The organism is Candidatus Methylomirabilota bacterium, assembly GCA_003104975.1.
GTDB lineage: Bacteria > Methylomirabilota > Methylomirabilia > Methylomirabilales > Methylomirabilaceae > Methylomirabilis.
Map to the genome: position 1 here is coordinate 1 of PQAM01000019.1, position 188,888 is coordinate 188,888.

Annotated in this window: 185 protein-coding genes, 1 tRNA gene and 9 pseudogenes; 130 read left to right on the forward strand and 65 right to left on the reverse strand. The window is 60.3% G+C overall.

Translation table 11 applies throughout. The features are described 5' to 3' along the window. The first annotated feature begins 480 nt into the window (after positions 1-480). From C3F12_14095 to C3F12_14110, 4 genes are all read left to right on the forward strand, one after another. Positions 481-1,302 carry a methane monooxygenase/ammonia monooxygenase subunit C gene (locus tag C3F12_14095; GenBank protein ID PWB42336.1) on the forward strand — a complete coding sequence of 274 codons (822 nt, stop codon included), beginning with the start codon at positions 481-483 and terminating at the stop codon, positions 1,300-1,302. A 78-nt stretch (positions 1,303-1,380) separates the two neighbouring features. Continuing rightward, entirely contained in the window at positions 1,381-2,112 is a 732-nt protein-coding gene (locus C3F12_14100) for a methane monooxygenase/ammonia monooxygenase subunit A (protein ID PWB42337.1), read from the forward strand. A 56-nt stretch (positions 2,113-2,168) separates the two neighbouring features. Continuing rightward, on the forward strand, positions 2,169-3,440 hold the full coding sequence (locus tag C3F12_14105; GenBank protein PWB42338.1) for a methane monooxygenase: 1,272 nt from the start codon (positions 2,169-2,171) through the stop codon (positions 3,438-3,440). 255 nt (positions 3,441-3,695) lie between these two features. Then, positions 3,696-4,469: a hypothetical protein gene (locus C3F12_14110; protein PWB42339.1), complete on the forward strand. Its 774-nt coding sequence runs from the start codon at positions 3,696-3,698 to the stop codon at positions 4,467-4,469. 102 nt (positions 4,470-4,571) lie between these two features. On the opposite strand, the gene C3F12_14115 is transcribed toward C3F12_14110, so the two are convergent. From C3F12_14115 to C3F12_14125, 3 genes are all read right to left on the reverse strand, one after another. Then, positions 4,572-6,515, reverse strand: coding sequence for a cell division protein FtsH (locus C3F12_14115; protein PWB42340.1), 1,944 nt, complete (start codon positions 6,513-6,515; stop codon positions 4,572-4,574). 529 nt (positions 6,516-7,044) lie between these two features. Then, on the reverse strand, positions 7,045-7,296 hold the full coding sequence (locus C3F12_14120; GenBank protein ID PWB42341.1) for a hypothetical protein: 252 nt from the start codon (positions 7,294-7,296) through the stop codon (positions 7,045-7,047). An 82-nt stretch (positions 7,297-7,378) separates the two neighbouring features. Next, positions 7,379-8,896 carry a hypothetical protein gene (locus tag C3F12_14125; protein ID PWB42342.1) on the reverse strand — a complete coding sequence of 506 codons (1,518 nt, stop codon included), beginning with the start codon at positions 8,894-8,896 and terminating at the stop codon, positions 7,379-7,381. 594 nt (positions 8,897-9,490) lie between these two features. Here C3F12_14125 and C3F12_14130 point away from each other — a divergent pair. From C3F12_14130 to C3F12_14140, 3 genes are all read left to right on the forward strand, one after another. Then, positions 9,491-10,390 (forward strand): hypothetical protein, encoded by a 900-nt coding sequence (locus C3F12_14130; protein ID PWB42343.1) that lies wholly within the window; start codon positions 9,491-9,493, stop codon positions 10,388-10,390. A 570-nt stretch (positions 10,391-10,960) separates the two neighbouring features. Continuing rightward, on the forward strand, positions 10,961-13,393 hold the full coding sequence (locus tag C3F12_14135) for a nitric-oxide reductase (protein PWB42344.1): 2,433 nt from the start codon (positions 10,961-10,963) through the stop codon (positions 13,391-13,393). 640 nt (positions 13,394-14,033) lie between these two features. Continuing rightward, the gene (locus tag C3F12_14140) at positions 14,034-16,460 is read left to right on the forward strand and encodes a nitric-oxide reductase (GenBank protein ID PWB42345.1); all 2,427 of its coding nucleotides are present in this window, start codon (positions 14,034-14,036) and stop codon (positions 16,458-16,460) included. Between the two features lie 98 nt (positions 16,461-16,558). Here C3F12_14140 and C3F12_14145 read toward each other — a convergent pair whose 3' ends face one another. The 12 genes from C3F12_14145 to mtnA all read right to left on the reverse strand — a co-directional run bounded on the left by C3F12_14145 (position 16,559) and on the right by mtnA (position 29,956). After that, entirely contained in the window at positions 16,559-17,380 is an 822-nt protein-coding gene (locus tag C3F12_14145; protein ID PWB42346.1) for an NAD(+) synthetase, read from the reverse strand. Then, entirely contained in the window at positions 17,377-18,234 is an 858-nt protein-coding gene (locus C3F12_14150) for a carbon-nitrogen hydrolase (protein PWB42347.1), read from the reverse strand. Before C3F12_14150 ends, C3F12_14145 begins: the two co-directional genes overlap by 4 nt. Further along, the gene (locus tag C3F12_14155) at positions 18,231-19,055 is read right to left on the reverse strand and encodes an SAM-dependent methyltransferase (GenBank protein PWB42348.1); all 825 of its coding nucleotides are present in this window, start codon (positions 19,053-19,055) and stop codon (positions 18,231-18,233) included. Before C3F12_14155 ends, C3F12_14150 begins: the two co-directional genes overlap by 4 nt. A 102-nt stretch (positions 19,056-19,157) precedes the next feature. After that, a complete protein-coding gene (priA, locus tag C3F12_14160) occupies positions 19,158-21,638 on the reverse strand; it encodes a primosomal protein N' (GenBank protein PWB42349.1) in 2,481 nt (826 codons plus the stop codon). Then, the gene (locus tag C3F12_14165) at positions 21,635-22,309 is read right to left on the reverse strand and encodes a hypothetical protein (GenBank protein ID PWB42350.1); all 675 of its coding nucleotides are present in this window, start codon (positions 22,307-22,309) and stop codon (positions 21,635-21,637) included. Before C3F12_14165 ends, priA begins: the two co-directional genes overlap by 4 nt. Positions 22,310-22,371: 62 nt before the next feature. Then, complete coding sequence (locus tag C3F12_14170) at positions 22,372-23,106, reverse strand: hypothetical protein (GenBank protein PWB42351.1); 735 nt, start codon at positions 23,104-23,106, stop codon at positions 22,372-22,374. Positions 23,107-23,200: 94 nt separating this feature from the next. Next, positions 23,201-24,187: a hypothetical protein gene (locus C3F12_14175; protein PWB42352.1), complete on the reverse strand. Its 987-nt coding sequence runs from the start codon at positions 24,185-24,187 to the stop codon at positions 23,201-23,203. Between the two features lie 16 nt (positions 24,188-24,203). Then, entirely contained in the window at positions 24,204-24,533 is a 330-nt protein-coding gene (locus C3F12_14180) for a hypothetical protein (GenBank protein ID PWB42353.1), read from the reverse strand. A gap of 53 nt (positions 24,534-24,586) precedes the next feature. Next, positions 24,587-25,318 carry a uracil-DNA glycosylase gene (locus tag C3F12_14185; GenBank protein PWB42354.1) on the reverse strand — a complete coding sequence of 244 codons (732 nt, stop codon included), beginning with the start codon at positions 25,316-25,318 and terminating at the stop codon, positions 24,587-24,589. Further along, positions 25,293-26,552 (reverse strand): bifunctional phosphopantothenoylcysteine decarboxylase/phosphopantothenate--cysteine ligase CoaBC, encoded by a 1,260-nt coding sequence (gene coaBC, locus C3F12_14190; GenBank protein PWB42355.1) that lies wholly within the window; start codon positions 26,550-26,552, stop codon positions 25,293-25,295. Before coaBC ends, C3F12_14185 begins: the two co-directional genes overlap by 26 nt. An 89-nt stretch (positions 26,553-26,641) precedes the next feature. Beyond that, the gene (locus C3F12_14195) at positions 26,642-28,894 is read right to left on the reverse strand and encodes a hypothetical protein (GenBank protein ID PWB42356.1); all 2,253 of its coding nucleotides are present in this window, start codon (positions 28,892-28,894) and stop codon (positions 26,642-26,644) included. 3 nt (positions 28,895-28,897) lie between these two features. Then, complete coding sequence (gene mtnA / locus C3F12_14200) at positions 28,898-29,956, reverse strand: S-methyl-5-thioribose-1-phosphate isomerase (protein PWB42357.1); 1,059 nt, start codon at positions 29,954-29,956, stop codon at positions 28,898-28,900. Positions 29,957-30,299: 343 nt separating this feature from the next. On the opposite strand from mtnA, the gene C3F12_14205 reads away from it, so the two are divergent. From C3F12_14205 to C3F12_14230, 6 genes are all read left to right on the forward strand, one after another. After that, entirely contained in the window at positions 30,300-31,943 is a 1,644-nt protein-coding gene (locus tag C3F12_14205; protein ID PWB42358.1) for a nitrite reductase, read from the forward strand. Between the two features lie 125 nt (positions 31,944-32,068). Then, positions 32,069-33,283, forward strand: coding sequence for a 12,18-didecarboxysiroheme deacetylase (locus C3F12_14210; GenBank protein ID PWB42359.1), 1,215 nt, complete (start codon positions 32,069-32,071; stop codon positions 33,281-33,283). Further along, positions 33,234-34,469, forward strand: a complete 1,236-nt coding sequence (locus C3F12_14215) for a protein nirF (protein ID PWB42360.1) — start codon at positions 33,234-33,236, stop codon at positions 34,467-34,469. The genes C3F12_14210 and C3F12_14215 overlap by 50 nt, the downstream gene beginning before the upstream one ends. 49 nt (positions 34,470-34,518) lie before the next feature. Continuing rightward, entirely contained in the window at positions 34,519-36,885 is a 2,367-nt protein-coding gene (locus tag C3F12_14220) for a periplasmic nitrate reductase subunit alpha (protein PWB42361.1), read from the forward strand. Positions 36,886-36,891: 6 nt separating this feature from the next. Next, positions 36,892-37,227: a hypothetical protein gene (locus C3F12_14225; protein PWB42362.1), complete on the forward strand. Its 336-nt coding sequence runs from the start codon at positions 36,892-36,894 to the stop codon at positions 37,225-37,227. 94 nt (positions 37,228-37,321) lie between these two features. Further along, entirely contained in the window at positions 37,322-38,479 is a 1,158-nt protein-coding gene (locus tag C3F12_14230; GenBank protein ID PWB42503.1) for an Lrp/AsnC family transcriptional regulator, read from the forward strand. A 124-nt stretch (positions 38,480-38,603) separates the two neighbouring features. Here C3F12_14230 and yajC read toward each other — a convergent pair whose 3' ends face one another. The 11 genes from yajC to C3F12_14285 all read right to left on the reverse strand — a co-directional run bounded on the left by yajC (position 38,604) and on the right by C3F12_14285 (position 47,267). Then, positions 38,604-38,945 carry a preprotein translocase subunit YajC gene (gene yajC / locus C3F12_14235; GenBank protein PWB42363.1) on the reverse strand — a complete coding sequence of 114 codons (342 nt, stop codon included), beginning with the start codon at positions 38,943-38,945 and terminating at the stop codon, positions 38,604-38,606. 24 nt (positions 38,946-38,969) lie between these two features. After that, positions 38,970-40,100, reverse strand: coding sequence for a tRNA guanosine(34) transglycosylase Tgt (locus C3F12_14240; protein ID PWB42364.1), 1,131 nt, complete (start codon positions 40,098-40,100; stop codon positions 38,970-38,972). Between the two features lie 218 nt (positions 40,101-40,318). Further along, positions 40,319-41,503 carry a tRNA preQ1(34) S-adenosylmethionine ribosyltransferase-isomerase QueA gene (locus C3F12_14245; GenBank protein ID PWB42365.1) on the reverse strand — a complete coding sequence of 395 codons (1,185 nt, stop codon included), beginning with the start codon at positions 41,501-41,503 and terminating at the stop codon, positions 40,319-40,321. Positions 41,504-41,512: 9 nt separating this feature from the next. Next, on the reverse strand, positions 41,513-41,737 hold the full coding sequence (locus tag C3F12_14250) for a DUF2905 domain-containing protein (protein ID PWB42504.1): 225 nt from the start codon (positions 41,735-41,737) through the stop codon (positions 41,513-41,515). Positions 41,738-41,772: 35 nt separating this feature from the next. Then, complete coding sequence (locus tag C3F12_14255) at positions 41,773-42,828, reverse strand: Holliday junction branch migration DNA helicase RuvB (GenBank protein ID PWB42366.1); 1,056 nt, start codon at positions 42,826-42,828, stop codon at positions 41,773-41,775. Then, positions 42,825-43,451, reverse strand: coding sequence for a Holliday junction branch migration protein RuvA (locus tag C3F12_14260; GenBank protein ID PWB42367.1), 627 nt, complete (start codon positions 43,449-43,451; stop codon positions 42,825-42,827). Before C3F12_14260 ends, C3F12_14255 begins: the two co-directional genes overlap by 4 nt. Further along, entirely contained in the window at positions 43,448-43,948 is a 501-nt protein-coding gene (locus C3F12_14265; protein PWB42368.1) for a crossover junction endodeoxyribonuclease RuvC, read from the reverse strand. Before C3F12_14265 ends, C3F12_14260 begins: the two co-directional genes overlap by 4 nt. A 57-nt stretch (positions 43,949-44,005) precedes the next feature. After that, the gene (locus C3F12_14270) at positions 44,006-44,755 is read right to left on the reverse strand and encodes a YebC/PmpR family DNA-binding transcriptional regulator (GenBank protein ID PWB42369.1); all 750 of its coding nucleotides are present in this window, start codon (positions 44,753-44,755) and stop codon (positions 44,006-44,008) included. Positions 44,756-44,902: 147 nt separating this feature from the next. Continuing rightward, positions 44,903-45,463, reverse strand: coding sequence for a hypothetical protein (locus C3F12_14275; GenBank protein PWB42370.1), 561 nt, complete (start codon positions 45,461-45,463; stop codon positions 44,903-44,905). 378 nt (positions 45,464-45,841) lie between these two features. Further along, on the reverse strand, positions 45,842-46,723 hold the full coding sequence (locus C3F12_14280; GenBank protein ID PWB42371.1) for a hypothetical protein: 882 nt from the start codon (positions 46,721-46,723) through the stop codon (positions 45,842-45,844). Positions 46,724-46,835: 112 nt separating this feature from the next. Next, entirely contained in the window at positions 46,836-47,267 is a 432-nt protein-coding gene (locus C3F12_14285; protein ID PWB42372.1) for a hypothetical protein, read from the reverse strand. 354 nt (positions 47,268-47,621) lie between these two features. On the opposite strand from C3F12_14285, the gene C3F12_14290 reads away from it, so the two are divergent. The 11 genes from C3F12_14290 to moaA all read left to right on the forward strand — a co-directional run bounded on the left by C3F12_14290 (position 47,622) and on the right by moaA (position 57,271). Continuing rightward, the gene (locus C3F12_14290) at positions 47,622-48,011 is read left to right on the forward strand and encodes a hypothetical protein (protein ID PWB42373.1); all 390 of its coding nucleotides are present in this window, start codon (positions 47,622-47,624) and stop codon (positions 48,009-48,011) included. A 67-nt stretch (positions 48,012-48,078) separates the two neighbouring features. Further along, positions 48,079-48,492: a hypothetical protein gene (locus tag C3F12_14295; GenBank protein ID PWB42374.1), complete on the forward strand. Its 414-nt coding sequence runs from the start codon at positions 48,079-48,081 to the stop codon at positions 48,490-48,492. Between the two features lie 58 nt (positions 48,493-48,550). Continuing rightward, entirely contained in the window at positions 48,551-49,633 is a 1,083-nt protein-coding gene (locus C3F12_14300; GenBank protein PWB42375.1) for a chromosome partitioning protein, read from the forward strand. A gap of 150 nt (positions 49,634-49,783) precedes the next feature. Beyond that, positions 49,784-51,244, forward strand: a complete 1,461-nt coding sequence (locus C3F12_14305; GenBank protein PWB42376.1) for a Fe-S cluster assembly protein SufB — start codon at positions 49,784-49,786, stop codon at positions 51,242-51,244. Between the two features lie 134 nt (positions 51,245-51,378). Then, positions 51,379-52,149 (forward strand): Fe-S cluster assembly ATPase SufC, encoded by a 771-nt coding sequence (gene sufC, locus C3F12_14310; GenBank protein ID PWB42377.1) that lies wholly within the window; start codon positions 51,379-51,381, stop codon positions 52,147-52,149. 24 nt (positions 52,150-52,173) lie between these two features. Then, positions 52,174-53,532: a Fe-S cluster assembly protein SufD gene (gene sufD, locus C3F12_14315; protein PWB42378.1), complete on the forward strand. Its 1,359-nt coding sequence runs from the start codon at positions 52,174-52,176 to the stop codon at positions 53,530-53,532. Next, positions 53,529-54,800 carry a cysteine desulfurase CsdA gene (locus C3F12_14320; protein ID PWB42379.1) on the forward strand — a complete coding sequence of 424 codons (1,272 nt, stop codon included), beginning with the start codon at positions 53,529-53,531 and terminating at the stop codon, positions 54,798-54,800. The genes sufD and C3F12_14320 overlap by 4 nt, the downstream gene beginning before the upstream one ends. Next, the gene (locus tag C3F12_14325; GenBank protein ID PWB42380.1) at positions 54,800-55,276 is read left to right on the forward strand and encodes an SUF system NifU family Fe-S cluster assembly protein; all 477 of its coding nucleotides are present in this window, start codon (positions 54,800-54,802) and stop codon (positions 55,274-55,276) included. The genes C3F12_14320 and C3F12_14325 overlap by 1 nt, the downstream gene beginning before the upstream one ends. Positions 55,277-55,379: 103 nt before the next feature. After that, positions 55,380-55,691, forward strand: a complete 312-nt coding sequence (locus tag C3F12_14330; GenBank protein ID PWB42381.1) for a FeS assembly SUF system protein — start codon at positions 55,380-55,382, stop codon at positions 55,689-55,691. A 76-nt stretch (positions 55,692-55,767) separates the two neighbouring features. After that, complete coding sequence (locus C3F12_14335; protein ID PWB42382.1) at positions 55,768-56,109, forward strand: hypothetical protein; 342 nt, start codon at positions 55,768-55,770, stop codon at positions 56,107-56,109. A 142-nt stretch (positions 56,110-56,251) separates the two neighbouring features. Beyond that, the gene (gene moaA / locus C3F12_14340) at positions 56,252-57,271 is read left to right on the forward strand and encodes a GTP 3',8-cyclase MoaA (GenBank protein PWB42383.1); all 1,020 of its coding nucleotides are present in this window, start codon (positions 56,252-56,254) and stop codon (positions 57,269-57,271) included. 82 nt (positions 57,272-57,353) lie between these two features. On the opposite strand, the gene C3F12_14345 is transcribed toward moaA, so the two are convergent. The 8 genes from C3F12_14345 to C3F12_14380 all read right to left on the reverse strand — a co-directional run bounded on the left by C3F12_14345 (position 57,354) and on the right by C3F12_14380 (position 61,572). Further along, complete coding sequence (locus C3F12_14345; protein ID PWB42384.1) at positions 57,354-57,620, reverse strand: prevent-host-death protein; 267 nt, start codon at positions 57,618-57,620, stop codon at positions 57,354-57,356. Next, positions 57,617-57,943, reverse strand: coding sequence for an addiction module toxin RelE (locus C3F12_14350; protein PWB42385.1), 327 nt, complete (start codon positions 57,941-57,943; stop codon positions 57,617-57,619). Before C3F12_14350 ends, C3F12_14345 begins: the two co-directional genes overlap by 4 nt. A 224-nt stretch (positions 57,944-58,167) precedes the next feature. Next, complete coding sequence (locus C3F12_14355) at positions 58,168-58,368, reverse strand: hypothetical protein (protein PWB42505.1); 201 nt, start codon at positions 58,366-58,368, stop codon at positions 58,168-58,170. A gap of 353 nt (positions 58,369-58,721) precedes the next feature. Beyond that, positions 58,722-59,009 (reverse strand): prevent-host-death protein, encoded by a 288-nt coding sequence (locus tag C3F12_14360; GenBank protein PWB42386.1) that lies wholly within the window; start codon positions 59,007-59,009, stop codon positions 58,722-58,724. A gap of 39 nt (positions 59,010-59,048) precedes the next feature. Beyond that, the gene (locus tag C3F12_14365) at positions 59,049-59,333 is read right to left on the reverse strand and encodes a type II toxin-antitoxin system RelE/ParE family toxin (protein PWB42387.1); all 285 of its coding nucleotides are present in this window, start codon (positions 59,331-59,333) and stop codon (positions 59,049-59,051) included. Then, on the reverse strand, positions 59,330-59,512 hold the full coding sequence (locus tag C3F12_14370) for a hypothetical protein (protein PWB42388.1): 183 nt from the start codon (positions 59,510-59,512) through the stop codon (positions 59,330-59,332). The genes C3F12_14365 and C3F12_14370 overlap by 4 nt, the downstream gene beginning before the upstream one ends. Before the next feature lie 300 nt (positions 59,513-59,812). Continuing rightward, entirely contained in the window at positions 59,813-60,733 is a 921-nt protein-coding gene (locus tag C3F12_14375; GenBank protein ID PWB42389.1) for a hypothetical protein, read from the reverse strand. Between the two features lie 599 nt (positions 60,734-61,332). Continuing rightward, positions 61,333-61,572, reverse strand: coding sequence for a hypothetical protein (locus tag C3F12_14380; protein PWB42390.1), 240 nt, complete (start codon positions 61,570-61,572; stop codon positions 61,333-61,335). A gap of 294 nt (positions 61,573-61,866) precedes the next feature. Between C3F12_14380 and C3F12_14385 the strand changes: the two are divergent. Beyond that, positions 61,867-62,040 (forward strand): annotated as a pseudogene (locus C3F12_14385) (cyclic pyranopterin phosphate synthase MoaA). 67 nt (positions 62,041-62,107) lie between these two features. On the opposite strand, the pseudogene C3F12_14390 reads toward C3F12_14385, so the two are convergent. The 6 genes and pseudogenes from C3F12_14390 to C3F12_14415 all read right to left on the reverse strand — a co-directional run bounded on the left by C3F12_14390 (position 62,108) and on the right by C3F12_14415 (position 65,506). Beyond that, positions 62,108-62,438 (reverse strand): annotated as a pseudogene (locus tag C3F12_14390) (plasmid stabilization protein). Then, positions 62,438-62,713 carry an antitoxin, Phd family protein gene (locus C3F12_14395; GenBank protein ID PWB42391.1) on the reverse strand — a complete coding sequence of 92 codons (276 nt, stop codon included), beginning with the start codon at positions 62,711-62,713 and terminating at the stop codon, positions 62,438-62,440. Before C3F12_14395 ends, C3F12_14390 begins: the two are co-directional and overlap by 1 nt. A 290-nt stretch (positions 62,714-63,003) precedes the next feature. Continuing rightward, entirely contained in the window at positions 63,004-63,447 is a 444-nt protein-coding gene (locus C3F12_14400; GenBank protein PWB42392.1) for a putative toxin-antitoxin system toxin component, PIN family, read from the reverse strand. After that, positions 63,402-63,665, reverse strand: a complete 264-nt coding sequence (locus C3F12_14405) for an AbrB family transcriptional regulator (GenBank protein PWB42393.1) — start codon at positions 63,663-63,665, stop codon at positions 63,402-63,404. Before C3F12_14405 ends, C3F12_14400 begins: the two co-directional genes overlap by 46 nt. Positions 63,666-64,385: 720 nt before the next feature. Continuing rightward, a complete protein-coding gene (locus tag C3F12_14410) occupies positions 64,386-64,718 on the reverse strand; it encodes a hypothetical protein (protein PWB42506.1) in 333 nt (110 codons plus the stop codon). 65 nt (positions 64,719-64,783) lie between these two features. After that, on the reverse strand, positions 64,784-65,506 hold the full coding sequence (locus tag C3F12_14415; GenBank protein PWB42394.1) for a hypothetical protein: 723 nt from the start codon (positions 65,504-65,506) through the stop codon (positions 64,784-64,786). A 640-nt stretch (positions 65,507-66,146) separates the two neighbouring features. On the opposite strand from C3F12_14415, the gene C3F12_14420 reads away from it, so the two are divergent. The 4 genes from C3F12_14420 to C3F12_14435 all read left to right on the forward strand — a co-directional run bounded on the left by C3F12_14420 (position 66,147) and on the right by C3F12_14435 (position 71,014). Continuing rightward, entirely contained in the window at positions 66,147-67,565 is a 1,419-nt protein-coding gene (locus tag C3F12_14420; protein ID PWB42395.1) for an aldehyde dehydrogenase, read from the forward strand. Beyond that, positions 67,442-69,241 carry a hypothetical protein gene (locus C3F12_14425; GenBank protein ID PWB42396.1) on the forward strand — a complete coding sequence of 600 codons (1,800 nt, stop codon included), beginning with the start codon at positions 67,442-67,444 and terminating at the stop codon, positions 69,239-69,241. The genes C3F12_14420 and C3F12_14425 overlap by 124 nt, the downstream gene beginning before the upstream one ends. Before the next feature lie 23 nt (positions 69,242-69,264). Continuing rightward, positions 69,265-70,278 (forward strand): ribonuclease Z, encoded by a 1,014-nt coding sequence (locus tag C3F12_14430; GenBank protein PWB42397.1) that lies wholly within the window; start codon positions 69,265-69,267, stop codon positions 70,276-70,278. A gap of 136 nt (positions 70,279-70,414) precedes the next feature. Next, the gene (locus C3F12_14435) at positions 70,415-71,014 is read left to right on the forward strand and encodes a hypothetical protein (protein PWB42398.1); all 600 of its coding nucleotides are present in this window, start codon (positions 70,415-70,417) and stop codon (positions 71,012-71,014) included. Positions 71,015-71,073: 59 nt separating this feature from the next. On the opposite strand, the gene pdxA is transcribed toward C3F12_14435, so the two are convergent. After that, positions 71,074-72,093, reverse strand: a complete 1,020-nt coding sequence (pdxA, locus tag C3F12_14440) for a 4-hydroxythreonine-4-phosphate dehydrogenase PdxA (GenBank protein PWB42399.1) — start codon at positions 72,091-72,093, stop codon at positions 71,074-71,076. A gap of 139 nt (positions 72,094-72,232) precedes the next feature. On the opposite strand from pdxA, the gene C3F12_14445 reads away from it, so the two are divergent. The 18 genes from C3F12_14445 (at position 72,233) to C3F12_14530 (ending at position 89,422) form a co-directional block, all read left to right on the forward strand. Continuing rightward, complete coding sequence (locus C3F12_14445) at positions 72,233-72,559, forward strand: transporter (protein ID PWB42400.1); 327 nt, start codon at positions 72,233-72,235, stop codon at positions 72,557-72,559. Between the two features lie 72 nt (positions 72,560-72,631). Beyond that, positions 72,632-72,997, forward strand: coding sequence for a hypothetical protein (locus C3F12_14450; protein ID PWB42401.1), 366 nt, complete (start codon positions 72,632-72,634; stop codon positions 72,995-72,997). A 64-nt stretch (positions 72,998-73,061) separates the two neighbouring features. After that, entirely contained in the window at positions 73,062-73,787 is a 726-nt protein-coding gene (locus C3F12_14455; GenBank protein PWB42402.1) for a hypothetical protein, read from the forward strand. A 14-nt stretch (positions 73,788-73,801) separates the two neighbouring features. After that, positions 73,802-74,893 carry a histidinol-phosphate transaminase gene (gene hisC, locus C3F12_14460; GenBank protein ID PWB42403.1) on the forward strand — a complete coding sequence of 364 codons (1,092 nt, stop codon included), beginning with the start codon at positions 73,802-73,804 and terminating at the stop codon, positions 74,891-74,893. Positions 74,894-74,942: 49 nt separating this feature from the next. Then, positions 74,943-75,269, forward strand: coding sequence for a hypothetical protein (locus tag C3F12_14465; GenBank protein PWB42404.1), 327 nt, complete (start codon positions 74,943-74,945; stop codon positions 75,267-75,269). Between the two features lie 418 nt (positions 75,270-75,687). After that, complete coding sequence (locus C3F12_14470) at positions 75,688-76,608, forward strand: U32 family peptidase (protein ID PWB42507.1); 921 nt, start codon at positions 75,688-75,690, stop codon at positions 76,606-76,608. 25 nt (positions 76,609-76,633) lie between these two features. Then, positions 76,634-77,590, forward strand: a complete 957-nt coding sequence (locus C3F12_14475; GenBank protein ID PWB42405.1) for a U32 family peptidase — start codon at positions 76,634-76,636, stop codon at positions 77,588-77,590. 5 nt (positions 77,591-77,595) lie between these two features. After that, positions 77,596-78,585: a U32 family peptidase gene (locus C3F12_14480; GenBank protein ID PWB42508.1), complete on the forward strand. Its 990-nt coding sequence runs from the start codon at positions 77,596-77,598 to the stop codon at positions 78,583-78,585. A gap of 25 nt (positions 78,586-78,610) precedes the next feature. After that, entirely contained in the window at positions 78,611-79,570 is a 960-nt protein-coding gene (locus C3F12_14485) for an ABC transporter substrate-binding protein (GenBank protein PWB42406.1), read from the forward strand. 52 nt (positions 79,571-79,622) lie between these two features. Continuing rightward, complete coding sequence (locus tag C3F12_14490) at positions 79,623-80,591, forward strand: U32 family peptidase (GenBank protein PWB42407.1); 969 nt, start codon at positions 79,623-79,625, stop codon at positions 80,589-80,591. Beyond that, entirely contained in the window at positions 80,525-83,167 is a 2,643-nt protein-coding gene (locus tag C3F12_14495) for a hypothetical protein (protein ID PWB42408.1), read from the forward strand. Before C3F12_14490 ends, C3F12_14495 begins: the two co-directional genes overlap by 67 nt. Positions 83,168-83,369: 202 nt before the next feature. After that, positions 83,370-83,912, forward strand: a complete 543-nt coding sequence (locus tag C3F12_14500) for a hypothetical protein (protein PWB42409.1) — start codon at positions 83,370-83,372, stop codon at positions 83,910-83,912. A gap of 88 nt (positions 83,913-84,000) precedes the next feature. Next, positions 84,001-84,909: a TIGR01777 family protein gene (locus C3F12_14505; protein PWB42410.1), complete on the forward strand. Its 909-nt coding sequence runs from the start codon at positions 84,001-84,003 to the stop codon at positions 84,907-84,909. A gap of 71 nt (positions 84,910-84,980) precedes the next feature. Then, positions 84,981-85,847: an NAD(P)-dependent oxidoreductase gene (locus tag C3F12_14510; protein PWB42411.1), complete on the forward strand. Its 867-nt coding sequence runs from the start codon at positions 84,981-84,983 to the stop codon at positions 85,845-85,847. A 137-nt stretch (positions 85,848-85,984) separates the two neighbouring features. Further along, positions 85,985-86,668, forward strand: coding sequence for a cytochrome c oxidase subunit II (gene coxB / locus C3F12_14515; protein PWB42412.1), 684 nt, complete (start codon positions 85,985-85,987; stop codon positions 86,666-86,668). A 31-nt stretch (positions 86,669-86,699) separates the two neighbouring features. Next, positions 86,700-88,430: a cytochrome c oxidase subunit I gene (locus C3F12_14520; protein PWB42413.1), complete on the forward strand. Its 1,731-nt coding sequence runs from the start codon at positions 86,700-86,702 to the stop codon at positions 88,428-88,430. A 118-nt stretch (positions 88,431-88,548) separates the two neighbouring features. Next, positions 88,549-89,085 carry a cytochrome oxidase subunit III gene (locus tag C3F12_14525; GenBank protein PWB42509.1) on the forward strand — a complete coding sequence of 179 codons (537 nt, stop codon included), beginning with the start codon at positions 88,549-88,551 and terminating at the stop codon, positions 89,083-89,085. A gap of 16 nt (positions 89,086-89,101) precedes the next feature. Beyond that, entirely contained in the window at positions 89,102-89,422 is a 321-nt protein-coding gene (locus tag C3F12_14530; protein ID PWB42414.1) for an oxidase, read from the forward strand. A gap of 24 nt (positions 89,423-89,446) precedes the next feature. Here the strand turns inward: C3F12_14530 and C3F12_14535 are convergent, their stop codons facing one another. From C3F12_14535 to C3F12_14620, 18 genes and pseudogenes are all read right to left on the reverse strand, one after another. After that, entirely contained in the window at positions 89,447-90,445 is a 999-nt protein-coding gene (locus C3F12_14535; GenBank protein ID PWB42415.1) for a nucleotide sugar epimerase, read from the reverse strand. Between the two features lie 139 nt (positions 90,446-90,584). Next, a tRNA-Leu gene (locus C3F12_14540) sits at positions 90,585-90,671 on the reverse strand. Positions 90,672-90,739: 68 nt separating this feature from the next. Beyond that, positions 90,740-90,871: pseudogene (locus C3F12_14545) on the reverse strand (plasmid stabilization protein). Positions 90,872-90,978: 107 nt separating this feature from the next. After that, positions 90,979-91,407 (reverse strand): hypothetical protein, encoded by a 429-nt coding sequence (locus tag C3F12_14550; protein PWB42416.1) that lies wholly within the window; start codon positions 91,405-91,407, stop codon positions 90,979-90,981. 290 nt (positions 91,408-91,697) lie between these two features. Further along, positions 91,698-91,772 (reverse strand): annotated as a pseudogene (locus C3F12_14555) (transcriptional regulator). Between the two features lie 668 nt (positions 91,773-92,440). Beyond that, a pseudogene (locus C3F12_14560) lies at positions 92,441-92,524 on the reverse strand (MazF family transcriptional regulator). After that, positions 92,509-92,751: a CopG family transcriptional regulator gene (locus C3F12_14565; protein PWB42417.1), complete on the reverse strand. Its 243-nt coding sequence runs from the start codon at positions 92,749-92,751 to the stop codon at positions 92,509-92,511. The pseudogene C3F12_14560 and the gene C3F12_14565 overlap by 16 nt, the downstream one beginning before the upstream one ends. Before the next feature lie 207 nt (positions 92,752-92,958). Further along, positions 92,959-93,204 carry a DUF2442 domain-containing protein gene (locus C3F12_14570; protein PWB42418.1) on the reverse strand — a complete coding sequence of 82 codons (246 nt, stop codon included), beginning with the start codon at positions 93,202-93,204 and terminating at the stop codon, positions 92,959-92,961. A 4-nt stretch (positions 93,205-93,208) separates the two neighbouring features. Then, positions 93,209-93,466: a transcriptional regulator gene (locus C3F12_14575; GenBank protein PWB42419.1), complete on the reverse strand. Its 258-nt coding sequence runs from the start codon at positions 93,464-93,466 to the stop codon at positions 93,209-93,211. Between the two features lie 442 nt (positions 93,467-93,908). Continuing rightward, positions 93,909-94,232 carry a transcriptional regulator gene (locus C3F12_14580; protein PWB42420.1) on the reverse strand — a complete coding sequence of 108 codons (324 nt, stop codon included), beginning with the start codon at positions 94,230-94,232 and terminating at the stop codon, positions 93,909-93,911. A gap of 193 nt (positions 94,233-94,425) precedes the next feature. After that, positions 94,426-94,722, reverse strand: coding sequence for an addiction module antidote protein, HigA family (gene higA, locus C3F12_14585; GenBank protein PWB42421.1), 297 nt, complete (start codon positions 94,720-94,722; stop codon positions 94,426-94,428). A gap of 160 nt (positions 94,723-94,882) precedes the next feature. Further along, entirely contained in the window at positions 94,883-95,104 is a 222-nt protein-coding gene (locus tag C3F12_14590; protein ID PWB42422.1) for a hypothetical protein, read from the reverse strand. A 306-nt stretch (positions 95,105-95,410) separates the two neighbouring features. Beyond that, positions 95,411-95,698, reverse strand: a complete 288-nt coding sequence (locus C3F12_14595; protein PWB42423.1) for a putative addiction module antidote protein — start codon at positions 95,696-95,698, stop codon at positions 95,411-95,413. Positions 95,699-95,701: 3 nt separating this feature from the next. Then, entirely contained in the window at positions 95,702-96,001 is a 300-nt protein-coding gene (locus C3F12_14600) for an addiction module protein (GenBank protein PWB42424.1), read from the reverse strand. Positions 96,002-96,430: 429 nt separating this feature from the next. Beyond that, the gene (locus C3F12_14605) at positions 96,431-96,889 is read right to left on the reverse strand and encodes a hypothetical protein (GenBank protein PWB42425.1); all 459 of its coding nucleotides are present in this window, start codon (positions 96,887-96,889) and stop codon (positions 96,431-96,433) included. A 65-nt stretch (positions 96,890-96,954) separates the two neighbouring features. Further along, on the reverse strand, positions 96,955-97,200 hold the full coding sequence (locus C3F12_14610; GenBank protein PWB42426.1) for a DUF2442 domain-containing protein: 246 nt from the start codon (positions 97,198-97,200) through the stop codon (positions 96,955-96,957). Between the two features lie 223 nt (positions 97,201-97,423). Further along, positions 97,424-97,714, reverse strand: a pseudogene (locus C3F12_14615) (transcriptional regulator). Between the two features lie 862 nt (positions 97,715-98,576). Further along, positions 98,577-99,410 (reverse strand): restriction endonuclease subunit R, encoded by an 834-nt coding sequence (locus C3F12_14620; GenBank protein ID PWB42427.1) that lies wholly within the window; start codon positions 99,408-99,410, stop codon positions 98,577-98,579. Positions 99,411-99,767: 357 nt separating this feature from the next. On the opposite strand from C3F12_14620, the gene uvrA reads away from it, so the two are divergent. The 6 genes from uvrA (at position 99,768) to C3F12_14650 (ending at position 108,125) form a co-directional block, all read left to right on the forward strand. Continuing rightward, entirely contained in the window at positions 99,768-102,383 is a 2,616-nt protein-coding gene (gene uvrA / locus C3F12_14625; GenBank protein PWB42428.1) for an excinuclease ABC subunit A, read from the forward strand. A 6-nt stretch (positions 102,384-102,389) separates the two neighbouring features. Then, positions 102,390-104,165: a hypothetical protein gene (locus C3F12_14630; GenBank protein PWB42429.1), complete on the forward strand. Its 1,776-nt coding sequence runs from the start codon at positions 102,390-102,392 to the stop codon at positions 104,163-104,165. After that, on the forward strand, positions 104,166-105,089 hold the full coding sequence (locus C3F12_14635; GenBank protein ID PWB42430.1) for a phosphatase: 924 nt from the start codon (positions 104,166-104,168) through the stop codon (positions 105,087-105,089). A 111-nt stretch (positions 105,090-105,200) separates the two neighbouring features. Then, a complete protein-coding gene (locus C3F12_14640; GenBank protein PWB42431.1) occupies positions 105,201-105,746 on the forward strand; it encodes an HNH endonuclease in 546 nt (181 codons plus the stop codon). A 13-nt stretch (positions 105,747-105,759) separates the two neighbouring features. Continuing rightward, positions 105,760-107,772: an excinuclease ABC subunit B gene (locus C3F12_14645; GenBank protein PWB42432.1), complete on the forward strand. Its 2,013-nt coding sequence runs from the start codon at positions 105,760-105,762 to the stop codon at positions 107,770-107,772. A 149-nt stretch (positions 107,773-107,921) separates the two neighbouring features. Further along, positions 107,922-108,125: a cold-shock protein gene (locus tag C3F12_14650; protein ID PWB42433.1), complete on the forward strand. Its 204-nt coding sequence runs from the start codon at positions 107,922-107,924 to the stop codon at positions 108,123-108,125. 44 nt (positions 108,126-108,169) lie between these two features. On the opposite strand, the gene C3F12_14655 is transcribed toward C3F12_14650, so the two are convergent. After that, the gene (locus C3F12_14655; protein ID PWB42434.1) at positions 108,170-109,588 is read right to left on the reverse strand and encodes a hypothetical protein; all 1,419 of its coding nucleotides are present in this window, start codon (positions 109,586-109,588) and stop codon (positions 108,170-108,172) included. A gap of 173 nt (positions 109,589-109,761) precedes the next feature. On the opposite strand from C3F12_14655, the gene lysA reads away from it, so the two are divergent. The 36 genes and pseudogenes from lysA (at position 109,762) to C3F12_14835 (ending at position 147,384) form a co-directional block, all read left to right on the forward strand. Beyond that, the gene (gene lysA / locus C3F12_14660) at positions 109,762-111,018 is read left to right on the forward strand and encodes a diaminopimelate decarboxylase (protein PWB42435.1); all 1,257 of its coding nucleotides are present in this window, start codon (positions 109,762-109,764) and stop codon (positions 111,016-111,018) included. Between the two features lie 65 nt (positions 111,019-111,083). Then, positions 111,084-111,902: a diaminopimelate epimerase gene (locus tag C3F12_14665; GenBank protein ID PWB42436.1), complete on the forward strand. Its 819-nt coding sequence runs from the start codon at positions 111,084-111,086 to the stop codon at positions 111,900-111,902. A gap of 83 nt (positions 111,903-111,985) precedes the next feature. Next, positions 111,986-112,870: a 4-hydroxy-tetrahydrodipicolinate synthase gene (locus tag C3F12_14670; GenBank protein ID PWB42437.1), complete on the forward strand. Its 885-nt coding sequence runs from the start codon at positions 111,986-111,988 to the stop codon at positions 112,868-112,870. A gap of 52 nt (positions 112,871-112,922) precedes the next feature. Next, positions 112,923-113,735 (forward strand): 4-hydroxy-tetrahydrodipicolinate reductase, encoded by an 813-nt coding sequence (locus C3F12_14675; protein PWB42438.1) that lies wholly within the window; start codon positions 112,923-112,925, stop codon positions 113,733-113,735. Between the two features lie 162 nt (positions 113,736-113,897). Then, entirely contained in the window at positions 113,898-114,659 is a 762-nt protein-coding gene (locus C3F12_14680; protein ID PWB42439.1) for a hypothetical protein, read from the forward strand. A gap of 41 nt (positions 114,660-114,700) precedes the next feature. Next, positions 114,701-115,882 carry an LL-diaminopimelate aminotransferase gene (locus C3F12_14685; protein PWB42440.1) on the forward strand — a complete coding sequence of 394 codons (1,182 nt, stop codon included), beginning with the start codon at positions 114,701-114,703 and terminating at the stop codon, positions 115,880-115,882. Positions 115,883-115,944: 62 nt separating this feature from the next. Next, entirely contained in the window at positions 115,945-116,472 is a 528-nt protein-coding gene (gene folK, locus C3F12_14690; protein ID PWB42441.1) for a 2-amino-4-hydroxy-6-hydroxymethyldihydropteridine diphosphokinase, read from the forward strand. A 15-nt stretch (positions 116,473-116,487) separates the two neighbouring features. Beyond that, positions 116,488-117,129 carry a deoxynucleoside kinase gene (locus tag C3F12_14695; protein ID PWB42510.1) on the forward strand — a complete coding sequence of 214 codons (642 nt, stop codon included), beginning with the start codon at positions 116,488-116,490 and terminating at the stop codon, positions 117,127-117,129. 178 nt (positions 117,130-117,307) lie between these two features. Continuing rightward, positions 117,308-118,150, forward strand: coding sequence for a 3-methyl-2-oxobutanoate hydroxymethyltransferase (panB, locus tag C3F12_14700; protein PWB42442.1), 843 nt, complete (start codon positions 117,308-117,310; stop codon positions 118,148-118,150). A gap of 165 nt (positions 118,151-118,315) precedes the next feature. Next, complete coding sequence (locus tag C3F12_14705; GenBank protein PWB42443.1) at positions 118,316-119,164, forward strand: pantoate--beta-alanine ligase; 849 nt, start codon at positions 118,316-118,318, stop codon at positions 119,162-119,164. Between the two features lie 179 nt (positions 119,165-119,343). Further along, on the forward strand, positions 119,344-119,793 hold the full coding sequence (gene mraZ, locus C3F12_14710; GenBank protein PWB42444.1) for a division/cell wall cluster transcriptional repressor MraZ: 450 nt from the start codon (positions 119,344-119,346) through the stop codon (positions 119,791-119,793). Positions 119,794-119,825: 32 nt separating this feature from the next. Beyond that, positions 119,826-120,731, forward strand: a complete 906-nt coding sequence (locus C3F12_14715; protein ID PWB42511.1) for a 16S rRNA (cytosine(1402)-N(4))-methyltransferase — start codon at positions 119,826-119,828, stop codon at positions 120,729-120,731. Positions 120,732-120,747: 16 nt separating this feature from the next. Then, positions 120,748-121,098, forward strand: a complete 351-nt coding sequence (gene ftsL / locus C3F12_14720; protein ID PWB42445.1) for a cell division protein FtsL — start codon at positions 120,748-120,750, stop codon at positions 121,096-121,098. A gap of 18 nt (positions 121,099-121,116) precedes the next feature. Next, positions 121,117-122,904 carry a penicillin-binding protein gene (locus tag C3F12_14725; protein ID PWB42446.1) on the forward strand — a complete coding sequence of 596 codons (1,788 nt, stop codon included), beginning with the start codon at positions 121,117-121,119 and terminating at the stop codon, positions 122,902-122,904. Continuing rightward, positions 122,882-124,387 carry a UDP-N-acetylmuramoyl-L-alanyl-D-glutamate--2,6-diaminopimelate ligase gene (locus tag C3F12_14730; protein ID PWB42447.1) on the forward strand — a complete coding sequence of 502 codons (1,506 nt, stop codon included), beginning with the start codon at positions 122,882-122,884 and terminating at the stop codon, positions 124,385-124,387. The genes C3F12_14725 and C3F12_14730 overlap by 23 nt, the downstream gene beginning before the upstream one ends. Before the next feature lie 101 nt (positions 124,388-124,488). Next, positions 124,489-125,256 (forward strand): alpha/beta hydrolase, encoded by a 768-nt coding sequence (locus C3F12_14735; GenBank protein PWB42448.1) that lies wholly within the window; start codon positions 124,489-124,491, stop codon positions 125,254-125,256. Positions 125,257-125,270: 14 nt separating this feature from the next. Beyond that, entirely contained in the window at positions 125,271-126,935 is a 1,665-nt protein-coding gene (locus C3F12_14740) for a UDP-N-acetylmuramoyl-tripeptide--D-alanyl-D-alanine ligase (GenBank protein ID PWB42449.1), read from the forward strand. 36 nt (positions 126,936-126,971) lie between these two features. After that, positions 126,972-128,288: a hypothetical protein gene (locus C3F12_14745; GenBank protein PWB42450.1), complete on the forward strand. Its 1,317-nt coding sequence runs from the start codon at positions 126,972-126,974 to the stop codon at positions 128,286-128,288. A 79-nt stretch (positions 128,289-128,367) separates the two neighbouring features. After that, entirely contained in the window at positions 128,368-129,450 is a 1,083-nt protein-coding gene (locus C3F12_14750) for a phospho-N-acetylmuramoyl-pentapeptide-transferase (protein PWB42451.1), read from the forward strand. Between the two features lies 1 nt (position 129,451). Then, positions 129,452-130,819, forward strand: a complete 1,368-nt coding sequence (gene murD / locus C3F12_14755; GenBank protein PWB42452.1) for a UDP-N-acetylmuramoyl-L-alanine--D-glutamate ligase — start codon at positions 129,452-129,454, stop codon at positions 130,817-130,819. Continuing rightward, complete coding sequence (gene ftsW / locus C3F12_14760) at positions 130,816-131,931, forward strand: putative lipid II flippase FtsW (protein ID PWB42453.1); 1,116 nt, start codon at positions 130,816-130,818, stop codon at positions 131,929-131,931. Before murD ends, ftsW begins: the two co-directional genes overlap by 4 nt. Then, the gene (gene murG, locus C3F12_14765) at positions 131,928-133,133 is read left to right on the forward strand and encodes an undecaprenyldiphospho-muramoylpentapeptide beta-N-acetylglucosaminyltransferase (protein ID PWB42454.1); all 1,206 of its coding nucleotides are present in this window, start codon (positions 131,928-131,930) and stop codon (positions 133,131-133,133) included. Before ftsW ends, murG begins: the two co-directional genes overlap by 4 nt. Then, positions 133,126-134,523, forward strand: coding sequence for a UDP-N-acetylmuramate--L-alanine ligase (locus tag C3F12_14770; protein ID PWB42455.1), 1,398 nt, complete (start codon positions 133,126-133,128; stop codon positions 134,521-134,523). The genes murG and C3F12_14770 overlap by 8 nt, the downstream gene beginning before the upstream one ends. Positions 134,524-134,537: 14 nt before the next feature. Further along, a complete protein-coding gene (locus C3F12_14775) occupies positions 134,538-135,461 on the forward strand; it encodes a UDP-N-acetylenolpyruvoylglucosamine reductase (protein PWB42512.1) in 924 nt (307 codons plus the stop codon). A 76-nt stretch (positions 135,462-135,537) separates the two neighbouring features. After that, a complete protein-coding gene (locus C3F12_14780; protein ID PWB42513.1) occupies positions 135,538-136,320 on the forward strand; it encodes a hypothetical protein in 783 nt (260 codons plus the stop codon). Next, positions 136,317-137,552: a cell division protein FtsA gene (ftsA, locus tag C3F12_14785; protein PWB42456.1), complete on the forward strand. Its 1,236-nt coding sequence runs from the start codon at positions 136,317-136,319 to the stop codon at positions 137,550-137,552. Before C3F12_14780 ends, ftsA begins: the two co-directional genes overlap by 4 nt. A 39-nt stretch (positions 137,553-137,591) precedes the next feature. Then, positions 137,592-138,767, forward strand: coding sequence for a cell division protein FtsZ (locus tag C3F12_14790; protein ID PWB42457.1), 1,176 nt, complete (start codon positions 137,592-137,594; stop codon positions 138,765-138,767). Positions 138,768-138,820: 53 nt separating this feature from the next. Then, positions 138,821-139,042 carry a hypothetical protein gene (locus tag C3F12_14795; GenBank protein ID PWB42458.1) on the forward strand — a complete coding sequence of 74 codons (222 nt, stop codon included), beginning with the start codon at positions 138,821-138,823 and terminating at the stop codon, positions 139,040-139,042. Between the two features lie 2 nt (positions 139,043-139,044). Beyond that, positions 139,045-139,743: a YggS family pyridoxal phosphate-dependent enzyme gene (locus tag C3F12_14800; GenBank protein ID PWB42459.1), complete on the forward strand. Its 699-nt coding sequence runs from the start codon at positions 139,045-139,047 to the stop codon at positions 139,741-139,743. Between the two features lie 80 nt (positions 139,744-139,823). Further along, the gene (locus C3F12_14805) at positions 139,824-140,120 is read left to right on the forward strand and encodes a nucleotidyltransferase (GenBank protein PWB42514.1); all 297 of its coding nucleotides are present in this window, start codon (positions 139,824-139,826) and stop codon (positions 140,118-140,120) included. Beyond that, positions 140,110-140,463, forward strand: coding sequence for a DUF86 domain-containing protein (locus tag C3F12_14810; GenBank protein ID PWB42460.1), 354 nt, complete (start codon positions 140,110-140,112; stop codon positions 140,461-140,463). The genes C3F12_14805 and C3F12_14810 overlap by 11 nt, the downstream gene beginning before the upstream one ends. 1,021 nt (positions 140,464-141,484) lie before the next feature. Next, positions 141,485-142,741 carry a hypothetical protein gene (locus tag C3F12_14815; GenBank protein ID PWB42461.1) on the forward strand — a complete coding sequence of 419 codons (1,257 nt, stop codon included), beginning with the start codon at positions 141,485-141,487 and terminating at the stop codon, positions 142,739-142,741. A gap of 196 nt (positions 142,742-142,937) precedes the next feature. Continuing rightward, positions 142,938-143,747 (forward strand): IclR family transcriptional regulator, encoded by an 810-nt coding sequence (locus C3F12_14820; GenBank protein ID PWB42462.1) that lies wholly within the window; start codon positions 142,938-142,940, stop codon positions 143,745-143,747. A gap of 269 nt (positions 143,748-144,016) precedes the next feature. After that, positions 144,017-144,262, forward strand: a pseudogene (locus C3F12_14825) (formate transporter FocA). Positions 144,263-144,266: 4 nt separating this feature from the next. Beyond that, positions 144,267-146,969 (forward strand): ATPase, encoded by a 2,703-nt coding sequence (locus tag C3F12_14830; protein PWB42463.1) that lies wholly within the window; start codon positions 144,267-144,269, stop codon positions 146,967-146,969. A 28-nt stretch (positions 146,970-146,997) separates the two neighbouring features. Continuing rightward, complete coding sequence (locus C3F12_14835; GenBank protein PWB42464.1) at positions 146,998-147,384, forward strand: DUF488 domain-containing protein; 387 nt, start codon at positions 146,998-147,000, stop codon at positions 147,382-147,384. A 301-nt stretch (positions 147,385-147,685) separates the two neighbouring features. Here C3F12_14835 and C3F12_14840 read toward each other — a convergent pair. Next, a pseudogene (locus C3F12_14840) lies at positions 147,686-147,988 on the reverse strand (hypothetical protein). A 290-nt stretch (positions 147,989-148,278) separates the two neighbouring features. On the opposite strand from C3F12_14840, the gene C3F12_14845 reads away from it, so the two are divergent. From C3F12_14845 to C3F12_14995, 31 genes are all read left to right on the forward strand, one after another. After that, positions 148,279-148,866, forward strand: a complete 588-nt coding sequence (locus tag C3F12_14845) for a protease (protein PWB42465.1) — start codon at positions 148,279-148,281, stop codon at positions 148,864-148,866. 34 nt (positions 148,867-148,900) lie between these two features. After that, positions 148,901-149,161 (forward strand): hypothetical protein, encoded by a 261-nt coding sequence (locus C3F12_14850; GenBank protein PWB42466.1) that lies wholly within the window; start codon positions 148,901-148,903, stop codon positions 149,159-149,161. Positions 149,162-149,175: 14 nt separating this feature from the next. After that, positions 149,176-149,844, forward strand: a complete 669-nt coding sequence (locus C3F12_14855) for a hypothetical protein (protein ID PWB42515.1) — start codon at positions 149,176-149,178, stop codon at positions 149,842-149,844. Beyond that, the gene (locus C3F12_14860; GenBank protein ID PWB42467.1) at positions 149,756-151,546 is read left to right on the forward strand and encodes a hypothetical protein; all 1,791 of its coding nucleotides are present in this window, start codon (positions 149,756-149,758) and stop codon (positions 151,544-151,546) included. The genes C3F12_14855 and C3F12_14860 overlap by 89 nt, the downstream gene beginning before the upstream one ends. A 12-nt stretch (positions 151,547-151,558) precedes the next feature. After that, positions 151,559-152,536, forward strand: a complete 978-nt coding sequence (locus C3F12_14865; protein PWB42468.1) for a polyprenyl synthetase — start codon at positions 151,559-151,561, stop codon at positions 152,534-152,536. Positions 152,537-152,566: 30 nt separating this feature from the next. Beyond that, positions 152,567-154,375 carry an elongation factor 4 gene (locus tag C3F12_14870; protein ID PWB42469.1) on the forward strand — a complete coding sequence of 603 codons (1,809 nt, stop codon included), beginning with the start codon at positions 152,567-152,569 and terminating at the stop codon, positions 154,373-154,375. Next, the gene (lepB, locus tag C3F12_14875) at positions 154,372-155,010 is read left to right on the forward strand and encodes a signal peptidase I (GenBank protein ID PWB42470.1); all 639 of its coding nucleotides are present in this window, start codon (positions 154,372-154,374) and stop codon (positions 155,008-155,010) included. Before C3F12_14870 ends, lepB begins: the two co-directional genes overlap by 4 nt. Continuing rightward, complete coding sequence (locus C3F12_14880) at positions 155,007-156,221, forward strand: coproporphyrinogen III oxidase (GenBank protein ID PWB42471.1); 1,215 nt, start codon at positions 155,007-155,009, stop codon at positions 156,219-156,221. The genes lepB and C3F12_14880 overlap by 4 nt, the downstream gene beginning before the upstream one ends. Positions 156,222-156,365: 144 nt before the next feature. Beyond that, positions 156,366-157,406, forward strand: coding sequence for a heat-inducible transcription repressor HrcA (hrcA, locus tag C3F12_14885; GenBank protein ID PWB42472.1), 1,041 nt, complete (start codon positions 156,366-156,368; stop codon positions 157,404-157,406). Between the two features lie 55 nt (positions 157,407-157,461). Continuing rightward, positions 157,462-158,103 carry a nucleotide exchange factor GrpE gene (gene grpE, locus C3F12_14890; protein ID PWB42473.1) on the forward strand — a complete coding sequence of 214 codons (642 nt, stop codon included), beginning with the start codon at positions 157,462-157,464 and terminating at the stop codon, positions 158,101-158,103. Next, positions 158,100-159,191, forward strand: a complete 1,092-nt coding sequence (gene dnaJ / locus C3F12_14895; protein ID PWB42474.1) for a molecular chaperone DnaJ — start codon at positions 158,100-158,102, stop codon at positions 159,189-159,191. Before grpE ends, dnaJ begins: the two co-directional genes overlap by 4 nt. A gap of 44 nt (positions 159,192-159,235) precedes the next feature. Further along, positions 159,236-161,854, forward strand: a complete 2,619-nt coding sequence (locus tag C3F12_14900) for a DNA polymerase I (protein ID PWB42475.1) — start codon at positions 159,236-159,238, stop codon at positions 161,852-161,854. After that, positions 161,847-162,479: a dephospho-CoA kinase gene (locus C3F12_14905; GenBank protein ID PWB42476.1), complete on the forward strand. Its 633-nt coding sequence runs from the start codon at positions 161,847-161,849 to the stop codon at positions 162,477-162,479. Before C3F12_14900 ends, C3F12_14905 begins: the two co-directional genes overlap by 8 nt. A 422-nt stretch (positions 162,480-162,901) precedes the next feature. Beyond that, positions 162,902-164,149 carry a transcription termination factor Rho gene (rho, locus tag C3F12_14910; protein PWB42477.1) on the forward strand — a complete coding sequence of 416 codons (1,248 nt, stop codon included), beginning with the start codon at positions 162,902-162,904 and terminating at the stop codon, positions 164,147-164,149. A gap of 363 nt (positions 164,150-164,512) precedes the next feature. After that, on the forward strand, positions 164,513-164,791 hold the full coding sequence (locus C3F12_14915) for a 50S ribosomal protein L31 (protein PWB42478.1): 279 nt from the start codon (positions 164,513-164,515) through the stop codon (positions 164,789-164,791). A gap of 42 nt (positions 164,792-164,833) precedes the next feature. Next, positions 164,834-165,901, forward strand: coding sequence for a peptide chain release factor 1 (locus C3F12_14920; GenBank protein PWB42516.1), 1,068 nt, complete (start codon positions 164,834-164,836; stop codon positions 165,899-165,901). Between the two features lies 1 nt (position 165,902). Next, positions 165,903-166,856, forward strand: a complete 954-nt coding sequence (gene prmC / locus C3F12_14925) for a peptide chain release factor N(5)-glutamine methyltransferase (GenBank protein PWB42479.1) — start codon at positions 165,903-165,905, stop codon at positions 166,854-166,856. Further along, positions 166,849-168,105, forward strand: coding sequence for a UDP-N-acetylglucosamine 1-carboxyvinyltransferase (gene murA, locus C3F12_14930; GenBank protein PWB42480.1), 1,257 nt, complete (start codon positions 166,849-166,851; stop codon positions 168,103-168,105). Before prmC ends, murA begins: the two co-directional genes overlap by 8 nt. Before the next feature lie 63 nt (positions 168,106-168,168). Then, positions 168,169-168,852: an ATP phosphoribosyltransferase gene (locus C3F12_14935; protein PWB42517.1), complete on the forward strand. Its 684-nt coding sequence runs from the start codon at positions 168,169-168,171 to the stop codon at positions 168,850-168,852. Further along, on the forward strand, positions 168,849-170,138 hold the full coding sequence (hisD, locus tag C3F12_14940) for a histidinol dehydrogenase (protein ID PWB42481.1): 1,290 nt from the start codon (positions 168,849-168,851) through the stop codon (positions 170,136-170,138). The genes C3F12_14935 and hisD overlap by 4 nt, the downstream gene beginning before the upstream one ends. After that, positions 170,135-171,241: a histidinol-phosphate transaminase gene (locus C3F12_14945; GenBank protein ID PWB42482.1), complete on the forward strand. Its 1,107-nt coding sequence runs from the start codon at positions 170,135-170,137 to the stop codon at positions 171,239-171,241. Before hisD ends, C3F12_14945 begins: the two co-directional genes overlap by 4 nt. Positions 171,242-171,409: 168 nt before the next feature. Next, positions 171,410-171,997 carry an imidazoleglycerol-phosphate dehydratase HisB gene (locus C3F12_14950; GenBank protein PWB42518.1) on the forward strand — a complete coding sequence of 196 codons (588 nt, stop codon included), beginning with the start codon at positions 171,410-171,412 and terminating at the stop codon, positions 171,995-171,997. Between the two features lie 167 nt (positions 171,998-172,164). After that, positions 172,165-172,797, forward strand: coding sequence for an imidazole glycerol phosphate synthase subunit HisH (locus tag C3F12_14955; GenBank protein ID PWB42483.1), 633 nt, complete (start codon positions 172,165-172,167; stop codon positions 172,795-172,797). Next, positions 172,798-173,520 carry a 1-(5-phosphoribosyl)-5-[(5-phosphoribosylamino)methylideneamino]imidazole-4-carboxamide isomerase gene (gene hisA / locus C3F12_14960; protein ID PWB42484.1) on the forward strand — a complete coding sequence of 241 codons (723 nt, stop codon included), beginning with the start codon at positions 172,798-172,800 and terminating at the stop codon, positions 173,518-173,520. Positions 173,521-173,523: 3 nt separating this feature from the next. Next, entirely contained in the window at positions 173,524-174,351 is an 828-nt protein-coding gene (locus C3F12_14965) for an imidazole glycerol phosphate synthase subunit HisF (GenBank protein PWB42485.1), read from the forward strand. A 6-nt stretch (positions 174,352-174,357) separates the two neighbouring features. Further along, positions 174,358-175,053 carry a bifunctional phosphoribosyl-AMP cyclohydrolase/phosphoribosyl-ATP pyrophosphatase gene (locus tag C3F12_14970; GenBank protein PWB42486.1) on the forward strand — a complete coding sequence of 232 codons (696 nt, stop codon included), beginning with the start codon at positions 174,358-174,360 and terminating at the stop codon, positions 175,051-175,053. Positions 175,054-175,062: 9 nt separating this feature from the next. Continuing rightward, positions 175,063-175,407, forward strand: a complete 345-nt coding sequence (locus C3F12_14975; protein PWB42487.1) for a histidine triad nucleotide-binding protein — start codon at positions 175,063-175,065, stop codon at positions 175,405-175,407. Between the two features lie 205 nt (positions 175,408-175,612). Further along, complete coding sequence (locus C3F12_14980; GenBank protein PWB42488.1) at positions 175,613-176,008, forward strand: hypothetical protein; 396 nt, start codon at positions 175,613-175,615, stop codon at positions 176,006-176,008. Continuing rightward, positions 176,005-176,307: a hypothetical protein gene (locus C3F12_14985; protein PWB42489.1), complete on the forward strand. Its 303-nt coding sequence runs from the start codon at positions 176,005-176,007 to the stop codon at positions 176,305-176,307. The genes C3F12_14980 and C3F12_14985 overlap by 4 nt, the downstream gene beginning before the upstream one ends. Positions 176,308-176,457: 150 nt before the next feature. Then, entirely contained in the window at positions 176,458-176,712 is a 255-nt protein-coding gene (locus tag C3F12_14990) for a plasmid stabilization protein (protein ID PWB42490.1), read from the forward strand. Positions 176,713-176,728: 16 nt separating this feature from the next. After that, positions 176,729-177,001: a hypothetical protein gene (locus tag C3F12_14995; protein ID PWB42491.1), complete on the forward strand. Its 273-nt coding sequence runs from the start codon at positions 176,729-176,731 to the stop codon at positions 176,999-177,001. A gap of 141 nt (positions 177,002-177,142) precedes the next feature. Here the strand turns inward: C3F12_14995 and C3F12_15000 are convergent, their stop codons facing one another. The 3 genes from C3F12_15000 to C3F12_15010 all read right to left on the reverse strand — a co-directional run bounded on the left by C3F12_15000 (position 177,143) and on the right by C3F12_15010 (position 178,841). Next, positions 177,143-177,370, reverse strand: a complete 228-nt coding sequence (locus C3F12_15000) for a hypothetical protein (GenBank protein ID PWB42492.1) — start codon at positions 177,368-177,370, stop codon at positions 177,143-177,145. Further along, entirely contained in the window at positions 177,370-177,579 is a 210-nt protein-coding gene (locus C3F12_15005; protein PWB42493.1) for a type II toxin-antitoxin system HicB family antitoxin, read from the reverse strand. The genes C3F12_15000 and C3F12_15005 overlap by 1 nt, the downstream gene beginning before the upstream one ends. A 179-nt stretch (positions 177,580-177,758) precedes the next feature. After that, positions 177,759-178,841: a hypothetical protein gene (locus C3F12_15010; GenBank protein ID PWB42519.1), complete on the reverse strand. Its 1,083-nt coding sequence runs from the start codon at positions 178,839-178,841 to the stop codon at positions 177,759-177,761. Here C3F12_15010 and C3F12_15015 point away from each other — a divergent pair. From C3F12_15015 to C3F12_15040, 6 genes are all read left to right on the forward strand, one after another. Beyond that, the gene (locus tag C3F12_15015) at positions 178,771-179,541 is read left to right on the forward strand and encodes an ABC transporter permease (GenBank protein PWB42494.1); all 771 of its coding nucleotides are present in this window, start codon (positions 178,771-178,773) and stop codon (positions 179,539-179,541) included. The two genes, C3F12_15010 and C3F12_15015, sit on opposite strands and share 71 nt — an antisense overlap. Positions 179,542-179,546: 5 nt before the next feature. Beyond that, on the forward strand, positions 179,547-180,293 hold the full coding sequence (locus tag C3F12_15020; protein ID PWB42495.1) for an ABC transporter ATP-binding protein: 747 nt from the start codon (positions 179,547-179,549) through the stop codon (positions 180,291-180,293). A gap of 73 nt (positions 180,294-180,366) precedes the next feature. After that, on the forward strand, positions 180,367-180,807 hold the full coding sequence (gene mlaD / locus C3F12_15025; protein PWB42496.1) for an outer membrane lipid asymmetry maintenance protein MlaD: 441 nt from the start codon (positions 180,367-180,369) through the stop codon (positions 180,805-180,807). Between the two features lie 57 nt (positions 180,808-180,864). Further along, on the forward strand, positions 180,865-182,259 hold the full coding sequence (locus C3F12_15030) for a hypothetical protein (protein ID PWB42497.1): 1,395 nt from the start codon (positions 180,865-180,867) through the stop codon (positions 182,257-182,259). 74 nt (positions 182,260-182,333) lie between these two features. Further along, complete coding sequence (locus tag C3F12_15035; protein PWB42520.1) at positions 182,334-182,921, forward strand: organic solvent tolerance ABC transporter substrate-binding protein; 588 nt, start codon at positions 182,334-182,336, stop codon at positions 182,919-182,921. Between the two features lie 13 nt (positions 182,922-182,934). After that, entirely contained in the window at positions 182,935-183,147 is a 213-nt protein-coding gene (locus tag C3F12_15040; GenBank protein PWB42498.1) for a hypothetical protein, read from the forward strand. A gap of 3 nt (positions 183,148-183,150) precedes the next feature. On the opposite strand, the gene C3F12_15045 is transcribed toward C3F12_15040, so the two are convergent. Continuing rightward, positions 183,151-183,381 carry a hypothetical protein gene (locus tag C3F12_15045; protein PWB42499.1) on the reverse strand — a complete coding sequence of 77 codons (231 nt, stop codon included), beginning with the start codon at positions 183,379-183,381 and terminating at the stop codon, positions 183,151-183,153. 186 nt (positions 183,382-183,567) lie between these two features. Between C3F12_15045 and C3F12_15050 the strand changes: the two genes are divergently transcribed. The 4 genes and pseudogenes from C3F12_15050 to C3F12_15065 all read left to right on the forward strand — a co-directional run. Then, positions 183,568-186,048 (forward strand): hypothetical protein, encoded by a 2,481-nt coding sequence (locus tag C3F12_15050; GenBank protein ID PWB42500.1) that lies wholly within the window; start codon positions 183,568-183,570, stop codon positions 186,046-186,048. Between the two features lie 10 nt (positions 186,049-186,058). Continuing rightward, the gene (locus C3F12_15055) at positions 186,059-187,549 is read left to right on the forward strand and encodes a metal-dependent phosphohydrolase (protein ID PWB42501.1); all 1,491 of its coding nucleotides are present in this window, start codon (positions 186,059-186,061) and stop codon (positions 187,547-187,549) included. 88 nt (positions 187,550-187,637) lie between these two features. Further along, a pseudogene (locus tag C3F12_15060) lies at positions 187,638-188,165 on the forward strand (transposase). A 266-nt stretch (positions 188,166-188,431) separates the two neighbouring features. Continuing rightward, a partial coding sequence (locus C3F12_15065; GenBank protein PWB42502.1) for a hypothetical protein occupies positions 188,432-188,888 on the forward strand: 457 nt, incomplete at its 3' end.

Genomic DNA, 188,888 nt, shown 5'->3' on the forward strand with positions numbered 1-188,888 from the left:
AGACAGGTGTCGTGGGACAGATGGTGCATATCCGGTCGTACTAGTTCACATTAATTAAAAATTCATCAGAAATTATTCAACGATTTTCCCATGCCCCTTCTAAGCCGTTGGTCGAACCCCTTGATTTCACGCATTGGAGCAGAATGACGGCAGATTTGAACTTCGTTTGGCATCATCCTTGCCTTTTGCAACCATAGTTAGTTGAGCGATTCAGGGGTGAACAGGTCGAGGATGGAACCGAGTTCGGAAGGTAAAAAGGACTTGACAGGTGTTTCGAACGCGACATATGCTAGTGTCGCTAGAACAGGGTTTCCAAAAAGCGATTTTCCCGGAGCCACAACAACCTTCAACTCAAACCCGTTCCCACAGTGGTGGCAAAGGAGGTGAGAGCCGGCGTCAAAAGAGGGACAGAGGATTTGTCATCCCAGAGTAGTACATCTACGCATTTAAAATGATCAGAGTGTAAGGAGGAAGAATCGAATGGCACAATACAGGACGGAAGCCGTACCAGCTAAGCGTGCTGAGACGGCCGAACAGATGTTTGGCTGGGGCATCTTCTGGAAGTGCATGATCGCGATCAGCCTGTTCTACATCTGCATTCGGATTTACCAGCAGTACTTCTCATGGTCGAAGGGTCTCGACTTCTTCTCTGAAGACTTCCGGATCTACTGGTGGAACATGCTCATCGGTGAGCTGATCATCGAAGGCGCGGTGCTGACCTTCACCTTGGGCTACATCTGGAAGACCCGCGACCGGAACTTGGACAAGATTACACCGGAAGAGGAGTTGAGGCGGTTCTGGGGTCTCGGACAGTGGATTGTCACGTTCGCGTGGGCCGTCTATTGGGGCGCCAGCTTCTTCACCGAGCAGGACGGGACCTGGCACCAGACCGTGATCCGCGATACCGACTTCACGCCGAGTCACATCATCGAGTTCTACCTGAGCTACCCCATTTATATCATCATCGGGATCAATGCGTACATGTGGGCCAGGACCCGAATTCCGCTGTTTGCGGCCGGGCACTCCCTGCCGTTCATGCTGACGGTCGGCGGCCCTGCGATGATCTTCGTCAATGTGGCGTTGAACGAGTGGGGCCACACCTTCTGGATCATGGAGGAGCTGTTTGTGGCGCCGCTGCACTGGGGTTTCGTGACGCTCGGTTGGTGTCTGTTCGGGGTGTATGGAGTCGCAGCGGCCATGTGCCCGCGAATCCATGAGCTGATCAAGATCACCAGCGACGGCAAGGCGGCCCAGTGGGCTCCCAATGTCGGCAAGTTGCCGGTCCAGGTTGATAAGTGGTAAACACACTTGAAATCCTCGTAGCCAAATAGTGGAGGGGGTGGGGATCCGCCCCCCTCCCTTCTCGGAGGGGAAGAGCCTATGGCGCTCTTATCAGTACAGCAAGCTGCAAGCCTGGAGCGAAAGTTTGATATCATCATCCTCGTAGCCGCCTTTACCGGTACGGTGGCCGGCTATCATATTCACCAGATGCTGACCGTCGGCGACTGGGACTTCTGGTTGGACTGGAAGGATCGACGCTGGTGGGTCACGTTGACACCGATCCTGTTGATCACCTTCCCCGCGGCGTCGCAATATTTCATGTGGGAGAAGATGCGTCTGCCGATCGGTGCGACCTTCTGCATTATGACGCTTCACTTCGGTCAATGGATGAATCGGGTCTTCAACTTCTACTACTGGGCCTGGTTCCCGGTCAACTTCACCACCCCGGGCCTGATGATCCCCAGCGCGATCTTCCTGGACGTCATGCTGATGATGACCGGGAGCTACATGTTTACCGCGCTGTTCGGCGGGATGGGGTGGTCGCTGCTGTTCTACCCTGCGAACTGGACCTGGCTGGCGCCGTTCCACCTGGCGGTGAAGCATCCCAGCGGGCCGCTTATGTCGATCGCCGATCTGATGGGGATGGAGTATGTGCGCTCCGCGACGCCTGAGTACATTCGGATCGTCGAGCGCGGGACGCTGCGCACCTTCGGACGTGACGTCACACCGGTCTCGTCGTTCTTTGCCGGGTTCATCAGCGGGTTAGTTTACGTCTGGTGGATGTTTATGGGGAAGTGGATAAGCAAGCCGACATGGCTCGCGCGGACCTAGCTGTTTGCGGATCAGTTGACCCTGACCCTTACCCTGAGTGAGGTAGGAGGATAACAATGAGGATAGGACGAGCGGCGTTGTCGGCGATCTTACTTGGAGTGATCGCTGTGTCCGCGGGGGGGACGGCGTGGGCCCATGGCGAACGATCACAGGAGCCCTTCCTCCGGATGCGTACGATAACGTTTTATGACACCAAGTGGTCGAAGGCCCGGGTACAGCCGGGCGAGACGATGGACCTCACGGGCAAGTTCCATACCTTCAGTGAATGGCCGCGGGCGGTCTATCTCCCCGAGTCGATCTTTTTGCACTACTCTGTGCCGGGGCCCTCAATGCTGAAGAAAGAGGCATGGATGAACGGCATGCCTGTCATCAACTCCACCAGCACGAAGCTTGGCGGTGACTACGATTATAAGCTAGCAATTATGGGGCGGGTCACCGGCACCTATCACGTTCACCCGATGGTGAATATCGAGGGTGGCGGCCCCTTGGTCGGTGGCGGCGAATTTGTCACCGTTGACGGCGACTGGAGTAATTTTACCAACAACGTGACCACCATCGATGGCCAGACGATCGATATGGAAACCCATGGCCAGGGCCGGATCATCGGCTGGTGGGTGTTGTGGACCATCATCGGGGTCTTCTGGCTGGGTTATTGGGTGGTACGGCCGTTTACGCGGCGCATCTTTATGGTTGGGACTGTGCCTGAGGAGGAACTGGTCAGCCCCGGCGACCGCACGGTTGGACTTGTGCTGATGATTGCCACCGTCCTGATCGTGGCCATCGGCTATGTGACCACTAACGGCGCCTACCCGATTACGATTCCGTTGCAGACCGGTCGGATGGATGCGCCTGAACTGAGGCCTACGACCGAGTTTACGCCGTATGCCCATGCCACTGTGAGGGTCCGACCTGTCACTGCGGTTTATACGGTGCCCGGGCGCTCTCTTGGCATGGTCCTGGAGGTCACGAACGGTTCGAATAGGGCCCAGCAGTTAGGCGGGTTCATTACGGCTAATCTGCAGTTCCGCGAGCCGGCCCAGTTCCCCGACACGCGGCTCAAGATCAAGGTGGAGCCGGCAGGGCCCATCGCCCCTGGCCAGACCGCGACGGTTTCGGTTGATGCCACCGATGCGGAGTGGGAATACCAGCGGTTGGCCGAGTTGATCTATGACTCAGACAGCCGGTATGGTGGACTGCTGGAGTTCTTCGACGCCGACAAGAACCGGCAAATTGTCGAGGTTGGTGGCCCTGTGATCCCGTCCTTTGAGGGTGGCGCCACCGCGCTGACTGGCGGTGGTCAGTGGCGACCCACGACCCAGTACAAATAGGAAGGAGAGATGCGATTATGGAATTTGCCGCTCAAGGGATGAATATCGCGCTGTTGCTTATGTTGTTGTTTGTCGTTCTTACGTTGGTGAATCAGGCGTAACTGAGGTTATTGGCTGTGAGGGCCTCGCCCCGGGAGATTCGAATACGAGATTTCCGGGGCGAGGCCCTCAGGCCCGCGTTGATCCTCCATACCAGATGCCGAGAGATCGAGTGGTTCGACCCGTAGAGGATCCCAGAAGTAGGCAGGTAGAATGATGAAGTATGTGGTTGCGATTGCGTCAGTCGTTCTGTTGGCGGCGTCCGGGACGTCGCAGGTGTGGGCCCATGGTGGGGGCGGCATGGGTGGCATTACCGAGAATGATATCTGCTCCATGGAGCGGGGACAGTATTTCATCCACTTCAGCGCCTATCAACATGCCGCTGCCGGAAATGTTGCCCAGCTTGCGGTCCTCAAAGATCTCAAGGAGGCAGATCTCAGGCGATACGTGGATGCGATGAAGGAGGAGTTTCGATCCTATTGCCGGGACATACCAAAAACCGGCAAGGCGACGCTGACCTTTGATCTGATCAGCGATGCGCTTCGCAAGATTCCCGTAGCTGTCCGCGTCGTTGAGGCCTCGGAGCGTGGCAATGCGGAAACTGTCCTCTATATCCCCCAACAGGTGTATCCGTCCGGGGTCGTCAAGGCCGAAACCGACTTTACGCATGCAGGCAAATATAAGGCGGTCGTCGAGGTTGAGGAGCAGCATCCGGGGCAATCGCCAATCGGCCATGGCGCCGACGCCGCTGACCATCAGCACGACAGTACAGTCATGGTCGGTGTCAAGCATGCCAGTTCAGCCGAGGAGGAGGTGTACCACGCCCACGATTCGACCTTCAGTTTCCCCTTTACGGTCGGGTTGAAGACGCCGCGGTCCGGCGGTCGCGGTTCCTCGATGTTCAGCAATCCAAGCATTCTGGTTACGGCCATTGCCGGCGTGGCGATCGGGGCCGTGCTGTACGTCAGGCAGAAGAAGAAGGCGGCCTGAAGCCCGCCAACAAACTGCCGAAAAAAGTAACCCTCTCACGACTATTGGCGCGAGAGGGTTTTTTTATTCGTTCGACGACAGGGTGTCAGGATTCGCGTTAGGCTAAGCCGAAGGTGGCGGCGCCGGCGTCGACGACGCGCTGGGTGCGACGGCCGCTTCGGTGGCGCTGACCTTGGCGGCTGTTCCAGCGGTGGCCGCCTCTGCAGCGGCTGCTCGTGACGGATCCAATGCTACCACCTTGCCCTCCATGACGTCGTCCAACTCCTCTGCGAAGAGGGTCTCGCGTTCGATCAGGGCCTTCGCCAGCCGCTGCAATTTCTCCCGATTGGTTTCGATCGTCTGGCGGGCGACCTGGTAGCACTCATCGATGATACGGCGTACCTCCTGGTCGATCTGGTACGCGATTTCTTCGCTGTAGTTCCGACTGTCGATCATATCCCGTCCCAGAAACACCGGACCTCCCTGCCGCCCGAGCGTGACGGGGCCGAGCTTGTCGGACATGCCAAAATTGGTGACCATCCGTCGGACCATATTGGTGGCCTGTTCAAAGTCATTCGATGCGCCGGTGGTGACCTCCGCGAAGACGACGTCCTCAGCGACCCGCCCACCCATCGCCACACTCACCTCTGCCAACAGCTCTCCGCGAGTGCGGGTGTAGCGATCCTCCGGCGGCGCGCCCATGACATAGCCGAGCGCCATCCCGCGCGATACGATGGTGACCTTATGGGGCGGATCGGCCTTCGGCAGCAGCTTACGCAGGATGGCGTGGCCCGCCTCATGATAGGCCACCATCTCGCGTTCCTTCGGCGTCAGGGCGCGACTGCGGCGCAGCGGCCCGGCTATGACGCGTTCGGTGGCCTCGTCAAAATCAACCATCGAGACACGGTCCTTCCCGCGTCGGGCGGCCAGGAGCGCGCCCTCATTGACCACGGCGGCCAGATCCGCTCCCGAAAAGCCGGGGGTCTGTTTGGCAAGGGTGTCCACGTTGACGTCCGGCGCCAGCGGGATTTCGCGCAGATGGACCTGCAAGATCGCCTTGCGACCCTTACTGTCCGGGTTGTCCACAATAATGCGACGGTCGAATCGACCCGGGCGCAGAAGGGCCGGATCCAGAATGTCAGGCCGGTTGGTGGCGGCAATGATGATGATGCCGATATTCGACTCAAAACCGTCCATGGCGACCAGCAGTTGGTTTAACGTCTGCTCGCGCTCATCGTTTCCGCCGCCAAGGCCGGCGCCACGATGACGGCCGACCGCGTCGATTTCGTCGATAAAGACCAGGCAGGGGGCGTTCTTCTTGGCCTGTTCAAACAGGTCGCGAACGCGGCTGGCGCCCACCCCGACGAAGACCTCGACGAACTCAGAGCCGGACAGTGAGAAGAATGGAACCCCCGCCTCTCCGGCTACGGCCTTGGCGAGGAGCGTCTTACCGCACCCCGGCGGTCCGACCAGCAGCAGCCCTTTGGGGATCTTGGCGTGCAGCGCCTGAAACTTCTGCGGGTGCTTCAAAAACTCGATAACCTCTTGCAGTTCCTCCTTAGGCTCTTCCTCTCCGGCGACATCCGCGAACGTCACCTTGGGTTTAGACGCGTCGTGCAGCTTCGCCTTCGACTTGCCGAAGGCCATCGGACCGCCGCCTCCGCCCATTTGGGACCGACGGCTCATCATCACAAACAGGCCGATGATCAAAAGGAACGGCAGGAAGTTGAACAGCAGCCCCATCCAGATCGAACCGCCCGAGGCGGGTTCGATGGCAAAGCGAACCCCCTTTTTCTTCAAAAGCTCCTGGAGGGCTCCCGTCGACTCCTTGCTGTAGACCGTCCTGAGGTGCTGTCCGGACGAGACGTGACCGTAAATGGTGTGGGTGTTTTCGTTGAAAATCACCGTTCCTGCGAGCTGTCCTGATTCCACCATATCCACGAAGTCGCTGAAAATGACCTGGGTCGAGGCCCTTTTCGGGCTCCAATAGAACGGCAGGAAAGCTATCGCTAGGACCACGAGGATCGCCGCGACCGCTCCCGCAATCTTGGCGTAACGCTTATTCACCGCAATGACCTCCTTGGTGCATCCCGACCTCCAGAAGCCAGGCGTCAACTATCCGGGACGTTATGAAAGAGGGATAACATCTCCTGAGCTTACTATGTTTCATCTGCTCCTCACTGTGCCGATCGAACTTGCGGTCGGCGTACTCTGATGCGTTCAATCCCTGCGCCACCTGTTACCGACGTTAGCATATATATTGCCAGAGTAAAGCAAGTCCCGAAGCTTGTCAAGTCCAAGTTCTGCGCTAAAACCAGCAATTGATCACGCACCCAATTCATCTATCATCTTTCATTCTGTCATTGTGGGTTCTGAGGGGTACGCGGCAATCTCGCCGTCCGGTTCTCGTAACATTGGAAAACTCGAGGCGAAGAACGGTCGGAAGGAGGAAACCGCAGCGGGGGTGCTGCGGTCCGAACCGGAAAGGGACGAGCGGAGTATACGGCGTGGTGGGCGAATCGGAGTCTGCAGGTGGCCTACGGACTCTGGACTCTACATCGCGCTGATCGGGTGACGTGGCGCGGGGGATGAACGGCTATATCTGACCGAACTCCTTCAGGGTAGACGCGACGACCAGGGTTTCGGATTCAAGCAGGTTCGATCCGGCCATATGCTTCATGACCTGATTGGCCGTCTTCAGATCCTTGGCCTCCCACTCAAATACGACATCGTATTGGCCATAGGTGACATACGCCGATTTCATCCCTTCGTAGCAGGCGGCGGGAAGATCATTTGCCAGCTTGGACCATGCCCCGGGTCTCACCTTGGCCAGTGTGACGAACTTCATGGCGTATCCTCCTTTTAATAAAAACGCCGAAGGCTCCCCAAATAAGGGGAGCCTTCGGCGGAAAATAGGTCTTACGCGAACATTAGAACCGAACCATCAACTCGGCGATACCCTGATGGGTGAGTTCGCCCTGCGTGTTGTTGCTGACACCGAAGAAGTTCCGTCCCGGCGTGACATCGGTGAGCAGGTAGTTCGCCCGAACGAAGACGTTGGGGTTGGCATACCAGGTCAGGCCCAGTGTCCCGGCCCGCACCCGCAGCGTATCCTCGGTCGTACCAGCGGCCGGGGTGAAATTGCCCTTGGTGTCCTCGACCCGCAGGTGCTCGTAGCGGCCGTTGAGCAGCACGCCCTTCAGCTTGTTGCCGTAGAGCCAAAAGCCGATCGTGCCATAGCCGCCCATCATGCGAAGGTCCTCGAGGTTCGAGCCGCCCGCACCCACGCCGTCGCGCTCCTGAGAGGCATAGTGGAACTCGCCCTTGAGGATGAACGGATACAGATCGAAGACGACGTCGGCGCCGGTGGTGACGCGGTCGCCATTGATCAGGAAGCCGTTCATGCTGGTACCGGCACCGTCACCGCCGAACTTATCCCCTAACGTGCTCACCGGGTTAAAGCGGTGGAACTTCGAGCCGCCCCCGACAGGTGCCGTGACGCCGTTGGTATCGGTCGCGCCGGCCCCCCGCCGTATGTTGAAGGTACGGAAGTCGGCATTCACGCCGACGGTGAGGGCGCCAAAGGGCATCGCAGGCGAAACGGTCAAGCGGCCCGTATACTCCTTGTCGCCGTCGTTGTCGACGCTGCCGGGGCACTGATCGACCCGACCGCAACCGTTAAATACGCCGACCCCGTAATAGATGGGCAACGTGTCGGCAAGTTTGAGATTACCCGAGAGCAGGACGCCCATCTGCAGGTCCGGCGAAAAGGCCCGGTTGACAAAGGACCGCTGTGCAGCGAAGTCCAGGTCCTGGGTCGCCATGCCCTGCTCGAGGCTGTAGTGGTGCCGCATCTGTCCGGCGGTGACCTTCAACCATGGGGTATAGCTGTAGCTGACAAAACCTGTTTCGATCCGGGCGCCGATATTGCCGCCGGTAAACTCCGGCTCGATATGGAAGCCGAAGTCCCTGAAGATCGTCCCGTTGAAGATGACCCGGACACGATGCAACTTCAACGTGCTGGGGCGGTGTCGACCGATTGCCGCCGTCTTGTCGGAGGCACCGTCGACATCCTCTTCATTCCGCGATGCCTCGACCTGCGCCAACGTCTGCACGTAGCCGCCGATATTCAGTCGGTGCTGACCATCGGCTGACTTCAGGTAGAACCCCTTTCCGGGCCAGGGGTCAAATCCGGTCTGGAGGGATGATGCCGTCGCCTCCGCGGCCTTCTTCTCTACCTCCATCACACGTCGGGTCACCTCTTCCTGTTGCGTGGTCCGCTCCTGCCGCAATCGCTGCATCTCCTGCTGCAACTGCTGCAACGACCGCTGCTGTGTCTCAAAGGCCTGCTCAAGCTCTGTGAGCTTGTCGGCCCATGCCCCTACCGGGGCGAGCAGCAGAGCGCTGCCCAAGACCGCACCACGAACCCACCACTTTCTTTGAGCCATGATCCTCCTCCCTCTGCGTCAGGTTAACCACCGCGCTCCCGAGATCGAAGCGCGTTTGCGGATGCGGGGCGCCAAAATAACTCCGCCCCGATGAGACGATCTTCGCGGTGTATACAGGCTTCCCAACCTCATTAGAGGACTTGCAGTAGGGCGCTGACTTCAGTGATGGGCGTCACTATTGCACATGCGTTACTCCCGTGTCAAGGGTTTTCTTCATCAGCCTGTCCGATGTTTCCTACGCGAGCGCTGGTGCCCCACGTCCGGTTCAGGCTGTCCCTGCGACGTCGTGTCGCAGCGACCGGCCAATACGGGCGTTGACCATCAACTCCGTATGTCCGTATGCCTTCGACGTCTCCCGTCATCAGCCCGCCGCCATGGTGTTCATGTATGATGTATTTCTAAAGACCAAATGCCTATGTAAGCGTCTCTATAATGGTAGCAACGAATCCGGCGATGAACAGCTCGCGAATCAATCTTCGGTGTATACGAAACTTGTCGCGGGTGACTTCAACATCGGCAATCGTGGACGCTGAATCATCATGCTCGGAGACCTCTGAAAACATCCCTTTTCGGCTTGACAGGTCCTACTGAGAAATGTATATTGATTCCATGGCTCACCCAGGCAACGGACTGAAACGGTCGGGGCGAATCCAACGGGCAGATCGACGGCCTGATGACGGTATCCGTGCAGGCGAGGCGGTCGTCCGCCATGCCGGTGCAGAAAATAACCGACGGCCTGCGGCTGATGTGACAGGTACACGCAACGAGTCGGGGGGTGGACAGGCGATGGAGCCGCGGGAGGCCGCCTTCAAACTCTTCGCAGAGACGGCCGATGGCGTATTTATCAGCGCACCGACGGGTGAAATATTGTTCTGCAACTCGGCCGCTGAGACCATTCTGGAAGCCTCTGCCGAGCAGGTCGTCGGGCAGCAGTGTCGGGAGTTCTTCAACGGTCGTGACAGTAACGGCAATCAGCTTTGCCAGTGGCCGTGTCCGCTCAAGATGTCGCTCAGCCGCGGTGACCTGATCCAGCATTTTGAGATGGCTACACGGACCCGGACAGGGAAACCGCTCTGGATCGACGTGAGCTGTGTCGCTCTCCCTACCGAGAATAGCCAACCGCCAACCGTTGTTCATCTCTTTCGCGATGTCACAGCCGCGCACCAGCTTGAGGTATTGGTGCGGCAGCAACTGGCTCAGACTCAGCTCACGATGAGCGAGAAGACGGTTTCTCCCATCGGCGAGCTTACTCGCCGGGAACTGCAGGTGGTCACCCTTATGCGGACCGGTGCAACGACGGCAGCCATTGCGGAGCAACTCTTCATCAGCAAAACTACCGTGAGAAATCACATCCAGAACATCTTCAGTAAACTCAAGGTCCACTCGAGGCTCGAGGCGGTCGCCTACGTGAACGAGATGTCGAGGCGAGAGCCGAACCGAACAGAAGCCGGACCGTCATCCGGGGCGGCCAAGGAACCCCACAAGGCTGCATGATGAGTGCGATGCGGAACGATTCAGCGAATCGCCGAATGATCACGTGCTCAATACATCGTTATGATGTTCGGGAGACCAGTAGTCCCTTGAACCGTATCCTTTGCCCTGCAGGGTGGATCAGCGCGTCGCCGTGCGATCGGGTAAACCCCGTTTTAACATTCTGTACGTCCATTACACCACTGCGCCGCTTGAATTACCCATTGCTAGTGCATCTGCATCATCATATTGAGTCAATCGCAGGATTTACGAGTCCCGTTTGGGATAGTAAAACTATACCATAGTACATATGCATCCCGGTTTGATTCGATCGTAGGATTTAGAGAGTCTATAGGGGACCGCAGTTATTACCGCCATGGAGGCGTTCCCCATGAATGACAGGATGCAGATCGATAAGCAGCGTAGCGGGCCATCGCCTGGTCGACCGGGCATGTGCCGTCGGGCCCGCACCCTGCACGCCGTTCGGGAAGCGCGCGCACCCCCGACGGCCTGGGACACCACGTTCAAGACGGCACCGTAATAACAATGCACGAGTGGCTACCTCAAAGCGGGGCAGAGCCACGGGAGGTAACAATGAGTCCTAATCCCAGCGGAAGCGTAAGTAAGGGCAAGAACGAGAGGACATTTGCCCAGGCACTACTGATTAAAAAGTATTGGTGGCTTCATGCTTTGATCGTTACTGCCATCAGCGTCATCGGGTTGATCGCACTTGGCGTCTGGACCTATACCAGCGTCCCCCCGTTGGTCAATTTCGTCTCGTCCAGCGGAGAGGTCGTCATCCCTGAATGGGAAATGCAGCGTGGGAAGCAGGTCTTCCACCTGAAGGGCCTGATGACCTACGGTTCGTTCTGGGGTGATGGCGCAGAGCGCGGTCCGGACTTCTCGGCCGAGGCCCTGCATCGCACCTTTGTTTCCATGGGTAAGTACTATGAGCAGCAGATCGAAAAAAGCGGACGCACCGTCACCCAGGACGACCGGGACGGGATCGCGGGCCGCGTGAAGCGCGAGATCCACGAGAACGGCTTCGATGCATCGGCCAACGTGATCCGCCTGAACGACGCGCAGATTTTCGCCTATAATGAGTTGATCGAGCACTACACTAAGATGTTCACCGATTCAACCTATGAAGAAGCCTTCCAGAAGGGCCGAATCCAGAACTTTATCAGCAACCCCGCCGACCTGAAGGCCCTCGCGGGCTACTTCTTCTGGGGCGGTTGGGTAGCCGGCGCGAATCGGCCGGGTGAGACCTACAGCTACACCCACAACTGGCCGTACGATCCGGATGCCGGCAACCTCCCGACCTATCCGACCTATATCTGGAGCTTCCTCTCGCTCTTGGTCCTGTTCGCTGGTACCATGCTGGTGCTGTATGTCTATGGTGAGATGAAGACCCTGCCGGGCGAGCCGTTCAACGGTCGCGACTGGTCGCTCACCACGATCGACCTCGAGAACAAGGGTGATGCCTATGTGCGCCCGACCCAGCGCGCAACCTACAAGTTCTTCGCCTTTGCGGTGATCCTGTTCCTGGTGCAGGTTATCGCGGGTATCATTGCGGCAGAGGATTTCGTGGGTGGCGGTCCGGCTGATGCAGTCCTGAGCGCGATCGGCCTTACCATTCCGTTCAGCGTGGCGCGTGGTTGGCATGCCATCGTCCAGATCTACTGGTTCTTCATGGCGTGGACCGGCTACACCCTGTTCTTCTTGCCCCGCATTTCCAAGGTGCCTAACGGCCAGCGCTTCCTGATTAACCTGCTGTTCACCCTGTGCGTCATCGTCGGCGCCGGCGCCCTGTTCGGCATCTGGATGGGCCACACCGGGTATTTCGCCAGCGACGACATGGCCTACTGGTTCGGCAGCCAGGGTTGGGAGTTCCTGGAGCTCGGCCGGTTCTGGCACATCCTGATGCTGGCCTCGTTTGTGCTGTGGGTCTACATCATCTTCCGCGCCGTCAAGCCCTGGATCACCAGCCAGAACCTCTGGTCCGTTCCGGCTTGGCTGTTCTACGGCAGCGGCATCATGGTGCTGTTCCTGTTCTTCGGGATGTTCATGACCCCGTCGCAGAACTTCGCTATCTCCGACTACTGGCGGTGGATGAACATTCATATGTGGGTTGAGGTAACCTTCGAGGTCTTCACCACCTGTATCGTGGGCTACATGCTGGTTCAGATGGGTCTGGTCAACCGGGCCATGGCCGAGCGGGTTATCTTCCTCGCCGTCATGATGTTCCTGGTGACCGCCCTGATCGGGATCTCCCACAACTTCTACTGGATCGCCAAGCCGACAGGGATCATCGCCCTGGGTAGCGTCTTCTCCACCATGCAGGTGTTGCCGTTGCTCCTGATCACCCTGGATGCCTGGAAGATGCGGACGGAGCGCGCTCGGGCTCACGAGGCTCTGGCCGAGGGCAAGCAGCGCTTCGTGATGGACGGCGTCTGGACCTTCATCCTGGCCGTCAACTTCTGGAACATCTTCGGTGCGGGCGTGATGGGCTCGCTCATCAACCTGCCGATCGTCAACTACTATGAGCATGGCACCTATCTGACCGGTAACCATGCCCACGGCGCCATGTTCGGCGTCAAGGGGAACATCGCGATCGCCGGTATGCTCTTCGCGTGTCAGCACCTGTTCCAGCGCTCTGCCTGGAATGAGAAGCTGATCAAGACCATCTTCTGGAGCCTGCAGATCGGTATCGTGATGATGATGCTCATGGATATGTTCCCGATCGGGCTGTATCAGTTGGCCGCGATCTTCCAGCACGGCTTCTGGTATGGCCGCCAGCAGTCCTTCGTCACCAACGAGGTTTGGCACACCCTGACCTGGCTGCGCGCCATCGGCGGTGTGGTCTTCATGTTCGGTGGCGTCCTGCCTCTCATGTGGTTCATTCTGTCGAGGGGTACTCGGATGGTCCGCGAAGCCGCCGTCGTTGAGGAGGGTGAGTGGACGATCTACGATCGAGAGAAGGCGAAGGAGCGGGAAGCTTGGGCCGCTTCTGACGAGGCGTTCTAGTCTCGTTACCTACTGCGGTAGGTACGTCATACCTCACGTCAATACCCCCCGGTACCGAACGGTACCGGGGGGTATTGTTTTTTCGAGTTTCGGGCGTGAAACGCCGATTTACCTTCATCACCACCCAGACCAACGCCTCCGTTGACCCTCTAAGCGTTCGAATGCCCACCAACTGCTTCTTCGCCTAAGCCCACGGTCATCCCTAGTGGTCTCACCCCCAAGCCCTCGGACTTGTTCGGCCTTCAATGTCCTAATGCATTTGCACTAGCCGTCCGTTCGATCAACGAACGCGTGGGCGTCTGGCGTAGTAGTGCATTCGCATCCCAATTTGAGCTGAACATCCGATTGTAGGAGGAGAAAAAGGTGTCTACATTTTGTCTGAAGTTCATTTTTAGAATCTCGGAGGGACGGTAAGACATGAACCTGGGGTGGTGTGGAGGTAGTACGAAGCGCCGGCGCGGTCGTCCGGTGGCAGGGCGGCGCTACGCGGCTCGGTTGAATGAATCCCGTCATACGCCTCGCGAAGCGCGGGCTCCTCCCGTTGCGGGGCTTTGGCCCGGTCACAAAGAGGGGAGTTGGTGACACACAAAGCATTGCAAGTGCAGTAGCTGTAATGAAGCGTAACATATAGGAGGTTGTTATGAGTCCCATCCCGAGCGATATGGTAAGCAAGCCCCATAAGACGTTCGGCCAAATGCTGTTAGTGAAAAAATATTGGTGGCTCCATGCGGCGATTGTCACAGGTATCAGCCTTATCGGTTTGGTCGCGCTTGGCGTCTGGACCTACACGTCGGCCCCACCGTTGACCAATTTTGTGTCGTCGTCCACCGGGGAGACGGTGATACCTGAGTGGGAGATCCAGCGCGGCAAACAGGTATTTCACCTCAAGGGGCTCATGACCTACGGCTCGTTCTGGGGTGACGGCGGCGAACGGGGCCCGGATTTTACGGCCGAAGCTCTCCATCATACATACGTCTCCATGAACAAATACTACGAGAATGAGATCGCAAAGGAGCGCCCTGTCACGCAAGCCGATCGCGACATGATCGCGATGAGGGTACGACGTGAGATTCGAGAGAATGGGTACGACGAGGCCGCCAACGTGATTCGAATCAATCCGGCGCAGGCTTTTGCGTATCAGGAGTTGATCACCCATTACACGAAGATGTTTACGGATGCTACCTATGAAGAAGCCTTTATGAAGGGCAGGATCAAGAATCATATCAGCGACCCGGCCGACCTGAAGGCCCTCGCGGGGTACTTCTTCTGGGGTGGTTGGGTTTCCGGGGCGAACCGGCCAGGTTTTGACTACAGTTATACCCACAACTGGCCGCCCGATCCGGCGGTCGGCAATACTCCGACATTCGAGACCTACCTCTGGAGTTTCATTTCGATCTTCGTCCTGTTCTGCGGCACGATGCTGGTCCTGTACGTCTACGGCGAGATGAAGACCCTGCCGGGCGAGCCGTTCAACGGGCGAGATTGGTCGCTGACCACCGTCGATCTGGAGAATAAAGGCGATGCCTATGTGCGCCCGACCCAGCGCGCCACCTACAAGTTCTTCGCCTTTGCGGTCATCCTGTTCCTGGTGCAGGTCCTGGCGGGTATCCTGAGCGCCGAGGATTTTGTGGGCGGCGGACCGGGCAGCGCCATCGCCACCACGGTGTTGGGATTCACCATCCCATTCACTGTGACCCGCGGCTGGCATACCATCGTCCAGATCTACTGGTTCTTCATGGCGTGGGTCGGCTACACCCTGTTCTTCTTGCCCCGCATTTCCAAGGTGCCTAACGGTCAGCGCTTCCTGATCAACCTGCTGTTCACCCTGTGCGTCATCGTCGGCGCCGGCGCCCTGTTCGGCATCTATCTCGGACATACGGGTTACATGAGCGACGACATGGCCTACTGGTTCGGCAGCCAGGGTTGGGAATTCCTGGAGCTCGGCCGGTTCTGGCACATCCTGATGCTGGCCTCGTTCTGTCTGTGGGTCTACATCATCTTCCGCGCCGTCAAGCCCTGGATCACCAGCCAGAACCTCTGGTCCGTTCCGGCCTGGCTGTTCTATGGCAGCGGCATCATGGTGCTGTTCCTGTTCTTCGGGATGTTCATGACCCCGTCGCAGAACTTCGCGATTGCGGATTACTGGCGGTGGATGAACATTCATATGTGGGTTGAGGTAACCTTCGAGGTCTTCACCACCTGTATTGTGGGCTACATGCTGGTTCAGATGGGTCTGGTCAACCGGGCCATGGCCGAGCGGGTTATCTTCCTCGCCGTCATGATGTTCCTGGTGACCGCCCTGATCGGGATCTCCCACAACTTCTACTGGATCGCCAAGCCGACAGGGATCATCGCCCTGGGTAGCGTCTTCTCCACCATGCAGGTGTTGCCGTTGCTCCTGATCACCCTGGATGCCTGGAAGATGCGGACGGAGCGGGTGAAGGCCTATGAAAACGTTGCCGAGGGCAAGCAGCGCTTCGTGATGGACGGCGTCTGGACCTTCATCCTGGCCGTCAACTTCTGGAATATATTCGGCGCGGGCGTCTTCGGCTCGTTGATCAACCTGCCGATCGTCAACTACTATGAGCATGGCACCTATCTGACCGGTAACCATGCCCATGCCGCCATGTTCGGCGTCAAGGGGAACATCGCGATCGCCGGTATGCTCTTCGCGTGTCAGCACCTGTTCCAGCGCTCTGCCTGGAATGAGAAGCTGATCAAGGGTATCTTCTGGTCGCTGCAGGTCGGCCTGGTGCTGATGATGATGTTGGATCTGTTCCCGGTCGGGCTCTATCAGGTCGCCACAGTCTTCAAGCAAGGCCTCTGGGCCGCCAGAGCGCAGGCGCACGTGACGGACAACGTCTGGATCACCTTGACCTGGATGCGGACCGTCGGTGGGGCGATCTTCCTCTTTGGCGGTGTCTTGCCTCTGGTCTATTTCATCCTGTCACGGGCGGGGCGAATGGTCCGCGAGGCGGCTGCTGTTGAAGAGGGTGAGTGGACCATCTACGATAAAGAGAAGGCCAAGGAGCGGGCTGCCTGGGCGGCCGGCGACGAGGCGTTCTAATCTGAGGAGTTAGGCAGGTACGTCTCGCTTGACTCGGATACCCCCCGGTATAATCAACCTTGTACCGGGGGGTATCGCTTGTTGTGCGCGCGACGGTGTTACTTACCCCAGTCGCGGGGATAGCGGAAGTCGCGGTCGATGGTACGGGCAGAGATCTTGGCAATGAGGGGGAGGCGTCGCTTGTACTGGGAGGCCTGGACCCTGGCGAGGACGGTTCGGACAAATCGCTCATCGAAGCCGTTCGCGATCATCTCGGAAATCTCGTATCGGCGGTCGATCATGAGATAGAGCACTTGGTCGACCTCTTCGTACGTAAAGCCGAGTTCCGTCTCGTCGGTCTGTCCGACCCAGAGATCACCGCTGGGCGCCTTTCCAATGATGGCCTCCGGAACGCCCATATGGCGCGCCAGTTGCCGCACCTGGCTCTTATACAGATCGCCCAGCGGGTTGATGGCGCTGGCCATGTCTCCGTACAGTGTACCGTACCCCAGGAGTAACTCGGTTTTATTGCTGGTCCCTAATACCAGGGCATTCAGCCTGGCCGAATAATCGAACAGGATGGTCATTCGCTCGCGCGCCATCTTGTTGCCCCGGCGTACCTGATCGGCATCCTGGAGCCGTCCGAAGTAGGCGTCTACCATCGGGGTAATATCGATGATATCGGATTGGATTCCTAACTGCGTGACCACCAGTTCGGCGTGCGCTCGGCTGTCCGGACTGCTGGTTCGGTATGGCATCAGGAGGGCCCAGACGTTCTCGCCGCCAAGCGCTTCGGCAGCGAGATATGCGGACAACGCGGAATCGACCCCACCCGATAACCCGATGACAACCCGGCTGAAACCGGTCTTTCGTACCTCGTTGGTAATGAATCCGGTCAGGATCTGTTGAACAAATGCGCAGTGCAGGGAGAGACGGATCATCTGTCCCCCTCGCGCCTGATCCGCTCCAGTTCCCGACACGTCACGTCCAATCGCTCATCTCGACACAGCGGATTTATCGTCCTGGCCCGTCGAACCTCGGCAGGATCGATTTCGGCGACCAGGAGGGTCTCGTCAAGATAGGCTGCCTTGGCTACAGGCTCGCCGGATGGGGCGATGACCTCAGAGCCGCCCCAAAAGCAGGCGCCGTCCTCATATCCGACCCGATTTGTATACAGGACATAGCTGGTGAAGAGTTGCGCGTAGGCTCGGTTGACCGTCTCCCACGCCCTGGCGTTCGCGAACAATTGACCCTCCTCCAGTCCCCCGCGGCCGGGACTGGCAGAGGGTGAGATAAGGATCTCCATCCCGTCCAGGGAGGCAATCCACGCCGTCGAGGGGTGCCACATATCCTCGCAGATCAGGATCGCAGATCGCCCGATGTCTGTATGAAACGTTGCGATCCGGCTGCCTTCCGCAAGATACCGTTGCTCATCGAAGATCCCGTATGTGGGGAGGTAGACCTTACGATGGACGTGCCGAATGTCGCCCGCTGAGAGGTAAAGGGCGGCATTATAAAACAGGTATCCCGGCGCCTCCTCAACCAGCCCCACCACCAGATCGACGCGGCGGCTTAACTCCCTGAGTCTGTCGAGGATAGGGCTGGTTAAGGGGAGGGCCACTGATGAGACAATATCCTTCAGGAAGTATCCGGTCAGGCTTAACTCCGGAAAGATCAGCAGGCCGGCGCCTCGCCCGATCGCCTCCTCGATGGTCTTCTCGTGCAGGGTCAGGTTACGTTCCAGATCGCCGAGCACGGGGTTGATCTGGGCAAGGGCAACTGTATGTCGACTCATGCCACCGTACTCCGTACGTCGGGGGCAGTCAGGCCGCGATGCGCGGCCTCCATGTCCGGCGATACCGGGCCGCCGCGTGCCTCATAGACGAACAGAGGGGTAAGAATCCGTAGTCCCGACCGACCGTCCCGTCGCGCCTCTACCAGACTGAGTTCCGCCTGCGCGCCAGGGTATGAATGAATGAATCGCAACATCTTTGGTTCCAGTCGTACCGTCCTGAGGCTGCTCAACAGGTCGGCGAGTCGCGAGGCATGGTAGATGAGATAGGCGCGCCCGTGGGGCGCCAGGACATATCGGATGGCCGCCACTGCCTCGCGAATGGTGGCGGTCAGTTCGTGCTTCGCCTGTCGGATCTCGGGGTCCGGACTGAGTCGGCCGCCGGCGATCGGTCGATAGGGCGGGTTGCAGAGTACCATATCAAAGCAGCTTGCCGGCAGCAGCCGCGTAATCTGACGAAGGTCACCCTCGACGATCTCGATGCGGTCTTGCAGTCCATTGAGCCGCACGCCACGCCTGGCCCGGTCGGCCAGGGCCGACTGGACCTCAAGACCGACGATGCGGAGGCTCGGATACCGATGTGCCAGCAGGAAGGCGATGGCGCCGTTGCCGCAGCCGAGATCAAGAACCCTGTCGCCGGGTCGCGGCATGGCGACCTGCGCCAGCAACAGCGCATCCATCGAATAGCGGAAGCCCATTCTGCTCTGAATGACCTTTACGCCGGACATGCCGATATCATCCAGGGATTCGCCGTCATAGAGCCATGAATTCGTCTGCGGTCGATCCATCATTTCGATCATCACGGCGCTACTGTAATACATCATCAAGGAAAAGACAAACGGTCAGCCGTCAGCTATCAGCGATGTAGGGGCGCTGCTTGCTGCGCCCTATTCGGGCAGGGCAAGCCCTGCCCCTACGCCGGCCGCTCAACACAGATCGACCGGATCGACGTCGATCTCAATCCCGGCCTGTTCTGTCGGTGGAAGCTGCGCAATCGTCCCTTTGACCCAGTGCAAGAGCCTATCCTGGTCGTGACCTTTGGCGAGGATCTGCCATCGATAGCGGTCCTGTAATCGATAGATCGGCGCCGGTGCGGGTCCCTCAACGGCAAGTGGGGGGGACGCCCCCCCCAGAAGCAGACCGGTCAGTTGCTCGGCCCGCGCTTGCGCTTGTCCCTCGTGCGTAGAGGCAACCAGGAGCAGAATAAGAGAGCCAAAGGGCGGAAGGCCGCGTTTCTCCCGAAGGGGCCGCTCGATCCGGTAGAGCGCCTCATAATCGTGGTGACGGGCTGCGAGGATACAATAGTGTTCAGGGTTGTAGGTCTGGACAATGACATGGCCGGGGCGGTCGCCACGACCGGCGCGACCGGCTACCTGCGTCAGCAGCGCAAAGGTTCGCTCGCCGGCTCGGAAATCCGGGATCTGCATCGAGACATCGGCCGAGAGGATGCCGACCAGGGTGATGCCGGGGAAGTCGTGTCCCTTTCCGACCATCTGTGTGCCGATCAGAATCTGTGTGCGCCGCTGCTGCATATCCCCGAGGATCTGTCGGTGTGCCTGCCGCCTTCGGGTGGTATCGCGATCCATCCTGACGATCGAGACGTCCGGGACCAGGAGTCGAGCGGCGGCCTCGACCTGCTGTGTCCCGTAGCCGAGCCACCCGCAGGCGATCCCGCCGCACTGAGGACAACCCGTCGGCGGCCGCTGCCGATAATCGCAGTAGTGGCAGCGCATCCTGGCGTCGACGGCATGGTAGATGAGCGAGACACTGCAGTGAGGGCACCGCAACGTAAAGCCGCACTCCCGGCAGAGCAGCACCCTGGCGTACCCTCGTCGATTGATGAACAGCAGGACCTGCTCGCCCTTCGCCAGCGTCTCCTTGATCGCCTCAGCCAGTCGTTGTGAAAAGATCAGCGGGGCACCGCGCTCTGTCCGCCTCGCGCGCTCTTGACGCATATCGACCAGTTCTATCGACGGGAGCGGCCTGTTGTGGACCCGCTCAGGGAGGAGGAACGGCCGGTAGATCCCCTCCTTCGCCCGATGAAGGGTTTCGAAGCTGGGGGTTGCAGACCCGAGAAGGACGGGAATCCCAAGCATTCGCCCCCTGACCAATGCCACGTCCCGGGCGTGGTAGCGCGGCTCTTCCTGTTGCTTATAGGAGGTATCATGCTCTTCATCCACAACGATCAGGCCAAGGCGCGAGAGGGGTGCGAACACGGCAGAACGGGCGCCCACGACGATATCGGCCGTCCCGCGCCTGATGCGGTACCACTGATCCAGCCGCTCGCCCGGCGAAAGGCCGCTGTGCAGCAGCGCGACGCGTTCGCCGAAGCGGGCGCGAAATCGATCGGCCGTCACCGGGGTCAGGGCGATTTCCGGAACGAGTACCAGCGCCTGCCGTCCCTGTCGTACCGCCTCGCCGATCACCCGAAGATAGACCTCGGTCTTTCCGCTTCCCGTCGCGCCGTAGAGTAGTGCCGGACAAAACGTCTGTGAGGACAGGCCTGCCAACAGCCCATCAACCGCGGCGCGCTGTGCCGAATTGAGTTGGGGGCAGGCGTCGGCGACTATCGCGCCCTTGTCCCATGGCGACCGCTCGACCGCCTCAGTCGTGCGGCGGATCAGTCCCTTAGCGAGGAGGCTGCGCACGCCGGAGGCTCCGGCAATGGCCGTCGCCTCCGCAGATGTCAGCGATGAGCCGGATTGGAGGAGCCGATCGAGCAACGAGGCCTGTCGTGGTGCGCGGTCTTTGAGGCGGGCCCATCCCGCCTCCGCTGCCGTCCGGTCGATCGCCAGACTCAATACGGGTCGTACGACGGGCCGAACCGAAGGACGACGTTCCTGGTATTCGATTCTGGCCAGGTTCTGTCTGATGAGCAGGCGAATCAGTCGATCAACCGCTTCGCCGGGCCACCGCCGTTTGAGCGATGACAGCGCGATTCGACGTTGCGCCTGCAGAACGGTGAGAATCTGCTGCTGAGTCGGGTCGAGTGGGCCGACCGCTCCGGCGTGGTCCGCCGCGATACCCGCGCGCGAGAACAGATCCGACGGTTCGATCAACTGAACCGTCCGTATCGTCCCGCGATCGATCCCGGGCGGCAGCGCCGTACGAATCACCGGCCCCCACGAGGTCACGTAATAGTCCGCGACATGGCGCGTCAGTTCGAGCATATGTTGATCGAGCAGCGGTTCAGGATCGAGGATCGCCTCAATCGACTTCAGATCTGAAGGATCGGTTGGCGCAGGAGTGCGAAGGCCGACGATATATCCGGTGACCAGGCGGGGACCGAGCGGGACAAGTGCTCGCTTACCGACCCCGACCTGTATATGGAGCGAGGGCGGAACCGCATAGGTCAGGATGCTTCGAGGTGGAACCGGCAGGGCGATTTCAGCGGCGATCCGGCTCAATGCGCTGTGCTCGCCTGAGGCGCGCGGACCAGCACGTCGTATGCCGGACTGTCCTTGAGTTTTGACGATGTAGCGGTCAAATCGGCCGTCTCCTTGAGCGTGGCAGTAACGGCCCTCGGCGGCTGCGCTGAGACCAGACCAAAGGCGTAGGTACTGTCGCCACGGACGCCGGACGGCCCGGCGCAGACAGGAGAGTCAAAGTACACGATGAACCTGTTGGTCCACCCGTGCACGTGGTCGATGCCGATCTTTCCCGGACCGCCGTCGGTCACGACATAGATCAGATCTCCGGCCTGTCCATCGCCATTGTAATCCAGGGTGTCGACGATGGGACCGAACTCAAGCGCCATGGTCCGTAGACACGGCATGTGCGTCGTCGCAACAGCCTGTTCGAGATTGATCCGGTACTCATAGCCGTACAGCCCGGCCGCCGGCGTGCCGGGCTTCCCTGCGAAGGTGCGAGACTCGATGAAGGCCGTTCCCTCGACCTGCATCGGGATCGGTGCGGTGCTGCTCTCGATCGTGGTCACCTTGCACGAGGGATCGAAGAGACAGTAGACGGCCGGAGAGCCGACCGTGACGGTTGCCAGATGGGTGTCGCCCTTCCGGCACCCCGCGGCAAAGGCTAGAGTCAGCACCACAGCGATGAGAACGGGCACTCGCGCGGCCATCCCCCGTTCCCCTCCTTTCGCTAATCAGACACCAACAGGCTACTTTGATCCCGGAATGAATCTTAAAGGCCTTCAGAACGATCCGACTTGCTACCCTCCGTGTCTATTTGAGGCGCATAGACATCTACGTGATATTTAATATTTTTCTTCATTTTCGGCGAGGCGGCGCCCAAACCGGCCGTCTCCTTGATGGTCGCATCGACGAGCCTCGGCGGTTTGGTGGAGACCAGGCCAAAGAAAAAGGTGCTGTCGCCCGGATGATTCTGTCCCCCGACACAGATAGGGGAGTCGAAATTAAATGTCAGCCTGCCGTGAAACCGCTGTACGAATCCGAGGCTGGCTTTTCCAGGACCGCCCTGGCTGACGACATAGATCAGTTCGTCGGTCTGCCCATCGCCATTGTAATCCAGGGTATCGACGATGGGACCGAAATCAAAGATGATCGATGACAGGCACGGCATATACTTGACCTTCCCGAACTCCTCGACCTCGACCACAGTCTCTGCCCCCTGCTCGAGATCGATCCGGTATTCATAGCCGTACAGACCGGCCGCCGGCGTACCGGGCTTCCCCGCGAAGGTGCGGGACTCCACAACCGCCTTACCCATGATCTCCATTGGGATAGGCACAGTGCTGCTGTTGGTAACGGCAACCGCACAGGATGGATCGAAGAGACAATAAACGGTTGACGCGCTGACCTTGACCTTTTTAAGATTCATGTCGGATTTCATCCGACAACCTGCAATGAAGGCTGCACTCAGCATGACACCCACAAGGATGAGTACCCTTCCAGTCATCCCATGTTCCCCCTTTCTCCTGTAATTGTGTCGTAACGTACACATCTCGGCGCGCTTTGTGATCGTTCCAGACGTGTTGTTGCTCAGATCGTGCTCAATCGACATCCATGGGCTTTTTCCCAACCAATTTCAAAAACTCGCCGGAATCGAGCGGACGCTCTCGAGGCGTAAAATAATTTTTTGGGAACCAGATCAATTTGAGCGCTACGCTCTTGAGTCCGCCATCGACGCGAATGCTGGAGACAGTCAATGCAAGACGGTTACCATCCGGAAAGAGGGTATTATCCGTCAGCGGAAAATCAAATCGGCCGAGGGTAAATGCGGCATTGGAGTTGACCAATCCCGACTTGGTACCGACCGTCAGCAATTGGACCCTGAACTTCTGATTCGCCCAGTCGGCATCGTCGACCACAATCGTCATCTTCTGGGCGCCGTCCGGTGATCTCAGATCCTCGATCGGCTCCTTTAATGTTCCGACCACCTGGAACGGGCGCTGCTCGTTGGCCGCGAGCGACGCATAGATCGTCTGCTGACTCAGGGAGAGTGGCGGCTCTGTAATGGTTAACATGTCGATCCTGGCCCCCTCTCCGTTTGAGCTCTCGCTGCCTGTCTCCTTTTTCAGCGCGGCTGTTTGACGATCAATGATTCGATCGGCCACGGATCGCAACGCGGTGCGCGCGTCGTGGTTCCCATCTTTGGCCAGTCGCCTGTCGATACGTTCGAACAATGGTTTCAGTTCAAAGTGTTCGTGAAAATTGAGAGCCAGAAGCTCCACCAACAGTTGTTCCCGGTCGGCGGACAGCCGTTCGCCGCTCTGAGCGCCGATAAACGGGCTGATAAGGCTGTTGAACATCGAGGCCCGCAGCTCACTCTCCGCCTTTTCCCGCTCGCTGAGCAGCGTGGTGCCGGCAATCTGACGCTGGCTTTGCAGCGTCGTCTGATTCATCTGCTGCTGAAACGAGTTCGCGAGGCGAGCGCCTATCCATGCTGCGACGATGACGGCAGCGGGCGTAGCCAGCTTGACGATGATATCGATGACCCGCGGAAAGCGACTGGACCCCTCCTCTTGATCGCGCGACATGACCTCCCCTCAGCATTTACTTCAACTGGATATCCTGCCTGATAGGTTCCGGATGACTCTGGATCATGACGCTTCTGCCGTCGGTGAATTCCACCGTGTAGACACCCGGGGGTAGGAACAGGCTGTACCCCTTTGATCCATCCGTCTTGACGGCATCCTTGACCACTTTGCCTGAGGCGTCTTTTACGCGAAACGTATCCCCGGGCTTGAACCTTCCCTTTGCATCATTGACGCGTCCTGATACCAAGCCGGCATCGGCAGATACGGAGAGCGAGAGCGACAACGCAGTTGCAAGGCAGACGATGCCGCTGCCTGTCCGCCGCACAATCCGTTCAGACTTGACCATGTCGGACCTCCTGAGAGCCTTGTGCATTAAATTGTGTTATCGCGACTCGACGGTCAAGAAAATTCCGATGCTGAAACGAGGGATTCCGGGTTGCCGAGTTGCTCGTACTGTCGCATCAGGAGTTTCATATCCTCCCAGACCGTCTTCTTTTCGTGCGGGTTACGCAGCAAATAGGCGGGATGGAAGGTGGGCAGGATCGGGATCCCGTGATAGTCGTGAAACCGTCCGCGCAACTTCGAAATTGGCTCTTTAGTTCGTAAGAGGGTCTGGGCCGCGAACGTACCGAGCGCGCAGATCAGTTTCGGCCTGATGGCGTGAAGTTGCGCGATCAGGAAGGGTTCGCATGCCGCGATCTCATCAGGCTCAGGGTTGCGATTGCCGGGGGGTCGACACTTGATGATGTTGCAGATATAGACCTGCTCACGGGTCAGCTTCATGGCCTCGATGATCCGGGTCAGCAACTGGCCGGCTCTTCCGACAAACGGCTCAGCCTGTTCGTCCTCGTCTGCGCCGGGCGCCTCTCCGACGAAGACAAGCCATGCCCGCGGGTTGCCGACCCCGAATACGATCGTCTTCCGACCTGTGTGCAGCTTGCACCGCGCACACTCTCCCAGCGTCTCCCGCACCTGGGTGAGGGATGCCGTGGGAGGCGGTGCTATCCGCTCTGGCCATGCAACGTGAAGGCGTTCTATGCCCAAGAGCTTCTGCCGGCGCAGGTGGACACGAGCCTGTCCGATCAACTCGCGAAGCTCGTCCATCTCACGACTTGCCGCCGCTTCGTTCATCTCCGCCGTACCCTCCGCCCTCCACCCTCCGCCCGATACCCTGACTTGTTCGCAAGTCTACCACGCGATCGAGGATTCGTCGCGCCACCTCGCGTTTGGACATCAGCGGCAACGCCTCGACGCCGCCTGCCGCATCGAGGAGGACGACCTGATTGGTCTCACTGCCGAAACCGGCGCCCTCCCGGCTGACATCATTCGCTACGATCAGATCAAGATGTTTGGTCGTTAGCTTGTGGCGTGCTTTCGGTACGAGGTCTTCCGTCTCCGCAGCAAAGCCGACGATGATCCGTCCGCCCTTCTGCGCGCCGATCTCCTGCAGGATATCCGGATTCGGCGTAAGGTCCAGCATCAGGGGCGCATCCTGTTTCGTAATTTTCGATGCGGCTGGGCGGGCCGGCCGATAGTCGCTGACCGCAGCCGCCTTGATGACGACCGTCGCTTCCGGCAGTCGGTCCAGCACCGCCGCGCGCATCTGCAGGGCGGTTTCAACCACAACGTACTCTACGCCAAAAGGGGGCGTCAATGTAGACGGACCGCTGACCAGGATGGTTCGGGCGCCCCGCAAGATCGCCTCTTCGGCCAGGGCGTATCCCATCTTGCCGGAAGATCGGGTGCTCAGATAGCGAACCGGATCGAGCGGTTCGCGCGTCGGGCCGGCGGTGATCAGTACCACCTCACCGCTGAGGTCGTGGGACGGGCAGAGCGTCTCAGTGACCACCCGTATGATCTCGACGGGATCGGCCAGGCGACCGGGACCCCACACCCCCGAGGCCAACTCCCCCGTTGCAGGCCCGACGGTCCGGACCCCCCAGCTTGTGAGCCGCGCCAGGTTATCCTGGACGGCGGGGTGACGATACATCTCGGCGTCCATTGCCGGTGCGAGGATGACCGGTTTGGTACAGGCCAGGAAGAGGGTACTCAACAGATCGTCGGCGAGCCCCTGGGCACACTTGGCGATGGTGCCGGCTGTTGCCGGGGCGATCAGGAGCAGGTCGGCCTCCCGAGCCGCAGTCAGATGCGGCATCTGGGCCTCCCAGGCTGCCTGGTCGGTCAGGACCGCCTGTCGGGAGAGTGTGGCGAACGTCAGGGGCGCGACAAATCGCTGCGCCGATTCGGTCATGACGACACGAACGGAGGCCCCAGCCTTCGTGAGCTCTCGCACCAGCTCGACGGCCTTATAGGCGGCGATGCTCCCTGTGACGCCCAGCAGAATCTTTTTTCCTTGCAGTGTCATCTGTCCACCACTAAGAACTGGGGTCTAGGGTTTAGGGTCTGGGGTCTAGTCAAACGGACCCTGTTTTTCTACACCCTACACCCCATACCCTACCCCCTGTCTTTCTCTGTGCTGTACTGCGCGCGATAGCGGTAATAGCTTCCGAGAACCCGCTTCACATAGGCCCGCGTCTCCGTAAAAGGAATCTCTTCGACAAACTCATCATCGGTTCGACTACTTGACCGCGCCAGCCAGCGGCGGACCTGATTTGGCCCGGCATTGTATGCGGCCAATGCCCTGGCCCAATTACCCTTGAATTCGTCGATCATCATCGCCAGGTATCGAGTACCGAGTGTAATATTGTCGGACGGCATGTCAAGCTTCACCGGGTCCCCTGCGCTCCCGGCCGTACGGACCAGGTAATCTGCCGTCGCAGGAAGCAATTGCATCAACCCGACAGCCCCTGAAGACGACACCACCCGTTCGCCGAACGCGCTTTCTTCTCGAACCAGCGCGATCACCAGGAACGGATCAAGGGCATGACGCGCGCTCTGCCCCTGTATCAGTTCCCAATAGCCGAGCGGATAGAGAAACTCCCAATACCTCGGCATGGGCTCCATGGGTCGACTGCGTACGTATAGTGGGCGAAGGAACCGTTTGGCGATCCAGACGCTTTTATCGAACTGCCCCAGGTCGAGGAGCGCGCTGCAGGCCTCATAGAGGACGCCGCGGTCGTCCGTATACCGCGCAGCGAGGGCCCGAAACTCGTCCGAGGCCTCTGCCCGTAACTTCAGCTCCTTGAGCAGTCTGGCCTTCGCCGTCTCAGAAGAGCAGGGTTGCGGAGATAGGGTACAAGGTACAGGCATTTCAGTCCCCCGCCTCCCGCCTCCCGCCTCCCGCGTATTCACGGCGGGCAGCACAACCTTTGCGCCCAGCGCCTTGAGGCGAAGGCGCGTCTGTTCGGCGTAATAGTCGTCGTCGACGTGAGCGCGGAGCAGCCGGCGGTAGGTCTCTACCGCCTTTCCCCTCCTCTTCAGTCCTTCAAGGGCCCGTCCCTGCCAATAGAGGGCCTGAACCTGGAATCGCGGGTCGGCGGTACCCCGAGCGTGCAATTGTCGCAGATCGGCCAGCGCCTTCGTGAACGCCGACCGCCGGTATTGGATCCAGGCTCGGGTCCAGAGGGCGGCATCGACGAACCGACTCGATGGGTGGTCTCTGAGCAGCCGATTGAGCGCTCGAATTGCCGGCTTCGGTTGACCGTTATCGCTATGCTCCAGCGCCATCAGATAGAGCGACTCTGCAGCGAAGGGACTGTGTGGATAGGCGTCAACCAGACGGGCCCACGTGGCGGCGGCCTTTTCGCGATCGTCGACCTTCGCATAGCTTCGCCCGATCCAGTACAACGCCTCCGCCGAGTGAAGCGAGCGATCCTGACTCAACGGCGACAGGAGACCGACGGCCCGGCTGTAATCCCGACGGTGGAAATAGCCGATACCGCTCCACAGCCGTGCGCGGGAGGCGAAGCCGGAGCCGTCGGTCAGGAAGGGCGCAAACGCGGTAATGGCCTGGGCGTACTGCCCGCTGCGATGGAGGTTGAGCGCCCGCTCGAACTGCTCGTCGGCGGTGAAGGGCGGAACCTCCGCCATCGAGGTGAGCAGTTCATCGGCTCGCGCGGCCTCCCGGGTTCCAGGCCACTTCAGCCACAGCTCGCGCAGGAACGCCTCGGCCTGCCGCGGGCGATCCGTCTTGACGGCAATTTCGGCCAGCGCAAGCTGTGCCTCTCGCCGCCGTATCTCACCGGAGGTGTGAGCCAGGTAATCCCGATGCGCCTCCTCGGCCTCCGCGAGCTGACCGGCGTCAAGATAGAGCGCAGCGCGCTCTTGACGGGCTCGTTCGGCGAGGAGGCTTTCCGGGTAGTCACGAAGGAGACGCGACAACGACGCCGCGGCCTGCGCGGTCAGGCGAAGGGTCCGATAGGCGGACGCGCCGTAGTGCAGGGCGTAATCGCCCAGCAACGGAAGCCGTGTCGCGGCCGTCTCCAGTGCGTCGGCCGCCTCCTGCCACCGTTTCTGCCTGTACAGCGCCATCCCCAGGAGAAAATGGGCCTCAGGCGCCCTGGAAAACCCCTCTCGATGGCGCAGATCGTCCAGGAGGGGTATGGCGCTCTGGTCATTATTGGTCTCGATAAGGTCGAGCGCCTCCCGCCATAACGGTGCGGCCGTTGCCTCCGGTGAGGCGGCGGCCTGCAGCGGTGCAAGCAGCAGTAGCACCGGTAGAAAGGTAAGGAGCATGATAGTCAGGCAGAGCGAAGAGCATACCGCGTAAAATCTAGGGCGCCGACCGTCCCACACCCCACACCCCATACCCTATCCCCTACCCGACTGGTTGGCCTCGGCCAGGGCGGCCAGACCCGAGTCGTAGGGGGGCCGAACGACCCCACGATTGGTAATCAGGGCGGTAATGTAGCGATGCGGCGTCATATCAAAGACGGGATTCCTCGCCATGACGCCTACCGGCGCCGTCCGAATACCTGCCCACCTGGTCACCTCTTCGGGATTGCGCTCCTCAATCGGGATCGCCTCGCCGCTGCGCAGCGCCAGATCCATAGTCGACAGGGGGGCCGCGACATAGAACGGGAGATTGTGCGCCTGGGCCAGGACGGCCAGGGCGTAGGTCCCGATCTTATTGGCGACGTCGCCGTTGCGGGCGATCCGGTCGGCCCCGACGATGACGAGATCGATCTCGCCCCGCTGCATCAAGTGCCCGGCCATATTATCGGTAATCAGCGTAACGGGGATGCCGTCCTGTTGCAACTCCCAGGCGGTCAGCCTGGCGCCCTGTAGAAACGGCCGTGTCTCACCGGCCCACACCGACAGTTTGGTTCCGGCTGCGTGCGCCGCGCGAATCACGCCCAGGGCGGTTCCATAGCCGGCGGTGGCCAGCGCCCCGGCGTTACAGTGGGTGAGGACCGCGGCCCCATCCGGGATCAGCCCCCGGCCGTACTCGCCGATCGCCCGATTGTCTTGGATGTCCTCCTCCAGGATCTGCTGGGCCTCCCGGATGAGCGTCCGGACGAGTTCGCCGATCGCAAGGTGTTTATGCCGTTCGGCGCTGTGCAGCATCCGCCCGATGCCCCACGCCAGATTGACGGCCGTCGGACGGGTTGCGTGCAGCATCTCACCACAGCGCGATAACTCTTTATGGAATTCGTCAAAGGTGCGCGCCTGAATCGACTGTGCCGCCAACGCCAGACCCATTGCGCCCGCTACCCCAATCGCCGGGGCCCCTCGGATCTGCATCGACCGGATCGCGTGCGCGACGGCTGCCGCATCGCGACACTCGACATATACCTCTTCGGTCGGTAAGCGGGTTTGATCGAGCAACCGGACCGTGCCTGCTGCCGTCCATTCAATGGTCTCAAACATCGTGTCTCTCCATGATCGGTCCGTCCCGGTATCTGCGCTCCTCCGCTCGTCCCATGCCGAACGGCGGCGTTTTACGCTGCGTCTACCCTACCATTGCTGTCCGGCCGCTTTCAACCGAAATATGCCGCCCGATCCGGTCGAAGAAAATTCTTGACAGGGGGACGCTGACGGTGAGATAGTGACGCCCAATGCAGCTTACGAGTGTGTCAATTCTCCCCATACGTCACAAAAACATACAGTTGAATATAGGAAACGTTGTTTCATTATTGTGAACACGTAGGAATGTCGAGAGAGCGCGCTCACCCTGAACGTCGAGGAACCCTGTTCAACGAAAGGAGAGTACATGGCGACAAAGGCAACGTTGGCATTATTGACCCTTGCGCTTGGGATGCTATGGACCGTTCCGGCGCAAGCCCAGCCGGCCAAACCGGCCGAGCTTCCACCGCCTCCACCGCTGGCGAGTGGTGAGCTAGAGAGCGCCAAGCAGATCTATTTCGACCGGTGCGCCGGCTGTCACGGAGTCCTGAGAAAAGGCGCAACGGGCCCGCAGCTTCTGCCGGCGAAAACTCGTGCGTTAACCACCCCGGTGCTGAAGGCGTTTATCGTGAACGGGACAGGCGGCGGCATGCCGGACTGGGGCCGGCAAGGCATTCTTACGGATGCTGAAGCCGATCTGATGGCCCGCTACATCCAGCACGACCCGCCGGTGCCACCCGAGTTGCCCCTGGCGGAGATGAAAAAGAGTTGGAACCTGATCGTACCGCCGGACAAGCGACCCACAAAGCCCGAACACAACCGCGACTGGCAGGACTTTTTCGCCGTGACCCTGCGTGACGCCGGTCAGGTAGCCATCATCGACGGCAAGACCAAGGAGATCGTCAACACCGTCAAGACCGGCTTTGCGGTGCATATCTCGCGCAGCTCATTCTCGGGGCGCTATGTCTACACCATCGGCCGCGATGGGCGGGCGACCATGATCGACCTGTGGATGAAGGTTCCGGATAAGGTCGCAGAGGTGAAGCCATGCAGCGATGCGCGCTCTATTGACACGAGTAAGTATAAAGGAAAGCTCGGCGACTTCACCGACAAGCTGGCGGTCATCGGCTGCTATTGGCCACCGCAGTTCATCGTGTTGGACGGGGGCACGCTGGAGCCGATAAAGGTCGTCAGCACCCGGAGCATGACCTACGATACGATGGAGTACCACCAGGAGCCCCGGGTCGCCTCGATCGTGGCCTCGCACTTCAAGCCTGAGTGGGTCATCAACATCAAGGAGACCGGGCTGATCTGGCTGGTCGATTACTCGGACCTCAAGAACCTGAAGATGACCCAGATCCAGGGCGAGAAGTTTCTCCACGACGGCGGCTGGGATGCCAGCAAGCGGTATTTCATGGTGGCGGCCAACATGGCGAACAAGGTGGTCGTGATCGACGTCGAGAAAGGCAAACTGGAGGCGATCTTCGAATCCGGGATCAAACCTCATCCCGGGCGCGGCGCCAACTGGATCGATCCGAAGTACGGTCCGGTGAACGGTACCCCGCATCTCGGTGAGGGCAAGGTCACTGTTTACGGCACCGATCCGGCCAAGCACAAGGAGTATGCCTGGAAAAAGGTGCGAGAGATCAAGACGCTGGGAGGCGGGGGCCTGTTTATCAAGACGCACCCGAAGAGCGAGAATGTCTGGGTAGATCACGCCCTGAACGGCGACCCGGCCATTCAAAAGCAGGTCTGCGTCTTCAAGAAGGCGAATCCGGAGAAAGAGCCGACGTGCTGGAAGGTGTCGGACAAGGGGCGCGCCGTGCACTTCGAGTACAACAAGGCCGGCACCGAGGTGTGGATCAGTGTGTGGGGGAAGAAAGACGGCAAGAGCGAGGTTGTCGTCTATGACGATAAGACGCTCAAAGAGGTAGCCAGGATCGACGACCCGCGCATTATCACGCCGACCGGTAAGTTTAACGTCTACAACACGATGAAGGACATCTATTAATCGAGGTTGCACGTGAAGGACGGACCGCCAGGATGAGCCTGAAAATAGCTCATCCCGGCGGTCCGTCGTGTTATGATACCTATCGTGAATTGACCAAGGGGTGGCGCAGCCTTGGATGATACGCCATGTTAAGGATCACGGAGCTGTTGTGCGGGCCAGAAGACATTCGGAGGTCTGCGACGCGAACCGACCAGATGTCTGTGCCGCCCATTACCGACAGACCGGTCGTCATCTGGAACCTCACGCGCCGCTGCAACCTCCATTGCCTGCACTGTTACAGCCAATCGCAGGACCGCGTCTACGCCGATGAGTTGACGACCGACGAGGGCAGACGGTTGATCGCCGACCTGGCCCGTTACAAGATCGCCATGCTGATCCTGTCGGGCGGCGATCCGTTGTTTCGGGACGACCTGTACGCGCTGGCAGAGTATGCTCAGGAACTGGGCCTGCGGTGTGCGCTGTCGACGAACGGGACGTTGATTGACGCCGCGGCCGCAAGGCGGTTGAGACATGTCGGCATGACCTACGTTGGTGTGAGTCTGGACGGCATCGGTCCGGTCCACGATCGTTTCCGAGGTATGGCGGGTTCGTTTGCGCTGGCGCTCCAGGGGTTGCGCTATGCTCGCGACGAGGGGATGAAGGTCGGCGTCCGGACGGCGCTGTGCCGACGGATCGTTTCCGATCTGCCGGCGATCTGTGATCTGGCAGAGCAGGAGCGTCTGGATCGCCTCTACTTCGCCCATCTGGTTTACGCGGGGCGGGGTGCAGGGCTGGTCTACGATGATCTTTCGCCGGAGGAAAAGCGCGGCGCGCTCGATTATCTCATTGGGCGGAGTGTCGATTTTCATCGCCGCGGGTTAAAGATCGAGGTGACGACCGGCAACAACGATGCCGATGGGGTCTACCTCTACCTGAAGATGCGAAATTCGACTCCCGCGCAGGCGCAATCGGTGTTTCGGATTCTGCAGCGTCGGGGAGGAAACAGCTCCGGCATTACGCTGGGCTGTATCGACAGCCCCGGGCACGTCTATGCCGATCCGTTCTGGCGGCATTACTCCCTCGGCAATGTCCGAGAGAGGAGTTTTGCCGCGATCTGGGAAGACACCACCGATCCGGTGATGGGCATCCTGAAGGACCGCCGTCGCGCGCTCAAGGGTCGGTGCGCCCGTTGTCCGTATCTCGAGCTGTGCGGCGGCAACTCGCGGGTCAGGGCGGAGGCCACGACCGGGGACCTGTGGGCCTCCGACCCGGGTTGTTATCTGAGCGACGAGGAGTTGGGGATCTCATCACATGAAAAGGAAGAGAGTCATGCGGGCACGCGTGTATCGGTTCGCGGTTAAGGCGCTTCTTCTTTTCTCTCTCGTTGCGCTTGGCGTACCCTGCCAATCGAGCGCAGACGAGCGACGTTGGGGGACGGCGTCGTTGGTCGTTGTCATTGAGCGACAGGCCGGTAGCGTCCTGATTATCGACGCCTCGCGCCACGAGCTGTTGGGTCGGGTGTCCGGGCTCGGCAACCTGACCCATGCGACGGTAAAATTCTCACCGGATGCGCGCTATGCCTACGTCATCGGTCGCGAGGCCCAGGTCTCGAAGATCGACCTGTTGACGCTCAAGCTGGTCAAGCAGGTGAACGGAGGAAAATTGGGCATCGGGGGCGTGATCAGCCAGGACGGCAAGTACGTGGTTCTCAGCAACTACGTGCCCGGCGAGGTGCGTATTCTGGATGCCGACACGCTGGAAACGGTCAAGACAATCCCGGCCCTCTACCCTGATCCGAGCTCAAAGGACGGTACCCTGTTGCCGTCGAGGGTTGTGGGGTTAGTCGACGCCCCGGGCAACCTGCTGGTCTTTTCCCTCATGGACGCCAACAGTATATGGGTCGTGGATGCCGGGAAAAAAGAGTTTCCGGTCGTCAAGAAGTTTTCCGACGTCGGGAAGACCCCCTACGACGCACTGATCAGCCCGGATGGTCGCTACTACCTCGCGGGCTTCCTGGACTCGAACTGGATGGGACTTCTCGATACGTGGCGGCTTGACCGGGTCACCCCGATTCTCGCCGAGCAGGGTCAAGGTCCCGAGATTCCACTCTGGAAGATTCCGCACCTCAAAGGGTGGGCCATCACCGGGAGGCTCGCGTTTCTCCCGGCGCTCAAACGCGAGGTCGCGCTGGTCTATTCCACCCTCGACTGGACGCCGCTCACGCCAGTGCCGATCAGTGGGACGGCGCTGTACACTGTTGCGCGGCCCGACGGGCGTCAGGTATGGGTAGATATCATCGGTAAGAACGGGGATCTGATCGATATCGTCGACGTGGACAGTATGCGGGTCGTCAAAACGCTGAATCCCGGGCCAGGCGCGACACACCCGCAGTTTACACCAAAGGGGGATGCCGTGTACGTCTCCCTCATGGACGGCGGCAAGGTCGTGATCTACGATACGGCAACCTTTCGGGTGCTGAAGGAGTTTCCGGCCGATCACCCCTCCGGGATCTTTTTCGCCAACCGGGCGCACAAGTTCGGGATGTGAGAGACTGCGATGACGGTTTTCGACCAATCCGGACAGCCAGAGGGCCACGATGAAACTTTCTCGTAGAGAGCTGTTAAAGACCTTGGCGGGGGCAGGCGCTGCCATCTTGTCCTCGCCTGACGTACTACTTCCTCTCCCCGATGGTGTCGCAGAGGCCGCCGAGACGGCAGAGGAGTGGAAGAAGAGCCCCTGTCGATTCTGTGGCGTCGGGTGCGGTGTACTGGTCGGGCTACGACAGGGCAAGGTCGTAGCCGTCAAGGGCGATCCGGAGGCGCCAGTCAATCGAGGTCTGCTCTGTATCAAAGGCTACAGCCTACCCAAGATTCTGTATGGGTCTGACCGCTATCGCGCACCGCTGCTACGTCAAGGCGACAACTTTATCGAGATTTCTTGGGACCAGGCGTTGGATATGATGGCCTCCAAGTTTAAGGAGGCCATCCAAAAGCATGGGCCGGAATCAGTGGCGATGTACTTCTCGGGTCAAACAACGATCTTTGAAGGCTACGCCGTCAATAAATTGATGAAGGCGGGGATTGGCTCCAACAATATCGAGAGCAATGCTCGCCTCTGCATGGCCTCGGCCGTGACCGGTTTCTACTCGACCTTCGGCATGGATGAGCCGATGGGGTGTTACGATGATTTTGAGCTGACCGATACCTTTTTTGTCTGGGGCAGCAACTTCGCCGAGATGCATCCGATCCTCTACTCACGAATGATGGAGCGGAAGCACCAGGATCCCAACGTCAAGATCGTCAGTCTGCAAACCTATCTCAACCGCAGCACCGATGAACCCGCGGATATCGTGGCTGTGTTCAAGCCACACACAGACCTCGCTATCGCGAATGCTATGGCGCATGTCATCGTGAAAGAAGGTCTGATCAACGAGGCGTTTATTCAGCAGCATGTCACCTTCAAAAAGGGGCTGACAGGGATCGGCTATGGCGTAGAGGACAATTTCGAGTACGGCGGGGCTTCGGAAACCAATTGGAAGACGTACAGCCCTTTTGCCGACAAGGCTCAACCGATCAGTTTCGAAGAGTACAAAAGGTTCCTGGAAACCTACACGCCTGAGTATGCGGAAACCCTGTCCGGCGTCCCGGCTGATACGATCCGTCAGATCGCTCGGCTGCTTGGCGAGCCCAAACGTAAGGCCGTATCCTGTTGGACCATGGGCTTTAACCAGCACGTACGCGGCACCTGGATCAATAACCTTGCCTACAACCTCCACCTTCTTACCGGCAAGATCGCTGAGCCCGGTAACAGCCCCTTATCGCTCACCGGGCAGCCTTCAGCCTGCGGAACCACGCGGGAGGTAGGCGTGTTGTCTCATACCCTCCCCGGCGGTATGTTTATTGCGAATCCCGAGCATCGGAAGAAGGCCGCACATATTTGGAATGTTCCGATTGAGAGGATTTCACCCAGACCCGGTTATCATACGATGGAGATGTTTCGCGCCCTGGATCGCGGTGATATCAAGGTCATCTGGATCAATACCACCAACCCCTTTCAAACGCTCCCTCATGCGAGTCGTTATCGCAGGGGCGCACGAAAAGGTGGCGACCGGTTTATCGTAGTGTCCGATGTGTATCCCAGCGAGACCGCTCGGCATGCCGATCTCATCCTTCCGTCGGCCATGTGGGTCGAGAAGGAGGGGATGTTTGGCAACACGGAGCGGCGGACGCAGCACTGGTTCAAGATGGTAGACCCGCCGGGTCAAGCCAAGGACGATCTCTGGCAGATCGTCGAACTCGCCAAGCGTCTTGATCTGGGGCATCTATTCGATTACGGCCAGGAACCTTTACAGAGGGCGCTCTTTGAGGAGTATCGACAATTCGGTCAGGGGTCGGGCAAGGATCTTGCGCCCTATAATGTGTACGCAAAGGTCAGGGGCGGACTGCGCTGGCCGGTGGTAGAGGGAAGGGAAACACGGTGGCGCTACCGAGAGGGCTTTGATCCGTACGTCAAGAAGGGCGAGGGCGTCCGTTTTTACGGCCAGCCTGATGGTCGAGCCGTCATCTGGGCGCGGCCCTACGAGCCGCCGGCCGAGCAGCCGGATGGGCAATATCCTTTCTGGCTCACGACCGGTCGCGTGCTTGAGCACTGGCACACAGGGACGATTACGAGGCGAGTCCCCGAGCTTCACCGCGCCGTCCCCTTTGCGCCCGTGTGGATCGACCCCGAGGATGCGGTCGCCATGGGAATCAGGGATGGGGACCAGGTCCGTGTCCGGTCACGCCGCGGAGAGATCATCACAAAGGCTCAGTTGGGCGGACGAAATACGGTCCCGAAAGGCGTGGTCTTTGTTCCGTTCTTCGATGAAAATGTCTTAATCAATCTGGTGACGCTCGATGCCTACGATCCTATTTCCAAGCAGCCAGACTATAAGAAGTGCGCAGTCCGGATCGAGAAAGTGTGACGGATCATGATAAAGCCACTCAAAATAATCCTCTTTTTTGGGGGTATTTTCTTTTGCTTGCTGGTTGCTCTGAGCAGTAGCGCGTTTTCTCAGCAGGTGACTCCCCAGCAAGGCAGCAAGAGACTGCCTCGCGCCTATGAAGGCGCTCCGCCTTTGATTCCCCATGATGTGGAAGCAAGGAAAGGCGTGTGCCTGGCCTGCCACGAATTTGGGGTGGTTGGGGCCCCGATTGTCCCGCATCCTACACGCAATCATTTTTGCTTGCAGTGTCATGTCGGCCAAGACCTTGCGGTGCAGGCGTTCCCGGCCGGTTCGTCTCCCGACGAGAAGAGACCGGACTGAGGGGATCCGAAGAGTGGTGAAGGTATTCACCGTGATAATTGCTGCCTCGGCTCATGTGCTCGAGGGCAGAAAGTGAGGGATGGTCGTGCTCGAGATGGATATCCTCGATCGTAAGTTGCTGGACGCGGTGCAGACCGGTATCCCGTTGGTAGAGCGCCCGTATCGCGTCCTCGGCGAGAGCGTGGGCATTGACGAGGATGATGTGCTCACGCGTATCGCCCGGCTGAAGGCTGATGGGATCATCCGGAATATCGGCGCGATCTTCGATACGACGCGCCTCGGCTATCGGTCGTCTCTTGTGGGCTTCAGACTGCGTGAGGAGTATATCGACAAGGCGGCGGCCGTCATCAACAGTCATCCCGGGGTCAGTCACAACTATCTTCGTCGGTACACGCTGCCTGATGCCTTCGGGGCGGATGCTTGTTGCCCCTATAATGTCTGGTTTACCCTTGCTGTCGCCCCTGAGAGCCGGCTCGGGCTCGAAGCCAGTATGGCCGTATTGGCGCAAGAGACGGGCGCGGATGCGGCGCGACTCTTCCCGGCGCTTCGGGTCTTCAAGATCGGGGTCCGCCTGGACATGGAGACCGATACGGCAGGCGTACGCAAGGAAGAGGGCGACTTCTTTGTCGGCAACGGTCATTCCGCGCGCGGATTGGATCCCGATGAACGCCGCATCGTGAGGGTCCTGCAAGAGGATCTGCCGCTTATTGAGGAGCCGTTTCAAGAGGCTGCCGGACAGTGCGGACTGAGTGTTGACACGATGCTGACCCTCGCCAAAGAGCTTCTCGGCCGACGTATTATGCGTCGCTTTGCGGCGATCTTGCACCACCGCAAGGCCGGCTACACCGGCAACGTCATGGTGGCGTGGCCGGTACCCGACGAGAAGGTTGAGGCGGTGGGGCAGCAGATGGCGCAGTTTCGCGCAGTCAGCCACTGCTATCAGCGTCCTGTCTTTCCGGAATGGCCGTTTTCGCTCTTCACGATGGTCCATCAGAAAAGTCGAGAAGAGTGTGAGGCGACGGTGGCGGCCATCAGCCGAGAGACGGGGATCAGCCAATATGCCATGCTTTGGACCGTACGGGAGTTCAAAAAAGTACGGCTGAAATATTTTACTGACGACTTCGCGACCTGGGAGGAGAACGTCACAATACGCAGCTCTTTGAAGGCTTGTACGGAACCGAGTAATCATGCCGGGACAAGCAGACAGCAATCCGAACGCGAGCTGCAACCTGCCCCGGCGACCTACCAGTAGGCAATTTCGCTATCACCCGTCTGACGGACGAACTGCCACCGTCCCCCCGATTGCTGGAGGGCCTGATCGTTTCAACAGGAGCTTGTTGAGACGAGTCGTCGATGCTTGACGCCTGAGGGAACGCTTATTCCCCCTTGCCTTTGGCAACCTCCGTTGTCCCGGTCGGCTTTTCGGTGATGGCGCTTCGGGCCATCTCAACGATGACGTTTTCGGCAATCCTGACCTTGACCCGGTTATCCTCGCCGAATTTGACGATGGTGCCGTACAGGCCCCCTGTCGTGACGATCTGATCACCGGTCTTCAGATTCGCCAACATATCCTTTTGCGCCTGCTGCTTCTTTTGTTGCGGGCGAATCATCAGGAAGTAGAAGATAACGAATATCAGTACCGACGGCAGAAGAACCGGTAGGATACTTGCCGGTCCACCTTCAGGTGCCGTCCCATTTTGCGCATACGCTAATCCCATTCGACCCCTCCTCTGTGTTGAGTGTTATGAGAAAATAGTTTCGTCGCGATTCACTATACCACTCGGTTCAAGAAACTGTGCCCGAAATTCGGCGAGATGACCCGCCTCGATAGCCTCGCGAATCCGCCGCATAAGCGTAACATAGAAATGAAGATTGTGAAGCGTATTCAAGCGCAGTCCAAGAATTTCGCCGGTCATAAAGAGATGCCGGAGATAGGCGCGGGAGAAGTGCCGGCATGTATAGCAGTCGCAGGCGGGATCGAGCGGCCGTTCGTCCGCCGCATACGCTGCGCCCTTGATGTTGATGCGGCCCTGGCTGGTGAACAGACTGCCGGTCCTACCGTGTCTGGTAGGCATCACGCAGTCGAACATGTCCACCCCCCGTACGACATTTTCCAGGAGATCCTCGGGTGTGCCGACCCCCATCAGGTAACGTGGTCGATCGACAGGCAGCAGCGGCGTCACATGGGCCACGGTGTCGTACATGACCGCTTTCGGCTCGCCGACGGCGAGGCCGCCCATGGCGTAGCCGTCAAAGCCGATCCGTTGAAGCGCCATTGCGGCCTGCTCGCGCAGCGCCTTATCGGTCCCCCCCTGCAGGATGCCGAACAGCGCCGATGGGCCGTCCGGATGAGCCACCTTGGACCGTTCGGCCCATCTAAGCGTCAGCTCCAGCGACCGCTGAAGGTAATCGGTGGCCGAGGGATAGGGGGCGCACTCATCCAAGGGCATGATAATATCCGCCCCAAGGGCCTCTTGAACCTCCATGGCCAGCTCCGGCGTGAGAAAGTGAGACGATCCGTCCAGGTGAGACCGAAAGCTGACCCCCTCCTCTGAGATCTGTCGAAGTTGCGCCAGGCTGTAAATCTGAAACCCTCCGCTGTCGGTCAGGATCGAGCCGGACCACCCCATGAAGCGATGGAGTCCGCCCAACCCCTGAATCAGCCGATGGCCGGGTCGCAGGTAGAGGTGGTAGGTGTTGCACAGGGCCAACTGCACCCCTTCGGTCTCAAGTTCATGCGGGGTCAGTGCCTTAACCGCGCCCCCCGTCCCGCAGGGCATAAACACAGGGGTCTCGACCGTCCCGTGGAGGGTCTTCAGACGGCCCCGCCGCGCGCCCGTGGCGGGATCGATCTTTAACAACTCGAAGGTCACTTTTTCTTCTGCCGGGTCATGAGCACTCAGTGTTCAGCTAGAGCACTGATTCTCAAATTAATTCACATATTCCGTTCACCCTGAGCTTGTCGAAGGGTACGCGTATGGGGCTTCGACGGGCTCAGCCTGAACGGGTTCCGCACCGGGTAATTTCCAAAACACTTCACCAGATCAAACCCTACCGACTGCTGATGGCTGACAGCCGGATGGCTGTCGTGCTACAGGATCAACACCGCATCGCCGTATGAGTAGAAACGGTAGCGTCGGGTAACGGCCTCGCCGTATGCGGCCAATATCGCCTCCCGGCCTGTAAAGGCCGCGACCAGCATCAGGAGGGTTGAGCGAGGCAGATGAAAGTTGGTAATCAGGGCGTCGATAGTCTGGAAGCGATAGCCCGGGTAGATAAACAGGTCTGTCAGACCGGTCCCGGCCCGTATCTCGCCCATTGCCGCCGCATGCTCCAGGACCCGGACCGTCGTCGTCCCGACCGCGATCACCCGCCGCCCCTCTCTTCTTGCGCTTTTCACCGCCAGGGCCGTCTGCTCGGGGACGACGTAGCGCTCTGCCTCCATCCGATGCTGCCCTACGTTCTCAACCCGGACAGGCCGAAACGTCCCGGGTCCGACATAGAGGGTAATAGGCGCAATGACGACCCCAGCCTGCGTCAGCGTCTCAATCAGTTCCGGCGTGAAGTGAAGGCCGGCCGTCGGCGCCGCGATCGCCCCTTCATATCTGGCGTACACCGTCTGATACCGCTCCCGATCCAGAGTACCGGGAGGTAGGGGATGGGGGTTAGGGGATGGGGTAGAGGACCCGAGGGTTGATGATGCCGTGTTGTCTTGTCCCAACCCCCAACCCCCACCCCCCATCCCCTGTCTTTTAATGTATGGCGGCACCGGCATCTGCCCGAAACGCCACAACAGGTCGCCAAGCTGCCCGTCATAGACAAGCCTCAACAGATGGCGTCCCTCGCCCCGCTTTTCGATGACCTCGGCCGTGATGGTGTCGTCGGCCAGGGTCAGTCGGTCGCCCGCGCGAACCCGTCTGGACGGTCTGATCAGGGCCTCCCGGCAGTCTATCCCCGCATGACGGGAGCTGGAATCGAGGCCGACCTCTTGCAGCAGCAGCACCTCGATGCGGTCCCGCCGGTCCGAACGCCCCAAAAGTCTCGCGGGAATGACCTTTGCCTCATTGATGACCAGCAGGTCGCCGGGTCTGAGGTAGTCCGGGAGATCGCGGAAGATCCGATGGTGCGGGGCGCCAGTCCGCCGATCCAGGACCATCAGCCGCGAGCGATCGCGCTCGGCGACCGGCGCCTGGGCAATCAGATCGGTAGGGAGCGCATAATCAAAATCGGCCGTCCGCAGCGGAGTCAGCACAGTGGGGTCGGTTTCCGGCAGCATGATCGTCGTTCACCGGCGGCGAAACCATGAAAACAGGATGGTCAGAAGGATGCTCAATAGTATGGAGGTGGTGAGGGGGAAATAGAAAGAGAAGTTCTTACGTTGAATATAGATGTCCCCCGGAAGCCGCCCGATGAAGGGGATCTTTCCCATAAACAGGAGGAGTCCCCCTATGGCGGCCACCACCAGGCCGAACAGGATCAACATCCTGGCGAGCGAATCCAACCCGTGCACCGCCTCTCCGCTTCCCACGATCTCCGGCACCCCTGCTACCCGTGCCACAGTTCGCCCTGCAACCCGGCAGGGCGCGGGAGCTTGAAGTGATCGAAGGCCAACCGAGTCACGGTTCGGCCCCTCGGTGTTCTGGCCAGAAACCCTTGCTGAATCAAGAACGGCTCGTAGACGTCCTCGATGGTGTCCTTTTCCTCTCCGACCGCCACGGCGAGCGTCTCAATGCCGACCGGCCCCCCGCCGAACTTGTTGATGATGGTGTGCAGGATCCGGCGATCCATCTCGTCGAATCCGTTAGTATCAACCTCGAGCCGCTCCAGCGCGGTCTGCGCCACCTCCCGGGTGATGACGCCGTCCCCCAGCACCTGGGCGAAATCTCTGACGCGCCGCAGCAGGCGATTGGCTACGCGTGGTGTCCCGCGCGAACGCCGCGCGATCTCCCAGGCGCCATCCTCCATGATCGTAACCCCCAGGATCTTGGCCGACCGCAGGACGATCTTGAATAGATCGGTCTCATCATAAAAGTCCAGCCGCTGGACCACCCCAAACCGGTTGAGCAGGGGCGAGGCCAGCAGGCCGGCGCGCGTCGTGGCCCCGATCAGGGTGAAGCGCGGCAGCTTCAGCCGGTAGCTCTGTGCGCTTGGGCCCTGACCGATAATCAGGTCCAGCCGGTAATCCTCCATGGCCGGGTAGAGGGTCTCTTCAACCAGCGGGTTCAGCCGATGGATCTCGTCGATAAACAGGATATCCTGTTCCCTGAGATTGGAGAGGAGGGCCGCCAGATCCTTCTGCCGTTCGATCACCGGTCCGGAGGTCACCCGGATGCTGACCCCCATCTCTGCGGCGATCATGAAGGCGAGCGACGTTTTGCCGAGCCCCGGCGGGCCGTAGAACAGCAGGTGATCCAGAGGCTCGCGTCTCGCCTTGGCACCTTGAACGAAGACCTGCAGATTGGCCTTGACCTTCTCCTGGCCGATATAGTCGTCCCAGACCTTCGGCCGCAGGCTCTGCTCAAGCTCCTGATCCTCGTCCTGGAGCTGCCGATTGGCCACCCGCTCCCGGCCGCTCTCCCGCTGCTGCCTGGTCGATGTCATAGCCGCTTCCCCGCACCCTCGGAGAGCTGTTTCAACGCCTGCTTAACCACGGTTTCGAAGTCCGCCCCATCGCCGACGGCGTGGTGCGACGCCTCCGCCGCCGCCGACGCCTCCTTGCGGCTGCAGCCCAGGTTGACCAGCGCCGAGACGACATCCTCGATGACGCGATCGCGCTGCGGGCTTGGCTGGCGGCCGACGACGCCCCGACGGGCGCACGGGACCTCCATGACCTTGTCCTTCAATTCCAGGATGATCCGTTCGGCTGTTTTTCGACCCACCCCCGGAATCGCCTTGAGCCTCGCGATATCGCCCTCCAGGATGGCCGGGACGAACTCCTCGACCGCGATTCCCGATAGGATATTGGCGGCGAGGCGAGGGCCGATCCCCGATACCCCCGTCAGCAGCTCGAACGCCATCTTCTCTTCCGCCGCGTGAAAGCCGTACAACTGGATGGCATCCTCTCGGACGTGCGTATAGACGCGAAGGCGGACCTCCTGGTGGATCTCCGGGAGCTGATAGAAGGTCGAAAGGGGGACAAAGACCTGATAGCCGACCCCGCCCACGTCGACGATAATCTGCCCGGGATCCTTCGACACCAACAGGCCGCGAAGCTGGGCGATCATCGACCTCCCTTTCGTACGAGAGACATCAGCCGAATCGAATGATGGTGGCAGATTGCAATGGCCAGCGCATCGGCCGCGTCGGTCGAACGGATCGGCTCGTCGAGCCCGAGGAGCGACTGCACCATGCACTGAACCTGGCCTTTCCCTGCCGCGCCATACCCGGTGACCGCGCTCTTGACCTGCAGCGGGGTGTACTCCGCAATAGTTACCCCGCCGAGCGCGGCTGCCAGAATTGCGACCCCCCGTACCTGGCCCAGCTTGAATGCACTCTGCGCATTTTTTGCGAAAATAAGGCTTTCGATGACTGCCCACTCCGGCTGGTAACGACGAATTAACTCGGCCAGGCGGCAGTAGATCTGTTGCAGGCGGATAGGAAAGGGATCGCTGGGTGTGGTGATGATGCTGCCGTACTCTTCGGCCCGCAAGACGCCATCCTCGCGTGCCACTATCCCGTAGCCGGTCGCGCCGGCCCCCGGGTCAACGCCTAAGACCAGCACGGCGGTCCCATCGAGATCGTGGGATGATCCAATGGTTCGACAGACCCCACCACAGGCCTAGCCGGTCACTGCCGCCATGATCTCTTCGGGAATATCGAAGTTTGCGTACACGTTCTGGACGTCGTCGTGCTCTTCGAGAGTCTCCATCAACTGGAGCATCTGCTGCGCCTGCTTCCCTTCCAGTCTGACGGTGCTCTGGGGGAGCATGGTCACCTCCCCTTCGGCAATCTCGATCTTCTCCTTCGCCAGCGACGCCTTGACCCGTTCGAGATCCTTCGGCGCCGTAATTACCTCGAAGGTATCATCCGATCGCCGAACATCCTCGGCGCCCGCCTCCAATACCACGCCAAACAGTCGATCTTCGTCCGCCGCAGATGCCTCGACCTGAATCAGCCCCTTTTTTTCAAACATCCAGGCGACGCATCCCGATTCCCCCAGATTGCCTCCATGTTTGGCAAAGGCCTTGCGTATCTCCGGGGCGGTTCGATTCTTGTTGTCGGTTACGATCTCCAGCAGGACGGCGACCCCTCCCGGGCCATACCCCTCGTAGATATACTCCTCGTAGGAGGTGCCGGGCAGTTCGCCCGTTCCCTTCTGAATGGCCCGCTGGATATTATCCTGAGGCATATTGACGGCCTTGGCCTTGTCGATCGCCAATCGGAGACGAGGATTACCGTCCGGATCGCCGCCACCCACCCTGGCGGCGACGGTGATCTCGCGGATAATTTTTGTAAAAACACGACCCCGCTGGGCATCAACCTTGGCCTTCTTATGCTTGATGCCCGCCCACTTTGAATGGCCAGACATAGTTCACCTCCTCACTGTAACGCGAAAATATCACACTAACTGAAAGATTGTAAAGAGGATTGCGGAGGGGAAAAACGCAGCAAAGGGGCCGGGTGATCCCGGCCCCTTTGCTGCGTCCACTAGAAGAGGCGTCAGTAGATCGGATGCTTAATGATGCGACTCAACGGTTCCATCCAGGAACGGGGTTCCGTTAACCATGGCGGTCGCCACATCACCGGCCTGCGCATCCGGGATACCTCCACCACACGTACCCTTCTTGTCTCGCACTGAGCCCTTCTTCAAACGTACATCAAGCTTGAACTCGGCCTGCAGCGCGTCGTCATCATCGTCTTCATCGAACTCGTTAAACATAAGCTGGCAGGTTCCAATGGTCTCACTACCGCGGGTCACGATCAGGTCGACGTCGGCGCCTGCCGCCTCATCTTCCGTGTTGATTCCTAGTCCGGGTGAGGGGACCGGGATCTTCACGGTCGCCTTGAACTCATTCTTCTTGGGCGTCGGGACGCCGTCCCGGGTTCGGGTCTCCATCCGGTGTCTCGCCTGGCCCTCAGCATCCGAGTCGGGTGATCCGGTAGACTCAAGCTCCGCCCTGACATCGATCTTCGTCTTTGAGCCGCCGCCCTTCGCATGGCCGACACCGTCAAACATGAATACGGAGACCGCAGCACAGAGGGTGGTCACCAACAGGGTTCTATATAACACTCGCATGGCTTGACTCCTTGGATTGAGGTTAACAGCACCGAAACCGTCTGATCGCGCGACCGGCTTCACAGAGGGGAAATTGCAAGCACAATGCCAGGGGGTCACTCACCTCTGCCTATAGTAACCGCTATAATCCCAGACGGGATCTGTACATCGGGTAATCTACCTAATTTTCGGTGCCAAATTCCCTGGTGTCCGCCACCCGGTTCCCGTCACATGCGCATCTTGAGACGGGAAGCGGCGATGGCGTCTGTCGGAGCGGGCGGATCTCACACGGTTTTCAAATGGCGAGCAGGAATTTTTTACAAAGAGCGGGTTCGGAAGCAGTCATTTTTTCCCGTCCCGTGTGCTGTGTCGAAGCGTCGCACGACTGCGCGCAGGCGATCACGGCTGGCGCATCGCATCGATGAATTGCACCGGATCGACCAGCGCCGAGCCGATCCTGAGCGCAAGATGAAGATGGGGTGAGAGGCTGTTACCGGTACTCCCGACCCGTCCGATCACATCTCCCTTCTTGACCTGATCCCCAACCTTTACGAGGAACCCTGATTGATGCAGGTAGGAAGAAAAGACCCCGAGACCGTGATCGATGACTGTGATATTCCCTTCCAACAGGTAATCGCGCCCCAGGTGCGCGACCCTTCCGGCTGCAATCGCCCGTATCGCGAAGCCCTCAGGCGCCTGGAAATCGGTGCCCCGGTGAAACCGGTACCAATCCTGGGCCGGGTTCATGCGAACCTGGCCGAACGGAGTGGTAATCACTCCGGTATGATCGGTCTTTTCAATCGGATCGGTCGTCCCATCCTGCCAGAGTGGGAGAGGCGCGGAGGTGGCCAGTGACTCGACGATCGCCTGTTTTTCTCTGGCGATCCGTTCGAGATCCGCTTGACCGAAGGCCTGGGTGTTCCAACGTGGGCTGATGCTCTTCTGAAATTCCCCCTTTTCAACAACTAACATCTTGATGGACAGCAGTCGTTGAGTCGCCGTCTCATGGACGGTCATCCGGTAGATACCAGGCTGCTGATAGAGATCTATCGCGATAATGCCGTAGAGCGCACCCCCCCTGTTGAATATCGGAACGGCAGTCGGCGTAGCGCCGGCTTCGATGACCCCCTGAACGGCTGAAGGGTCTACGTCATCGCTGATTCTGAGGATCCGCACGTCGCCTTGACGCAGCGCCAGCGTTTCCGATAGTGCCTCTTGAGCCACCGAGTCAAGGGGCGTGGCGATAAGCAAGGCTATGGCAATGGCTGTCAACCTCTTCATGAGGCTCCGCTCCTTCTACTTCCGTTTCCCCCTTTTCAAAAAAAGGGGGGGTCAGGGGGGATTGCAGCGCCGTTGCCTGTTGAATGTGTTGGGGAATGCATGGAACACGGCACTACACGCACGGGCCCAACTCCAGGTGCTGCGGAGGTGTGGGCGGAAGCTTCCAGATGATCTCGGGATGATTCGTAGACCCGTGCATCTTATTGGCGAGTTCGATACCGTGCATATAACACCGCTCGAATCCGGCGAAGTCCTTGGCCTGGATGTGAAGCGCCAGCGGGTCGAAGATCGCCCTGACATAGCTGTCAAGCATCGTCTTGTACTTCGGTCGCGTCGTATTGGCCTTCTTGAACAGGCTGCGCAGGCCGTTGAGCTGATACGCGGCCAGCGCCCAGTTGCCGCCCTTGGCGGCGTAATAGCAGATCCAGTAGCGTTCGCTCATCAGTGGCATCAACTGACCCAGTCCGGGCTGCAGTTCGGCAATCTGATCGAGGGTCAGCTCCCCATGTTTTGTGCGTCCGACAATCGGCTCTTCGTCTGCCACGGCGACCTCCTGTCCTGTCCTCGACACGCGTTACCCCTAGATTCAACCATTCCACTGCCTAAGCATCGTACGTTTTACCCGATTCTTCAAGAGCAATCATGCGAAATCGGATGATACGAACGGACCGGCTGTCCCATGATCCTGGACGGATCCACGAGAGCCGTCGGAGAAACTCCGACCCCATAGGAGAAATGCCTATCCCCTCGTAGACTGCTCGCCGAGTAGACCTTCCCTCGACATCGTCTGACCCTGTATTTATATTTAGTTATAGAGAGCGCTTACCGGCGCTTCACCGGCGATGGCTGGCACGTGATTTGCTTTTTCTTCTGAGAAAGGCGAAGCAGAGGCCGATTCATGGATATACACATTATTATCTGTTCAAACCGATCGGAGCTGGTGAAGGCCGCCTCTCGGGTGTTCGATGGTCAGGGGTTCAGGCTGACCATCTGTGAGTGCGGCCTGCAGGCGCTCGCGACAGCCGAGGTGGTCGATGCCGATCTCCTGATTTTGGATCTGGAGACGTCTGGGCTTGACTGCCTCTTGATGCTTGCGGCGATCAAAGAGCTGGCGCCCAGACTGCCGATTGTGGCGGTGTCGACCAGGCCGCAGATGGACGCGCGGGCCGTCTCCCAGAAGGGCGTCTCGTATGTCATGCTCCCCTCCGGGTCTGCCGGCGCCATGGAGGAGGCCCTGGCCGGGTTGGCGCAGACCGAACGGACCGGACTCGTATCCGATTCAACGTGAGTAGAGTGATGGGAATGGTCGATGGGCCCTGTCTTTCAGGGTGCCCACACACAACCGGAGCGGCAAAATGAACAGTTCATACCGTCATGCGAATCTGTATGGTCATTGGAGGCGGAACAAGGCCGGCGTTGATCCGCAAGGTGAGCTCCAGGCAGAAGCAGCCCATGGGGGTCAGACGGTCAGCATCATCGAATACTCGGCGGAAAAAAAGGCGAGGAACAGCTATCCGTATAAGATCGTCTCGCCTCCCGGCCCGAGCCGATGTTGTCAGGCCCGTATGAATCGGATCGGGGCGGTACAGACAGACGGAGATCATAACTTCTATTATAAGCGCTGTTCACGCTGCGGCTTCACCGTTCGAGAGTTCGTCTCGCCGATCGATATCGATCGACTGGTGAGTGCAGGGGGATCGGATTGGGATCACACGGAACGCTGGCTCGACCGGATCCAGCGGGATGCGGAGGCCGATATGGCCGCCTGATCGCGCTGTCGAACGAAAGGTCCGTACACGCCAGGTAACGGAGGCAAGCAGTAGAACAATGGTAACGAAACACGAGGTACTTGAGGCGCTCGCCACGATTCAGGATCCGGATCTCCACCGCGATATCGTGTCGCTCGGTTTCGTGCGGGATGTTCGGATCGACGGCGGTAAGGTCATATTCGCGATCGAGCTGACCACCCCCGCCTGCCCGGTCAGAAAACAGATGGAAGAGGGTGCGAGAAGGGTCGTCGCCGCCCTTCCCGGTGTAGAGCAGGTCGAGGTCACGATGACCTCCCGCGTAACGACCTCGCGTGAGCCTCAGCCGTCCTACCTGCCTGGGGTGCTCAACACCGTGGCGGTCGCCAGCGGCAAAGGGGGGGTCGGCAAATCGACAGTGGCGGCAAACCTGGCCGTCGCCCTGATGCGGGCGGGCGCCAGGGTGGGGCTGATGGATGCGGATGTCTATGGCCCGTGCATCCCGAAGCTGATGGGCGGAAGGGGGATGCCGGAGCAGACGGAAAGCGGGAAGATGATCCCACCGGTGATGCATGGCGTGAAGATCATGTCCATGGCGTTCTTCCTGCCGAAGAACGAGGCGGTGGTCTGGCGGGGCCCGATGCTGCACAAGATGGTCCAGGAGTTCCTGGGCCATGTCGAGTGGGGGGAACTGGACTACCTGGTGATCGATCTGCCGCCTGGGACGGGCGACATCCAATTAAGCCTGTGCCAAACGATTCCCTTGACCGGCGCCGTCATTGTCTCCACCCCGCAGGATGTGGCGTTGGAGGTGGCCTCCAAGGCTATCCTGATGTTCAATAAGCTGAAGACGCCGATCTTGGGGATCGTCGAAAATATGAGCTACTATGCCTGCTCGCAGTGCGGCCATCGCGAGGAGATCTTCGGTCATGGCGGGGCGAAGGCGGCCGGCGAGAAGGCCGATATCCCGTTTCTCGGTGAGATCCCGCTCGATCCCTATATCCGTCGGAGCAGCGACGAGGGGAGGCCCGTCGCCATGGAGTCGGCGGACTCGCCGGTTGCAGGCGCCTTTCACGAGGTCGCGGGCGCATTGGCCGCCAGGATCAGCATCGCCAATGCGGCTGCGGGGACGCTCCGGACCGCGCCCGTCATGGTGATGCGGTAGCGTAGCGCGCGCGCAAAAGGTCTGGCAAAACGGGGCTGATGGCGTTACAATATCAGGTCGCAGACGAGAGGTATCTGCTGGTCGCATATCCCGAAGGTAGCGAATCGACCGTTGGTATGAGGGTTGAACAGGTCAGGAATCGGTGAGGTGATGAGTCGTCAATCGAAGGCCATTGAGGCGCTGGCCAGTCAGGAGTATAAGTACGGGTTTGTAACGGAGATCGAGGAGGAGGCGGTTCCTTACGGCCTGAATGAGGAGATTATCCGTCTCATCTCTGCCAAAAAGGGTGAACCCGACTGGATGCTGCAATGGCGTCTGAAGGCCTACCGACATTGGGCGCGGTTGGAACGGTCCGAGGCGGAGCCGAAGTGGGCCAACGTGAAATATCCGCCCATTGATTATCAGGCTATTCGGTACTACGCGGCGCCCAAGCGGCAGTCCGATCGGCCCAAGAATCTTGACGAGGTCGATCCGAAACTGCTGGAGACGTTCGAGAAGCTTGGTATACCGCTGACCGAGCAGAAGCAGCTTGCCGGTGTTGCCGTGGATGCGGTCTTTGACAGTGTCTCGGTCGCCACAACGTTCAAGGAGAAGCTGGCGGAACTGGGGATTATTTTCGGCTCTTTCTCCGAGGCCGTGCGGAATCATCCGGACCTGGTCCAACGGTATCTTGGGTCGGTCGTACCGTATACCGACAACTTCTTTGCCTCATTGAACTCTGCCGTCTTCAGCGACGGCTCGTTCTGCTATATCCCGAAGGGCGTCCGCTGTCCGATGGAGCTGTCGACCTACTTCCGTATCAACGCCGCCGAAACGGGCCAGTTTGAACGGACCCTGATTATTGCGGATGAGGGTGCGTGCGTCAGCTATCTGGAAGGGTGCACCGCCCCGATGCGGGATGAGAACCAGTTGCATGCGGCGGTGGTAGAGCTGATCGCCCACGATGACGCCCAGATCAAGTACTCGACGGTCCAGAACTGGTATCCGGGCGATAAGGAAGGGAAGGGCGGCATCTACAATTTTGTCACCAAGCGGGGCAAGTGTCTGGGCCGGCGTTCCAAGATCTCCTGGACGCAGGTCGAGACCGGCTCGGCCATTACCTGGAAGTACCCGAGCTGCCTCCTGCAGGGCGACGACTCGATCGGAGAGTTTTACTCGGTGGCGCTGACCAACCACTATCAGCAGGCGGATACGGGGACCAAGATGATCCATCTCGGCAAGCGTACCAGAAGCACCATCATCTCGAAGGGGATCTCCGCCGGGCATGGTCAGAACAGCTACCGCGGACTGGTCAAGATCATGAAGGGGGCGACGGGCGCCAGGAACTACTCGCAGTGCGACTCGTTGCTGTTGGGCGACAAGTGCGGCGCCCATACCTTCCCGTACCTCGAGGTGCACAACAGCTCGTCGCAGCTCGAGCACGAGGCCTCAACCTCAAAGATCGGCGAGGATCAGCTCTTTTACTGCAAGCAGCGTGGGATCTCGGCCGAGGATGCCGTCAATCTGATCGTCAACGGCTTCTGTAAGACGGTATTGCGCGAACTCCCGATGGAATTTGCTGTCGAGGCTCAGAAGCTGCTCGGTGTCAGCCTCGAGGGGAGCGTCGGGTAACGGTCTAATTGGTCATTGCGAGGACCCAGCGCGAAGCGAAGGGGACGAAGCAATCTCACCGTCTGTGATGAGTAGAAGAACGGTGGGATTGCCGCGCTCCCTTCGGTCGCTCGCAATGACAAAAGTGATGGCGAATGCTCACAATTAAGAATCTGCACGTGAAGGTTGGGGGGACGGCGATCCTGCGAGGGGTAGATCTCGTCGTCAATCATGGCGAGGTCCATGCCGTTATGGGCCCCAATGGGTCGGGCAAGAGCACATTGGCCCACGTGCTGGCCGGTCGGGACGGTTATGAGGTCACAGCCGGTGAGGTGATCTACGAGGGGAACGACCTGCTCCCGATGCCGCCGGAGGAGCGGGCGCGTGAGGGGGTCTTTCTCTCCTTTCAGTACCCGGTCGAGATCCCAGGGGTTAGCACCAGTTACTTCCTGAAGGCAGCCGTGAATGCTATTCGAAAACATCGGGGCCTCGACGAGCTGGATGCCATCGACTTCCTCAACCTGATCAAGGAAAAGATGCGGCTGGTCGAGTTGGACCAGAGCCTCCTTAATCGTGCGCTGAACGAAGGGTTCTCGGGCGGGGAGAAGAAACGGAACGAGATCTTCCAGATGGCCGTCCTCGATCCCAAGTTGGCGATCCTGGATGAGACCGACTCCGGCCTGGACATCGATGCCTTGAGGATTGTGGCGCACGGGATCGATGCGCTCAGAAGCCCGGAGCGCGCCATGATCCTGATTACCCATTATCAACGGCTGTTGAACTACGTGGCGCCGGACGTTGTCCACGTGCTCTTTGAAGGGCGGATCGTCAAGTCCGGGGGACAGGAGCTGGCGCACGAGCTCGAGGCGAAAGGGTACGACTGGATCAAGGCGGAGCCCGAACCGGCCTCGCAGCCCCTCGTGTAGGCGTCCAGGAGAGAGCGGCAGTTGATGCTTCAGGTTGCGGAAGAGTTGGAGCGTTATCAGCGGGACTTTGAACGGTTCGAGCGGAACGGTACGAACAGTCGGCCCGAATGGATTCGCCGGATACAGGGAGCGGCGTTCAACCGATTTGTCGAACTGGGGTTCCCCACGACCCGGATCGAGGAGTGGAAGTATACCGATGTCTCGCCGATCGCGAAGATCCCATTTCTACGCCAGGAGGGGATCTGCAGGATGCCGGCCGTTGAACGGCTGGAGTCCTTTACGCTCCGAGAGGCGGCGTGCGCCCAACTTGTCTTTGTAGACGGCCATTACGCGCCGGATCGATCATTCGTGGGGACGCTTCCCCAAGGTGTCATGGTGAGCAGCCTGGCGAGTGTGCTCGCCCGCGACCCGGCCCGGGTGGAGCCGTACCTGGCTCGATACGCTGCCTATCGCGATCAGGCATTTGTCGCGCTCAATACGGCCTTTATGGAGGATGGGGCATTCGTCGCCGTACCGGAGGGTACGATCATCGAGGCGCCCATCCACGCACTGTTTATCTCGTCGACGTCGACCGGTGAGGCGAGCCGTTCCGCCGCCGTGTCGTATCCGCGGAACCTGATTGTGATGGGGGCGCAGAGCCAGGCTCGGGTTGTCGAGAGTCATATTGGCCTGGAAGACGAGGTCTACTGCACCAATGCTGTGACCGAGATCATCGGCGGCGAGCACGCGGCGATCGACTATTACAAGGTTCAGCGCGAAAGCGAGGAGGCCTTCTGCGTGGGCACGGTGCATGCGCAGCTCGGGCGCAGCAGTACGTTCTCGTCCCATGCGATCGACCTCGGCGGCGCCCTTGTCCGAAATAATCTGGACGTAGCGCTTGAAGGGGATGGCGCGGAGTGCGATCTGAACGGTCTCTACATGGTGACGGGTCGACAGCACGTGGATCATCACACGCGGATCGATCATACCCGGCCGCATAGCAGCAGCCGTCAGCTCTACAAGGGAATCCTGGACGGGCGGTCGAGGGGAGTCTTTAACGGTAAGATCGTCGTGCATCCGGCCGCCCACGATACCGACGCCAGACAGGTCAACAAGAACCTTCTGCTGTCCGAGGAGGCCGTCATTGACAGTAAGCCGCAGTTGGAGATCTTCAACAACGACGTGAAATGCACCCACGGGACGACCATCGGCCAGCATGACCAGGATGCGATGTTTTATCTGCGATCGCGCGGCATCGATCCGCCGGCTGCCCGGAGTCTGCTGACCTATGCGTTTGCGAGCGAACTGCTCGGTCGGATAAAGGTCGGCCTGGTTCGATCCAGGCTTGAGGCGCTTCTGCTTGCGCGGCTCGGGAACGGCTCGATGCGTGAGGGGAGATCATGAGCGGGGTTACAGGGGCGGTCGCGTCGACGACGCTGCCGGAGACAGGGACGACATTCGACGTGACGCGCATCCGTGAGGATTTTCCGGTTCTGCAGCAGCGGGTTCACGGCAAGCCGCTGGTCTACCTCGACAACGCGGCGACGAGTCACAAACCGACGAGTGTCGTCGAGACGATGCAGCAGTATTACCTGACGGGCAACTCCAATGTCCACCGGGGGATCCACCTTTTGAGCGAGCGGGCGACCGAGGCCTTTGAGGGCGCCAGAGCCAAGGTAGCGCGATTTTTCAATGTGGGGGACGTCCGTGAGATCGTCTTTGTGCGTGGGGCCACCGAGGGGATCAACCTGGTTGCCCACAGCTTTGCCGGACCGCGACTTACGGCTGGAGACGAGATCCTCATTTCCGAGATGGAGCACCACTCGAATATCGTGCCGTGGCAGATCGTCTGTCAGCGGACGGGTGCGCGCCTGCGGGTGGTGCCGATCAACGATGACGGGGAATTGCGGTTCGATGAATACGAGCGGTTGCTGGGTCCCAGGACGCGGCTGGTCTCGATCACGCACGTCTCAAATGCCCTGGGTACGATCAATCCGGTCGGGCAGATTATTGAGATGGCGCACGAGCGGGGTGTTCCGGTGCTTGTCGACGGCGCTCAGGCCGCGCCCCATCTGCCGGTGGATGTGCAGGCAATGGACTGCGACTTTTATGTCTGTTCCGGCCACAAACTGTTCGGTCCCACCGGGATCGGCGTTGTATTCGGAAAGGCCCGTCACCTCGAGGCGATGCCGCCATACCAGGGCGGGGGCGACATGATCCTGTCGGTGACGTTCGAGAAGACGATCTACAATGAGGCGCCGTTAAAGTTTGAGGCCGGAACGCCCCATATCGCCGGGGCCATCGGACTGGGCGCGGCGATCGATTATATAGACCGTATCGGACTGGACCGGATTGCGGCCTACGAGAGCGAACTGCTCAGGTATGCGATGGACGTCGTTTCCATCATTCCCGGTCTGCGCATCATCGGAACCGCAAAAGAAAAGGCCGGTATCCTGTCCTTCGTACTCGACGGGATCCATGCGCACGACATCGGCACGATCCTGGATCAGGAGGGGATTGCGATCCGGACCGGGCATCACTGTGCCCAGCCGGTATTGCAACGGTTCGGCATACCGGCTACCGCCAGGGCGTCGGTCGCGTTCTACAATACGCGGGATGAGATCGATGCGCTGGTAAAGGCAATCTCCAGGGTCGGCGAGCTGTTCGGCTGATGTCGGACCTGCGTGAATTGTACCAGGAGGTCATTCTCGACCATAATAAGCGGCCGCAGAATTTCCGGAAACTGGACGGCGCGAACCGTACGGCGGAAGGATACAATCCGCTGTGCGGTGATCAGATCACCGTGTACCTGCTGGTGGAGGATCAGGTGATTCGAGAGGTCGCCTTTCAGGGATCGGGATGCGCCATTTCGAAGGCCTCTGCATCGATGATGACGACGGCGGTGAAAGGGAAGACGACGACAGAGGTCGAGCGGCTGTTCGAAACGTTTCATAAACTGGTCACAGCCGATCCGGGGACGCCGTCTGATCTGCCGGCGGCGGGGGGCGAGGGCGGCCGCACCATGGGGAAGCTGGCGGCCTTTGCAGGTGTACGGGAGTTTCCGGTTCGAGTCAAGTGTGCGACGCTGCCGTGGCATACGCTGCATGCCGCACTGGAAGGGAAAGCGCAGGCCTCCTCTACGGAGTGACGGAGTCGCACAGTTCGGATGAGGGTCTACGAGGATAGTGTAAGCCTTCAGTGCTTGGAATTCCGAGTTGAGTCAATAACTGATCGCTAAGAGCTGATTATCTATGGATACGAGTGAGATCGAGGCGGAGGTCATTGAGGTCCTGCGTACCTGTTATGATCCCGAGATCCCTGTCAACATCTATGATATGGGGCTGATCTACGGTGTGACGGTGGACCCATCCGGACTGGCCAGGGTGACGATGACCCTTACGTCGCCTCATTGCCCGGCTGCGGCGCAACTGCCGGCTGAAGTCGAGATGAAGGTGCGGTGCGTACCCGGCGTGACGGATGCCGAGGTGAAGGTCGTTTGGGACCCCCCATGGGATCCGTCCAAGCTGTCTGAGGCCGCCAAACTTCAGCTTGGCTTCCTGTAGTAGGTAGTGAGGAGGTTCGCGCCTGTTGTCAGAACGTCGGTCAACCACAACAACCTAGAAAGCGAGGAGAGGAAGAATGGCGTACGTTGTCGCCGAGCCATGTATCGGCACCAAAGACCATGCCTGCGTAGATGTCTGTCCGGTCGAGTGTTTCTACGAGGGCGAGGAACTGCTGTTTATTCACCCGGAGGAGTGCATCGATTGCGCCGCCTGCGAGCCGGAGTGCCCGGTGGCGGCCATCTTTGAAGCCAGCCAGGTACCGGAGCAGTGGAAGGACTTCATCCAGATGAACGCCGATGCGTGCAAGGAGGGTCATACCCTGCCGGTGGCGGTCCAGCGGGCGGTGTGGGAAGCCCAGAGGGAGGAGGAGGGGAGCGTCGCGAACCTCTATTACCAGAAGTACCCCCCGAAGCACTAATCTGCAAGATCGGTCGTACGACGCGGCAGGGGCGATCTTGGATCTCGGTACCCGCGGTAGCGCCGGGACCCAAGATCGCGTCGGCTGCCGTGATCGCATGATCAGCTCGGATACCGAGATAACGATCTGAAAGGCTTGGCAGATGTTTCTTGACCTATTGAGCAGGCCGCTGCGCAGCTTGCGCCTCTCGGTAACGGATCGGTGTAACCTGCGCTGCCAGTACTGCATGCCCGAGGCGGAGTATGTCTGGCTTCCCCGCAAGGAGATCCTGACCCTGGAGGAGGCGAGTCGTCTGGTCGATATCTTCACCGAGCTGGGTGTCACCAAGGTGCGCCTCACTGGGGGCGAGCCGCTCGTCCGTAGGGATCTCGCCGCCCTCGTGCGTATGATTGCGCGCAATCCGCGAATTGAGGATCTTGCGATTACAACAAACGGACTGCTATTGGCCGAGGCCGCGCAGGCGCTCTATGACGCCGGCCTGCATCGGGTGACGGTCAGTCTGGACACCCTTCGTCCCGATCGCTTCACGGCGCTCACACGAAAAGACTCTCATGCACAGGTACTCAAAGGGATCAGGACGGCGCAACAGGTCGGCTTCACAGGGTTAAAGATCGACAGCGTGATCATGCGCGGCTTCAATGAAGACGAGCTGATCGATCTGCTGGAGTTCGGCAAGTCGATCGGCGCCGAGGTCCGTTTCATTGAATACATGGATGTCGGCGGCGCGACCCATTGGTCGATGGATAGGGTATTCTCCCGGGCGGAGATCCTTGACACGCTGGCAGGAGAGTACGGCGACATCAAGCCGGTCGTTGAGGCGGGCTGGGCGCCGGCCGATCGGTTTGTCCTGCCGGATGGGACGGTATTCGGCATCGTGGCATCCACGACGACGCCGTTCTGCCGCACCTGCGACCGGAGTCGGCTCACCGCCGACGGCACATGGTATTTGTGCCTGTACGCGCAACATGGGACCGACCTGCGGACGCCGCTGCGGGCCGGGGCGTCGAACGCGGAGCTGATGTCGATGATCGTCGCCGGATGGACCAGGCGAGGCGATCGCGGCGCCGAAGAGCGGCACGAACTCCGGAATCGGGACGTATCGGTCCCGGTCGAGGCCCTCAGGCACGACCCCCACCTTGAAATGCACACCCGCGGCGGGTAGGCGGAGTTAGCGAGCTATCCTCCTACCGCGCCGGATCCGGCCAGTCCGACGAACGCCCCTGACGAGAATCCGGAAATCCCTGTTATTGCGTCTCGGCTTCAACGGCTTGCCAGAACTCCTTATGTCCGATTCCGCCCTTTCTGCGCATCTGTTGGCGGGCTCGCCGTAGCAGCGCCTGTACGCGGGGCGAGTAGGCGAGCATCAACCGCTCTAACTCTGCCTCGTCCTCAACGGCCAGCAACACCGCCACCGGCTTTCCATGCCGCGTGACGACTACCGGGCTCTCCTCCGAAGCCTTCAAATACGCACTAAATTTGGCCTTCACCTCTGCGATAGGGGCGACCTTCATAACTCCACCTCTTCTGTGCCGATCACTAACCGGTTTCCGTGTTTGACGCCGATCGCAAGAATCTCTACCCGCCAATACTCCGGATCGATTTCATAGAAGACTCGAAACTGGTTCTGTCCTCCAAAGCGCAGCTCCCAGGTGGCCCCGAACTCCACTGGAAGAGTTAACGGCTTTCGATTCGTAGTCTCGACATCGGGCTCAAACGGCAACTGTTCCTCGATAGTGCGCCGAATCAACGAGTAGAATTTGCGCTCTATCGGCCGGAGTTGGATTTTGACTTGAGGCGCATAATGGATGGCAAATCGACGATGGGCCGACGTCATGACTAGAATTCTAGTCACATCTGGCGCGGTGTCAACGTTATTTTCGATCCGATGGCGGGGGAACAGATGGCTGGAAAGGGGTATGGCTGAACGTCAGTCTGGCCGACATTCTAGATGAGCCGCGTACGATCTCCGCGTTGCAGTGTTCATCGTTCAACGCCCGCATCATCTCAATGGCGTGTTTGATGTCGCGCTGCTGCAAGGAAGTTCGCCGAGCTATGCCCCTATTCGATCACCTCGGCGAGGTGCGTGTCCGTGAGAATCAGTGTGTTGACCACTGTCGAGATATCGGTCTTCTTCTTCCGAGCAATGCGTTGCACAAAGGCCATCGCCTCGGAATCAAGGTAGACGGGAAGGCTGAGTTTAAAACCGGGCCTGTAAAACTTACCCCGAACACCCTTGGAACAATCGTACTCTTTTCTCATCTCTTCACTGGCCATACTGTTTCCTCTCGTGCTTGGTGGCCTTCCGACTCATAATGACCCGTACTCGACACCGTTCCTCGTCGATTGGCTGCGCTTGCCATCATTGTTCTGTTTCCGCCGATCTCGACCGGTCCACCCGTAAGGCGCGGTAGGCTGGGATGAGGACAGCGAATCCCGGCAATCCGCTTACCTCCCCATCGACAGGCTACGACGTCCGGCGATACCGGCAACGTCACTAAGCTTGGTGGGTCGTTCCTCGATCCGGTCTGCTGAGCTTATGCGCAACGACAGGCTTTGCACGCGTAGCCTGTTCTGCTTTACTTTTTGCGAACAACGGGATGAACTGGTGGAGGTCACTTGTGCTTGGACCCAGCAGCCCGTTTCGCCGTCGTTCCGCCCCGGCGCCTCGTGATCTTACCCCCAACTCGCTGACGCATCTCACGGACGATGCCCACGATCTCCTCGGTGGGGATCTCGGCATCGATTCCGGGAACGTCGAGGGGCGAGCGCAGCGGTCGGTCAGGTTGAATCACGAAGACTTGGCCGTCCCGCCGCTTCACGCGAACGGCTCCCTCGCGTCGCGCGCGCTCGAGCAGCGATGCAAACTTTTGACGGGCCTCGGAAAACGTATAGACGGTCACGATTGCACCTCCACGGTTTAGTGGTGGCAGCCAGGGACCTCACAGTCGAAGTAGCCGGGCTCCATGAAAAACCGTGATGATCTCGATGGTGCCGGGCTGCAGGCGATACACGATTCGATAGTTCTCGTACACGACTTCTCGCAGCGATTCGTCTCCCACTTCAGGAACAACCCGCCCGGAACGAGGAAATGTTTCGAGCCGGCTTACTGCTGCTACGATCCGTTCAACCAGCAGATCAGCATAGTGGGCGGAGTCGCGCGCCACATAGGATCGAATTGCCTTAACATCCTCGATGGCCTGAGGCGCCCAGATGACCGGGGTCACTTGAGAAGCTGCTGTTTCGCTTCGGCGTGCGAAACCCCTTTTCCGGCGTCGAGTTCCGCGATTCCGCGCTCTATTTTGGCGAGGAATACCAGTCGTTCGATGGCGTCTTCCACCGTGGCATCAGGGGGTAGTTTTTCAATCGCTTCGAGGATGCGCTGCTTTGCAGTGCCAACTGGCATTGTCATTTCCTCCGATTCCCATACCGAAAAGAGATCAGGTTACCTGAATGGTACCGCAAGGCTGGTCAGGGATCAAGCTCTGCCGGCTGCTACGGCACACCACGCCATCAGCCTCAGTTTCCAACCGCAAGATATCGATCGGACTCAGAGGGATCATGCGGGCATCTCCACCGACTCCATGTTCAGGCAACTTACTGCAAAGCCGAAGGGGATATGGTTCCTGTGAGGAATTCCGCCAATAGACAGGTTTCGGCCGCGGCGGTGAACAGTCGTACCACGTGCCGACGGCTGCAAACCGTGTCAGCCAACCGCCCATTGCGTCTGGATCACAGCAAGATGTTTCCTTAGACCTTCCTCGATCTTGGCTTTCCCGCCGATCGTGTTGTCGTAGAGCAGAATTCTGAACGGAGATACGTCGAAAGGTAATTTCGTGTCACTTTGTGCGATAAGAACGGTAGGCTTTCGGATCGCATGCGCGTACCCCACCTCCCAAAACACGTTTGGATTTGCTGGAGTGATTTCGGCGACGACGGCTTTCGCCTCAATGATTTGACGTTCGATATCGGCAATGATTACACCCGGACCAGCAATCTGGTCAGCGCGAATTACCTCAAAGCCCGCCTTCTTGCCTACTGGGGTAATGACATCTTCGAACAAGTCGTCGAACGGCGGCGACAACTGCATGATCACAAACAGCTTTGGCGTTTCGGCAATGACTGAGAACCCGGAAAACGCGATGTCGGTAGGACCCAGAGCCCACAGGCCTGCCTGCCCCCGTGGAAGCGAAAAGGGTAGGTTGACCTCGAGGGCTTGTACGCCATTCAGGAACACCATAACCCGAGATCCTGTGACGAGTGCTTCAAATGCGTACGTGACATCCGGCTGAAGCTGATTCGGTGGTCCAGCGGCACCGTGGGTATTCCACCTTTGCCCCGCCCACGTTTGAACAGAGCATAACGCAAACCCTCCGAGTTGAGCCTGTACGAAGCTGGCGGACTGTGGCTGGTAAAACAGAATCAAACCAGCGGCGGAACGCTCGTGTCGTCCTCGGAATCGAATGTCTGCACGGATTCGGCCGCCTCCGAAGTACTGGTCAGATACGAAATTGGCTACTTCGAATCCGGGTTGGCCGTCTTGCAAGGTTGTGGTGCCGCCTTTGAAAACAATGGCATCCGGTTCTTCTTCGAACCGTCCGAGGAGCGCTAGCCACTGGGTGCTCATTGTCTCTCCTCTTCTCGACACTTGATCCGCTGTCGAACGTTTGAATTCACCGGCCTGCGCAGCTTTTCGCATAGGTCCGGTGAAATGACGGGTTGGGCGTTACTCACTGGCGTTTACAAGCAATGAGCATCGAACGCTCGTTTGTTTTTGTAGATGAACCACCGAAGCCACCTCCGCTACTGCCGACGCTGCCGCCGACGGCAGCGAAAGACATGTCTTCGCTGCTGCGGTAGAGAATGTCATAGCCAGATTCTTTACAAATTTCACCAGCCGCCGCGTAGCACTTGTCCCAACCGCGAGCTGTGCCGCTGCAATTCAGTGTGTATGCTTTGCGGCCATCAGGTGAATATGTTTCTTTGACGGTGGCACACGCGCCAAGCAAGGCGATAACTGGGACAGCGATAAGTAGGTGTCGGACGAACATGGATTTCCTCTTTGTTGTTGAGAGATGAATGGATTCTTGCTTCATGCGCATATCTTCACGTGATGCTGGGGTCTATTGGCGCCAAACTATGATTATGCTGATGTGTATAGCAGTCGCCCATGAATCCCCACGCTAGGCAGGATTGTGCTGTTTTTACTAGAACTTGTCAAGAAATTCAAGCATCGTTTATAGGGGTGAAAGTCGCCCCGACGGTTGACTCATGGGTTCGACAAGCCTGCCCTGAGCTGTCGTTCTCCTTCGACAGGGTCAGGATGAACGGCTCCAGCGCCCAAAGAAAAGACTGGATTCCGGCTCGCGCGCGCTGTGCGGGCTTGGCCGGAATGACGTCCAGGAATATGCAATGAATTTCAAACATACGACGTATTGTCATTGCCCAGAAAGCCTCCCGTGTCATTGCGAGGCGAAGCCGAAGCAATCTCGCAGTCCTTCAGGACAACGACGGTGAGATTGCTGCGCTCCCGTTGGTCGCTCGCAATGACGAGCCAGTGGCAGGACGGTCTTGCAACCCACTTTCATGCCCATGGGCGCACCGACGGCGTATTTGTTATTCCCGCGAAGCTTATTCCCGTAGGCTGTAAACGGGGAGTGGGAAGGCAGAACTCGCGCTATTCCCTGGATTCCGGCTCACGCCCGCTATGCGGGCTTGGCCGGAATGACGCCCAAAATATGCAACCGTTCCAAGCTCAGGATCGAGCTGCGGACGTCGCTGCGGGCCGGGGCGTCGAAGGCGGAGCTGATCTCGATGATCGTCGGCGGATGGACCAAGCGAAGCGATCGCGGCGCCGAAGAGCGGCACGAGCTTCGGAATCGAGACGTATCGGTCTTGGTCGAGGCGCTCAGACACGACCCCCACCTCGAAATCATACCCGGGGCGGGTAGGTCTGTCCCCGCCGATCTCGACCGATCCACCCGTTCTCCCTCACCAATCGCTACAACTGATTGAGCAATCGTCGCTGCAGTAAAGACTGCATGTCACGACGGCCGTCAACAATCAGTAGAACGTAGACGTTCTTGCCCATGATTCGGTAAATGATGCGGTAGGGTTTGAAGAAAACCTCGCGGTATTCCCGAATGCCCAGCGACAAAAGTTCTTTCGGATAGGCGCCCCGCTCGGGAGATTCGGACAGCCTGGAGAAGGCTTTCTCAATGTGTTCCAACACATAATCCGCTTTTTGAGGCGCGTCGTATGAAGCGATGTAGTCACAAATCTCGTCGAGATCACGGGCTGCCGTCATGGGTCAGAAAAACCGTAAACCGCATCAGCAAGCCCTACGTTGCTCGCGCAGGCGCTTGATCGCATCCTCAGCGGGCTGGACCTTGCCCTCCTCGATCTGGCGGGTTCCGAGCGCCAGGATCTTCAGGAGCGCCAGCGTTTCCTGGGTCTGCTCGTAGCTGTCGATGCCCTGTATGACGACCTTGGCTTCGCCGTTCTGTGTAATGACCAGTGGTTCCCGCTGCTCGCTCAGATTCCTCACAATTTCGGCGGCATGGGCTTTCAGGTAACTGATGGGCTTGATCCGTCCGGACAGTTTCATGGGACACCTCCTTTCTCGATGATGACTAAATATAGTCCATAAACAGGTCAACCATCAAGGTGCATCTGGATGACTCGACCTGGCATCAAGTTGGTTTTCGACTCGATAGAGGAGAGGAGTGGATGGCTGGGGGATAGATATGACTGAACGTCAGCCTGACCAACGCTCTCGATGGGCCGCGCGCCACTTACGACGGTTCGGTTTCGATGGCCTGATTGGCGGCGCCGCATGGGGCAACGAACGCCTATCATTTCCTAACGTCGGATATTGTACGCCCCAACAGCGCCTTCTCAAAGGTAACGATTCACAAACTCCCGGGGCCGTATGACTTCAATGCCGCGATATCCACTCACCCTTAAGAGATGCATATCTCCGCTGATGACAAGTCCTGTTTTCGCAGCCAAGGCGCAAGCCAGAAACTTGTCGTCTTCAGGATCATGACAGACTTGTTCCGGTAACCTGGGAGGTGATATCATCTCCGCCTCAACGGCGAGTAATGCCATAATCGGGGCTGGATCTACTTGTGAGTACTCCTTCGCCAATGTCTTCGAAACCCGCTGATATTCGTCAAGAATGTCCGCCGAAATAATCAGTTGAAGGCGGCCATGCCTCCATGCATCGAGGATCTGATACGGAGGGCCTGTGAAAAACACGCCGGAGATGAATACATTCGCGTCGAGGACAACCCTCACTTTTGCCCTCGGACCTTCCGTATTGCCGCCAAAACGTCCGATCGTTTCAGGCCGGCAGTTCGCGCTTGCCTTCGAGCTTCCGCAATGAGGTCATCAAACTGCTCCATGGACGGCGGTGCAATCGCCTTCAGGATAACCGTGTCCTTGTCTCCGACCACGACAAATTGTGCGCCGGCTTTCAAACTCAGCCGTTTTCGTATCCCCTCTGGGATGACCACTTGCCCTTTGGACGACATCCTCGTTGTTGCGACTCCAGCCATCTGCGACCTCCAGTTATACTGAAATCTTACCAGTAAGACTGTATACCTTTTCGGATGTCTGTGGCAAGATGAAAAATCTGTCGACTAGGGAACCGCGAACTTCTCTGCTACCACAGTGTAAGATGGGAGTGTAACTCGTCGTCCTTCCGGGTTTTGTATAGGAGTTGAGGGTGATGTCCCACGTGCTGCCATGCTGGTCCTGCTGCAGGCATGGATGCATCAGATGACAGACGGGATGGCATTAGTAATGTAGGGGCAGGGCTTGCCCTGCCCAACCGTGCCTGACCACGAGTCGGGCGCAGCAAGCAGCGCCCCTACGATCCGGATGGCGCAGCGACAAACCACGCTTTACCCGCGCCATTTCCAGAAGCGCCGATTCCTGGAGGGTTGTCCACGAATTCCTGTCAGGTTCTTCGGTGGTCACGTCTCCGGCTACTCCTGCTCGAAACCGTGGGTCTTGAACTTCAGGGCTTGGCAGTACGGTAGGCTGGGATGAGCACAGCGAATCCCGGCAATCCGCTTACCCCATCGACAGGCCACGACTTCCGGCGATCCCGCCACGGTTATTGAGCCGGGTTTCGTTTCCTCGATCCGGTCTACGGTACCGCCTTCACGAATGAGACGTGCGCATCGAGGACGAACGTGGGAGAGTGAGAGGCCACACGGTGCAACCCATGTCCCTGGACTTTTTATTACCTATTGTCCCGGCCGGTCACCCCGCTACTTGCAAACAAAGTTTGCGAGGTCACTCTTGCTTGACCCCGGCACCAACTCAAACCACTTTGTTGGATTTTCTTTGATGGCAGACGGCGACTCCTCGCTGTAGCCAAGCTCACGCATGAGAATAGTTTTGCAGTTGGTTTCGGTGAGGGTGTAACCGACGCTGTCAACTCCGACGCGCTTGTGGAGGGCGCGGACTATGTTGCCGGTCTTTTTCTTCTCCAGAAGGAAATACTTGCCCTTGTCACCTGCCATGCTGCGAGGAATCGGGACCTCGGCCTGTGCGGCAAGAGACGTTGAGCCAAAAAGGCTCGCGGCAGCAGCAAGAATGATGGCGCGACGTTTCATGGCTTCTCCTTATGGCTAACGTCCTAAGGATAACCTGCGAGCAAAACGAGTCAGGTTGATCCGCTTGTTCGGCGCCCCGCCGAGTCAGGGGCTATCAACCACTGACTGAACCAACGCGCTAGATCGGTTGCGACGAAGGTGTTCATCGCCCCGCTTTTCAACCCCCCGACGCCTGCATCAAGCAGCAGACCCTTTGCTGCAAGTTCCGCGCATGCCATCCGAAGAGCCGGTTCACTGTAGTGTGGAAGGGCTTCTGTCAAACAAAGCGGGGCAGTCTCGCGCGAGATATCGGAGCGTGCGAACCGGAGTTGAACCGCGGGCAATACCTCCAACGCGCGAGGTGGAGCGGCAAGGGCAACTTGGAGTACCTCCACATGTATGTCCTCCAAGTCCGCCAGAAGGCGTACTGCGTTCTCCGCATCATCCCAGGGCAGACCCTCGACTACCTGACGACTGATGATTGACGCAAACCGCGCACGCTTATCAGCAGAGCGACTGCGCGCAACCCTGTCCAGAGTCGTAAGCATCAGGTCGGAGAAAGCCTCGTCCTCGAGGTTCGCTAACGTACTCTCGACCGCCTTCAACCTCTCCTCAAGCCCGCCCAAGAAATCCTCGATGCGCTGACGTTGAATGCGTGCGACTCCACCTGCGAGGAGCGTGTCCAACGGACCGCCGACGTATGGAGTGGCCTGCACCGCGGCTCGCAGAAGGGTGAGTTCTGTGTACTTCTCACCCGCCTTGGCAATAACTTCTGGTACCTGCTCCTCAGTCACGATTCTCCCCCATTCATTGATCCGCCGAACTACGATTATGCTGGTCTGTATAGCGCCAGCCCAAGAATCTTCTTGATATGCGGGATTTTCCTGCCATTTCTCACTTGGGTCAACGGAATTTCGATAAGGGCCTGTGGGGGTTGGTAGGCTTACCTTGGGCGGTCATTGTCCTTCGACATGCTGAGGGCGAACGACAAGCGATAGTAGGAACCCAGCACCGAAAGACTGGATTCCGGCTTGCGCCGGAATGACGGCGAGAATGTGCGATGAATTTCAAGTGCACGACGTATTGTCAGTGCCCAGAAAGTCTCCCACGTCATTGCGAGGCGAAGCCGAAGCAATCTCACAGTCGTTCGCGGCAACTACGGTGAGATTGCCGCGCTCCCGTTGGTCGCCCGCAATGACGAACCAGTGACGGGACGGTCTCGCAACAGACTGTTATCCCCATGGGCGCATCAGGGGCGCATGCGGGAATCCAACGCTGAAAAGACTGGATTCCGGCTTACGCCGGAATGACGATCTCAGTTATTACCGGGCCCAGAAGACGCGACTCCTGATACAATATGAAGGGAGTCAGTCCATGGGGTGTGTACGTGATTGGTGACGACGGAAGCGGGAGGGGTGGAGGAGGGGAGCGGCGATGCGGATGTATGTGGCTGGGGAGTGGGTCGATAGGGCGAAGACGATCGACGTCCTGAACCCGTATGATGGGACGGTGGTCGATACGGTGCCGTGCGCAGAGTCCGGGGACGTCGAGAAGGCGCTGGAGAGCGCCGTCCGTGGCGCGCGGACGATGGCGAAGCTGCCCGGCTACGACCGGTATCGAATTCTGAAAAGGGCGGCGGAGCTGATTGAGGCGCGGAGCGAGGAGCTTGCCAGAACCATTACCCTCGAAGAGGGCAAGAGCCTGGCGGAGTCGCGCTTCGAGGTGAGCCGGGCCGTGCAGACTCTCATCTTGTCCGGTGAGGAGGCCAAGCGCCTGCACGGTGAGACGATCCCCTTTGACGGCGCTCCAGGCGGCTCCGGCAAGTTCGGCTTTACCCTGCGCGTGCCATGCGGGGTCGTCGTCGCCATCAGCCCCTTTAACTTCCCGCTCAACCTGGTGTGCCATAAGGTCGGACCCGCGCTGGCGGCAGGAAACGCGGTCATCATCAAGCCGGCCACCGATACCCCGCTTTCGGCGTTGAAGCTGACGGATGTGCTACTGGAGGCGGGTCTGCCGGCCGAGGGGGTTGCGTGTCTTACCGGTCGCGGTGGGGAGATCGGCGACGCGTTGTGCAGCGATCGGCGGGTCCGCAAGATCACGTTTACGGGGAGCCGCGATATCGGCGAGCGGATCTGCCGGATGGCGGGGATCAAGAAGGTCACGATGGAACTGGGCAGCAACGCACCCGTCATCATCATGTCCGATGCCGATCTCGATAAGGTGGCGACCGCCGTCGCCGCGACCGGCTACACGAACGCCGGGCAGGTGTGCATCTCGACGCAGCGGGTCTTGACCAGCGGGCAGGTCTACGGCGATTTCCTGGACGTGCTGAAACCCAAGGTGGAGGCGCTTATCACCGGCAACCCCCTGGACGCGCGAACCAGGGTGGGTCCGATGGTCCGCGAGCGGGACGCCATCCGGGTCGAGGAGTGGGTGCGCGAGGCGGCGACGAGCGGCGCGCGGGTCGTAACGGGTGGTGCGCGTCAGGGCGCGATCTATGCCCCCACAATTGTTGCCGACGTCAAGTCTGAGATGCGGATCTTCTGTGATGAGCTGTTCGGACCGGCCGTCGCGGTGACGCGGTTCGATACGATCGACGAGGCGATTGCGCTGGCCAACGACAGCATCTATGGCCTGGCAGCCGGCATCTTCACTGAGAACCTGGAATGGGCGATGCGGTTCGCCCGCGAGGTCGAGGCGGGCAACCTGATGATCAACTGGGGGCCGCAATGGCGCGCCGATCTGATGCCGTATGGGGGGTTGAAGGAGAGCGGCTTCGGCAAGGAAGGCCCGCACTACGCCGTCGAGGAGATGACCGAGCTCAAACTGGTCTGCTTCCACCTGGGCGGCTGACGATTCGTTCGTATTCCATCTCAACAGTGTGCAATGTAAGACTCCCTCTCCCCGAGGTATCCCTCTGGCGGGGAGAGGGTTGGGGTGGGGAGGTTCCGAACACCTTGTACCCGACCAGTAATCGTGACATCGACGAGGCACGCACCTACCATGCGGCCACCAAACACTCTTACTGGAGTGTCCGCTTGGGCGGCCATTCCCTCGACTGGGCCAACAAGCCGCGTCCATACAAGCTCTACCCTGGACTACCGGTCGTTTCCCTTCCGCACAATGTGACGCCGCCGGCCGCCGAGGCGCTCGACGCCGTTTCAGCCTTTCCGTCGACCGGGACGGGTGCCCTCGACCTGACCGGACTGGCGCAGATCCTGTTCTTTTGCGCAGGTGTGACCAAGAAGAAGGTCTATCCGGGTGGCGAGACGCAGCATTTTCGCGCGGCCTCCTGCACCGGCGCCCTGTATGAGATCGAGATCTACGCCGTCTGCAGCGATCTGCCGGGGCTGTCCGCCGGGGTCTATCACTTCAATCCTGGCGACTTCGCCCTTCGCCGGTTGCGGGAAGGCGATTTCCGGGGAGAGCTCGCCCGCGTGGCAGCCGGTGAGGAAGCGATCTCAGGCGCGCCTGTCACGCTGGTACTGACCGCGATCTTCTGGCGGAACGCCTGGAAGTATCAGGCACGGGCGTACCGCCACTTCTTCTGGGATGCGGGCACGATTCTGGCCAATCTGCTGGCGACGGCCGCCTCGGGGCAGTTTGCAATGCGGGTGGTGACAGGATTTCTCGACGCCAGCGTAGACCACCTTCTGGGTCTGGACACTGAACGCGAGGCAAGTCTCTGCCTGGTCCCAATCGGCGCAGGTTCGCCTGCGCCGCAGCCGTCGTCGGACATTCCGCCGATTGCGCCGGACACCGTCCCGCTCTCGAAACGGGAGGCGGACTATCCGCTGATTACGCAGATACGCGCAGCCTCCATGTTGCTGAGCCAAGAGGAGGTTCGCGGCTGGCGATCGGCCTATAGCTCAAGATCGGTACCGCCGTCGGGCGGAAAGTATTTTCCGCTGACCCCTCTTGAACGCGAGTGTCTTCCGACCCGGACCCTCGGTGAGGTCATTCTCCGACGAGGTTCGACACGGCAGTTCGCCCAACTGCCGATCACGTGTCGACAGCTCTCCACGATCGTTGAGCGGTCCAGCCGCGGGATCCCGGCCGACTTTTTGGGGGGACCGGAAACGACGTTGCTGAATATCTACCTCATTGTCAACTCTGTCGAGGATCTGCCGACCGGGGCCTTCTACTATTCGCCGGCTGAGCAGGCGGTCGAGCTGTTGAAGGAGGGGACATTTCGTCGCGAGGCGGGCCACCTCTGTCTTGAGCAGGGGTTAGGGATTGAGTCGAGTGCCGTTGTCTTTTTTATGACCGATCTGGAGCGACTCCTTCATCGCTACGGCAATCGTGGCTACGGCGCCGCCCAATTTGAGGCGGGGATCGTGGGCGGGAAGATGTACCTGTGCGCCTACGCGTTAGGGTTGGGCGCGACAGGCACGACCTTCTACGATGACGATGTCACCGCATTCTTCTCCCCCCACGCGCGGGGGAAGGTTACACTCCTGGCCGTGGCGCTGGGGCGCTCGGCCCGTACTGCCGGACGCATCAAGCTCCTCAGGCCAGGGGCCGGCTGAACAGTGGTCCGGGTATCGGCGGCATGACCAATCTGTTTCAACCCAGGTTGCTCCATGGAGTCTTCGGCGATCCCGGGCTCTATGTGAGGCTCAGGTGGGAGCGGCGCGCCCTGCTGCTGGATCTCGGTGATCTGACGGCCCAGCCGCCCGGTGAACTGCTCAGGGTAACCGATATCTTTGTCTCCCATACCCACATCGATCACTTTATCGGCTTCGATCACCTCCTGCGGATCGTCCTCGGTCGAGACGTGACGATCCGTCTCTTTGGACCCCCCGGCATCATCGCAAATGTCGAAGGGCGGCTCGCCGGCTACACGTGGAACCTGGTCGAGGGGTATACCCTCGTTTTCGACGTCTACGAGGTAGGTCGGGAGAAGATCACTGTGGCCCGCTTTCCATGCGGCAACCGCTTTGAGCGGGTCGATGTCGCGCCATCCTCGCCGTGTACCGGTGTGCTGATCGACGACCCGTTGTTTCGGGTCGAGGCGGTTCACCTGGACCACAAGATCCCGTGCCTCGCCTTCAGGCTGGTCGAGGCGGAGCGGATCAATATCGACCCGGAACGGCTGAGGCAACTCGGTCTGGATATCGGACCATGGCTGACCGAGTTTAAGCGGCTGCTTCGCGCAGGCGTCCCGGACGATGCGGTGGTCCGAGCCCCGTGCAGGAGTGAGGTCGGCCAGGGATTTCAGGAATGGCGGCTTGGTGATCTCCAGGACCAGATCGTGACGATTACGAAGGGGCAGCGGCTGGTCTATGTGACCGATACACTCTACTCCGACGAGAATCGGCAGAAGATCCTCGCCCTGGCGCAGGATGCGGATCTCCTGTTTTGCGAGGCCATGTATCTGGAGCAGGATCGAGAGTACGCGGTCCAGCGGCACCACCTGACAGCGCGACAGGCGGGACTGCTGGCCCGCGAGGCCAACGTTAAGGAGTTGGCGATCTTCCATTTTTCCCCACGATATCAGGAGTGTCCGGACGCCCTCTATTGTGAGGCGGCCGAGGCATTCGGTGGTCCTGTTCGTCCCAACTAAACCTTCCCATTCAGTGGCATGTCAGAGTGTTGCAACGGGGTGAATGGTGACGATGCCTGTCCGCTGACACGCTGACCACTCACCACTCACTACTCAACACTCATCACACTCATGACTGAGAAAGGAGGACGTAACCATGCGAGCAGTCACAACAGCCATATTGGTGCTGGCAGGTGTTGCAGGATCGATGCTGGTACCGATACGCACACCGGTGGCCTCTGCCCAAGAAGAGTCGGCGGATCCGGATATGATGGGACACCGGATGCTCCCCGACGTCATGCATGGAATACACGAGATGGTGCAGGGTATGACCGGGCCGTGGTTGTATGGCCAAGGGGGTCATAGAGGGCCGCTGATCAGCCTGATGTTGATGTGGAGAGATCAGCTTGGACTCTCAACCGAACAGGAACGGTCGCTCCAGGAGTTACGAACGGGCTTTGAGAAGGAGTCGATCAAGCGAACGGCAGATATTGACGTCGCGGAGTTGGAGTTGAAGGGGCTGTTGGAAACGGATAAGGTGGATCTGGTGAAGGTGGAGGCGCTGGCGAAGAAGATTGCCATGCTGCGGGCGGACCTCCGCGTGGCGAGGATCAAAACGATTGAGGCCGGGAAGGCGGTACTGACACCGGAGCAGCAGGACAAATTCAGGCGACTGGCTCGTGAATCAACGATGGGCCGTCCACGAATGGAAATGATGGGCCCGCGTACACCTCCGAGGCACCCGGGCGTGCAGTAACCGGCGGTAGCGCTTGTCTGGAGAACGATATGCGGTGCCGGGTGTGAAGGGGCGAATAATTATTCGCCCCGACGACGGCGATGGGCGAACCTGGTGGCGAGCAGGATCGCCTCCACCAGACTGTGAGGATTTGCCGTCCCCGTCCCCGCGATGTCAAAGGCGGTGCCGTGATCGACCGAGGTACGGATGATAGGAAGCCCGACGGTCACATTGACGCCGCGGTGGAACCCGACCAGCTTGAGCGGGATATGACCCTGATCATGGTACATGGCGACCAAGGCATCGAATTCACCCAGCCGGTGTCGGTGGAACAGGGTGTCCGGGGGAAACGGCCCGCTCACCCTGATCCCCTCGGCCTTGGCGGCCTCGACCGCCGGTGCGATCTCTTCGATCTCCTCTCGCCCGAACCGGCCGTTCTCGCCCGCGTGGGGGTTGAGACCGGCGACGCCGATCCGCTTCTGCCGAGATCCGAGGTCGAACAGCACCCGATGGGCCAGGCGAATGACGGTCAGGATTCTGCCCCGTTTCGCCTTATCACAGGCAGTTCGTAACGAGGTGTGGGTCGAGACGTGGAGTACGCGCATCCGACCGACGACCAGCAGCATCGCATAATCCTTGATCCTGGTCCGCTCGGCCAACAGCTCCGTCTGGCCGTCATAGGGAAAGCCGGCCTGGCCCATGGCCTCTTTATTCAGAGGGCCGGTCACGATCCCATCCAGTTCGCGCGCGAGCGCCAGATCGATGGCCTTGTTGAGGTACTCCACCGCTGCCCGACCGCAGTGGGGGGCCAGTACGCCGGAAGGACAGCTTGTCGTATCGATATTTTTCAGGTCCACCACCTCAAGGCAGCCGGGATCGCCGGTGATCTCGGCCGGGGAGCTGATGGATCGTACATGGAGGTCCAGGCGGCAAAGCCGGACGGCCCGCCGTATGATCCCCGTCTCACCGATGATGACCGGACGGCAGGTCGCCCGTATCTCCTCGTGAGTGACCGCCTTCGCGATGATTTCGGGACCTATACCTGCCGGGTCGCCGATGGTGAGTCCCAACAACGGCTGAAATGTCGAATATCTGGGCATGATCGCTCCTGAGGGCAAGTAAAATCATAACACAACCCCTTTCTTCTCCCTATGCTTTTCTGGTATAGTGACTCGTAGAACCGGCCTGTGAGCGGCCTTGATGGGACAGCGTCAACAACGATCACTGAAGGAGGCGTCGATGCGTTTCATGAGCCGAACCCGCGCAACGCTCATTGCGATTGTGATTGTTGCTTTCCCCCTATTACAGGCGTGCGCTGCCACGGCGACCCGCGAGAGTACGGGGGAGTACCTTGATGATACGGCGATCACTACCAAGGTGAAGGCGAGACTGGTTGGCGATCCTACGATCAGCGGGTTCGCAATTTCTGTAGAGACCTTCCGTGGACGGGTGATCCTGTCCGGATTTGTGAGCTCTCAGGCCCAAATCGATCGGGCGATGGCGTTGACCCGGGAGGTCTCCGGAGTCAGGGAGGTACAGTCCGCGCTGGTGATTAAGAGTCGGTAGCCGCCTTATCCGATCCGGCGGCGCCTGCCTTCAGGCTGTAATGAAGATCACCTGATCCCTGCGCGAGGCAACATGTGGGCGATCATGGACAGTACGCTCGATCTGGTTTCCGCCTTCGTCGACTTCCTGATGGTCTCATCCGTTTCGGTGCCGGCGCTTCACTTCGCCGGGATCCTCCTCGTCGCGTTTCTGCTTGGTCTCCTGCTCGGTCGACTGACGAGGCGTGGTGTTCGACAGGCCGTCGAGCAGGTCCCTGACCGGAATACCGGTCGTGTCTCATTGGATTTTGCCCGATTGACACCGATCGGCCCCTCAGACGAGGAGAACGCAGCGCATTCGGCGATGGATATTTCCGATCTCCGGACTGATCGAGGGCATCAGCCGCCTGTCATAGGTGACCACAACGAGGAGGAGGAACCGACACTACTCAAGGAGTGATCACTGTGACGGTCCGCCGCCGCCCTTGATTTTTTTCGTTCGTTCCTGTATCGTTTTGTAACATATGTATACCGGTTCAATATTGACACGCCGTATGGTGCATCCGATGGATACAGCGTACCCGATGGCCAGTTCGCTCGCGGAGGTCTTTTCCAATACCGCCGACGGGGTTCTTGGCGTCGATCAGGATCATATGGTTACCCTATGGAACAGGGCGGCTGAACGCCTTGTAGGGTTCACGGCGGCAGAGGTGATAGGACGGCCCTGTTCTGAGGTCTGGGCCGTAAAAAGCCGAACCGGATGCCGACTCTGCGGAGAAAACTGCTCCCCGATCACCTCAGCCAGGAAAGAGGAGCCGGTTGAGGGGCGTGAGATCATGATCCACACCAAGGCAGGACGCCCCCTGTGGCTCCACGTCAGCACCGTCGTGGTTCCGGGGGCTGTGCCGAGCCTCTTCACCATGGTGCACATCTTCCACGATGTGACCCGACAGGTGGAGACCGAGGTCCTCCTCGGCAAGATCCAATCACTGCTGGGACGCGAACAAACGGCCCCGGATGGCAGCACGATGGGCCCCTCGGAGGGGACATCCCCATTGAAGGTCTTGACGCCACGAGAACAAGAGGTGCTCCGATTCATTGCCCGTGGCGAGACGGCCAAGGGGATTGCCAAAGCCCTCCAGATCAGCACCACCACCGCCCGTAACCATACCCAGAAGATCCTCGCCAAACTCGGCCTCCACACCAAACTTGAGGCCGTCGTGGTTGCCTACCGTTACAAGCATTTCTAGCCTCGTCCCGGCGTATGCCCTTTCGATTTGATGATGCAGCATCCCCTCATCTGAAGGGACTACCCCCGTACCGCCATAGTCGGCCGTTTGGGACGGGGGACGAGGGCTGGGTCGCGCTCGACTATAACGAGAATCCGTCAGGGCCGTCGCCGCTGGCGGTCAAGGCGATACAGGACCTGTTGCACAATATCAATCGGTATCCCGATTGTCAGGGACTCGGCCTGAAGGCCCGATTGGCGGAGCGGCTTGGACTGACCCCGGCGCATATTGCGCTGGGAAACGGCAGCAGCGAGCTGATCGACCTGTGCACCCGGTGCTTCCTCGGCCCTGGCACAGAGGCCATCGTGGGCGATCCCGCCTTCGCCTTTTATGGCCGGGCCGTCCAGGCTGCCGGCAGCGAACGGATCGCTGTCCCATTGAAAGCCTTTTGCCATGATCTTCAAGCGATGGCAGAACGGATCACGCCACGGACCCGGATAGTCTTCATCGGCAACCCGAACAATCCGACGGGAAGCTGCGTGACGCCTGGCGGCATCGACGCGTTTGTCGAGGCGCTCCCTGACGGAGTCATTGTCGTGATTGATGAAGCCTATCGCGAGTATCTCTCAAGCGATCTTCAACCTGATACCGTACGCTATGTCGGGGAAGGACGCCCGGTGATCGCATTGCGGAGCTTCTCCAAGATCTACGGGTTGTCTGGGTTGCGGATCGGCTACGCGATCGCCCCGCCCGGTTGCATTGCGCTCCTCGACAAGGCGAGGCAGTCGTTCAATGTGAATGCCCTGGCCAGTGCGGCCGCCTCGGCCGCCCTCGACGATGATGCGCACCTCGCCAGTTCGAGGCGGCTTAATGAGGCCGGCAAGCAGAATCTGTACCGGGTGTTCGAGGCGCTTGGGTTGCACTACGTACCGACGGGAGCCAACTTCATCCTTGTCGACGTCGAACGGGACGGCGAACAGGTAGTTGCCGCCTTGGCGGAGAAACGGGTAGCCGTCTGCCCGCTCACCCGCTATGGTCTTCCGACCTCCATACGAGTCACCATCGGCACCCCCCACGAGAATGAGCGATTCATCGCCGCCCTCCGCGAGGTCCTCACGACCCGGTGAGCAGTAATGACCCGCGGGAGATGGAAACGCACACGGAGGACGTGGTGTAATGGCCGACATCGATGCGGTGATTGAACACCGCGCCCAGTACGCCCTGGAGTTGCTGTCCCGCTACACCCCTATAGCGGCGGCCTACCTGTTTGGTGCGTGGGCGGACGGACGCGCCGATGAATCGAGCGACATCGATCTTGCGGTCTTTCTGGACGATATCGAATCATGGGACCTCGCCACCCGGGCGCACACTGCCGCCCTGGTACAAGAGAAGGCAGGCGATGACATCACACTCCATTTCTTTTCCGCGCGTGCGCTGCACCAACCTGAACCCGCCAGTCTCGTCGCGTCTATCCTGACGCATGGTGTCGCGCTCGCCCCGTGATCTCGGACCTCGCCGATTTCATCATCGGGACCCATGCGTTACACAATGGATTCCGCCTGCTGCACCCTCAACGACCGCCTCTATCGCGCAACTTTCCCTCGCCTGATAATTTTAAAGGTGTAAGCGCGATGCGGCTCATACTGTAAGCGCCCCGTGACTTTGATCAGGGTCAAATTGTCGGTGTGAAGCACTTATGAGATGAGGCAGATCACCCATGATTGGGGGATTTACCCCACAGGTGCCTTCCCAACGCTGGTTCGTTCCGCACCACCCCGTAATCCAGCCTCACTTCATCAATATAATCATCTAGTTATGCGTCAGTCGTCCGGAAGTAATTGGCACTGGATGTGCAATAGCCGCTTTCGCTTTGGACGAGAGTCCTGCTTGCAACTCACTCAAATGAATGGTGGAGGCGGAGATGTTTGAACTGTCCACGCATATCCCTGGTCCCCGGCAGCTACACGAGATCGATCTGTCCGCATACGATGCCCTGTATCTGGGCGACTACACCTGCCCTCTCTATCCGGGTAATTTCTCTCGCAATATCGAGACGCTCGCCGCTGGGGTGGAGCGGGTCAAATCGATGGGGAAGAAGTGCTATTTGAGCCTGTATGCCATTCCCAAGGACAGCGACTTGGTCTGGATCAAGGAGCTGCTCCAGGGCGCTCGCGGGCTGACCATCGACGGCGTCGAGGTCCACAATATGGGCCTGCTGCGGATGGTGCGCGAGATCCTCGGCGAGATCCCGATCCATCTGGGGGTCTTCGGCAACCTCTACACCCATGAGACCGCGCAGGTCCTGAAGGGGTATGGGGTGGAGCGGGTCTTTCCGAATGCCGAGTTGAGCCTGGAGGAGCTGATCTATATCCGGGATCACTCGCCCGTTGAGGTGGTTGTCCCGTTGCACGGCAAGATCCCGCTGGCCATCTCGGGGACCTGCTTTGTCACCGACTACACCGGTCAGGTGCCGCTTCATTGCGAGGAGGGCTGCTCGCAAGGGCACTGGCTGACCCATGAAGAGTGGGAGCTCAAGAGCATCGGGCGGGCCAACCTGAGCGGGAAGGACCTGTGCATGCTGGAGTATCTGGATCGCCTGGTACAGAGCAATCTCACCCTGTTCTACATCTATACGTTGGGTGAAACGGGGGCCTATGTCGAGACCGCCGGGCGCGTCTATCGGGAGGCCCTCCGTGCGGTCGGATCGAACGGGGAGTGCGCCGTCAAGCGGTGGCTGGATCAGTTGAGATCGGTATCGCACAGCGGCCTGTGCAATGGATTCTATTTCGGCGTCTCCGGGCAGGAATATCTCAGCCCTCAAGCGCTATCTCCGATCGCGTGACGAAGGGCGTGGGGAGGAACGAACAATGGCGAAACTGATGGCGCCCGGGGGAACGCGGGGGATGGCCTTCTCGGTCCTGGAGGCGGGGGCCGATACGGTCTATGTCGGCGTCAGGGGATGGAGTCGACGAGGGTCCGACACCGAGCTGACCGATGCGGAGGTCCGTGAGCTCTGTGCGGCGGCACGCGCGCAGGGCAAGCACGTACGGGTGGTGTTGAATACGATGCCCAGCTCAACAGAGGTCTCGCTGCTGTTGAAGAAGGTCGATATGTATGCCGGGTGGGGTGTCACCGGGTTCATGATCAGCGACATCGGCTCGATGGTCCAGGTGCGGTCGCACTTCCCCGATATCACGATCCACGTCAGCGTGGGCGCCGGGCTGAGCAACGCCCTCGAGGTCAAGTTTTATCACGAGCTGGGGGCCAGTGTGGTCATCCTGCCGTACCGGATGGGGATCGAGGAGGTCCGGGCGATCAAGCGATCCCTCGACGTCGGGCTGGAGGTCTTCCTGTTCAGGACCGAGAACCTGGACGGGATCGTCTGTCCCGGCAAGTGTACGATGAGCAGCTACTTCAGCTCGAACCGGTGGATTGATCACGAGGGGAAGGATTACTTTTACGGCAGCGCCAATCGGGGCGGCGATTGTCTGCGGGTCTGTCAGGTCGGGTGGGAGGCGACGAACGACGACCGGGAGATCGACGGAAAGTTCGGCCTGAAAGGCAACCCTCTGCTCTGGCTGAAGGAGCTGTCCGACTATATTCATGCGGGGGTAGACTACTTCAAGGTGCCGGGGCGGGATCGGTCGGATGATCTGGTCAGGGACATCGTTCGGTTCTATAGGCGGGTCGTCGACGATCTGCAGGCCTTCCCGTCCGACGAGGTGACGGCCCACTATGCGCCGGAGCTGGCGGAGCTGAAGAAGCGATGGGCGAGCGAGCGGCGGCGGCGGGACGACCGCCTCGTTGCGCGGGCAAAGGGATGACGTCGATGACGACAGGCGTGCAGACCTCGACGCAGACGGTCAAGCTGCTGGCGCCGGGCGGGAGCCTGCGAATGGCCCTCAATGCGCTGGCCGAGGGGGCCGACGCCGTCTATGTCGGGGCCCGCGGATGGAGCCGCCGATCGTCGCTGATGGACCTGACGGATGATGAGATCAGAGAGTTGAGCGAGGCGGCGAGCGCCATGGGGCGGGAGATCAAGGTGGCCCTGAACGCGATGCCGGGGCCGACCGAGATGCCGCGCCTGATGCAGAAGGTCGAGGCGTACGCCGGGTGGGGCGTGTCCGGGTTTGTCTTGTCGGATCCCGGTTGCATCCTGGCGGTCAGACGGCAGTTCCCGACGATCGACATCCATGTCAGCATCGGGACCGCCGTGACCAACCGGCAGGACATCTACTTTTACAAGTCGCTCGGCGGAAGTTGCATCATCCTACCGTACCGGCTGCAGCCGGATGAGGTGAAGGCGATCAAGGCGGAGGTCGGGATGGCGGTAGAGATCTTTCTCTTTCAGCCGATGCCGCTCGGGATCGTCTGTCCCGGCAAGTGCATCATGAGCAGCTATCTGGTCTACAAGGAGTGGTCGGAGGGCGACGACGACGAGATGATCGGTTCGGCCAATCGCGGCGCACGGGGCTGCTCACGGGTCTGCCAGGGGGGATGGGACGTGGCGGCGTCCGACGGCGAATTCGACGGCAAGAGCACACTGCGCAACGACCCCTTCCTGCAGTTGTGGGAGTTGCCCGGCTTTGTGGCGGCTGGGGTCGATTACCTCAAGATCCAGGGTCGGGAACGGTCGGAAGAGTTGATGCGGGATATCACGCGGTTTTACCGGGGGCTGATCGATGCCATTCCGGCATCCGGCGCCGGGCTGTCGCTGGAGCCGTATGTTCCGGAATGGCAGGAGCTGAGAAAACGGTGGACCATGGAGCGCACGCGCCGCGCCGGTGTCCTACTGGGCAGCGCGCGGCAGCCGCAGTAAGGAACAGCAGAAGGGGCGTATCGGCATGACGGCGTCGAATAACGGTTCAGGCGGACTACCTGTGCTGCGGGCGGCCTTTGAGCCGACCGGGAGCCCTCGCTGGTTCGTCTATGCGATGAAGAAGCTGGGGCTGGATGCCAAGCACGGGTTTGATCTGCAGATCACCCTGGTCCGGGATCAGATCACAGGCGCGTTTCAATCGTTTGAGGTAGCCCTCAAGGAGGACGCCGTCGATCTGATCGACGTCGACTGGATTGTCATTGGCCGTCACCGGTCCGATGGCCTCCCCCTGACCGCCTTCTTTCCCTATGGGCGGATCGCAGGCGGGCTTGTGGTCCCATCCGACTCATCGATCAGCGGTCTGCAAGACCTGCGCGGGAAGCGGATCGGTGTGGTCCGGCTGCGCGATAAGAACTGGGTCATCTTACGGGCAGCGTGCATGAAACAGTTCGGCTTTGATCCCCAGCAGGAGAATACGGTCGTCGAGGCGCTCTCCAAGGGGACCCTGGCTGAGATGCTCAAAGATCGGCAGGTTCAGGCCGCATTGCAGTGGTGGCAATTGATCCCGCCGTTGGTGGCGACAGGGGTGTATCGTCGGGTCGTCGATGTCCTCGACCTGATCGCCGATCTCGGGATCGACGGTGCGGTCCCGATTACCCTCTTTACCGTGACCGAAGCGTTTGCACAGCGAAACCCAGAACTGTTGCGTGGCTTTGTCCGTGCGTTCTGCGACACGGCCGCATATCTCAAGGCGAACGATCAGATCTGGGTCGAGATCGGCGAGCAGGTCATGGGCGGGATCGATCCGCGGATTCTCACGATCCTGCGCGATAGCTGGCGGCGACGGGTGATGACGGCGTGGGACGGCGCCACCGTCCACCAGATCGAACGCCTCTTTGATGAGCTTCTGAAGGTGGGCGGCGGACCACTCCTCGGCATCGACCGACTGCCTCCGGGGACCTTCACTATGGGCTTCGCAGGGTAACAGCAGGTAGATAGACTGAAGGCTGAAGAATGAAGAGCGAAGGACAAATACGATGGTGAAATTGCTGGCGCCCGGGGGCACACAGGCCATGGCGTTTGCCGTATTGGAGGCCGGCGCAGACGCTGTCTATGTGGGTCCTGCGGGCTGGAGCCGAAGACCTCCCGAGGATGAGCTTCAGGATGAGGAGATCCGGGAGATCCATGAGTGTGCGCGGGAGAGGGGACAGGAGGTCAAGGTTGCGCTGAACAGCCTACCCGGTCCCCAGGAGATCGATCTCTTCTTTCGCAAGGTCGAGCAGTACATCGACTGGGGCCTGTCCGGCTTCATCCTCAACGATATCGGCTGCATCAGGGAACTCCACCGTCGGTTCCCGCATGTCGACATTCACGCCAGCGTCACCTGCGCCGTCTGCAACCGGGAGGACGTGCGATTCTATCAGCAGATCGGCGCTGACTTTGTCATCCTCTCCTACCGATGGGGTGTCGAGATCGACCAGATCCGCGCACTTAAGGCCGAGGCGCCGGTCGGCATCGAGGTCTTCCTCTTTACGTCGCTTCAGGAAGGGATCATCTGCCCGGGCCGATGCACCATGAGCCCCTATCTCCGTTTCGACCGATGGGTCGACTCCGAAGGGAAGGATCACTGCTTCGGGAGCGCCAATCGCGGCGGAAGCTGCCATCGCGTCTGTCAGGCCGGATGGGATATCGATCGCGTCGATGGGTCTTCTGCGAAGCGGGTGGGTCTCAAGAGCAGCCCGTCGTTGATCCTTCATGAGCTGCCTGAGTACGTGCAAGCGGGCGTCGATTATCTGAAGATTCCCGGGCGCGAGCATCCGGATGGGGTGATGCGGGATATCACCAGGTTTTACCGGAAGGTGCTGGATGAGGTCCTGGCTTCCACGGATCCAGCCGTAGTGGAACACTTTGTTCCGGAGTGGGAGGAGTTGAAGTATCGGTGGAAGGTCGAGCGGGTCCAGCGCGACCGCTTCCGTATCTGGCGGGCCGGGCTGCCGGCCGCCTGAGCAGTATGCCCCGGCATTTCCGCATTATCGATCTTCAGGATGTTCGGGAAGACGACCTCGCCCGGGTTGGACGGAAGGCACTCCACCTGGGTCTGATGATGCGGGCCGGCTTCCCGGTACCGCAGGGGTTCGTCATCCCCACCGACGCCTGCGAAGCGGCGTTCCGATCACCTGGCGAAGCGATCCAACCGAATGAGCAGTTGCAGGCGGCGATTGTCGAGGCCTACCGAGCAAGAGGGTTTCAGCGGGTGGCCGTGCGAAGTTCGGCGACCCTTGAGGACCTTCATCATGCCAGCTTTGCCGGTATTTATACGACGCGTATCAATGTTGCCTCCGAGACCGAGTTGATCCGTGCCGTGGCCGAGTGCCTGCGCTCCACGAAGGCGCCGCGCACCGCCTTGTACAAAGCGTACGTCGGTCTGCACGAGAACGGCTGCGGGCCCGGCATGGCCGTTGTGGTACAGGAAATGGTGGATGCCGAGGTCTCAGGCGTACTCTACACCCTGAATCCGGTGACCTTCAGTCGGGACGAGTGCGTGATCAACTCGGTGCCCGGTCTGGGTGAGCCGCTGGTATCGGGTCAGGTATCGGGGGATACGTTTCGTGTTGATCGAGCGGGTCGTGTGCTGGAGGCGCGCGTTGTCGGACAGCACGCGAGCCTGACGCCGACCCAGCTTCGCGCGCTCGTTGATACCGCGCTTGCCCTGGAGACCCTCTTCGGCCATCCGCAGGATATCGAGTTCGCGATTGCCGGAGGACGGATACACATCCTGCAGACCAGGCCGATTTCAACAGACAGCGACCTCCTTGAATACAGGGCTGCACGGTATCGACAGAGGGAGATCGATCGGCTGCGCAACCGGATCGCCGAATTGAGACGCAAGGGGAAGATCGAGTGCGGCGAGGCGGTCTATAGTGACGGGAATATCACCGAAATTCTGCCCACACCGACCCCCATGAGCTTCGGGATCTTCACCTCGATCTTCAGCGACGAGGGCGGCATCCAGCGTGGTCGCCGACGGCTTGGCTATACATTCGGCGACGAGACCTCCGAAGGGCTGTTTGAGCTGATCTGCGGCCACCCCTACTTCAATCTTGAGCTGGATGCCAAGACGTTCCAGGCCGGTTTTCCCCTCGACATCGCAGCCTATCTGAATCGGGTGAAGGCCGATCCGCACCTGGCCAACTATCCCGAGCTGGGACTGTATCAGCAGGAGTTGCCCCTTGATGAGGCGGTCAGGCGTTTCGGTCCTGACGAGGGGCCGGCGTATCATGACCGTTTTCTTGACTTCTCAAGCGGGATACGAACGTGGGCGGAGACGTACCATAGCCAGTTTGCCGATACGATAGAGCCGGAATTGCAGAATTACCTGACCCGGGAGCGGTCGGTTAACCTGACAGCGCTGTCGTGTGACGCAATCGTTGCGAAGATTCAGGACTATCTAGACCACCTGAAGCGGTATACCGCGGTCCATTTCGTGATCGCGGCCCGGCTCGGTTTCTTCTTTACTGAGCGGGTGAGACAGCGGTTGCAGGACTGGTGCGGTCGAGAAGCCGATGGACTGATCGAGCCATTGCTGCGCCGCCTGCAACTGAGCAAGATCGGTCAGGAGGGGATCGATCTGTCGAGACTCGCGCAGCAGGAGATGTCGCGCGAGGAGTTTCTCGCGATGTACGGCCACTTGGCCACGAACGAGTTGGAGATCGCGATGCCTCGTCTGACCGATGATCCCGCGAGTCTCGAACGGTTGCTCCGGCAGGCCGCGACGACCGCTTACCACACGGTTGGGGAACCGCATCAGCAGGCCGAGTGTCGAGATTGGGCTGAGGCGGAACTCGGGGGCCGATTGGTGCAACTCGGCGCGGTTGGATCCGACATCGAGACGTTGTTGACGGAACTCTCGTATGCCCGGCGATACCTGCCGCTCCGCGAGACGATCAAGTATTACCTGGTTGCCGAGTACGCCCTTATCCGGCGGGCGCTGACGGTCCTGAGTCGAAAGCTTGTCCTCGAGCCCGACGCAATCTTCTATTTGTATCCGTCAGAGTTGCCGGGATTGCTCCGTGATGTCAAGTCGGCTCGTGAAAAGATGCAGGTCCGGCATGAGGAGCGGGAGATCGCACTCCTGTTCTCAAAACGACGATGGATGCCGCGGGTCATCTGTGAGGGTGCGCTGGAAGAGATCGGTCGGCCGCCGCGGCTTGAGGCCGCGCAGGAATTTCAGGCGATCCCTGTCTCCTCCGGCGAAGCGATCGGAACAGTACGGATCATCGACCCTGATCGACTCGATTCGTTGAGCAACGGCAACGGCTGTCGTCCCCATGACGTCATTGTCGTACCGTCGGTGAGTCTCGGTATGTTCCTGCACATCAGGGGCGCGGCTGGGGTCGTCATGGAAACCGGAGGCATCCTTGCGCATGGGGCCTGTCTGGCTCGCGAAAGCGGCGTCCCCGCCGTCGTCCTGGAACATGCATCGCTGTTACTCCCCGACAAGAGCCGGGTCAGGATCGACGGCAGCAGCGGGAGGGTCTCCCTGTTAAAGTGCCAGACCGCTCCCGAGAGGCCGTCGGTGTAATTACTGCCGCGTTGGTATGATACGGCAACATGTCTCCACGCGCCCGCCCTCTGAAAACAGTTGACACACTGTCCCGGATACCATAGCTTTGCACTATACGCGTCGCGTATTCGCGCGACGATCTCAGTTGGACGCTACGCATGGGATGGCGGCGGCCATCCACGCCTGCGCTGGACGGGCGTTGTACGGAGGACGAGAGGTGATGAAAACGCTGGGGGCGCGGATGATCCGGGCTGCCAAGTGTGACGGCAGTCTCTATGACGAAATCAAGACGGATCGGTATGCGCCAGCACAGGCGTCGATTGTAGTGGTACTGTCGGCTGTGGCCGCCGGGGTCGGTATCGTTCTTCAGACCGGGATCGGGGACTTCTTCCTGAAGACACTGCAGACGATGATGGAGTGGTATATCTGGGCATTGGCAACCGCGGTTGTCGGTACGCGAGTACTTCAGGAGCCAAAGACCAGAACTGACGTCGGAACCGTGATACGGCTGATCAGTTTTGCCAGCGCTCCTGGAGTCATCAGGCTGTTGGGCGCCATCCCCGGACTGGGCAGTACCGTCGGCGGCTTTATCATTGGGGTAGCATCGATCTGGACGTTGGGAGCGATGGTCGTGGCGGTGAGAAAGACGCTCAACTATACGACCTCGACGAGGGCGGTGGGGGCGTGCGTGATCGGCTGGACTGCGCAGTATTTTGTCATGGGCATCCTGGTCAGCCTGCGCGATCCGGTCTCAGGGACATGAAACCACAGCAGTCACTGATCGGCGCTAAGCAGTCAGCCACAAGCGTCGATTGCTGAATGCTGATCACTGAAAGCTGAGAGCTGATCGTATGACACCGCTGCGGATCCTTATCACAGGTTCAACTGGATTCATCGGATCGGCGCTCGTTCCGTTTCTGGCGGCAAGCGGGCATCGTATCGGCCGTCTGGTTCGCACCTTGCCGCGGAAGGGCAAGAACGAGTTCCAATGGGGTCCTGAGACAGGATTCATTGATGCCTCTCGTCTGGAAGGCATGGACGGGGTCGTCCATCTGGCCGGTGAAAACATTGCGGCCGATCGGTGGACGGCCGAGAAGAAGGCGCAGATTCGAGACAGCCGGGTCGTCGGGACGACCTTGCTCTGCGAGACGCTGGCCGGACTGAAGCAGCCGCCCAAGGTACTCGTCTGCGCATCCGCCATCGGGTACTACGGCGATCGCGGGGATGAACTGCTCACGGAAGAGAGCGGACCCGGCGCCGGCTTCCTGGCCTCGGTCTGTCGCGAATGGGAGGCGGCCACGAAGCCCGCCGAACAGAAGGGGATCCGCGTGGTTCACCTCCGTTTCGGGATGGTGCTGAGCCCGACGGGCGGCGCCATGGCCAAGCTGCTCCCGCCGTTTAAGAAGGGCCTTGGCGGGGTGCTTGGGACGGGACGCCAGTACGTAAGCTGGATCACCCTGGATGACCTTGTGGACGTCATTGTCCATGCGCTGACGACAGACGCGCTCCAGGGTCCGGTCAACACGGTGACGCCGAATCCGGTGACCAACCGGGAATTGACCCGGATGCTGGGACGGCTGCTCGGCCGCATGACGATCTTTCCCATGCCTGCCGCCGCCGCGCGTCTTGTCTTTGGTGAGCTGGCGGACGAATTGCTCCTGGCCAGTCAGCGGGTCCAGCCGACGCGGCTCCTGGCGACCGGATACGAGTTTCGCTATCCCGAACTCGAGGGCGCCCTTCGGCATCTGTTGGCCGCATAACCATCAGCCGTTGTCGGATCATTATAAGCTGGCGGCTGATCGCCGAAAGCTAATCGCGGATCTTGTTGACCATGGCGAACATCCTTATAGCTGGATGCGGGTATGTCGGAACGGCGCTTGGCTTCCTGCTGGCTGGTGAGGGACATACCGTCTGGGGATTGCGTCGTCATCCCGAGACGCTCCCGTCCGGCATCCGTCCTCTCGCGGCCGATCTGACCTCTCCCGATACGCTTCAAGGTCTGCCATCAACTATCGATTATGTGTTCTACTCCGCGGCCCCCGATACCCATGACGATGCAGCCTACCGAGCGGTCTATGTGGAGGGGCTCCGCAACCTGCTCAACGCGCTGACCGCGCAGCGGGCGACTCCCAGACGTATCTTCCTGACATCGAGTACGGGGGTCTACGGGGAATCCTCAGGGGCCTGGGTGGATGAGAGTTCGCCGACCCAGCCCGCGGAATTCGGCGGGATTCGGCTGCTCGAGGGAGAGCGTCTGCTGCTGGACGGTCCGTTTCCGGCGACGGTCTTACGCCTGGGCGGTCTGTACGGTCCCGGACGCGCGTCGCTGATCGAGCAGGTACGTCACGGTCGGATCGCGTGGGATAATGAATCGCCTGTCTATTTCAATCGTATTCATCGGGATGACGCCGCCGGGGCCCTGCGTCATCTGATGCTGCTTGCGGCTCCGGACCCCATCTACGTCGGGGTCGATCACGAACCGACCACACTGGCCGTACTGCTTGACTGGCTGGCTGAAGCCCTGGGCGTCCCGCCGACGCGGCCGAGCGAATCGACCACGGTGCGGACGGCTCGGCATCCCGCCAACAAACGGTGTTGCAATGCCCGGCTTGTCGCCTCCGGCTACGTGTTCCGCTATCCCACCTTCCGCGAGGGATATACAGCCCTGCTCGACCCACCCGGCAAGCTGTCTTGGTGACCCCATTCCAGCCACATCTGCCGTCCTGGACCAATCCGCCGTATGCAAGGTCAGCCTCCAGCACGTCCATACGCATTGACGAGGCGGACGCAATCACCATATAATCCTTTTCGATACAGGTCGCCGCATGTTGAAGCATCGAACGACCAGGGAGCGTACCCTTGTTACGTTGGCTTCCCGAAAACGTCTCCACCTACGGTCAAGAGATCGACCGCCTCTTCTACCTTATCTACTACATCACCGGTACGATTTTCCTGCTGGTAGCAGGCACCATGGCGGCCTTCCTCATCCTGTACCGTCATCGGGACGGACGGCGCGCAACGTACTCGCACGGCAACATTACGCTGGAGATCATCTGGACCGTTATTCCCGCGATCATTCTGATTGTGCTGTCGCTCATGAGCCGAGCCACATGGGGCGACATCAAGGCCCATCAGCCGCCCCCCGATGTGCGGGTCCGGGTGACCGCAAAACAGTTCAACTGGGAGATTCTCTACCCGGGACCGGACGGGCAGTTCGACACGGCGGACGATTTTCAGATCGACAACGAGCTGCACGTCCCGGTCAACAAGGTGATCCAGGTCAGCATCCGATCGAAGGATGTCATTCACAGTTTTTTCCTGCCCAATCTGCGCCTGAAGCAGGATGCCGTACCGGGACGCGAGATTGCCGCATGGTTTGCCGCCACCAAGCCCGGTCTGTACGAGATCCCCTGCGCCGAGTTGTGCGGGTTCGGTCACTCGGGGATGCTTGGGCATCTGACGGTGCATACCGCCGACGAGTACGATACATGGGTCAAGGAGCAATGGCCGGGGTCCTGAATACGGACTCAAGCAGGGACCTCGAGAGACGATGACGCACGCCGGGCACGGCTTCGTACGGACCTATATCTTTTCCACGGATCATAAGATGATCGCCAAGCAGTTCCTCTTTCTTGGGCTGTTCATGCTGGTATTGGGCGGGTTGATGGCGCTCATGATGCGATGGCAACTGGCCTGGCCGGAGAGCGAGGTGCCGTGGACCCGTTGGATTCCTGAGCCGTTTATGACCGAGGGGCACATGAACCCGGCCTTCTACAACTCGCTCTTTACGATGCACGCCACCATCATGATCTTCTTTGTGGTGATGCCGATCCTGATAGGCTGTTTCGGGAACCTTTTGATCCCCCTCATGATTGGCGCGCGGGACATGGCCTTTCCGGTGCTCAATATGCTCTCGTTCTGGGTCGGCGCCCTGTCCGGTCTCATCATGCTGGCCGGCTTTTTTGTTCCCGGCGGACACGCTGCCGGCGGGTGGACCGCCTATGCGCCGCTCTCTGCAGTGCCCGAGTACTCCGGTGTGGAGTGGGGGCAGAACCTCTGGTGCATCAGCCTGATCGTCCTGGGTATCTCGTCGTTGATGGGCTCGATCAACTACATCACGACGGTCATCAATATGCGGGCGCCCGGTATGACCTTCTTCCGTCTGCCGCTGATCATCTGGTCCCTCTTCATTGTGGCGATCCTCCTTCTGCTGGCGCTTCCGGTGTTGACGACGGCGCTGGTCATGCTGTTGTTGGATCGTATGGCGGGGACCAGTTTCTTCCTCCCTGCGGGCGGGGGTGAACCGCTGCTGTGGCAGCACCTGTTCTGGTTCTTCGGCCATCCCGAGGTCTATGTCCTGATCCTCCCGGCTATGGGGGCCGCCTCGGAGATCCTCTCCGTCTTCGCCCGAAAGCCGATCTTCGGCTATCGGGCGATGGCCTGCTCCATGATGGTCATCGCCTTCCTGGGCTTCATTGTATGGGGCCACCACATGTTTGTGAGCGGGATGAACCCGGTCCTGGGCACCAGCTTCATGGTCTCGACCATGGTGATCGCGGTCCCGTCGGCCATCAAGACGTTCAACTGGCTCGGAACGCTGTGGGGCGGCTCGATCCGATTCACCACGCCGATGCTCTTTGCGCTGGGTTTTGTTTCGATGTTCGTCATCGGGGGGCTGAGCGGCGTCTTTGCGGCGTCAACGCCGGTGGATATGTTCATTCACGATACCTACTTCATCGTCGCCCATATCCATTATGTCCTGTTCGGGGGGAGCCTCTTTGCGCTCTTTGCCGGGCTGTACTACTGGTTTCCGAAGATGTTCGGGCGGATGATGAACGAGCCGCTCGGAAAGTGGCACTTCTTTACCACCTTCATCGCCTATAACTGCACCTTCTTTCCCATGTTTATTCTGGGTGTGGGCGGCATGATGCGGCGCATCTACAACCCGCTTCAGTACGAGTTTCTAAAACCGCTCCAGCCGATCAACGTCTTCATCACCGTCAGCGCGCTTATACTCGGCACGGTCCAGATACTCTTCATCGTCAACTTTTTCTGGAGTCTGGTGGCCGGCAGGAAAGCAGAGCGGAATCCTTGGCGCGCCAATACGCTGGAATGGAGCGCGTCCTCGCCGCCGCCGCACGGCAACTTCGACCTGATCCCTACAGTCTATCGCGGTCCGTACGAGTACAGCGCGCCGGAGGCGCCCGAGGACTACCTGCCTCAAGACCGATCGCTCGCTGCCGCACCAGAGGCACGAGCGGCAAGCCCTGGAGGATCGTAATGGGGGGCCGCAATTGAATCGGATTCCGTGGCCGACGCCGATCTCTGAGGCGAGCCCCACCGAATCGGTCGAACCGACCGAATCGCCGCTTACGCCGGAGAGCCATGGCAAGTTGGGGATGTGGGTCTTTCTGGCCGGCGATGCGATGTCGTTTGGGGCGCTGTTGGCCGGATACGGTGCCCTTCGCTATGGCAGCACCGACTGGCCGCTGCCGTCGAGTGTGCTCGGGATCACACTGACCGCGTTTATGACGTTTCTATTGATCTGCAGCAGCGTGACCATGGTCCTCGCGCTCGCAGCGATCCAGCGGGATGACCGGCGGGGGTTATGCCGGTTCCTCACACTTACGATTCTCGGCGGGCTTGCGTTTCTGGGGCTGCAGGCGTACGAATGGACCCACCTGATCCATCGTGGTCTGACCCTGACCGGCAACCCCTTTGGGGCTGTGCTCTTTGGGACGACCTTCTTCATCATCACGGGCTTTCACGGAGCCCATGTGACCGGAGGCGTGGTCTATCTCGCCTGCTACCTGGTACAGGCGCTATGCGGGCGGCTGGGGCAGCAGAAGGCCAACGCCATCGAGATTGCCGCCCTCTACTGGCACTTCGTGGATCTCGTGTGGATCCTCGTCTTCACCTTTGTCTACCTGCTGTGACGAGGAGGGAGACGCGATGACCGTACGGCGGGACACCCCTCACTACATTGCGGTCTTCTGGTGGCTCCTCGGGCTCACGCTTGCAGAGGTCGTCGTGATCTTTCTTCCGCTGGCAAGACTCGCCACGGGATTCCTGCTGGTGGGGTTCGCGCTGTCCAAGGCCTCACTGGTCGCGATGTACTTCATGCACCTCAGATTTGAGCGACGCGTACTGGCATTGATCGCCATTACCCCGGTGATACTCTGCCTGTTCCTGCTGTTCGGATTGCTGCCCGATCACGCAGCCACCCCGCACCGATCTACGGCGCCTGCTCAACCCTCCACTGCGCCTCACTGAGCCCAGATCTTCTACCGGTCCACTTCACCGTGTTGATATCGCCCTCGTCCACTCGCGATTGGCCTGATACCACTGGACCAGCGCGCCGACGCCATCCCGGAATGTCGATTGCGGCTGCCAACCCAGTAATTGGTTGGCCTTGCCGATCTCTGCCCATGTGGCCTGGACGTCGGCCGGATGGCGGGCCGAGTGTACGATCTCTGCCTTCTTTCCGATCAATTCCTCCACAAGCCGGACCGCATCGATCAGCACAACAGGTGTATCGGAGCCCAGGTTGATCACCTCATACCCCAGGGGCCTGAGGCCGGCAATCGTGCCTCTGGCAATATCGTCAACGAAGGTGAAATCGCGGGATTGTCGGCCGTCGCCATATACCATGACCGGGCGTCCTTCGCTGATCCATTGCACGAAGCGAAAGAGACTCATATCGGGTCGCCCGGCCGGACCATAGACGGTAAAGTACCGCAAGACCGTGACGTCGATCCCATACAGATAATGGTAGGTATAACACAGCGTTTCGGCGGCCTTCTTGGAGGCGGCGTAGGGTGAGAGCGGGGCGTCGGTGTTCGCATCCTCCCGGTAGGGCAGGGGATTCGACTGCCCGTACAGGCTGGAGGTCGAAGCGAGGACGAACTTGCTGATCCCGAACGTGCGGCATAGGTCCAAAAGGTTGAGCGTCCCGGTGACGTTGGTGTCGTAATAGACCCAAGGGTCTTCGACCGATTGGCGGACACCGGCCCGGGCGGCCAGATTGATCACGGCAGTCGGGTTGCGACTATCGGAACCGCATGCCGCACTAAAGAGCGCACTCAGGGCGACGCGGTCGCTGATATCGAGCTGGTGAAACTGAAAGCTGGGGTGGGGGAGCATCTGCTCAAGGCGCCACTGCTTCAACCGCACGTCGTAGGCGTCGTTCAGATTATCGATCCCGATCACGAGGTGACCGGCCTGCAGGAGCAGCTCGGCGACCTTGCAGCCGATGAAGCCCGCACAACCTGTCAGTACGACAATCCCTGGTTTCATCGTTCGATCCTTGGCGCACCGTATCCGGCTTGGAAGGATCTTCCGGACGCCGCCTATGATGTTGTTGTCAACCAGAACGATCGAGGTCGACGTGTGAAAATGTCAAGGGAGGCGGGTGGGAGAGGCAGCGAGTACACGATGGTGCCGAAGGGGGGACTCGAACCCCCACGGGTGTAACCCCACCGCCCCCTCAAGACGGCGTGTCTACCAGTTCCACCACTTCGGCCCGCTGTATAATGGCAACGGCGCCCGTTCTCTGTCAATGAAAATCCAGCGCCGTTCGACCAATGTGTATCACGTTTCCAGTAATCGCCGCTGCAGCAGAGACTGCATATCACGACGACCATCGGCAATCAGCAGAACGCAGACGTTCTTATCCATGATTCGGTAAATGATGCGGTAGGGTGTGAAGAAAGCCGTGCGAAAGGCGACGAGGCGAGTTCACGGTTATCTTGTCGGTGAATTTGTCGGGCGCAATAGCGTTGGGGTTCGTGCCTTACCTCCAACCTGCGAGTAAGGCGCCGGACGCAGGCTCATTTCAGGATTTGCTTGTGCGAAACGCGATCTGCCCTGGAGGCAACCACGTCATTGCCCGAGGTCCGGACAAACGTGAAGCTCTCACCGTGTGGGCTGACATAGATGTCGTAGTCGTTCCCTGAACTGAGCGACATCGAGCCCTGGCAAGACTCGCCCACGGAATACGTACCCGTACCGCGGGTGGTGGTTCTGTTCGTGGACCGTGTTACGGCATCGACGATACCTCCCGCCCCGTCAAAAACGAACATGCCGGCGGAGGCATAAGGATAAGGTTCCGCACCCTGGTAGCCCTGAATGGAGAAAATGTAGGAGCCTTTAAGCGTCTTGTCGGAGCAGTAAGCCTTGGGATCGGCGGCGGCCTGGACAGTCGCGCCCAGGGTGATGATGAAGAGCAAAGCGCATGATATTCGTGGGGTCTTGTTCATAATCGAGCCTCCTTTTCTACAAAGTGCATGACTATGATTAGACTGGCCTATGTAGCACCAACTCAAGCATCTCCACGATGTGCAGGATTATCCTGCCATTTCGTAGAGTTGTCAATGGGATTTCAACGCGGCGTATAGTTGTAAAAGCTGCACCGGCGTTCCGCATAAACTTATCTTGGCCGACCGATGCGAAGGTCCTGCGGGTGCGGCTATGGGACAGGCCAGCAGGCTGGTTTCGGTTGTGGGGAACGCCTACGCTCCCAATGCATGGGCGACGGCCTCCGGATTGTTGCAGCCACCTTCAGCAGCGCCCGCGTCGGGCCTTCAGGCACTCGCCGCCCTTGTTCCCAGTTCTGCAGCGTAGCCAGAGGGTACGTTTCGTGGCCAGCCTGCGTTCCACACTTGAAGAGTGGATCGTCCTGGGGTTGAAACTGGGCCATTCCCTCCCCGTCATCGACAATATCGACCTCAACATGACGGCCGCCCGTGAGCCGGTGGACGCCCTGTAAGAGGCGGGATTTCATTCTTCGTCTGTGTTCCTCACCTCTTGTCTTGTAGTTCTACCCCAAGATTCTCAGCACCGCGGCTCGCGTTCTGTTTTTGAAATTCGTCGCATATTTCCCGCCGTCATTCCGGCCAAGCCCGCATAGCGGGCGCGAGCCGGAATCCAGGAATACCGCATACGCCGCTGGCGCGCCCATGGGGATGAAAGTGTGTTGCGAGACCGTCCCGTCACTGGCCCGTCATTGCGAGCGACCAACGGGAGCGCGGCAATCTCACCGTAGTTACCCCGAACGACTGTGAGATTGCTTCGGCTGCGTCTCGCAATACCCCATGCGCCGTTGGCGCGCCCATGGGCATGAAAGTCGACGCCCTACACCCCTCACCTTCATCCTCTCCCCAGCGGGGAGAGGAACCCTTATTATGCACCCCTCGCCCCCATTTTGGGGGAGAGGGCGAGGGTGAGGGGGGACTTTCGGAACAATGACGACACATGGGGCGCCGACTTCTGTATCGAACGTCTGACTCGGGACACCAGGCGCAGTCCTGCTTGTTCGCGTCCCCGTACCGGATTCAGGTCGGCCCAGCGAATCTCGCCCCCTAGTATTGGGGCCATTCCGCAAGGTTCTCAGACAGCCCCTCTTCCGCCAGCGCCTTTTCGAATGCGGGATCCAGTGTGGCACACTCTTGGGCGAGACGACGTTTGTCTAAGCGGGCGAGTTTTTTGGCGACCGCTTCCTCCATGGCCCTGCTACGACTGGGGAAGACGTGCTTCTTCGCCAGTTGATCGAGACGATCCAGTGTGGATTCGTCTAACGAAATGGCCACCTTCGATCTTGGCATGACTCATCTCGCAGTATGACGATACGTCGTACCCGCGACCGCGTCAACGATGTGTTGTGAAACCGAACGCCCCGAGTGAGCTGCGGCCCATCAAACACAGGGCTCGGAATTGGCGAACACGTGTACGCTGTGGGCCGTCAGCTCCGCTGGTGTGTTACGCCAGGGATGCCGTATTGCAAGACCTGACCCCACAGCTCGATCGCGTAGTTATGCTGCAACCCGCACCTTCTCGTACAGATATTCCGGGGCGAAGTCAGCCCCGTTTGGCCAGGAGAGCGTATGGAATTCGGGGTGTACGACGAACCGCCGGAACAGGGCCTGTTCCTTGAGCGGTTCAAAGACTTCCCCGTATAACTCCCCCCCAAGATCCACGTCGCCTTCCGTTCCGTCCGAAAACCGAAGGTGAATTGTGAACCCTTGGACATAGTGCGCTTCCTCAACTCTCGGTATCATCTCGCTACTCCAATGGTGGGATCTTATTTGCCGGTCGCCCGGCCTGAACAAGGTTCCAATCCTCAAGGAGTTCCGCCTGGTGAAGGTCGAGCCACTCCAGCACGAGGCGCAATGCGCGCTTCGGAAAATTGCCACTGACGAGGCCGCTCTGGATACCGACCGTGATCTGGTACTCTCCGTACACGGCATGGAAGTGCGGCGGTGGATGGTCCCGCGGAAAGATGCCGATCACCACGCCGAGGAATCTGGATATCTCAGGCACGCAAGTATTCTACCTTTCGTCTACTTTCTCATCAACAGCATAACTATTACGTATGCTGATCGGCCTATTTCGATCAGTCGTTCCTGAAGGCACCCAAAACTTTATAACCTTTTCCAGCACTTAACAAGAAATTTGTAGGAATCCGGATAACAGCAGACGCTACACGTATGTCGGCCTATCCGATTTTCCGGTAGAGAGCCGCCCAAACCAACTCCGAGTCGCTCAACTAGCTTTTGGACCCAACCCCCTTGGTTCATGACATGGGTATAAATCATGATCGGGAATCCAGAACTCCCGATATTTCCTGGATTCCGGCTCGCGCCCGCGATGCGGGGCTTGGCCGGAATGACGCCCGGCAATATGCAACGAATTGCAGAAACAGGATACCGGGGGTTACCTTCACGGAACAGGTCAGCGGGCTGGTTCCAGTTGAGGGGAACGCCTACGCTCCCAGCGTATGGGCGACGGCCTCCGGATTGTCTGCAGCCACCTTCGGCAGCGCCCGCGCCGGGCCTTCAGGCACTCGCCGCCCTTGTTCCCAGTTCTGCAGCGTGGCCAGGCTGACGCCGATCATCAGGGCGAACTCGGATTGTGACTTACCCAGCTTGAGACGGATCGCCTTGATGTCAGCCGGGTGAAACGTAAAGACCCGGGCCGGCCTCATCGTGCCCCGCCGGATCCGCCCAGCTTGACGAACGCTCCTGACGAGATTCTGAAAGTCCCTGTTATTGTGCCTCAGTCTCAACGGCTTGCCATAGCTCTTCATGGTTTGACGCCGATCGCCAGAATCTCCACCCGTCGGTGTTTCGGGTCGATCTCGTAGAAGACTCGAAACCGGTTCTGTCCTCCAAAGTGTAGGACGGCACAGCAAGACTACTTGGGATATGACACCGCACAGAGGCGGCATTCGCTCCAGCAAGTGGTCAGCCGGGATCAATGACCGGATACCAGGGCGGGGATCATGCAACAGATTTGACTTCTTCTTCCAGCCGATCGCCGATCAGTTCCTCTTGCACCTCCAGATCGTAATGGGATTGGAGATTGAGCCACAGCCGGGCAGAGGTGCCAAAGTAGCGGCCAAGACGCAGGGCCGTATCGGCGCTGATCGAGCGCTTGCCATGCACGATCTCATTGATCCGACGGGGATCGACACTGATATCTCTCGCGAGTCTGTACTGAGAGATATTCATCGGCTTGAGGAACTCTTCCAGGAGGATTTCACCGGGATGAATGGGAGGGAAGTCTCTCTTTGCCATTTGTCTTGTACTTCTATCCCAAGACTCTCCGCGTTGCCGCTCGCGTCCTGTTTTGAAATGTATTACATACGTCCGGACGTCATTCCGGCCAAGCCCGCACAGCGGGCGCGAGCCGGAATCCAGGAAATAATGGGAGTTCCTGATCAGCTCAATGCGGTTGTCAAGCCGTCTTTATCAACTTGTTGTCGAGTTCAAGTTCGTAAGAGAGAATCGTCTTGATGTTCATTGTTTTGGAAGCCCGAAGAATTTCAATGCCAACTATTTTGTTTTCAGAAGTCGTATCTAAATTTACACCCTCAGCAATTTCAATCACCCCATCCGGCTTTTGATTACCGAATTTGATATAGACAGCATCAACGTCTTTATCGTAATGGACTTTCATTTTTTTCGTCCTTTCTTCAACGCATCACTTCATGGTGTGGGGCACCGAACGCCTGTCCATTTCCTCCAACGCCGAATACTTCGTGCCCCAATTGCGCGTCCTCATCAGAGAGGTAGAAGCCATCATCGGCCGCAACGTTCCCTTAGAGGAATGATAGACCCTCTGAACTGCGCTGAGGACAACCCTCACCTATGCCCCCGGACTGCCTGTATCGCGCCAAACAACTTCAATTGTTTATGTCAGCAGTTCGCGCGAGGCTACTCGACTGATAAGTGGGACCTTGCGATGTTGGGCATACCGTGACGCTCACGAATGAGCGGAAGAGGCCGAAAGTTTAACGCCGAGCGCATGCAGCAGCTTCAGCATCGTGTCGTAGCGCGGCTTGGCACCAGGCGCAAGCGCTTTGTAGAGGCTCTCGCGTCCAAGACCGGCGTCTTTGGCAAGTTGCGCCATGCCCCGAGCACGGGCGACATCGCGCACTGCGGTAAGAAATACGTCGGGATTCGGATCTTCGAGGGCAGCGGTGAGATATTCCGCAATAGTTTCCTCGTCGTCGAGGTAGTCTGCAGCATCGAAGGGGGCAAATTTAGCCATAGGTCACTCCTTCTCCAAAGCCCGGGCCATTTCAACGGCATGTGTGATGTCACGCTTCTGCGAGGACTTGTCCCCGCCAAGCAGAAGCAGATACATCACCTCTCCGCGACGAGTAAAATAGACTCGATAACCAGGGCCGACATGGATACGCATTTCGGAGACGCCCTCGCCCACCGGCTCACAGTCGCCAAAGTTGCCGTGCTCGGCAGAGCGGATGCGGTGAACGATACGGGCACGGCCCACCTCATCTTTCAATGCGACGAGCCATGCGTCAAATTCCTCGGAACGGTGAAAGGTATTCACACGCTTGAGTGTATCCGAGCGGATACCGCTATGCAACCCTATTCGGCAGCCCGAGTACCTTCAGAGTATATGGCCAGACGTCCAGTGTCGTAGGCGACGATGAGCGAGCGAATCCCGGCATGTCGCTTACCCTCATCGACAGGCCACGGCTCCCGGCGACCGAACTAGTCCGTGAGCCGTTTGCTTGGGTGAGCCTTCGCGTCTTTGTGGGAAATGACGCTCTGGGATTCTGCGCGTTCTGGTGTCCTGTTTCTGAAATTCGTCGCATATTTCTCGCCGTCATTCCGCCCCCGATCAGGTCTGGGGCCGTATCGCGGGCGCGAGCCGGAATCCAGGAAATAACGGGAGTTCTGGATGCCGGCTTTCATTGAACTTCTGGCTCAGGACACCGGACTTTCCTTGTGTCACCCATGTCCCCGGACTGTTTTGTCACCTACCCTCCCGGCCGGTCGGCTTCTCGTCGGGTCCGACCAGGTGCACGCCATTCCTCCGGCACCACTCCTTGAGCGCGTCCTCGGTCGCCTCAGCTTCGAACGCATACCATTGCTCAAGACACCCTTCCGCAGCCAGGACTTCCTTGAAGCACCCGTATGCTCCCCGATGGCGGAAGATATCCGCGACACGGTCATATCGATGAGGAAGATGTGCCTCGACGAAACGGAGGGCAAGCCGCCGACCCAGATTCAGGTCGTTCTTGTGTGGTATCGCCAGGAATCGATCCGAGGTGCCCAGATCATCCGGGGTCTCTTCTTCCTGAATCGGGTTCAGTTCCGACATCCAGTAGATCCGACCGGTATCCAGAGACACGTACGCGCGGTGCTCCATCGGAGCGCCGGAGCTCACGAAGTCGAACGCGAGCGACAGATCCTCGTACGTGATCGTGACCACTCCGGAATTCATTCGGCCTGACGGTCGCGATGAGCCGCCGCAGGTCGGGCGGTTCGATCGCGTAGTTATGCTGCAACCCGCACCTTCTCGTACAGATATTCCGGGGCGAAGTCAGCCCCGTTTGACCAGGAGAGAGTATGGAATTCGGGGTGTACGATGAACTGCCGGAACAGGACCTGGTCCTTGAGCGGTTCAAAGACTTCCCCGTATAACTCCCCGCTAAGATCCACGTCACCTTTCGTTCCGTCCGAAAACCGAAGGTGAATTGTGAACCCTTGGACATAGTGCGCTTCCTCAACTCTCGGTATCATCTCGCTACTCCAATGGTGCGATCTTATTTGCCGGTCGCCCGGCCTGAACAAGGTTCCAATCCTCAAGGAGTTCCGCTTGGTGAAGGTCGAGCCACTCCAGCACGAGGCGCAATGCGCGCTTGGCCGGAATGACGTCCGCAAGTATGCAACGAATTGCAGAAACAGGACGCTGGATTACCTTCACGCAACAGGCCAGCGGGCTGGTTTCAGTTCAGGGGAACGCCTACGCTCCCAGGGCATGGGCGACGGCCTCCGGATTGTCTGCAGCCACCTTCAGCAGCGCCCGCGCCGGGCCTTCAGGCACTCGCCGTCCTTGTTCCCAGTTCTACAGCGTCGCCAGGCTGACGCCGATCATCAGGGCGAACTCGGATTGTGACTTGCCGAGCTTGCCACGGATCGCCTTGATGTCAGCCGGATGAAACGTGAAAACCCGGGCCGGCCTCATCGTGCCCCGCCGGATCCGCCCAGCCTGACGAACACTCCTGACGAGATTCTGGAAGTCCTTCTCTCTCACCTGAACTCCTCCCGGACCAGGCCGCTCAGCACCTTAAACTATTGGGAGGGCAACGAACCGCATGGGTTAGTGTCCCCTCCGGGGATGGTGGAAACCCCTCGCCTTCAGGCGAAGCAGGTATGGGCGATATGTGCGCGACGCGAACATGAGCTCCCCTTCCCCCTTGAGGAAGGGAAGGCTGGGATGGGGGTGAACGGAGCAGTTGTCCCCCTATCACCCCCACCCTCGCCCTCCCCCATCGCAGGGGGAGGGGATTCACGGTCGGCTTCAAGCCGACACTCTGTAAACCCCTTGGCTTACAGCCAAGGGTTGTTTAGTGTACGCTACTGGCTGATACAAGGCAAAGATTATGGTGACAGTTATTTGGTCGGCTAATCGTGGTGTGCCCGGAGCGCCGGGCACGGCACCCACGAACGGATAGCGCTTTTCGGCGCGTCTGCCACTACCGCTACGTTAGGTCGCTGGCCCCGATACTTACTTCGGCACGTTGAAAATTGCGATACGCTTCTTTCCGATATTGAAGGTCTGGAGGAGCGTAGCCGCAAATACCCGCTTTTTTCCTTTTGTAGTCGCTAAACGCCAACCGGTACCCTTGGTCATCTTTGCACCGTTTGGCGCTTTGGTTCCTTTAATTGTTATTTCGCCTGCCATGGCCAGTTCCCCCTGTTGTGGTTGATGGCGACTCGCACCTCCGATGCGTTGCTGGCTTCTTACGCGCATCTAGCTGCTGGTGTACTTACATGCCGGTTCCCTTACCTCGGCCCTGTACCTCTCCCTTGGCACTGTAGGGCAGAATATCAAGCGTGGCAGGGCAGCTACAACGCCTGTGGACCCTCTATCCTTGCCGGTTCTCAACGGAACCCTAGTCCTCCGACGCTTGCATTTCGGATGAGCACGCCTCTCCGATCGATAGCGTGTCAATACCGGAATCCTTCTTGTCGTCGGAGGTGCTTCGAGCACGCCTGGCAAGCTTTCCGTAGAATTTACGAATGCGGGTAGAGGCTTTGGCCGCTTCGTCCCCCTCAAGAACGTCCCGCTTCAGCACCTCATCCCTGAGAACCTTGCATATTTCCTCGGGGGATATCAAGACGCCGTCCGACAGCTTGCGAAGCTCGCGTCGAATCACCGACACGACGTCGTCCGTCAAAATGAGTGCGCCAAGGACGAAGCGGTTGACGGTTTGCGTCTTTTCATGAAATTCCTCCCGGGCATCCTTGGCGAGCCCTTCCTTGCAGACGACGAAGAGCATTTCAAGGTGCTCGTCATTCTTTGGGTTCAAATCGAGGAAATTGAACGCGCAGACAAGATCGTAGGCGATTGGTTGCTCAAAACGAATCTTGTAGACCTGCCAGGAATCGGCATTCGTGAGGATGACCCACTGAACTCCCTTATTGGCACCGTATTCGATTGCCTGGCGAAGATGGCTGTCTTTGAGATCGAGCCCGATTGCCTTGGCCTCAATCAGGTATTCGACTTTACCGTCATTCTTGATAGCGAGGTCACAGTAAGTGCCGCGGACTGCGAACTCGCTGGTAATATCGAGGTGTTTGTCATACCCAAAGACCTCGGCGAGGGTATCCCTGATGATTGAAACGGTGTCGGACTCGTTGACATCGCGGTCTTTGGCAATTTTGATTACCTGCTGAAACTTCGCGAGGGATCTGACGAGTCGATCCTGAACGCGTTTGGGAACCATTCTTCAGCCCTCCTTGCCTTTGTTTGTTTCTGCCCAACTACGATAATATTGACCTGCATAGCGCCAGACAAAAATCATTAACATACGCGGGATTTTCTTGCCATTTCTCAGATTTGTCAACGGAATTTCGACAAGGGAATGTATGGATTCGACAGGCTCACCATGAACGGATTGTAAAGATACTTCTGCCCTGTTGCCTTGCTGGGGGAGGAAAATCGGTTATAATAAAAGTTTAGCGCCAGCAGGTAAACAGGCTGAAGACTGAAGGCTTTTAGGAATAAGCCATGCGCGAGCACACAAAACTTCGGGCATTCTAGCCCTCAGTCTAAGCGCCTAATTTGTAGGGGTGAGTCACTTATGGCAAGCGATAAGATTCTGATTCGGGGTGCGCGAGAGCACAATCTGCAGTCGATCGATCTGGAGATCCCGCGGGATAAGCTGGTGGTCATTACCGGTGTCTCCGGCTCCGGGAAGTCGTCGTTGGCCTTCGACACCATCTATGCCGAGGGGCAGCGGCGCTATGTCGAGTCGCTGTCCACCTACGCCCGGCAGTTCCTGGAACAGATGGACAAGCCGGACGTGGACCTGATCGAGGGGCTGTCGCCGGCGATCTCCATCGAGCAGAAGACCACCAGCAAAAACCCCCGGTCGACCGTCGCGACGGTGACGGAGATCTACGACTACCTGCGTCTGCTGTTTGCCCGGGTCGGGAAGCCGCACTGCTACACCTGCGGCAAGCCGATCACCTCCCAGACGGTCCAGCAGATCGTGGACCAGGTCCTGGCGCTGCCGGATGGGAGCAAGTTTCAGGTCCTGGCGCCGGTCGTCCGGGGGCGGAAGGGGGAGTACCGCCAGGTCTTCGCCGACCTGCGCCGACAGGGGTTCGTTCGCGTCCGCGTCGACGGCAAGCTTCGAGAGCTTGAGGAGACGATCGAGTTGGACAAGAACAAGAAACACACCATCGAGGTGGTGGTGGATCGGCTGATCCTGAAGACCGATATCCGAAAACGACTGGCCGATTCACTTGAGACCGCGCTGAAGCTCAGCGAGGGGATTGTGGTCGTCAACCTCCTCGAACCGGTGAAGGATCTGGTCTTCTCCGAGCGGCTGGCCTGCATCGACTGCGGCGTCAGCTATCCGGAGGTCAGCCCTCGCATCTTCTCGTTCAACAATCCGCACGGTGCCTGCCCCACCTGCGACGGTCTGGGCACCAAGCTGGACGGGCGGATGGACGATCTGCCCGGTATCCTGGAACCATGGCACGGCGGCCCGAACATCCACTATCTCGACCGCCGCTACAAGGAGACCTCGTCCACCAAGGTGCGGGAGGAGATCGAGAACTATGTCAAGCGGCTGGCCAGCGTCCGCCCGTGTCCGACGTGCCATGGGGCGCGCCTGCGGCGGGAGTCGCTGGCCATCAAGATCGACGGCAAGTCGATTGCGGAGGTGACCCGCTATTCGGTCAAGGCGGCGCTTCACTTTTTCCAGAAACTCGAACTCGGCGAGAAGGACCGCGAGATCGCCCGCCGCATCCTCAAGGAGCTGCGCGAGCGCCTGACCTTCCTCGTAAACGTCGGCCTTGACTATCTGACCCTCGACCGGACCGCCGCGACGCTGGCCGGCGGCGAGGCGCAGCGGATTCGTCTCGCGACACAGATCGGCAGCTCGCTGGTCGGTGTCCTGTACATCCTGGACGAGCCCAGCATCGGCCTGCATCAACGGGACAATGTCCGCCTGCTGAATACGCTGAAGCGGCTGCGCGATCTGGGCAACACGGTCCTGGTTGTCGAGCACGACGAGGACACCATCCGCGCCGCCGACTACGTCATCGACCTGGGGCCGGGGGCGGGGATCTCCGGCGGGCGGGTGGTGGCGTGCGGGACCCCCCGCGATATCGTCCGGGACAAGGGTTCGCTGACCGGTCAGTACCTGTCGGGACGACTGACCATCCCTGTACCCGCCATTCGACGGCGGGGGAACGGGCTGGTCCTCACCATCGTCGGGGCGCGCGAACACAACCTCAAGAACATCGAGGTGGAGATCCCGCTGGGGGTATTCACCTGTGTGACCGGCGTCTCCGGTTCCGGCAAGAGCACCCTGGTGAACGAGATCCTGCGGCGGGCGCTGGACCACCAGCTCTACGGCTCGCGGGAGCGACCGGGGGCGCACGATAAGATCCTGGGCGCCGAACACATCGACAAGGTGATCGATATCGATCAGTCGCCCATTGGCCGCACCCCGCGCAGCAACCCGGCCACCTATACCGGCGTCTTCAGCTTCATCAGGGAGCTGTACGCGCTGGTGCCGGAGGCGCGTATGCGCGGCTACAAACCGGGCCGCTTCAGCTTTAATGTCAAGGGCGGCCGCTGCGAGGCCTGCCAGGGCGACGGGCTGATCCAGATCGAGATGCACTTCCTGCCCGACGTCCATGTGACCTGCGATGTCTGCAAGGGGGCGCGATACAACCGGGAGACGCTGGAGATCACCTATAAGGGGAAGAGTATTTCGGAGGTCTTGGATATGTCGGTGGAGGAGGCGCTCCGCTTCTTCGAGCCCGTCCCCAAGATCAAGGAGAAACTGCAGACCCTGTTCGACGTGGGCCTGGGCTACATCAAGCTGGGCCAGTCGGCCACGACGCTGTCGGGCGGCGAGGCGCAGCGGGTCAAGCTGTCGCGGGAACTGAGCAAACGGGGGACCGGCCGGACCATCTATATCCTGGATGAGCCGACCACCGGGCTGCACTTCCACGACATCAGCCAGCTCTTGGAGGTCCTGCACCGCCTGACCGATGTCGGCAATACCGTCCTGGTGATCGAGCACAATCTGGAGGTGATCAAGACGGCCGACTGGATCATCGACCTTGGGCCGGAGGGAGGCGACGACGGCGGACAGGTCGTCGTGGCGGGACGGCCGGACGAGGTGGCGGCCCATCCGACCTCGTACACCGGCCAGTTCCTCAGCCGGATGCTGTAAGGCCACATGGACGCCTTGTGCCTTGCCGCGATTGTCCAGGAACTGCAGGCCATCCTTCCGGGCGCCGAGATCAATCGCATCCAGCAACTCGATCGGTGGAGCCTGCTGCTGGTCTTTTACGGGGGACAAGGGCCTGGCGGGCTCGTACTCTCCGTCATGCCGGGCGCACCCAGGGTCGAGTTGTGCCGGCCGCCCCGGAAGCCCGCTGTTCATGTGTCGAGATTTGGGGACCTGATCGCCTCAAAGACCAAAGGGGCGGTAATCGAGGGGATTGAGCAGGTGGGGCTGGATCGGATCGTGGCAATCCATCTGCGCGGCGGCCCGCTATCCGACGCGGCCATGACGCTCTATCTGGAGATGCTTGGGGCCGCGGGCAATATGGTCCTTGTCGATCGAGCGACCGGGACGGTGACCGATCGCCTGCGAGCGGCCTCCGGCCGAACGGGGGGTGCGACGTCGGGACCGGGTGAGCCATATCGGCCCCCCCTCGATGATCGGCGCATCGATCCCAGGAGCATCGGGGAAGAGCAGTTCCACGCGATGGTCTGCGGATGCCTCGCTGACGGGATGGACGCGGCGCGCGCACTGTCGACCGGCCTTGCCGGGTTCAGCCCATTGATGGCGAGGGAACTGGCGGCCCGCGCCGGTTCCTCGACCCTCGTCCCCCACGATGAGCAGGCGCGCGCACTGTGGAAGTCGTTCCGCGAGCTGATGGACCGCGTGGCCGCTGCCGCCTTTGAACCCAGGCTCCTGCTGGGAGACGATGGGGAGCCTGTCGGCACCGCCGCCTTTCCGCTTGTGACGGTGCCCGCCGAACGTCAGGTTCCGTATTCCACCATGTCCGAGGCGCTGGCTGCCTGCCATCAAGGCCGCGAGCAGGGTGTGCAGTTGGGTGTCCTTCGGGCTGAGTTACGACGGAACTTGCAACGTGAGATCGACGCGACAGCCCGGCTGTCGACAGCGCTCGAGCAAGAGGCCGCGCTCTATCGCGAGGGGGAGATCCATGCTCGGAAGGGGCAACTCCTGCTGGCCAACCGGGCTCGCATTCGGCGCGGTCAGCAGACGGTCGAGCTGACCGACTATGCCGATTCGGGTACACCGTTGCTGCGCATCGAGCTGGATCCCACCTGCTCCATCGAGGACAATGCCCAACGCTACTTCGCCCTGCACCGCAAGGCGAAGCGCGGCGCCGCGATCGTCGATCAGCGTCTTACGGAGACGACGACGCGGCTGCATACGCTGTGTGCGATGCTCGAACAGATCGAGGCGGCACAGGATCCGGACGCGCTGCAGCAGGTGGATGCCGCCCTGGCCCGCATCGTCAGACGGCGGCCCGCCCAGGCGCCGACAGCACCGCATGCTCGGCCGTCCGAGGGGCCAGAGCCGCGCGCCTTTCGCTCGTCGGACGGTCTGGCCATTCTGGTCGGCCGGAACGGGCCGGGCAACGATCACCTGACCTGGCGGCTGGCCAGGTCGCACGATCTGTGGCTGCACGCCCAGGGGATCCGCGGCTCGCACGTCGTCGTGCGTCTGGCGAAGGGGAAGCCGGCCCCGCCGCGAACGCTGTGCGAGGCAGCGCAACTCGCGGCCTACTATAGCCGCGCGCGCGGCGAGGTCAAGGTGCCGGTGGACTATGTCCTGCGGAAATTCCTGCGGAAGCCCAAGGGCGCTGCGCTTGGCGCTGTGCTGCTGACACAGGAGAAGACGATTGCCGTTCGGCCTGAGGCCGACCTGGTCCGGCGTCTGCACGCTGCTGCGGATTCGCACCATACTGGAGCATAAATGGGGATCTACGCAGCCATCGATATCGGGACGAATACGCTGCGCCTGCTTGTGGCCAACGCGACGGCCTCTGATCGCTTTACCGTTCTGCATGAGGAGCAGGAGATCGTGCGCCTCGGCGAGGGGTTGCTGCCGAGCCGGGTGCTCCAGGAGGCGGCGATGCGGCGCAGCGTGGCGGTCCTCGGACGGTTCGCCGAGACGGCTCGGCGTTTCAGGCCCGCGCGTATCGCGGCGGTCGCCACCAGCGCCGTACGGGAGGCGCGCAATCGCGAGGCGTTCGTGGCGGCGGTGCTTCGAGAAAGCGGGCTCAGTGTCCGGGTGATCGACGGCAACGAGGAGGCGCGCCTCACCCTTGTGGGCGTTCAGCAGGGGCTCGGTCTGGGGTCGAGCCGGGTCCTGGTCATGGACATCGGCGGGGGGAGCACCGAGTTCATCGTCGCTGCGGGGGAGGCGATTGAGGCGATGGTGAGCACCGGCCTGGGCGTGGTCAAGCTGACCGAGGCGCATCTGCATCACGATCCCCCGACCGCCGGTCAACTGGAGGCGGTTGAGCGGGCAATCGCCCAACGGGTCGGGCGGTTGCGCGCTGAGCTGCCTGATCTCGCCGGGACGACGCTCATCGGTACCGCCGGGACGCCGACCACGCTGGCCGCGATCGATTTGGGGCTGCCCGTCTACAGCGCGCCCCGGGTGAACGGTCATCGGTTGTCGAGGGACCGAACACGGTCTCTGCTGCAGGAGTTGGCGAGCATACCGCTGACGACGCGGCGCGAGACCCCGTCTCTGGAACCCGGCCGGGCCGACGTCATTATCGCCGGCACTGCGCTTCTCGTCACCGCGATGGCCCTGCTGGCCTACGACGAGTGCACGGTCAGCGACAGCGGCCTGCGTGAAGGGATCCTCCTCGACCTCCTTAGGCAGTAGGCGTGGCAAAGTTGGCGTTGTTTCCTTTGCGTTGACAATGCTCCTCGTTGTATGCTAAGGATGATTCGTGTATACGGGGATTCGCAAGCATGAAGCCCACTGAATCGCTCGATGGACACCGACAAAGTATTGGTACTGAATAACTCCTTCGAACCCCTCCACGTCTGCACCGCGCGAAGAGCCGTCATTCTGCTGTACACCGGGAAGGCCGAACGGATCGAGGACGGTCCACGCGTCATTCACTCTCCCTCGATCGTCATTATCATCCCGACCGTCATCCGCCTCCATCGCTATGTCAAGCGCCCCATCATCCCCGCGGTCTCCTTCAACAAGAAGAATATCCTGAAACGGGACGCCTATACCTGCCAGTACTGCGGACAAAACGGGGGCGAACGGATGACCATCGATCATGTGATCCCCCGGTCGCGGGGCGGTCGGACCGTCTGGGAGAACGTTGTCAGTGCCTGCCGCGCCTGCAATCTGAAGAAGGGGAGCAAGCCCCTGCACGAGGTCAGTATGAGCCTGCTCCGTAGGCCGGTTAAGCCGGTCTCGATCGTGTATCTCGGCCTCATGTTCTATTCCCCGCACGGGGTCGGGTCCTGGAGCAAATACCTCCCCCGCAACGTAGGAGGGGACCTGTCGGGCTCCCTGTCCTGACCACCCCACCACCATGCCCAACTTTAAGCTCGTCTGCGACTATCAGCCCAAGGGCGATCAACCCCAGGCGATCAAGCAACTGATCGACGGATGCCTGCAAGGGAGGCCGCACCAGGTCCTGCTTGGGGTCACCGGGTCGGGGAAGACCTTTACCATGGCGAACGTGATCGCGGCCGTTGAGCGCCCCACGCTGATCATCGCGCACAACAAGACCCTGGCGGCCCAGCTCTTTGAAGAGTTCAAGGCATTTTTCCCGCACAACGCCGTCGAATACTTCGTCAGCTACTACGACTATTACCAGCCGGAGGCGTACCTGCCCGTCACCGACACCTTCATCGAGAAGGATTCAATGATCAACGATCAGATCGACAAGCTGCGCCATTCGGCGACCCGGTCGCTGCTGGAGCGGCGCGACGTGGTCATCGTAGCCTCGGTCTCGTGCATCTACGGCCTCGGTTCGCCGGAGGCCTATTATGGGATGATGCTTTTCCTGGAGCGGGGCGGCCAGTGTAATCGGGAGGCGATGCTCCGGAAGCTGGTGGAGATCCAGTACCAGCGCAACGAGTACGATCTGCACCGCGGCGCCTTCCGGGTCCGGGGGGACGTGGTGGAGATCTTCCCCGCCTACGCCGACACGGTGGTCCGGGTGGAACTGTTTGGCGACGAGGTGGAGGGGCTATGGGAGATTGATCCGGTGACGGGCGAACGGATCCAGGCGCTCTATCGGGTGCCGATCTATCCGGCGACGCACTATGTGACTCCCCGCGACCGCCGAGAGGCGGCCTTCGCCGCGATCCTCGAGGAGTTACAAGCGCAGATCGCGTCGTTTGAGCGGACCGGGAAGCTGTTGGAGGCGCAGCGGCTCAAGCAGCGGACTGCCTTCGACATCGAGATGATGCGGGAGGTCGGGACCTGCAAGGGGATCGAGAACTACTCCCGCCACCTGTCGGGCCGGGCGGCCGGCGAGGCGCCCCCCACGCTGATGGACTACCTGCCGCGGGACGCCCTGGTGATGATCGACGAGTCGCACCAGACGATCCCGCAGGTCCGCGGCATGTACCACGGCGACCGTTCGCGCAAGCAGACGCTGGTAGAGTACGGCTTCCGCCTGCCGTCGGCCCTCGATAATCGGCCGTTCACCTTTGAGGAGTTCGAGCGGGCGGTGCATCAGGTCGTCTACGTCTCGGCGACGCCGGGCCCCTATGAGTTGGCGAAGGTCAAGGGGGAGATCGTGGAACAGATCATCCGCCCTACCGGGTTGATCGACCCCGAGATCCAGGTCCGACCGATCCGAGGGCAGATCGACGACCTGATCGGCGAGGTCCGGGCGGTCACCGCCAGAGGCCATAGGGTCCTGGTGACGACGCTGACCAAACGGATGGCCGAGAACCTGACTGATTACCTCGCCGAGGTCGGGATCCGGGTCCGCTATCTGCACTCCGACATCGATACGCTGGAGCGGAATGAGATCATCCGCGAACTACGGCTGGGGAAGTTCGATGTGCTGGTCGGGATCAACCTGTTGCGGGAAGGATTGGATATCCCCGAGGTGGCGCTGGTCGCCATCCTGGATGCCGACAAGGAGGGGTTCCTTCGCTCTACCGGCTCCCTCATCCAGACCATCGGCCGGGCCGCCAGAAACGTCGAGGGGCGGGTGGTGCTGTATGCGGATACCGTCACCGATTCGATGCGGCGCGCCATGGATGAGACCGAGCGGCGACGCGAGCGTCAAGTGGCCTATAACCTCGAGCACGGCATCACGCCGGAGAGCATCAAAAAGTCGATCTCCGATGTCCTCTCCAGCGTCTGCGAGCAGGACTACTATACCGTGCCGACTACGCCCGATGTCGAGGCGGCCGACCGCGTGACGCAGGAGGAGTTACCGGCCTACATCGAGCAGTTGGACAAGGAGATGCGGGCGGCGGCGAAGCGGCTTGAGTTCGAGCGGGCCGCATCGCTGCGAGACCGTATCCGGGAACTGGAGCGGCATCGCTCACACGGACCCGGACAACGCACGAAGACCTGACCCCCTCTGCCCGCACACCCTGTGGGTGGGGAGAGGGGAAATACAGGTTGGGGCGCATGCGGCAATAGTGAACCAATCTCGGACGTAGGACACTGGACAGGCCGGCGCCCCACAGACACAGGCCCCCTTTGAGGGGCGAGGAGACGACGATGAAAGGTAAGGTCAAGTGGTTCAATGTGACGAAGCGGTTCGGGTTTATCGTGCGGGATGACGGCGGGCAGGACGCGTTCGTCCACGCGAGCGACGTCGAGGGGGGCGCCACCTTGAGGGAAAACGACACGGTGGAGTTCGACCTGGGTCAGGATGATCGCGGCCGCGCCAAGGCGGTCCGGGTTCGTGTGCTACGGGGGTAAAGATCTCGTGAGGCGTTGAGCGTCCAGCGTGACGAGTGGGCGCGCTAGGCAGCAGGCGTGTCACCTCCCTGGACGGCGGGAGGGGTGAGCGGGATCTCGACGGTGACAGTGGTTCCGACGCCCGCGCGGCTCACGATGGAGACTGTTCCCCCTAATGCCAGCGCCTGTTCGCGCAGGCGCACCCGCTCGAGCGAATCGGCGGTGCGTCCATCCTGCTCGATCGCCTTCCCGTTATCCGCGACGACCAGGATGAGGCGGGCATCCCGCTGTTCCAGGCTGATGGTGACCATAGTAGGCCGGGAGCGGGTGGTAACGTCACCGAGGATCACCTCGCAGATGCCGAACAGTGCCGTCGACCGTTTATCATCCAGTTTAGGCATCTGAAGCGAGGTCGTAAACCGACAGTTGATGCCGGTCCGTACCGTGAACTCCCCGGTCTGCCACTCCAGGGCGGTCGGCAGTCCAAGGTCGTACAGGACCATATTATGCATCTCTGTCGAGATCCGCCGTGCTGCGCTGATCGTGCCCTGCAGAAGCTTGGACATCTCATCGATCTTCGCCAGCAGGGCGGTCTGCTCGGCCGGCAGCCGGCCGGCCAGCCACCGCAAGTCGAAATTCAGGGCCGCCAGAGTCTGCCCCAACTCGTCGTGGATCTCCCAGGCGACCCGGGTGCGCTCGTCTTTTCGGATCGATTCCAGATGGGACGTCAGGGCACGGAGCTCCTGCTGGGACGCGCGCAACTGCGTCTCCATTTGTCTCCGCCTGGTGATGTCGCGTACCAGCCAGCGCAGGCTCTGCAGCCGACCGGACTCGTCGCGAATCAGCCCCACGGCGAGCGACACCGGCACGGGCGCACCTGTCGAGGGCTGTAACAGCACCTGCCAGTCCGTCGCCGGCGTCCCTCCGGCCCGAATCCGCGTAAGGTCCTGCTCAAAGACCGACCGCTCGGCCTCCGCCACGAAGGCGACCACCGACCGGTCCACCAGCGCGTCGCGGCCCACTTGGAGCAGCCTCGCCGCCTCGGCATTGGCCTCCCGGATGCGCCCGTCGGGGTCGGTGACGAGGTAGCTGTCTGGGGCCGACTCAAACAGGTCCAGGTAGCGCCGGTGCTCCGTCTCCAGCGCCTGCTGAGTGGCCAGCAACTCCTCGTTCTGCTCGCGCAGCTCCTCCGTGAGGACGTTCAACTCTTCCAGCGCGGTGGACAGCTCCGCCAGGGTCTCCAGGGCCAGGGTACGCGGCTCGGCCGACTCGTGGGCACGGCGCTCCAACTGCTGGAGCCGCTCTCGCGCGATCTCGATCTGCCGGTCGAAGGGGTCCGTGATCATCCCTTCATCTCGTCCATCATCAACACCACGCCCGCCTGCCGAGGCGGCAAAGGTCACGATATCGAACCCCGCGTCGGCGAAGTACGGAGACACCTGCTGCTCCACCACGTTCAAGCCTGCGAATCGTCGCTTTTCCACCGGTTATTGTGGCGATGCGCCTGCTCTTCCAGAGCCGCCGACAATCGTATTGTGATGTGCCCCTCCAGTAGTGTCAAGCGAATAGCCGCCCTTCAATCTCCCACTTTCCTTTTGACTCCGTGCCCTCCCTGTGCCAAAATTCGACGGATAACCCCACACCAGGAGGGTGCTGCGTGCATCATTTCCAGTATCGCGACGATCGTCTGGCGTGCGAAGAGGTGCCGATCGAACGGATTGCTGACGCCGTCGGGACCCCGTTCTATCTGTATAGCCACGCAACGCTGACGCACCACTTTCGGACCTTTGACCAGGCGTTCGCCGACATCCCTCACCTGGTCTGTTTTGCCATGAAGGCCAACTCCAACGGTGCGACCTTGAAGCTGTTCGCCGACCTGGGAGGCGGCGCCGATGTCGTGTCGGGTGGGGAGCTCTATCGGGCCTTACGGGCCGGTATCCCGCCCAGCCGCATCGTCTTTGCAGGGGTGGGCAAGACCCGTGACGAGATGGAGTTTGCACTGAAGTCCGATATCCTGATGTTCAACGTAGAGTCGCCGCAGGAGCTCCGTCTGTTGAATGAGGTAGGGGGCGCCACGGGGATAAAGGCGAGGGTGGCGCTGCGGATCAACCCGGACGTTGATCCCAAGACCCACCCGTATATCTCGACCGGGTTGAAGAAGAGTAAGTTCGGCATCGACATCTCCCTGGCGATGGAGGAGTACCGGGTGGCCGGAGCACTGCGCCATATCGAGGTCGTTGGGGTCCATCAACATATCGGATCCCAGATTACCGAGATTGCGCCCTTCGTGGACAGTCTGGCCAAGATGGCCGGGCTGATCACCGAATTGCGTCATCATGGCTTTGCGATCAAATATCTGGATGTCGGTGGCGGGCTCGGGATCACCTACAAAGATGAAGATCCGCCGATCCCGCGGGTCTTCGCGGAGGCAATGATTGCGGTCATCAAGGATCTGGGATGCACCATCGTCCTGGAGCCTGGACGGGTCATTGTCGGGAATGCGGGGGTCCTGGTCACAAGGGTTCTCTACGACAAGCGCACGCCGGCTAAGCACTTTATCGTGGTCGATGCCGGGATGAACGATCTGGTCCGCCCGAGCCTGTACGGTTCATTCCATTCGATCCTCCCTGCACGGCGTGAGGAGGGGCGGGAGATGGTGACGGCCGATGTGGTGGGTCCCGTCTGCGAGTCGGGCGATTTCCTGGCCAAGGACCGGTCGATGCCGGTCCCCGAGCCCGGCGAGTTGCTGGTTGTGATGAGCGCCGGCGCCTACGGCCATACGATGTCATCCAACTACAACAGTCGACCAAGGCCGCCGGAGATCCTGGTGAGGGGCGATCGCTGGTTCACCATCCGCGAACGGGAAAGTTATGAGGATCTGATCCGCAGCGAGCGCATTCCGGCAGATCTGTAGGAGGCCAGTACGAGGGACGTAGGGGCGACCCACTGGGTCGCCCGTCCGAGGCGTGATGAGGTAAAATGGATAAACTAAGCTTCGTGAAAATGAGCGGAAGCGGTAACGATTTTATCCTGATCGATAACCGCGCCGGTCATCTCGACATCGAGCCCAGGACGCTGGCTGAGCGACTCTGCCGACGCCGGATCTCGGTAGGGGCTGACGGCCTGATCCTGGTCGAGCCCTCTTCGACGGCCGATTTCCGGATGCGGATCTTCAACGCCGACGGCAGTGAGGCGGAGATGTGCGGCAACGGCGGCCGTTGCGTGGCCAGGTTCGCCGAGATGTTGGGGATCGCGGCACCCGACATGGCCTTTGATACGCTGGCCGGGACGATCCGGGCGCGGGTGAACGGCGACCGGGTCACGTTGCAGATCAGCCGGCCACACGGGATGCGCCTGCGTCTATCGATTGACGTGGACGGCGTCTCGTACGAGATCCACAGCATCAATACAGGGGTGCCGCACGCCGTCCTCTTGTGTTCGGATCTGGAGGCCGTCCCGGTCCGCACGCTGGGGCGCGCCATCAGGTTTCACCCGGCCTTTCAACCGGCGGGGACGAACGTCGATTTTGTGGCCGTTGCTGACGGTCATGCGCTGGCTATCCGGACCTATGAACGGGGCGTCGAGGACGAGACGCTGGCCTGCGGCACAGGAACCGTCGCCTCAGCGCTGATCTCGGCCGAGTTGGGACTGGTGTCTTCCCCGGTCCAGGTGCAGGTCAGGAGCGGCGAGATCCTCACTGTGTCGTTCACCGGACCGGACTATCAGGAGGTCTTTTTCGAGGGGGAGGTCCGACTGGTCTATCAGGGCGAGCTGATGGCCGACGCGTTCAAGGATTAGTTTTCAGTTTTAAGTTTTTAGTCTCCAGTTGTTTACTCAAAACTAAAAACTGACAACTCGAAACTGCACTGACGGGAGATCGCATGAAGCGGATGTTCCAGGGTTCGATGGTGGCGTTGGTGACCCCCTTCAAGGACGGACGGGTTGATGAGTCCTCCCTCCGTGCGTTGGTGGAGTTTCACATCACCAACGGGACCGATGTCCTGGTCCCGTGCGGGACGACAGGCGAGTCGCCGACGCTCAGCCACGATGAACACCGGCGGGTGATCGAATTGACGATTGAGGCGGCCAATCGGCGCATTGAGGTGGTTGCGGGGACCGGCTCGAACAGTACGGCCGAGGCGATCGATCTGACGCGCTTTGCCAGACAGGCGGGGGCCGACGGCGCCCTCCTGGTTCTCCCATATTACAACAAGCCGACACAGGCCGGGCTGATGACGCACTGCCGCGCCGTGGCGGATGCGGCGGAGTTGCCGGTGATCCTCTACAACATCCCGGGGCGGACGGGGATCAACATGCTGCCGGAGACGCTGGCGACGTTGGCCGATCATCCGTATATCGTCGGGATGAAGGAGGCGACCGGCAACCTGGAACAGATGACCCAGGATATCATGCTGTGCGGGGACCGCCTGGCGTTCCTGTCCGGGGATGATACTCTCACGTTGCCGTTGCTCGCGGTGGGGGGACGAGGCGTCATTTCGGTAGTGGCCAATATTGTGCCGCGCGATGTGGCCGACCTGACCCATGCATTCCTGGGTGGCGACTGGAAGCGCGCCCGCGAGATCCACCTTAAGCTCTTCCCACTCTGCCAGGCGATGTTCTATGAAACCAACCCCATCCCGATCAAGACCGCGATGGCCATGCGGGGAATGATCGGCGGTGAGCTTCGCCTGCCGCTCTGTCCGATGAGCGAGTCCAACCTGAACCGGCTCAAGGCCGCCATGCGGGCGTACGGTCTGCTTTCATGAGCGTTCCTTCAGCCTTCAGCCTTCAGCCTTCAGCCTTATTCGGTGGCCTTCGATGATACGCACGATTGTCTGCGGCGCCGCCGGACGAATGGGTGGACGCATCATCGCTATGATCCGTGAGGCCGACGATTTCACTCTCGTTGGGGCTGTCGAACAGCCGAACAGTGCCGGCATCGGACAGGACGCCGGTGAGGTGGCGGGTATTGGTAGGCTGGGCGTTCCGGTTGTCGGCGATCTGGGTGCGGTAGTGGGCGAAGGCCAGGTGGTGATCGACTTTACCGTCCCGCAGGCTACCGTCAGTCACCTGGTCATGGCGGTCCAGGCAAAGGTCCCTGTTGTGGTAGGAACAACCGGGTTTGGCGCCACCGATCTGGACAGGATCACGGAGCTGAGCGCGACGGTGCCCTGCGTGCTTTCGCCCAATATGAGCGTCGGGGTGAACCTTGTATTCAAGGTGCTGGCTGAGGTAGCCTCGGTGTTGGGTGACGGGTATGATGTCGAGATCGTCGAGACCCACCATCGGCTGAAAAAGGACGCCCCCAGCGGGACCGCATTGAAGATGGCGCAGGTGATCGCTGATGCGCTGGGCCGGGACCTGGACAAGGTAGGAGTCTACGGTCGAAAGGGGATGGTGGGCGCGCGCGGCAAAGACGAGATTGCCATGCATGCGTTGCGGGCCGGTGATGTCGTCGGCGACCATACCGTAATCTTTGACGGCAGTGGGGAGCGGGTTGAGATTACGCACCGGGCCCATAGTCGGGATAACTTTGCGCGGGGTGCATTGCGTGCGGCGCGGTGGGTCATCGGTCGGCCGCCCGGTCTGTACGACATGCAGGACGTGCTAGGATTGAGAAGCCGAGTATGAAGCGGGGGCATTGTCGTCATTGCGAGCGACCAACGGGAGCGCGGCAATCTCACAGGTCTTGAGAGTGCGAAAAACGGTGAGATTGCTTCGGCTTCGCCTCGCAATGACAGACGCGGGGGAGCGTTCCTGAGCAGTGACCCTCCGGCATCATGGATTGACATAATGCGGATTGCACGATTCGTTACCAATAAGCAACTGCGGTACGGTGTGGTCGAGGATAGTGTTGTCCGGGAGGTCGAGGGCGACATCTTCGGCAAATTTACCGTGACGGATCGAACCCATTCGCTGAAGCGGACCAGGTTCCTGACGCCGACCGATCCCTCCAAGATTATCGGGGTCGGCCTGAACTACCGCGATCATGCTGAGGAGATGAGACTCGAGCCCCCGGAGGAGCCGATCATCTTCCTGAAGCCGTCGACCGCGTCGCTTCCCCATCGGGGCCGGATCATCTATCCGAAGTCGTGCGATCGGCTGGATTATGAGGCAGAACTGGGGATCGTCATCCGACGCACGGCGAGGGCGGTGCCGGTCGAGCGGGCGCATCGGTACGTCCTGGGGTATGTCTGCGTAAACGATGTGACCGCCCGAAACCTGCAACATAAAGACGGACAGTGGACCCGAGCCAAATCGTTCGATACCTTCGCCCCGTTCGGTCCCTGGATCCAGACCGATCTGGACCTGTCCGACGCCTGCATCCGGGCGCTTCTGAACGGTATCATTCGACAAGAGTCGAACATCAGCAACCTCATCTTTGAGGTGCCATACCTGGTCCATTTCGTGTCCACGGTGATGACCCTCTATCCGGGTGATGTCATCACCACCGGTACCCCGTCGGGGATCGGTCCGATGCGACCTGGCGATACGATTGAGATTGAGATAGAAGGGATCGGCCGGCTGAGCAATACGGTTACCGCTCAAGGCTGACGGCTGATCGTTCCGCGCACATCCAGGAGGAGAAGACAGGCATGGGAAATCCCTTTCGTGTAGCACAGCGGCTGTCGAAGCTGCCTCCATATCTCTTCGCCGAGATCGACCGTTTGAAGCAGGAGGCGATCCGTCGCGGGATGGATATCGTCAACCTGGGGGTCGGCGACCCTGATCTGCCGACACCGTCACACATTATCGCGCGGATGCAGGAGGCATCCGCCGACCCGCGGCACCACCAGTACCCGTCCTACGAGGGGATGCTGAGCTTTCGACAGACGGTAGCCGACTGGTACAGCAAACGGTTCGGCGTCACGCTTGATCCGGCAACCGAGGTCCTGAGTCTGATCGGGTCCAAAGAAGGGATTGGTCACATTCCCCTGGCGTTTGTCGATCCGGGCGACATTGTGCTGGTGCCCGATCCCGGCTACCCGGTCTATCAGGCAGGGACCGTTTTTGCGGAGGGAATCCCGTACTTCATGCCGCTCAGGCGGGAACGGTCGTTCCTGCCCGACCTCGACGCAATTCCGTCAGAGGTTCTGAAGAAGGCCCGGATTATGTTTTTAAACTACCCCAACAACCCCACGGCCGCCGTCGCATCGAGGGCGTTTTTTGCAGAGGCGGTCGACTTTGCCCGCCGTCACCGGCTGATCCTGTGCCACGATGCGGCCTATTCCGAGATGGCCTACGACGGCTACCTGCCGGAGAGCCTCCTGGCCATAGAAGGGGCGAAGGATGTTGCCATCGAGTACCATTCGCTGTCCAAGACCTATAATATGACCGGGTGGCGCATCGGCTTTGCGGTCGGCTGCCGTGAGATCCTGTCCGGCCTTGGCCGAATCAAGACCAACCTGGACTCCGGTGTCTTCCAGGCGGTGCAGGAGGCGGCGATCACGGCGCTCAACGGGCCGCAGGAGTGTGTTGAGGCGATGCGTGCCGTCTATAAGGCGCGGCGCGATGCGCTGGTGGACGGGCTGATGGCGCTCGGGTTTACGGTGGACCGGCCCAAGGCGACCTTCTATGTCTGGATCGGTGTCCCGAATGGATACACCTCCGCATCTTTTGCCTCTGTGCTGCTGTCCGAGGCCGGCATCGTCATGACGCCAGGGACGGGATTCGGTCCGAGCGGCGAGGGGTACATTCGAGCGGCCCTCACCGTAGACGTCTCCCGGATTCAGGAGGCGGTACAGCGGATTGCCGCCTTAAATCTCACTACGAGGTAGTTTCAGATATGGCGGGACCAGTGTTCTTCTCTCCCTACACCCTACACCCTAGCCCGTAGATTATGGGTGAACGCGCGTATATTGGAATCGGATCCAACCTGGGCGATCGAGTCGAACACTGCCACGCGGCCATCACGGCCATATCGAAGATTGCAGGGGTGGTGGTCGTGCGCGCCTCATCGCTGTATGAGACCGCGCCGGTCCCTCCCGCGTCGAGCCGCTGGTTTGTTAACGGCGTAGTCTCAGTCCAGACCGATCTGACGCCGGGTATGTTGCTGCTCGAACTACAACGAATCGAAGCGCGTATGGGTCGTGCGGTGGAGCGGGCGCGGGGTGTGGATCGGAGCATCGATCTCGACCTCTTGTTGGTAGGATCACAGGTGGTCGAAACACCGGACCTGGTTCTTCCCCACCCGCGTCTACATCAGCGACGTTTCGTCTTGACCCCGCTCTGTGAACTCGATCCGGAACTCTGCCATCCCGTCTTCGATGTGACGATGCGACAGTTGCTCGATCGTCTCGACGACCCGTCGGTCGTTCGGCGGTTGTCGCCGGCCGGCATCTCTGTGGGGGGGAAGGGAGGAGTTTAGGTGACAGGCCGCGCCCTGAAGCCGCGTTACATTGTGGTCGAAGGTCCCATCGGTGTCGGCAAGACGAGTCTGGCCGAACTGCTGGCGGATCGGCTGCAGGCCAGAACGTTGTTGGAGGGTCCGGACGAAAACCCCTTCATCGCCAAATTCTATACCGATATGCGGCGGTACGCCTTTCAGGCCCAGCTCTATTACCTGTTGAACAGGTTCCGTCAACAACAGGAACTGGCCCAGGTTGATCTCTTCAAGCAGTCGCTGGTAAGCGACTATCTGTTTGTGAAGGACAAGATCTTCGCCTATTTGACGCTCGACGACAACGAGTTGGCGCTGTATGAACGGTTGCAACCGCTGCTGGAGACGCGTGTCGTCAAGCCCGACCTCGTTCTGTATCTGCAGGCCGGCACCGATGTCCTGATCCGTCGGATTCAGGCGCGGGCGAGGGTCTCCGAGCGGGAGATGGATCGGTCCTATCTGGAGGATGTGAATGCCGCCTACAACCACTTCTTCTTTCACTACTCGACAACGCCGCTGCTGGTCGTGAATACCAACGAGATCGATTTCGTGAAGCACAAGCGCGATTTCGAGGACCTGGTCAGACAGATCGGGACGGTGCGGCCGGGTACCCAGTACTATGTGCCGCTGGGATCCCGCGAATAGGAATCGAGCGTGGCTACAAGGCGTTTAAGCTGTAGACTGAAGACTGAAGGCTCTTAATTATCTCGCAAGGCACGAATCAAGCCATTCAGACCTTTTCGGAGTTTTGTATGACCACGTGTGACTTACCCCTGCAAGCCTTCAGCCTCCAGCCTAACTACCTGAGTAGTGACGATCGATCATGACCGACCGGACGGTCAGAACGGTCGCCCTGCAGCAGATGAAGCGCGAGGGGCGAAAGATCACCATGCTGACGGCGTACGACTATCCGATGGCGCTGCTGGTGGACCGCGCGGGGATCGATCTGATCCTGGTGGGCGACTCCGGGGGGATGACGGTCCTCGGGTACGAGACGACGATCCCGGTTACCATGGACGAGATGCTGATGATGACCAAGGCGGTGACCCGTGCGGTGAAACGGGCGATGGTCATCGCCGACATGCCGTTTCTGTCGTACGAGGCCGAGCCGGCCGATGCCGTGAGAAACGCCGGACGGTTCATCAAGGAGGGGCTGGCCCATGCCGTCAAGGTCGAACGCGGGTGGCCCTCGCTTTCGTCGGTGCGGGCGATTGTCGACGCCGGGATTCCGGTCATGGGACACGTCGGACTCACCCCGCAGACGGCCGTTCTGCAGGAAGGGCTGAAGGTGCAGGGGAAAGGGCTCGACGCCGCCCGCTGCATCCTTGAGGATGCCCTGGCGCTGGAGAAGGCCGGGGCCTTTGCGATCGTGCTGGAGGCGATTCCCGGCGCGCTTGCCAAGGTCATCACCAAGCGGGTGACGGTTCCCACGATCGGGATCGGGGCCGGACCTCACTGCGACGGTCAGGTCCTGGTGCTGCACGATCTGCTGGGGCTTTTCGAGCGTTTCGCACCGAGGTTTACGAAGCGCTACGCCGATCTGGCCGGGATCATCAGCGATGCGGTGAGCCGGTACCGAGAGGATGTGGTCGAGTGCCGATTCCCGGAGGCCGCGCAGACCTACATGGTCGATCCGGAAACCGAGCGGGCGTTGCAGGAACTATGAGGCATGACCGGCTGACAGGGGTGGAGGGGAGTGTGCGAAGCGTCGTCGATGGCAGGCGTAGCACGGACAGCGCAGCCTGCCAGCGCCGATTCGAGCCGGACAGGGACGTCCGGCGAGATTGAGCGAAGCGCGCTGCCGTCCATCCCGGCCAACTGAGGGCGTACTGTGCAGACGATTGATGATCCGTCGATGATCCAGCGACACTGCGCGCAGCTGCGGCGCGACGACAAGCGTATCGGACTTGTGCCGACGATGGGCGCCTTCCACGATGGACACCTCTCGCTCATGCGGAGGGCGCACGCGGAGAACGACATCGTTGTTGTCAGCCTCTTCGTCAATCCGATCCAGTTCGACCGGCGCGAGGATCTCGACAGCTATCCGCGGGACCTGGATGGCGACCTGGCGCAGGCGGCAGATGCCGGGATCGATCTGGTATTCGCGCCATCGGCAGAGGCGATCTACCCGAAGGGCTTCCAGACCTACGTTGACGTGACGGAGCTTACCGAGGGATTATGCGGCGCCTCCCGTCCAGGTCATTTTCGCGGCGTGACCACGGTGGTCGCGAAGCTGTTCAACCTTGTTAGGCCGCACCGGGCCTACTTCGGTCAAAAGGACTATCAGCAATCGGCGGTTGTTCGGCGTCTCGCGGCGGATCTCAATTTCGATCTCGAGATCATCGTCTCACCGACGGTTCGCGAATCCGACGGCCTTGCGATGAGCTCGCGCAATGTTCGGTTGACGCTGCAGGAGCGCCGCGCGGCATCTGTGCTCTATCGTTCGCTCGCTCACGCGGATGCGCTGGTCATGGCCGGCGAACGCCGTACGGCAACTATCCTCAAAGACGTGCGTACGATGATCGAGGCCGAGCCGCTGGCGCGGATCGATTATGTGGCCGCCTGTCACCCCGACACATTGCAAACGCTGGATCGCATTGAAGGACCCGCGCTGATCGCACTTGCCGTGCGATTCGGTGGAACGCGTCTCATCGACAACATCGTGATTACGCCCGCCTGACCGCATCACGTCGGCACCTCAGCCGAGCAGTGTTTAACAGCGATGCACAGTAAGACCCACCACTCAAAAACCCCGCACATTTTTCTTGACAAGGCACACCGGCTTTTATATCGTTGCGGCACGGTGGGATGGAGTGGGATGAAATGGTATAGACCTCCATAGAGAAGCGATGCTATCCCATGTTCCGTGGAAGCTTCGAACACGCAATCGACGATAAAGGACGGCTCAGCATCCCGGCCAGATACCGCGACATTCTGAAGCGGCGGCGAGAGCGTGAGCTGATCCTCGTCGACCCTCTCTTTGACGCCTGCATCGTCGCCTACCCGATCAAGACCTGGCAGCAGGTCGAACAGAACCTGTTGAACAACGGCAACTCAGACAAGCGGTTTCGGGACTATACTCGCCTCATCTCGGCCCATGCGGTTGAGTCGATGATTGATACCCAGGGACGAATCCTGATTCCGCCTCCACTCAGGGACAAGGCGAACCTGCGCCGTGATGTCGTGATCGTCGGCGTATTGGATAAGATCGAAATCTGGAACAGAGAACGCTGGACATTGTTCTGCGCGCAGGAGCGGGATCCTGAGGAGTACGCCGGTAAGCTGGCCGAACTGGGGATCCGAGTATAGGTGCAGCATGTGGGGAGCGCACGGTGGGGGAGGTGACCGTCGAGCATCGGCATCGTCCGGTTCTGCTGGAGGAGGTGCTGACCATCCTGCGCCCGCAATCGGGCGGTCGCTACCTCGATGCCACCGTCGGTTTGGGTGGGCATGCGGAGGCGATCCTGGCGGCGAGCGCGCCGGCAGGTCGCCTGTACGGGATCGATCGCGATGCCGAGGCCTTGGCGCTGGCCAGGGACCGGCTTGGTCGGTTCGGAGATCGGGTCGAACTGTGCCGGGCCGATTTTGCCGGACTGAGCGCTATCGCAGCAGAGCAGGGGTGGGGTCCTTTCGACGGCATTGTGTTTGACCTTGGCGTATCGTCGTTCCAACTGGACGACGCCTCGAGGGGGTTCAGCTTTATGAGAGAGGGGCCGCTGGATATGCGGATGGATCGTCATGGATGTGAGCGATCGGCGGCGGAACTGCTGGCTCGGATTTCCGAGCGCGACCTCGCGCGATTGCTGCAGGAGTACGGCGAGGAGCGATGGGCGCGGCGAATCGCGTCGCGGATTGTGCAAGAGCGGCAGACCCGGCCGCTTACCTCTACCGCTCAACTCGCGCGTCTGGTGGCGGCCGCGGTGCCGCGGCGCGCCTGGCCGCGGCGGATCCACGTGGCAACGCGAACATTCCTGGCCTTGCGTATTGCCGTCAATAATGAGCTGGCGAGGCTCAGGCGTGGCCTGCAGGAGGCCGTTGCGTTGCTTGCCGCCGGGGGCCGAATCAGTGTCATCAGTTTTCACTCGCTTGAGGATCGGATTGTGAAGGAGACGCTTCGGGGATGGGCACGTTCGGACCCGCCGCATGTCCGTCTCCTGACCAAACGGCCGATCTGCCCGACAGAGCCGGAGATTGAGGCCAATCCGCGCGCCCGCAGCGCAAAGCTTCGGGCGGCGGAACGGTGCTGAGGGAGGGGAGGAGAAGATGAGAAGCCACAGTATCGCCGCGTGGACGTCGGTGGGACGAGACCGGGCCAGCAGTGTGTTGAAACCGCGGGTCGATCAGATTCGGCGGTTCGACCTGCTGCAGTCGCTGTTGCTGGGAGGCGTCGTCCTGATCGTCATCCTGTTTTACGTCTGGCAGCAGATCCAGGTGGTGCGGCTTGGGTATCAGATCGAAGATCTTGCGGGAGAGCGCGCGGCCCTCATTCGACAGCAAAAGGGACTGCGCGTTGAGGTGGCCCGGCTGAAGTCGCTCCGCCGTGTCGAGGAGATCGCCCGCCGTCAGCTTGGTCTTACGACCCCGAAGTCGGGTCAGGTCGTGACCCTCGAGTAGTCTGCGGAAAGAGGTCGTATGTCGATGCCGCGTCGCAGCCGAGAGGGATCATCCAATACGGGCGCGCCCGCGCCGACCAGGCGCGTCCTGTTGCGACGTCGCGTCATCATCCTGTTCTGCTCGCTCACGACGGCCCTCGCGGTGGTCTCCGGCCAACTCTTTTCCCTGCAAATTTATCGATATCCGGAGCTGATCAAAGCCGCGAATAGCCAGACCTGGCGACGAGTCCCGTCGGTCGCCCGACGCGGAACGATTTATGATCGCAACGGTCGGGAGTTGGCGATCAGCCTCTCGACCGCCTCGATCTTCGTTCGGCCGACCGAGATCGAGGATCCAAAGCGGACCGCCGCGGCACTATCGGCCGCGCTCAGCCTGCCCGTCGAGAAGATCCGTAAACGATTACGCTCGAAAAAGTCGCTCATCTATATCAAGCGCGCGGCCTCTTCCGAGGAGGCGGAGGCGGTCACGGGCCTGGCCTTGAAGGGGGTCGGATTCGATATGCAGAGCAAGCGATTCTATCCGAAGGCGCAACAGGCGGCCCACCTCCTGGGATTTGTGGGGACGGACGATCAGGGGCTGGAGGGATTGGAAGTGCAGTACGAGCCCTACCTGGCCGGCAAGCGCAAGTGGATTGCGCGCCAACAGGACGCCAAGCGACGACCGATCTTCAGGGAGGAGGCCGGTGAGACGCAGGGTGCGGATCTGCACCTGACCATTGATGAGGTGGTCCAATATATCACCGAGCGGGAGCTGGAGGTGGCAGTGACCGAGTCCGGCGCCCTCAGCGGCAGCGCCATTGTCATGGATCCGTTCAGCGGCGAGATCCTGGCGCTGGCCAACTACCCGACGTTCGACCCCAATATCTATGGTGAGGCATCGACCTTTGCCCGTCGGAATCGGGCGATCGTTGATTACTACGAGCCGGGGTCGGCCTTTAAGGCCATCGTCGGTGCGGGCGCGCTGGAGGAGAGGCTGGTGCGGCCGGACGATCGCTTTAATGGTGAGGGGGGCGCCATCGAGGTGGGCGGGGTGACCATTCGCGACCATGAAAAGTTCGAGAGCCTGACCTTCGCCGAGGTGCTGGCCCACTCCAGCAACGTGGGGGCGATCAAGGTCGGCCAGCGGTTGGGCAAGAGCCACTACTACGATTACATCAGCGGCTTCGGCTTCGGTACGCTTACCAAGATCGATCTGCCCGGCGAGACCCCCGGTCTGATCCGGCGTCCGAAGGAATGGTCGGCCCTCTCGCTGGCCTCGCTCTCTATCGGACAGGAGATCTCCGTCACCCCGCTGCAGATGTTGACGGCGATGAGCGCTATTGCGAACGGCGGTATTCTGGTGCGGCCGTACGTCGCCAAGTCGATCGTCGCGGCGGACGGCAAGGTGATCCGTGAGAACGAGCCGACCCAGATCCGGCGCGTGATCTCGGAGAACACCGCGAGAACCCTCGCCGATCTTCTCAGGGGGGTCGTCACGGAAGGGACGGGGAAGGCCGCTGCCGTAGAAGGATATGAGGTGGCTGGTAAGACCGGAACCTCTCAAAAGATCGATCGGGCCACCGGCCGTTACTCCCGCCAGAAGGTAGTGGCGTCATTCGTGGGGTTTGTGCCGGTCGAGCGCCCCCAACTGGCCATCATCGTGATCATCGACGAGCCGGCTACCCTCCGCTGGGGCGGATCGATTGCTGCGCCGACGTTTCGAGAGATCGCGCGTGAATCCCTGAAGCATCTGAGAAGGAGTCCGGTCGTTCAGGAGCCGTTCCCGTTGGCGGAAGGGATTCGTCATGCGGCTTTTCGACTTAATTGACGGCATCGACTGCCGGGTCCTCCGAGGGCCTATTGATGTAGAGATACGACAGATCCGGTACGATTCCAGACAGGTGGAGCCCGGCGATCTGTTCGTCTGTATCAGCGGTTTCAGGCGGGACGGTCATGACTTCATGCCGGCCGCCTGGGCGGCCGGCGCCGCGGCGATCCTGGTGGAGCGCCACGATCTGCCGGAGGCGGCGCTCTGTGGCGGGACGGTGGTCAAGGTGGCGAACGCTCGACAGGGCCTGGCCGTCGCCGCCTGTCGATTCTACGGTCATCCCTCGCGTACACTTACCATGATCGGCGTCACCGGCACCAACGGTAAGACCACGACCACCTACCTCGTCGAATCGGTTCTGCGCCGCGCAGGTCATCAGGTCGGATTGATCGGTACCATCGGGTACCGTTACAACGACGTGGTGATGGAGGCGGCCAGAACGACACCCGAATCCAGCGATCTGCAGGCGCTTCTCCAACGGATGGTGCATCTGGGCGCCGACCGCGTGGTCATGGAGGTCTCATCCCACGCCTTGGCGCTCCACCGTGTTGATGGTTGCGAGTTCGACGTGGCGGTGTTTACGAACCTGACGCAGGATCATCTCGATTTTCACGGTACCATGGAGGCATACCGGAACGCCAAGCTGTCTCTCTTTGAGGGGTTGGGTGTCGGATCGACAAAAACGGCGGAGAAGGCGGCGGTGGTCAATCTTGACGATCCAGCCGCGGACCTCTTTCTCCGGGCGACACGGGCCCGACGCCTGACCTACAGCGTCGAGCGATCGGCCGATCTGTCGGCCACCGATATCGACATGGGGCCGGACGGCATCCGGTGTCGACTGCAGACACCGTGGGGCGCCACAGAGGTCTGCTCGCCGCTGCTTGGACGCTATAACCTGTCCAATATTCTGGCGGCTGCGGCCACCGGCCTGCATTTGGGTGCGGATCTCTCGACGATGGCGGACGGGATCGCCGCACTCCGCCATGTCCCGGGTCGGTGTGAACGGGTCGAGGCCGGACAGGCGTTCAGCGTTATGGTCGATTACGCGCATACCCCTGACGCGCTGCGACGTGTCCTCCGCATGGCACGGCAATGCTGTCCGGGACGCCTGATCGTTCTATTCGGGTGTGGTGGTGAACGGGATCGGGGGAAGCGGCCGCTCATGGGAGCGGCGGCGCTGGAACTGGCCGATTTTACGGTCATCACCTCCGATAATCCCCGCGGCGAGGACCCTCATCAGATCATCGACGAGGTCGAGAGTGGGGCCAAAAAGGTGTGGGGTCAGGGTAAGGGCTATGTTACAATTTTAGATCGAGGGATGGCCATTCGTGAGGCCCTCTCGCTGGCGGGTCGCGGCGACATGGTGGTGATCGCGGGGAAGGGCCACGAGACATACCAGATTCTTCACGATCGGACGATCCCGTTTGATGACCGACTGGTGGCTCAAGAGGCGCTCCACGAATTAGGGTTTTCCGGAGAGTAAAAAGGGTAGAGGGTGTAGCGTGGAGGGTATAGAAAAAAAACAGCAGCACCATCTCCTACCCCCTACCCCCTACCCCCCATACCCTGTTCTGTGGTGCTGGCGTGCTGATCCGTGTCGGTGACCTGGATACCCATTTCACCGTGTGGGGAGAAGGGAGGCCGGTACTGCTCCTGCATGGATGGGGTATGTCAGGCGAGTCGTTAAGTCCGATTGCCAAGACGTTGGGGGATCGATTCCGGGTCTACGCGCTTGATCTGCCGGGTTTTGGCTGGACCCCGGCCGCTTCCACCACGTGGGGGACATGGGAGTATGCGTCCTATGTCGAGGCATTTATGGACCGCGTCGGTATCCCGAAGGCGGGCTTGATCGGCCACTCATTTGGAGGCCGGATCGCACTGGTCCTGGCTGCTCAACGGCCCGGCAGAATCACGGACCTGGTTCTGGTGGGCAGCGCGGGAATTCGCCCGACGCGAGGGTTACGGTATCACATCAAGGTCGGCGCCGTGAAGCTGGCGAAGCGATGCTTTTCGATCCCCCTCTGGGGAAGGTTGGGGGAGCGGATCATCGCCGGAATCTATGGACGGATAGGGTCGCGGGACTATCGGAACGCCGGGCCCATGCGCGCCACGCTGGTAAAGGTTGTGGCTGAAGATCTTCGTGACATGCTGTCGTCCATTCGCGTCCCAACCCTGATCATCTGGGGCGATAAAGATCAAGAGGTCCCGTTCTCGTCGATGCAGATCATGGCGCGCGGGATCCAGGGTTCGCGGTTGGAGGTATTTGAGGGGGCCGGCCATTTCCCGTTTGTCGACAGGCCGGACCGGTTTGGTCGGGTGGTGAGGGAGTTTCTGTGTCGGGAGCGTGGGTGAAAAGGTTGGATGGCGTGCTCGGCTCTTCGCTTGCGGGCCGGTCCGTCACCGGAGCGCTGCCGTATGCGGCGGTCGTTATGGCGCGCCACCTGGATCTGATCTATGTCACCCAGTTGGAGCGGTACAACAGCATGCGCCTGCGTGGCTGGATTGCCAGGCATTGGGGCATCATCCTGGACGGCCGCGGGATGCTTGTCCAGGCGGCGGTTCTGGGAACCGGACTCCTCCTGGCGTGGTTACCTATTCCGCTTCCCGGTATTGCGTTTTACATGATGTGGCTGATCGCCGGGATTCGGCTTGCGGCCGGATATTCATCACTTCAGGTCAGTCAGCGGCTGCAGTGGACGCCCCGAGCCGTGCGTCTGGCGGCGATCACGGGCGTTTTGGCGGCGGCGGCCATCCTGGTCGTGACGTGGCTGATCGACGCCCTGCTGTCTTCGCTGATGACGGTTCCCCTTGCGTTTCGTATCGGCATCGGCCTGGCTGCCGGCCTGCTTGTCGCGTCCGAGGTTGCCGCGGGGACGGTTCTCACGGCCAATCTGAGCCTCGCTCCGTATGAGCGGGCGATCAATCGGCGCTTCTATACGCTGGCGACGGCGCGGATGCACCGGTATCCCGGCGAGGTGATCGGGATTACGGGGAGCTACGGGAAGACGACGACCAAGTTTATCGCCGCTGCCCTGCTGCAGAGGCGCTACCCGGTCTTCAAGACGCCGGATGGGGTGAATACCACCATGGGCATCGTGCGGATCGTCCGCGAGGCGTTGCAGGATGATCACCGGTTCTTCGTTGTCGAGGTGGCGGCCTACGGTCCCGGCGAGATCAAGGAGGTGTGCGAGATCTTACACCCGCAGATCGGGATCCTTACGGCGGTCGGGGTTCAGCACCTCGAGCGGTTCGGGACGCCGGAGCGGATCGCCGAGGCGAAGTATGAACTGATCGCGTCGCTGCCGCCCGATGGACTGGCGATCATCAACGCCGACGATCCGGTTTGTCTGCGATTGGCCGAACGCGCCAGACAGGAGGGGCGGCGGGTACTCCTGTACGGGATCGGCGAGGACGAGCGGGCGCTGGGTGTCCGGGGGAAGGATGTCAAGCTTTCCAGTAAGGGTTCCGCCTTTCGCGTCCAGACCGGGCAGGGCGTCGCCATGTTTGAGACTAGGCTGCTGGGGAGTTGGAATATCAGCAACATCCTGGGGGCAACGGCGGCGGCGCTGGAGTGCGGCGTGCCGTTGGAGGCAATTGCCGACGACGTAAGAACGCTTACGCCGGCCCCGAAGCGTCTGGAGCTTCGGGAAGAGGGCGGGGTGATTAAACTGATCGATGTCGCCAACGCCAACCCACGCGGGGCGCAGATGGCCCTGGAGGTCCTCAGCCAGTTTCAGGGAGGCTCGAAGATCCTGATTACGCCGGGCATGGTGGAACTGGGCCAGATCGAGGCGGAGGAGAATCGGCAATTGGGGCGGGCGGCGGCTGCGATCTGTGATTACGTGGTGTTGGTCGGGCCGCAGCAGACCCAACCGCTGCGGGAAGGACTGCGCGAGGCCGGGTTTGCCGGCAGTCGGGTGCTCGTGGCCCGGCACACCGGCGAGGTGGCCGACTGCCTCAAGGCGATCGTTCGCGAGGGGGACATCCTGTTGTACGAAAACCGGTTGCCGGATACCTACCTGGAACGATAAAGACAGGGTATAGGGTGTTGGGTGTAAGGGATCTGAATGATGAGTAGCGCATTGACACGCATAGGGTTGATCTTCGGGAGCCGCTCGGTAGAGCGCGAGGTCTCGATCATGACCGCCGGCAAGGTCTATGAGGTCCTGCTCTCGCTGCAGGACCGGTTCGAGACGCTGCCGATCTTTCTCACGGGTGAGGGGACGTGGCTGACCGGTGAGGCGGTTCGGGACCTGTTGACGATCGATGCCGAGATACGAAGGCTGGCGGAACGGGGCGCTGCGGCGGGACCGGATGAACGGGCACGGCTTGATGCCGAAAAACTCAGGCTGAATCGCGAGCGATATGCGCCCCAGCTTGAGAACCTGGATCGGGGCCAGAACGCCACAGGGGTCGAGCCGCTCTTCCTGGCGCCCGATCCGTCGGTCGGCGGGTTGATGTCGCAGCAGGAGCGCAAAGGTTGGCTGCGGAAAGCGGCCCAACACCCCACCATCGACCTGGCCTTTCCGGTCATCCATGGGACGCACGGCGAAGACGGAACGATTCAGGGCCTGTGTGAATTGGCCGATCTGCCGTATGTTGGGACCGGGGTCGCCGCCTCTGCGGTTGGCATGGATAAGATCATCTCCAAGCTCGTCTTCCAGGGCGCAGGTCTTCCGGTGGTAGAGGGGGTCGGCGTGACCCGGCGTGAGCTGTTGGAGGATGAGGCGGCCGTTGTACGGACGCTTGAAGGCAGGCTGGGTTACCCGGTCGTTGTCAAGCCGGCGGTTGCCGGGTCCAGCGTCGGGATCGGTGTGGCGCACGATACGACCGAACTGCTGAACCTGACGAAGCGCGCGATGCGCTTCAGCCGGCGCATCCTGGTCGAGCGGGCCGTTCAGCAGCGGATCGAGGTGCAGTGCGGCGTCCTTGGCAATCATGCGCTGACCGTCTCGGCGTGTGAGGAACTGATCGGTTCGGGTGAGGTCGTTGCCTATCGGGACAAATACCCGGAGGACAAAAAGCCGGGGAGCGCGGACCTGGCGCCGAGCATCATCCCGGCCAGGATTCCGCAGACGCTGTCGGATGAGATCCGATCGATGGCGGCAGCCGCCTTTCGGTCGATTGATGCGCGCGGGATCTCCCGGGTCGATTTCCTCATCGACTCGGTCACGATGAAGCCGTACGTCAACGAGGTCAATACCATGCCGGGGTCGCTGTCGCTTACCCTCTGGGAGCAAAGCGGGGTAAAGCCTGCCGAGTTGATCGTTCGCCTGGTGGAATTAGCGCTGGAGGCCCATCGCGACAAGCGCTCGACCCAGTTCACATCAACAGAGGGCAAGGCGTTGGTGGACCGGCGCCATCTGGTGACGCCCGGCAAATAAAGTAGAAGATAGGGTGTTGGGTGTGGGGTGTTGAGGGAAAGGATTACGCGTAAGGTGGAGGGTGTAGGGTAAGGATTGAATGCTGTATCATTTATTGTTCCCATGGCACGAGAGCTTCACGATTTTCAATGTCTTCCGGTATGTGACCTTCCGTACGGCCGGGGCTATCCTGACCGCGTTGCTGATCAGCCTGCTGATGGGGCCGGCGTTGATCCGCCGGCTGCAGCAGTTGCAGATCGGCCAGAGCATCAGGGACGACGGGCCGGCGGGTCATCTGCAGAAGGCCGGGACACCCACCATGGGCGGCCTCCTGATCCTGGCCTCCATCCTTGTTGCGACGTTGCTCTGGGCCAATCTGGCCAACCGGTTTGTCTGGCTTGCGCTGTTCAGCACGCTCTGGATGGGGACCGTAGGATTTGTCGACGACTATCGGAAGGTGGTGGCCAAGAACAGCAAGGGGCTCTCGGCCAAAGCGAAACTGTTGTGGCAGATCGTGCCCAGTATGCTGGTCGGTCTGGTGCTGTATATCAGCCCTGTCGACGACTCCACCACCAGACTGGCCATCCCCTTCTTTAAGCGCTGGATGCCCGATCTGGGGTGGGGATATGTCCTGTTCGTGACGCTGGTGATTGTCGGCGCGTCGAATGCGGTAAACCTGACCGACGGCCTGGATGGATTGGCCATCGGCCCGGTCCTGATCTCCGCGGCGGCGTATACGGTTCTGGCCTATATTGCGGGCCATGCCAACATCGCTCATTACTTGCAGGTGGTCTTCGTGCGGGGGAGTTCGGAGTTGACGGTCTTTGGCGGCGCCATCGTCGGGGCTAGCCTGGGGTTCCTCTGGTACAACACCTATCCTGCGCAGCTCTTTATGGGCGACACCGGCTCGCTGGCGCTGGGGGCCGCGGTGGCCACGCTCGCCGTCCTGGTCAAGAGCGAATTGCTGCTGCTGATCGTCGGCGGGGTGTTTGTCGCGGAGGCGGTCTCGGTGATCCTGCAGGTCTTTTCCTACCGGACGACCGGCCGACGGGTCTTCCGGATGGCGCCGATCCATCACCACTACGAGTTGAACGGGATGGCGGAGCCGAAGATCATTGTTCGGTTCTGGATCATCTCCTTTATCCTGGCCCTGCTCTCGCTCACGACGTTGAAGTTGAGGTGACATGCAGCCTGTGACGATCGATCTGGCCGGCAAGCAAGCGGTGGTTGTCGGATTGGCGCGATCCGGGCAGGCCGCCTGTCGTGTGCTGCTCAAACAGGGCGCCGTGGTCATCGGGACCGACCGACGGGATGAGCACGAGATCGGCGCCGACCTGAGCAGTCTGGAGCGGGACGGGGTCCGCCTTGAGCTGGGCGAGCGGTATCTGCGCGCCTTACCGTGGGCCGATTGCGTTGTGGTCAGCCCCGGGATCGATCTGCGTGAGCCGCCGTTTCGGCGCCTTCGCGACGCGGGCATCCCGCTGATCGGCGAGGTGGAGCTGGCCTATCGGTGCAGCGAGGCGACGTTTATCGGTGTAACCGGCACTAACGGCAAAAGCACGACGACCACCCTGCTCGGCGTGATCCTGAAGGAGGCCGTCCTGCCTGCCCATGTGGCCGGCAACATCGGGACCCCGCTCTGCGGGGTGGCGCCATCCCTGGCGGCGGGTGAGTACGTCGTGACGGAGCTGTCGAGCTTTCAACTGGAGACGATCGAGGCGTTCAGGCCGCGCGTGGCGGTACTCCTGAATCTCGCGCCCGATCATCTCGATCGCTACGATCAGGTCGAAGCGTATTACCGGGCCAAGGCCCGCATTTTTGAGAACCAACAACCCTCGGACGTTGCGGTCATCAATGCGGACGATCCGTTGGTGCTTCAGGCCGTTGTGCAGACCCGAGGGCGGACGCTCTCATTCAGCCGGACTCGAGCGTTGGCCGAGGGGGCCTACGTTGAGGACGATCAGCTTGTGCTGGTCCTTGACGGGAGGCGAGAGGCACTCTGCCGGGTCTCCGATCTGAGGATCCGGGGGGTACATAACCTCGAGAATGCGCTGGCCGCCGGTCTGGCAGCGGCCGCGATCGGCGCGTCTTTGGCCTCGATCCGGACGGCGCTTACCAGTTTCGAGGGACTGGAGCATCGGCTGGAGTTCGTGGCCGAGATCGGCGGCGTTCGTTATGTGAACGATTCCAAGGGGACGAATGTCGGGGCGGTGGTCCGGTCACTCGAGAGCTTTGCGGAACCTATTGTGCTGATCGCCGGCGGGCGGGACAAGCACGGCGACTTTGCGCCCCTGCTGCCCCTGGTCGGCGAGCGGGTCAAACGGCTGATCCTGATTGGTGAAGCGGCCGGCGTCATGCGCCGTGCGTTGGTATCCGCCTCTGCGATAGAGGAAGCGCCTACGCTCGAGGAGGCTGTTCGGCGCGCCGCCGCGGTGGCATCGCCAGGAGAGGTCGTGCTCCTGTCTCCGGCCTGCGCCAGTTTTGATATGTTTACCGATTTTGAAGAGCGGGGGCGCGTCTTTAAGACGGCGGTGCGGGGGCTACGGCAATGATCAGCAAGCGGCTTCCATATGACAAGCTGTTGTGCGGGGTCGCGCTGGTGCTGGTAGGCCTTGGCATCATCATGGTCTACAGCGCGGGCGCCATCAAGGCCGGTGAGAAATACGGCGATCCGTTCTTTTTCCTGAAAAAGCAACTGCTTTGGGCCATGATCGGGTGTGTGGTGATGTTCTGGGCGATGAACCGCGATTACCGTACATTTCAGAATTTTGTACTCCCGCTCTTCCTGCTCTCGCTGTTGCTCCTTGTACTGGTGCTGGTTCCGTCGATCGGGGTAAAGATCAACAACGCCAGGCGATGGATTCGTTTGTTCGGGATCTCTTTTCAACCGTCCGAACTGGCGAAACTCTCTGTTGTACTCCTTATGGCGAGGGTCCTCGCTAAACGGGCCGATCAGGAAGAGGGGTTCGTGAAACGCTTTGTCTTGCCGCTGCTCCTCGCCGGGCTCCTGTGCGGCCTGATTGTGGCGCAGCCCCACTTTGGGATGGTGGGGATCCTGCTCTGTGCGGTCCTGGCGATCTGTTTTGTGGCCGGGGTCCGCCTGCGCCACCTGATGGTGATCGGTCTCGCCGTCGGGACGCTTGCCGTCCTGTTTGTCCTGACCCATCCTTATGCGCTCGAGCGGGTGATGACGGTGCTGAAGCCTGATCATGCCTCCGCCAAGGCTATCCATCAGACCAACCAGTCGATCTATGCCATAGGCCCGGGGGGGGTGCTGGGACGCGGGCTCGGCGACAGCTTCGGGAAGCTGGGCTATCTGCCGGAATCCCATACCGAGTTCATCTTTGCCGTCATTGCGGAGGAGACGGGACTTGTGGGGTCGCTCCTGGTCGTCTCGCTGTTCGGTCTCATTTTGTGGCGGGGGACGCGGATCGCGCTTCGGGCGCCTGACCTCTTCGGCGCCTACGCGGCGATCGGTATTACGTTCATCATCGTTGCCCAGGCCGCCATCAATTTTGGAGTGGTAGTCGGATTATTGCCCATTACAGGTTTGCCGTTACCGTTGGTCAGTTTCGGCGGCACCTCGCTGGTCATGACCCTGCTCTGTATCGGTATCCTGCTCAGCATCTCACGTCATCAGACGACGAGAGGACGGCTTGCATGAAGGCCATTATTGCGGGGGGCGGGACGGGCGGTCACCTCTTTCCCGCCATCGCGTTAGCCGAGGAACTCCGTTCGCGAATGACCGACCCGTCACTGTTGTTTGTCGGCGTCGAGGGCGGTGTGGAGGCATCGTTGCTGGCGATACGAGGCTGGGAGTTCGCGGGGATCAGGGCGTCCGGCGTGCAGGGTAAGCGACTGGGATCGCGACTTCGCAGCCTTACGCTGGTCCCATCCGGACTCATCCGGTCGCTCTCGATCCTTCGACAGTTTCGTCCGGATGTCGTGGTCGGTTTCGGCGGCTACGCGTCGGCCGCGATGGTGCTGTCGGCGGTGCTGGCGAGGGTCCCGACCGTGATCCACGAGCAGAATGCCTTTCCGGGGCTGGCCAACCGATGGTTAGGGAGGATCGTCGATCGCGTTGCGATCGCCTTCGAGGAGGCATCCGGACATTTTCCAAAGGAGAAGGTGCGGGTGACCGGCAATCCGGTCAGAACGGAGCTCTTCGGCGTGAGCAGGGTTGAGGCCATGACTCGCCTGTCCCTTGATCCTGATCGATTCACCGTGCTCATCTTCGGCGGCAGCCAAGGGGCGCACCGACTGAATCAGGCGGTGATGGAGGCGCTCCCCATGCTGACGGACGAGCGGGAGCGGATCCAATTCGTCCACGCCACCGGTCCGCGCGATCTGACCCCTGTCCGACAGGGCTATGATGCGGGAGGGTATCGAGCTGCGGTGGAGCCGTTCTTCCAGGCGATGGCTGTCGCGTACGCCGCCGCCGATCTCTGTTTCTGCCGGGCGGGGGCGGGTACCGTGGCCGAGCTGTGCGCCATGGGCAAACCGTCGGTGCTCGTGCCGTTCCCGTTTGCCGCCAGCGATCACCAGCGTTACAATGCGGAAGCGCTGGTCGCTACAGGCGGCGCCCGGATGGTTCTGGACCGCGACCTGAGCGGTACCACAATGGCCGAATACATACGGAGGCATCTTGGCGACCGCGAGGGGCTTGCGATGATGGCGCGCCGGGCGCGGGCGCTGGCCAAGCCGGATGCGGCGGTCCGTCTGGCCGATCTGGTCATACAAACGGCGCGTCAGGCGCCAGGTGCCAGACACCAGAGCGTGCAACAATCCTGGGACGTAGGGGCGAAACATGTTTCGCCCATGCCATCGCAACGACGACCAGGAATCTGGAGCGCAAAAAATGTTTAAGAAGATTCGACATATCCACTTTGTCGGGATCGGCGGGGTCGGGATGAGCGGGATCGCCGAGGTTCTGCATAACCTCGGCTATCAGGTCAGCGGCTCCGATCTGAAGGTATCGGAGCACGCCCTCCGCCTCAGGTCGCTTGGCATTACCGTCCAGATCGGTCACGATCCCGCCCATGTGGAGGGCGCCGATGTTGTCGTTCGATCCTCGGCGGTGACTCCGGAGAATCTCGAGATTGTTGCCGCGAAGGCGCATGCCATTCCGGTCATTCAGCGGGCGGAGATGCTGGCCGAACTGATGCGGATGAAATACGGTGTGGCCGTTGCCGGCACGCACGGCAAGACCACAACGACCTCCATGGTGGCGACAGTCCTCGCGAAGGCCGGTCTTGATCCGACCGTCGTTATCGGGGGCAGGCTGGATGCGCTCGGCAGCAATGCCAAGCTGGGGCGGGGCGAGTTCCTGGTTGCGGAGGCCGATGAGAGCGACGGCTCATTCCTGAAACTGGCCCCCACTATCGCCGTCGTCACCACCATCGATGCCGAGCATCTCGACTACTATCGCAATCTCCAGCAGATCAAGGAGACGTTCCTCGAGTTCATCAACAAGGTCCCGTTTTACGGCTCGGCGATCCTGTGCCTCGATCAGGAACAGATCGTGGACCTGCTGCCCAGGGTCCAGAAGCGCGTGGTCTCATATGCGTGCAGCACTCAGGCCGACGTTACGGCCGAGGGAATCTCGCTTACCGGACTCAACTCGAGCTTTAAGGTCAGGTTCAGAGGCGAGTTGCTGGGAGAGGTACAACTCAGGGTTCCGGGAGTGCACAATGTCTCGAATGCGTTGGCGGCCATCGCGGTGGGTCTCGAGCTCGACATCGATTTCTCCGCCATACGGGCGGCGCTTGGGGAGTTTTCCGGTGTCGCCCGGCGTTTCCAGGTCAAGGGGAGCCCTCAGGATATCATGGTGGTAGACGACTACGCCCATCACCCGGCAGAGATTCAGGCGACGCTGAAGGCGGCGAGAGATGGATTCGGACGGCGGCTGATCGTGGTATTTCAGCCGCACCGGTACAGTCGGACGCAGCGGCTCCTCTCTGAGTTCACGTCGGCCTTCGATCTTGCCGATCAGGTGATCATTGCCGGGATCTATCCGGCCGGCGAGGCGCCGATCGACGGGGTCTCCGGTCGACAGATTGCGGACGGGGTGGCCGGACGGAACAGGTCGAAGGTTCTGTATGTGGAACAGAAGGAGGAGATCCCGGACCGTGTCGTCGAGCTGGCCCGCCCGGGAGATCTGGTCATCACCATGGGCGCGGGCGACATCTGGAAAGCGGGTGAGGCGATCATCCACCGGTTGAAGGACGGGGTAGAGGGTGGAGGGGGTAGGGTGTAGGGGACGTGATGGCGATGCTGATGGGACAGCTTCAGTTGCAGGAACGGTTTCAGGGGCTCATCAAGGGCCAGGCCCTGGCCGAGGAGCCGCTTGCGTCGCACACCTACTTCCGGATCGGCGGCCCGGCCGAGGTGATGGCCTTTCCGGCCGATCTTGAGGATCTGAAAGTCTTACTTAAGGCGGCGCGGGATGAGGCAATCCCTGTGCTGATCCTCGGCGGCGGCAGCAACATGCTGGTATCGGACGAGGGGGTCAGGGGGCTCGTCATCAATCTCTCCCGCACCTTCCTTGGGCTGGAGGTCTCCGGCGAACAGATCAGGTGCGGGGCCGGCGTACGGACCAGCCGCTTGCTGGCTCTCTCCGCAATGAAGGGTCTGACGGGTCTCGAAGGGCTGACGGGTGTGCCGGGAACCGTAGGGGGGGCGATCAAGGGGAATGCCGGGACGGCCTTAGGCGCCATCGCCGATCACCTCGATTGGCTTTGCGTGGTGGACCGATCGGGTGAGGAGCAGATCCTGACGAGCGAAGCGCTCGGCGCCGGCTATCGATCTACCGCGCTCCCTGCAGGCTCGGCGATTGTGGACGCCGGCTTTACGTTACGACGGGGCGATCCGAGGACGATCAAAGAGACCGTCTCACGATTGCTGGTGAGACGGAATTCGACGCAGCCTGTAGAGGTCAGGTCGGCCGGGTGCATCTTTAAGAACCCTCCGGACGACTACGCGGGGCGTCTGGTAGAGCGGGCGGGACTCAAGGGGCTGCGACGAGGCGGGGCGCAGATCGCCGAGAAGCACGGCAACTTCATTGTGAACCTCGGCGGGGCGACCGCTGCGGACGTATGCTGGCTGATCGAGCGGGTCAGGGCCGAGGTGATGGCGAAGACGGGAGTGGCGCTTGAACTGGAGATTCAGATCGTCGGATCGCCCGACGCGGGTTGAGGAGAATGCCGGCTTTCGTCCGAATTCCCGTTTCCTGAGGTCGGCATCGGGGGGCGCGGGATGGCGGCGGCGCGGCATCACTCGCCGTGGGCTGCGGTCCGGTTCCCGGTTAAGATGGGTGGCGCGCGTGGCCGTTCTCCTCGTATTGGTTGGCGGACTGGGATGGGTGGTCTGGCGGCAGGTCCCGCGCTTGATCCCGATGGACTATTTCCGGGTCAGCGATCTTCGCGTCGTAGGCAATGATCGGGTCCCGGCGGCGGCGATCATTGAGAGCTTGGGCCTCGTTCCCGATGCCAATCTCCTGGAGGTGGATTTGCAGGCGCTTGCGATGCGGGTCGGGCGTAATCCCTGGATCCAACGCGCCAGGGTGAGCCGGCATCTTCCGGCCACCTTGCAGGTTCACATATCAGAGCGTGCGCCCCACGCCGTCGTGATGGCCAATCGCGCCTACCTCGTGAGCGAGGATGGGCTGATCCTGCAGGAGGCCTCTCCGGCGGACCTGTCCGATCTGCCGCTGCTGAGGCTTCACACCGACCACGCGCTTAAGATGGGGGGGCGAATCGATCCCGCTCGAATCGATCAGGGGGCACGCCTGTGGCGACGATTCCATCAGGGCGTCCTGGGGCCGGATATGCAGGCGCAGGAGATTCAACTGAAGAACGACGGAAGTTGTACCGTCGTCCTGGGCCCGGGACTCCCATTCCTGCATTTTGGTGGGGAGGATGGCGTGCAACGGCAGTTGGATCGATTGGCGCGGGTGCTCGAGATGCGGGGCGCTACCCTGCGCCAGTTGGAATATGCCGATTTCCGTTTTGCGGATAAGGTGATCGTGAAGCCGCTTTCGAAGGAGGGCGCATGACCCCCAAGGGCGAGATCGTCACGGGACTCGATATCGGCACCACCAAGATCTGCGTCATCGTCGCTGAGGTTACGGAGAGCGGGGTCGAAATCATCGGCTGTGGGATGAGTCCGTCACAGGGCCTGAAAAAGGGTGTGGTCGTCAATATCGATGTGACCGTCGAGTCGATCAGGCGGGCAGTCGAGGCGGCGGAGGAGATGGCGGGCGTCGCCCTCGATTCCGCATTCGTGGGGATCGCCGGCAGTCACATCAAGGGGATCAACAGCCGCGGGGTCATCGCCGTCACCGGTAAGAATCAGGAGATTACGCAGGCCGACGTCGATCGGGTCCTGGAGGCCGCCAAGGCCATCACCCTACCGCCGGACCGCCGAGTGATTCATGTCATCCCGCAGGAGTTTATCATCGACGATCAGGGGGGCGTAAAAGAACCGGTCGGGATGAGCGGCCACCGGCTTGAGGCCGAGATCCACATCGTCACGGGCGCCATCGCGTCGGCGGAAAATATCGTCAGGTGCGCAAACAGGGCCGGGCTGGAGGTGCAGGATATCGTCTTGCAGCCGCTCGCATCCAGTGAGGCGACCCTGACGGCGGATGAGAAGGATCTGGGGGTGATTCTGATCGATATCGGCGGGGGGACCTCGGACATTGCCGTCTTCGTGGATGGAAGCATTCGTCACACGGCGGTGCTGCCGCTGGGCGGCGATCATCTGACCCACGATATTGCTATCGGGCTTAGAACCCCTCCCCCGTTTGCCGAGGAGATCAAGCGGCAGTACGGGTGCGCGCTGGCCTCGCTCACGGGGGCCGAGGAGGTGGTGGAGGTTCCCAGCGTCGGCGGTCGTAAGCCCCGCCTGCTGTCGCGGCAGATGCTGTGCGAGATCGTTCAGCCGAGGATGGAGGAGATCTTCACGCATGCAGGTCTGGAGGTGCGGCGGGCCGGGCTGCTGCAACAGGTGGCTGCCGGGATTGTGGTGACCGGCGGATCATCGGCGATGGCAGGCGTGCCGGAGCTGGCCGAGCAACTGTTCGACCTGCCGGTACGTCTGGGGATCCCGTCCGGCGTCGGCGGCCTGAAGGAGGTGGTCAGCTCGCCGATGCACGCCACCGGCGTGGGCCTGGTGCTGTACGGCGTTGCACACCGGGACCAGCCTCGACTCAGCCGGGTGTCGGAGCGCAGCCTGATGGACAAGATCATCAATCGGATGCGGCAGTGGTTCAGCGATTTTCTGTGAGATCCAACATCCAACAACGACGTGTGAGGGGAGGTGGAGATGGCATTTGCGCTGGAGATCGATGGAGAGCACGCGGCCAAGATCAAGGTGATCGGAGTGGGGGGCGGGGGATCCAATGCGGTGAACCGGATGTCGGCATCGGATTTCACCGGGGTGGAGTTTTTCGTGGTGAATACCGACACCCAGGCGCTCAAAATGTCGCCGGTAGACACCAAGCTTCAGATCGGCGCAAACGTGACGAGGGGCTTGGGGGCAGGGGCGAATCCGGACATCGGCCGACAGGCGGCGCTTGAGGACAGCGACAAGATCCTGAGCCTTCTGGAGGGTGCGGATATGGTGTTTATCACCGCCGGACTGGGGGGCGGGACAGGAACCGGCGCCGCGCCTGTTATCGCAAGCTTGGCGAAGGAGTTGGGTATCCTGACGGTCGGTGTGGTGACCAAGCCGTTTGCGTTTGAGGGGAAGGTTCGAGAGACACATGCCGCCAGGGGGTTAACCGCCCTATGCGAGAGCGTCGACACCCTGATCACCATCCCCAACCAGCGACTGCTGCAGGTCGTCGAGCGGCAGACCTCACTGACCGACGCCTTTAGAATCGCCGACGACGTCTTGCGTCAGGCGGTGCAGGGGATTGCGGACCTCATCGTAGTGCCGGGCCTGATCAACCTGGACTTTGCCGATGTCAAGACCATCATGTCTGAGCGCGGGATTGCCATGATGGGGATCGGTGTGGCGTCGGGAGAGGACGCCGCCTCCGAGGCCGCTCTCAAGGCGATCAACAGCCCGCTTCTGGAAAACGTCTCGATCGATGGCGCCCGGGGCGTGCTTATCAGTATCACCGGCGGTCCGGCGCTCTCGCTGTACGAGGTCAATGAGGCCAGTTCCACGATCTGCAAGTCGGCTCACCAGGAAGCCAATATCATCTTCGGCGCCGTGATCGACGAATCGCTAAAAGACAGTGTCTGCGTGACGGTGATTGCCACCGGGTTCGAGGTGGCCGCCTCGGCGGGCGAGGATGGATCTTCAAAAATGGTCGAGATGAAGGCGTATGCGGCCAAAGCGGCGGAGCGCGGCGGTTTCCTTCGGAAGCGGGCGACGCTCGGACGCGAGACCGCCGACGAGCAGTTTCACCTTCGCGACCTGGAGCTGAAAACGCAGGATATTGACGGCGACGAGTTGGACATTCCGACCTTTTTGCGGCGCCAAGCCGATTAACGATCCTGGCGAAGCCCCTCTTCACAGCGCGCTCGGGAAGGGAGGATAGGCCAATGAGGCGATTCAGCAAACTATTCGAGATCTTTCTATTGTCAGGCAGATCGATGTCGACCTGCCCCCACTGCCTATTGCCGATCGGCGGATCGGAGAACGTCTGTCCGAACTGCCGTCGGCTGTTGCGGTTTGAGGGGATCGCGGAGCTCCGGGCGACCAGCCGCTCGGATGGGCCACGTCTGTCGGCGGCGCATGCGGGGGCTGGAGCTCACGAAGGGTAGGCTTGGCGGAACGGATACGAGATCGAATCGAGCAGGCAAGGGGACGGATGGCCGAGGCGGCTGTCCGTGTCGGCCGGGACCCCGATGAGGTCGAACTGATTGCCGTCACCAAGACCGTGCAGGTGCCCCGTATCCGGGAGGCGATCGAGGCCGGTGCGACGGTGCTGGGCGAGAACCGGATCCAGGAGGCGGCCGACAAGATCGCCCTCCTCAGCGCGTTCCCGATCAGATGGCATCTGATCGGTCATCTCCAGACCAATAAGAGTCGAGCCGCCGCCGAGCTGTTTGAGGTGATTCATTCGCTCGACTCGATCAAGCTGGCTGCCGCCTTGGACCGGCATGGGGCCGCCCTGCAGAAACGCATACGGGTTCTTGTCGAGGTCAATCTTGAGGGCGAACCAAGTAAGTCCGGCATCCTTGAACACGATCTGGTGCCATTGCTCGATGCCTGTCGGCAGTTTTCCAATCTCGTCATCGACGGCCTGATGGCGATCCCACCCTTTCGGAAACATCCTGAGGATGTCCGCCCCTTCTTTCGCCGGCTCCGGCTGCTCCGAGATGAGGCGGCCAAGCTCTATCCCAATTACCCGCTTCGACACCTTTCCATGGGGATGAGCCACGATTTCGAGGTCGCTATCGAAGAGGGGGCCACGCTGGTCCGTATTGGTACGGCCATCTTCGAAGCCAGACCCGAGGGCTGAAGAGGCAGCGGCTAGATTGAGGACTTTCAGGAAGTTTCGAGAATAGAATAGAATGGATGCAGAAAAGACTGGAGCGTGTGATGAAGCGTGACGAGGCGCTGAAAACCTTGGCCGAGCATCGGGAAGAGCTGCGGCAGCGATTTAGCGTGAAGTCGCTGGCGCTGTTTGGCTCGGTCGTGCGTGATGAAGCTACCGACGCCAGCGACGTGGATTTGCTGGTGGAGTTCGACCGGCCGGTAGGACTCCTTCATGTCATCGGGACGGAGCAGTATCTCGAAAAGCTGCTCAGCGTGAATAAGGTCGATCTCGTTCTGAAACGGGCCGTCCTACCGGAATTCAAGGACGGCATCCTCGCGGAAGCTGTCAATGCCCTCTAAGTCCTCAGACTGGAGAATCCGCATTCGGCACATCCTGGATGCTATCGCAGAGAACCAAAACTATATCGGCGGCAAGAGCTACGATCAGTTTTGCGAAGACACGAAAACGTTAAAGGCGGTCGTGTGGAATCTAACGATTATTGGTGAAGCCGCCCGACACATCCCGCCCTCCGTCGAGGCAACTTGTCCCGAGATCCCATGGCCACAGATACGCGGCATGCGAAACCGCATCGTTCACGGCTACGAGCGGATCGATTGGGAAATCGTCTGGAAAGCGGTTCAGGACGAGCTGCCACCCCTGGTTCCTCTCTTTGAGAAGCTGCTACGCACAGCACCCGACTGACGTACGTCCCGCGCAGCCCATCTCCGTAAGGACGCCTACGGAATCCCGATCCGCAGAGCCCATCCCCTAGTGTAGTGTCTCAGAAATACCTTTACAATCCGTTCGTGGTGAGCTTGTCGAACCCATGAACGGAACCTATTGAAATACTTCACCCTTCGACAGGCTCAGGGTGCACGGGACATGTAAAGAAGCGTTGGATACACTACAGTAGTGTAATCCCGCAGTTGTGACCCGTCGACAGAATGACCTCACCGTTACATCATCCGTAGCCGTCAAACAGGGAACACGCAAGGGATGCGATGTCTGTTCCGTGTTCCATGCGCCCGTTACCCACTACGTCAAAAGACGTATTGACAAGGGGGGAGGACCTTGTAAGCTGCTTTCGCGTGAAGAATGGCAGCCGACGCCTCGCGGTGGCCAAACGCGCCGCGCGAGGCATAAGTCTGCTCGACACTGCACTCGAGGGCTCCACAGCGGACCCCCAGACCGCGAGACGAGGCGCGGACCTCGTCCGCACAGGAGAGAGAAGCGATGCGACGAAGAAACGTGCTTGTGGTAGCTGCAGTAGCAATCGGCCTCGGGCTGGCCCTGACCGCACCGGGCGCCGCTGAGCACGGCCTGTGTCACCGACCTGTACCTGTTCGGCTCGGGTGACGACAACTGCTTGGCCGGGGCGTCCACGCTGGCAGGTCCCGGCGCGTTGCTTCGCGGCGGCGACTGGATCGGCGACACGGGTGCCGGCGTCTTCGCGGTCGATGGCTTCAGCACCCCGTCGAACGCGTTCCACTTCGGGTTTCGTGCCGCCCGCTAGTCGTCCCAACGTTGGCCATTTGAGTATTTGAGGGTTGGGTTCCCTGCGGGTGGGCGGCCCTGAGCCTGGCGAAGGGCCCTCCACCCGCAGGGAGGGGCGGCGTCGCCAAATATGCCGACGCCTCTGACTCTCCCCGCCGATCTCACAGCTTTCCAGCATCTATTTATAATAATCATTGCAATATTACGCCAATAGTGCTACTGTACTTACATGCTTAGACGCTGGCTTCAGGCTTCCATTGAGGAATGGAACACTCAGAGGTCGCTGCGGGGCATCATCATGACCGGGGCCAGACAGGTGGGGAAAACTACCTTGGCCCGTCATGCCTGTCCCGAGATGGCCTACGTCAATCTGGACGATCCGTTGACCCACGCGGAGTTCGAACAGATCGGAGGCGAGGAGTTTGCCGCCACGTATCCGCAGGCGGTTCTGGATGAGGCCCAGAAGGTCCCGGCCCTCTTTCATCTCGTGAAATACGGGATCGATACCACACGCACCAACCGGTACATGCTGCTCGGATCGGCCCAGATCCTGCTTCTCGGAAAGGTCCGGGAATCCCTCGCCGGGCGGGTCGCCGTGAAAGAGCTCTACCCCTTGGCCTTCGCTGAACGGCTCCCGGAGAGCCCGAAGCCCTGGATTGCCGACATACTGGACCGCCTGGATCGCAATCAGGCGCCCGAGGTCCTTACTCCCAAAAAGGTCCGAGAGATTGTGGGGGCGTCCATCCGGGAGTGGAAGCGGCATCTGGCCTGGGGCGGGATGCCGGCCCAGATGGAGGGTCCTGAGGAGTCGGAATGGAAGGAATGGCTCAAAAACTATGTTGCCACCTATCTGCAACGCGACCTACGAGACCTTGCCCGAATCAGCGATCTCGCCCCCTTTCGGAAATGCGAACAGTTAATCGCTCTTCGGACCGGCAGCCTCCTGAACTACTCCGAGTTGGCGAGGGATGCCGGGGTCTCCGTTCAGACCGCGCGCAACTATTGCAACTACTTAGACCTCAGCTTTCAGACTATCTTGTTGGAGCCGTACTTCATCAGCCCTGCCAAACGGCTGATGAAGTCCCCCAAGCTCTATATGATCGATGTCGGGATTCAGCGGATCTTGAGCAGTCAGTGGGAGGGGATGACCGGCCAGCAATATGAAAGTATCGTGGCAGCGGAGTTGAAAAAGATGCTCTCGGCCTTTCATCCGGAGTGGCGGCTCTGTCATCTCCGAACGCTCGACGGGTTGGAGGTGGATTTCCTTCTGGTGCACAGGGATCGGGCGGTGGCCATCGAGGTCAAGTACGCAGATCGCGTCCATCCTCAGGATGCCAGGCGGTTAGTCCGCCTTGAAGAGGTGACCGGACTGCCCACAATTCGCAAGTATGTGGTCTATGAGGGGCACGAGATCCAGAGGCTCCGGGAAGGCGTCTTGGGCATACCAGCCTGTGTCTTTTTTGGCCCAGGTACGTCGGCTGGATGAGGTGTCGCTTCGCAGGCACGGCGATCTTCGAGGCCAGACCCGGCACCTGAGCCGGTAATTTTTCGTTGACAAAAATAGAACGCCCTTTTATAGTCACACCGTTTTCCTTCCGTGTTACATCGAATCCCAGGCAAAGCGGCGGTAATGCGTACCGAAAAGGCGTTGCCTTTTTTGCCGCATGGTATACGAGGCGTGTATGGACCATCGAAAGAAAGAAAAGGCCGATTACCTTGTCCAGTCGGTTGATCGGGCGCTTGACATCCTGGAGTCGTTCGATTATCAGACAGGAGAACTGGGCGTCACAGAGCTTGCCGAAAAGCTTCACCTGCCCAAGAATAATGTCTTTCGGTTGCTGGCCACCCTTGAGGTTCGGGGCTATATCGAGCAGGACAAAAAGACCGCCAACTACCGCCTCGGAATGAAGCCGTTCGAGGTGGCCAATGTCTTCCTGCATCACCTTGGCTTTCGGCGCCAGGCCAGGCCGATTATCGAAGAGCTGGTCAACCAGTGCAATGAAACCGCCTATTTAGCTGTGCTTGACGGATCGGAGGTCATCTATGTCCTGGTTGAGGACAGCAGCCTGATGGTCCGGGTCGCGTCGTTTCCAGGACGGCGTCTGCCGATACACTGTACCGCCGCGGGCAAGGCCCAACTGGCCTATGAGTCGGCCGACCGATTAGACAACATCCTTCAACGGGAGCCGATGCGTGCGCTGACCCAGAAGACGATTACCGATCCTCAGGCATTCCGGGACCACCTCCGCGAGGTGGTTCGGCTCGGATATGCCGTCGACGATGAGGAGTACGAACCCGGAGTGCGCTGTATTGCCGCCCCCGTGCGGGACTACTCTCGAAAGGTGGTAGCCAGTGTCGGTCTGTCCGGCCCCATCACCCGTTTCTCCCTTGAGCGGATCGAATGCGAACTCGCCCCGCTCGTGAAGGCGGCGGCGACCAAGCTGTCCGAACGGCTTGGCTTCGAGACGACAACCATTTCGGCTGCTCAGTAGAACAGGTTTTGATTATCTGACCATTGGCATGTCTCGTCCGTCTGTCGGGCTCTGCGTGAAAGCACAACAGGCGACTCTGGATATACTGGGGCGAGATGGGTCAGATTCCTGCTGGGTGCCTGCCCCCCAAAAACGTACTGCTCCGATCCCGCCATGCCCCCGGCGGCATCGCGTAATGATGCGACCGTGTTCAAAAAGGACTATGCGTAACCTAACAATGGAGACGGACGCTACAGGGGGGCGATGCTTCCATAGCGGGTGCCAAGCGAATGGATAGAGAACTGCCGTTCAGTGACGCCTATCCGCCGCGCGAGATTGCGCGGAAGGTCGAGAGTCTCGGGGTCGCGAAGGCGCGCACCGACGCGCTCACGCTGCTGGCGCTGGCCGTGTTGGCCGGTGCTTTTATCTCGCTGGGGGCGCTCTTTTTCACCGTCGTCGTCACGCAGTCTGCCCTCGGCTTCGGGATGACGCGGTTGTTCGGCGGCTTGAGCTTTTGCCTCGGCCTGATTCTCGTTAATAATGGGGCCTCCTGAAACCCGACGGGGAGCCGACCCGATTCTCTGGCACACCCTCACCAGCGACACTGTCTTCACCCGCCTGCAAGCTACGCCTATCGGTCTGACAGGAACCGAGGCGGCGCGGCGTTTGGCCGAACATGGGCCGAATGAACTGCAAACCGCCCGCCGCGTCTCACCGTGGACGATCCTTTTCGAGCAGCTCAAGAACGTATTGATCCTCATTCTGCTTGCGGCAACGGCGCTCTCCGCCTTCCTGGGACACGGGATCGAAGCCATCGCGATCACGATCATTGTGCTGTTTGCCGTCTTGTTGGGGTTTGTGCAGGAATATCGAGCCGAACGCGCGACGGAAGCATTGCGTGAGATGGCCGCGCCGACCGCCACCGCCCTCCGCGATGGGGAAGAGGTCGAGATTCCGGCGCGCGCCCTCGTGCCGGGTGATGTTGTCCTGGTGCGGGCAGGTGACAAAATCCCGGCCGATGCCCGGGTGATTGAGGCGGTCAATCTGCATGTCGAGGAGGCTGCGCTGACGGGCGAATCGGTTCCGGTGGACAAATGTGCCGCGCCCCTCACAAACGGTGAACTGGCCGTAGGCGACCGCGAGAACATGGTGTATGCGGGCACCGTTGCGACCTATGGCCGGGGACGTGTGGTTGTCGTAGAAACGGGCATGAGTACCGAGTTTGGCAAGATTGCCCGAATGCTCCAGACGGTTGAGACCGGCAGGACTCCGTTGCAAGAGAACTTGGACAAAGTCGGTCACGCGCTGGCGTGGGCCGCGTTCGTGGCGGTGACGGCCATTGTTGTCCTCGGCCTCTTGCGCGGGCAACCCTTCATTGAGATGCTGATGTTCGGGATTGCGCTGGCGGTGGCGGTCGTCCCGGAGGCCCTGCCCGCGGTCGTGACGATCTCACTCGCCATCGGCGTACAGCGGATGGTCAAACGGCATGCGCTCATGCGTCGTCTGGCGGCGGTCGAGACGCTCGGCAGCACGTCGGTAATCTGTTCAGATAAGACCGGCACACTGACAAAGGATGAGATGACGGTTCGTAAGATCTTTGTGGCCGGACAGATGCTGGATGTCTCCGGGGCAGGCTATGAGCCGCACGGCCAATTCTTGTGCGACGGCCTCCCCATTGAACCTTCCGGTCCGCTCATACTGCTCCTGCGCGCCTCCGCGCTGGCCTCAGACGCGCATATCGTGCACAGTGAGGCCGACGGCCGCTGGCACCTCAAAGGCGACCCGACGGAGGGCGCATTGGTTGTTGTCGCCGCCAAGGCCGGGCTCCACAAGGCCGACATCGATTCACAATTCCCCCGCGTGGGCGAAATCCCCTTTACCTCCGAGACCAAGCGCATGACCACCCTCCACGCTGGGACGGATGGCGTTGTCGCCTACGCGAAAGGCGCACCGGAAATTATCCTCGATTCGTGCGTTCGACAGATGACGGTTGAGGGAGAACGCGTACTTGACGCCGGGGGTCGGGCGATGATTTCGGAGACAGCCCGCCGAATGGCCAGCGAGGCGTTGAGGGTGCTGGCGGTAGCTTCCAAGCCGGGCGCAACACCGGACAACGCCGAACACGACATGACCTTTCTCGGATTGGTGGGCATGATCGACCCGCCGCGTCCTGAGGCGAAGGCCGCGATTGATACGTGCGAACAAGCGGGCATCAAGCCGGTGATGATCACCGGCGATCATCCGCTAACCGCGCAAGCCGTCGCGCGCGAATTAGGATTGCTCAAGACCGGACGCGTCGTGACCGGCGCAGAGCTGGAGGTGATGAGCGAGGCCGAGTTGGAGCGCGAGGTTGAAAATATCGATGTCTATGCCCGGGTATCTCCGGCGCATAAGTTGCGTGTGGTCACGGCGCTGCAAAAGAACGGTCACATAGCCGCGATGACGGGCGACGGGGTCAATGACGCGCCCGCGCTCAAGAAGGCCGATATCGGCATCGCGATGGGCATTACCGGCACGGATGTCACCAAAGAGGCCGCCGCCATGACGCTGACCGACGACAACTTCGCGTCCATTGTTGCGGCGGTGGAAGAGGGTCGGGGCATCTTCGGCAACATCAAGAAATATCTGATGTACCTGCTCTCGTGCAACATCGGCGAGATCGTGCTGATGGCTGCAACCACACTGCTGGGCCTGCCCCTGCCGTTGACGGCCGTACAGATCCTGTATGTGAATCTCGCCACCGATGGTTTGCCCGCATTGGCGTTGGCCGTAGATCCGCCCGAGCCCGACTTGATGCGGCGTAAGCCGCGCAACCCACGTGCCGGCATCTTTACCCGGCCTGTCGTCACTCTCATGGTGGCGGGCGGATTCTGGTCCGCAGCCGCCAACCTGGGCCTGTTTGCATGGGCGCTGCACTCCGGCCGGAGCATCGAGCATGCCATGACGATGACGTTTGTGTCACTGGTGCTGATTGAATGTTGCAAGGCTTACAACTTTCGCTCCGACCGCCATTCGGTAGTGCGTCGGCCTTTTGCCAACTGGTGGTTGAATCTGGCGGTGACATGGGAACTGATGCTGTTGGTTACCATTATCCATACGCCGTTCCTGCACGAGCCGTTCGGCACTTCAAGCCTGCCGTTGACAGATTGGGCGATTGTCGTCGTGTTGGCGTCGACGATTTCGCCTGTGCTGGAATCGGCCAAGTGGATGGCGCGGCGCGGCTGGTTCGGGCAAATGGATTAGGCGCGAACACAAAGGAGGCGTGATAGTCGTGGCAATTCGGGTCGTTCGGCTCGGGACTCCGCGGATGCCCGGTGAGGGGCTGCGCCTGGGAACGGTCCGGCGTCCGCCCCGGGGGGTACCCAAGAGTGAATACGCGTCACGGAACTTCTATGATGTGTGGCTGCCGGAGCTGGCGCCGTCAGAAGAGCTTGTCAAGATCGCGCTCAGCACTCCGGATGAGCGGCAGTGGCGGACGTTCGTCAGGCGGTATCGGGCCGAGATGAAGCAGCCTGCTGCCGATCGACTTCTCGGCCTCCTGGCCGCCATGTCGCATCAGACGCCCTTTTCCGTAGGCTGCTACTGCGCCGACGAGGCCCGCTGCCACCGCTCGGTCCTCAAGGCCCTGCTCGCCGAGCACGGCGCCCGCCTCGAGTAATGCGTTTGCGGAGTGCTGTGCAACCCGGCTTCAAACGTTTCATCGGCCTATCGCTAAGGCATCGTGATTTCCAAGCTGTTCCTCTCAGAAGCCACCGAGGAATTCCGCGGAGCCGGGCTGCCCTTTACCCGCGCTTGCTGTTAATGAGCACTGGCGTCGGTGCATCGGCGGGGGCTGGGGCAGCGGTTGGTGTCGGCGTTGCAGCGGGGGCGCCTGAAGCGGCCGGCGAGGCGGAAGGCGTCGACGGTGCGGCTGCCGCCGGCGCCGTGGCAGGTGACGGAGTTGTGGCAGGCGCCGGTTTTGCGGCGGGTGCTGCCGCTGTCGCTGCTGTAGCCGGCTTGGCCTCCACGGCAGGCGCAGGTACGGCCTTTTTAACCGAGAGTTGCCACCGGGCCAGCCCATCCAGCATCTTCTTCGGAGCGGCGACCGTCAAGCCCTGGCTGGTGGCCCACTGCTGAATCTCCGCTATCAGCGATTGCTCCGGTACCACGATGACCAGTTCGTCGTCGGTGACCAACTCCTGCAGCGCCAGCTTAGCCTGTGCCAATCGGTATTGCCGCATCTCTCCCAGCAACTGTAAGAATCGCTTCATTGCTATCCGTATCCTCCGTGAAGAGCGTGATGACGATTGTATGACTGAGTATGGGTGATGATGAACTGTACCGTAGCAAAACGTGTATGGGCTCGTCAATCCGATTGTACTTCGTGAGGGGTCAACCCCAGGTACGACGGTTCGATCGCGTCGGCACCGTGCTCTCAAATCCGCTTGCGCCGGTACCGGCCTTTTGGTAGCCTCGCCTCAAGTGGATTGAGGCCGGGTTGAGACAGTCTTCGGATCGGCACACCGTTCAGAACACATCGCGTTCATAGTTCATATATCGAAGGAGGCGGACAATGGCGGCCAAGAAGATTCTGATGCTGGTTGGGGATTTTGTCGAGGACTATGAGGCGATGGTCCCCTTTCAGATGTTGACCATGGTGGGGCATACGGTCCATGCGGTCTGCCCGGGCAGGAAGGCCGGCGAAACCGTTCGGACCGCCGTCCACGACTTCGAGGGGGACCAGACCTACAGTGAGAAGCGCGGCCACAACTTCGCCCTGAACGCGACATTTGCCAAGGTCAGACCCAGGCATTACGATGCCCTGGTGATTCCGGGAGGGCGCTCACCGGAGTACCTTCGCCTGGACGAGAGGGTACTTGACATCGTGCGTCACTTTGCGAAGGAGAATAAGCCGATCGCCTCGATCTGCCATGGTCAGCAGCTCTTGACGGCGGCCGGCGTCGTGGAGGGTAAACGGTGTACCTCCTATCCGGCCGTACGACCGGAGTTGGTCCGAGCTGGTGCCAAGTGGGAAGAGGTGAACGCCGGCTTCTCCAACGCGTATGTCGACGGTAACCTCGTCACGGCGGCCGCCTGGCCCGGCCATCCGGAGTGGATGCGCAAATTTCTGGATCTGCTGGGCTCCAAGATCGAGCCCTGATACCGGAGAGCTATACCTCTGAGGGAAATACGGCATGATGATGGGGTGGGAGGGGATGACGCATGACTCCTGGTTCTGGGGATGGGGGATCCTCTGGATGATCATGTTCACAGCCTTCTGGTTGCTCATCGTATTGGTGCTGGTGCTGGCGGTACGCTGGCTCTGGCACGCCGGTTCCCGGATCCAGTCTGTTCAACGTTCAGAGGAGTCGGCCCTGGAGATTCTCAAGAAGCGGTATGCCCGGGGTGAGATCGGAAAAGAAGAATTCGACGCCAAGAGGCGCGATCTGCTGTAAGATCGTAGATAAGGATGTCATCGAGAAGATTGTCCGATTACCAGAAGCCGCCAACGTCTCTCGTCCGGTCATTTGACGTCAAGGTCTTGAGCTATACCGCCGCATTGTTGATCGTACTCCCCTTCCTCGTCTGGCGCGTCGACGGTCCGGTGAAGGGCTTGATCCTATCGGTGCAGAGCGACTGGGGACTGCAGGTAGCGACCGTCATCACGGCCATCGGATACGGATTGATAGACGCCGGTATCGCGGTCGTCCTGTTCGGTTGTGGCCGGTTGACCGGGAGGCCACGAGAGGCAGTGGCGGGGCGACTCGGGCTGTTTGCGGTGATCGTCAGCGGTCTGTCCGGCCAGATCTTAAAAAACCTGTTCTGCCGAGCGCGGCCGCTGACCGAACAGTCAGGCGAGTTCTTCGTCGAGTTTCCTTGCCTGGGCAAGGGCGCCGGCTTGATCTCCTTTCCTTCCGGCCATTCCGTCACCGCATTTGCCCTGGCATTTGTCCTTGCCCGCAGCTATCCGAGGTATGCGGTACCCTTATACGGACTGGCCGTCCTGGTTGCCCTCTCCAGGGTCTATCTGGCGAAGCACTTCCCATCCGATGTGGTGGCGGGGGCCGTTGTCGGGATCCTCTCCGGTTGGTTCATCTGTCGACTGGCGGCACCTTCTTCAGTACATGAGCCTATCTGAGAAGGCGCTGCCTGCGGCAGCCGGCCCCCGCCGATGGGTCCGGGCGGTTGCGGCGACGACCCTCCTTCTTGCTGCAAGCTTTCTCCTCTTTTTCTACCGCCTGGATACGCTGTTACTATTTGACGCCGACGAACCGGCTTATGCCGAGGCGGCGAGGGAGATGGTGATCTCCGGCGATTGGGTCACACCCCATTTCAATTTCCGGCCTCGTTTTGACAAACCGATCTTCTTCTACTGGCTGATCGCACTGGCCTATAAAGGATTCGGGGTCGGCGAGTATGCGGCCCGCGTCTGGTCCGCCGTCTTTGCGACCGGTCTTACACTGTCGATCTATCTATTCGGACGACGGCGGCTCAGCGAACGGGCCGCGCTGATTGCCGCGCTGGCCTTTGCCACAAATGCCGGGACCGTCGTGTTGGCGCGGGCGGCGGTCACCGACATGACGCTGACCTTTTGTATGACCGTGGCGCTGTTCGGGTTTTTCGACCTCTATCTGGCCGACGATGCGGTGGGCCACCATTTTTCACTTGCCGGGTATGCTGCCATCGCGCTCGCCGTACTCACGAAGGGCCCCATCGGTCTGCTGCTCCCCGGACTGGTTGTCGGCCTGTTTCTGGCTATTCGCAGAAAGGGCCGTCACGGCCTTTCCAAACTCCGCCTGTTGCCCGGTATCGGCCTGTTCAGCGCGGTCGTGCTGCCCTGGTATGTCTTGGTGTTGCGTGAGCACGGATGGACGTTTGTTTACGGATTTTTTGTCCAACACCATCTGAATCGTTATCTGGGTGTCATATCGGGTCATGTCGGGGGCGCCTTGTATTTCCTGCCGGTGATCATTCTTGGCTTTTTCCCATGGAGCGGGATGCTGTCCGATGCCTTTGGTCGGCTCTGGACAATCCGCCGTCGACTCCGTGCCGGATTGACCGAACGACAGGAGCTGTTGCTGTTTCTGTGGCTGTGGGCCGGCGTGATTGTGCTCTTTTTCTCGTTCTCCCGCACGAAACTCCCCTCCTATATCTTTCCTGCCGTCCCGGCGCTCGCTCTTCTGGCGGGGATTGCCGGCGATTCTGATCGTGACGAGCGACGGCAGGCCGGGGGATGGGTGCGAATATCCGATGGGCTCATGGCCGGGGCGACCGGTGTGTTGACCGTAACCCTCCTTCTCCTGCCGTTCATCGCCGATCGTATTCGACTTCGTGAGGCGCCGGATATCCCCCCGTTTGACTTCGGGATGGCGCCGTATGCGCTGGCCTGCCTCTTCGCGGTTGGGCTTACCCTGGCGATTGCGGCGAGACGAAGAGGGAAGGCGGATGTGGCGACGGCTGCGATGGCGGGCACCATGGTTGTGAGTATCGTCCTGGCCGTAGAACGGATTGCCCCGGCGATCCAGGAGAGCCTTCAGGGGGCTCTGCACGACTTTGCGCTTCTCGCCAGACACGAGCTTCGCCATGACGACCGTCTGGTAGCCTACAACCTGAACGCGCCCAGCCTGGTGTTTTACTCGGAACGACCGGTTATGATCATCAGAAAGGGTGAGGAGGCCGAGTTTCGGCGTCTTGTCGTCGATCATGGACGGCTCTTCATCATCGCCAAGACCGCTGCAGAGACCCGCCTGCGGGAAATCCCGGACATTTTCCCCTTGGACAGGCGAGGGGGGTATGTCCTATACTCTACCCGTCGTGGTCTGAATGGCGGAACCGGTTAAAGAGGCGCGCACGTGATTGCTGAGACGATTCTCTCTCCTGTGACTTCCGAACTTGCCCTGGTTGAAGAGCGGCTCCTCCAAGACATCAGCGGTGATGTGGAGTTGATCTCTGAGATCATCCGGTATGTGCTCAAGAGCGGCGGGAAACGGGTCCGACCTGCGTTGCTGTTGCTGTCGGCCAAGCTCTGTGGCTATGATAGCGGCTCGCGTCACATCGATCTGGCGGTCGTGGCCGAATACATGCACGCGGCCACGCTTATTCATGATGATATCATCGATCGGGCCGATAAGCGCCGCGGGCTGCCCTCGGCCAATAGTACCTGGGGTTCGCAGATCTCTGTGCTGGCGGGCGATTTTCTGTACGCCAGATCGCTCCAGATGCTGGTGATCGATGGTGATCTGGCGGTCATGCGGGCCTTCGCGGATGCGACGGTTCTGATGATTGAGGGTCAGGTACGCGAGGTCCAGAACGCCGGAAACCTCGACCTTGCGTATCACGAGTATCTGGACATCATCACGGCAAAGACCGCCGCCCTGATTTCCGTTGCGTGCAGAACCGGCGCCCTGATCGCCGGCAGACCGATGGACGAGGTGGCGGCATTAACCGAGTTCGGTCTGAATCTGGGGATTGGATTCCAGTTGGTCGATGACGCGCTGGACTTTGTGGCCGAAGAGGACCGGTTGGGTAAACCGGTGGGGAACGACTTCAAGGAGGGGAAGGTGACCTTTCCGATCCTGCATGTGATGTGGGCCGGTTCGGAGGCCGATCGGGGCAGGATCCGCGAGTTGGCCGCGCAGACCACGCTCGGGGAGACCGACTTGGCAGAGGTCAAGGCGATGGTGGAACGGTACGGCGCCGTTCCGGCGACCATGGAGCTGGTTCGCACCTACCTGAAGAAGGCGAAGACATCGCTCAGCAGCTTTCCGGATTCGGCTGCCAAGCGCTCGCTTGTCCTGATGGTTGACTTTGTCGGAGATCGAGATTGGTAATGGCCGGTCTTCTTCCCTGCCCGTAATGTGATGGCGACCAATCTGCAACAGATTCGGAACTTCTCCATCATCGCGCACATCGATCACGGTAAGTCAACCCTGGCTGATCGGATTCTGGAGGCGACCGGGGCGCTGCCGCCTCGCGAGATGGAGGCCCAAGTCCTGGATCGCATGGACCTCGAGCGGGAACGGGGTATTACCATCAAGGCTAAGGCCGTCCGCCTCCACTACAAACGTCACGGTGCACCGGAGTATATCCTGAATCTGATCGATACGCCCGGTCATGTGGACTTCAGTTACGAGGTCTCACGAAGCCTCTCGGCGTGCGAGGGGGCCTTGCTCGTGATCGATGCCGTCCAGGGCGTCGAGGCGCAGACGCTGGCCAATGTGCACCTCGCCATGGAGCACGACCTGGCTATCATCCCGGTCATCAACAAGATTGACCTGCCGAATGCCGATATCCCGCGAGTCAAGGCGCAGATCGAGGAGACCCTGGCCATCGATGCGTCCGAGGCGATCCTGTGCAGCGCCAAGCGCGGGATCGGGACCGAAGAGGTCATCGAGGCGGTCATCAAGCGGATTCCGCCTCCCACTGGCGCGTCTGACGCGTCTCTGAGGGCACTGATCTTCGACTCGTCATTTGATCCCTACCAGGGGGTGATCGTTTACGTCCGGCTGTATGAAGGCCAGGTGCGTGCGGGGATGCGGATACTCCTGATGTCCACCGGCGCGGCGTTCGACGTGATGCAGGTCGGCGTCTTTGCCCCGCAGATGCGTCCTACGGATTCGCTGTCGGCCGGAGAGGTCGGGTACATCATCGCCGGGATCAAGGATGTGCGCCACACGAGGGTCGGAGATACCATCACGGCCGAGGACCGACCGACGGCGGCGCCGCTGCCCGGCTTCAAAGAGGTCCGGCCGATGGTATTTGCCGGTCTGTACCCGACCGAGAGCGAACAGTACCTGGAACTGAAGGAGGCGCTGGAGAAGCTTCAGTTGAACGATTTCTCCTTCAGCTTTGAGCCGGAGACGTCGGTGGCCCTGGGATTCGGCTTTCGGTGCGGGTTCCTCGGTCTGCTCCACATGGAGATCATTCAGGAGCGGCTGGAGCGCGAGTTTGGCCTGACGCTGATCACGACCGCGCCGACTGTGGTCTACCGGGTCTCCAAGAGTGACGGGACCGTGGTTGAGGTGGACAACCCCAGCGATCTGCCTTCGCCGCAGGCCATCGAATGGATTGAAGAGCCGTACATCAAGGCCTCCATTATGGCACCCGGCGAGTACGTCGGGCCGATCTTCGCGCTCTGTCAGGAAAAGCGCGGGATCCAGCGCGGTGTCGAGTATATGGAGGGCGGCCGGGTCGTCATCACCTACGACCTCCCGCTCAACGAGATCGTCATGGATTTCTATGATCGACTCAAGTCGGCTACCCGCGGCTACGCCTCGCTGGACTATGAATTCATCGATTATCGGGAGGGTCACCTGGTGAAACTGGACATCCTGGTCAACGGTGAACCGGTGGATGCGCTCTCGTGCATCGTGCCGAGGGAGCAGGCGTATCTCAGGGGCCGGATGCTGGTGGAACAGATGCGGGAGCTGATTCCCAGACAGCTCTTCGAGGTGGTGATCCAGGCTGCGCTTGGCGGTAAGGTGATCGCGCGAGAAAGCGTGCGCCCCTTACGCAAAAACGTCACGGCCAAATGCTACGGCGGGGATATTACCCGCAAGCGAAAACTGTTGGAGCGCCAGAAAGAGGGGAAGCGCAGAATGAAGCAGGTCGGCAGGGTCGAGATTCCCCAGGAGGCCTTCATGGCAGTCCTGAAGGTCAAAACGCCATGAGACGACAGACAGCGGATGAGACAGTGAAGGAGGATCAGGAGCGGGCCCCGCGGCCGAACGCGAAGTCCGATAAATCGGTTGCGCGCCAGTATGCGGAGGCCGTGGTCATTGCCGTTATCCTGGCGTTGGTGGTTCGAACCTTTGTGGTCCAGGCTTTCAAGATCCCATCCGGATCGATGCTGCAGACGCTCCAGGTCGGCGACCACATTTTAGTCAACAAGTTCCTCTTCTGGTTCACGAACCCCCAACATGGCGACATCATCGTCTTCAAGTACCCTCAGGATGAAGGGAGAGACTTCATCAAGCGGGTGGTCGGTCTGCCGGGTGACAAGGTGGAGATTCGGGCCAAACAGCTCTACATCAACGATCAGCCGGTGACTGAGCCGTACGCCATCCACCTGGATCCAGCCGCGTTCGATGATCCGGGTTCGTCGCGGGACAATTTTGGTCCGGTTGTCGTCGAGCCTGGCCACCTGTTTATGATGGGTGACAACCGGGACTACAGCATGGACAGCAGGTTTTGGGGTTTGCTCGATATGAAGAAGATCAGAGGGAAGGCCTTCGTCATCTACTGGTCGTGGGATCACGAGCGTTTCCGGCCGCGCTGGGATCGGATCGGGATGCTGGTGCGATGAACGCAGTGTCGAGCGTTGAGTGTCGAGTGTCGAGTTCAGACTCTTCTCCTTACTCCTCACGCCTTACCCCTTACGCCCAACCCCTCGGTGTATACATCCACATTCCCTATTGCCTGTCACGCTGTCATTACTGCGACTTCAACAGCTATCGCATTGATACCGGTCAGATTACACAATATCTGGAGACGCTGGCGCGAGAGATCGCATCGAGGGCGTGCGCAGAAGCGGTCCGAGACCGGCGCGTCTGTTCCGTCTTCTTCGGCGGCGGGACGCCTTCGATACTCCAGGCGTCGCAACTGGTCGGCATCCTCGATCATTGCCGGGCGACCTTTACCGTCGAGGACGATGCAGAGGTCAGCCTCGAGGTCAATCCTGGGACGGTCGACCTGCCGAAACTCTGTGCGTTGCGAGAGGGCGGGGTGACCCGCCTGAGCGCAGGGGTGCAAGCGGTTCAGGACCGACTCCTCCAACGAATCGGACGCGCCCATACGGCCTGGGAGGCCGAACGAGCCTTTTGGTCGATGCGGGAGGCCGGCTTCGATAATATCAATCTGGACCTGATGTTCGGCCTGCCCGATCAGAGTACGGACGACTGGTCGGAGACCCTTGACTGGGCGATCGGCGCAGGTCCTGAGCACATCTCTGCCTACGGGCTGATTCTCGAGGACGGGACGCCGCTCCAGCTTGAGTCGTCCAGGGGCGACATTGGGCTCCCCGACGAAGAGACGGAGGCGGCGATGTACCGTTTAGCTGTCGACCGGTTGCGCGAGGCCGGCTTTGAGCAGTACGAAATTTCCAACTTCGCGCGTCAAGGCTTTCAATGTCGGCATAATCTGGTCTACTGGCAACACCAGGAGTACCTCGGCCTGGGGGCGGGGGCCCACTCATTCCTCGCCGGACGTCGGTACTACAATGAATCACTGCCCGCACGCTACGTCTGCGCGATGGCCGAGCGAGGGGCCGCCGTAGCCGGCGGCGAAGTGCTGTCTGTCGAGATGGTGCGATCCGAGCGTCTGATGTTGGGACTGCGGCTTCGGTCCGGATTGGACGTGCAGGCGTTCACGGACCTCCTGGGTATTCAAGACCTTGCGGCGTCTGATCGGGTCGCTCGCTTTCTGGACGATGGGTTTCTTCGCGTACGGGAAGGGCGGGTACAGATCACAGAGCGTGGGCTTCTCGTAGCCAACGAACTGGTTGTCCAACTTCTCTGATTCCGGTCCGTAGACTCCGCGTGGGACGGCGGCAAAACCGCTTGACAATAGTAGCCGTTTTTCTTAGGATTTTTTTGTGATTTGGCACTCTCCGCGAGAGAGTGCCAAGAGCCGAAGAAGGCGCAAGGGGGGGACGAGGGATTCATGCGGACACATGAACTGACTCCACGGGAGCGTCAGGTCCTGAAGGTGATTATCCATGACTATATCACCTCCGGGGAGCCTGTCGGGTCCCGAAGCATCGCGAGACACCACCTGGGCCACCTCAGCCCTGCCACCATCCGCAACGTGATGGCGGATCTGGAGGAGGAAGGCTATCTCTCTCAACCGCACGCGTCGGCCGGCAGGATCCCAACCGATTCCGGGTATCGCTTGTACGTCGACAGTCTCATGCAGCGTCCTCGATTGTCGAGGGTCGAGGAAAGTCGGATCGAACAGGGAATCCGTCCTAGCCGCGGTCAGGCCGAGGAGCTGGTGCAGGGGGTCAGCCGAATCCTTTCCGATTTGTCGCGATACGCATCGGTCGTGCTTGCGCCGAGATTTGCACAGAATACGTGGCGGCGCATCAATTTTGTCCACCTGAACCGGGAGCGGATTCTGGTGGTCCTGATGGCCGATTCCGGACTCGTTCAGCAGAAGGTGATTGCCATCGACGAGCTGATCGAGCAGCCGGGACTGGATCGGATCTCCAACTATCTGAACAGTGTTTTGGGCGGGGTGACCCTTCACGAGGTCAGAAACCGGATCATTGCGCGAATGGCCGAGGAGCGCGATGAGTTTAACCGCCTGATGCAGCGGGCACTGGAGCTCAGCAATAAGACGCTGGAGGGTGAGGAAGAACAGGTCTATATCGGAGGGGCGGCCAACATCGCGCATCAGCCGGAGTTTGCCGACATCAACAAGATGAAGCATATCTTCGCAGCCTTTGAGGAAAAATCAAAGCTGGTGAAGATTCTTGATCAATGCCTGACCTATGAGGGGTTGCGGGTAATTATCGGTCGAGAGAGTGAGATGAGGGAGATGCGCGACCTCAGCCTGATTGCCTCGCCGTATAAGAGCGGGGATCATGTTATTGGCGTACTCGGCATCGTTGGACCGAAACGGATCGCTTATGACCGCATGGTGGCCCTTGTCGATTGTACGGCCAGGGTTGTGAGCAAGCTGCTGACAGAGGCGGATGTATAGTTCCGGCGGATAGCCTGCCGACTCTGTCGTTGAACAGATAGGAGTCGATCGGACCATGAATCAGGAAAATCAAGACGTCACAGCACCGACAAGCGGTACCGTTCATGAGGGTCCCGCCGCCCCCACAACCGAGCTGGAGGCGATGATCGGCAAGCTGCAGGCCGAACTTAAGGAACGGACTGCGGAGGTGGATGCCCTCAATGACCGTCTCCTTCGCGTGCACGCGGAGTTTGAGAACTACAAGAAGCGGGCATCCCGGGAGCGAAGTGAGTTTGTGAGATTCGCGAACGAAGGGCTGATTCTTGAACTGCTGCCTGTGGTGGACAGCCTGGAACATGCGGTCGCGACGGCGCGTGTCGGCAGCGACGTCCAAGGTCTTGCAGAGGGGGTCGATATTATTCTTCGGCTCTTCCTGACGACCCTGGAAAAGGTCGGGGTTAAACCGATCGAGGCATTGGGCCGTGAGTTCGATCCGAACTTCCATCAGGCTGTGGCTCAGACAGAGTCGACGGATGGTCGCGACAATATCGCCGTCGAGGAGATTCGAAAAGGGTACCTCCTGGAAGGGCGCCTGTTGCGGCCGGCGATGGTGAAGGTATCGAAAACACCAGTGTCGAGTGTCGAGTGTCGAGCGTCGAGCGTCGGTGAGGATAGACCCGAAACCCAACATCCGAAATTCGAAACATCTGAGTCATGAGCAAGCGCGACTACTATGAGGTGCTGGGGGTAGATCGGGATGCCGGTCCCGATGAGATCAAGCGGGCCTATCGTCGGCTGGCCCACAAATATCACCCCGACAAGAACCCCGACAATAAGGCGTCGGAAGAGCAATTCAAGGAGGCTGCCGAGGCGTACGAGATCCTGAACAATCCCGAGAAGCGGGCGGCCTATGACCGGTTCGGCGTTGCCGGAGAACGGGCCGGCTTCGGGGGGTTTGGCGAGGCCGGCTTCGGGTCGGTATTTGAGGACCTGTTCGAGGGGTTCTTTGGAGGATCCGGTCGGCGGGCTGCCTCGCGAGGGGCGGATTTGCGCTACAACCTGGAGATCAACCTTGAGGAGGCGATCCTCGGGGTGGAGAAAGAGATCACCATCCCCCGGATGGAGCCCTGCGGCGCCTGCAAGGGGAGCGGCGCGAAGCCCGGCACATCTCCGGTCGCGTGTCGGTCCTGCCGCGGCAGCGGCCAGGTCCGGTACTCGCAAGGCTTTCTCACCATCAGTCAGACCTGTTCGGCCTGTCGAGGCGAGGGGCGTGTCATCGAACATCGGTGCCGCGACTGCCGGGGCACCGGGCGGTCACGATCCGAGCGGACCCTGACGGTGAAGATCCCTGCCGGGGTTGAGACAGGGATACGCTTAAAGCTGACCGGCGAGGGGGAGGCCGGTCCCCATTGGGGGGACCGGGGCGATCTGTATGTTGTCATCACCGTAAAGGAGCATCCGCTCTTTGCGCGGCATGGCGATGACCTGTACTGTGAGGTCCCGGTCACGTTTGTCCAGGCGGTGTTGGGGGACGAGTTGGAGATCCCAACCTTTTTCGGGATGACGAAGCTCAAGATCCCGTCCGGGACCCAACCGGGCGCCGAGTTCCGCATTCGCGGCAAGGGTGTGCCGCGCCTGCGCGGCCACGATCAAGGCGACCTGGTGGTCAGGGTCGTAGTCGAGGTGCCCAAACGACTGACCACGAAGCAGCGCGAACTGCTCGAAGCATACGCCGCCCTGGAAAACGGCGACGGGAGTCCGCTGGTCCAGAGTTTCTTTGATAAGGTCAAGAATCTGTTCGGCTGATCCACCCTTCCGCAACGGCATGCCTGCGTAGAGGATACTGACCGATGGCAGGCAGATCGCTGTATCTCATCGACGGGAGTTCCTACCTGTTTCGGGCCTACCACGCGCTTCCGCCCCTCAGCAGCAGCGAGGGGGTTCCGACCGGCGCCGTCTACGGCTTCACCAATATGCTGATCAAGATCATCCGGGACGAGCGGCCGGATGCGGTCGTCGTCGTCTTCGATTCCGCCGGGCCGACCGAGCGACACCAGCACTACGCCGACTATAAGGCCAATCGCGGAGCGATGCCCGACGATCTGAGCCGCCAGCTTCCGTATATCCACCGAGTCGTGGAGGCGATGGGCATCCCGCTCCTGACGCAACCGGGACAGGAGGCGGACGATCTGATCGGCTCGCTCGCACAACGGGCGGCGGCGCGGGGTGACCGTGTCACCATTGCAACGGGCGATAAGGACATGCTCCAGCTCGTTGGGCCCGGGATCCGCGTCTACGACGCCATGAAGGCTACAGCGTACGACGAATCGGCGGTCCTGAAGCGCTTCGGCGTCCCCCCCGGTCAGGTCGTGGAGGTGATGGGGCTGATGGGCGACGCGATCGACAATATCCCCGGCGTGCGCGGAATCGGGGAGAAGACCGCCAGGAGTCTCATCCAACAGTTTGGAAGCATCGAAGCGGCAATCGCGCACCTGCCTGAGGTCAAGCCCGTAAGGGCTCGAGAGGCCCTGAGAAGCGGGATTGAGCAGGCCAGACTCAGCCGTGAGTTGGCCCGCATCAGGACCGATCTCCAGGCTGAATTGGATCTCGCACAGCTCACGCCGCCGTCGCCGGACCGGCACGCGTTGCACGCCCTCTTTCGAGAGCTGGGATTTGCGGGGCTCCAACGGGCATTTGCCCCTATGTCGTCGAACAGCGCGCTCCGCGTCGTGATTCTTGATCGTGGGGCAGAGGCCGATGCGTGCGCGCGTGCCCTTCTGGCCTCCGCCAGTGTGGCTATTGCGGTCGCGTCGGATAACGACGGGCAGACCGACAAATCACTCCATGGCCTGGTCTTCTGCAATGAACCTGATGTGGCGCTCTGCTTCTCTTCTCCGGCAATCGATGCAAATCTGGAGCGCCTCCGTCCGGTCTTGTCCGGTGAGACACCTGCGAAGATCGGTCACGATCTCAAGCGTGCGATGGTCGCCCTCGCACGAAAGGAGATCGGCCTGAAGGGATTGACCTTCGATACCATGGTGGCCTCCTATCTCCTGAATCCGAACCGATCGGATCATTCCCTTTCGACCGTGGCGCTGGAGCAGTTGGGCATCGCCGTCGCTGCCGATTCCGGGATTGAGAAGGGAGGGGATAGGCGTGAGCAGGTTATGAACCGGGCAGCCGAGGAGGCGCATCTGGCGTGGCAGCTCCAAGAGGTGTTGCGGCTGAGGCTGGAGCGGTCCGGACTGCTGCCGCTGTTCGCCGGCATCGAGATGCCATTGATCGAGGTATTGGCCTCGATGGAGGGGATCGGATTCAGGGTAGATGTCGACCAGCTCGAGGAGTTGAGGAAGGAACTGGAGGGTGAGCTGAGTCGCATCGAGTCGCGCATCTTCGCCCTGGCGGGTGAGCGTTTCAACATCAACTCACCCAAGCAGTTAGCCGAGGTGTTGTTTCAGCGACTGAAGCTTGCGCCGCTGAAACGGACGAAGACCGGCTATTCCACCAATATGGAGGTACTCCAGCGGTTGGCTGCCACCCATGAGCTGCCCGCAGAGGTCCTGAATTATCGGAGCCTCGCGAAACTCAAATCGACCTATGTGGATGTGCTGCTTCGGCTTGCCGATCGCGCGAGCGGGCGTATTCATACCTCGTTCAATCAGACAGTCGCGGCGACAGGCCGCCTGAGTTCCAGTGAGCCGAACCTTCAGAATATCCCCGTTCGGACCGAGTTGGGGCGACGGATTCGCCAGGCGTTCGTGGCTGCGGCAGGACATCGCCTGCTGTCGGCCGACTATTCTCAGATCGAGCTGCGGATCCTGGCGCACCTCTCGCAGGATTGCGCGTTGATTGCCGCTTTCACGGCGGGTGCCGATGTGCACCGCAGTACAGCGGCGGAGATCTTCGGGGTAGAGCCCGAGGCGGTGACGGCAGAGATGCGGCGACGGGCCAAGGTCATCAACTTCGGTATCGTCTACGGGATGAGTCCCTTCGGCCTGGCGTCGGAACTCGATATGTCGCAGGAGGAGGCCGCTCTCTACATTAACCGATATTTTCAGATCTATCACGGGGTCAAGTCGTATATCGACCGGACGGTGCGCGAGGCGACGGAGCGAGGCTTCGTGAACACGCTGTGGGGGCGTCGCCGGGCCATTCCAGAGCTTAAGAGCGCCGATCAGACGGTTCGGCAACTCGGAGAGCGGCTGGCGATCAATACCCCGATACAGGGATCGGCGGCCGACCTGATCAAGGTCGCCATGATCGCTATCTTCAGGCGCCTGCAATCGGAGCGGTTGGGCGCGAGAATGATTTTACAGATCCACGACGAGCTGCTGTTTGAGGTGCCAGACGCCGAGTTGGATCTCATCACTCGTATTGCCACCGAGGAGATGGAGGGGGCGGCGACGCTCTGCGTCCCGCTGCAGGTGGACCTCGGAATCGGCGTGAACTGGGCTGAGGCTCATGCCTAGCGGGCAGGACGGTCGGCGGATGATCGTGATCGGTCTGACAGGGGGCATCGGTTCGGGTAAGAGTACGGTCGCCGCGATGTTCAAGGAGTTGGGGGCGACAGTCATCGATGCGGATCAGGTGGCTCACGAACTGGTCGAGCCCGATCAGCCGCTGTTCGAGGCGGTCGCCGCGGCATTCGGCCGAGAAATCGTCGGAATGAGCGGAGGCCTCGATCGTCAGCGATTGGGCGCCATCGTGTTTGCCGACGCCGACGCTCGCCGGCGATTGGAGGCGTTGCTGCACCCGGCTATCATCGTCGAGTGCGAACGTCGTATCCGGCAGGCAGCGGGGTCGGGGAGCGCGGTCTGCCTGGTCGATGCAGCACTACTGATTGAGAGCGGATGGCATACTCGCTGTGATGCGGTGATTCTTGTTGAGGCGAGCGAGGCGGTTCGGATCGAGCGCCTGGTTCGATTCAGGGGCCTCAGCCGGGATGACGCGATGCGGCGTATTCGGGCGCAGATGCCGCCACAGGAGAAGCGACGCTACGCCCACTATGTCATCGAGAATGAGGGGTCGCTCGAAGAGATGGCGCGACGGGTGCGGGCGGTGTGGGACCAGTTGTCCGCGAAGGTCGCGCCGTGAAAAAAGGCTTGACAAAGGGTATGGGCTCTACTAAGTTTAGATTGACAATCTCGCTGAGGTATCGACTTCTCCAGAGTGTCGTTTGTCGGTCGGTCCTGAATCATGATCACAGGCGTGAGACCGACGCTGCCTAAGATCTAACTCATCTGGCTTTCCAAATCAGACCATTATTTCCCATGCGTCCGGCAGGGGCCTTGTTTCAGATGACCGGCTTCCGATATTGACAGGCGTCATGCTGCAGGCTGGTTCGAAGAACAGGCGAGCAATGGGTGACATTCGCGAAGTAGAGTCATCGTCAACAGTCGTATCGACTTACGGAAGAGGAGTTTGCGTAGATGGCCCCACCAGTATCTGAATCGACCAGGCGGTCCGGTGCGTCAGAGGCGAAGGAGACGGCGACGGCGCTCCCCAGGGGTGGTTCGATGAATATCGTCGAGTTGAAGGAGAAGACCATCTCTGAGTTGAGCACCATTGCCCGGACGCTCAACGTTGTGGGCGCGAGCGGCCTCCGTAAACAAGAGCTCATCTTCAAGATCCTCGAGGCGCAAACCGAGAAGAGCGGACTGATCTTCGCGGAGGGGGTGCTCGAGGTGTTGCCGGATGGGTTTGGCTTCCTGCGAGCACCGGACTATAACTACCTGCCGGGGCCGGACGACATTTACGTCTCGCCGTCGCAGATTCGGCGCTTCGACCTCAGGACCGGCGACACCGTATCGGGACAGGTCAGACCTCCCAAGGAGGGTGAGCGCTATTTCGCCCTCCTCAAGGTTGAGGCGGTCAACTTCGAAAATCCGGAGTTGATCAAGGACAAGATCCTCTTCGATAACCTGACCCCTCTCTTCCCGAATCAACGGATCCGGCTGGAGACGACACAGGATGAGCTGAATATGCGGGTGATGGACCTCCTGACCCCGATCGGCAAGGGGCAGCGCGGGCTGATCGTCGCCCCGCCGCGGACCGGGAAGACGATCCTTCTGCAAAAGATCGCCAACAGCATTACCAAGAATCATCCCGAGGTGATCCTGATCGTTCTGCTGATCGATGAGCGACCCGAGGAGGTGACCGACTTCCAGCGGTCCGTGAAGGCAGAGGTGGTCAGTTCCACCTTTGACGAGCCGGCGACGCGCCACGTCCAGGTGGCCGAGATGGTGATCGAGAAGGCCAAACGGCTGGTGGAACATAAGCGCGACGTCGTGATCCTGCTGGATTCCATTACACGATTGGGACGGGCCTACAATACCATCGTTCCGCCGAGCGGCAAGGTACTCTCCGGCGGCGTGGACAGCAATGCGCTCCAGCGCCCCAAGCGGTTTTTCGGGGCGGCACGGAACATCGAAGAGGGTGGGAGTTTAACGATCATGGCTACAGCCCTGATCGACACCGGCAGCCGGATGGACGACGTCATCTTCGAGGAGTTCAAGGGGACCGGCAACTGCGAGTTGGTCCTGGATCGACGGTTGGTGGACAAACGGGTCTTCCCCGCCATCGACATCTTCAGGTCGGGTACGCGGAAGGAGGAGCTGCTACTCACCCAGGAGGAGCTCAACCGGATGTGGATTCTGCGCAAGGTCCTCCAAACGATGGGCGTAGTCGAGGCGATGGAACTGTTGCTCGAAAAGTTGAGGCAAGCCAGATCGAACGAGGATTTCCTGAGGGCGATGAATTCGTAGTGTTCAAGCCCCTCGCCGACGCAATCTGTCAGCCCGTCTCCTCGACGGGCTGAATTTTTTGTTGAACGACGGCCGGTCTGCCTTCAGTCGTGAGCATGACTCACGACCTCAGCGTCGTGCTCATCGGTGACAACGTACCCCCGAAACCGTCATTGCGAGCGACTGAAAGGAGCGTGGCAATCTCCCCGTTCTTAGCCGTGCGAGAAACGGTTGGATTGCTTCGGTCGCTGCGCTCTCTCGCAATGACGTAAGCGGAGATGTTGGAATCATTGACTATTTTTATTGAGCGGACTGAGCATTTGGGCCTATAATCAAGCACATTTAACTTACTGAAAAATTGGCTGTTTTCAGGGAGGGACGATCATGAAGTCAGATATTCACCCCAACTATCAAGTTACGACCATCACCTGTGCGTGCGGTGAGGTCATTCACACCCGGTCGACCGTGCCTTCGCTTCGGGTCGAGATCTGCTCTAAGTGCCACCCGCTCTTTACCGGTCGCCAGAAGCTGATCGATACCGAGGGGCGGGTCGATCGGTTCCGGAGGAAGTATGCCAGAAAGCCGAAGGCGGCCAAGGCGGCGGATGAGACCGCCTCTGCGGAACAGGCGGTAGCGGCGCCTGAGGAGGCAGTGGCATCCTGATCGCGAGAGGACGTGTAGGGGACAGTGATGTCGATGTTGCAGTTGCGTGACCGCCTGGATACCATCGAGCAGCGATCTGCCGAAATCCTGCTGCAGATGAGCGATCCGGCCATCATTACCGATCAGGTCCGTTTCCAGCGACTGGCCAAGGCATATGCCGAGCTGGAGCCGGTGGTCGAGGCATACCAGCGGTATCGTAAGCTCTTACGGGATGTCGAGGAGGCGCAGACGCTTCTGCGTGATGGAACCGAGACCGACGTACGCGAGTTGGCAGAGGCTGAGCTTGAGGAACTTGCCGTCAAGCGGACGAAGCTTGAGGAGGAGTTGACGCTCCTGCTGTTGCCGCGTGACCCGGCCGACGAGAAAAATATCATCGTGGAGGTCCGGGCCGGGGCCGGCGGTGATGAGGCCGGGCTGTTTGCGGCCGAGTTGGTCCGGATGTACAGTCGATACGCCGAACTGCAAGGCTGGCGGGTCGAGATGCTCTCTTCCAATCAGACGGGGGTCGGCGGTATGAAGGAGGCGATCCTGAGCATCGAAGGACGCGGGGCCTATAGCCGCCTGAAATTTGAGAGCGGCGTCCACCGGGTGCAGCGTGTTCCCGTCACCGAGTCCAGCGGTCGGATTCATACCTCGACCGTGACCGTTGCCGTGCTCCCGGAGGCGGAGGATGTCGAGGTTCAGATCGACCCGAAGGACCTTCGCATCGACGTCTTTCGTTCGACAGGCCCTGGGGGGCAGTCGGTCAACACGACCGATTCGGCGGTACGCATCACTCACCTGCCGACCGGGATGGTGGTGTCCTGTCAGGATGAGAAGTCGCAGCATAAGAATCGGGCGAAGGCCATGAAGGTGCTGCGGGCCCGCCTGCTTGAGGCCGCTACGGCGCAGCAAGCGGCGGAGATTTCACAGGCGCGCCGTCAGCAGGTTGGGACAGGCGACCGGAGCGAACGGATACGCACCTACAACTTCCCGCAGGGTCGGGTCACCGATCACCGCATCGGACTCACACTTCACAGCCTGCCTCGGATCCTGGAGGGGGAGTTGGAGGAGTTGATCGGCGCGCTGGCGGCCAGCGATCAGGCCGAGCGGTTAAAGGCCTTGGTGTAAGATGGGCTCCGCGGGACTCGTCACGCTGCCTGCCGGAGCGGCGGGGACCGAGTATTCGTATCGCCGCGTCGTAGAGCGCCTGGCAGGAAGCGGCGTGCAGAGCGCGCTGCTGGACGCGGCCTGTCTGATGGAGGTCGCATCGGGCATACCGCGATGGTGGTTTATCCTGGACCCGGACCGACCGATCGCCGCGGACAGGTCAGACCTCCTGGAATCGATGGTATCGCGGCGCGAGGCCAGAGAGCCGATGGCCTACATCCTCGGTGTCAAGGAGTTCTGGTCCCTTTCCTTCACGGTAAGTCCGGATGTCCTGATACCCAGGCCGGATACCGAGATACTGATCGAGACGGCCCTGGACAAAATCGGCGGCAGGCGACTAGATCCGGAGAGCCCAACACCCAACACCCAACACCCAACACCCGTCATCGTGGACCTCGGTACCGGTTCGGGTGCTATTGCCCTGGCGCTGGCGGTAGAACTGCCCCACGCACTCATCTATGCAATCGATCGTTCGCCGGGCGCCTGCCGGATCGCCAGGCGGAATATTACGGCACTGGGGTTGGCGAGCAGGGTTCGCTGTATCCAGGGCGATCTCCTGGAGCCGATTCGAACGGTCAATGCCGGTGGAGGGTGCGATCTGATCGTATCAAATCCTCCATATGTTCCCTCTGGAGAGTGCGGCACCTTATCGCCGGAGATCACCATCTACGAGCCTGTCGAGGCCATAGACGGCGGTCCGGACGGCCTGTACTATTACCGACGAATCATCGAAGCGGCCCCTACCTATCTTCGGGAGGGCGGGTGGCTGGTCCTCGAGGTCGGCGACGGCCAGGCGCCGGCCGTGACGGCCCTGATCCGAGACAGTGCTGGCTTCGGATCGGTAGAGACGCGACCGGACGTTGCCGGTTGTGACCGGGTTGTGTGTGCGCAACGATACGAGATGGCGTATGGATAAACTGATCATCAGGGGTGGGGTCCCGTTGAGGGGACAGGTGACGGCCGGCGGCGCAAAGAACGCGGCCCTGCCTGCGATGGCGGCCTCCTTGCTCACCGGTGAATCGATCCGGCTTTATCGTATTCCGCAACTGGGCGATGTGAAGACGACCATCGGCCTGCTCAACCATTTAGGGGTCAAGGCTGAACGGACTGATGGGGCAACCCTCGCCCTGCGTGCCGACGGGATCGATCAATGCGAGGCCCCCTATCAACTCGTCAGAACGATGCGGGCATCGGTGCTGGTGCTGGGCCCGCTGGTCGCCCGCTTCGGACACGCACGGGTCTCGTTGCCGGGCGGGTGCGCGATCGGGCCGAGGCCAATTAACCTGCATCTGGCGGCGCTTGAAAAGATGGGCGCAACGGTCAGCCTCGATGCCGGGTACGTCGAGGCAAAGGCGGCGCGTTTACGAGGCGCCAGGATCACGTTCGACGGCCAGACCGTCACCGGTACCGAGAATGTGATGATGGCCGCGACGCTGGCCGACGGGGTCACGGTGCTGGAGAACGCGGCGTGCGAGCCTGAGGTGATCGACTTGGCTGCCTTGTTGAATCGTATGGGGGCCAGAATCGAAGGCGCCGGAACCCCCACCATCAGTATTGAGGGTGTGTCCTGTCTACACGGGGCCGAACACGAAATCATCCCCGATAGGGTCGAGACGGGGACCTTTATAGTTGCGGCGGCGATCACCGGGGGCGATGTAACCATCAATCGCTGTCGACCGTGCCACCTGGAGGCTGTGACGGAAAAACTGCGAGAGGCCGGGGTCGTCTTGGAGGAAACCGACACCAGCGTTCGGGTCGTCGCCGATGGGCCGGTACGCGGTGTCAATATCAGGACCCATCCCTATCCGGGGTTTGCGACCGATATGCAGGCGCAATGTATGGCCCTTCTGTCGATTGCCCAAGGAAGCAGCGTCGTCACCGAGACGGTCTTTGAAAATCGGTTCATGCATGTAAATGAGCTGCTGAGGATGGGCGCAGATATTCAGGTGGTCGGCAACGTCGCCTTCGTGAACGGCGTTCCCAGGCTGACGGGCGCGCCGGTAATGGCGACCGACCTCCGTGCAAGCGCCTCGCTGGTTGTGGCTGGGCTGGCAGCCCACGGGTCCACAACCGTCTCGCGGGTGTATCATCTGGATCGGGGATATGAATCGATCGAACGGAAGCTCCGAGGTCTTGGCGCCGACATCGAGCGGGTGACGGAGTAAAGGAGAGTTTTGGGTTCTGAGCATCGAGTGTCGAGTTGGAACCCTGAACCCGAAACGCGAGACATGGCACGTGGAATCCAGCACAACGATGTGATCGCCATCGCTCTACCCAAGGGTCGACTATTGGCCCCTGTCGCGGCCCTCTTTGAGGGGATGGGCATCACCTGTCTCCGGGAATTCGCCGACTCACGCCGTCTGATCTGCGAGGATACGGATCGGCAATTGCAGTTTCTGACGCTGAAACCTACTGATATCCCGACCTATGTGGAGCATGGCGCCGCCGATATGGGTATCGTGGGAAAGGATCAGCTCCTTGAGCAACACCGGGATGTCTACGAGCCGTTGGATCTCCGGTTCGGCGCCTGTCGGCTTGTGGTCGCCGAACCGGCCGAGCTCCGCAAGCAGGATGATCCGCATTCCTGGTCGCACCTCAGGCTGGCGACGAAATACCCTAATCTTGCGGAGGCCTACTTTACCCGTAAGGGGATACAGGCAGACATCATCAAATTACACGGGTCGCTTGAGCTCGCGCCCCTTGTGGGGCTGGCCGAGCGGATCGTCGATCTCGTCGAGACCGGGCAGACCTTGAAGGAGAACGGTCTGGTCGAGGTTGAGGAGATCACGCGGTCGACGGCGCGGCTGATCGTCAATCGGGCCAGTCTGAAGACAAAGTACCGCAGGGTCCAGGAGCTGATCGAACAGATGCGGAAGCAGGTCGAGGCGCAGGCGACGAGGGTACGGCCATGAAACTGCTTCAGGCCGGATCGCAGGAGTGCGCGCTGTTCTTCGCGAGACTCCGGTCGCGACAGGGGACGATACCTGCGGAGATCGAGCAGGCCGTCGGCGGTATTGTGGCAAGCATACGCGCGGACGGCGATGCCGCCCTGTTCGAACAGACGGCGCGACTGGACGGCGTCCGTCTGGATGCCGTGTCGGTACAGGTCACACGACGGGAGGTTGAGGAGGCGTACGCGGCCCTGGCGCCGGCCTCTTTGGAAGCGATCAAGACGGCGGTATCGCGGATCAGGGCCTTCCACGTCCGACAGCGCCGTGAGTCCTGGTTCTCGGATGAAGAGGGCGCGATTGTCGGGATGCTGGTCCGTCCGCTCAACCGGGTAGGGATCTATGTGCCGGGGGGTACGGCGGCCTATCCGTCTACGGTGCTCATGAACGCCATCCCGGCCGCCATCGCCGGCGTGACGGAGGTGGTGATGTGTACGCCGCCGCGTCGCGACGGCACGGTGGCCGCCGCGGTACTGGTTGCCGCCGATCTGTGCGGGGTGTATGCGATCTACAAGGTGGGCGGCGCCCAGGCAGTGGCCGCTATGGCCTATGGGACCGCATCGATTCCGAGGGTGGACAAGATCGTCGGTCCCGGCAACATCTTTGTTGCGGCGGCCAAGCGGCTGGTCTTCGGGCAGGTGGGGATCGACATGATCGCGGGCCCGACGGAATTGTTGATCATCGCCGATGAAGAGGCCCGGGCCGACTGGGCGGCGGCTGACCTGCTCTCGCAGGCCGAGCATGATCCGCTTTCGAGTGCCGTCGTGCTCACACCATCCCAGCGGCTGGCCGAAGAGGTGGTGGCCGAGGTCGCCTGTCAGGCGGCGCAACTGCCCAGACGACAGATCGCAGATGCCTCCTTGGAGCAGTTTGGCGCAGCCGTCGTTGTGAAGGGACTGGATGAGGCCGCCGCCATCGCCAATGAGATCGCGCCGGAACATCTCGAATTGCTGGTGAGAGACCCATGGAGACTGCTGCCGCAGATCCGGTGTGCGGGCGCCATCTTCATGGGGGACGCCACTCCGGAGACGGTAGGCGATTATCTGGCCGGGCCGAATCATATCCTGCCGACGGGGGGGACAGCGCGCTTTGCCTCACCCCTCTCCGTGGCCGACTTCCAACGTCAGAGCTCGCTGATCGCCTTCAGTCGTCAGAAGCTGGAGGCGTTGGAGCCGGCATTGGTAGAGCTGGCCCGCCTGGAGGGGCTTGAGGCCCACGCACGGGCAGCCTCGATCAGGAGGTGCGCATGACGAGGCCGCACCTGCTCGATCTGGTCAAACCGGAGGTCGTACGCCTCACCGCCTATCGGGCCGAAGAGCCGGGACCCGATCTGATCAGGCTTGATGCCAACGAAAGCCCGTTCCCGCTCTCGGAGACCCTTCGCCGAGAGGTTGGCGGCGCCTTGGAACGGGTGGACCTCCACCGCTACCCCGATGCAAAGGCCGATCAGCTTCGAGCCGTCCTGGCGACACAGCTTCAGGTGCCGCCGGGATCGCTGATCCTCGGCAACGGTTCCGATGAGCTGATTCAACTGCTGTTGCTGGCGACGTCGGAACCCGGAACGACCGTGTTGGCGCCGGTGCCGACCTTTTCGATGTATGAGCTGATTGCGAAGGCCCAGGGGCTACGCTTTGAAGGGGTCCCCCTCGACTCTCGTTTCGAGGCCGACCTGCCGGCCCTACTTGAGACCATCGAGCAATTGCGCCCCAAGGTCGTCTTTCTGGCGATACCGAACAACCCCACCGGTACTCTCTTCTCGGAGGCGGAGATCTTCAAGATTCTAGCCGTCGCGCCCGGGTTGGTGGTGGTAGACGAGGCCTATGGGGCGTACGCGGGGCGGACCATGCTGCCGCATCTGGTCGATCAGGAGCGGCTGGTCATCCTCCGCTCCCTCTCCAAGATCGGGCTGGCCGGTTTGCGCATCGGCTACCTGATAGCGCATCCTCTCCTCGCGGCCGAACTGGAGAAGGTCCGTCTTCCGTACAATCTCAATTGCTTCTCGCAGACGGCCGCAGTTGTGCTGCTCAACCATCACGAGTGGATCAATGCCAATGTTCGTGAGGTAGTCCGAGAGCGGGAGCGATTGATGGGTCGACTGGCGGGACTTCCGGGCATCGAGGTCTTCCCGTCAGCGGCGAACTTTATCCTCTTCCGGACGGCACATTCCGGGGCAGAGGTGTTCGAGACCGTGCGGCAGCAGGGGGTATTGGTGAGAAATCTCGGATCGATACAGGGCCTGCACGACTGTCTGCGGGTGACCGTGGGGACGAAAGCGGAGAACGATCGGTTCATGGAGGCATTGGCGAAAGCAATGAAACGTTCCGAGAGTACTGGACTTGGAGCTCATGGGTAGACGGCAGGTCACTCCGCTTGATCTCGCCGTACGTCCCTGTACGGCTCGAATCGGCGCCGACAGACTGCGCTGTCCCTGCTTCGCCTGTCGTCGACGATGCGTCGCCACCTACCGTCCACCTCAGACATGCATGGTGCAAGGCCAAGTGAAGCAGACGGAGGCCCGATGATGAGCAGGACAGCCAAGGTCCACCGAAAGACCGCAGAGACCGACGTCGCAGTTACGCTGAATCTGGACGGGACGGGGCGGCACGCGCTTCAGACGCACATCCCCTTTCTCGATCATATGCTCGCCCAACTGGCGACGCACGGCCTCTTTGATCTGGATATCGAGGCGGGAGGCGATCTTGAGGTCGATCTGCATCACACGGTGGAGGACGTCGGGATCGCGCTCGGCGAGGCGTTCGCCCAGGCCATGGGGGATAAGCGGGGCATCCGACGATTTGCGTCGGCGCTTGTGCCGCTGGATGAGGCGCTGGCCCGCATCGCGCTCGACATCAGCGGCCGCCCCTATCTGGTCTATGAGGCGCCCCAACTTCAGGGTCGGATCGAGAGTTTTGACGTCACCCTTGTCAAGGAGTTCATGCGCGCCCTGGCTATGAACATGAAGGTCAACCTTCATGTAGCGGTCCTGTACGGCGAAAACCTGCACCACTGCGTCGAGGCGATCTTTAAGGCATTGGCCCGGTGTCTCGACCAGGCGACGGCGGTCGATCCGCGGATTGTTGAGGTCCCCTCAACGAAGGGGAGTTTATAGGGGGTGCGGGACTTGAAACTCATAAGTGGCCGGCAGGCGGCTCCGCTTAATCTCGCCGTACGTCCCTGTACGGTTCGAATCGGCGCCGACAGGCTGCGCTGTCCATGCTGCGCCTGCCGTCGACGACGCGTCGCCACCTACCGCCCACCCCTGGCAGGTCAGGTAATATGATTGCTATTATCGACTCCGGCATTGCGAACCTTCGGAGTGTTCAGAAGGGGTTTGAGCGTGTCGGGGCCGATGCCAGGATCGTCGACGATCCTGGGACACTGCGCGACGCCTTCGGCATTGTCCTGCCTGGGGTCGGCGCATTTGCCGACGGGATCGGGAAACTTCAGGACGGCGGGTTCGTCGAGCCGCTGCTGCGGGCGATCGAGGCGGGGAAGCCGGTCCTCGGCATCTGCCTGGGGCTGCACTTTCTGTTCAGTGAGAGTGAGGAATTCGGACATCACGCGGGCCTCAACATTATCAAGGGTCGGGTGGTCCGATTCACGAACGCTGCCGTAGGGGCGGTTCGCGAACCGCCCCTACTCAAGATCCCGCATATGGGGTGGAACCGGATCAGGATCGAACGGCAGGCGCCGATATTCAAGGACATTCCGGACGGAGCCTTCTTCTACTTCGTCCATTCCTACTTTGTACAGCCTGAGGATGAACGCGTGATTGCTGCGACAACGGAGTACGGTCGTCGATTTACCTCAGCGCTATGGCGCGAGAATCTCTTCGCCTGCCAGTTTCACCCCGAGAAGAGTCAAGTCCTGGGTCTTCAACTGTTGAGGAACTTCGCGTCCCTCACGTAGATGCTGATCATTCCCGCGATCGACCTCAAAGGGGGCCAAGTCGTTCGGTTGTCACAGGGCGATCCCCTGCGCCAAACCGCCTATTCCGCCGATCCCGCCGCCACGGCGAGGCGATGGGAGGAGGAAGGGGCGTCGATCCTGCACCTGGTCGATCTCGACGGCGCCTTTGCCGGACGGCCGGAGCAACTCGCTGTTGTGGCCCAGGTGACCCGCGCCATCACAATCCCGGTGCAACTCGGCGGTGGGTTGCGAAGCCTGGCGAATGTGGAGCAGGCGTTCGCCGCCGGCATCGAGCGGGCTGTCCTTGGGACCGCTGCCATCGAGAATGAGGGACTTCTGAGGGAGGCCGCCAAAGTCTATCCCGGTCGCATTCTGCTTGGTATCGATGCGAAAAACGGGAGGGTGGCGGTACGGGGTTGGGCGGAGGCCACCGAACTGCTCGCGACCGATCTGGCGATACGGGCGGCCGATCTGCCGCTGGCCGGGATTATTTATACCGATATCGAGCGAGACGGGATGCTCACGGGACCCAACCTGGATGCCCTGCGCCGGATGGCTCAGACGGCCCGTCACCCGATCATCGCGTCCGGAGGGATCGCCACATTGGACGATCTCAGACGGCTCGCGACGCTGGAGCCCTCTATTGTCATCGGCGCCCTGGTCGGCAAGGCGCTCTATGAGGGCCGATTCTTACTGAAGGACGCGATTACGGCGGCGAGATAAACCATGCTGGCCAAGCGCATCATTCCGTGCCTTGATGTCAAAGACGGTCGTGTCGTGAAAGGGACGCGGTTCGTGGATCTCCGCGACGCGGGCGATCCGGCCGAGGTGGCAGCGCTGTATGACCAGCAGGGGGCCGACGAACTGGTATTTCTGGATATCACCGCCTCCTACGAGCGGCGGGATATCCTGCTTGATGTGGTCCGCCGGACGGCGGACATGACCTTTACCCCTCTCACGGTAGGCGGCGGGGTCCGGGTAGTAGAGGATATCCGGGCGCTGCTCCTGGCCGGCGCCGACAAGGTCTCGCTCAACACCGCGGCGGTACAGCGCCCGGAACTGCTCACCGAGGCGGCCAAGCGGTTTGGGAGTCAGTGCACCGTACTCGCCATTGACGCGAAACGGCTCGACGACGGTGCAGCGTGCGCTCCGACCTCTGTCCCCCAACCCCCAACCCCCAACCCCCAACCCCCAGCTCATACGCCGCGCTGGCAGGTCTACACCCACGGCGGCCGGACACCGACTGGACTGGATGCGGTCGCGTGGGCGAAGCAGGGGGAGGCGCTGGGCGCCGGGGAGATCCTGCTTACCAGCATGGACCGGGATGGCACCAAAGACGGCTACGATCTGGCCCTGACCCGCGCGGTGGCGGATGCCGTCACGATTCCGGTTATCGCGTCGGGGGGTGCCGGTACCCTGGATCATCTGTACGACGCATTGGTTGTCGCGGGGGCTGACGCCGTACTGGCCGCCTCAATCTTTCATTTCCGTGAATATGCCATTCAGGATGCGAAGGCGTACCTGCGTGGTCGCGGTGTCCCGGTGCGGGATTAAAGAGCAATGGAAGCGTTCGATCTCACCCAGCTTCGATTCGACGATTCAGGCCTGATTCCGACCATTGTACAGGATGCTGAGAACAGCCAGGTCCTGATGCTGGCCTATATGAATCGAGAGTCGCTGCAGATGACGCTGGAGACCGGTCTCACCCACTTCTACAGCCGGTCCAGGCAGCGCATCTGGCAAAAGGGGGAGGAGTCCGGCCATATCCAGCGCGTCCACGAGATCTATTACGACTGCGACGAGGATACCCTGCTGATCAAGGCCGAACAGGTGGTGGCGGCCTGCCACACCGGTCGGCGATCCTGCTTCTACCGTCGCCTGCTTCCGTCCCCCGATGCGCCACCGGATACCGCTCAGCAGCAGTTCGATCCGGAGGCGGTCTACGGCGGAAGCCTTGCCGTCCTGCAGCAGATCTTCGAGGTGATCAGGGATCGTCAGGCGCGACCACAGCCGGATTCGTATGTCTCCGGTCTGTTCGCCAAGGGCCAGGACCAGATCCTCAAGAAGGTCGGCGAAGAGGCGACCGAGTTGGTGGTGGCCTCGAAGAATGGGAACCCGGAGGAGATTATCTACGAAGCCGCAGACCTCTGGTTTCATGCGCTGGTCCTGCTGGGGCATCATGGAATCGCGCCGTCAGCGGTCGCTCGGGAGCTGCGTAAACGGTACGGGAAAAAGGACAAGGCGGAGTATCGATAGGACGAGGACGTGGAGAGCTGTCTCTTTTGCCAGATCGCGAAGCGAGAACGTCCTGGAAAGATTGTCTACGAGGATGAGCAATCGGTCGCCTTCGAGGACATTCATCCGAAGGCCCCTGTCCACATCCTGATCGTTCCCAGACAACACCTCGCGACACTCCTTGACGCGAACGAAGCCGACGATCGGCTGCTCGGGCACCTGATGCTGGTGGCGAACCGGATTGCTCGACAGATCGGGATCGCCGACCGGGGCTTTCGCGTCGTGATCAACTGCAACAGCGAGGGCGGGCAGGCGGTCTATCACCTACACCTGCACCTGCTGGGCGGCCGACCCCTCAGTTGGCACCCGGCGTAGGAAACGTCTCTCCCCATTCGGAGGCGGAGTGGGCCCGGTGGCCCTCCTGGTCTTCAAAACCAGCGTACCCGCTAATAACGGGTTGGTGAGTTCGACCCTCACACGCCTCCGCCACTTTCTCGTATACTTTTGCCACCCCCTTGACACGTCATCTCCTTGGACCTATAGTTATATAGGTTATATAACAGTTACACAGGAGGAGACGATGGTCGCCCATCACGCCTTTGGAACATACCTTCGAGAGTACCGTCTTAAGGCCGGATATGGTCTCCGCAGCTTGGCTGAAGCAATCGACATGCAGCCGTCCAATCTCAGCAATATGGAGCATGGACGCGTCGCCCCTCCGCAAGATCCTGCGGTGTTGGCGAACATCGCCGACACGCTCGGTCTCCCCGAGGGGTCCACGGAGCGTACGCGATTGTTTGATCTCGCGGTGGCACACAAACAGCCTGCCTTACCGCCGGACGTTGCGGCATTTGCCGCAAAGACTCCAGGGATTCCGGTACTGCTTCGTACGATTGAAAATAAACGACTGAACCGAGAAGACTTGGCCAAGCTGACCGACTATATCAATCAGCGCCTCGGAAAGCCTCAACGGTGAAGACCGAGGACGTTCCCGCTTACTCCATCCCCCGACTGGAGCAGATTGCCAAACTCCTCTTGGATGAACGCTGGCCGGGGCTCACAATCCCAATCGATATCGACTACATCGTGGAGCCGGAGCCGGACACGATCCTTGACTACCTGCCTGGTTTGCGAGCGGTCCACGGCGTCGCAGGCGCGGTGATCAGCCACCCTCAAGAGGACCGCTTCACCATCCTCATCGATGAAGAGGTTGCGGACGGCAATCTTTCTTTCTATCGTTTTACGGTCGCTGAAGCCACTCACTGTCCCAAGTAGCCACCTCTCTGACCTTGTATGTGGTTCGACACTCGTGCGATCAATCGAAAAAGTTTGTCAAGCCGGCTGAGGAGATGGTGACGTATTTTTGAGTAGCGGATACCGCGGCGCGCGTCGGCCTCGTTGCTTACCTCTAAAAGCGCGGACCCCATGCATCGGCTACTGCTCGGTCCCAGGGCACAACGAGACCTGAATCGGCTCAGGGGCAAGACTTGGGCGAGGGTCAAGGAGGCGCTGGCGGCGCTGGCTCAAACTCCACGCCCCTCCGGATGCGTCAAGCTTGCTACTGGCGCCTGGAGGATACGGGTTGGTGATATCAGGGTACTCTACGACGTTGACGACAAGGCGCGCACGATCGAGGTCTTAAGAGTCAAACACCGACGCGAGAGCTATCGACGACTGTAGAAGAGCGACAGAGGAAATGATCAAGAAGCGCTTTCTTCCAGCCTTACCTCGGACGCCGGATCACTCGCGCGGTGTTGGGCTATCGCTTTGCAGCGCCGTCGAGGTGTCGCGCCTCCACCTTTTCGGCAGCGCGACCTGCAAGTCGCAAGGCGGGAATCTCCAGGGACATGGGTTTCGGATGTTTGCTGGGAGCGATCTTGGCGAAGGTGTCCAGAAACGCTTGAATGAAATTCGCGGGTTCGACGACGCACTCTGCTTTGACGATGGTGAGGGAATAACACCGGTCTGAGGTGGAAGATACGTTCCTGGTTAGGGCGCCTCGGCGGCCTTCTGAGGAGAAGCCCGCGTCTCTCAATTATGACTCCTCGCGAGCTGTCAGATGGTTGTGAAAGATATAGAGAGGAATGCCTGCAACTGATAAGGTAGTCGATTAGGAATCTTGAAGAAGCGCGAGGAATTCTTCTACCGTGATCCCAGCGTGCCGGATAAGTTTACGGAGGGTTCCTCGATCCAGCTCTTTGTGGTCCGGGACGGAAAGATGGCGGCCGGATGGGTGGTAGTAGATCATATGAGAGCCTTGGTGGTGATCGTACGTGAAGTCGAGCTTGGCGAATGCCTTTCCCGCTTCTCGACCTGAGATGACCGGGAGCTTCACCACTAAGCCGGGACCGCGATCTCGACTACGCGCTCTTCGGGAATCCGCAGGCCATGTTTCTGTCGAACTGCCACAATCCCCTGGATCGCCTCCCGGATGTTCGCTAGGGCTTCTTCCTCGGTCCGACCCTGAGAAACGCAACCCGACAAGGCTGGGCACTCGGCCACGATGTAGCCGTCCTCCCCAACTTCTAGGACTACGAGAAACTTCACGGGCTCTTCCTTTCCTCTACGACCAATGGTGCGAACCCGCGAGCGGAGCCACCTTGCGAGCATTGACCAATGGTTAACTTCAGTGTACGCTTGCGACTGGAGCATACCACGTGCCATCGTTGTTGACAAGCGCTCGCGGTCGAGATGGCAACGCGCCGTAGGATAGCTCAGGTTGTGGCCTAATTGGTGCGTTGGAATTGGAGGTCGGCGAAGGAGGCCTGAGCGGTTGACTTGGTGTGCTGGGTGTTGATCCAGATGGCGACGCGCCCCACCTTGGGGAGCGAATCCTTGCCGAACAGCCGTACGTAGTCCTCTGCAACGTTTCGACGTTCCTGGACCCATTTACCCAACTCTTGCTTTCCGCTCCGCAGGACAATATTCTTGTTGGGGGTGACGGGGGAGTACCCATCAGCAATCGTCCCCACCGGGGCATTGCTGTCCCAATAATAGCCAAGGGCAGGGCTTCGCATCTTGAACAGTGGATGGGGAAAGATGACGTAGACCTGGGCGGCCTGGTCGTTGGTCTCCTTTGCGCGGGCGTCGCCCGCCTCCGGGAGGCGATCCACCTTCCACCACCAGGTGAGTATCGGATATTCCTTCAGGTCCACCTCGACTATCTTGTGCAGCCCGAAGGAGCTGTTATTGCTTCCAAGGTGGATAGCGAATCGGCCATTCTTAAACGGTTCGAGCCTTATTTCGTGATGATTCTCGTAGACCTCCAGCTCCCACCCGACCGGCACCCCTTTCTCATCCATCGTTCCGCTGATAGGTAGCGGAATGCCGGCCGGATTGGGGATAGGGTTGGCTTCAGTGGTCAGCAATGTGAGCCCCAGCAGTACCACCGTAAGCCCGAGGAGCACAGGCCGGCGCCGATGAGCTCTCCTACGTCCCAGAGAGCTGAGTGCTGTTGGTATAATTGTCGTGATGATCGGACTTAACCCGGCCATTTCACCTCGAGGATGATGATTGATCCTTATCTTCTTGAAAAACCGATAGTATAATAAGGAGCTTACAATTATGATACAAGGGTTATCTTCCGGCGGCAAGGAACAGGTGGCAGCCCTTCCAAAATCGATCATCCTCCCGGTCCGCAGACGAGAGGAAATAATTGACAACTCGGGACGCGTATGCAATTCTACCAACCTGTCAATTCCTTCGCCGACGCGCTGAAAATCTCCCTTGGAGTAGAGCATGGGCAACCCGTTAGATTCTATTGGACGCGTGGTACTCCAACAGGTCCGGACCATGGGAAGTATGGCCATCTTCCTGGGTTCAACCGGTTTCTGGGCGGCCCTGCCACCATTGAAGATCAGGCGTATCGTCGGCCAGATCTATTTCATCGGAGTGAAGTCGAGCTCGATCATCCTGCTGACTGCCGCCTTCAGCGGAATGGTGCTGGGGCTCCAGGGATACTACACGCTTCGAAAGTTCGGGTCTGAGGCGCTGCTTGGTCCGGCCGTCGGGCTCAGTCTGATCCGGGAGCTGGGACCGGTGATGGCGGCCCTGATGGTGGCGGCTCGGGCCGGATCGGCCTCTGCCGCCGAGATCGGCATTATGCGGATTACAGAGCAGATCGACGCGCTGGAGGCGATGGCGGTCAATCCCATGAAATACTTGGTCGTTCCCAAGGTTATCGCAGGACTGATTGCCGTCCCGCTGCTCACGGCGATCTTCGATGTGGTAGGAATCTTCGGCGGCTACCTCGTTGGCGTGAAGATGCTTGGCGTCGGCGCCGGGACCTACTTTTCCGAGATGCGCAACATGGTGGAGATGAGCGACATACGAGGCGGTTTCCTGAAGTCTGTGAGCTTCGGTCTCATCGTCACCTGGGTCTGCACCTACAAAGGGTTTTACACCGGATATGGAGCCGAGGGCGTCGGCAAGGCCACGACCGAAGCGGTCGTCCTCTCGTCGGTTCTTGTGCTGGTTTGGAACTACGTTATGACCGCCGTTCTATTCTAAGCCGGATGATCCAGCTTGTTAATCTCTATAAGAGCTTTGACCGGCAACAGGTACTCAGGGGGTTAAATCTGACCATCCCCCGAGCGCAGGTGACGGCGATCATCGGGCGGAGCGGGGGCGGCAAGAGTGTCCTGCTGAAGCATCTCGTCGGTCTTATGCGGCCCGACAGCGGTCAGGTGCTGGTCGACGGAACCGATCTCTGTCGGCTTCGCGGTAAGGCCCTGGATACGGTGCGTGAAAAGTTCGGCGTCCTGTTCCAGGGGGGCGCGTTGTTTGATTCGTTGACGGTGTTTGACAATGTGGCCTTTCCGCTTCGTGAGAAGACCCGACTGTCGGAAGGTGAGATCAGACAGCGTACGATGCAGCGCCTGGAGGCCGTGGGACTCGCCGATATGACGCACAAATATCCGGCAGAACTAAGCGGAGGGATGAAGAAACGGGCCGCTTTAGCCAGGGCCCTGGTCCATGATCCGGAGATCATCCTGTTTGATGAGCCGACGACGGGCCTTGATCCGATCCTGCTGAACTCTGTTCATCGGCTGATTCTGGACGCCCACAAGCGCTTTGGGTTTACTGCGGTTGTGGTGAGTCACGATATTCCGGAGATCTTCGATATCGCCCAAACGATCGCGATGCTCCACGAAGGGGTCATTGTAGAGCACGGCAGTCCGCAGACTATCATGGCCTCCGCGAATCCTATCGTTCGGCAGTTTCTGACCGGGGCCACCAACGGGCAGGCCGGCGTAGAGTAGCACATCGATCCGATAGAGCGGCTCAGACACAGATGACAGGATTGTCACGAGATCGACAGGGAGCGTAAGATCGATGAAGCGACTGACCATGGAAACGGTAGTCGGCCTGTTCGTGGTGGTGGGTATCGTCGCGTTAGCTTGGCTTTCGATCAGACTGGGCAAGCTCGAGCTGGTCGGCGATCGAGGGTATACCGTGATCGCCGAGTTTGACTCGGTTGCCGGTCTGAAGAATGGGTCGGTTGTCGAGATCGCCGGGGTGGAGGTCGGGCGGGTCAAAGAGATCGGGTTGGACAGCTATCGAGCTCGCGTCGCCATGAGCATCGATCCCGCCGTCAAGCTTCAGGATGACTCAATCGTCTCGATTCGGACAAAGGGGCTGATCGGCGAGAAATACGTGAGGATTACGCCGGGAGGCTCAGATACGATCGTCCAGCCCGGAGGCAAACTCCGAGAGACCGAGGACCCCATCGACATCGAGCAACTTATCTCGAATTATATCTTCGGCAAACTCTAATCGTAAGAGGCACCAGGCATAGCTCACGTCGAAACGCTGATCTCGAAGGAGGCGCTCATGATGAAGGCAGGTCGAGCGGGACGGGCACGTTGGATCGTGCTGTCCATGACGCTCATGACAACGGTCGCTATCGCACAGCCGACATTTGCGCAGTCGCCGGCACCGAAGGCCGTCTACACCCTTAAGGATCTGATTCAGCGTACTCTGGCTACCAGCCCGGAGATCCGTCAGGCCCAACGAGGCGCTGAGGTCGCGATGGCCAAGAAAGATCAGGCCGACGCCGGTCGTTTCCCGCAGATCGAGGTTACGGGTATTATCGGGCCGTCCCCACGGGCTCGCGGAACCGTCGAGGACGGTTCGCCAGATCGAAAGAATCACCCCCACGTGACCAATGTCTTCGAGCGGGTGGAGATGCGACTGGTCCAGCCGCTCTATACCTTCGGAAAGCTGACGGGATTCCGTGAGGCCGCGGAACAAGGGGTCAAGGTCGAGCGAGCGAAGGTCGAGGAGAAGGCTGCCGATCTGATCCTGAAGGTCAAGGAGCTCTATTACAGCCGACTTCTGGCGAGCGACATGCTTGGGCTGATCGATGAGGTAGCCAAGGATCTCGACAAGGCGATCGACAAGACCGAGCGACAGCTCAAGGCCGAGGCCCCGGGTGCTGATGAGATGGATCTGTATAAACTCAAGGCGTTCAGGGGTGAGGTATTGAAGAACCGAGAAGAGGCGCAGAAGGGGTTTGATCTGGCGACGGGTGCGCTGATCTTCTACTCGGGTCATGATCGCACGCTGCCGTTCGAACTGGATGCGGTGGGACTGGAGGCGGCGCCCAAGGAAGTGGAACAAGCCGATCGGGGGGCTGGGCTCGCGCTGGAACTGCGACCCGAGATGACCCAGGTGAGGGCCGGATTGAAGGCCACCGAGGCGCTGGTCAAGGCTGAGGAGAGCAATCTGTATCCGCACTTTTTCGCTGCCGTGAACGGCGTCTATGCGCAGGCCGGTAACCGCACGCGCCAGCAGAATCCCTGGGCCTACGACCCGCTGAATGATCGGTATACCGCGATTGTGTTGGGCTTCAAATATGAACTTGACTTTGGCATCATTCGAGGCAAAATCCGGGCGGCTCAGGCAGAACACCTGAAGGTGGGAGAGATGAAGTCGCTTGCGGAGCGGGGTATCCCCCTGCAGGTGCGGAAGGCGCATCGGGAGCTGGCAGAAGCCAGGGAAACGCTGAGGGCCACAGAGGAAGGATGGCGAAACGCCAAGAAATGGCTGGTGGCCGCCAAGGCGAATTACGATCTCGGTGTTGGGGAGTCCAGAGACCTTGGCCAGGCGGCAGAGTCGTATGCCCGGTTGCGCGCGGATCACTATAAGGCGATGTACAATCATAACCTCGCCCTTGCGAATATCGAGTACGCTACAGGTCTGGCTGTGAAGGAGGAGATGAAGTGATCATAAAGTATTCCAGTATTGGATGGAAATGGAGGACCCTCACCCTCGTTGCGGCGGCCGTGGCGATCTTGGCCATGCCGGGACAGGGCTTGGCCGGTCCGGCAACCGATCAGGTCAAGGGGACCGTCGACCAGGTGCTGGAGATCCTGACCGATCCGACGCTCAAGGATGATCGGAGGACGAAGGAGCGTCGGGCCAAGCTCCGCCAGACCGTATTGGAGCGATTTGATTTCTCCGAAATGTCGAAGCGTTCCATGGGCCAGCATTGGAAAGAGCGCTCGCCCGAGGAGCGCACCGAATTCGTCGGCCTCTTCACCGACCTGTTGGAACGGGCCTACATTGACCGGGTTGAGGGGTATACGGGCGAGCAGATCGTATACCTGGAAGAGAGGACGGATGGCAACTATTCCGAGGTCAGGACAAAGATTGTGACGAAGCGGAACCAGGAGATTCCGATTGCCTACCGTCTACAGAGAGCCGACTCTAAATGGTCGGTCTATGACATTGTTGTTGAGGGCGTCAGTCTCGTGAATAACTATCGTACCCAGTTCAGTAAGATCATTCGCACCTCCTCGTATCGAGACCTGGTGAAAAAGATGCAGGCGAAGGTCGAGGGTGAGGAGGCGGCTGAGCTTAGTACACCGAAGCCGAAGGTCCGGTAAAGAGGGGGTCGCGATGACGGGAGAAGTTGACAGCCTGTATCATAAGATTACGATCTGGTGCGCGGCGGGGCATCCGCCCTACCTGTCGGCGGACATGGCGAGGCATTTCAGTGACTATCTGCTGAACTTCCTGAAATCGACTGAGGGTGAGCAATTTCTACGGACCCTGGGATATGTCCGCCTGGGTGACGTGGCAGCAGGAGAAAAGCCGAGCGCGGAGGTCTGACCCTTACGATCCCTTCTTCTGCTGTAACTCCAGCAGGATCCGTTCGAGCGACTCCTTGGCGTGGCGGGCCTGCTCGATATGGGGGCCCAGGAACTGGATCAGCTCGTTCCGCATCGTCGGTCGAAGCGGCGTGAGGAAGCGTACGATTCCCTGTAGCGCGCCGTCGATCGCCTCCACTGCGGTCTCTATCTGCACTCGAATCGCCTCTTCTGTCTGTGACGGTTCGTCTATCATGATCCAGGACCTCTCTGCCTTTTTACCCTATCCGACTCTGCCTCGATGGTGCCCAGCTTACACGACCAATACGCCTGACGCAAGCGTATGATGATTGCGTTCACGGGGGCTTTGAAACGCCACGATGCTTCAGGGGCTGAGGCAGTTGAAGCGGTCGGCGCAATCTGCTAATGTTACTAACAAGAAATGTCAAAAGGACACAGGCCCGTAGAAATTGCTGTCTCATCTCCTTCGCCGGATGCGCAGGCGCTGATCGATTCGTTTCGCGACCGGTATCCGTTCCCCTTTGACCCGTTCCAAGAGGAGGCGAACCGCCTGATTGCGGAGGGAAGCTCCGTTATCGTCTCTGCGCCAACCGGTGCGGGCAAAACCCTCATTGCCGAGTTCGCGATCTTTCGGGCGCTGGCCCATCACCATCGCATCGCCTACACGACCCCCTTGAAGGCCCTGAGCAACCAGAAGTACGCCGATTTCATCCGTCAATGGGGTGAAGAGACGGTCGGTATTCTGACCGGCGATGTCAAGGTCAATCCCCGAGCGCCACTGGTGGTCATGACGACTGAAATCCTTCGAAACAAGTTCTATGGGGGCGAGTTCGAGGGGTTTCGCTATGTGGTGCTGGATGAGTGCCACTACATGGGGAATGTGGGGCGGGGGACGGTCTGGGAAGAGATCATCATCAACTGTCCCCCGGAGGTGCAACTTGTCGCCCTCTCGGCGACCGTCAGCAACATCGGCGAAATTGCCGAATGGATCGGCCAGACGCACCGCCCGATCCGACCCATTCACCATCCGGTTCGCCCGGTCCCACTCCAATACCTGCTTTGCGATAAGGAGGGCCAACTCTGGCCGCCCGAGGCGGCTTCGATTCGACGAATCGTTCACGCCTCATTCTCCGGTCGACGTGTGTCGGAGGGACGGGACATGGGTCGCTGGGATCGACGCGGGGGACGCCACCGCCCCCCCTTTCGCCGCCGGGCGCTTGACGAGAGTATCGCCATCTCCGTGTTGCGGGCGCACCGTTGGCTGCCGGCGATCTATTTCATCTTCAGTCGATCGGGATGCGAGCGGGCCCTTACCCGCCTCCTGGAGCACGGCGAACCGTTCCTGGATGCCGCCAGGGGCGAGGAGGTCGAGGTGGCGATCCGGCAGACCCTCATCGACTACCCAAGCATCAGTTCCGAGAGCGATCTGAATCGGCTGATTCTGAACGGACTCCGTCGAGGGGCGGGACTGCACCACGCCGGTGTGCTCCCGGCACTGAAGCGGCTGACTGAGGTGCTGTTTGAGCGGGGACTGGTGCGGGTCGTGTTCGCGACCGAAACGATGAGTCTGGGCATTCACATGCCGGCCAAGAGTGTCGTGATCGGAGGGCTGCGCAAGCGGACCGATCTCGGGTTCCGGGGACTGACCGTGGGGGAGCTGTTCCAGATGGCCGGGCGAGCCGGGCGACGGGGGATCGATCCGAAGGGGACCTGCCTTCTGGCGCTTGATTCCGCCGAGGCGGCCGAGGACGCCGTCCGTCTGGTACAAGGCCAACCTGAGCCGATCGACAGCCGATTTCGGATCGGCTACAGCAGTGCGGCATTATTAATCCGGATGCAACGCGAACCCGAGGCGATCCGTAAGACAATCGAGAAGAGCTTCGGCCAGTTTCAGAATCGCCGAAAGATCGAGGTCAGCCGGAGTGAGCAAGAGAAGGTGATCCGTCAACTGGCCGACGCCGACGGGATGGCCTCACCCTGTTGTCCGATCAGCACGCTGATCGAGTATCGGGAGCGACGCGCCGCACTCGACCAAGAGCGGGAGCGACTCGCGCATCTGCGGATCGCGGCCGGGCGGGGCGGACGTCGCGGCGGTCGGGGTCGCGGTCGGCGATCCGCGGGTACCGTGACCTTTTTCTGGGGCGACTTCGAGGAGAGTCGATCCAGACTCGAAGCGATGGCCCTGGAACTTTCTCAGATGCCGTGTCACCGCTGTGCGGAACGGTCGCACCGAGAGCGACAGCTTAAACAGTCCCGGCGACTGGGCCAGATACTGGAGCGTCACCAGCAGACCCAGCAGCAGCTCCAGAACTCCTACTGGGAGCAGTTTCTGCGGGTTGTGGGAATCCTTCAGCACTTCGGTTATCTCGAGGATGGGCGGTTAGGCGCGGAAGGCCGTCTGATCGCGTCGCTGCGACACGACAACGAACTCCTGGTGGCTCGGGTGGTCTTCTCCGGGCTTCTGAAGGGGCTCTTGCCTGAGGAGCTGGCGGCGCTTCTATCGTGTCTCGTGGAGGAGCCGCGCACAACCGAGCTGCCTGCCGCCAGGCTGTTCCTCCGCGATCAGGCCCACCTGCGCCGACGCATCAAGACGCTGGAGGAGCTGAGCCTGGAGGTGGACAGGGTCCAACGGTCCTTTCAGATTGACCTGCCGGTCTCGATGCACACAACCTATCTGGCGGCAACCCATCGGTGGGTCTCGGGCGAGGACGATTGGCTGGCGCTGGTTGAGCAGAGTTTTGGCGGGCATGAGGGCGATCTGATCCGGGCATTCCGCCGTCTGATCGATCTGTGTCGGCAACTCGAAGAGAGCCCGGAACTGCCGACCGAGTTGACACGAACGCTGTCGCGGGCCACCACGATGTTGGATCGAGGGATCGTTCTGGAATCCGCGTTGATCTAGAGGGGGATCGATGGCCACACCGCGTACTGCCGCGAGACACTCGACCGGAAATGTGAGTACGCCACTGATATCGCCCTACGAAGGGGTGGCGTTACTGGCCGACCCGATCCATCGCTACATCCTCTTTACCGTTCCAATGGGTCATCGATCGGAACGGACCGAAAAGGAGCTTATCGACAGCCCGTGGGTCCAACGGTTGCGACGTATTCACCAACTGCAGAGTACCTGGTGGGTCTATCCTTCCGGTGAACACAGTCGGTTTCAGCATGTCCTGGGAACCATGCACATGGCCGGGGCGTTTGCGCGACATCTGTACCCCAGCTTGAAGGAGACATTCGGGGAGACGCTGCCGTCGGAGCCGTTCGTTGAAGAGCTGCTGAGACTGGCTGGATTGCTCCACGACGTGGGACACGGTCCCTTCGGGCATTTCTTCGACGACCACTTCCTGCGGCAGTTTCAGGTCGGCGGCGAGCGACTGAACCACGAGATCCTGGGGATGGCCATCATCATTAAGAGGCTAGGCGGCGTCATTCAGGCGATCCGCCGGAGCCCGAACGGCCTCTTTCGGCCGAATGAGCGGCTGGACCCCAGATATGTTGCGTTTTTGATCAAGAAGCCCGGTCCGTCGACTCGGTCCGGGACCGGCCTCGCGGCCGGATTCCCGGAGTGGCTGTCGGCGCTCCGCCCGCTCTTCTCCGGGATCTACACGGTCGACAATCTGGATTACGTCCAGCGAGACGCCTATATGACCGGCTTTTCACTGGATATGGTGGATATCGAGCGACTGCTGCTGTACACCTTTTTTACGCCGAAGGGACTGACCCTGCACAAGGCGGGGGAGTCGGCTCTGATGCGGTTCCTGAATGCGAAGTTCGCGCTCTACCTGCACGTCTACCATCATCGGACGACCCGGGCCATCGATCTGCATATTCAGGAAATTTTCAAAGAGACGATGGCGCGGATCGCTCCGTATAATCCGTACAAGGCGCTGGACCGGTATCTGGAGTTGACCGACTGGTCGATGTTCGAGCGGGTCGGCCAGTGGGTCGCCTCGAAGGATCCGCACGAGCGGGCGCTGGGGGCGGAATGGGGCAAGGTGCTGGGCCGGAACGTCAAGTGGAAGATGGCCTACGACGTTGTCTCCACCATCGAGGAGTCTCAGCGGATGGTCCGGTTTCAGACGGCCGAACATCTGGAAGAGGCGATCCGTCGCTGCCTGCCAAGGCGTCTGCACGGGATTGAGTTCAAGGTCGACATGGCCGCGCTCGATCCCCGTCCCATCAACCCGCTGGCCGAGGGGAGCAAGCAGATCTTCATGTACAATCCCGCCACGGGTGACGTATCGCCCAGGCCGCTCATGGAGCTGTTCCGCGATATCCCGCCCAAGGTCGCCCGTTACCGGGTCTTCACGACGGATCGCCGGCATGTGAAGGCCCTCAGCGACGCCTCCGAGAAGGTGCTGACCGGCGCCGCCGGCGAATCGGTCCCCACCAACATCTGACCGAAAATGCTGAAAATCAGCTCCCGCGAGCCGAACGAAGCACCAAGCTCCTCCCGTAGGGGCGCTGCTTGCTGCGCCCATCAGGGACATGCCTAGTAACCCACCTGCTCATCGCCGCCGATCTCTTCGCCTACAGGGATTTGATTATTCGTGGGAAGGCACCTATTTTGTGACGGTGTGTACAAAGGACCGAGAGTGTATATTTGGTACTGTCGTTGATGGGAAGATGCGCCTAAACGATGTGGGTCGGGTCGTACAAAGCGTGTGGGATGGGCTCTCAGAACGATTTCCAACCATAGAACTGGATGCATTTGTGGTGATGCCGAATCACGTGCATGGGATTCTTGTTCTTGTAGGGGCAGGGCTTGCCCTGCCCGCGAGGGACGCAGCAAGCAGCGCCCCTAGAAGGTCCAGACCCGACTCGTTGGGGAGCGTTCTGCGAGCGTTCAAATCGATAGCCGCCATCGGTTCGAATCGTCTTTTATCACGTTCTGGGCAACCTCTCTGGCAACGCAACTATTACGAACACGTCATCCGAAGCGAAGAATCCTTGAACCGCATCCGAGACTATATTGCCACCAATCCCATACGTTGGGAACTCGACCGCGAAAACCCGTGGCGTCAGGGCGAGGACGAATTCGATCGGTGGTTGGCAACGTTTAAGAGCAAGCCGCCTAGGGTTCCGAGACGGATCCTATTGAAGCTTGCGTAAGTAACGCAACGCATCTATGTGCGCATAGGCTCGATTTCTCAGGGATTTCAAAGAAGGGCAGCGTTACATTTATTCTGCAAGAGTCAATAACATCTTCTTGACATGTTGACATGAAGTCATCTGTCAGTGGGGTTCACTTTTTGGCAGCATGATAAAGATCGGCACAGAGGATGAAGGCCACTCATACTGATAACGAACTCGCTAAGTCGGCGTTTGGGGTTCTGAACGACTTAATGGGAGAGATCCACGCCGGAAGAGTGATCGGTTGCATTGCGATGAAGCAGCCAAACCTGTTGCAAACTAAGCACCCCAAGTATTTTGTGCGGATGGGAATTGGGGCTATCATGATCGCACTTTACAAGTTTGAGGACCTTTGGGAACACCAAATTCAGCATCTCCTTGGGAACCAGCTTCCAAATCGGGGAGGCCAACTGATGGCTGAACTCGGCGTAAAGAAAAGTCGGGAGTTTCGAAGCTTATTTGTCGCCCACTACTCTAGCCGTCCAGCATCTCCAAAACCTCCCCTCAGTAAGCTAGAAAACCTACTCAAGGCTCAGGGATTTAACACTGACGAGGAACTATTCTTGTGGACAAAGGATGTCGTTGTGACCTTCCCCCGGTTTCCTG

Excerpts from the sequence above, each read along its gene's own strand:
- sufD (PWB42378.1), top strand. The coding sequence starts at position 52,174 with ATGCTTCAGGTTGCGGAAGAGTTGGAGCGTTATCAGCGGGACTTTGAA.
- C3F12_14130 (PWB42343.1), top strand. The coding sequence starts at position 9,491 with ATGTATATTGATTCCATGGCTCACCCAGGCAACGGACTGAAACGGTCG.
- murD (PWB42452.1), top strand. The coding sequence starts at position 129,452 with ATGCAGCCTGTGACGATCGATCTGGCCGGCAAGCAAGCGGTGGTTGTC.
- C3F12_14145 (PWB42346.1), bottom strand. The coding sequence starts at position 17,380 with ATGATCCGTCTCTCCCTGCACTGCGCATTTGTTCAACAGATCCTGACC.
- C3F12_15020 (PWB42495.1), top strand. The coding sequence starts at position 179,547 with ATGATCCAGCTTGTTAATCTCTATAAGAGCTTTGACCGGCAACAGGTA.
- C3F12_14275 (PWB42370.1), bottom strand. The coding sequence starts at position 45,463 with ATGCGAGTGTTATATAGAACCCTGTTGGTGACCACCCTCTGTGCTGCG.
- C3F12_14100 (PWB42337.1), top strand. The coding sequence starts at position 1,381 with ATGGCGCTCTTATCAGTACAGCAAGCTGCAAGCCTGGAGCGAAAGTTT.
- C3F12_14450 (PWB42401.1), top strand. The coding sequence starts at position 72,632 with ATGTGGGCGATCATGGACAGTACGCTCGATCTGGTTTCCGCCTTCGTC.
- C3F12_14210 (PWB42359.1), top strand. The coding sequence starts at position 32,069 with ATGTTAAGGATCACGGAGCTGTTGTGCGGGCCAGAAGACATTCGGAGG.
- C3F12_14225 (PWB42362.1), top strand. The coding sequence starts at position 36,892 with ATGATAAAGCCACTCAAAATAATCCTCTTTTTTGGGGGTATTTTCTTT.
- C3F12_14370 (PWB42388.1), bottom strand. The coding sequence starts at position 59,512 with ATGCCAGTTGGCACTGCAAAGCAGCGCATCCTCGAAGCGATTGAAAAA.
- C3F12_14530 (PWB42414.1), top strand. The coding sequence starts at position 89,102 with ATGACCGTACGGCGGGACACCCCTCACTACATTGCGGTCTTCTGGTGG.
- C3F12_14645 (PWB42432.1), top strand. The coding sequence starts at position 105,760 with ATGCCCAACTTTAAGCTCGTCTGCGACTATCAGCCCAAGGGCGATCAA.
- C3F12_14260 (PWB42367.1), bottom strand. The coding sequence starts at position 43,451 with ATGATCGCCCAGCTTCGCGGCCTGTTGGTGTCGAAGGATCCCGGGCAG.
- C3F12_14375 (PWB42389.1), bottom strand. The coding sequence starts at position 60,733 with ATGAGCACCCAGTGGCTAGCGCTCCTCGGACGGTTCGAAGAAGAACCG.
- C3F12_14480 (PWB42508.1), top strand. The coding sequence starts at position 77,596 with ATGACGACAGGCGTGCAGACCTCGACGCAGACGGTCAAGCTGCTGGCG.
- folK (PWB42441.1), top strand. The coding sequence starts at position 115,945 with ATGGGTGAACGCGCGTATATTGGAATCGGATCCAACCTGGGCGATCGA.
- C3F12_14950 (PWB42518.1), top strand. The coding sequence starts at position 171,410 with ATGAGCAGGACAGCCAAGGTCCACCGAAAGACCGCAGAGACCGACGTC.
- panB (PWB42442.1), top strand. The coding sequence starts at position 117,308 with ATGACCGACCGGACGGTCAGAACGGTCGCCCTGCAGCAGATGAAGCGC.
- C3F12_14290 (PWB42373.1), top strand. The coding sequence starts at position 47,622 with ATGGATATACACATTATTATCTGTTCAAACCGATCGGAGCTGGTGAAG.
- C3F12_14180 (PWB42353.1), bottom strand. The coding sequence starts at position 24,533 with ATGGTCAAGTCTGAACGGATTGTGCGGCGGACAGGCAGCGGCATCGTC.
- C3F12_14425 (PWB42396.1), top strand. The coding sequence starts at position 67,442 with ATGGCGCGCCGATCTGATGCCGTATGGGGGGTTGAAGGAGAGCGGCTT.
- C3F12_14300 (PWB42375.1), top strand. The coding sequence starts at position 48,551 with ATGGTAACGAAACACGAGGTACTTGAGGCGCTCGCCACGATTCAGGAT.
- C3F12_14320 (PWB42379.1), top strand. The coding sequence starts at position 53,529 with ATGAGCGGGGTTACAGGGGCGGTCGCGTCGACGACGCTGCCGGAGACA.
- yajC (PWB42363.1), bottom strand. The coding sequence starts at position 38,945 with ATGGGATTAGCGTATGCGCAAAATGGGACGGCACCTGAAGGTGGACCG.
- C3F12_14590 (PWB42422.1), bottom strand. The coding sequence starts at position 95,104 with ATGAAAGTCCATTACGATAAAGACGTTGATGCTGTCTATATCAAATTC.
- dnaJ (PWB42474.1), top strand. The coding sequence starts at position 158,100 with ATGAGCAAGCGCGACTACTATGAGGTGCTGGGGGTAGATCGGGATGCC.
- hisD (PWB42481.1), top strand. The coding sequence starts at position 168,849 with ATGAAACTGCTTCAGGCCGGATCGCAGGAGTGCGCGCTGTTCTTCGCG.
- C3F12_15050 (PWB42500.1), top strand. The coding sequence starts at position 183,568 with ATGTCAAAAGGACACAGGCCCGTAGAAATTGCTGTCTCATCTCCTTCG.
- C3F12_14725 (PWB42446.1), top strand. The coding sequence starts at position 121,117 with ATGTCGATGCCGCGTCGCAGCCGAGAGGGATCATCCAATACGGGCGCG.
- C3F12_14220 (PWB42361.1), top strand. The coding sequence starts at position 34,519 with ATGAAACTTTCTCGTAGAGAGCTGTTAAAGACCTTGGCGGGGGCAGGC.
- C3F12_14335 (PWB42382.1), top strand. The coding sequence starts at position 55,768 with ATGGCGTACGTTGTCGCCGAGCCATGTATCGGCACCAAAGACCATGCC.
- C3F12_14635 (PWB42430.1), top strand. The coding sequence starts at position 104,166 with ATGGGGATCTACGCAGCCATCGATATCGGGACGAATACGCTGCGCCTG.
- C3F12_14795 (PWB42458.1), top strand. The coding sequence starts at position 138,821 with ATGAGGCGATTCAGCAAACTATTCGAGATCTTTCTATTGTCAGGCAGA.
- sufC (PWB42377.1), top strand. The coding sequence starts at position 51,379 with ATGCTCACAATTAAGAATCTGCACGTGAAGGTTGGGGGGACGGCGATC.
- C3F12_14730 (PWB42447.1), top strand. The coding sequence starts at position 122,882 with ATGCGGCTTTTCGACTTAATTGACGGCATCGACTGCCGGGTCCTCCGA.
- C3F12_14330 (PWB42381.1), top strand. The coding sequence starts at position 55,380 with ATGGATACGAGTGAGATCGAGGCGGAGGTCATTGAGGTCCTGCGTACC.
- C3F12_14485 (PWB42406.1), top strand. The coding sequence starts at position 78,611 with ATGACGGCGTCGAATAACGGTTCAGGCGGACTACCTGTGCTGCGGGCG.
- C3F12_14665 (PWB42436.1), top strand. The coding sequence starts at position 111,084 with ATGGATAAACTAAGCTTCGTGAAAATGAGCGGAAGCGGTAACGATTTT.
- C3F12_15045 (PWB42499.1), bottom strand. The coding sequence starts at position 183,381 with ATGATAGACGAACCGTCACAGACAGAAGAGGCGATTCGAGTGCAGATA.
- C3F12_14195 (PWB42356.1), bottom strand. The coding sequence starts at position 28,894 with ATGGGGTGTGGGGTGTGGGACGGTCGGCGCCCTAGATTTTACGCGGTA.
- C3F12_14465 (PWB42404.1), top strand. The coding sequence starts at position 74,943 with ATGGCCGACATCGATGCGGTGATTGAACACCGCGCCCAGTACGCCCTG.
- C3F12_14630 (PWB42429.1), top strand. The coding sequence starts at position 102,390 with ATGGACGCCTTGTGCCTTGCCGCGATTGTCCAGGAACTGCAGGCCATC.
- C3F12_14500 (PWB42409.1), top strand. The coding sequence starts at position 83,370 with ATGAAAACGCTGGGGGCGCGGATGATCCGGGCTGCCAAGTGTGACGGC.
- murG (PWB42454.1), top strand. The coding sequence starts at position 131,928 with ATGAAGGCCATTATTGCGGGGGGCGGGACGGGCGGTCACCTCTTTCCC.
- moaA (PWB42383.1), top strand. The coding sequence starts at position 56,252 with ATGTTTCTTGACCTATTGAGCAGGCCGCTGCGCAGCTTGCGCCTCTCG.
- C3F12_14175 (PWB42352.1), bottom strand. The coding sequence starts at position 24,187 with ATGTCGCGCGATCAAGAGGAGGGGTCCAGTCGCTTTCCGCGGGTCATC.
- C3F12_14510 (PWB42411.1), top strand. The coding sequence starts at position 84,981 with ATGGCGAACATCCTTATAGCTGGATGCGGGTATGTCGGAACGGCGCTT.
- pdxA (PWB42399.1), bottom strand. The coding sequence starts at position 72,093 with ATGCCCAGATATTCGACATTTCAGCCGTTGTTGGGACTCACCATCGGC.
- C3F12_14775 (PWB42512.1), top strand. The coding sequence starts at position 134,538 with ATGCTGATGGGACAGCTTCAGTTGCAGGAACGGTTTCAGGGGCTCATC.
- C3F12_14525 (PWB42509.1), top strand. The coding sequence starts at position 88,549 with ATGTGGGTCTTTCTGGCCGGCGATGCGATGTCGTTTGGGGCGCTGTTG.
- rho (PWB42477.1), top strand. The coding sequence starts at position 162,902 with ATGAATATCGTCGAGTTGAAGGAGAAGACCATCTCTGAGTTGAGCACC.
- C3F12_14380 (PWB42390.1), bottom strand. The coding sequence starts at position 61,572 with ATGACACGGGAGGCTTTCTGGGCAATGACAATACGTCGTATGTTTGAA.
- higA (PWB42421.1), bottom strand. The coding sequence starts at position 94,722 with ATGGCAAAGAGAGACTTCCCTCCCATTCATCCCGGTGAAATCCTCCTG.
- C3F12_14230 (PWB42503.1), top strand. The coding sequence starts at position 37,322 with ATGGATATCCTCGATCGTAAGTTGCTGGACGCGGTGCAGACCGGTATC.
- C3F12_14860 (PWB42467.1), top strand. The coding sequence starts at position 149,756 with ATGTGGTGGCGGGGGCCGTTGTCGGGATCCTCTCCGGTTGGTTCATCT.
- C3F12_14550 (PWB42416.1), bottom strand. The coding sequence starts at position 91,407 with ATGAACAAGACCCCACGAATATCATGCGCTTTGCTCTTCATCATCACC.
- C3F12_14935 (PWB42517.1), top strand. The coding sequence starts at position 168,169 with ATGGCACGTGGAATCCAGCACAACGATGTGATCGCCATCGCTCTACCC.
- C3F12_14745 (PWB42450.1), top strand. The coding sequence starts at position 126,972 with ATGATGAGTAGCGCATTGACACGCATAGGGTTGATCTTCGGGAGCCGC.
- C3F12_14280 (PWB42371.1), bottom strand. The coding sequence starts at position 46,723 with ATGAAGAGGTTGACAGCCATTGCCATAGCCTTGCTTATCGCCACGCCC.
- lepB (PWB42470.1), top strand. The coding sequence starts at position 154,372 with ATGAGACGACAGACAGCGGATGAGACAGTGAAGGAGGATCAGGAGCGG.
- uvrA (PWB42428.1), top strand. The coding sequence starts at position 99,768 with ATGGCAAGCGATAAGATTCTGATTCGGGGTGCGCGAGAGCACAATCTG.
- C3F12_14870 (PWB42469.1), top strand. The coding sequence starts at position 152,567 with ATGGCGACCAATCTGCAACAGATTCGGAACTTCTCCATCATCGCGCAC.
- C3F12_14570 (PWB42418.1), bottom strand. The coding sequence starts at position 93,204 with ATGATACCGAGAGTTGAGGAAGCGCACTATGTCCAAGGGTTCACAATT.
- C3F12_15035 (PWB42520.1), top strand. The coding sequence starts at position 182,334 with ATGCCGGGACAGGGCTTGGCCGGTCCGGCAACCGATCAGGTCAAGGGG.
- C3F12_14880 (PWB42471.1), top strand. The coding sequence starts at position 155,007 with ATGAACGCAGTGTCGAGCGTTGAGTGTCGAGTGTCGAGTTCAGACTCT.
- hrcA (PWB42472.1), top strand. The coding sequence starts at position 156,366 with ATGCGGACACATGAACTGACTCCACGGGAGCGTCAGGTCCTGAAGGTG.
- murA (PWB42480.1), top strand. The coding sequence starts at position 166,849 with ATGGATAAACTGATCATCAGGGGTGGGGTCCCGTTGAGGGGACAGGTG.
- C3F12_14505 (PWB42410.1), top strand. The coding sequence starts at position 84,001 with ATGACACCGCTGCGGATCCTTATCACAGGTTCAACTGGATTCATCGGA.
- C3F12_14535 (PWB42415.1), bottom strand. The coding sequence starts at position 90,445 with ATGAAACCAGGGATTGTCGTACTGACAGGTTGTGCGGGCTTCATCGGC.
- C3F12_14430 (PWB42397.1), top strand. The coding sequence starts at position 69,265 with ATGACCAATCTGTTTCAACCCAGGTTGCTCCATGGAGTCTTCGGCGAT.
- C3F12_14490 (PWB42407.1), top strand. The coding sequence starts at position 79,623 with ATGGTGAAATTGCTGGCGCCCGGGGGCACACAGGCCATGGCGTTTGCC.
- C3F12_14305 (PWB42376.1), top strand. The coding sequence starts at position 49,784 with ATGAGTCGTCAATCGAAGGCCATTGAGGCGCTGGCCAGTCAGGAGTAT.
- C3F12_14900 (PWB42475.1), top strand. The coding sequence starts at position 159,236 with ATGGCAGGCAGATCGCTGTATCTCATCGACGGGAGTTCCTACCTGTTT.
- coaBC (PWB42355.1), bottom strand. The coding sequence starts at position 26,552 with ATGACACTGCAAGGAAAAAAGATTCTGCTGGGCGTCACAGGGAGCATC.
- C3F12_14455 (PWB42402.1), top strand. The coding sequence starts at position 73,062 with ATGTATACCGGTTCAATATTGACACGCCGTATGGTGCATCCGATGGAT.
- C3F12_14295 (PWB42374.1), top strand. The coding sequence starts at position 48,079 with ATGAACAGTTCATACCGTCATGCGAATCTGTATGGTCATTGGAGGCGG.
- hisA (PWB42484.1), top strand. The coding sequence starts at position 172,798 with ATGCTGATCATTCCCGCGATCGACCTCAAAGGGGGCCAAGTCGTTCGG.
- C3F12_14185 (PWB42354.1), bottom strand. The coding sequence starts at position 25,318 with ATGAACGAAGCGGCGGCAAGTCGTGAGATGGACGAGCTTCGCGAGTTG.
- C3F12_14120 (PWB42341.1), bottom strand. The coding sequence starts at position 7,296 with ATGAAGTTCGTCACACTGGCCAAGGTGAGACCCGGGGCATGGTCCAAG.
- C3F12_14165 (PWB42350.1), bottom strand. The coding sequence starts at position 22,309 with ATGGCCGCGCGAGTGCCCGTTCTCATCGCTGTGGTGCTGACTCTAGCC.
- C3F12_14790 (PWB42457.1), top strand. The coding sequence starts at position 137,592 with ATGGCATTTGCGCTGGAGATCGATGGAGAGCACGCGGCCAAGATCAAG.
- C3F12_14435 (PWB42398.1), top strand. The coding sequence starts at position 70,415 with ATGCGAGCAGTCACAACAGCCATATTGGTGCTGGCAGGTGTTGCAGGA.
- C3F12_14580 (PWB42420.1), bottom strand. The coding sequence starts at position 94,232 with ATGAAGAGCTATGGCAAGCCGTTGAGACTGAGGCACAATAACAGGGAC.
- C3F12_14850 (PWB42466.1), top strand. The coding sequence starts at position 148,901 with ATGATGATGGGGTGGGAGGGGATGACGCATGACTCCTGGTTCTGGGGA.
- C3F12_14110 (PWB42339.1), top strand. The coding sequence starts at position 3,696 with ATGAAGTATGTGGTTGCGATTGCGTCAGTCGTTCTGTTGGCGGCGTCC.
- C3F12_14405 (PWB42393.1), bottom strand. The coding sequence starts at position 63,665 with ATGGCTGGAGTCGCAACAACGAGGATGTCGTCCAAAGGGCAAGTGGTC.
- ftsW (PWB42453.1), top strand. The coding sequence starts at position 130,816 with ATGATCAGCAAGCGGCTTCCATATGACAAGCTGTTGTGCGGGGTCGCG.
- C3F12_15010 (PWB42519.1), bottom strand. The coding sequence starts at position 178,841 with ATGGCCATACTTCCCATGGTCCGGACCTGTTGGAGTACCACGCGTCCA.
- C3F12_14855 (PWB42515.1), top strand. The coding sequence starts at position 149,176 with ATGTCATCGAGAAGATTGTCCGATTACCAGAAGCCGCCAACGTCTCTC.
- C3F12_14565 (PWB42417.1), bottom strand. The coding sequence starts at position 92,751 with ATGCCAAGATCGAAGGTGGCCATTTCGTTAGACGAATCCACACTGGAT.
- C3F12_14620 (PWB42427.1), bottom strand. The coding sequence starts at position 99,410 with ATGGTTCCCAAACGCGTTCAGGATCGACTCGTCAGATCCCTCGCGAAG.
- prmC (PWB42479.1), top strand. The coding sequence starts at position 165,903 with ATGGGCTCCGCGGGACTCGTCACGCTGCCTGCCGGAGCGGCGGGGACC.
- ftsA (PWB42456.1), top strand. The coding sequence starts at position 136,317 with ATGACCCCCAAGGGCGAGATCGTCACGGGACTCGATATCGGCACCACC.
- C3F12_14685 (PWB42440.1), top strand. The coding sequence starts at position 114,701 with ATGGGAAATCCCTTTCGTGTAGCACAGCGGCTGTCGAAGCTGCCTCCA.
- C3F12_14955 (PWB42483.1), top strand. The coding sequence starts at position 172,165 with ATGATTGCTATTATCGACTCCGGCATTGCGAACCTTCGGAGTGTTCAG.
- C3F12_14150 (PWB42347.1), bottom strand. The coding sequence starts at position 18,234 with ATGAGTCGACATACAGTTGCCCTTGCCCAGATCAACCCCGTGCTCGGC.
- mlaD (PWB42496.1), top strand. The coding sequence starts at position 180,367 with ATGAAGCGACTGACCATGGAAACGGTAGTCGGCCTGTTCGTGGTGGTG.
- C3F12_14470 (PWB42507.1), top strand. The coding sequence starts at position 75,688 with ATGTTTGAACTGTCCACGCATATCCCTGGTCCCCGGCAGCTACACGAG.
- C3F12_14810 (PWB42460.1), top strand. The coding sequence starts at position 140,110 with ATGCCCTCTAAGTCCTCAGACTGGAGAATCCGCATTCGGCACATCCTG.
- C3F12_15055 (PWB42501.1), top strand. The coding sequence starts at position 186,059 with ATGGCCACACCGCGTACTGCCGCGAGACACTCGACCGGAAATGTGAGT.
- C3F12_14770 (PWB42455.1), top strand. The coding sequence starts at position 133,126 with ATGTTTAAGAAGATTCGACATATCCACTTTGTCGGGATCGGCGGGGTC.
- C3F12_14140 (PWB42345.1), top strand. The coding sequence starts at position 14,034 with ATGAGTCCCATCCCGAGCGATATGGTAAGCAAGCCCCATAAGACGTTC.
- C3F12_14205 (PWB42358.1), top strand. The coding sequence starts at position 30,300 with ATGGCGACAAAGGCAACGTTGGCATTATTGACCCTTGCGCTTGGGATG.
- C3F12_14135 (PWB42344.1), top strand. The coding sequence starts at position 10,961 with ATGAGTCCTAATCCCAGCGGAAGCGTAAGTAAGGGCAAGAACGAGAGG.
- ftsL (PWB42445.1), top strand. The coding sequence starts at position 120,748 with ATGAGAAGCCACAGTATCGCCGCGTGGACGTCGGTGGGACGAGACCGG.
- C3F12_14675 (PWB42438.1), top strand. The coding sequence starts at position 112,923 with ATGATACGCACGATTGTCTGCGGCGCCGCCGGACGAATGGGTGGACGC.
- C3F12_14475 (PWB42405.1), top strand. The coding sequence starts at position 76,634 with ATGGCGAAACTGATGGCGCCCGGGGGAACGCGGGGGATGGCCTTCTCG.
- C3F12_15040 (PWB42498.1), top strand. The coding sequence starts at position 182,935 with ATGACGGGAGAAGTTGACAGCCTGTATCATAAGATTACGATCTGGTGC.
- C3F12_14355 (PWB42505.1), bottom strand. The coding sequence starts at position 58,368 with ATGAGAAAAGAGTACGATTGTTCCAAGGGTGTTCGGGGTAAGTTTTAC.
- C3F12_14970 (PWB42486.1), top strand. The coding sequence starts at position 174,358 with ATGGAAGCGTTCGATCTCACCCAGCTTCGATTCGACGATTCAGGCCTG.
- C3F12_14445 (PWB42400.1), top strand. The coding sequence starts at position 72,233 with ATGCGTTTCATGAGCCGAACCCGCGCAACGCTCATTGCGATTGTGATT.
- C3F12_14170 (PWB42351.1), bottom strand. The coding sequence starts at position 23,106 with ATGACTGGAAGGGTACTCATCCTTGTGGGTGTCATGCTGAGTGCAGCC.
- C3F12_14420 (PWB42395.1), top strand. The coding sequence starts at position 66,147 with ATGCGGATGTATGTGGCTGGGGAGTGGGTCGATAGGGCGAAGACGATC.
- C3F12_14105 (PWB42338.1), top strand. The coding sequence starts at position 2,169 with ATGAGGATAGGACGAGCGGCGTTGTCGGCGATCTTACTTGGAGTGATC.
- C3F12_14520 (PWB42413.1), top strand. The coding sequence starts at position 86,700 with ATGACGCACGCCGGGCACGGCTTCGTACGGACCTATATCTTTTCCACG.
- C3F12_14820 (PWB42462.1), top strand. The coding sequence starts at position 142,938 with ATGGACCATCGAAAGAAAGAAAAGGCCGATTACCTTGTCCAGTCGGTT.
- C3F12_14905 (PWB42476.1), top strand. The coding sequence starts at position 161,847 with ATGCCTAGCGGGCAGGACGGTCGGCGGATGATCGTGATCGGTCTGACA.
- hisC (PWB42403.1), top strand. The coding sequence starts at position 73,802 with ATGCCCTTTCGATTTGATGATGCAGCATCCCCTCATCTGAAGGGACTA.
- C3F12_14640 (PWB42431.1), top strand. The coding sequence starts at position 105,201 with ATGGACACCGACAAAGTATTGGTACTGAATAACTCCTTCGAACCCCTC.
- C3F12_14965 (PWB42485.1), top strand. The coding sequence starts at position 173,524 with ATGCTGGCCAAGCGCATCATTCCGTGCCTTGATGTCAAAGACGGTCGT.
- C3F12_14350 (PWB42385.1), bottom strand. The coding sequence starts at position 57,943 with ATGACGTCGGCCCATCGTCGATTTGCCATCCATTATGCGCCTCAAGTC.
- C3F12_14830 (PWB42463.1), top strand. The coding sequence starts at position 144,267 with ATGGGGCCTCCTGAAACCCGACGGGGAGCCGACCCGATTCTCTGGCAC.
- C3F12_14270 (PWB42369.1), bottom strand. The coding sequence starts at position 44,755 with ATGTCTGGCCATTCAAAGTGGGCGGGCATCAAGCATAAGAAGGCCAAG.
- C3F12_14995 (PWB42491.1), top strand. The coding sequence starts at position 176,729 with ATGATCAAGAAGCGCTTTCTTCCAGCCTTACCTCGGACGCCGGATCAC.
- mtnA (PWB42357.1), bottom strand. The coding sequence starts at position 29,956 with ATGTTTGAGACCATTGAATGGACGGCAGCAGGCACGGTCCGGTTGCTC.
- C3F12_14650 (PWB42433.1), top strand. The coding sequence starts at position 107,922 with ATGAAAGGTAAGGTCAAGTGGTTCAATGTGACGAAGCGGTTCGGGTTT.
- C3F12_14215 (PWB42360.1), top strand. The coding sequence starts at position 33,234 with ATGAAAAGGAAGAGAGTCATGCGGGCACGCGTGTATCGGTTCGCGGTT.
- C3F12_14990 (PWB42490.1), top strand. The coding sequence starts at position 176,458 with ATGCATCGGCTACTGCTCGGTCCCAGGGCACAACGAGACCTGAATCGG.
- C3F12_14325 (PWB42380.1), top strand. The coding sequence starts at position 54,800 with ATGTCGGACCTGCGTGAATTGTACCAGGAGGTCATTCTCGACCATAAT.
- C3F12_14945 (PWB42482.1), top strand. The coding sequence starts at position 170,135 with ATGACGAGGCCGCACCTGCTCGATCTGGTCAAACCGGAGGTCGTACGC.
- mraZ (PWB42444.1), top strand. The coding sequence starts at position 119,344 with ATGTTCCGTGGAAGCTTCGAACACGCAATCGACGATAAAGGACGGCTC.
- grpE (PWB42473.1), top strand. The coding sequence starts at position 157,462 with ATGAATCAGGAAAATCAAGACGTCACAGCACCGACAAGCGGTACCGTT.
- C3F12_14595 (PWB42423.1), bottom strand. The coding sequence starts at position 95,698 with ATGGCTAAATTTGCCCCCTTCGATGCTGCAGACTACCTCGACGACGAG.
- C3F12_14610 (PWB42426.1), bottom strand. The coding sequence starts at position 97,200 with ATGATACCGAGAGTTGAGGAAGCGCACTATGTCCAAGGGTTCACAATT.
- C3F12_14815 (PWB42461.1), top strand. The coding sequence starts at position 141,485 with ATGCTTAGACGCTGGCTTCAGGCTTCCATTGAGGAATGGAACACTCAG.
- C3F12_15030 (PWB42497.1), top strand. The coding sequence starts at position 180,865 with ATGATGAAGGCAGGTCGAGCGGGACGGGCACGTTGGATCGTGCTGTCC.
- C3F12_14750 (PWB42451.1), top strand. The coding sequence starts at position 128,368 with ATGCTGTATCATTTATTGTTCCCATGGCACGAGAGCTTCACGATTTTC.
- C3F12_14245 (PWB42365.1), bottom strand. The coding sequence starts at position 41,503 with ATGCTGCCGGAAACCGACCCCACTGTGCTGACTCCGCTGCGGACGGCC.
- C3F12_14670 (PWB42437.1), top strand. The coding sequence starts at position 111,986 with ATGAAGCGGATGTTCCAGGGTTCGATGGTGGCGTTGGTGACCCCCTTC.
- C3F12_14915 (PWB42478.1), top strand. The coding sequence starts at position 164,513 with ATGAAGTCAGATATTCACCCCAACTATCAAGTTACGACCATCACCTGT.
- C3F12_14805 (PWB42514.1), top strand. The coding sequence starts at position 139,824 with ATGAAGCGTGACGAGGCGCTGAAAACCTTGGCCGAGCATCGGGAAGAG.
- C3F12_14680 (PWB42439.1), top strand. The coding sequence starts at position 113,898 with ATGCGGATTGCACGATTCGTTACCAATAAGCAACTGCGGTACGGTGTG.
- C3F12_14095 (PWB42336.1), top strand. The coding sequence starts at position 481 with ATGGCACAATACAGGACGGAAGCCGTACCAGCTAAGCGTGCTGAGACG.
- C3F12_14845 (PWB42465.1), top strand. The coding sequence starts at position 148,279 with ATGGCGGCCAAGAAGATTCTGATGCTGGTTGGGGATTTTGTCGAGGAC.
- C3F12_14125 (PWB42342.1), bottom strand. The coding sequence starts at position 8,896 with ATGGCTCAAAGAAAGTGGTGGGTTCGTGGTGCGGTCTTGGGCAGCGCT.
- C3F12_14395 (PWB42391.1), bottom strand. The coding sequence starts at position 62,713 with ATGAAACTGTCCGGACGGATCAAGCCCATCAGTTACCTGAAAGCCCAT.
- C3F12_14345 (PWB42384.1), bottom strand. The coding sequence starts at position 57,620 with ATGAAGGTCGCCCCTATCGCAGAGGTGAAGGCCAAATTTAGTGCGTAT.
- C3F12_15015 (PWB42494.1), top strand. The coding sequence starts at position 178,771 with ATGGGCAACCCGTTAGATTCTATTGGACGCGTGGTACTCCAACAGGTC.
- C3F12_14980 (PWB42488.1), top strand. The coding sequence starts at position 175,613 with ATGGTCGCCCATCACGCCTTTGGAACATACCTTCGAGAGTACCGTCTT.
- C3F12_14155 (PWB42348.1), bottom strand. The coding sequence starts at position 19,055 with ATGATGTATTACAGTAGCGCCGTGATGATCGAAATGATGGATCGACCG.
- C3F12_14255 (PWB42366.1), bottom strand. The coding sequence starts at position 42,828 with ATGACATCGACCAGGCAGCAGCGGGAGAGCGGCCGGGAGCGGGTGGCC.